Annotated in this window: 236 protein-coding genes, 4 tRNA genes and 1 pseudogene (1 of these 241 cut by a window edge); 162 read left to right on the top strand and 79 right to left on the bottom strand. The window is 26.8% G+C overall.

Annotated features, from left to right (window positions below; translation table 11 throughout):
• The 5 genes from CP965_RS09730 to CP965_RS09750 all read right to left on the bottom strand — a co-directional run.
• A partial coding sequence (locus CP965_RS09730) for a hypothetical protein (RefSeq protein ID WP_164971014.1) occupies nt 1-118 on the bottom strand: 118 nt, incomplete at its 3' end.
• A gap of 84 nt (nt 119-202) precedes the next feature.
• Nucleotides 203-964 (bottom strand): hypothetical protein, encoded by a 762-nt coding sequence (locus CP965_RS09735; protein WP_129061921.1) that lies wholly within the window; start codon nt 962-964, stop codon nt 203-205.
• Nucleotides 965-985: 21 nt separating this feature from the next.
• On the bottom strand, nt 986-3,604 hold the full coding sequence (locus tag CP965_RS09740) for a valine--tRNA ligase (RefSeq protein ID WP_129061922.1): 2,619 nt from the start codon (nt 3,602-3,604) through the stop codon (nt 986-988).
• Between the two features lie 90 nt (nt 3,605-3,694).
• Nucleotides 3,695-4,012 carry a hypothetical protein gene (locus CP965_RS09745; RefSeq protein WP_129061923.1) on the bottom strand — a complete coding sequence of 106 codons (318 nt, stop codon included), beginning with the start codon at nt 4,010-4,012 and terminating at the stop codon, nt 3,695-3,697.
• A gap of 82 nt (nt 4,013-4,094) precedes the next feature.
• A complete protein-coding gene (locus CP965_RS09750) occupies nt 4,095-6,137 on the bottom strand; it encodes an ATP-dependent helicase (protein WP_129061924.1) in 2,043 nt (680 codons plus the stop codon).
• A gap of 335 nt (nt 6,138-6,472) precedes the next feature.
• Here CP965_RS09750 and CP965_RS09755 point away from each other — a divergent pair, with 335 nt between their 5' ends.
• Nucleotides 6,473-7,207: a hypothetical protein gene (locus CP965_RS09755; RefSeq protein ID WP_129061925.1), complete on the top strand. Its 735-nt coding sequence runs from the start codon at nt 6,473-6,475 to the stop codon at nt 7,205-7,207.
• A 24-nt stretch (nt 7,208-7,231) separates the two neighbouring features.
• On the opposite strand, the gene CP965_RS09760 is transcribed toward CP965_RS09755, so the two are convergent.
• From CP965_RS09760 to CP965_RS09775, 4 genes are all read right to left on the bottom strand, one after another.
• Nucleotides 7,232-8,224, bottom strand: coding sequence for a type II toxin-antitoxin system HipA family toxin (locus CP965_RS09760; protein ID WP_129061926.1), 993 nt, complete (start codon nt 8,222-8,224; stop codon nt 7,232-7,234).
• A 1-nt stretch (nt 8,225) separates the two neighbouring features.
• On the bottom strand, nt 8,226-8,552 hold the full coding sequence (locus tag CP965_RS09765; protein ID WP_129061927.1) for a HipA N-terminal domain-containing protein: 327 nt from the start codon (nt 8,550-8,552) through the stop codon (nt 8,226-8,228).
• Nucleotides 8,552-8,764: a helix-turn-helix domain-containing protein gene (locus CP965_RS09770; RefSeq protein WP_129061928.1), complete on the bottom strand. Its 213-nt coding sequence runs from the start codon at nt 8,762-8,764 to the stop codon at nt 8,552-8,554. Before CP965_RS09770 ends, CP965_RS09765 begins: the two co-directional genes overlap by 1 nt.
• 276 nt (nt 8,765-9,040) lie before the next feature.
• Entirely contained in the window at nt 9,041-9,427 is a 387-nt protein-coding gene (locus CP965_RS09775; protein WP_129061929.1) for a class II SORL domain-containing protein, read from the bottom strand.
• An 85-nt stretch (nt 9,428-9,512) separates the two neighbouring features.
• Between CP965_RS09775 and CP965_RS09780 the strand changes: the two genes are divergently transcribed.
• The 3 genes from CP965_RS09780 (at nt 9,513) to CP965_RS09790 (ending at nt 11,873) form a co-directional block, all read left to right on the top strand.
• Nucleotides 9,513-10,343, top strand: coding sequence for a thiamine-phosphate kinase (locus tag CP965_RS09780; RefSeq protein ID WP_129061930.1), 831 nt, complete (start codon nt 9,513-9,515; stop codon nt 10,341-10,343).
• Nucleotides 10,344-10,360: 17 nt separating this feature from the next.
• A complete protein-coding gene (truD, locus tag CP965_RS09785; protein ID WP_129061931.1) occupies nt 10,361-11,425 on the top strand; it encodes a tRNA pseudouridine(13) synthase TruD in 1,065 nt (354 codons plus the stop codon).
• A gap of 82 nt (nt 11,426-11,507) precedes the next feature.
• Nucleotides 11,508-11,873, top strand: a complete 366-nt coding sequence (locus CP965_RS09790) for a hypothetical protein (RefSeq protein ID WP_129061932.1) — start codon at nt 11,508-11,510, stop codon at nt 11,871-11,873.
• Nucleotides 11,874-11,894: 21 nt separating this feature from the next.
• On the opposite strand, the gene CP965_RS09795 is transcribed toward CP965_RS09790, so the two are convergent.
• Nucleotides 11,895-14,081, bottom strand: coding sequence for a methyl-accepting chemotaxis protein (locus CP965_RS09795; RefSeq protein ID WP_129061933.1), 2,187 nt, complete (start codon nt 14,079-14,081; stop codon nt 11,895-11,897).
• Between the two features lie 96 nt (nt 14,082-14,177).
• Here CP965_RS09795 and ruvA point away from each other — a divergent pair, with 96 nt between their 5' ends.
• The 6 genes from ruvA to def are packed head-to-tail and all read left to right on the top strand — an operon-like array spanning nt 14,178 to nt 19,024.
• Nucleotides 14,178-14,738 (top strand): Holliday junction branch migration protein RuvA, encoded by a 561-nt coding sequence (ruvA, locus tag CP965_RS09800; protein ID WP_129061934.1) that lies wholly within the window; start codon nt 14,178-14,180, stop codon nt 14,736-14,738.
• 38 nt (nt 14,739-14,776) lie between these two features.
• Nucleotides 14,777-15,811: a D-alanine--D-alanine ligase gene (locus CP965_RS09805; RefSeq protein WP_129061935.1), complete on the top strand. Its 1,035-nt coding sequence runs from the start codon at nt 14,777-14,779 to the stop codon at nt 15,809-15,811.
• Nucleotides 15,812-15,813: 2 nt separating this feature from the next.
• Nucleotides 15,814-16,533 carry an alpha/beta fold hydrolase gene (locus tag CP965_RS09810; RefSeq protein ID WP_129061936.1) on the top strand — a complete coding sequence of 240 codons (720 nt, stop codon included), beginning with the start codon at nt 15,814-15,816 and terminating at the stop codon, nt 16,531-16,533.
• The gene (locus CP965_RS09815; RefSeq protein WP_129061937.1) at nt 16,533-17,981 is read left to right on the top strand and encodes a Mur ligase family protein; all 1,449 of its coding nucleotides are present in this window, start codon (nt 16,533-16,535) and stop codon (nt 17,979-17,981) included. Before CP965_RS09810 ends, CP965_RS09815 begins: the two co-directional genes overlap by 1 nt.
• Before the next feature lie 8 nt (nt 17,982-17,989).
• Nucleotides 17,990-18,478: an HIT family protein gene (locus tag CP965_RS09820; RefSeq protein WP_129061938.1), complete on the top strand. Its 489-nt coding sequence runs from the start codon at nt 17,990-17,992 to the stop codon at nt 18,476-18,478.
• 12 nt (nt 18,479-18,490) lie between these two features.
• Nucleotides 18,491-19,024, top strand: a complete 534-nt coding sequence (gene def, locus CP965_RS09825) for a peptide deformylase (protein WP_129061939.1) — start codon at nt 18,491-18,493, stop codon at nt 19,022-19,024.
• Nucleotides 19,025-19,032: 8 nt separating this feature from the next.
• On the opposite strand, the gene CP965_RS09830 is transcribed toward def, so the two are convergent.
• Nucleotides 19,033-19,311 (bottom strand): hypothetical protein, encoded by a 279-nt coding sequence (locus tag CP965_RS09830; RefSeq protein ID WP_129061940.1) that lies wholly within the window; start codon nt 19,309-19,311, stop codon nt 19,033-19,035.
• A 172-nt stretch (nt 19,312-19,483) separates the two neighbouring features.
• Here CP965_RS09830 and CP965_RS09835 point away from each other — a divergent pair, with 172 nt between their 5' ends.
• Both CP965_RS09835 and CP965_RS09840 read left to right on the top strand, forming a co-directional pair.
• Nucleotides 19,484-20,725 carry an NAD(P)/FAD-dependent oxidoreductase gene (locus CP965_RS09835; RefSeq protein WP_129061941.1) on the top strand — a complete coding sequence of 414 codons (1,242 nt, stop codon included), beginning with the start codon at nt 19,484-19,486 and terminating at the stop codon, nt 20,723-20,725.
• Between the two features lie 54 nt (nt 20,726-20,779).
• Nucleotides 20,780-21,871: an ATP-binding response regulator gene (locus CP965_RS09840; protein ID WP_129061942.1), complete on the top strand. Its 1,092-nt coding sequence runs from the start codon at nt 20,780-20,782 to the stop codon at nt 21,869-21,871.
• On the opposite strand, the gene CP965_RS09845 is transcribed toward CP965_RS09840, so the two are convergent.
• The gene (locus CP965_RS09845) at nt 21,872-22,120 is read right to left on the bottom strand and encodes a hypothetical protein (RefSeq protein WP_129061943.1); all 249 of its coding nucleotides are present in this window, start codon (nt 22,118-22,120) and stop codon (nt 21,872-21,874) included.
• A gap of 241 nt (nt 22,121-22,361) precedes the next feature.
• Here CP965_RS09845 and rpsJ point away from each other — a divergent pair, with 241 nt between their 5' ends.
• The 30 genes from rpsJ (at nt 22,362) to CP965_RS09995 (ending at nt 43,364) form a co-directional block, all read left to right on the top strand.
• Nucleotides 22,362-22,676: a 30S ribosomal protein S10 gene (gene rpsJ, locus CP965_RS09850; protein ID WP_114838549.1), complete on the top strand. Its 315-nt coding sequence runs from the start codon at nt 22,362-22,364 to the stop codon at nt 22,674-22,676.
• Between the two features lie 17 nt (nt 22,677-22,693).
• Nucleotides 22,694-23,269 carry a 50S ribosomal protein L3 gene (rplC, locus tag CP965_RS09855; protein WP_129061944.1) on the top strand — a complete coding sequence of 192 codons (576 nt, stop codon included), beginning with the start codon at nt 22,694-22,696 and terminating at the stop codon, nt 23,267-23,269.
• On the top strand, nt 23,266-23,856 hold the full coding sequence (gene rplD, locus CP965_RS09860) for a 50S ribosomal protein L4 (protein ID WP_129061945.1): 591 nt from the start codon (nt 23,266-23,268) through the stop codon (nt 23,854-23,856). Before rplC ends, rplD begins: the two co-directional genes overlap by 4 nt.
• 1 nt (nt 23,857) lies before the next feature.
• Complete coding sequence (locus CP965_RS09865; RefSeq protein WP_129061946.1) at nt 23,858-24,139, top strand: 50S ribosomal protein L23; 282 nt, start codon at nt 23,858-23,860, stop codon at nt 24,137-24,139.
• A 12-nt stretch (nt 24,140-24,151) separates the two neighbouring features.
• Nucleotides 24,152-24,979 (top strand): 50S ribosomal protein L2, encoded by an 828-nt coding sequence (rplB, locus tag CP965_RS09870; protein WP_129061947.1) that lies wholly within the window; start codon nt 24,152-24,154, stop codon nt 24,977-24,979.
• A 9-nt stretch (nt 24,980-24,988) separates the two neighbouring features.
• Nucleotides 24,989-25,264 carry a 30S ribosomal protein S19 gene (rpsS, locus tag CP965_RS09875; protein WP_129061948.1) on the top strand — a complete coding sequence of 92 codons (276 nt, stop codon included), beginning with the start codon at nt 24,989-24,991 and terminating at the stop codon, nt 25,262-25,264.
• Between the two features lie 2 nt (nt 25,265-25,266).
• Nucleotides 25,267-25,599, top strand: coding sequence for a 50S ribosomal protein L22 (gene rplV, locus CP965_RS09880; RefSeq protein WP_129061949.1), 333 nt, complete (start codon nt 25,267-25,269; stop codon nt 25,597-25,599).
• A complete protein-coding gene (rpsC, locus tag CP965_RS09885; protein ID WP_129061950.1) occupies nt 25,599-26,297 on the top strand; it encodes a 30S ribosomal protein S3 in 699 nt (232 codons plus the stop codon). The genes rplV and rpsC overlap by 1 nt, the downstream gene beginning before the upstream one ends.
• A gap of 2 nt (nt 26,298-26,299) precedes the next feature.
• On the top strand, nt 26,300-26,725 hold the full coding sequence (rplP, locus tag CP965_RS09890; RefSeq protein WP_129061951.1) for a 50S ribosomal protein L16: 426 nt from the start codon (nt 26,300-26,302) through the stop codon (nt 26,723-26,725).
• Complete coding sequence (gene rpmC, locus CP965_RS09895) at nt 26,712-26,903, top strand: 50S ribosomal protein L29 (protein WP_129061952.1); 192 nt, start codon at nt 26,712-26,714, stop codon at nt 26,901-26,903. Before rplP ends, rpmC begins: the two co-directional genes overlap by 14 nt.
• An 11-nt stretch (nt 26,904-26,914) precedes the next feature.
• On the top strand, nt 26,915-27,166 hold the full coding sequence (gene rpsQ / locus CP965_RS09900) for a 30S ribosomal protein S17 (RefSeq protein ID WP_129061953.1): 252 nt from the start codon (nt 26,915-26,917) through the stop codon (nt 27,164-27,166).
• Entirely contained in the window at nt 27,166-27,534 is a 369-nt protein-coding gene (gene rplN, locus CP965_RS09905) for a 50S ribosomal protein L14 (RefSeq protein ID WP_129061954.1), read from the top strand. The genes rpsQ and rplN overlap by 1 nt, the downstream gene beginning before the upstream one ends.
• Nucleotide 27,535: 1 nt before the next feature.
• A complete protein-coding gene (gene rplX / locus CP965_RS09910; protein WP_129061955.1) occupies nt 27,536-27,775 on the top strand; it encodes a 50S ribosomal protein L24 in 240 nt (79 codons plus the stop codon).
• Nucleotide 27,776: 1 nt separating this feature from the next.
• Nucleotides 27,777-28,325: a 50S ribosomal protein L5 gene (rplE, locus tag CP965_RS09915; protein WP_129061956.1), complete on the top strand. Its 549-nt coding sequence runs from the start codon at nt 27,777-27,779 to the stop codon at nt 28,323-28,325.
• Complete coding sequence (locus CP965_RS09920) at nt 28,325-28,510, top strand: type Z 30S ribosomal protein S14 (RefSeq protein WP_114838563.1); 186 nt, start codon at nt 28,325-28,327, stop codon at nt 28,508-28,510. Before rplE ends, CP965_RS09920 begins: the two co-directional genes overlap by 1 nt.
• 13 nt (nt 28,511-28,523) lie before the next feature.
• On the top strand, nt 28,524-28,922 hold the full coding sequence (gene rpsH / locus CP965_RS09925; protein ID WP_129061957.1) for a 30S ribosomal protein S8: 399 nt from the start codon (nt 28,524-28,526) through the stop codon (nt 28,920-28,922).
• Between the two features lie 9 nt (nt 28,923-28,931).
• Nucleotides 28,932-29,465: a 50S ribosomal protein L6 gene (gene rplF / locus CP965_RS09930; protein ID WP_129061958.1), complete on the top strand. Its 534-nt coding sequence runs from the start codon at nt 28,932-28,934 to the stop codon at nt 29,463-29,465.
• Nucleotides 29,466-29,475: 10 nt separating this feature from the next.
• On the top strand, nt 29,476-29,838 hold the full coding sequence (rplR, locus tag CP965_RS09935) for a 50S ribosomal protein L18 (protein ID WP_129061959.1): 363 nt from the start codon (nt 29,476-29,478) through the stop codon (nt 29,836-29,838).
• 9 nt (nt 29,839-29,847) lie between these two features.
• Nucleotides 29,848-30,291: a 30S ribosomal protein S5 gene (gene rpsE, locus CP965_RS09940; RefSeq protein ID WP_128981879.1), complete on the top strand. Its 444-nt coding sequence runs from the start codon at nt 29,848-29,850 to the stop codon at nt 30,289-30,291.
• A 3-nt stretch (nt 30,292-30,294) separates the two neighbouring features.
• Nucleotides 30,295-30,693, top strand: coding sequence for a 50S ribosomal protein L15 (gene rplO, locus CP965_RS09945; RefSeq protein ID WP_129061960.1), 399 nt, complete (start codon nt 30,295-30,297; stop codon nt 30,691-30,693).
• 2 nt (nt 30,694-30,695) lie between these two features.
• Nucleotides 30,696-31,958 carry a preprotein translocase subunit SecY gene (secY, locus tag CP965_RS09950; RefSeq protein ID WP_129061961.1) on the top strand — a complete coding sequence of 421 codons (1,263 nt, stop codon included), beginning with the start codon at nt 30,696-30,698 and terminating at the stop codon, nt 31,956-31,958.
• A gap of 1 nt (nt 31,959) precedes the next feature.
• Nucleotides 31,960-32,727: a type I methionyl aminopeptidase gene (map, locus tag CP965_RS09955; RefSeq protein WP_129061962.1), complete on the top strand. Its 768-nt coding sequence runs from the start codon at nt 31,960-31,962 to the stop codon at nt 32,725-32,727.
• Between the two features lie 15 nt (nt 32,728-32,742).
• Nucleotides 32,743-32,961, top strand: a complete 219-nt coding sequence (gene infA / locus CP965_RS09960; protein WP_072682044.1) for a translation initiation factor IF-1 — start codon at nt 32,743-32,745, stop codon at nt 32,959-32,961.
• 90 nt (nt 32,962-33,051) lie between these two features.
• Nucleotides 33,052-34,305, top strand: a complete 1,254-nt coding sequence (locus CP965_RS09965; protein ID WP_129061963.1) for a GGDEF domain-containing protein — start codon at nt 33,052-33,054, stop codon at nt 34,303-34,305.
• A 53-nt stretch (nt 34,306-34,358) separates the two neighbouring features.
• Entirely contained in the window at nt 34,359-35,024 is a 666-nt protein-coding gene (locus CP965_RS09970; protein ID WP_129061964.1) for a uracil-DNA glycosylase, read from the top strand.
• Nucleotides 35,021-36,190 (top strand): hypothetical protein, encoded by a 1,170-nt coding sequence (locus CP965_RS09975; RefSeq protein WP_129061965.1) that lies wholly within the window; start codon nt 35,021-35,023, stop codon nt 36,188-36,190. The genes CP965_RS09970 and CP965_RS09975 overlap by 4 nt, the downstream gene beginning before the upstream one ends.
• Nucleotides 36,191-36,269: 79 nt before the next feature.
• Nucleotides 36,270-38,033: an aspartate--tRNA ligase gene (gene aspS, locus CP965_RS09980; protein ID WP_129061966.1), complete on the top strand. Its 1,764-nt coding sequence runs from the start codon at nt 36,270-36,272 to the stop codon at nt 38,031-38,033.
• A gap of 17 nt (nt 38,034-38,050) precedes the next feature.
• Nucleotides 38,051-38,851, top strand: coding sequence for a metal ABC transporter solute-binding protein, Zn/Mn family (locus CP965_RS09985; protein WP_129061967.1), 801 nt, complete (start codon nt 38,051-38,053; stop codon nt 38,849-38,851).
• Between the two features lie 90 nt (nt 38,852-38,941).
• Nucleotides 38,942-41,515 (top strand): cache domain-containing protein, encoded by a 2,574-nt coding sequence (locus CP965_RS09990; protein WP_129061968.1) that lies wholly within the window; start codon nt 38,942-38,944, stop codon nt 41,513-41,515.
• 76 nt (nt 41,516-41,591) lie between these two features.
• Nucleotides 41,592-43,364 carry a YgiQ family radical SAM protein gene (locus CP965_RS09995; RefSeq protein WP_129061969.1) on the top strand — a complete coding sequence of 591 codons (1,773 nt, stop codon included), beginning with the start codon at nt 41,592-41,594 and terminating at the stop codon, nt 43,362-43,364.
• Between the two features lie 71 nt (nt 43,365-43,435).
• Here CP965_RS09995 and CP965_RS10000 read toward each other — a convergent pair whose 3' ends face one another.
• Complete coding sequence (locus CP965_RS10000) at nt 43,436-44,062, bottom strand: adenylate kinase (protein ID WP_129061970.1); 627 nt, start codon at nt 44,060-44,062, stop codon at nt 43,436-43,438.
• A 161-nt stretch (nt 44,063-44,223) separates the two neighbouring features.
• Between CP965_RS10000 and CP965_RS10005 the strand changes: the two genes are divergently transcribed.
• The 3 genes from CP965_RS10005 to CP965_RS10015 all read left to right on the top strand — a co-directional run bounded on the left by CP965_RS10005 (nt 44,224) and on the right by CP965_RS10015 (nt 46,390).
• Nucleotides 44,224-44,793 (top strand): adenylate kinase, encoded by a 570-nt coding sequence (locus tag CP965_RS10005; protein WP_129061971.1) that lies wholly within the window; start codon nt 44,224-44,226, stop codon nt 44,791-44,793.
• Nucleotides 44,793-45,557 carry a competence/damage-inducible protein A gene (locus CP965_RS10010; RefSeq protein WP_129061972.1) on the top strand — a complete coding sequence of 255 codons (765 nt, stop codon included), beginning with the start codon at nt 44,793-44,795 and terminating at the stop codon, nt 45,555-45,557. The genes CP965_RS10005 and CP965_RS10010 overlap by 1 nt, the downstream gene beginning before the upstream one ends.
• A 122-nt stretch (nt 45,558-45,679) precedes the next feature.
• A complete protein-coding gene (locus CP965_RS10015; protein WP_129061973.1) occupies nt 45,680-46,390 on the top strand; it encodes a 2OG-Fe(II) oxygenase in 711 nt (236 codons plus the stop codon).
• Here CP965_RS10015 and CP965_RS10020 read toward each other — a convergent pair.
• Nucleotides 46,380-48,161: a mechanosensitive ion channel family protein gene (locus CP965_RS10020; RefSeq protein ID WP_129061974.1), complete on the bottom strand. Its 1,782-nt coding sequence runs from the start codon at nt 48,159-48,161 to the stop codon at nt 46,380-46,382. The two genes, CP965_RS10015 and CP965_RS10020, sit on opposite strands and share 11 nt — an antisense overlap.
• A 74-nt stretch (nt 48,162-48,235) precedes the next feature.
• Between CP965_RS10020 and CP965_RS10025 the strand changes: the two genes are divergently transcribed.
• A complete protein-coding gene (locus CP965_RS10025; RefSeq protein WP_129061975.1) occupies nt 48,236-49,207 on the top strand; it encodes a zinc transporter ZntB in 972 nt (323 codons plus the stop codon).
• Nucleotides 49,208-49,210: 3 nt separating this feature from the next.
• Nucleotides 49,211-50,575: a magnesium transporter gene (locus CP965_RS10030; RefSeq protein WP_129061976.1), complete on the top strand. Its 1,365-nt coding sequence runs from the start codon at nt 49,211-49,213 to the stop codon at nt 50,573-50,575.
• Nucleotides 50,576-50,578: 3 nt separating this feature from the next.
• Here the strand turns inward: CP965_RS10030 and CP965_RS10035 are convergent, their stop codons facing one another.
• The 10 genes from CP965_RS10035 to CP965_RS10080 form a co-directional block, all read right to left on the bottom strand.
• Nucleotides 50,579-51,244: a tetratricopeptide repeat protein gene (locus CP965_RS10035; protein WP_129061977.1), complete on the bottom strand. Its 666-nt coding sequence runs from the start codon at nt 51,242-51,244 to the stop codon at nt 50,579-50,581.
• Between the two features lie 9 nt (nt 51,245-51,253).
• Nucleotides 51,254-52,276, bottom strand: coding sequence for an alanine racemase (locus tag CP965_RS10040; RefSeq protein ID WP_129061978.1), 1,023 nt, complete (start codon nt 52,274-52,276; stop codon nt 51,254-51,256).
• Between the two features lie 2 nt (nt 52,277-52,278).
• Nucleotides 52,279-54,129 carry an excinuclease ABC subunit UvrC gene (gene uvrC / locus CP965_RS10045; RefSeq protein ID WP_129061979.1) on the bottom strand — a complete coding sequence of 617 codons (1,851 nt, stop codon included), beginning with the start codon at nt 54,127-54,129 and terminating at the stop codon, nt 52,279-52,281.
• A gap of 28 nt (nt 54,130-54,157) precedes the next feature.
• A complete protein-coding gene (locus CP965_RS10050; protein WP_129061980.1) occupies nt 54,158-55,123 on the bottom strand; it encodes a hypothetical protein in 966 nt (321 codons plus the stop codon).
• Nucleotides 55,124-55,187: 64 nt separating this feature from the next.
• Nucleotides 55,188-55,883 carry a phosphotransferase gene (locus tag CP965_RS10055; RefSeq protein WP_129061981.1) on the bottom strand — a complete coding sequence of 232 codons (696 nt, stop codon included), beginning with the start codon at nt 55,881-55,883 and terminating at the stop codon, nt 55,188-55,190.
• Nucleotides 55,884-56,363 (bottom strand): glutathione peroxidase, encoded by a 480-nt coding sequence (locus CP965_RS10060; protein ID WP_129062198.1) that lies wholly within the window; start codon nt 56,361-56,363, stop codon nt 55,884-55,886. It abuts the gene before it with no gap.
• A gap of 116 nt (nt 56,364-56,479) precedes the next feature.
• Complete coding sequence (locus tag CP965_RS10065) at nt 56,480-56,980, bottom strand: SprT-like domain-containing protein (protein WP_129061982.1); 501 nt, start codon at nt 56,978-56,980, stop codon at nt 56,480-56,482.
• A gap of 9 nt (nt 56,981-56,989) precedes the next feature.
• Nucleotides 56,990-57,466 (bottom strand): J domain-containing protein, encoded by a 477-nt coding sequence (locus tag CP965_RS10070; protein WP_129061983.1) that lies wholly within the window; start codon nt 57,464-57,466, stop codon nt 56,990-56,992.
• A 110-nt stretch (nt 57,467-57,576) separates the two neighbouring features.
• The gene (locus CP965_RS10075; RefSeq protein ID WP_129061984.1) at nt 57,577-59,583 is read right to left on the bottom strand and encodes a methyl-accepting chemotaxis protein; all 2,007 of its coding nucleotides are present in this window, start codon (nt 59,581-59,583) and stop codon (nt 57,577-57,579) included.
• A gap of 99 nt (nt 59,584-59,682) precedes the next feature.
• Nucleotides 59,683-61,473, bottom strand: a complete 1,791-nt coding sequence (locus tag CP965_RS10080) for an ATP-binding protein (RefSeq protein WP_164971015.1) — start codon at nt 61,471-61,473, stop codon at nt 59,683-59,685.
• 174 nt (nt 61,474-61,647) lie between these two features.
• Between CP965_RS10080 and CP965_RS10085 the strand changes: the two genes are divergently transcribed.
• From CP965_RS10085 to CP965_RS10095, 3 genes are read left to right on the top strand one after another with little or no spacing between them, the layout of a single operon-like run.
• Nucleotides 61,648-61,911, top strand: a complete 264-nt coding sequence (locus CP965_RS10085; RefSeq protein WP_129061986.1) for a DnaJ domain-containing protein — start codon at nt 61,648-61,650, stop codon at nt 61,909-61,911.
• A 12-nt stretch (nt 61,912-61,923) separates the two neighbouring features.
• Entirely contained in the window at nt 61,924-62,790 is an 867-nt protein-coding gene (locus CP965_RS10090) for an ADP-ribosylglycohydrolase family protein (protein ID WP_129061987.1), read from the top strand.
• Nucleotides 62,791-62,798: 8 nt separating this feature from the next.
• A complete protein-coding gene (locus CP965_RS10095; protein WP_129061988.1) occupies nt 62,799-63,227 on the top strand; it encodes a phosphate-starvation-inducible PsiE family protein in 429 nt (142 codons plus the stop codon).
• A gap of 30 nt (nt 63,228-63,257) precedes the next feature.
• Here CP965_RS10095 and CP965_RS10100 read toward each other — a convergent pair whose 3' ends face one another.
• The 4 genes from CP965_RS10100 to CP965_RS10115 all read right to left on the bottom strand — a co-directional run bounded on the left by CP965_RS10100 (nt 63,258) and on the right by CP965_RS10115 (nt 65,723).
• Complete coding sequence (locus tag CP965_RS10100) at nt 63,258-64,289, bottom strand: cytochrome-c peroxidase (RefSeq protein ID WP_129061989.1); 1,032 nt, start codon at nt 64,287-64,289, stop codon at nt 63,258-63,260.
• Between the two features lie 164 nt (nt 64,290-64,453).
• A complete protein-coding gene (locus CP965_RS10105) occupies nt 64,454-65,245 on the bottom strand; it encodes an exodeoxyribonuclease III (protein ID WP_129061990.1) in 792 nt (263 codons plus the stop codon).
• Nucleotides 65,246-65,482: a hypothetical protein gene (locus CP965_RS10110; protein WP_129061991.1), complete on the bottom strand. Its 237-nt coding sequence runs from the start codon at nt 65,480-65,482 to the stop codon at nt 65,246-65,248.
• Nucleotides 65,472-65,723: a CBU_0592 family membrane protein gene (locus tag CP965_RS10115; RefSeq protein ID WP_129062199.1), complete on the bottom strand. Its 252-nt coding sequence runs from the start codon at nt 65,721-65,723 to the stop codon at nt 65,472-65,474. The genes CP965_RS10110 and CP965_RS10115 overlap by 11 nt, the downstream gene beginning before the upstream one ends.
• A 79-nt stretch (nt 65,724-65,802) precedes the next feature.
• Here CP965_RS10115 and CP965_RS10120 point away from each other — a divergent pair, with 79 nt between their 5' ends.
• The 4 genes from CP965_RS10120 to CP965_RS10135 all read left to right on the top strand — a co-directional run bounded on the left by CP965_RS10120 (nt 65,803) and on the right by CP965_RS10135 (nt 68,769).
• Nucleotides 65,803-66,519, top strand: coding sequence for a sulfite exporter TauE/SafE family protein (locus CP965_RS10120; protein WP_129061992.1), 717 nt, complete (start codon nt 65,803-65,805; stop codon nt 66,517-66,519).
• 13 nt (nt 66,520-66,532) lie between these two features.
• On the top strand, nt 66,533-66,883 hold the full coding sequence (locus CP965_RS10125; RefSeq protein WP_129061993.1) for a CidA/LrgA family protein: 351 nt from the start codon (nt 66,533-66,535) through the stop codon (nt 66,881-66,883).
• Nucleotides 66,880-67,593: an LrgB family protein gene (locus CP965_RS10130; protein ID WP_129061994.1), complete on the top strand. Its 714-nt coding sequence runs from the start codon at nt 66,880-66,882 to the stop codon at nt 67,591-67,593. The genes CP965_RS10125 and CP965_RS10130 overlap by 4 nt, the downstream gene beginning before the upstream one ends.
• A gap of 204 nt (nt 67,594-67,797) precedes the next feature.
• Complete coding sequence (locus CP965_RS10135) at nt 67,798-68,769, top strand: MFS transporter (RefSeq protein ID WP_323807973.1); 972 nt, start codon at nt 67,798-67,800, stop codon at nt 68,767-68,769.
• On the opposite strand, the gene CP965_RS10140 is transcribed toward CP965_RS10135, so the two are convergent.
• Nucleotides 68,766-69,593, bottom strand: coding sequence for a LysR family transcriptional regulator (locus CP965_RS10140; RefSeq protein ID WP_129061995.1), 828 nt, complete (start codon nt 69,591-69,593; stop codon nt 68,766-68,768). The genes CP965_RS10135 and CP965_RS10140 overlap by 4 nt on opposite strands.
• Before the next feature lie 97 nt (nt 69,594-69,690).
• Between CP965_RS10140 and CP965_RS10145 the strand changes: the two genes are divergently transcribed.
• Both CP965_RS10145 and CP965_RS10150 read left to right on the top strand, forming a co-directional pair.
• Complete coding sequence (locus tag CP965_RS10145) at nt 69,691-70,881, top strand: YbfB/YjiJ family MFS transporter (protein ID WP_129061996.1); 1,191 nt, start codon at nt 69,691-69,693, stop codon at nt 70,879-70,881.
• Between the two features lie 14 nt (nt 70,882-70,895).
• Entirely contained in the window at nt 70,896-71,102 is a 207-nt protein-coding gene (locus CP965_RS10150) for a tautomerase family protein (RefSeq protein WP_129061997.1), read from the top strand.
• A 13-nt stretch (nt 71,103-71,115) separates the two neighbouring features.
• Here CP965_RS10150 and CP965_RS10155 read toward each other — a convergent pair whose 3' ends face one another.
• The 9 genes from CP965_RS10155 to CP965_RS14130 all read right to left on the bottom strand — a co-directional run bounded on the left by CP965_RS10155 (nt 71,116) and on the right by CP965_RS14130 (nt 80,456).
• Nucleotides 71,116-71,586 carry a YgjV family protein gene (locus CP965_RS10155; protein ID WP_129061998.1) on the bottom strand — a complete coding sequence of 157 codons (471 nt, stop codon included), beginning with the start codon at nt 71,584-71,586 and terminating at the stop codon, nt 71,116-71,118.
• Between the two features lie 45 nt (nt 71,587-71,631).
• Nucleotides 71,632-72,786: a N(2)-acetyl-L-2,4-diaminobutanoate deacetylase DoeB2 gene (gene doeB2 / locus CP965_RS10160; protein ID WP_129061999.1), complete on the bottom strand. Its 1,155-nt coding sequence runs from the start codon at nt 72,784-72,786 to the stop codon at nt 71,632-71,634.
• A gap of 22 nt (nt 72,787-72,808) precedes the next feature.
• Nucleotides 72,809-74,566, bottom strand: coding sequence for a TRAP transporter large permease (locus tag CP965_RS10165; RefSeq protein ID WP_228712711.1), 1,758 nt, complete (start codon nt 74,564-74,566; stop codon nt 72,809-72,811).
• A gap of 4 nt (nt 74,567-74,570) precedes the next feature.
• Nucleotides 74,571-75,146 carry a TRAP transporter small permease gene (locus CP965_RS10170; protein WP_129062000.1) on the bottom strand — a complete coding sequence of 192 codons (576 nt, stop codon included), beginning with the start codon at nt 75,144-75,146 and terminating at the stop codon, nt 74,571-74,573.
• A gap of 92 nt (nt 75,147-75,238) precedes the next feature.
• Nucleotides 75,239-76,246 (bottom strand): TRAP transporter substrate-binding protein DctP, encoded by a 1,008-nt coding sequence (dctP, locus tag CP965_RS10175; protein WP_129062001.1) that lies wholly within the window; start codon nt 76,244-76,246, stop codon nt 75,239-75,241.
• Nucleotides 76,247-76,312: 66 nt separating this feature from the next.
• Nucleotides 76,313-77,497 (bottom strand): M24 family metallopeptidase, encoded by a 1,185-nt coding sequence (locus CP965_RS10180; protein ID WP_129062002.1) that lies wholly within the window; start codon nt 77,495-77,497, stop codon nt 76,313-76,315.
• Between the two features lie 13 nt (nt 77,498-77,510).
• Nucleotides 77,511-78,905, bottom strand: coding sequence for an NAD-dependent succinate-semialdehyde dehydrogenase (locus CP965_RS10185; protein WP_129062003.1), 1,395 nt, complete (start codon nt 78,903-78,905; stop codon nt 77,511-77,513).
• A gap of 10 nt (nt 78,906-78,915) precedes the next feature.
• Nucleotides 78,916-80,160 carry a diaminobutyrate--2-oxoglutarate transaminase gene (locus CP965_RS10190; RefSeq protein ID WP_129062004.1) on the bottom strand — a complete coding sequence of 415 codons (1,245 nt, stop codon included), beginning with the start codon at nt 80,158-80,160 and terminating at the stop codon, nt 78,916-78,918.
• Nucleotides 80,161-80,300: 140 nt separating this feature from the next.
• Nucleotides 80,301-80,456, bottom strand: coding sequence for a hypothetical protein (locus CP965_RS14130; RefSeq protein ID WP_164971016.1), 156 nt, complete (start codon nt 80,454-80,456; stop codon nt 80,301-80,303).
• A 242-nt stretch (nt 80,457-80,698) separates the two neighbouring features.
• On the opposite strand from CP965_RS14130, the gene aspA reads away from it, so the two are divergent.
• Nucleotides 80,699-82,105, top strand: coding sequence for an aspartate ammonia-lyase (gene aspA, locus CP965_RS10195; RefSeq protein ID WP_129062005.1), 1,407 nt, complete (start codon nt 80,699-80,701; stop codon nt 82,103-82,105).
• A 20-nt stretch (nt 82,106-82,125) separates the two neighbouring features.
• Nucleotides 82,126-82,620, top strand: coding sequence for an asparaginase domain-containing protein (locus CP965_RS10200; protein ID WP_129062006.1), 495 nt, complete (start codon nt 82,126-82,128; stop codon nt 82,618-82,620).
• Between the two features lie 4 nt (nt 82,621-82,624).
• Here the strand turns inward: CP965_RS10200 and CP965_RS10205 are convergent, their stop codons facing one another.
• From CP965_RS10205 to CP965_RS10225, 5 genes are all read right to left on the bottom strand, one after another.
• The gene (locus CP965_RS10205) at nt 82,625-83,707 is read right to left on the bottom strand and encodes an ABC transporter permease (protein WP_129062007.1); all 1,083 of its coding nucleotides are present in this window, start codon (nt 83,705-83,707) and stop codon (nt 82,625-82,627) included.
• Nucleotides 83,707-84,810, bottom strand: a complete 1,104-nt coding sequence (locus CP965_RS10210; protein ID WP_129062008.1) for an ABC transporter permease — start codon at nt 84,808-84,810, stop codon at nt 83,707-83,709. Before CP965_RS10210 ends, CP965_RS10205 begins: the two co-directional genes overlap by 1 nt.
• Nucleotides 84,803-86,500, bottom strand: a complete 1,698-nt coding sequence (locus tag CP965_RS10215; RefSeq protein ID WP_129062009.1) for an ATP-binding cassette domain-containing protein — start codon at nt 86,498-86,500, stop codon at nt 84,803-84,805. Before CP965_RS10215 ends, CP965_RS10210 begins: the two co-directional genes overlap by 8 nt.
• 2 nt (nt 86,501-86,502) lie before the next feature.
• The gene (locus CP965_RS10220; protein ID WP_129062010.1) at nt 86,503-87,474 is read right to left on the bottom strand and encodes an HlyD family efflux transporter periplasmic adaptor subunit; all 972 of its coding nucleotides are present in this window, start codon (nt 87,472-87,474) and stop codon (nt 86,503-86,505) included.
• A gap of 105 nt (nt 87,475-87,579) precedes the next feature.
• Nucleotides 87,580-88,086 (bottom strand): ferritin, encoded by a 507-nt coding sequence (locus tag CP965_RS10225; RefSeq protein ID WP_129062011.1) that lies wholly within the window; start codon nt 88,084-88,086, stop codon nt 87,580-87,582.
• A 133-nt stretch (nt 88,087-88,219) separates the two neighbouring features.
• Between CP965_RS10225 and pyrC the strand changes: the two genes are divergently transcribed.
• The 12 genes from pyrC to CP965_RS10285 all read left to right on the top strand — a co-directional run bounded on the left by pyrC (nt 88,220) and on the right by CP965_RS10285 (nt 102,159).
• Nucleotides 88,220-89,236, top strand: a complete 1,017-nt coding sequence (pyrC, locus tag CP965_RS10230; RefSeq protein WP_129062012.1) for a dihydroorotase — start codon at nt 88,220-88,222, stop codon at nt 89,234-89,236.
• 81 nt (nt 89,237-89,317) lie between these two features.
• Nucleotides 89,318-90,238 (top strand): manganese-dependent inorganic pyrophosphatase, encoded by a 921-nt coding sequence (locus CP965_RS10235; RefSeq protein ID WP_129062013.1) that lies wholly within the window; start codon nt 89,318-89,320, stop codon nt 90,236-90,238.
• Nucleotides 90,239-90,294: 56 nt separating this feature from the next.
• Entirely contained in the window at nt 90,295-91,062 is a 768-nt protein-coding gene (locus CP965_RS10240; protein WP_129062014.1) for a sulfite exporter TauE/SafE family protein, read from the top strand.
• A 9-nt stretch (nt 91,063-91,071) separates the two neighbouring features.
• Nucleotides 91,072-91,854 carry an AraC family transcriptional regulator gene (locus tag CP965_RS10245; protein ID WP_129062015.1) on the top strand — a complete coding sequence of 261 codons (783 nt, stop codon included), beginning with the start codon at nt 91,072-91,074 and terminating at the stop codon, nt 91,852-91,854.
• 207 nt (nt 91,855-92,061) lie between these two features.
• Nucleotides 92,062-93,363, top strand: coding sequence for a 2-isopropylmalate synthase (locus CP965_RS10250; protein WP_129062016.1), 1,302 nt, complete (start codon nt 92,062-92,064; stop codon nt 93,361-93,363).
• A gap of 83 nt (nt 93,364-93,446) precedes the next feature.
• Nucleotides 93,447-93,920, top strand: a complete 474-nt coding sequence (locus CP965_RS10255) for an RNA polymerase sigma factor (RefSeq protein WP_129062017.1) — start codon at nt 93,447-93,449, stop codon at nt 93,918-93,920.
• 6 nt (nt 93,921-93,926) lie between these two features.
• Nucleotides 93,927-94,907, top strand: coding sequence for a FecR family protein (locus tag CP965_RS10260; RefSeq protein WP_228712712.1), 981 nt, complete (start codon nt 93,927-93,929; stop codon nt 94,905-94,907).
• Nucleotides 94,908-94,986: 79 nt separating this feature from the next.
• Entirely contained in the window at nt 94,987-97,293 is a 2,307-nt protein-coding gene (locus CP965_RS10265) for a TonB-dependent siderophore receptor (protein WP_129062019.1), read from the top strand.
• Nucleotides 97,294-97,381: 88 nt separating this feature from the next.
• Entirely contained in the window at nt 97,382-98,005 is a 624-nt protein-coding gene (locus CP965_RS10270; RefSeq protein ID WP_129062020.1) for a DJ-1/PfpI family protein, read from the top strand.
• A gap of 10 nt (nt 98,006-98,015) precedes the next feature.
• Complete coding sequence (locus CP965_RS10275; protein WP_129062021.1) at nt 98,016-99,515, top strand: hypothetical protein; 1,500 nt, start codon at nt 98,016-98,018, stop codon at nt 99,513-99,515.
• Nucleotides 99,516-99,522: 7 nt separating this feature from the next.
• Nucleotides 99,523-100,596 carry a DNA alkylation repair protein gene (locus CP965_RS10280; RefSeq protein ID WP_129062022.1) on the top strand — a complete coding sequence of 358 codons (1,074 nt, stop codon included), beginning with the start codon at nt 99,523-99,525 and terminating at the stop codon, nt 100,594-100,596.
• A gap of 114 nt (nt 100,597-100,710) precedes the next feature.
• On the top strand, nt 100,711-102,159 hold the full coding sequence (locus CP965_RS10285; protein ID WP_129062023.1) for a diguanylate cyclase: 1,449 nt from the start codon (nt 100,711-100,713) through the stop codon (nt 102,157-102,159).
• 23 nt (nt 102,160-102,182) lie between these two features.
• Here CP965_RS10285 and CP965_RS10290 read toward each other — a convergent pair whose 3' ends face one another.
• Nucleotides 102,183-102,770 (bottom strand): hypothetical protein, encoded by a 588-nt coding sequence (locus CP965_RS10290; RefSeq protein ID WP_129062024.1) that lies wholly within the window; start codon nt 102,768-102,770, stop codon nt 102,183-102,185.
• A 110-nt stretch (nt 102,771-102,880) separates the two neighbouring features.
• Here CP965_RS10290 and ybaK point away from each other — a divergent pair, with 110 nt between their 5' ends.
• From ybaK to CP965_RS10395, 21 genes are all read left to right on the top strand, one after another.
• A complete protein-coding gene (ybaK, locus tag CP965_RS10295) occupies nt 102,881-103,348 on the top strand; it encodes a Cys-tRNA(Pro) deacylase (RefSeq protein WP_129062025.1) in 468 nt (155 codons plus the stop codon).
• A gap of 86 nt (nt 103,349-103,434) precedes the next feature.
• A complete protein-coding gene (locus tag CP965_RS10300) occupies nt 103,435-106,635 on the top strand; it encodes an NAD-glutamate dehydrogenase domain-containing protein (RefSeq protein ID WP_129062026.1) in 3,201 nt (1,066 codons plus the stop codon).
• Between the two features lie 97 nt (nt 106,636-106,732).
• Nucleotides 106,733-106,942 (top strand): hypothetical protein, encoded by a 210-nt coding sequence (locus CP965_RS10305; RefSeq protein ID WP_129062027.1) that lies wholly within the window; start codon nt 106,733-106,735, stop codon nt 106,940-106,942.
• 182 nt (nt 106,943-107,124) lie between these two features.
• Complete coding sequence (locus tag CP965_RS10310; protein ID WP_129062028.1) at nt 107,125-107,832, top strand: ATP-dependent zinc protease family protein; 708 nt, start codon at nt 107,125-107,127, stop codon at nt 107,830-107,832.
• 1 nt (nt 107,833) lies between these two features.
• Nucleotides 107,834-109,393, top strand: a complete 1,560-nt coding sequence (locus tag CP965_RS10315; RefSeq protein WP_129062029.1) for an inactive transglutaminase family protein — start codon at nt 107,834-107,836, stop codon at nt 109,391-109,393.
• A 1-nt stretch (nt 109,394) separates the two neighbouring features.
• Nucleotides 109,395-110,333: an alpha-L-glutamate ligase-like protein gene (locus tag CP965_RS10320; RefSeq protein ID WP_129062030.1), complete on the top strand. Its 939-nt coding sequence runs from the start codon at nt 109,395-109,397 to the stop codon at nt 110,331-110,333.
• Between the two features lie 12 nt (nt 110,334-110,345).
• Nucleotides 110,346-111,629, top strand: coding sequence for a SagB family peptide dehydrogenase (locus tag CP965_RS10325; protein ID WP_228712713.1), 1,284 nt, complete (start codon nt 110,346-110,348; stop codon nt 111,627-111,629).
• Between the two features lie 10 nt (nt 111,630-111,639).
• A complete protein-coding gene (locus CP965_RS10330) occupies nt 111,640-112,410 on the top strand; it encodes a diguanylate cyclase (protein ID WP_129062031.1) in 771 nt (256 codons plus the stop codon).
• 45 nt (nt 112,411-112,455) lie between these two features.
• Nucleotides 112,456-112,830: a type II secretion system major pseudopilin GspG gene (gspG, locus tag CP965_RS10335; protein ID WP_129062032.1), complete on the top strand. Its 375-nt coding sequence runs from the start codon at nt 112,456-112,458 to the stop codon at nt 112,828-112,830.
• On the top strand, nt 112,830-113,372 hold the full coding sequence (locus tag CP965_RS10340; protein ID WP_129062033.1) for a prepilin-type N-terminal cleavage/methylation domain-containing protein: 543 nt from the start codon (nt 112,830-112,832) through the stop codon (nt 113,370-113,372). Before gspG ends, CP965_RS10340 begins: the two co-directional genes overlap by 1 nt.
• Nucleotides 113,362-114,576 (top strand): type II secretion system F family protein, encoded by a 1,215-nt coding sequence (locus CP965_RS10345; RefSeq protein WP_129062034.1) that lies wholly within the window; start codon nt 113,362-113,364, stop codon nt 114,574-114,576. Before CP965_RS10340 ends, CP965_RS10345 begins: the two co-directional genes overlap by 11 nt.
• 3 nt (nt 114,577-114,579) lie before the next feature.
• On the top strand, nt 114,580-115,239 hold the full coding sequence (locus CP965_RS10350) for a hypothetical protein (protein WP_129062035.1): 660 nt from the start codon (nt 114,580-114,582) through the stop codon (nt 115,237-115,239).
• Entirely contained in the window at nt 115,220-116,146 is a 927-nt protein-coding gene (locus CP965_RS10355) for a hypothetical protein (RefSeq protein ID WP_129062036.1), read from the top strand. Before CP965_RS10350 ends, CP965_RS10355 begins: the two co-directional genes overlap by 20 nt.
• Complete coding sequence (locus tag CP965_RS10360; protein ID WP_129062037.1) at nt 116,143-116,541, top strand: hypothetical protein; 399 nt, start codon at nt 116,143-116,145, stop codon at nt 116,539-116,541. The genes CP965_RS10355 and CP965_RS10360 overlap by 4 nt, the downstream gene beginning before the upstream one ends.
• Complete coding sequence (locus tag CP965_RS10365) at nt 116,538-116,969, top strand: hypothetical protein (RefSeq protein WP_129062038.1); 432 nt, start codon at nt 116,538-116,540, stop codon at nt 116,967-116,969. Before CP965_RS10360 ends, CP965_RS10365 begins: the two co-directional genes overlap by 4 nt.
• Nucleotides 116,953-117,771: a PDZ domain-containing protein gene (locus CP965_RS10370; protein ID WP_164971017.1), complete on the top strand. Its 819-nt coding sequence runs from the start codon at nt 116,953-116,955 to the stop codon at nt 117,769-117,771. The genes CP965_RS10365 and CP965_RS10370 overlap by 17 nt, the downstream gene beginning before the upstream one ends.
• On the top strand, nt 117,758-119,713 hold the full coding sequence (gene gspD, locus CP965_RS10375) for a type II secretion system secretin GspD (RefSeq protein WP_129062040.1): 1,956 nt from the start codon (nt 117,758-117,760) through the stop codon (nt 119,711-119,713). Before CP965_RS10370 ends, gspD begins: the two co-directional genes overlap by 14 nt.
• 1 nt (nt 119,714) lies before the next feature.
• Nucleotides 119,715-121,220: a GspE/PulE family protein gene (locus tag CP965_RS10380; RefSeq protein ID WP_129062041.1), complete on the top strand. Its 1,506-nt coding sequence runs from the start codon at nt 119,715-119,717 to the stop codon at nt 121,218-121,220.
• Nucleotides 121,220-121,615: a hypothetical protein gene (locus CP965_RS10385; RefSeq protein ID WP_129062042.1), complete on the top strand. Its 396-nt coding sequence runs from the start codon at nt 121,220-121,222 to the stop codon at nt 121,613-121,615. The genes CP965_RS10380 and CP965_RS10385 overlap by 1 nt, the downstream gene beginning before the upstream one ends.
• Entirely contained in the window at nt 121,612-122,121 is a 510-nt protein-coding gene (locus CP965_RS10390; protein WP_164971018.1) for a PulJ/GspJ family protein, read from the top strand. Before CP965_RS10385 ends, CP965_RS10390 begins: the two co-directional genes overlap by 4 nt.
• 1 nt (nt 122,122) lies before the next feature.
• Entirely contained in the window at nt 122,123-122,686 is a 564-nt protein-coding gene (locus tag CP965_RS10395) for a hypothetical protein (RefSeq protein WP_129062044.1), read from the top strand.
• Between the two features lie 17 nt (nt 122,687-122,703).
• Here the strand turns inward: CP965_RS10395 and CP965_RS10400 are convergent, their stop codons facing one another.
• Entirely contained in the window at nt 122,704-123,141 is a 438-nt protein-coding gene (locus CP965_RS10400) for a globin domain-containing protein (protein ID WP_129062045.1), read from the bottom strand.
• Nucleotides 123,142-123,311: 170 nt separating this feature from the next.
• On the opposite strand from CP965_RS10400, the gene CP965_RS10405 reads away from it, so the two are divergent.
• Nucleotides 123,312-124,088, top strand: a complete 777-nt coding sequence (locus CP965_RS10405) for a fibrobacter succinogenes major paralogous domain-containing protein (RefSeq protein ID WP_164971019.1) — start codon at nt 123,312-123,314, stop codon at nt 124,086-124,088.
• A 19-nt stretch (nt 124,089-124,107) separates the two neighbouring features.
• Here the strand turns inward: CP965_RS10405 and ciaB are convergent, their stop codons facing one another.
• From ciaB to CP965_RS10420, 3 genes are all read right to left on the bottom strand, one after another.
• A complete protein-coding gene (gene ciaB, locus CP965_RS10410) occupies nt 124,108-125,982 on the bottom strand; it encodes an invasion protein CiaB (protein WP_129062047.1) in 1,875 nt (624 codons plus the stop codon).
• 79 nt (nt 125,983-126,061) lie between these two features.
• Entirely contained in the window at nt 126,062-126,928 is an 867-nt protein-coding gene (locus tag CP965_RS10415) for a hypothetical protein (protein ID WP_129062048.1), read from the bottom strand.
• Nucleotides 126,929-126,946: 18 nt separating this feature from the next.
• Nucleotides 126,947-128,062, bottom strand: coding sequence for an RES domain-containing protein (locus CP965_RS10420; protein WP_129062049.1), 1,116 nt, complete (start codon nt 128,060-128,062; stop codon nt 126,947-126,949).
• Between the two features lie 199 nt (nt 128,063-128,261).
• Between CP965_RS10420 and htpG the strand changes: the two genes are divergently transcribed.
• Nucleotides 128,262-130,175: a molecular chaperone HtpG gene (htpG, locus tag CP965_RS10425; RefSeq protein WP_129062050.1), complete on the top strand. Its 1,914-nt coding sequence runs from the start codon at nt 128,262-128,264 to the stop codon at nt 130,173-130,175.
• 183 nt (nt 130,176-130,358) lie between these two features.
• Complete coding sequence (locus CP965_RS10430) at nt 130,359-131,471, top strand: hypothetical protein (RefSeq protein WP_129062051.1); 1,113 nt, start codon at nt 130,359-130,361, stop codon at nt 131,469-131,471.
• 7 nt (nt 131,472-131,478) lie between these two features.
• Here the strand turns inward: CP965_RS10430 and CP965_RS10435 are convergent, their stop codons facing one another.
• The gene (locus tag CP965_RS10435) at nt 131,479-131,826 is read right to left on the bottom strand and encodes a DUF6172 family protein (protein ID WP_129062052.1); all 348 of its coding nucleotides are present in this window, start codon (nt 131,824-131,826) and stop codon (nt 131,479-131,481) included.
• A gap of 161 nt (nt 131,827-131,987) precedes the next feature.
• Here CP965_RS10435 and CP965_RS10440 point away from each other — a divergent pair, with 161 nt between their 5' ends.
• The 5 genes from CP965_RS10440 (at nt 131,988) to CP965_RS10460 (ending at nt 135,642) form a co-directional block, all read left to right on the top strand.
• Nucleotides 131,988-132,731, top strand: coding sequence for a sulfite exporter TauE/SafE family protein (locus CP965_RS10440; protein WP_129062053.1), 744 nt, complete (start codon nt 131,988-131,990; stop codon nt 132,729-132,731).
• A 9-nt stretch (nt 132,732-132,740) separates the two neighbouring features.
• Nucleotides 132,741-133,559 (top strand): LysR family transcriptional regulator, encoded by an 819-nt coding sequence (locus tag CP965_RS10445; protein WP_129062054.1) that lies wholly within the window; start codon nt 132,741-132,743, stop codon nt 133,557-133,559.
• A 67-nt stretch (nt 133,560-133,626) separates the two neighbouring features.
• Complete coding sequence (locus CP965_RS10450) at nt 133,627-134,109, top strand: GNAT family N-acetyltransferase (RefSeq protein WP_129062055.1); 483 nt, start codon at nt 133,627-133,629, stop codon at nt 134,107-134,109.
• Nucleotides 134,110-134,121: 12 nt separating this feature from the next.
• Nucleotides 134,122-134,967, top strand: a complete 846-nt coding sequence (locus CP965_RS10455) for a tetratricopeptide repeat protein (protein WP_129062056.1) — start codon at nt 134,122-134,124, stop codon at nt 134,965-134,967.
• A 54-nt stretch (nt 134,968-135,021) separates the two neighbouring features.
• A complete protein-coding gene (locus CP965_RS10460; RefSeq protein ID WP_129062057.1) occupies nt 135,022-135,642 on the top strand; it encodes a hypothetical protein in 621 nt (206 codons plus the stop codon).
• Between the two features lie 22 nt (nt 135,643-135,664).
• Here CP965_RS10460 and CP965_RS10465 read toward each other — a convergent pair whose 3' ends face one another.
• Nucleotides 135,665-136,492, bottom strand: a complete 828-nt coding sequence (locus CP965_RS10465; RefSeq protein WP_129062058.1) for a DUF4197 domain-containing protein — start codon at nt 136,490-136,492, stop codon at nt 135,665-135,667.
• A 45-nt stretch (nt 136,493-136,537) separates the two neighbouring features.
• On the bottom strand, nt 136,538-137,080 hold the full coding sequence (locus tag CP965_RS10470; RefSeq protein WP_129062059.1) for an HPP family protein: 543 nt from the start codon (nt 137,078-137,080) through the stop codon (nt 136,538-136,540).
• Nucleotides 137,081-137,212: 132 nt separating this feature from the next.
• On the opposite strand from CP965_RS10470, the gene CP965_RS10475 reads away from it, so the two are divergent.
• Complete coding sequence (locus tag CP965_RS10475; RefSeq protein WP_129062060.1) at nt 137,213-137,647, top strand: hypothetical protein; 435 nt, start codon at nt 137,213-137,215, stop codon at nt 137,645-137,647.
• A gap of 10 nt (nt 137,648-137,657) precedes the next feature.
• Here the strand turns inward: CP965_RS10475 and CP965_RS10480 are convergent, their stop codons facing one another.
• Nucleotides 137,658-138,275 (bottom strand): LOG family protein, encoded by a 618-nt coding sequence (locus tag CP965_RS10480; RefSeq protein WP_129062061.1) that lies wholly within the window; start codon nt 138,273-138,275, stop codon nt 137,658-137,660.
• A 158-nt stretch (nt 138,276-138,433) separates the two neighbouring features.
• Between CP965_RS10480 and CP965_RS10485 the strand changes: the two genes are divergently transcribed.
• From CP965_RS10485 to CP965_RS10525, 9 genes are all read left to right on the top strand, one after another.
• Complete coding sequence (locus CP965_RS10485) at nt 138,434-139,969, top strand: sensor histidine kinase (RefSeq protein WP_129062062.1); 1,536 nt, start codon at nt 138,434-138,436, stop codon at nt 139,967-139,969.
• Nucleotides 139,970-140,650, top strand: coding sequence for a response regulator transcription factor (locus CP965_RS10490; protein ID WP_129062063.1), 681 nt, complete (start codon nt 139,970-139,972; stop codon nt 140,648-140,650). It begins immediately after the preceding gene.
• 66 nt (nt 140,651-140,716) lie between these two features.
• The gene (locus CP965_RS10495) at nt 140,717-141,673 is read left to right on the top strand and encodes a TRAP transporter substrate-binding protein (RefSeq protein ID WP_129062064.1); all 957 of its coding nucleotides are present in this window, start codon (nt 140,717-140,719) and stop codon (nt 141,671-141,673) included.
• A 4-nt stretch (nt 141,674-141,677) separates the two neighbouring features.
• On the top strand, nt 141,678-142,163 hold the full coding sequence (locus CP965_RS10500; RefSeq protein ID WP_129062065.1) for a TRAP transporter small permease subunit: 486 nt from the start codon (nt 141,678-141,680) through the stop codon (nt 142,161-142,163).
• Nucleotides 142,153-143,487, top strand: coding sequence for a TRAP transporter large permease (locus CP965_RS10505; protein ID WP_129062066.1), 1,335 nt, complete (start codon nt 142,153-142,155; stop codon nt 143,485-143,487). Before CP965_RS10500 ends, CP965_RS10505 begins: the two co-directional genes overlap by 11 nt.
• 99 nt (nt 143,488-143,586) lie before the next feature.
• A complete protein-coding gene (locus tag CP965_RS10510) occupies nt 143,587-144,651 on the top strand; it encodes a TRAP transporter substrate-binding protein (RefSeq protein WP_129062067.1) in 1,065 nt (354 codons plus the stop codon).
• 11 nt (nt 144,652-144,662) lie between these two features.
• Entirely contained in the window at nt 144,663-145,181 is a 519-nt protein-coding gene (locus CP965_RS10515) for a TRAP transporter small permease subunit (protein ID WP_129062068.1), read from the top strand.
• Nucleotides 145,181-146,470: a TRAP transporter large permease gene (locus CP965_RS10520; protein ID WP_129062069.1), complete on the top strand. Its 1,290-nt coding sequence runs from the start codon at nt 145,181-145,183 to the stop codon at nt 146,468-146,470. Before CP965_RS10515 ends, CP965_RS10520 begins: the two co-directional genes overlap by 1 nt.
• A 9-nt stretch (nt 146,471-146,479) precedes the next feature.
• Entirely contained in the window at nt 146,480-147,247 is a 768-nt protein-coding gene (locus tag CP965_RS10525) for a putative hydro-lyase (protein ID WP_129062070.1), read from the top strand.
• Nucleotides 147,248-147,251: 4 nt separating this feature from the next.
• On the opposite strand, the gene CP965_RS10530 is transcribed toward CP965_RS10525, so the two are convergent.
• Together CP965_RS10530 and CP965_RS10535 are read right to left on the bottom strand one after the other, a co-directional pair.
• On the bottom strand, nt 147,252-147,932 hold the full coding sequence (locus CP965_RS10530; RefSeq protein WP_129062071.1) for a response regulator transcription factor: 681 nt from the start codon (nt 147,930-147,932) through the stop codon (nt 147,252-147,254).
• Nucleotides 147,933-147,942: 10 nt separating this feature from the next.
• Complete coding sequence (locus CP965_RS10535; RefSeq protein WP_129062072.1) at nt 147,943-149,772, bottom strand: sensor histidine kinase; 1,830 nt, start codon at nt 149,770-149,772, stop codon at nt 147,943-147,945.
• A gap of 165 nt (nt 149,773-149,937) precedes the next feature.
• On the opposite strand from CP965_RS10535, the gene CP965_RS10540 reads away from it, so the two are divergent.
• From CP965_RS10540 to CP965_RS10550, 3 genes are read left to right on the top strand one after another with little or no spacing between them, the layout of a single operon-like run.
• Nucleotides 149,938-150,684, top strand: coding sequence for a 5-oxoprolinase subunit PxpA (locus tag CP965_RS10540; protein WP_129062073.1), 747 nt, complete (start codon nt 149,938-149,940; stop codon nt 150,682-150,684).
• A complete protein-coding gene (pxpB, locus tag CP965_RS10545) occupies nt 150,684-151,361 on the top strand; it encodes a 5-oxoprolinase subunit PxpB (RefSeq protein WP_129062074.1) in 678 nt (225 codons plus the stop codon). Before CP965_RS10540 ends, pxpB begins: the two co-directional genes overlap by 1 nt.
• Nucleotides 151,358-152,269, top strand: a complete 912-nt coding sequence (locus tag CP965_RS10550; protein WP_129062075.1) for a 5-oxoprolinase subunit C family protein — start codon at nt 151,358-151,360, stop codon at nt 152,267-152,269. Before pxpB ends, CP965_RS10550 begins: the two co-directional genes overlap by 4 nt.
• Here CP965_RS10550 and CP965_RS10555 read toward each other — a convergent pair.
• Both CP965_RS10555 and CP965_RS10560 read right to left on the bottom strand, forming a co-directional pair.
• A complete protein-coding gene (locus tag CP965_RS10555; protein ID WP_129062076.1) occupies nt 152,266-153,063 on the bottom strand; it encodes a diguanylate cyclase domain-containing protein in 798 nt (265 codons plus the stop codon). The two genes, CP965_RS10550 and CP965_RS10555, sit on opposite strands and share 4 nt — an antisense overlap.
• Entirely contained in the window at nt 153,063-154,283 is a 1,221-nt protein-coding gene (locus CP965_RS10560) for an EAL domain-containing protein (RefSeq protein ID WP_129062077.1), read from the bottom strand. Before CP965_RS10560 ends, CP965_RS10555 begins: the two co-directional genes overlap by 1 nt.
• Nucleotides 154,284-154,496: 213 nt before the next feature.
• On the opposite strand from CP965_RS10560, the gene CP965_RS10565 reads away from it, so the two are divergent.
• Nucleotides 154,497-155,027 carry a DedA family protein gene (locus CP965_RS10565; RefSeq protein WP_129062078.1) on the top strand — a complete coding sequence of 177 codons (531 nt, stop codon included), beginning with the start codon at nt 154,497-154,499 and terminating at the stop codon, nt 155,025-155,027.
• 167 nt (nt 155,028-155,194) lie between these two features.
• Here the strand turns inward: CP965_RS10565 and CP965_RS10570 are convergent.
• Nucleotides 155,195-157,429: pseudogene (locus CP965_RS10570) on the bottom strand (methyl-accepting chemotaxis protein); the annotation flags it as partial.
• Nucleotides 157,430-157,593: 164 nt separating this feature from the next.
• On the opposite strand from CP965_RS10570, the gene dbpA reads away from it, so the two are divergent.
• Complete coding sequence (gene dbpA / locus CP965_RS10575; protein ID WP_129062080.1) at nt 157,594-158,964, top strand: ATP-dependent RNA helicase DbpA; 1,371 nt, start codon at nt 157,594-157,596, stop codon at nt 158,962-158,964.
• 2 nt (nt 158,965-158,966) lie between these two features.
• Here dbpA and CP965_RS10580 read toward each other — a convergent pair whose 3' ends face one another.
• From CP965_RS10580 to tlyA, 7 genes are read right to left on the bottom strand one after another with little or no spacing between them, the layout of a single operon-like run.
• A complete protein-coding gene (locus CP965_RS10580; protein ID WP_129062081.1) occupies nt 158,967-159,773 on the bottom strand; it encodes a YihY/virulence factor BrkB family protein in 807 nt (268 codons plus the stop codon).
• A 9-nt stretch (nt 159,774-159,782) separates the two neighbouring features.
• Nucleotides 159,783-161,174, bottom strand: coding sequence for an FAD-binding oxidoreductase (locus CP965_RS10585; protein ID WP_129062082.1), 1,392 nt, complete (start codon nt 161,172-161,174; stop codon nt 159,783-159,785).
• Nucleotides 161,164-162,252: a plasminogen-binding N-terminal domain-containing protein gene (locus CP965_RS10590; RefSeq protein WP_129062083.1), complete on the bottom strand. Its 1,089-nt coding sequence runs from the start codon at nt 162,250-162,252 to the stop codon at nt 161,164-161,166. The genes CP965_RS10585 and CP965_RS10590 overlap by 11 nt, the downstream gene beginning before the upstream one ends.
• Before the next feature lie 8 nt (nt 162,253-162,260).
• The gene (locus CP965_RS10595) at nt 162,261-162,770 is read right to left on the bottom strand and encodes a peroxiredoxin (protein ID WP_129062084.1); all 510 of its coding nucleotides are present in this window, start codon (nt 162,768-162,770) and stop codon (nt 162,261-162,263) included.
• Between the two features lie 16 nt (nt 162,771-162,786).
• Complete coding sequence (gene cmoA / locus CP965_RS10600; RefSeq protein WP_129062085.1) at nt 162,787-163,497, bottom strand: carboxy-S-adenosyl-L-methionine synthase CmoA; 711 nt, start codon at nt 163,495-163,497, stop codon at nt 162,787-162,789.
• Nucleotides 163,498-163,535: 38 nt separating this feature from the next.
• A complete protein-coding gene (locus CP965_RS10605; RefSeq protein WP_129062086.1) occupies nt 163,536-164,375 on the bottom strand; it encodes a bifunctional riboflavin kinase/FAD synthetase in 840 nt (279 codons plus the stop codon).
• The gene (tlyA, locus tag CP965_RS10610) at nt 164,344-165,051 is read right to left on the bottom strand and encodes a 23S rRNA (cytidine-2'-O)-methyltransferase TlyA (protein ID WP_129062087.1); all 708 of its coding nucleotides are present in this window, start codon (nt 165,049-165,051) and stop codon (nt 164,344-164,346) included. The genes CP965_RS10605 and tlyA overlap by 32 nt, the downstream gene beginning before the upstream one ends.
• A gap of 77 nt (nt 165,052-165,128) precedes the next feature.
• Between tlyA and CP965_RS10615 the strand changes: the two genes are divergently transcribed.
• From CP965_RS10615 to CP965_RS10625, 3 genes are all read left to right on the top strand, one after another.
• Nucleotides 165,129-165,701, top strand: a complete 573-nt coding sequence (locus tag CP965_RS10615; protein ID WP_129062088.1) for a YigZ family protein — start codon at nt 165,129-165,131, stop codon at nt 165,699-165,701.
• An 83-nt stretch (nt 165,702-165,784) separates the two neighbouring features.
• Nucleotides 165,785-167,197 (top strand): type II secretion system protein GspD, encoded by a 1,413-nt coding sequence (locus CP965_RS10620; RefSeq protein ID WP_129062089.1) that lies wholly within the window; start codon nt 165,785-165,787, stop codon nt 167,195-167,197.
• 73 nt (nt 167,198-167,270) lie between these two features.
• Nucleotides 167,271-168,917, top strand: coding sequence for a BCCT family transporter (locus CP965_RS10625; RefSeq protein ID WP_129062090.1), 1,647 nt, complete (start codon nt 167,271-167,273; stop codon nt 168,915-168,917).
• Nucleotides 168,918-168,919: 2 nt separating this feature from the next.
• Here the strand turns inward: CP965_RS10625 and CP965_RS10630 are convergent, their stop codons facing one another.
• The 3 genes from CP965_RS10630 to murA are packed head-to-tail and all read right to left on the bottom strand — an operon-like array spanning nt 168,920 to nt 171,928.
• A complete protein-coding gene (locus CP965_RS10630; protein WP_129062091.1) occupies nt 168,920-169,540 on the bottom strand; it encodes an HNH endonuclease in 621 nt (206 codons plus the stop codon).
• Between the two features lie 13 nt (nt 169,541-169,553).
• Nucleotides 169,554-170,648, bottom strand: coding sequence for an HdrB C-terminal domain-containing protein (locus CP965_RS10635; protein ID WP_129062092.1), 1,095 nt, complete (start codon nt 170,646-170,648; stop codon nt 169,554-169,556).
• A gap of 14 nt (nt 170,649-170,662) precedes the next feature.
• Nucleotides 170,663-171,928 carry a UDP-N-acetylglucosamine 1-carboxyvinyltransferase gene (murA, locus tag CP965_RS10640; RefSeq protein ID WP_129062093.1) on the bottom strand — a complete coding sequence of 422 codons (1,266 nt, stop codon included), beginning with the start codon at nt 171,926-171,928 and terminating at the stop codon, nt 170,663-170,665.
• A gap of 89 nt (nt 171,929-172,017) precedes the next feature.
• On the opposite strand from murA, the gene CP965_RS10645 reads away from it, so the two are divergent.
• From CP965_RS10645 to CP965_RS10725, 17 genes are all read left to right on the top strand, one after another.
• Entirely contained in the window at nt 172,018-172,902 is an 885-nt protein-coding gene (locus CP965_RS10645; protein ID WP_129062094.1) for a DMT family transporter, read from the top strand.
• A 2-nt stretch (nt 172,903-172,904) separates the two neighbouring features.
• Complete coding sequence (locus CP965_RS10650; RefSeq protein ID WP_129062095.1) at nt 172,905-174,653, top strand: FMN-binding glutamate synthase family protein; 1,749 nt, start codon at nt 172,905-172,907, stop codon at nt 174,651-174,653.
• Nucleotides 174,643-175,020, top strand: a complete 378-nt coding sequence (locus CP965_RS10655) for a DUF6394 family protein (protein WP_129062096.1) — start codon at nt 174,643-174,645, stop codon at nt 175,018-175,020. Before CP965_RS10650 ends, CP965_RS10655 begins: the two co-directional genes overlap by 11 nt.
• A gap of 38 nt (nt 175,021-175,058) precedes the next feature.
• Nucleotides 175,059-176,747: a potassium channel family protein gene (locus tag CP965_RS10660; RefSeq protein ID WP_129062097.1), complete on the top strand. Its 1,689-nt coding sequence runs from the start codon at nt 175,059-175,061 to the stop codon at nt 176,745-176,747.
• Entirely contained in the window at nt 176,744-177,544 is an 801-nt protein-coding gene (gene kdsA, locus CP965_RS10665; RefSeq protein WP_129062098.1) for a 3-deoxy-8-phosphooctulonate synthase, read from the top strand. The genes CP965_RS10660 and kdsA overlap by 4 nt, the downstream gene beginning before the upstream one ends.
• 50 nt (nt 177,545-177,594) lie before the next feature.
• On the top strand, nt 177,595-178,065 hold the full coding sequence (ribH, locus tag CP965_RS10670) for a 6,7-dimethyl-8-ribityllumazine synthase (protein WP_129062099.1): 471 nt from the start codon (nt 177,595-177,597) through the stop codon (nt 178,063-178,065).
• Between the two features lies 1 nt (nt 178,066).
• Nucleotides 178,067-178,462, top strand: a complete 396-nt coding sequence (gene nusB / locus CP965_RS10675; protein WP_129062100.1) for a transcription antitermination factor NusB — start codon at nt 178,067-178,069, stop codon at nt 178,460-178,462.
• A 12-nt stretch (nt 178,463-178,474) separates the two neighbouring features.
• On the top strand, nt 178,475-179,164 hold the full coding sequence (gene pyrF / locus CP965_RS10680) for an orotidine-5'-phosphate decarboxylase (protein ID WP_129062202.1): 690 nt from the start codon (nt 178,475-178,477) through the stop codon (nt 179,162-179,164).
• 53 nt (nt 179,165-179,217) lie between these two features.
• A tRNA-Ser gene (locus CP965_RS10685) sits at nt 179,218-179,308 on the top strand.
• Nucleotides 179,309-179,455: 147 nt separating this feature from the next.
• On the top strand, nt 179,456-180,370 hold the full coding sequence (locus tag CP965_RS10690) for a metal ABC transporter solute-binding protein, Zn/Mn family (protein ID WP_129062101.1): 915 nt from the start codon (nt 179,456-179,458) through the stop codon (nt 180,368-180,370).
• Nucleotides 180,371-180,497: 127 nt separating this feature from the next.
• A tRNA-Met gene (locus tag CP965_RS10695) sits at nt 180,498-180,574 on the top strand.
• A gap of 15 nt (nt 180,575-180,589) precedes the next feature.
• Nucleotides 180,590-180,666: transfer RNA gene (locus CP965_RS10700), tRNA-Gly, on the top strand.
• Between the two features lie 43 nt (nt 180,667-180,709).
• A tRNA-Gly gene (locus tag CP965_RS10705) sits at nt 180,710-180,786 on the top strand.
• A gap of 75 nt (nt 180,787-180,861) precedes the next feature.
• On the top strand, nt 180,862-182,442 hold the full coding sequence (locus CP965_RS10710) for a PAS domain-containing sensor histidine kinase (RefSeq protein ID WP_129062102.1): 1,581 nt from the start codon (nt 180,862-180,864) through the stop codon (nt 182,440-182,442).
• Nucleotides 182,443-182,451: 9 nt separating this feature from the next.
• Nucleotides 182,452-182,988 (top strand): hypothetical protein, encoded by a 537-nt coding sequence (locus CP965_RS10715; RefSeq protein ID WP_129062103.1) that lies wholly within the window; start codon nt 182,452-182,454, stop codon nt 182,986-182,988.
• 39 nt (nt 182,989-183,027) lie between these two features.
• Nucleotides 183,028-183,873: a radical SAM/SPASM domain-containing protein gene (locus CP965_RS10720; RefSeq protein WP_228712717.1), complete on the top strand. Its 846-nt coding sequence runs from the start codon at nt 183,028-183,030 to the stop codon at nt 183,871-183,873.
• 37 nt (nt 183,874-183,910) lie between these two features.
• Nucleotides 183,911-184,735, top strand: coding sequence for an EI24 domain-containing protein (locus CP965_RS10725; protein ID WP_129062105.1), 825 nt, complete (start codon nt 183,911-183,913; stop codon nt 184,733-184,735).
• Nucleotide 184,736: 1 nt separating this feature from the next.
• On the opposite strand, the gene CP965_RS10730 is transcribed toward CP965_RS10725, so the two are convergent.
• Nucleotides 184,737-185,417, bottom strand: coding sequence for a response regulator transcription factor (locus tag CP965_RS10730; protein ID WP_129062106.1), 681 nt, complete (start codon nt 185,415-185,417; stop codon nt 184,737-184,739).
• A gap of 61 nt (nt 185,418-185,478) precedes the next feature.
• Here CP965_RS10730 and CP965_RS10735 point away from each other — a divergent pair, with 61 nt between their 5' ends.
• On the top strand, nt 185,479-187,032 hold the full coding sequence (locus tag CP965_RS10735; RefSeq protein ID WP_129062107.1) for a sensor histidine kinase: 1,554 nt from the start codon (nt 185,479-185,481) through the stop codon (nt 187,030-187,032).
• 128 nt (nt 187,033-187,160) lie between these two features.
• Here CP965_RS10735 and CP965_RS10740 read toward each other — a convergent pair whose 3' ends face one another.
• The 3 genes from CP965_RS10740 to CP965_RS10750 are packed head-to-tail and all read right to left on the bottom strand — an operon-like array spanning nt 187,161 to nt 188,889.
• Entirely contained in the window at nt 187,161-187,949 is a 789-nt protein-coding gene (locus tag CP965_RS10740) for an HD-GYP domain-containing protein (RefSeq protein ID WP_206732292.1), read from the bottom strand.
• Entirely contained in the window at nt 187,949-188,329 is a 381-nt protein-coding gene (locus tag CP965_RS10745; protein WP_129062108.1) for a DUF1987 domain-containing protein, read from the bottom strand. The genes CP965_RS10740 and CP965_RS10745 overlap by 1 nt, the downstream gene beginning before the upstream one ends.
• Nucleotides 188,329-188,889 carry a SiaB family protein kinase gene (locus CP965_RS10750; protein ID WP_206732293.1) on the bottom strand — a complete coding sequence of 187 codons (561 nt, stop codon included), beginning with the start codon at nt 188,887-188,889 and terminating at the stop codon, nt 188,329-188,331. Before CP965_RS10750 ends, CP965_RS10745 begins: the two co-directional genes overlap by 1 nt.
• 124 nt (nt 188,890-189,013) lie before the next feature.
• On the opposite strand from CP965_RS10750, the gene CP965_RS10755 reads away from it, so the two are divergent.
• The 3 genes from CP965_RS10755 to CP965_RS10765 are packed head-to-tail and all read left to right on the top strand — an operon-like array spanning nt 189,014 to nt 193,793.
• Nucleotides 189,014-189,703, top strand: coding sequence for a type 2 periplasmic-binding domain-containing protein (locus tag CP965_RS10755; RefSeq protein ID WP_129062109.1), 690 nt, complete (start codon nt 189,014-189,016; stop codon nt 189,701-189,703).
• Entirely contained in the window at nt 189,700-192,861 is a 3,162-nt protein-coding gene (locus CP965_RS10760; protein WP_129062110.1) for a transporter substrate-binding domain-containing protein, read from the top strand. Before CP965_RS10755 ends, CP965_RS10760 begins: the two co-directional genes overlap by 4 nt.
• Entirely contained in the window at nt 192,858-193,793 is a 936-nt protein-coding gene (locus CP965_RS10765; RefSeq protein ID WP_129062111.1) for a sensor histidine kinase, read from the top strand. Before CP965_RS10760 ends, CP965_RS10765 begins: the two co-directional genes overlap by 4 nt.
• On the opposite strand, the gene CP965_RS10770 is transcribed toward CP965_RS10765, so the two are convergent.
• The 7 genes from CP965_RS10770 to CP965_RS10800 form a co-directional block, all read right to left on the bottom strand.
• Nucleotides 193,779-196,448, bottom strand: a complete 2,670-nt coding sequence (locus tag CP965_RS10770) for an EAL domain-containing protein (protein WP_129062112.1) — start codon at nt 196,446-196,448, stop codon at nt 193,779-193,781. The two genes, CP965_RS10765 and CP965_RS10770, sit on opposite strands and share 15 nt — an antisense overlap.
• A 59-nt stretch (nt 196,449-196,507) precedes the next feature.
• The gene (locus tag CP965_RS10775) at nt 196,508-197,455 is read right to left on the bottom strand and encodes an L-lactate dehydrogenase (protein WP_129062113.1); all 948 of its coding nucleotides are present in this window, start codon (nt 197,453-197,455) and stop codon (nt 196,508-196,510) included.
• Between the two features lie 53 nt (nt 197,456-197,508).
• Entirely contained in the window at nt 197,509-199,449 is a 1,941-nt protein-coding gene (locus CP965_RS10780) for an ATP-binding protein (RefSeq protein ID WP_129062114.1), read from the bottom strand.
• Between the two features lie 174 nt (nt 199,450-199,623).
• Entirely contained in the window at nt 199,624-200,907 is a 1,284-nt protein-coding gene (locus CP965_RS10785; RefSeq protein WP_129062115.1) for a TRAP transporter large permease, read from the bottom strand.
• Nucleotides 200,904-201,527 carry a TRAP transporter small permease gene (locus CP965_RS10790; protein WP_164971020.1) on the bottom strand — a complete coding sequence of 208 codons (624 nt, stop codon included), beginning with the start codon at nt 201,525-201,527 and terminating at the stop codon, nt 200,904-200,906. Before CP965_RS10790 ends, CP965_RS10785 begins: the two co-directional genes overlap by 4 nt.
• Before the next feature lie 3 nt (nt 201,528-201,530).
• Entirely contained in the window at nt 201,531-202,586 is a 1,056-nt protein-coding gene (locus CP965_RS10795; RefSeq protein WP_206732294.1) for a TRAP transporter substrate-binding protein, read from the bottom strand.
• A 145-nt stretch (nt 202,587-202,731) separates the two neighbouring features.
• The gene (locus CP965_RS10800) at nt 202,732-203,787 is read right to left on the bottom strand and encodes a TRAP transporter substrate-binding protein (protein WP_206732295.1); all 1,056 of its coding nucleotides are present in this window, start codon (nt 203,785-203,787) and stop codon (nt 202,732-202,734) included.
• Between the two features lie 286 nt (nt 203,788-204,073).
• Here CP965_RS10800 and gltB point away from each other — a divergent pair, with 286 nt between their 5' ends.
• Genes gltB through CP965_RS10880 form a run of 16 tightly spaced genes read left to right on the top strand, consistent with a single transcriptional unit; the run spans nt 204,074 to nt 222,464 of the window.
• Nucleotides 204,074-208,510, top strand: coding sequence for a glutamate synthase large subunit (gltB, locus tag CP965_RS10805; protein WP_129062116.1), 4,437 nt, complete (start codon nt 204,074-204,076; stop codon nt 208,508-208,510).
• A gap of 1 nt (nt 208,511) precedes the next feature.
• A complete protein-coding gene (locus tag CP965_RS10810) occupies nt 208,512-209,885 on the top strand; it encodes a glutamate synthase subunit beta (protein WP_129062117.1) in 1,374 nt (457 codons plus the stop codon).
• Between the two features lie 3 nt (nt 209,886-209,888).
• Complete coding sequence (locus CP965_RS10815) at nt 209,889-210,623, top strand: inositol monophosphatase family protein (RefSeq protein WP_129062118.1); 735 nt, start codon at nt 209,889-209,891, stop codon at nt 210,621-210,623.
• 40 nt (nt 210,624-210,663) lie between these two features.
• Nucleotides 210,664-210,918: a YfhL family 4Fe-4S dicluster ferredoxin gene (locus CP965_RS10820; RefSeq protein WP_129062119.1), complete on the top strand. Its 255-nt coding sequence runs from the start codon at nt 210,664-210,666 to the stop codon at nt 210,916-210,918.
• Nucleotides 210,919-210,920: 2 nt separating this feature from the next.
• Nucleotides 210,921-212,396 (top strand): Ppx/GppA phosphatase family protein, encoded by a 1,476-nt coding sequence (locus CP965_RS10825; protein ID WP_129062120.1) that lies wholly within the window; start codon nt 210,921-210,923, stop codon nt 212,394-212,396.
• Entirely contained in the window at nt 212,393-213,391 is a 999-nt protein-coding gene (waaC, locus tag CP965_RS10830; RefSeq protein WP_129062121.1) for a lipopolysaccharide heptosyltransferase I, read from the top strand. Before CP965_RS10825 ends, waaC begins: the two co-directional genes overlap by 4 nt.
• Nucleotides 213,381-214,286, top strand: a complete 906-nt coding sequence (locus tag CP965_RS10835; protein ID WP_129062122.1) for an LpxL/LpxP family acyltransferase — start codon at nt 213,381-213,383, stop codon at nt 214,284-214,286. Before waaC ends, CP965_RS10835 begins: the two co-directional genes overlap by 11 nt.
• The gene (locus tag CP965_RS10840; protein WP_129062123.1) at nt 214,264-215,052 is read left to right on the top strand and encodes a BUD32 family EKC/KEOPS complex subunit; all 789 of its coding nucleotides are present in this window, start codon (nt 214,264-214,266) and stop codon (nt 215,050-215,052) included. Before CP965_RS10835 ends, CP965_RS10840 begins: the two co-directional genes overlap by 23 nt.
• 6 nt (nt 215,053-215,058) lie before the next feature.
• Nucleotides 215,059-216,063, top strand: coding sequence for a glycosyltransferase family 9 protein (locus CP965_RS10845; RefSeq protein WP_129062124.1), 1,005 nt, complete (start codon nt 215,059-215,061; stop codon nt 216,061-216,063).
• On the top strand, nt 216,060-217,334 hold the full coding sequence (locus tag CP965_RS10850; protein WP_129062125.1) for an O-antigen ligase family protein: 1,275 nt from the start codon (nt 216,060-216,062) through the stop codon (nt 217,332-217,334). Before CP965_RS10845 ends, CP965_RS10850 begins: the two co-directional genes overlap by 4 nt.
• Entirely contained in the window at nt 217,335-218,228 is an 894-nt protein-coding gene (gene rfbA / locus CP965_RS10855; protein ID WP_129062126.1) for a glucose-1-phosphate thymidylyltransferase RfbA, read from the top strand. It abuts the gene before it with no gap.
• Nucleotides 218,228-218,803: a dTDP-4-dehydrorhamnose 3,5-epimerase gene (gene rfbC / locus CP965_RS10860; RefSeq protein WP_129062127.1), complete on the top strand. Its 576-nt coding sequence runs from the start codon at nt 218,228-218,230 to the stop codon at nt 218,801-218,803. The genes rfbA and rfbC overlap by 1 nt, the downstream gene beginning before the upstream one ends.
• On the top strand, nt 218,796-219,662 hold the full coding sequence (gene rfbD, locus CP965_RS10865) for a dTDP-4-dehydrorhamnose reductase (protein ID WP_129062128.1): 867 nt from the start codon (nt 218,796-218,798) through the stop codon (nt 219,660-219,662). Before rfbC ends, rfbD begins: the two co-directional genes overlap by 8 nt.
• Nucleotides 219,663-219,677: 15 nt before the next feature.
• Nucleotides 219,678-220,715 carry a dTDP-glucose 4,6-dehydratase gene (rfbB, locus tag CP965_RS10870; RefSeq protein WP_129062129.1) on the top strand — a complete coding sequence of 346 codons (1,038 nt, stop codon included), beginning with the start codon at nt 219,678-219,680 and terminating at the stop codon, nt 220,713-220,715.
• On the top strand, nt 220,712-221,554 hold the full coding sequence (locus tag CP965_RS10875) for a glycosyltransferase (RefSeq protein ID WP_129062130.1): 843 nt from the start codon (nt 220,712-220,714) through the stop codon (nt 221,552-221,554). The genes rfbB and CP965_RS10875 overlap by 4 nt, the downstream gene beginning before the upstream one ends.
• The gene (locus CP965_RS10880; RefSeq protein WP_129062131.1) at nt 221,547-222,464 is read left to right on the top strand and encodes a glycosyltransferase family 2 protein; all 918 of its coding nucleotides are present in this window, start codon (nt 221,547-221,549) and stop codon (nt 222,462-222,464) included. Before CP965_RS10875 ends, CP965_RS10880 begins: the two co-directional genes overlap by 8 nt.
• Before the next feature lie 13 nt (nt 222,465-222,477).
• On the opposite strand, the gene CP965_RS10885 is transcribed toward CP965_RS10880, so the two are convergent.
• Nucleotides 222,478-223,569 (bottom strand): glycosyltransferase family 4 protein, encoded by a 1,092-nt coding sequence (locus CP965_RS10885; RefSeq protein ID WP_129062132.1) that lies wholly within the window; start codon nt 223,567-223,569, stop codon nt 222,478-222,480.
• Nucleotides 223,570-223,675: 106 nt separating this feature from the next.
• On the opposite strand from CP965_RS10885, the gene CP965_RS10890 reads away from it, so the two are divergent.
• The 8 genes from CP965_RS10890 to CP965_RS10925 form a co-directional block, all read left to right on the top strand.
• Nucleotides 223,676-224,842 carry a nucleotide sugar dehydrogenase gene (locus CP965_RS10890; RefSeq protein WP_129062133.1) on the top strand — a complete coding sequence of 389 codons (1,167 nt, stop codon included), beginning with the start codon at nt 223,676-223,678 and terminating at the stop codon, nt 224,840-224,842.
• 9 nt (nt 224,843-224,851) lie between these two features.
• Nucleotides 224,852-225,721, top strand: a complete 870-nt coding sequence (locus tag CP965_RS10895; RefSeq protein WP_129062134.1) for an NAD-dependent epimerase/dehydratase family protein — start codon at nt 224,852-224,854, stop codon at nt 225,719-225,721.
• 98 nt (nt 225,722-225,819) lie between these two features.
• Nucleotides 225,820-226,566: a lipopolysaccharide kinase InaA family protein gene (locus tag CP965_RS10900; protein WP_129062135.1), complete on the top strand. Its 747-nt coding sequence runs from the start codon at nt 225,820-225,822 to the stop codon at nt 226,564-226,566.
• Nucleotides 226,559-227,887, top strand: a complete 1,329-nt coding sequence (locus CP965_RS10905) for an RNA-binding domain-containing protein (protein WP_129062136.1) — start codon at nt 226,559-226,561, stop codon at nt 227,885-227,887. The genes CP965_RS10900 and CP965_RS10905 overlap by 8 nt, the downstream gene beginning before the upstream one ends.
• A gap of 4 nt (nt 227,888-227,891) precedes the next feature.
• A complete protein-coding gene (locus tag CP965_RS10910; RefSeq protein WP_228712714.1) occupies nt 227,892-228,611 on the top strand; it encodes a polysaccharide deacetylase family protein in 720 nt (239 codons plus the stop codon).
• A 7-nt stretch (nt 228,612-228,618) separates the two neighbouring features.
• Complete coding sequence (locus tag CP965_RS10915) at nt 228,619-229,368, top strand: glycosyltransferase family 2 protein (RefSeq protein ID WP_129062137.1); 750 nt, start codon at nt 228,619-228,621, stop codon at nt 229,366-229,368.
• Nucleotides 229,365-230,285, top strand: coding sequence for a glycosyltransferase family 9 protein (locus CP965_RS10920; protein WP_129062138.1), 921 nt, complete (start codon nt 229,365-229,367; stop codon nt 230,283-230,285). The genes CP965_RS10915 and CP965_RS10920 overlap by 4 nt, the downstream gene beginning before the upstream one ends.
• Nucleotides 230,278-230,686, top strand: the 5' portion of a protein-coding gene (locus CP965_RS10925) for a hypothetical protein (RefSeq protein ID WP_129062139.1). It continues 665 nt past the right edge of the window; only the first 409 of its 1,074 coding nucleotides appear in the window; it begins with the start codon at nt 230,278-230,280; its stop codon lies off the right edge, out of view. The genes CP965_RS10920 and CP965_RS10925 overlap by 8 nt, the downstream gene beginning before the upstream one ends.

Raw genomic sequence — 230,686 nt, forward strand, 5'->3', positions numbered from 1 at the left:
TAAAGTTTTCACTTGCAATCATCTCTAAGTGTGTTGTTTGTCTCTCTAACTCTGCTTCTACTATATCAAATATCTCTTTATCTGCTTCTTTTAATCTTGCTTCTGTTATATAGCTCATTGTTTTACCTCTTTAAGAAATTTTTTAGAAAGTATATCAAAAAGAAAAACTTAGCACAATCCAAATATTGCTAAAGTAAATATTTTATAAAAATAAAAACATTACTGCACCAATAGTAAGGTTTGTAGGTTCTTCTCCTAAGGCAATTAAAGAGTTTTCTACATTATCAATCATTTGTGTTAGTATAATTTCAAAAGTAAAGTTTGATGGGTCAAGTAAACTTTCTTTTTCTTCTTTTATATATTTTAGGTTTTCAATATCTAAATAAGTAATTTGATGATTATTATTTATTTTTCTTTCTAATTCCACTTGCCAATTATTTTGCCAAGTCAAAAATAAATATTCATTATTTGTGTCTCTATCTACCTTTATTTTCCATCTTAAAACTTGTAAGTTTTTATGAAGTTTATGTAATTTTTCTTTACTATATTGAAGTGCTGTAAATCTATGTCCATCTTGGATATCATAAGCATTATATATTGAATAGTATAAACCAAGAATTAAATAATCATTTCTTGAAGAAATAGCTTCCTTTGAAAAAGCAAGATTTAAATAATCTTTATACTCTTTTAAAGTAGTATTTTCATGTTTTAGAAATAAAGACTTTTCAGAATTTTTAATTAATGTAGTTATTTTTTTTTCTAGGTTCTTGTCGTAGGCTTTTGGATTTCTTTTATTAAGCTTATTTTTAAAGCTCAATAAAAGTTTTTGTAATCTTTTATAATCATATTTTATAATATTTGCTGCATTTGATTGAAAAACTGACTTAACATCATTTTGTTTTGGAATACAAGCACTTAAAAAAAATATTATAAATATAAGTAAGAAAATATTTTTAAAATTCACCTATGACCTTTTTAAAGGCTATTAAGAAATAGCCTTTAATTCATTTTCAATTTTTTCTAGTTTTGTTTTTGCATCTTCTAATGCTTGTTTGTTTTCAGCAACTACAGCTTCAGGAGCATTTGCAACAAACTTTTCATTTGAAAGCATACCATTTAATTTATTTACTTCTTTTTCTACTTTTTCTTTTTGTTTTGTCAATTTATCAATAATAGGACTCATATCAATTTCATCTGTTGGTAAATAAACCTCTAAATTATCTGATACATCAGTAATAGAGTTCTCTACTTTTGAAGTAACAAACTCAATATCTTCAACTTTTGCTAATTTTTGTATAAATGGTTTTGCTAAGTTTGTATCAATTTGTGAATCTAGTTTTATATAAGCTTTAGCTATTTTTGAGTTACCCATATCTATAACAACTTTAGCCCGTCTAAGCGCAGTAATTGCTTCTTCAATAATTGCAAACATATTTTCAATTTCTTCATCTTTTTTTACTTCTTTTGGAAAGTTTGTAATCATTAAAGATGAGTCTCCGTTTTCTAAAGAAGTTCCTGATAATTTGTGATATAAGTAGTCTGAGATAAATGGCATAAAAGGTGATACCATTTTAAGAGTCTCTTTAAAAATTGCTCCTAACTCTACAATTGAGTTTTTATCTGCTTTTGAGTATTCAATCCCCCAATCACAAAACTCTGTCCAAACAAATCTGTATAAAACAGAAGCTGCTTCATTAAATTTATAAGAGTCTAAAGAGTTTCTTACTTCTTCAACTGCATGGGCTAATCTACTTTGCATATATTTACCTAAAGCAGTTTTTATTTCAATATCTTTTAAATCAGGGAAAGTATCTACATTTAAACTTAAGAAATTAGCAGCATTATAAAGTTTATTTGTAAAGTTTCTAAATTGCTCTAAATTTTTTGCACCTAATTTAATATCTCTTCCTTGAACTGCTAAATAGGCTAAAGTAAATCTAATAATATCTGCACTGTGTTCTTCAACCATATCAAGAGGGTCTATTACATTTCCTTTTGATTTAGACATTTTAGCCCCATGTTCATCTCTTACTAAAGCATGCATATAAATGTCTTTAAATGGTAACTCTCCTTGGAAATGTTCACCCATCATCATCATTCTAGCTACCCAGAAGAACATAATATCAAAACCAGTAATTAGTAATGAATTTGGATAAAAGTCTTTTAAGTCATTTTCATTAAAAGTATTTTCCATCTTTCCATTGTTTCCCCAACCAAGAGGTGAAAATGCCCATAAAGCAGAAGAGAACCATGTATCTAATACATCAGGGTCTTGAGTATAGTTTTTACTTGCACAGTGAGGACAAGCTTCTGGTTCATCTGCTTTATCTGCCCATTGATGGCCACAGTCATCACAAGTAAATACAGGAATTCTATGCCCCCACCATAATTGTCTTGAAATACACCAGTCTCTTAATTCATCCATCCAAGCTCTATATGAGTTTAGCCAATGACTTGGGTGGAATTTTGCTTCACCTGCGTAAGTTTTTTCAATACTTTTTTTAGCTACTTCACTTCTAACAAACCATTGTTTAGAAATGTATGGTTCAACAATGTTTTTACATCTATAACAGTGTCCAACTTGATGATTATGGTCTTCAATTTTAACAATAAAGCCTTCTTCTTGAAGTTTATTTACAATTGCTTCTCTAGCTGTAAGTCTTTCTAATCCTGCAAACTCTCCACAATAGTCATTTAAAATACCTTCTTCATCAAAACAAGTAATAAATTCTAAATCGTGCCTTTTCCCAACTTCATAGTCATTTTGGTCATGGGCAGGAGTAACTTTTACAACACCAGTTCCAAACTCCATATCAACATGCTCATCTGTAATAATTTTAATTTTTCTATCTGTAAGTGGTAAAACAACTTCTTTACCTACAATGTCTTTATATCTTTCATCATTAGGGTGAACCATAATAGCAGTATCACCAAAATATGTTTCAGGTCTAGTTGTAGCAACTGTTACATATCCAGAACCATCAGCAAAATGATAATTCATATGATAAAATTTACCATTAACTTCTTCATGTTCAACTTCAATATCTGATAGAGCACCATCATGAGTACACCAGTTAACCATATAATTGTTTTGTACAATCATACCTTCATTGTATAGATGAACAAAAGCTTCTTTTACAGCTTCTTTAAGACCTTCATCCATTGTAAAACGTTCTCTTGACCAAGCAGGAGTAACACCTAGTTTTCTCATTTGGTGTACAATTGTTCCACCTGAAAATTCTTTCCATTTCCATACTCTATCTAAGAAAGCTTCTCTTCCTATTTCTTCTTTTGTAGTACCTTCTGCTAAGATTTGTTTTTCTACAACATTTTGAGTAGCTATACCTGCATGGTCAGTTCCAGGTTGCCATAAAGTTTTATAGCCATCCATTCTTTTATATCTAGTAATAATATCTTGAAGTGTGAAAGTTAAAGCATGTCCAATATGTAAAGAACCAGTTACATTTGGAGGTGGCATCATAATTGCAAAGTTTTTGTCTTTTTCTTGTATTTGCTTATTGCCATCTATTTCAAAATAGCCTCTTTCTTCCCAGATTTTATAATATTTATCTTCTATAATTGATGGTTCATATTTTTCGCTCATTTAATTTCCTAATGTGTAGTCTTTTATTAAATATACGCGATTATATCGAAACTATTCTTGAAATTAGTAAAATTGTCAATATTTATTTAATTAAAAATACTTATGTTCTTCTTTTTGAATACTTAACAAGTTTAAAGGTTCTACTTTAGAAACTCTTTTTTCTTCTAATAAGAAATTTATTATTTGATTTAATTTTAAAATATTTTTTTCTATTTGTTTAAGATAATTTAGTAAAGTACTTTTATGTTCTTTATTCTTTTTTAAAGTTTTATTTAACTCATTTTTTGTTTGTATTTCTCTTATTTTCTCATTTTTTAGTACTTCTTTTACAACATTAATATTAAGTTGAGATGCTTTCATACTTTTTTCTAAGTTTTTTAGTGAATAGGGGTTATTTGAGTTAAACATGATATTTTGCCTTATTATTTTGATAAGTATTATCATAACTGAAAAATATCACATTTATGTCACGTGTTTAAGTTTAGATTAATTATTCTACTTCTTTTTTTACGAGTCCTGCCTCTTTTAAGAAAGGTGAATGAACAAAGTCCATTTTTTTTATTTTGTCATATTTTGCATAACTTAAATATAATACATCCTTTGCTCTTGTTACAGCTACATAAAATAATCTTCTTTCTTCTTCTAAGCTTCCACCTTTACTCATTAGTTTTCTGTTTGGAAATCTTCCATCCATCAAATCAATTACAAAAACCTCTTTAAACTCTAAACCTTTACTTGCATGAACAGATAAAAGATTTACTCCATCTCCTTCACTCATCTCTCCTCCTCCAAGTATCATTGAGTTTACAAATTTTGATAAATCTTGAAAGTTTCTAGCAAGGTTTTTTAAAAGCATTGCTTTTCTATTTATTTTTGCATTAGCTTTTGTTTTTTGTATCATATTCACAGTACCGTCTTTTTGTGTAGCTCTTTTGGTAGCTAAAAAATCTTTTAGTCTAGAGTACATCATTGAAGAAGTAACTGTTGTAATTAAAGACTCAGGAACTTTTGTTCTTCTTATTTGTTTTACAAGTAAGTAAAAATCATAAATATATTTTGCTCCATCAACTGTTAGTTTTGGATGCTTTAAAATTGGATTAGATAAAAATGCTTCCTCAAAACCACAATCTTTAAACTTAGAAACTGAACCTAGTTCAATAAAATCATCAAATAGCCCAAGCTGAATATTTTTTACTTTATTTGACTGGTAAGGATTTTTTATATCTTGATTTGGGGTATATAGGCCTTTAAATAAATCTCCATCACCAAGTTTAACTAAGGCATCAAAAATATCTTTAGCAATAGCTTTCCCTATGCCTTTACCATGTTCTAGTACATGAATAAAAGCCATCATATCATTGTGTGATAGTTGCATAACTAAAATATCAAGTACAAATTTAACTTCAACAGAATCAAAAAATGACATTCCACCTTTTCTTTTAGCTGGAATGCCATATTCTCTTAAATTTGCTTCAATTCCATCTGCACTAGAGTTATTTCTAAATATAATTGCAATATCACTATGTGCTGTTGAACTTTGAGATATTTTTTCTGAGATATGATGATATTGTGAAAATAATTCTGTAAACTCTAAAAGCTTTGGAGGAATAGAAACATCTGTTCTCATAACTTGTAATTGTTTTTCATAGATTCTTTCATTATGTTCAATTACTTTTGTAGCCAAATCTAAAATAGGTTTACTAGAACGATAGTTTTTTCTTAATGTATAAACATTTGAACCTTCATATCTTGAGTCAAAAGTTGAAATTATCCCTATATCTGAACCATTAAAGGCATATATACTTTGGTCATAATCTCCTACACAAAAAAGAGATTTAGGTTTAAAAGCATCAAGTAATCTTCCTTGTAAAGGGTTTGTATCTTGATATTCATCAACTAATATTTCTTTAAAATTAAATTCTTCTTCTTTTAACGTATCAAGCATAATAGTAAGTAAGTCATCAAAGTTTGCATAACCATATTTTGTTTTTAGTTCATTAAACTCTAAAACAACATCATCATAAATTGCTGTATATATTTCATGGTCAGGGTTTTTATTTTTTATCCATTCCTCAAACCCTTCCCCTTCATTTGAGTTAAGGTATAGTGAGTACATATCATAAAGATATCCACCATCATATGGGTTAACTCCATCTTCTCTTTCATAAAAAACTCTTTTTTCATAAAGTGACTTAAAAAGTGTTTTTAATTCATTTGGTTGTTTTAGTTTAATATTTTTATTTAATTGTTTTAAAAGTTTATATGAAACAGAATGGAAAGTTCCAGCCATAATGCTACTTGCAATATCTTTTCCAAAAAATTTAGCAACTCTTTGAACCATTTCAGCAGCAGCTTTATTTGTAAATGTTAATAATAAAATTTCATTTGGTTTTATACCAGTGTTAATTAAGTTTGCAATTCTTCCAACAATAGTTGAAGTTTTTCCTGTTCCTGCACTTGCAATAATAAGGTTAAATCCTTGTTTACAGGTTGCAGCTTCAAGTTGTTCTTTATTTAAATTAGATAGGGGCATTTATTTAATATTCTTTTGTAGTATTTTCATTTGGCGAATATTAGCATAATGATTCTTATTTTTTGAGCAAAAAAAAAGCCCCTTTGAAAAGGAGCTTTTTTTACACACAAGGAAACAAAATTTGGAAAACTTTAAAATAATTCGCAATTTTAAAATATGTTAAGAAGATTTCGCGCTTCTTCTTAATCCATATGAAAATTATAATAGACGAGAATTAACTGAAATAAAATAAAAAGTTAATGATTAGTTAATATATACGGTATTTATCTAATAATTTCATATAAATAATTAATTAATATATAATATGATAATATTCAAAAAAATAGGAGTTTTTTGTGAGTAAGTTTTTAAAAAAAAATAGAAAAAGTTTATTTAATATTGCTTTAATATTTATAGCTATTTTTTTTGGAGAAGATATTTTAAGAAGTCTTCCTTCAGATATATTTCAACTCCCAATTATTATTGGATTAACGGTCTATGTAATATATACTATTAGAAAGTGGAGAAGAAAAAGTAAAGAATCATTTGAAGCAAAGTCTATAGCACTTCATAAAAATAGAAATGATTTTATGAAAAAAAACAATAGAGAAATTTGGTTTTTTAATTCTTATAGAGGAATTGCTTTTAATAATGAAACAAAAAAATTTGAATTTCTTGATGTAGAAAAATGTGAAGAACAAGATACCAGTGATGAGGAATCTAGTGAAGGTTTTTCAACTCATTATAAAAAAGATTTTTTTACGAAGAATAAAGCAACCTTTTATCCTATTAAAGAAATTAGTTTTAATGACACTTATATAACAACACCTACTTCGACAAAAAAAGCTTTTGGTTCACAATACCACCAAAGCAAAACATCTACAATAAATAATATTATTATTGTCTTAGAAAACAATACAAAAGTTAATTTTGAAAATGATTATTTTATAAGTGAACAATGGGAGTATGTTGGAAGTAGAAATAAAGAAATACTTAAAACTTTTTTAAATATTAATACCGAAGGAAAAGAATTCCCAAATTTTAAATCTTTTTATGAATATTATGGTTTTAAAGGTTTAAGAAATTCTTAATTACCTTATTACCTTTTTTTACAGTTATATTTTAAGTCTTTCCATTCTTTCTTTATAACTGTTTTTATAAAACTCCTTTGCTTTACTACTTAAAAAGGATTTATTAATTAATTCTTCAACTTGTGGATATGAATCTTTTATTAGTTGTATTATTTTGTCAAATCTAATTTTTGGTAAATCAATATATTTTGCAAAAGTTTCAAAATCATCATATGTATAATAACCATAAGCTTTATAAGTAGAGGTATAATCCTCTAATAATTCTAATGCCATATCTCCATATTTTTCATTGATATGAAATCTTGTATTTAGCAAATCATAATTAGGTGTCAAAAAATATTCATTTGAATTAGCTTTACTATATAATGAAAAGTTTTTTAAATGAGCATCACTATTACAGATTAAATAGTTTAATATAATTCTTTTAAAAAAATCTTCAATTGCCACTATATTTGAGCTTACATGTTTTTTTATCATTTTTGCACAATCAAGATAGTTACAAGCATCATATTTATAATTTTCTCCGTGAGTTGATGGACTTACTTCTAAAATACCTGCAAAATCTTCTTGGTCATATTTCAATTTTTCATCATCATAATCAAATCTTTTTGTAAGATAAGCCAATTCTCCATCACTAAATTTTATTAAAGCACAAGAGGCAGTTGGTATTTTAAATATATTTTTTGAAATTAACATTGATAAATGTTCATTAGCGACAATATCTTTTTCATTTTCAATTTGACCAACACCCTTAGTAATTGGTTTAAGAATATATTTTCCATTTATTGCAGTAGGAGTTAAATCTTTTTTTTCAAAAGCTAAAGAAATTTTATCTTGTACTCCAGAAATTGACATTCTTGGTGATAGTTCTGCTCTTTTTTTAGTAAATTCTACTTTATCAAAGTTTAAAGGGTTTGGAGTTATACCGTTGAAAAGTTCTCTAATACATTTTGTGCAATAATTATTTTTTAGTTTTTTATCTGTTGCTAAGCAAGCTAAACATATTTTTTCTTCCATTTTATAGCTCTTCTTTTTCTATAGTAATCGAACCTATTGTATTTTCTTTTGTTGTTAATAAAAGTCGTGAAAAGTCATCACTTTTATCAATTCTAAGTTCTTTGCATTGAATATCTTTTAATTTACCTTCTGATAATAGATTATAAAAAAAAGGAAATAAGTGCTTTGACTTAAATTCTTCTTCTTGTAAAGGAAATGTAAGGCTAATTGGTTTTGCCTTTTGGCTTTGCAAATATTCTTTAATATAAATGAAACTATACTCTTTTTCACTAAACTTTGTGAGTAGTCCTGCAAGAATATTGTTTCTAAACACTTTAGCTCTTTGCATTATTTACTCTTCACTTCTATATTTATTTCCATTCCTAATACATCTAATAACTTTTCAAGTGTTTTAATAGTTGGGTTAGACTTCCCATTTTCTATATCTGAAATTGAAACATAATTTACACCTGAGTAATCTTGTAAATCTTTTAATTCTAGATTTAATTGTTTTCTTCTATTTCTTATTGTTTTACCTATTTTTTTAATAGTGAGTTCCATTGTTTACCTTAAATAGTAATTATTATTTAGTATATAAGTTAAAATTAGTTTATATTACTAATATAAAGCTTAATATAAACTTTTTAATTAGTATAAAAGCTAAACAAATTGTTTTTTCTTTTAGATTTGGTTTGGAGTAGATTAATATTTAGTATATATACTAAATTTATATGCTTATTTTGTAATAAATTCAAATTATTAGAGATTTAATTGGAAGTTTTTTAAGGTGGCAAGAATTAAAAGATTCTCGCCTTTTTTATAGCATGATATAAAAAATTACTCTGTAACAGATACAGTTACAGGAGTTGATTCCCATATACCATGCTTAGTACAGTAACCATGTGCAACTAAGTTTAATTTCTTAGAAGTAGGGATAATAGTAAAAGTTGTAGTATTATGAGCTTTAACATTTCCTAATGTTCCAGGAACATATGAAGCTTTTGCTAGTTGAGTTTCTCCATTAAATAATGTTACAGATTCAATATAGTGATCAAAATCATCTGGGTGAGTATATTCATTTCCCATTTTAACAGTTACTTCAAAAGGCTCACCTTTTTTAGCAGTTTCATCACAGTGAATAAACGGTGAGTGTCTATCTATTAAATCTTTTTTTGCTTCTCTTTCTACAGTGTCAATATCAACATATTTGTTAATCTTTGGCATTTGTTCTCCTTATAATATAATGGGCGTATTATACAAAAAAATAATTAAAATAGAAAGCAAGTACAATTATGCTATTATTTCGCCTATGAATAAAGAAGATTTTTTTATAAAACAGTTTGTTAATGATACAAAACTTATTGGTGATGATGGTGCAGTTATAGGTAAATGGGTTTATAGCAATGATGCTTTTTTTGAAAATGTTCATTTTAAAAAAGAGTGGATGAGTTTAAAGCAAATAGCCCAAAAAGCAATGCTAGTAAATATTTCAGATGCAATTGCAATGAATGCAAAACCTAAGTATGCACTTTTAACTGTAGCTATTCCAAAAAAGTACTCACAAAAAGATTTAAAAGAGTTAGCAAAAGGTTTTAAAAAAGTAGCCAAACAATTTGGTATTGAAATAATTGGTGGTGATACAATCTCAAATATAAAACTAGATATTTCAGTAACAATTATTTCTAAAACAAAAAAGCCAATTTTAAGAAGTGGAATAAAAAAAGAGGATTTACTTTGTTATACAGGAACTTTAGGAACTTCAAAAAGAGATTTAGAAAAACTCTTTTCAGGAAAAAAAGTCTCTAAAAAGTCTAAGTTTTTAAAGCCAAAACTTCATGGAGAGTTCTTTTATAAGATTGCAAAGTATGTAAGTGCCTCAATGGATATTTCAGATGGTCTATTTTTTGAGCTTGAAAGAATGTCAAAGCAAAGTAAGGTTGGATTTGAGTTTTTTGAAAAAATTGACAAAGAAGTAGGTTGTTCAGGGGAAGAGTATGAGTTACTTTTCTCATTTGATAAAAAATATAAAGAAAAAATAGAAAAGTTAGCAAAAAAATATGATGTTCCATTAACAATATTTGCAAAAGCCATAAAAGGTAAATATTCTTGTGAATGTGTTAATCATCATTTTAAAGATTAGATAATAAGGAAAATATATTGCAAGAGTTACAAAGGTATTTAAACCATTCAAAAATAGATGTTGTATTTAAACAAAATAAAGATGATTTTGTAGTAACAGAAGTACCTCTTTATGAGTTTAGTGGAGAAGGTGAACACTTAATTGTAAAGTTTAGAAAAAAAGATTTAACAACATGGGATGCAGTTAGAATATTTTCAGAACATTTAGGGTGTAAAGGAAGAGATATAGGCTATGCAGGATTAAAAGATAAAAATGCAATGACAGTACAACATATATCTATTCCAAAGCAGTTTGAAGAGAAGTTAAATAGCTTTAATCATGAACAAATAAAAGTTTTAGATGTAACAAGGCATAACAATAAAATAAGAGTAGGGCATTTAAAAGGAAATAAATTCTTTATTAGATTAAAAAGAGTAAATCTAGTTGATGCTAAAAAGATTGAACAAGCAGTACAAAGTATTGCAACTTTTGGTATGCCAAACTATTTTGGATTTCAAAGATTTGGAATAGAGGGTGATAACTACAAAAAAGGTGAAGCAATAGTAAAAGGTGAATTAAAAGAGAAAAATAGAAAACTAAAACAGATGTTTGTTAATTCTTATCAAAGTTATCTTTTCAACAACTGGCTTTCAAAAAGAATAGAAGTTTCAAAACTTGTTGACTCTTTTAAAGCTGAAGAGATTTATGAAAAACTTGAGTTACCAATAGATATTGTTAAGGATATGAAAAAACAAGAACATCCTTTCAAACTTATTCCTGGTGATTTAATGAGTCATTATCCTTATGGAAAGATTTTTCATATTGAAAACTTAAGTGAAGAGGCAGAAAAATTCTTTGCAAGAGATAGAGTGGCAACAGGACTTCTTTGTGGGAAAAGAGTTAAAAAAGCAGATGGCTTAGCACAAAATATTGAAAAAGATTTTGATGTTGAAATCAAAGAAGATGGGGCAAGAAGATTTGCATGGATTTTCCCTGAAGAGATTGAAACAAACTTTAAAGAAGAAAAAAATTGGATGGAATTACAATTTACCCTTCCTAAAGGTTCATATGCAACAGAGTTTGTTGCTGAGGTAATTCATTAAAAATATTATAAATGTAATAGTTTATAATAAAATTATTAGATAAAATAAGTTAAACTTAAGTACTTTTAAAAAAGGCTTAAGTATGACATATGAAGATTTAATTAAAGAATTATGTGATGTAATAAAAGAATCAGAGCATAATGCAATTTCTATTTATGAAAATCTGGAGAGTATGGATAGCATAATCTCTGATTTAAATATCCCTTTACACCAATCAAAAAAGATTCAAGGACTAATATCTAGTTCTTTTGGACTTTTGCAACATCAGGATTTACATAGACAAAAAATTGAAAGAGTTGTAAATTATGTTTGTGAAAGAAATAATATTGATTCAAGCCAGTATAATATTGCTTCTTCTGCTAAAAATATTTCTGCAAATGAATCATCAGATATAGTTTCTGATGATGAATTGGAAGAATTAATAAAAAGTATGCAAAATACAAATTAAAATAAAAGACTTTTAAGTCTTTTATTTTTTACACGCATCTTTTTTTAGTTTATTTAAAGTTCCAAATACTCTTAATGATTCTATTTCTACAGCTTTAGCTTTTTCATTTAATATCTCATTATCAGCTTTATTTGCATTTGCATTTATAAGTTCCTGAAGTTTTTGTTTTAAACTAGCAATTAAATTTTTAAGTTCATCTATTGTTTCATTACAACTATTTGGATTAATTTGTGTATATGTTTCAATCCATTCCAAAATTGAGTTACAACCTTTTGTCTCCCAAGTTTTATATGAACCTAGTTTTGAATAAACGTCATCTTTTAATCCAAGAACATTAACTTTTAATTTTGCAGTATCATAAACTAAATCTACATTACATACTTCTTCCCTTGATTCTTCAAGGAAGCTAGCTCTTGAAGCTGCTGTTACTAAAGAGTCTGACATATGGGCTATATTTGTAGACATTTTAGAAATTTGTTCTGCAATTTGTGCATTTTGTTGAGTTGCTTGATCAAGTAAATTAACTGCATCATTAATTTGAACAATACCAGCTTCTTGCTCTTTTGAAGCTGTTGCAACTTGCTCAATTTTTTCGAGTGTAAATTTAATATTTTCATTTAACTCTTCATATCCATTGATCATATTATCAGAAATTTCTTTACCACTATTTGTTTTTTCTGTAGCTTTTTCAACTAAAGCTTTTATTTCTTTAGCCGCTTCAGCAGATCTATTTGCTAAATTTCTTACTTCTCCTGCAACAACAGCAAAACCTTTTCCAGCTTCTCCTGCAGTTGCTGCTTCAACAGCTGCATTTAAAGAAAGTATATTTGTTTGGAAAGCTATTTGGTCAATTACTTCAATTGCTTCATTAATTGAGCTTACTTGAGAATTTATATCATTCATTGCAACAGCTGTTTCATTTGCTAAATTATGTCCATTTTTTGCAGATGTTGTAACATAACTTGCTAGGTCTGACATCTCTCTTGATGCTTCAGTATTACCTTTTATATTTGCAGTAATTTGTTCTAAAGCAGCAGCTGTTTCTTCTAATGATGCTGCTTGCTGATTTGAAGAGGTTGAAAGTTTATTAGATGCGTTTGACAAGGTATGAGTATTTTCTTTTAAAGAATCACCTGTATTCATTATCATAGCTAAAATCTCAGACGTATTATTTCCAACAAGTTTAATTCCTGCTGCTAAAGAGCCTAAGTCCCCGTATATTCCTTTGTCATTGATTTTATAATCAAATTTTGATTCAGAATAATTTTTTAAAGTGTCATTAATTCTATCAAGAGTTTCTTTTGTATGATTAATCATTGTATTAAGTTTATTTTTTAAATCTTCAACATATGGATTTGCTGCTGTAGATTGAACTTGATAAACAAAAAAACCATTTCCTGTTTTTTCTAAAATATCATTGGCTTCTTCAATTACAATTTCATCTTTTTTCAATCCTTCTCTTACTTTATCCATATATGAGTTAAATAGTCCTGCAACTTCTCCAATTTCATCTTTAGAATTTACATTTAGTTTTATACTAGGGTCATTTGATTTAAGTAAGTTTCGGAATCCTTCTTTTAGTGTAGAAATAGGTTTTGTAGCTCTTTTTACAATAATAAAAATTAGAGCAATTGTAACCCAGCCAAATAGTGTAGACATTGTTAATATTTCAATTAAAAGTGATCCAATTTTATCATCAGAAGCATCTAATGAAAAAGTTAAGTCCATTATCCCTATTACATCACCTTTTTGTTGGTTAGCATGACACATTAAACATTCTTGTGTAGCAATCATAGGTTTTATCATCCTTAATGCATGGCCGTTTTCATCATTAGTTTCAAGTAGTTGATTTTGTTTTGTTTCAAAAGATTTCAAAATATCAGGATCTTTTGTAAATTTAGCTCCAGGAGAATACATATCTATAAGAGGTTGACTTTTTGCAATTACTAGTTTTTTTACGCCATTAATTGTTCTTGCTTCATCTTCTGCTTTTTTTATTTGGGCAGGATCTCCTGTATTCATAGCATTTCTTAAACTTTGGAACATCGCAGTGTTCAACATATCTAAATTTTGTTTTGTCGTAGCAATGGAGTCTGACCTAACTTGTTCTGTAGTAAAATATGTTACAATAAGACTTGATAAAGACATTAAGACAAATAAAGAAATTATTATTTTGTTACTTATTTTTTTTGTAATTAAATCAAACATAGTCACACCCTTAATATTAAGCTTTTTTATTATATAATGAATATTATTTATTATATATAAAAAGTAAGATTAAATTTAGAAATTTGAAAGAAAAAGATGATTGTAGGCATAGAAGGTATTATTGAAAAAAAAGAACCAACTTTTTTAAATATTAATGTAAATGGTCTCATTTACGAAATTTTTGTCTCTGTTAATTGTAGCTCAAAAATCACTGAAAGTAAAGTAAAACTTCATACAACATATATTATTCGAGAGGATTCTCAAACCCTTTATGGATTTTTAGATCCAAATGAGAAAAAACTTTTTGATACAGTTATTAAAATAAATGGAGTAGGACCTAAAGTAGCCTTGGCTATTTGTTCTACTTTTACTCCAAACTCTTTTGCACAAATTGTAAATGAAAATGATGTATCTATGTTAAAAAGAGTACCAGGGATTGGACCAAAAGGAGCAAGTAGAATTCTAGTAGAACTTTCAGGTTTTATTGTAGATGATGGAAATGATTCAGACTCCTCTTCAAATAGTTCACTAGAAGCTGCACTTGCTTTAGAATCTTTAGGTTTTAAAAAAGATATAATTTCAAAAGTACTTAGGTCTTGTACTGCAACGAATACTAGTGATTTAGTAAAACAAGCATTAAAATTATTACAAAAATAAAAAAGCCTTTTTGATTGTAGGCATTCAAAGGAGTATTAGTGAAAATAGGAATAGTTTTTGGTGGGAAGTCATATGAGCATGAAATATCAATTGTTTCAGCTATCGCTATGAAAGATGTTTTAAAAGAAGAATTGGTTTATATTTTTTGTGATACGAATAGAGATTTTTATCATATTCCTAATGATAAAATTAAATCAAAATTGTTTAGTAGCGGTGAATATAAAAAATGTGATATTTTGAATTTTTCAAAAAATGGTTTTTCAAAAAAAGCAATATTTGCTTCAAAAGCTTTTGAAGTTGATGTTATTTTAAATATAACTCATGGTGCCGATGGAGAAGATGGTTTTTTTGCTTCTTTATTTGAATTTGCAAATATACCTTACATTGGTCCTAGAAAAGCAGCTTGTAGTGTAAGTTTTAACAAGTTTCTAACTAAAGGTTATGCTAAAAGTGTAGGTATAAAAGCAGTTGATTATAAGTATTATACTAAAAATGATAAAGTAGAACTTCAAGATTTCCCTGTGATTATTAAACCAATTACTTTAGGAAGTTCTATTGGTGTGTCAATTGTAAAATCACAAGATGAGTTAGAATATGCTTTAGATGTAGCTTTTGAATTTGATGAAGCAGTTATTATTGAACCCTTTATTGCTGGAATTAAAGAATATAATTTAGCAGGAGCAAAAATAAATGGTGAATTTGTTTTCTCAATTATTGAGGAACCACAAAAAGCAGAATTTTTAGATTTTGATAAAAAATATTTAGATTTTGCAAGAACTTCAGCTGCATTAGAAGCAGATATTACAGAGGAATTAAAGACAAAAATAAAAGACTCTTTTAAAGCAATTTATAATAATACTTTTGAAGGTTCTTTGATAAGATGTGATTTTTTTGTTCAAAATAATGAAGTATATTTAAATGAAATAAATCCAGTTCCTGGTTCTATGGCGAACTATTTATTTGAAGATTTTAATTCAATATTAATTTCACTAGCTAAATCTTTACCAAAACAAAAAGATATTAAGATATCATATGAATATGTAAATAAAATACAAGCATCAAAAGGTAAATAAAATTGGCTTTAAAAAGCATAGAGGTTTTAGATAAAAAATTTAATATTTCTTATGAAATTGTAAATCCAACTGAAAAAAAGGATATAGTTATTCTTCATGGCTGGGGTTCAAATAAAGAGATTATGAAACAAGCATTTGGTAATCTTTTGCAAGACTTTAGACATATATATGTAGATATGCCAGGTTTTGGAAAAAGCTCAAATGACTATGTTTTAACTACAAAAGATTATTCACTTATCGTAAAGAAGTTTTTGGAAGTTTTAAATACAAATGTTATAGCAATTGTAGGACACTCTTTTGGTGGTAAAGTTGCAACTTTAATAAACCCAGATAATCTTATACTTCTTAGTTCTGCTGGAATTTTAGAAAAGAAAAGTATGAAAACCAAAATCAAAATATTTTTTGCTAAACTTTTAAATACTTTTGGATTATCAAAATTAACAAAAGTATTTAGAAGTGATGATGTACAAAAAATGAGTGAAAATATGTATGAGACTTTTAAAAATGTAGTAAATGAAGATTTTTCATTTATATTTGAGTCTTATGAAAAAAAAGCAATTATTTTTTGGGGTAAATCTGATTTGGCTACAACTCTTACCTCTGGAGAAAAAATTCATAAACTTATAAAAAATAGTAGTTTTGAGGTTTATGAAGGTGATCATTATTTCTTTTTAAAACATAAAAAAGATATTTGTAAAAAAATTGAAAATGGAATCAAATAATGGAAATACTAGAATACTTTTATATATTTACACATGTAATATTAATTATGTCTCTTGGATGGTATTTAATTACAAATTTACAATGGTATAATTATAAATTAGAAAGAGTAGTTTTAAAACATCATAAATGGCAATGGCATATTACATATTTTGCTGCACCTATTGTATTGTTTCACCTTTTACCTGATTTATATTTCTCTATATATTTTTATATCATATATATGACTAGTTTTGTTTTATGGAATAAGAGATTAGATAAACCTTTAGTTTTAACATCAAGAGTTAAGAGGTTTTTAGCAATTTTACTTTTTATAACTTTTGCACTTCATTTACTTTGTATTTTAAGTGAGTCATGCCATGCAACAGCTATTTTCGTTCCTATTATTTTAACTTTAGCAATTACATATTTAATGGAAAAAATGTTTTTTATCTCTTTTAAACATAAAGGAAAAGAAAGGTTAGAAACTATTCCTCAGCTTAGAACAATAGCTATTACTGCTTCATATGGAAAAACTTCAATTAAGAATTATTTATATCATGTTTTAAAAAGAAAATATAAAGTCTATAAAACACCAAGATCTGTAAATACAATTGCAGGAATTGTACTTGATGTAAATAAAGATTTACCCCTTGATACTCAAATATATATTGCAGAAGCTGGAGCTAGACAAGAGGGAGATATTGAAGAAATTACTATGTATTTAGAACCTCAATATTGTATTTTAGGAAGTGTTGGTGAACAGCATATTGAATATTTTAAAACTATAGAAAATATTATTCATACGAAAATGGAAATATTAAAATCTCCAAAAATGGAAAGAGGATTTGTTCATGAATCAGTTCCTTTAAAAAAAGAGTATGAAAAAATCACTAGATTTCCAGATAATTTAAATGTGACAATGTCAAATCTAGATGGTATTTGGTTTGATATCTTAATTGATGGGGAACAACAACATTTCCATGCTCCAGTACTTGGAAGTTTTAATGCAATAAATTTAACAGCTGTTATTTTAGTAGCTTATGAATTAGGAATGAGTTTAGATGAAATAAAACTAGCTTTAAAAGATTTACCACAAGTAGAACATAGACTTCAAAAAATTGAAGCAGGTGGGAAAATTATAATAGATGATAGTTTTAATGGCAATTTAGAAGGTATGTTAGAAGCAGTCAATATTTGTTCTAAATATGAAGGAAGAAAAGTAATTGTAACTCCAGGACTTGTAGAATCAACTTCTCAAGCAAATATTTTATTAGCAAAAGAAATAAATGAAAAATTTGATTTAGTGATTATTACAGGAGATTTAAACTCTCATTTATTAAGTTCAAATATTGAAGAAGAAAAAGTATTTACTTTAAAAGATAAATCAAAGTTACAAGAAACTTTAGCAGCAGTTACAAAAGAGGGAGATTTAATCCTCTTTGCAAATGATGCACCAAATTTTATTTAGGGAATAAAATGGAACATTTATATGCACCTTGGCGATATGCTTATGTTAGTGAAGAAAAAATTGAAGGTTGTGTATTTTGTCATATATCAAATAATTTAAATGAAGAAAAATATCAAGTTCTTTTTTATGATGAATTATGTTATGTAGTAATGAATAAATTTCCTTATTCTCCTGGACATATAATGGTAATTCCCCATTTTCATACTGATAAGATAGAAGATTTAGATGAAGAAACTTGGATAAGAGTTTCAATAAGAATAAAACAAGCAGTAAAGATGTTAAAAGAAGTTATGCCTTGTGAAGGTGTAAATATTGGTATGAATTTAGGAAAAGCAGCAGGTGCAGGAATTGAACAACATGTACATTATCATGCTCTTCCTAGATGGATAGGAGATACAAATTTCATCTCAACTGTTGGTGAAACAAGAGTTTATCCAGCTCAGTTTGATGAAATATTTCAAAAATTGAAAAATAGTGCTTCTAAATATTTTATATAAATAGAGTTTTTGATGTTTTTAAAAAAGAAAGAGTGTCAAATAGCAAAACTTGGAGAAGAAGTTTTAAGACAAGAAGCAAAAGAAGTAAAAGATTTAAACTCAAAAGAAATTAAATCACTCATAAAAAAAATGCTTCATTGTGTAAAGTTAAGTAGGGGAGTTGGTCTTGCTGCTCCTCAAATTTTTGAAAGTTATCAAATTCTTATTATCTCTTCCCATCCAAATGATAGGTATCCAAATGCACCTTTATTAGAAAATGAAATCCTAATAAACCCCAAAATTTTAAATAAATCTGAAACTTTAGAGAAAGGTTGGGAAGGTTGTTTAAGTATTCCAGGAATTCGTGCCCTTGTTCCAAGATATAAAACGATTGAAGTAGAATATACAAAAATTGATGGAAGTAAAATACAAATTATTTATGAAGATTTTCTTGCAAGAATTTTTCAACATGAATATGATCATCTAATAGGGAAAGTTTTCTTAGATAGAGTCGAAACAAATAGTGATATTATTTCTGAAGATATATATTTTAAAAAGATAAAGTAGAAAGAGTTTTATTCTTCTACTTTATCTTCCTTATGTTCATTAATTAAATTTTGTATTTTTTCATAGATTTCTTCTGCTTGAGCATCTTCAAGTTTATTTTCATCTATAGCTAAAAGAATATTTTGTAGCTCTACTAAAAAAGACTCCATATCTCTAACTTCTTCTAGTGTTTCTTCAGTATGTTCTTTGTTTTCAATAGTTTTATGTAAATCCTCAATGTAGCTTTCTACTTCTGGTATCATTGTATTTTTAATTGTTGAATATAGTTCTTTTTTTATTTCAGACATAGGTTTCCTTTTATTTTTGTGGATTATATCTAAATAAATTTTAGTAAACCTAGAAAAGAAAGTAATACTAACTTTAATCTTTTAAACTATATATAAAAGTTTTTCTATTTTACATAATATTAGAGTATGATAATTTAAATTATTTTATTTTTTACTTTGTGAAGGATATATTGTGAAAAGAGATATAGTTATTATTGGTGGTGGAGTTGTAGGACTTATGTGTGCTTACAATCTTTTTAAACAAGGAAGACAAGTAACTTTAATAGATGAACATACTATAGAAGATTCAACTTCTTTTGGTAATGCAGGACTTTTATCAGCTTTTGATAAAACCCCATTAAGTTATCCAGGGATTGTTACAAATACATTAAAACTTATGATAAAAGGACAGTCTCCAGTAATTTTTCATCCAACTCTAGATTTAAAACTTTATAAATGGTTATATCAATTTGTACAAAGTGCAAATGAAACAAGAACTAAAAAAACAATGATGCTTTTTGAAAAATATGGACAAATCTCGATAGACATATATAAAGACTTGGTTTATAATGTTGGTATAGATTTTGATTTTCATCATAAAGGGATGCTTTCTGTTTTTACTCAAAAAAATACATATGAAGATAAATTAGAAAAATATAATTATATTGATGAAAATAGATTTGAAATTTTTAATAAAGAAAAAATAAAAGAGTATTTACCTTTTTCTAATAATAAAATCAAAGGTGCGATTTTATTTAAAAAAAATGCACATATTGACCCTGGAAAACTAATGTTAGGTTTAAAAAAATATTTGCAAGATTCTGGAGTTGAATTTATTTTAAATGAAAAGATTGTAGATATAAAATATGATAATAAAAAAATAAAAAGTGTTTCTTCAAAAAATACTGAATATAAAGCAGATACTTTTATTATGTCTACAGGTTATAAAACTTCATTAGCTAGGAAATTAAATAAAAACTTAATCTTAACTCCTGCAAAAGGCTATAGTATAACCTTTTCTATGCCAAAAGAATTAAAACCAAAAACATCAACTCTCTTTAATGATTTATTTATAGTTATGACACCAAGGTTTAATGATGTAAGATTGACTTCTAAATTAGAATTAGGAAGTAATAATAAAGAAGTAGTTAAAAAACAAATTGAAAGTATTAAAAAAAATTTCAAGGAATATAGTATTCCTTTTGAAATGAAAAATGAAAAGCTTTGGTCAGGATTTAGACCTTTAACTCCAAATGATATACCATTAATAGGAAGAGATGAAACTTACTCAAATTTAGTCTATGCAATGGGACTTGGCTGGTTAGGAATGACTTTTTCACCAGCAGTAGGGAAAACAATAAGTGATTTAATAGTAAAAAATCAATCTAACTCAAAGAATGATGATATTTTATTATTCTCAGGTTTTTATCAATAAATAATACCTTTTTAATACTATATTTGATTATACTTCTTTTATAGGAGTATAATCATGAATCCAAATAATATAAATATAATGTATGTAGAAGATGATGAATTTGTAAATAATACAATTAGTGATTTGCTTAAAAAATTAAACTATAATGTTTTTAATTTTTATAATGGAATAGATGCTTTTGAATATTTTAAAGATAATAGAATTGATATTGTTATCTCTGATATACACATGCCAAAAATGAATGGTATTGAGTTAATAAAAAAAATTAAATCCATTAATTTTAAGACACCAGTTATTTTTACAACAGCAATGAATGATGAAAAATATTTATTAGATTCAATTTCTCTAAAAATTGATAGATATATGAAAAAACCAATTGATTGTAAAGATTTAAAAGAAAATATTGATGAAGTACTTTTACCTTTTATTTTAGAAGAAGAAAATAGAAAAAAAGATGAACTGATTAAACAACAATCAAAAGATATATTAATAGCAAAAACAGTATCAATGATTTCACATCAATGGAAACAACCTTTATCTAAAATTGGAACTATCACAAGTAAGTTAAGAATATATTCCCAATTAAATAAATTAACACAAGAAAGGCTTTTTGAAAGTCTTGAAAAAATAGATAATGAAAATAAATATCTATCTTCAACAATCAATAAGTTTAATTCAATATTAGAAAAAAAGCTTAGTGAGGAGTTTTCTTTATTAAACTTATTAAATGACTTAAAAAATAGTGATTATATATTAGATTTAGAAAAAGATATAATAATTAAAAGTAACTATGAAGAGTTTAAAGAAATATTTAAAAATATAATTAATAATAGTTATGAACAATTTGAAAATCGAAAAATAGAAAAACCAAAAATTTCAATATTAAGTTATTCTGATAATGAGTTCTTAAATATAAAGATAATAGATAATGCAGGTGGAATAGATACTAATATTTTAGAAAAAGTTTTTGATTTATACTATTCAGACGAATCATTAAATACTAAAGGTCTAGGATTATTTCTTACAAAATTTAGTTTGACTCTTTTAGTAAATGCTCAAATAACATTAGAAAATATTAAATATAATAATGAAAAAGGAGTTTGTGTTAAAATAAGAATTCCAAATAATTATATAAAAGAATTTTAATTAGCTAGCTTTGAAATACATTATACAAGCAAGTGCCATGAAAAATATACCTAGTAATATAAGGTTAGTAGCTTTCTCTTTTTTTATAATAGAATCTTCAACTTCAAATATTGCAAAAGATTTAAGTGTACCATTGTCAACATAGTTTATAAACTTATAACCTCTTTTTAAATACTTTTTTTTGACTTTTCTTAACTCTTTTTCTCTTTGTTCTTTTGAAAATCCACCAATAACAATTTGTTTTTTCATATAACCTCTATTTTTTTTTCTAATTATATAATATTTTCTTTTTATTTTCTCTGTGCAAATAAGTACACAAATTTAAAAAAAGTTATTTGTTTCCTTTTTATAAGGAAATAAAATAGATAAAAAAAACTTGAAAAGCCCATAATACTTGACATTTAACAAAAAAAAAGTTATAATCCGCGTCCATAAAAATGGTTAGAGTGCCTTTTTTGGTATATCTAACGAGTTCTTTAAAGGAAAATACATGGAAAAAATTAGATTAAAGCTTAAGGCTTATGATCATAGAGTTTTAGACAGAAGTGTTGCTTCAATTGTTGAAGCTGTTAAAAGAACTGGTGCTGAGTTAAGAGGTCCTATTCCTCTTCCAACGAAGATCAGAAAATACACTGTTCTTAAAGGTCCTCACGTAAATAAGGATTCAAGAGAGCAATTCGAAATCAGAGTACACTCAAGAATGATTGATATCATTGCAGCAACTCCTGATACTGTAGATTCATTAATGAAACTTGACTTAGCTCCAGAAGTTGATGTTGAAGTTAGATCAATGGGTCAAGAATAATAAAGAAAGGGTAATAAATGGAATTTATCGTAGAAAAAATCGGTATGAGTAGAACTGTTTCAGTTCCTGCAACACCAGTTACACTTTTAAAAGTTCTTGATACTAAAGTATGTGACGTTAATGAAGGTGTAGCACTTGTTTCATATAGCAAAGGGAAGAAATTCAACAAAGCTATTGAAGGTCAACAAAAAAAATATGGTTTAAGCAAAGAGTTTAATAGATTTGCAACAATTAATGTAGCAAATACTGAAGCTGGTGACTTAGATGTTTCTGGATTATCTGAAGCTGCTGTTTTAAAAACAACTTTTAAAACAAAAGGTAGAGGTTTTCAAGGTGGAGTTAAAAGATGGAACTTCGCTGGTGGTAGAGCATCACACGGACACAGAATGGGTAGAAGAACAGGTTCTATCGGTAATGCAGAGTGGCCAGGTAGAGTTCAACCAGGTAAGAAAATGCCAGGACAATACGGAAATACAAATGTAACTGTTAAAAATGAAGTTGTTTCGTTTGACGCAGAAACTGGTATATTAGTTGTAAAAGGTTCAGTATCTGGACCAAATGGTGGATTAGGAAAAGTAAGGATTGCTAAATGAGTAACGCAGTTGCAGTAAAGACAAACGAGTTACCAGAGTCTTTCAAAGATATTAACTCACACAATTTATATTTATATGTTAAATCTTACTTAGCAGCACAAAGAGCAAACACTGCTAGAGTTAAGAATAGAACTGAGGTAAGCGGTGGTGGTAAAAAGCCAAAAGCTCAAAAAGGTTCTGGTGGAGCTAGATGGGGTTCAAAAAGATCACCATTATTCGTTGGTGGGGGTCAAGTATTTGGACCTACTAAGAGAAACTACAACCAAAAAATCAATAAGAAGCAAAAAGCTTTAGCATTAAATTATGCTATTAACGCTCATGCTGAAAATGGTTCTTTATTTGTAGCTGATTCTATTAAAATTGAGTCAGGTAAAACTAAAGATGCGGTTTCAATCCTTAATGAATTAAATCAAAGAGATACAGTAATAATCGTTGATTCAATTGATGAAAAAACATATTTAGCGTTTAGAAACGTTAAAAACTGTTATATGATTGAAAAACAAGAAATTAATGCATATTTAATTTCTGCATATCACTCAGTACTTATTGAAAAATCAGTACTTGAATCATTAACAAAAGAGGCGTAAGATGGCAGATATTACAGATATTAAAGCAATATTATATACAGAAAAAACAATCGAGCTTCAAGAAAATGGTGTAATCGTTGTTCAAACTAGTCCAAGAATGACTAAAAACGGTTTAAAAGAAGTTTTTAAAGAGTATTTTGGAGTAACTCCAGCAAAAGTTAACTCTTTAAGACAAGATGGTAAAGTTAAAAGATTTAGAGGAAGACCTGGAAAAAGAGCTGACTTTAAAAAATTCTATGTAACATTACCAGAGGGCGCTGAAATAGCGAACCTATCAGCTTAAGGAGTATAGATAATGGCATTAAAAAAATTTAGACCAATAACTCCTGCAAGAAGATTCATGTCTGTAATGGATACTTCTGATATTACTTCAAAACCAACAGTTAAATCTTTACTTAAAAGAGTAAAAGCTACAGCTGGTAGAAATAATAACGGTAGAATCACTTCAAGACATAAAGAAGCAGGTGCTAAAAAACTATATAGAATTATTGATTTCAAAAGAGACAAATTTGGTGTTGAGGGAACTGTATCAACTATTGAGTACGACCCATATAGAAACTGTAGAATTTGTTTAGTAACTTATGCTGATGGTGAAAAAAGATATATTATTCAACCATCTGGATTAAAAGTAGGTGCAAAAGTTCAGGCTGCTGAATCTGGATTAGATATTGTTATTGGAAATGCAATGAGACTTCAAAGTATTCCAGTAGGTACTATGGTTCATAATATTGAATTAAAACCTGGTAAAGGTGGGCAAATTGCAAGATCTGCTGGTGGTTATGCTCAAATTATGGGTAGAGAAGGTAAATATGTTATCTTAAGATTACCATCTGGTGAAATGAGAAAAATTCTTGGTGTTTGTATTGCAACAATTGGTGTTGTTGGAAATGAAGATTTCATTAATATGGTAGTAGGTAAAGCTGGTAGAACTAGACATCTTGGTATTAGACCTCAAACAAGAGGTTCTGCAATGAACCCTATTGATCACCCTCATGGTGGTGGTGAAGGTAAAACTAATTCAGGTAGACATCCAGTTACTCCATGGGGTATGCCAACTAAAGGTTATAAAACTAGAAAGAAAAAAGCTAGTGATAAATTAATCATTTCAAGAAGAAAGAAGTAAGGGTTTAAGATGGCAAGATCAATAAAAAAAGGACCATTTGTAGACGCACACTTAATGAAAAAAGTTATCAAAGCAAATGAAGCAAATGATAGAAAACCAATTAAAACTTGGTCTAGAAGATCAATGGTATTACCAGATATGATTGGTTTAACTTTTAATGTGCACAATGGTAGAAACTTTGTACCAGTAAATATTACAGAAAACCATGTTGGTTACAAATTAGGTGAATTTGCACCAACAAGAACATTTAAAGGGCACAAAGGTTCTGTGCAGAAGAAGGTGTAATGATGAGTAAAGCAGTATTAAAATTTATTAGACTTTCTCCTACAAAAGCAAGATTAATTGCTAGAGAAGTTCAAGGTATGAATGCAGAATATGCAATTGCTTCGTTAGAGTTCACTCCTAATAAAGCAGCAGGAATTATTTCAAAAGTTATTGCTTCAGCTGTAGCTAATGCTGGTTTAGAACCAGAAGATGCAGTAATAACAAGTGCTAGAGTTGATAAAGGTCCAGTTCTTAAGAGATTTACTCCAAGAGCTAGAGGAAGTGCATCACCTAAGCATAAACCAACTGCACACATTATGATTGAAGTAGCGGCTGCTGAAAAAGGAGATAAGTAATGGGTCAAAAAGTTAATCCAATAGGTTTAAGATTAGGTATTAATAGAAATTGGGAATCAAGATGGTTTCCTAAATTTACTAATATGCCAGCAAATGTTGCAGAAGATGATAAAATCAGAAAATACGTTAAGAAAGAGTTATACTATGCTGGTGTTGCTCAAACTATCGTTGAAAGAACTGCAAAAAAAGTTAGAGTTACAATCGTTGCAGCTAGACCAGGAATTATCATTGGTAAAAAAGGTGCAGATGTAGAAAAACTTAAAAATAATCTTTCTAAATTAGTTGGAAAAGATATTGCAGTAAATATCAAAGAAGAAAGAAAACCACAACTTTCTGGACAATTAGCAGCTGAAAATGTTGCTCAACAACTAGAAAGAAGAGTTGCATTTAGAAGAGCTATGAAAAGAGTTATGCAAAATGCACTTAAATCTGGAGCTAAAGGTATTAAAGTTTCTGTATCAGGAAGACTTGGTGGAGCTGAAATGGCTAGAACTGAGTGGTACTTAGAAGGTAGAGTTCCTTTACATACTTTAAGAGCAAAAATTGATTATGGTTTTGCTGAAGCTCATACAACTTATGGTTGTATAGGTATTAAAGTTTGGATCTTCAAAGGTGAGGTTCTTGCAAAAGGAATTCCTACTGAAAAAGATACAACTTCTAAACCAAAAAGAAGACCACAAAAGAGAAGAGGTAAATAATTATGTTAATGCCTAAAAGAACTAAATATAGAAAGCAAATGAAGGGTCGAAATAGAGGTAAATCTATGAGAGCAAATTCTTTAGCTTACGGTGAATTTGGAATCAAAGCTTTAGAGCATGGTAGAATTGACTCAAGACAAATTGAAGCTGCCAGAATTGCAATGACAAGAGCAATTAAGAGACAAGGTAAAGTTTGGATCATGGTATTCCCTCATAAACCTTTAACAAAAAGACCACTTGAAGTGAGAATGGGTAAAGGTAAAGGTCCAATCGATAAATGGGTAATGAATATTAAACCAGGTAGAGTATGCTTCGAAATGGCTGGTGTATCTGAAGAAATGGCTAGATCTGCTTTAACTCTAGCTCAACACAAATTACCATTTAAAACTAAAATTGTAAGTAGAGAAAGTGAAAATGAATTATATTGATTTAAAAGAGAAAAGCTTACAAGAGCTAAATGAGTTATTAAAAGAGAAAAAGGTGCTTCTTTTTGAATTAAAAGCTAAGCTAAAAACTATGCAGTTAACAAATACTTCTGAATTAAGAGCGTGCAAAAAAGAAATTGCACAAATTCAAACAGCTATTACTGCAGCAAAAGCTAACTAAGGATCTAAAGTATGACACATAAAAGAGAGATTCAAGGTGTAGTGGTAAAAAAATCTGGAGATAAAACTGCTTCTGTATTAGTTACTAGATATGTTTTACACCCAAAATATCACAAGACTGTAAAAAGATTTAAAAAGTACTTAATTCATGACGAAAGAAATGAACTAAATGAGGGTGACACTGTAACTGCTGTTGAGTGTAGACCTTTATCTAAAACTAAATCTTTTAGATTAAAGAAAATTGTAGCTACAGGAGTTAAATAATGATTCAAAGTTTTTCTAGATTAAATGTAGCTGACAACACTGGTGCTAAAGAGATTATGTGTATCAAAGTTTTAGGTGGTTCTAAAAGAAGATATGCTTCTGTTGGTGATGTAATTGTTGCTTCAGTTAAGAAAGCTTTACCAACTGGTAAAGTTAAAAAAGGTCAAGTTGTAAAAGCAGTAATCGTAAGAACTCATAAAGAAGTTCAAAGAGAAAATGGATCTTTAATTAGATTTGATGATAATGCTGCTGTAATCCTTGATGGTAAAAAAGAACCAATTGGAACAAGAATTTTTGGACCTGTTGCAAGAGAAGTTAGATACTCAGGTTTCATGAAAATTGTTTCACTTGCTCCGGAGGTATTATAAGATGGCTGTTAAATTAAAGATTAAAAAAGGTGATACTGTAAAAATCATTGCTGGTGATGACAAAGGTAAAACTGGAGAAGTTTTAGCTGTATTACCTGCAAAAAACAAAGTAATCGTTAAAGATTGTAAAGTTGCTAAAAAAACAGTTAAGCCAGATCAAGAAAAAAACCCTGAAGGTGGTTTTGTAAACAAAGAGATGCCTATTGATATCTCAAATGTAGCAAAAGTAGAAGGTGAGTAAGATGGCAAACAGATTACAAGAAAGATATAATGCAGAGATCAAACCAACTTTAGAAACTGAGTTCCCTAAAAACAAAATGTTAACTGCTAAATTAGATAAAGTAGTTATTTCTGTTGGTGCTGGAGAAGCTATGAAAGATAGCAAACTTATGCAAAATATACAAGATACTATTTCTTTAATTGCTGGTCAAAGAGCAGTTAAAGTTATTGCTAAAAAATCAGTTGCTGGTTTTAAAGTAAGAGAAGGTATGCCTGTAGGTGTTAAAGTAACACTTAGAGGTGAAAATATGTATGCATTCTTAGATAAATTATGTTCTATTGCATTACCAAGAGTAAAAGACTTTAGAGGTCTTAACAGAAATGGTTTTGATGGTCAAGGTAACTTTAACTTTGGTCTTGATGAACAATTAATGTTCCCAGAAGTTGTTTATGATGATATCATCAAAACTCACGGTATGAATATTTCAATTTCAACTAGTGCTAGTGACGATGCAGAAGCATTTAGATTATTAGAGCTTGTTGGAGTTCCATTTACAAAAGGAAGAGCGTAATGGCAAAGAAGTCTATGATTGCTAAGCAAAAGAGAACTCCTAAGTTCTCTTCAAGAGCATACACAAGATGTTCAGTTTGTGGAAGACCACATTCAGTTTACAGAGATTTTGGTCTTTGTAGAGTTTGTTTAAGAAAAATGGCTAACGAGGGATTACTTCCTGGCGTTAAAAAATCTAGTTGGTAGGAGAATAAAAGCTATGATGAATGATATTATCGCAGATGCTTTAACTAGAATTAGAAATGCTGCAATGAGAAAATTAGAAGTTGCAACATTATTACATTCTAACACAGTAGTAGGAATCTTAAATGTACTTGAGAAAAAAGAGTATATTGAAGGGTTCAAAGTAGTTGATGGTGAAAACAATAAAAAAACAGTACAAGTTACATTAAAATATGATGACAATGATAATTCAGTTATCAATGAAATCAAAAGAGTTTCTACTCCAGGAAGAAGAGTTTATAAAAACGCTTCTGAGATTAAATCTTTCAAAAATGGATATGGTACAATTATTGTTTCAACAAACAAAGGTGTTATCGCTAACGATGAAGCTTATGCTGCAAACGTTGGTGGTGAAGTACTATGTACTGTATGGTAGGAGAGTGTAATGTCTAGAATTGGAAAAAAACCTATCGCTATCCCTTCAGGGGTTGAAGTAACAGTTGATGGAACTGTTGTAAATGTAAAAAAAGGAAATAACGTAATTCCTGTTGAAACTCACGGAAGAGTTGATGTTGAAGTAGCTGATAATCAAGTTGTATTATCTAAAGTTGGTGAAACTAAAGAATCAGCAGCTTTCTGGGGAACTTATAGAGCTTTAATTAACAATGCAGTAACTGGTTTATCAACTGGTTTCCAAAAATCTTTAGAGATTAATGGTGTTGGTTATAGAGCTGCAGTTAAAGGTAAAGTATTAGAATTACAATTAGGATACTCTCACCCAATTAACTATGATATTCCTGAGGGACTAGATGTATCAGTAGAAAAAAACATTATTCATGTTAAAGGTGCTGATAAACAACAAGTTGGTCAAGCCGCTGCAATTATTAGAGGCTTTAGAAAACCTGAACCATATAAAGGTAAAGGTGTTAAGTATACTGACGAGCATATCGTTAGAAAAGCTGGTAAAACTGCTAAATAAGGTGTAAAATATGAGTAGAATTAAAGATATAGCAAAAAAGAATTCTTCTAGAATCGTAAGAAAAAGAAGAGTTAGAGGAGATATCGGTAGAGGTACTGCTGAAACACCTAGAGTAACTGTTTTTAAATCAAACAGGTATTTAAGTGCACAAGCAATCAATGATATTGCTGGTGTAACATTAGCAGCAGTAAATTCTAAAGCTTTAAACTTAAGTGTAAGTAGAGAAAATGCAGTAAAAGTGGCAGCAGAATTTGCTGAAAAATTAAAAGCTGCTGGAATTGAAAAAGTAGTATTTGATAGAAATGGATACCTTTATCACGGTGTAGTTGCAGCATTTGCTGATGGACTTAGAGAAAATGGTATCAAATTATAAGGGTTAATGATGGCAGCAGTAAATAGAGAAGATTTTCAAGAAGCAATCGTTAAAATCGGAAGAGTAACAAAAGTTGTAAAAGGTGGTAGAAGATTCAGATTTACAGCTTTAGTTGTTGTTGGAGATAAAAACGGTACAGTTGGATTTGGTACAGGAAAAGCAAAAGAAGTTCCTGATGCAATTAAAAAAGCATTAGATGATGCATTTAAATCTTTAGTAAAAGTTAATATTCATGGGACAACTATTGCGCATGATATTGAACATAAATATAATTCAAGTAAAATTTTATTAAAACCAGCATCAGAAGGTACAGGGCTTATCGCAGGTGGTGCGGCAAGACCAGTTCTTGAGCTTTCTGGGGTTAAAGATATTATTGCAAAATCTTTAGGTTCAAATAATCCAAACAACCTTGTACAAGCTACAGTTGAAGCATTAGCAAGAATAAAAGGATAAAAGATGGCATTAGACAACTTACAACCAGCAACTGGTAGTACAAAAAATGTTAAAAGAGTAGGAAGAGGTCAAGGTTCAGGAACAGGAAAAACTTCTGCAAGAGGACAAAAAGGTCAAAAATCTAGATCTGGATATAAAATTAAGAGACACTTTGAAGGTGGTCAAATGCCACTTCAAAAAAGAGCTCCAAAAATTGGATTTACTTCTAGAGTTGAAAAACCTTACTCAATTAATGTTGATAGAGTAAAAAAAGTTGCAGAACTTGAAGAAATCACAGTAGAATCAATAAAAACAGTTTATAAACTTTCTAAAAGTGTTACAAAAGTTAAACTTGTTGGTTCTTCTGCAAAAGAATTATCATCTAAGATTAAAGACGAAAACGTAACAACTACTGGAAATTAGTTATGAGTAAAGATCTAATAAATAAGATTCTTATTACATTAGGCTTTATTTTACTTTACAGGTTATTGGCATATGTGCCAGTACCTGGAGTAAATATTGATGTAGTTAAAGAATTTTTTGATTCAAATGCAAATAATGCATTAGGTCTTGTAAATATGTTTAGTGGTAATGCAGTTGAAAGACTGTCAATTATCTCTCTTGGTATTATGCCTTATATTACAGCTTCAATTATTATGGAGCTTCTAGCAGCAACTTTCCCAGCCCTTGGTAAAATGAAAAAAGAACGAGATGGAATGCAAAAATATATGCAAATCATCAGATATACTACAATTGTAATTACATTAATTCAATCTATTGGTGTATCAATGGGATTAAATTCATTAACTGGACAAAGTGGACAAAGTGCAATTTCTATTGATATGGATACTTTTGTTGCTGTTTCTGCAATTTCAATGTTAACTGGAACTATGCTTTTAATGTGGATTGGTGAACAAATCACACAAAAAGGTATTGGTAATGGTATTTCATTAATTATTTTTGCAGGTATTGTTTCAGCAATTCCAAGTGCAATAGGTGGAACGGTTGATTTAGTAAATAATGGACAAATGAACTTCTTAACTGTAATTGCTATATTAGTAATTATTCTAGCAACTGTTGGAGCAATTATATATGTTGAATTAGGTGAAAGAAGAGTTCCTGTTTCTTATTCTAGAAAAGTTATGATGCAAGCACAAAATAAAAGAGTTATGAATTATATTCCAATTAAAGTAAATTTATCTGGAGTTATTCCTGCAATTTTTGCATCTGCAATTTTAATGTTCCCTGCAACTGTTTTACAAGGTAGTCAAAATGAATATCTTGTTGTTATTGCAGATTTTTTAAGTCCTACATCTTATACATTCAATGTATTAATGTTTTTATTTGTAGTTTTCTTTGCATTCTTTTATGCATCAATTACTTTTAATGCAAAAGATATCTCAGAGAACTTAAAAAAACAAGGTGGATTTATTCCTGGTGTTAGACCTGGAGCTTCTACTGCAGGATTTTTAAATGAGACAGCAAGTAGACTTACTTTTTGGGGAGCAATTTATTTAGGACTTATTTCTACTGTTCCTTGGCTTTTAGTAAAAGCAATGGGAGTACCTTTCTACTTTGGAGGTGTTGCCGTTCTTATTGTTGTTCAAGTTGCAATTGATACAATGAGAAAAATAGAAGCGCAGCAATATATGAATAAATATGAAACATTAAGTGCAGTAGGTTTATAAAATGGCAATTCCTTTAAGAAAATCAAATGAGATAGAAAAACTTCGAACAGCTGGACAAGCTGTTGCGAAGACATTAAAGTATTTAGAAAAAAATGTTAAGCCAGGAATGACTTTAAAAGAAGTTGATTTAATGGGTGAAAAGTTTTTAAATGATTTAGGTGCACGACCTGCTTTTAAAGGGCTTTATGGTTTTCCTGGTGCAATTTGTACTTCTTTAAATGAAGTTATTATTCATGGAATTCCAGATGATAAAGTTTTAAAAGAAGGTGATATTCTTGGTCTTGATATTGGTTCAGAAATTGATGGTTGGTATGGTGATGCAGCTATTACGATGCCAATTGGTAAAATTTCAAAAGAAGATGAAGACTTAATTGCTTGTTCAAAAGATTCACTTTATTATGCTATTGATTTAATTGAAGAAGGTATGAGATTTAAAGAACTATCAAAAGCAATAGAAGATTTCATTGTAGATAGAGGTTATCAACCTTTAGTTAAATTTTGTGGACATGGTATTGGCAAAAAACCTCACGGGGAACCAGAAATACCAAATTATGTAAATGGTGGAAATGTAAAATCTGGACCAAAAATTAAAAATGGTATGGTATTTTGTATTGAACCTATGATTTGTCATGAAGGAAGAGAACCAGTAATTTTAGATAATGACTGGGATGTTGTTTCTGAAGACGGAAAAAGAGGTAGCCATTATGAACACACTGTTGCTGTAGTTGATGGGAAAGCAGTTATTTTAAGTCAAGTAGATGATGAGTAGAATTTAGGAGCGAAAGTGGCAAAAGATGATGTTATAGTAATTGATGGAAAAGTAATTGAAGCTTTACCTAATGCTATGTTTAGAGTTGAATTAGATAATGGACATGTAGTTTTATGTCATATCTCAGGAAAAATGAGAATGCACTACATTAAAATTTTACCAGGTGATAAAGTAAAAGTTGAAATTACACCTTACTCTTTAGATAAGGGTAGAATTACTCATAGATACAAGTAAATTAGAAAAAAAAGTGATAGTAAATTTATTTATTATCTCTTTTCTTTCTTTATGATATACTATTTAAAAATCCTTTTATAAAAAAACAATATGACTAGTATATTAAAAATAATAAATAAAACATTAAAAAACTTAGAAAAAACTAACAAAGATGCAAATCCTAAAAATTTTGAAGAAGAATTTTATAAACAATTAAATAAATCAGACTTTATTTTCCAAGAGGAAAAAGAAATAAAAAGTTTAATATCTACATTTACAGATTTTGAAAGATCTAAATTAAATAAAGAAAATCAAACCTTTAAAGATATTGCAAATATTCTTTCAGAAAGAATTTCTGATCAAATAATCAGAGAATTTTTAAAAGATTTCGCTTATTTTATGAGTTCTTCAATTGATAAAAAAATTGATGATGATATTAGAACCTTATGTACTAAAATTGCAGAGAAACCCAACTCTTTAGTTGACTTGGAAACCTTACGTAATTTAAGAAGATTAACTGATCAAAGAATTAATGCTGATAAAAAACTTTTTAATGATAAGACTAATGATGTAAAAAAACTAATTAATTTTTTAGGTGAATATGTAAATCGTTTTTTAATAGAACACTCTTCTACTATTGATGAAGTAACTAAACTAAAAAATGAAATTTCTTCACTAAATTTATCTGAATCTTCATTTAATGACTTTAAATCTTTTAGAGAAGATTTATTATGTTCTATAGAAAAATTTGAAAAATCTATTTATGAAAGTAGAAATAATATTACAGACAATCAATTAAAATGTGATTTATTATATGAACAGATAGAAGAATTACAAGAAAATTTAAATAAAGCAGAAGAAGAGAAATCAATAGATTATTTAACAAAAGTTTTAACAAGGCGAGCTTATAATTTAGAGGTAAAAAGACTTGAAAATGAATATAGAATTTTTAATTCAAAATATGCTTTAGTATTTTATGATATAGATCATTTTAAAGATGTAAATGATAGTTATGGTCATGATTGTGGTGATTCTATTTTATCAACATTTGCTCAAATTCTGAAAAATCTTACTAGAACAGGAGATATAATTGCACGTTATGGTGGAGAAGAGTTTATTTCTTTAGTTAGCTATAAAAATAAATTAGAAGTGGAAAACTATTTAAGAAGAGCAAAGAATATTATAGCTAATAATAAGTTTGTTTATAATGATATTAAACTTAATATTGAGTTTTGTGCTGGGGTAACTTTTAGGGATAATTATAACTCTTATGAAGAAACAATAAAAAAAGCAGATGAACTTTTATATGATGCTAAATCAAAAGGTAGAAATAAAATTATTCTTGATAATAATAAGATTTTGTAAACTTACTCAAAACTAAAAAATTTATTCAAAGATATTTTTTTGTACAATAAGATATGACAAATACTATTAAAAATAAAATTTTATTTCAGCTAAATTTTTTAAAGTCAATAGGATATGAGTATCATGAATCTATTAAAGCCTTTGATAAAGATTTAGAACAATACAATTTACCCGATGACTTCTTTAATTTGGAATCTATGGTTAAAAATTGTTATTTATGTGAATTATCAAAATCAAGAAAAAACCCTTTATTCTCATATGGTAATCAAAATGCACAGATTATGTTTATTTTTGATGAACCTAGTACAAGTGAAGATGAATTAAATTCATTTTATGTTGGGAAAGCAGGGGAGCAATTATCAAGAATGATTGAAAATGTATTACCTTTAAAAAAAGAAGATATATATATTACAAGTTTAGTTAAATGTAAAAGTTTAGATGGTTTTAATACAAGTCATTTTAATAGTTGTAGTTCTTATTTATATAAACAAATCGATTTATTAAATCCAAAATTAATTGTTACACTAGGGGAAAAAACTTATGAATATTTATGTAAAGATAAAACCCCTTTTAATCAAATTAGAGGTAAACTTATGAGTTTTAAAAATTATGATGTTTTACCTACATATAGTGCAAGTTTTCTTTTAAGAAACCCTTCTTTTAAAAAAGAAGCTTTTCATGATATGCTAAAAATAAAATCAATATTGGAGTCAAATTGAAAAACTTATTACTAATTTTCTTGTTTTCTTTTATTATAATTGGATGTGCTTCAAAACAACAAAGCTCTTCTTTTAAAAATAAGCCTGTAATTTTTTCTAAACCAATAATTCAAACAGAAAAAGAACTTGAAGAAATAAAAAATGAGCCAATTCAAGAAGCTATTGAAGAAGATGAACAAGGCTTAAATAAAGTTGCTATTTTATATCCATCTAAAGTTGTTGGTAAATATGCTAAATCAACTATAAGTGCTGTTACTGCCTATTTAGTTTATAATAATAAAGAGTTTGAAGTAATAGCTTTTGATACTAAAAATGAGCAAGAATTTAATATTCTAAATCAAGTTAAAGAAATTGAAAATAGAGGTTTTAAAAAAGTAATTGCTTTATTTACTAAACAAGGTTTTGATGTACTTAATAAAACAGATTCTTTAGATTTTGCAAAAATTTATTATCCTTTAATCAATAAAAGTGAAGTAAAAGAGACTAAAAGTAATTTTATTTTTGGTGGGATATCTTATAAAGAACAGTTTGAATTATTAAAAACTTTATCAAGTAAAAATAGTGCGATGTTTTATGTTAAGTCTTACTTAGGAAGTAAACTTAAAAATTATTATGATGAAATGTTCTTAGAAAATAGGCCTAAAGTTATTGAAATTGATTCAAAAATAAATAGATATAAATATATTATGAATGATAAAAATTTATTATATAATACCATAGTTTTAAATACTCCTATTATAAAAAGTTCTATCGTTTTATCACAATTAACAGCTTATGAAATTGATCCTGTTAGAATATTATCTACACAATTGAATTTTGATCCTTTACTTGTTAAATTAACTCAAGAAAAAGATAGAAAGAATTTATTTGTAGTTAATTCTATTTCTAATGTAGATGATTTTATTGAAGAGTATGCTGATTTGTTAGGAGCAGATGTTGTATATAATTGGGTTGATTATTCCTCTTTAGTTGGAATAGAATATCTAATAAGTATTGATAGTTATGAAAGTGAAAGAGTAACGCAAACACAAATTCTAAATAATCAAGTTGAATATTTACCTACTTTATACAGAGGAACTTCTTACGGCTTTAAAAAAGTTGAAGATATAAATTCTGTTTTAGAAGAAACTAATAATAAAATTCTAAAAATACAAGAAAATAGATAGTAAGAGCCTTAAAATAGAGAATAAAAAATTAAGATTCTTTTAGATATAATCGCGAATATTTATAGAAATGGAGTAAGAATTGAGAACTCATTATTGTACTGATGTAACGGAAAAAAATATAGATGAAATTGTTACTGTTGCTGGTTGGGTAAACAGTAGAAGAGATCATGGTGGAATTATTTTTATTGATTTAAGAGATAGAGGTGGTTTAGTTCAACTTGTGTGTGATCCTGCTGATAATAAAGATGCATGGGAAGTTGCAGATAGTGTTAGAGATGAATTTGTTTTAATTGCAACAGGTAAAGTTAGAGCTAGAGGTGAAGGTTTAGAAAACCCTAATTTAGTTACTGGAAAAATCGAAATTGTTGTTGATAACTTAGTAATTGAAAATAGATCGAAACCTATGCCATTTGAATTAGGTGATGAAAAAGTAAATGAAGAAATTAGATTAAGAAATAGATTCTTAGAGTTAAGAACAGAAAAATCTTATGAAATTTTCAAATTAAGAAGTACTGCAAATATTGCAGTTAGAAATTGCCTAAATGAATTAGGTTTCTTAGATGTTGAAACACCAATTTTAACAAAATCTACACCAGAAGGTGCAAGAGATTATCTTGTTCCAAGTAGAGTTCATCCTGGTGAATTTTATGCCCTTCCTCAATCACCTCAATTATTTAAACAACTTTTAATGGTATCTGGATTTGATAAATACTTCCAAATTGCTAAATGTTTTAGAGATGAAGATTTAAGAGCTGATAGACAACCTGAATTTACTCAAATTGATGTTGAAATGTCATTTTGTAATCAAGAAGATGTAATCAAAGTAGCTGAAAAATTAATTCACGATACATTTAAAGCTTGTGGAAAAGATGTACCAACTACATTCCCAAGAATTACTTATAAAGATGCTATGGAAAAATATGGTTCAGATAAACCAGATATGAGATTTGACATGGCTATGGTAGATGTTATTGATATTTTTGCTAACTCTACAAATGAAATCTTTGCTGATATTGCAAAAGATACTAAAAACAATAGAATCAAAGCTCTAAGATGTCCAAATGGAGATAATATCTTCTCAAAAAGACAAATGAAAGGTTTTGAGGATTACGTTAGAAAATTTGGAGCTAAAGGTCTTGGTTACTTCCAAATGAAAGAAGATGGATTAAAAGGTCCTTTAACTAAATTCTTCGAAGATGCGGATTTAGAAGCAATCGTAAAATCAACTGAACTTGAAGTTGGTGATGTTGTATTCTTTGGAGCAGGTGAAAAGAAAACTGTATGTGATTATATGGGAAGATTTAGACTTTATCTTGCAGAGCAAATGGAAATTATTCCCGCAGACACTTATGAGTTTGTATGGGTTGTTGATTTCCCAATGTTTGAAATTGAAGATGGAAAAACTAAAGCATTACACCATCCATTTACTATGCCTAACTTAGAAAAATGTGATTTAAATAATGTAGAAGATTTAGAAGATATTGAATCAATTGCTTATGATATTGTATTAAATGGTACTGAGCTTGGTGGTGGTTCAATCAGAATTCATAAAGAAGAAGTACAAGAAAAAGTATTTGAACTTATGGGGATTTCTAATGAAGAAGCAAATGAAAAGTTTGGATTCTTACTTGAAGCATTAAGATATGGTGCACCAAGCCATGGTGGATTTGCTCTTGGGTTTGATAGACTTATTATGTTATTAGCAGGTACTGATTCTATTAGAGATGTAATTGCTTTCCCTAAAACTCAAAGAGCTCAATGTTTATTAACACAAGCACCTTCAGCTGTTGATAATGAGCAATTAAAAGAATTAAGTCTTAGAATTAGAAAGACTGAAGTATAATTAAAAAAGGCAACAATATGATTAAATTTATATTCGTATTGTTAGCCTTATTCTCTTTTCTAAATGCAAAAATACATTTAGTAGTAACTTATCCTATTCATAAAAAACTTATTGAAAAAATAGCAAAAGATGATTTTGTTATTCATGTAGTTGAAGATGGAAATACTAGTTTTGCAAAAAAACGAAATCTTCATAAAAATGAAATTTATTACAGTAATGTTTATCTTACATATGGTTTAGAGAAAGAAGAAAGATATATTAAACTTTTTAAAAATAGAAACAGATATATTAATATTATTAATCTCACTAAAAATATAAAAAAAGATATAGTTAATGGTAAGGAAAATCCCTACGTCTGGATGGATCCTATCTTAGTGAGAAAACTATCCAAAAATATCTTTGAAGAATTAAGTAAATTAAAATCCTACAGAAAAGATTTCTTTAAAGAAAATTATGAAAACTTTTTGATGGAATTAGATAGATTATTTTTATCTTTAAAGAAAAGACTTGAAAAAAATGAATTTTATAATATATATGTTTATGAACCTTATTGGCACTATTTTGCAAAAAGATTTAGATTAAATCTTTATTATAAAGAGAATAGATATACAAACTTAGATGAAGTCCCACAACTAGTGGAATTTTCAAAAAAACATAATATAAAAAAACTTTTAATTAAAGAAGAAAGCTCTTACGAACAAGCTCAATCTTTAGCTTCAAATATTAATGCAGATATTATCGAGCATGATATCACAAAATATAACTGGCGTGTAAATCTTCAATCTCTTGTTAGAAAGATTTCGAAATATAAAAGATAATTTATCAACTGAGTAGTTTTTATACAATCTGTATAAAAAACTGATTTAAATATATTGTATCATTCTCTTATGAAAGATAGGAGAAATATCATGTCAAGAAATCTAGTAGAATATAAAGGAATAAAAGTAAAAAAAGAACTTTATCCTCTTATTAAGCATATAGAAGATGTTGATAAGTATAGGGAAGAGTTAGGAAGATTAAGTTCTTCTTGGGATATTTTTGCACTTTTAGGTCAATTAGGTGATATTAATATTGATATTGGTAAAACAAAAGAAAACTTCTTAAATTTAACAACAACTCTTCTTAATCACTTAAGTGAAGAAACTGTTAAAAAATCTACTACTGAAATGAAATTTAAAGCTCAAGTTGCAATTGATATTGTAAATAGAAATCTTTTTGAAAGAACAGCTGACATAGGCTTCTTAGCAACTGATGATGATATTAGAGACTTTTTACAAAACTTTGTTTCAAGATACAACAGTGATAGCGTAGAATTAAAAGAAGATATTCAAAAAAGATTTTTGGAGTATGTTCAAAAATACTCAGTTTATTATGATATTGTTTTAGCTGATACTAAAGGGAAAATTGTAGCAAGATTAGATGATAATATAAAAATTGATTGGTTAAATAAAGAATTTACTCAAAAAGTAATTAACTCAAGTGATGAATATGTAGAAACTTTTCAATACCATGATTTTATTCCACACAAAAAACAGTCTTTAGTATATTCATATAAAGTAACAGAAACTAACGATTCCGACTCAGAGGTTTTAGGTGTACTTTGTCTTTGTTTTAGATTTAGAGATGAGATGGAAGGAATTTTTAACAATCTAATTGAAACAAGAAATAAAGAGGCTTTAACTATTTTAGATGAAGATGGAATTGTAATTGCTTCAAGTGATAAAGACTATATCCCTTTAGAATCAAAATTGGAAATTGTTTTAGATGAAGAGTATAAAATTGTCTCTTTTTGTGGTAGAGATTATATTGCAAAAACTTGTATAACAAATGGGTATCAAGGGTTTAAAGGTCTTAAGTGGTATGGACATATTATGGTTCCTTTAGAATATGCTTTTTTAAGTAATCAAAATGATAGACCAGAAGTAGATGATGGGATTATTGAATCAATGATGAACAATGAACAACACTTTTCAAAAGATTTAAAAGATGTATTTAATAAAAGTAAAACTATTCAAGAAAATCTTGGACGTGTTATTTGGAATGGTAATGTTGCACAAAGTAAACTAAACTCTTCAAATAGAGAGTTTTCAAAATCTCTTTTAAGTGAGATTGGAGTTACAGGAGTTAAAGCAAACTCTTCCTTAAGTAATCTAAATCAAACAATTATTAACTCTATTTTAAAAGATAGTGAGTTTCTATCTTCCCTTGCCCTTGATATTATGGATAGAAATCTTTATGAAAGAGCAAATGATTGTAGATGGTGGGCACTAACTTCCTTCTTTAGAAAAGCATTTGATGAGTATGAATCTTTGGAATATAAAGAAAAAGAGATCTCTTCTATTTTGAAGTATATAAATGATTTATATACAGTTTATACAAATCTACTTGTATTTGATAAAAGTGGAAAAATAATTGCTGTATCAAATGAAAAAGAAAACTATTTAGTAGGAAAAGTTTTACCTCAAAAGTGGGTTGGACAAACTCTAAAGTTAACTGACACCTCAAAGTATTGTGTTTCAGATTTTGAAGAGACTAATCTTTATTCAAATGAGTCAACATACATTTATTGTGCTGCAATTAGGTCTTTTGAAAATCAAGATGAAATAAATGGTGGGATAGCTATTGTATTTGATTCTACAGCTGAATTTAAAGCTATGTTAGAAGATAGTTTACCCAAAGATAAAGATGGAGTATTTGCTTTATTTGCATCAAGGGATAAAAGAGTTATTTCTTCAACAAATAAAGATATAGAAGTAAACTCAATTATTGATATAGAAGATAAATTTTTTGAATTAAAAAATGGTGAACAACTAAGTGAAATTATTGAAATAGATAATAAATATTATGCCTTAGGTGTTAGATGTTCTCAAGGATATAGAGAGTACAAAAATGCTAAAGATGACTATGTTAATGATGTTTTTTGTTTAGTGTTTAACTATATAGGAGATAAAAACTTTGATGAAAAAAGGCATGAGCAAAAATCAAAGTTTTTAAATTCAAGTACAAAAAAGATATTTACAGATACTTGTATTGAGTTAGCAACTTTTCACTTAGGAAATAAGTTTCTTGCAGTAGAAGCTAAGAATGTTATTGAATCTATCTCTATAGATAAATTAGAAGAATCAATTGATATGGATAAGAACAATCCCTTTAAAGGAATGGTTCTACATAAAGATACTTTAATCTCTGTTCTTGATATCAGAAGTTTTATCAAAGAGGAAATTGGCGATGAAGAGTTAAATACAATTATTTTATTAGAATATGATAAGGATAATAAAGAACATTGTATAGGAATATTAGTATCATCATTAGAAAGTGTTTCAGTTGTAGAAAAAGACTCTATTCAACAAATTCAAAGTCACTTTTTGGGAACTGGAACTTTGGTTGAAAGTTTAGCTGATATTAGTGATTATGAAGAATCTCAAGTTGCAATGGTTCTTGATATTAAAAAGATTGATGACAATTTAACAAAGAAGGTTTAATTAGTTATAAATTTATATGATAGGTTAAAACATCTTTTGGCACAATACGAAAAAACTAAACTGAAAGTAAAAGCTTATGAGTGCCAACAATAAAAATGATAAACAAAATAAAGAACAAAGATTTTTACCTACTACTAGAAAAGAGATGGATGCTTTAGGCTGGGAGCAATGTGATGTGATATTAGTAAGTGGAGATGCTTATATTGACTCTCCATTTATTGGTGTTGCTGTTGTTGGAAGAATTCTTGAAGCTTTAGGTTTTAAAGTAGGAATCATAGGACAACCTGATATTAAAAATGAAGATGTGAAAAGATTAGGTGAACCAAAATTATACTGGGGAGTTAGTGGTGGAAGTATTGACTCAATGGTATCAAACTACACGGCAACTAAAAAGTTTAGAAATAACGATGATTATACTCCTGGTGGAAAAAATGATAAAAGACCAGATAGAGCTACTTTAGTTTATACAAATCTAATTAGAAGACATTTTAAAAATACAGTTCCAATTGTTTTAGGTGGAATAGAAGCTAGTTTAAGAAGAATTACTCATTATGACTTTTGGACGAACAAATTAAGAAAACCAATTCTTTTTGATGCAAAAGCAGATTATCTTATTTATGGTATGGGAGAAGTTGCTATAAGAGAGTTCTCAACAGCTTTAAGAGAGGGGAAAGACCCAAGAGAGGTTAGGGGAGTTTGTTATATCTCTAAAGAACCTGTAGAGGAGTTTTTACAGCTTCCTTCTCATCAAGAGTGTTTAGATGATAAAGAAAAATATATAGACCTTTTTGATGATTTTTATAAAAACAATGACCCAATTTCTGCAAAGGGACTTTGTCAAAAAGTAGATACAAGATATGCTATTCAAAACCCTCCCTGTGATTATCTTGATGAAAAAGAGATGGATGAGGTGGCTTCATATAATTATATTAGAGATTTGCATCCATACCACAAACCACAAGGTAAAGTTAAATGTTTAGAGACAATTAAATTCTCTATCCAAACTCACCATGGATGCTGGGGAGAGTGTAACTTCTGTGCCATTGGAGTTCACCAAGGTAGAACTATTAGAACTAGAAGTGAAGAAAATATTCTAAGTGAAGCAAAAGAATTTACACAAGATAAAGATTTCAAAGGTGTAATCTCAGATGTTGGTGGACCAACAGCTAATATGTACGGATATGAGTGTAATAAAAAACTTAAAAAAGGAACCTGTGCTGAAATAAGATGTGTTGATTATGATAGACTTTGTAAGGTTATGAAAGTTGACCATAGTAGGCACTTAAATCTTTTAAGAGATATTAGAAAAGTTCCTGGTGTAAAAAAAGCTTTCGTTGCCTCTGGTTTAAGATATGACTTTATTCCAGCAGATAAAAAACATGGATATGAGTATTTAAAAGAGCTTGTAAACCATCATATCTCTGGTCAAATGAAAGTAGCCCCTGAACATACTTCTGATAGAGTTTTAAAGCTTATGGGAAAACCTGGGAAACAACCACTTATTGAATTTAAAAAGATGTATGATAGATTAAATAAAGAAGCTGGAAAGAAACAGTTTTTAACTTACTATTTAATTGCGGCACATCCAGGATGTGAAGAGAAAGATATGCATGAATTAAAACAGTTTACTACCCATGAATTAAAAATGAATCCAGAACAAGCACAGGTTTTCACTCCAACTCCTGGAACATATTCATCTGTTATGTACTATACAGAAATGGACCCAGAAACAAGAAAAAAAATCTATGTTGAAAAAGATAATGCTAGAAAAGAAAAACAAAAAAATATAGTAATAGATAAAAGTTACTATCAAAGAAGAAAAAAATCTAATAATGGAATGCAAAGTTAATTATATTAAAAATTCTTCTAAAAAAAAGGGAAGCTAAAATAAAGCTTCCCTTTTTTATTTTCTTAATATGTTTATGCTAAAGCTTCAATCATATCTTTTGTAACTTCTGAAACTTCTTTTGTACCATCAAGTTCAACCATTACACCCATATTTTTATAAAAATCAATTAAAGGCGCAGTTTGTTCATGGTATGCTGCTAATCTTTTTGTAACAGTTTCTTCTGTATCATCAGCTCTTTGAACAAGATCTTCTTCTTTTTCATCTACTGGTGGGTTAAATTTGATATGGTAAATTTTACCAGTTACTTTTGATGTCCTTCTTCCTGTGATTCTTTCTACAATATCAGAATCAGGTACATTTAGTGAAATAACTTTATCTAAAGTAATTCCCATATTTTCCATTAATTCTTTTAAAGCTTCTGCTTGTGGTAATGTTCTTGGAAAACCATCAAGAATAAAACCTTTTTTACAGTCATCTTCAGCAAGTCTATCTTTAATAATACCAATAATAGTTGAATCAGGAACCAATTGACCTGCATCCATAAATTTTTTTGCTTCCATTCCCATTTCAGTTTTATCTGCAATTGCAGCTCTTAAAATATCTCCAGTTGAAATTTGTGGGATATTATATTTTTCAATTAAAAATTTTGCTTGTGTACCTTTTCCTGCTCCAGGTGCTCCAAATAGCATTAAGTTCATATTTCTTTTCCTTTTTAATAGTTCTTATTTAAAAGAGACTTGTGTTTATTGATTTTTGTTTTTTATTTGTGGTATTGTATTCAAAAAGCATTTAATATCAAATAAATAATTCATAACAGTTTTGATACAATGAGAAATGTAAATTTAAGTAAGGAAAATATTTGAAGAAACTATTTTTAATTATTGGCGCACCAGGAAGCGGGAAAACTACAGATGCAGAAATGATTGCACATAAACATACAAATATTACTCATTATTCAACTGGAGATATGTTTAGAGCTGAAGTTGCAAGTGGAAGCCAAAGAGGAAAGGTTATAGAAGAATATATTAATGCAGGAAATATTGTACCAATTGATATAGCTATTGAAACTATAATTAAAGCTATTAAAAAAGCACCAAGTGATGTGATTGTAATTGATGGTTATCCAAGGTCGCTTGAGCAAATGACTGAACTTGATAAATATCTAGATAAAGAGTCTGAAGTACAATTAATAAATGTTATAGAAGTAACAGTCTCTGAAGAGGTGGCAAGAGAAAGGGTTTTAGGTAGAGCAAGGGGTGATGATGACAATGAAAAAGTATTTATTAATAGAATGAAAGTTTATGCTGAACCTTTATTAAACATCCAAAAATATTATGAGTCTAAAAATATTTTACAAAAAATCAATGGAGAAAGAACGATTGAAGAAATTGTTAATGAAATGGATTCTTTCATTCAATCGAAAATCTAATGAAAAAACAAATAAACTTTTATTCAGTTATTATAGGAACTGAACTACTTAATGGACGCCGAAAAGATGCTCATTTTGCTTTTTTAAATGAAGAACTTTTAAAACGAGGTTGGACTCATAAGGCTTCTTTTGTAATTGAAGATGATACTAAATTAATGGAAGATATCTATAGACTTATAAAAGCAGATGACAACTCAGTTATGTTTTCATATGGTGGAATAGGGGCTACTCCTGATGATTATACAAGAGAGGTTGCAGCAAAAGTTTTCCGTGAGGGGAAAATGCAATATCACAAAAAAGCACAAGAACTTATAATAAATCAATTTGGAGATGAAGCCTATCCTTATAGAATAGAAATGGGGAATCTTCCTATAAATGCAAAATTGCTTAAAAATGTAGTAAATAATGTAGCTGGATTTTATTTAGATGATAGATTCTTTTTTACACCAGGTTTTCCTTCAATGAGCCAGGCAATGGTTCTTGAAGCTTTAGATAAACATTATGTAAAAAATGAGCAAATTAAATATAGAAAAACACTTACTGCTTTTTGTGGGGAAAATGATTTAATATCTTTAATGAAAGAGATTCCTGATGAGGTTGAACTTTCATCTCTTCCCAAAATAATTGATGATAAGAGACTAGTTGTATTATCATTAAGTTCTCTAAATCAAAAACTTTTAGAACAAAATTTTCAAAAATTTATAGATTATTGTGAAGAAAAAGAAATAGCATTTATTTTAGAAGATCCAAATCAAATAAAATAACTTGGAAGAAAGACCTATAAATGGTCATTCTTTGAATTTATTAGAATATTAAGATTTCTTTTAGAAAAAAAGACTTTTTTTAGATTATAATTTCATACTTTATTTCACTTTAGGAAAAAAACTTGAAATTAGATCAAATTAGTAACTATGTCTTTTGTGATAAAAGACTTAATGAGTTTGATTTAGAAGTTAAATTACTTCCAAACCCTTATTATGATTATCCTTTTTTAATCATCAAAGATTTTTTATCACCTACAATTTGTGATGAGCTTATAAGAAGTGTTAAAAAAGAAGATGATTATATTGATGCAAAAATCAAAAAAGAAAATTATCAAAACTATACAGATAAAAGTATTAGAAAAACAAAAATTTATAAATTAGATGATGAATATAAATATATTTATAAAAAAAGATTTCTAGAAGTACAAAAACAAATTGAAGATTATTTTTCACTAGCTTTAACAATAAGTACAAAGGTTCAAGTTTTAGAGTATTCAAAGGGTTCTTTTTATAAAGCCCATAGTGATGATTCTAATATGATTTATAAAGATGAAGAGTTAATTGGTTTTAAAAATGTTGCGATAAATAGAAAACTTACAACAGTACTTTTTGCTACTTCTTGTGAAGATAATGAAGCTTTTAATACTTTTAGTGGAGGGGAACTAGTATTTAATTTTCTTTTTAATGAAAAAGGTGAAGTTATAAAGTATAAGCCAAAGGCAGGGGAAATGATAGTTTTTTTAAGTAATCCTTATTTTACCCATGAAGTTTTAGAAGTCAAAAGTGGTTATAGGCTTAGTTTAGTTCAATGGCATGATGCAATTATCTCTTAATATGCAAATCTAATTGAGGAAATGGAATCTCAATATTATTTTTATATAAAGCATTATAAATAAGTAATAGGAAGTCAGACTTAAGAGCATTTGGTGTAAGTTTATCATTTGTTTTTATCCAAACTAAAAGTTCTAAATCTACACTGCTATTATTCATGTTTTCAAATCTTATATCAGGTTGTTTATCTTTATCATTTTTTATAAAAGTTAAATCACTATTTAAAAGTTCTCTTAATACTATTTCTTTCACTTCTTCTATTTTTGTTCCATAAGCAACTCCAAAGGGTACATGAAGTCTTCTTGATTTATCTTCTAAAGTCCAATTTATAACATTGTTTTGAATAAAAGATGAGTTTGGTACTACAATATCAATATTATCAAATGTTTTAACAGTTGTTGAACGAACTCTAATATCAGTAACTGTTCCTTTTAATAAATCATTTATTTCAATAACATCTCCAATTCTAATAGTTCTCTCAAACATTAAAATGATTCCTGAAATAAAGTTTGAAACTACAGTTTGAAGTCCAAAACCAATACCAATAGATAAAGCTCCTGCTATTAATGAAATTGATGTCATATCAATTCCCAAACTTCCAAGGGCAATTATAAAGGTTATAAAAATAATTAAATAAAAACCTACATTTGAAGAAATTTTTAAAGACATCTCACTTATATTAGGCCATTTTGAAGATACTTTTAAAATCCATCTTTTATAAATCTTACCTATTAAAATACCAATTAAAATTAAAAAAATTGCTTTAATCAAACTCATTGGTGTGATTGCTTGTTCATTAAAGACAACTAGTGTGGTATTAAAAAAAGTTTTAATTGAATCAAAAAATGAAGTAATTTTTATATTTGAAGTAGCCAACACAAGTTTTGTATTATTTAATCTTTTTTTTGATAATTTTAAAAAAGCTTCATTTAAATATTTAAACTTTTTAGAATAATTAATAAGAGAATTTAGATTCTCAAACTCTTCTAGAAAGGCTTTTTCATTTTTTTCTTTTAAAAATAGTAATAGTTTTTTAGAACTTAGATATATAGTTAAAGAAAGGATATCCTCTTTTTTTGTATTTAAATTAAATACTTTTTTTTCAAGCTCCTCTATTTTTTTTATATTATCATTTATTTTTTCTCTTTGTAAATTAGCTTTTAATAAATTAATATTATTATCTATTTCTTCTATTTGTTTATTATTTGTAGTTAAAGATGTATTTAATGTATCTAAATTTTCTATATTTAAATTATTTAATGCTGCTTCTATTTTATTTAAAACTTCTATTTTATGTTTTTCATATAATGTAATTTTCTTTTCTAAATTGTTCTTTTCAATTTTATTATAAGCAAATTGTAATTGGTAAATTAAAAGTCTATTTTTTTCTATCTCTAAAATATTTTCAATTCTTTTTTTCAAGTAAGATAAGTTCTCTTGTATTTCAATTGATAAATTAGCTATTTCATTTTCTTTTTCATCTACTTGAATTAAAAATTTTAAAGCATTTATTGCTTCATTAGAATTTGCTATTTCTTTGTTGTATTTTTCAATAGAAACAATCTTTGTATTTGCTTTTTTTAGTATTTTTAAATATTTCTTTTCATCTTCAATTATTTCACTTGGTTTCTCTGCTTTTTGTATAGAGATTCTTATATTATTTTCTATTTGCTCAAAATATTTACTATTGTTTTCTATGTCATATAGTTTTGTATCAATTGTTGCTGTAAAACTTATTGTAAAAACAGTAAAAAGAAGAAGAAAAAATTTCATTGATAACCTTATTGTATTTTTATTATAATATAATACCAAACTAAAATGGATATTTATACTTAAAAGGACACAAAGTGAGTCAAAATGGTTTATCTCATGCTATTATATTTGATGGAAAAGGTGCCTCAAAGAGTCTATCTTTTGAACAATTAAAAGATTATGATAAAAAAGAAGGATTACTTTGGGTACATTTTGATTATTCAAGTACAGAAGCAATAGATTGGATAAGTAATAAAAGTGGAATAGACCCCATTGCAATAGAAGCTTTACTCACAGCTGAGACGAGACCCAGAACTACAGTTTTAGATGACTCAATTTTATTAGCTTTAAGAGGAGTTAATTTAAATGCTAATGCAGATCCTGACGATATGATTTCAATTAGATTATTTATTTCTCAAGAGTTAATTATAAGCACAAAAAAAAGAGATCTTCTCTCTGTTAAAGATATTCTACAAAGTTTTGAAAAAAATAAAGGTCCTATAAATAGTTCAGAATTTTTGATTTGTCTTACTGATAGATTAACTTCAAGAATGGAAGGTACTATTGAAGAACTTGAAGATAAAGCAAGTGAAATGGAAGAACTAATACTAGATTCAAATAATATTCAACTTAGAACTCAAATCTCAAAAATAAGAAGAGAAGCTATTAGTTTAAGACGATATTTGGCTCCTCAACGAGAAGCAATGTATAAATTGTATCATGACAAACTTTCTTGGTTAAGTGAGTATGATAAAATTCAATTACGAGAGATTACTGATCAATTAATACGATATATAGAAGAGTTAGATTCTATCAATGATAAGGTTACTTTAATACAAGAAGAGTCTTTAAATAAAATTAGTGAACAAATGAATCAACGAATGTATGTTTTATCAATTATTTCAGCAATATTTTTGCCTTTAGGTTTTCTAACAGGACTTTTGGGAATAAATGTTGGTGGTTTACCTGGTACTGAAAATAAGGATGCTTTTACAATATTCTCAATAATCCTAATTATAGTTGGAATAGGGCAATATTATTTATTAAAAAAATTTAAATGGATATAAAAGATGGAAGAAGTAAAAGAATTTGAAAATATAAAAGAATTTTTATTACAAGTAATTGAAGATTATAAAAAAAATGAGAATTTTGATTTTCACCCTTATGATTTAGCAGAACACTTACTAAAATTAAGAGATTCTAATTATGATGAGTATGAGTATGTATGTAAAAAAATCCCTAGTGAACTTTTTGCAGAGATTCTTTGTGAAATGCCAACTTATGTTCAAGAAGAAATACCAACAGTTATTAGTAGTAAAAAGATTGCAAATATTACTTCAAAGATGGATAGTGATGATGCTTCGGAGTTAATTTATAATATTTCACAAAAAAATGAAGAAAAAGCACAAAATATTCTTTCAAAGCTTGATGATGAAGATCAATTAGTAATCCAAAAGCTTAATTCTTATGAAGAAAATCAAGCTGGTTCTTATATGCAAAGTGAACTTTTTAGTGTTTATTTATATGAGAAAATTGATGTAGCATTAAAAAGGTTAAAAAAACTAAAAGAAGAAGATGTATTAGATAATGTTTTTCATGCATATGTTGTTGGAAAAAAAGGACGTTATATAGGAAGTATAGGTTTAGAAGAGTTAATTGTCTTTGATAGAGGTTTAACCTTTAATGATATACCAAAAGATAAAATCAAAACCTATTCTTGTAGTCATTTTAGTGATATTTCAGAAGTAGCAGAATTAGTTACAAACTACAATCTTAGTGCAATAGCAATTATTGATAAGGATAAATTAGTAGGTAGAATTACCCATGATGATATTCATGATGTAATACAAGAACAAAATACAAAACAATTATACTCTTTAGCTGGAGTTAATGATGATGCTGAACAAGAAGAAAGTATGTATCGAATTGGTAAAAATAGAGCTTTTTGGTTAGGAATAAATCTAATTACTGCAATTTTAGCCTCTATTGTAATAGGACTTTTTGATGCAACAATTCAATCCTTAGTTGCTTTAGCTGTTTTAATGCCAATTGTGGCTTCAATGGGAGGAAATGCAGGAACACAAACTCTAACAGTAACTGTTAGACAAATGGCTTTAGGAGATATTTCTTATACTGATGCAAAAAGAACAATTAAAAAAGAGGTTGTAATATCTTTATTTAATGGTTTTCTTTTTGCTTTTGTTATAGGAGTAATTGCCTTTATTTGGTTTAAATTACCACTTTTAGGAGTAGTAATTGCTTTATCAATGGTTATAAACCTTTTTAGTGCAGGTTTTTTTGGAGCAGTTATTCCTATTCTTTTAGAGAAGTTTGAAATTGACCCTGCTATTGGTTCAACTGTTATTTTAACTACAGTTACTGATATTGTTGGTTTTTTCAGTTTTTTAGGCTTAGCTACAATAATTTTATTGTAGCTTCTACTCAGAAGGTTTTGTGTAAAAGTTAAATTTCCAGCCTTTGTCATCATCATATTTTTCTAGATTATATGTTTTCCAAACTTTTACACATTTTTTATTTCCATTTTTTACTCCATCTTTAGCAAATTGATGAGCCCTTCCAAAGTTTGGGAAAACTCCTTTCCCTGTAGCATACATAAAAGCTAAATTACAATGGGCATCTTCATAATTTTGTTTTGAAGCATATTCAAAATACTTAACAGCCATTTTATAATCTTTATCAACAGCAATTCCTGCTGCAAGAAATTGACCTATCATATTTTGAGCTGGTGCATATCCATCATTTGCAGCTTTTAAAAAAGTATTAAAGGCTAACTTTTCATTAAAATATGGAGATTTTTTTGTGATATAAAGTTTTCCTAAATAATATGTAGATTTATGGTGATTTAATAAAGAACCTTTTTCTAAAAAAGTTTTTGCAGTTGCTAAACTTTTTTTTACTCCTTTACCTTGTAAATATAAAGTTGCCAGCCTAAAAATAGCTTCAGTGTCATCTCTTTTAGCTAAAACTCTATAGGAACTTAAAGCTTTTAAGACACCTTTTTTTTCTTCAATTTCTTTTGCTTCTTTAAAATCTAAAGCAAAAACTAAAGTGCAAAGTAATATTAATAGAAGTAAAAGTCTCATGATTCTTAATTATATAACCTCTCTTGGGATATTAGCTTTTAAAGCAGTTGTTATTTCATAGGTAATTGTATCATGAATTTTAGCTAATTGTCTAACATCATCAAAAATACAAACTTCTTCATCAGTAGAGTTTATGGAACAATTATCCATAGAAACTCTTCCTAAGATTTCATATCCCTTTGCAGTTAGATATTTTTTCTTACCATTTAATCTAAAAAAACCATCTCCATACCCAACATCATAAGTTGAACTATTTATTTTTTCACTTGCTGTATAAATTCCACCATAACCAATTCTTTGTTTTGGATATATTTCTCTTGTAGATAATTTTTTTGCCCAAAGTGACATAACGGGTTTTAAATTTGGATTATTAAAGCAAGAATCGGTATCAAGATAACCATAACAAGCTATTCCTACTCTTGCCAAATCTTCATCAAAATTCTTAAACCTAAATAAAGCAGAAGAGTTAGCCGAATGGAACTTTGGAATGGGTAAAAAAAGTTTTTCACATATTTTCAACACTGCTTTTTTTACCTGTATAAAATTTGACCTTTGCCAAAAGAATTCACATGATAATTCATCGGCAGCTCTATAGTGTGTGAAAATTCCTGTTATATTTAAATTTTTCCTTAAAGCCCCATAAATAGCCGTTTCTATAGAATCAATAGAAATTCCATTTCTGTGCATTCCTGTATCAATTTTAAGATGAATATTCGTATTTTCGGGTACTCTTTCAAGTTGTTCAATACTGTTCACAGCTATGTGAAAAGTATGTGAATAGTTGTGAAAAGTTGTGTCAGCTAAGATTAAGATTTGCTCAAAAAATGACTCTACTTTTTTCGCTTCTTTCAAGTCTCTTACTACGGCATTTTTTATTCCAAACTCTTTTGCTAATGAAGCAATTTCTAAAATTCCATGTCCATATGCATTATCTTTAAGAACTACAGCAACTTTTTCTATTGCACCTGCTTGTTTTGTAATAAGTTTTAGATTATGAAAATAATTTTGTTTATTTAGAAGAATTTTTGCCAAAGTTAACCTTCTTGGTTTTTAAAGTAATCAATTATTAAAATAGCATCTTTTTCATTTAGAACTTCTTTTAAATCTTTAAAGGATGCTTCTTTAATTTTTTCAAATGTTCCAAAATAAAGTAGAAGTTTTTTTACCTTTGCTTCACCTATACCTTTTATTTGTAAAAGTGAAACTTGTTTATCTTCTTTTCTTTTTTGTTTTTTATGAAATGTTATAACAAATCTATGGGCTTCATCTCTTTGTCTTTGTACAAATTGAAGTCTTTGATCACTAGTTTTTAATCTTAAGTTTCTTATAACACCAGTTTTATCTTTATAATGAATGATATCTTTTGCTGCACCTTTAGCTCTATGTGCTTTTGCATCGACTTTCTCTTTTGCAATGGCAATAATATCTAAGTTTGCTCCAGTAGATTGGATAATATCATATGCTAATTTTAATAAAGTTTCTCCTCCATCAATAATCCAAAGATCAGGTGGAGAAACTTTTTCAAAACTTTGTACTCTTCTTAAAAGCATTTCTCTCATTTGAGAATATTCATCTTTTGATTCTAGATTATAATGTCTAAATTGTTTTCTATCAAATGAGTTTTCTTGTTCATTCCAAACAACCATTGCTCCTACAGTTGCTTGTCCCATCATATGGGAATTATCAAAACTTTCAATTATAGATGGAATGGTTTGCAAATTAAATAACTCTTTTAATTCTTCATAAATTGTAGTTTGATTTTTTGTAGATTCAATTCTCAATAGTTCACTACAATTATTTAAAGCAATATCTATAAGTGATTTTTTCTTATTTTTTTTAGGGTTTATTATTTTTATATTTCTATCAAATCTTTGTTTTAAAAATTCTTCAATATCTTCTGATTCTTCTAGTTCTTGTGCTACTAAAATTTCTTTTGGTAGTAATGGAATTTCATTATTGTAGTAATTAATAATTGCTCTTTGATAAGCTTCATTTAAATCAATCTCTTTATTATCTTCAAGGAAATCTAGTTTTATAAAATCATGGGAAGAAGAAGCAATTTTTCCATCTCTTATAAACATTCTTACAATAACGGCTTTTTTTGTAGCAGCTTTTATTGCAAAAAGGTCTAAGTCCTCGTTTGATGCTAAATCAATTCCTGATTTGATTTGTGATTTTTCAATTGATTTTATTCTATCTCTTATTTTCATAGCTTCTTCAAATCTGAACTCTTCAGAGTATTGCATCATTTTATTATTTAATTTTGAAATTAGTTTGCTTTTATTATAAATATAGTCACATGCTTCATCTACAAGTTTTGCATATTGTGCTGTTGAAACTTTACCTTCACAAGGAGCAAGACACTTTTTTATTTGATAAAATAAACAGGCGGTTTTCCCTTTTATACAAGATTTTTTTTGAACAAGAGGAACTATTTCATAAATAGAATCAAGCATATCTCTAGCCCCTGTTGAATAAGGACCAAAATATTTGATATTTTTATTTTTATGTATTTTTCTTGTTATTTCAAGTCTGGGAAATAATTCACTATTGTCAAGCATAATATATGGATAAGTTTTATCATCTCTTAACAAAATATTATATTTTGGTTTTAATTGTTTTATAAGTGAGTTTTCTAAAATAAGAGCTTCATGTTCATTGGGTACTACAATCCATTCTAAGGCTCTAACTTCAGTAATCATTTTATAAATACGAGGACCAAGTTTTTCTGCTGGTTGAAGTTTTGGAGTGAATTTAAAGTAAGATTTAACTCTATTTTTAAGTACTTTTGCTTTTCCTATATAAAGTAAATGTCCATCTTTATCAAAGTATTGATAAACACCAGCTTCATTTGGAAGCTGCTTTAGTTTTTCTTCTAAATTCATTTTATGATTTTATCTAAAAAATATTTGTTTAGTGATAGTTTATATAATAAGGTTGAATTTTAATATTTCTAGTTCCCACATTTTCTAGTCCTAAAATTTGTTTAGGAGTCATTAATGGTTTTTTATCATTCTTATAGAAAATTTTAAATCCACTTGTTGCAATATCTGATTCTACTTTTGAGTAAAGGTTATTATATATTTGAACTTTTATACCACTTTGTCCATGTCCATCAATATTATAAATTAACTCAATATTATCGTAATTTTTCACAAGTTCTTTTTTTCTTAGCATTCTTTTATGAAACATATGAACAATAAGTTTTTTCTTCTCTTTAATTCCATGTTCTTTTAAATAGTTACTTATTAATTCTTGAGCTTCATTTACATCATCTCCATAAATATGTCCAATATATTTTCCTGGAGGATATTTTCTATGTTTAGGAATTTTGAATTCAGGGTCTAAAGCAAGGTGAACATTTTCATATTTCAAATATTTTAATACTGGTTTTAAAGCTTCTTTAGGTGAATAAACTCCAAGTTGTAAATCAATGATTACAGCAAAACCTTCTTCTTGAGCTCTTTTTATATATTTCATTACAGTTCTATCTGGAAGATTAATGATATAATCATTGTCTCTACCTGCATCTCTTGTTGCAAGTCCATAAATTAAGTGAAAAGCAAGGTGAACATCAAAATTTGTTCCTAACTCTTCAGAATAGTATGTTCCTTTTTCTTTTAACTTTTTTACCATTTCATCAATAGGAGTTTCACCTAAAATTCCTAAAGATGGAGTATAAGGTCTTCCATAAAAACCAACCATAACTTCATTTTTAATTGAAGCACTTTCTTTTATCTCTTCTATTTCTTTTACTTCTTGTATTTTTTGTGTATTTATGTCTTTTTTTACTTTCTCTTCAAGAGGTGTAGTATTTGCATAAGAACTATTAATAAAAATAGCAAAAATGAAAATAAATAAGTTTAAAGTTTTGTTCATTTGGAGTATCACTTTTTTATAGTATTTTATAATGGAAGTATATACAAAATAATTAAAATAAAATTTAAAAACTCACTTTAAACCAAAGTTTCCAGTAATTTTTACACAATTTTTTATAATTTTTAAGTTTCTTATAATACAATTTTTTTACATTTGAGAAATAGTGTTTTAGAAGTAGTTTTTCTTCTTTTTTATTTAACTTAAATTTAAGACATAAAGTAGCTAAATCAAAAAATCTATTATTGATTTTTGAAAACTCCCAGTCTATAAAAAGTATTTTTTCTGAAAAAATGATATTTTCTTGGTTTAAGTCGTTATGACATAAAACAAAATCTTTTTTAGTAGTTTTTGTTTTTTTCAAAAGTTTCAATGACTTTTTAATGATTTTTTGTGATATTTTATCTTTTAATACTTTTTTATAGGTATTAAATTCATTTTCAAAAGAATAAGAGCGTTTTTTTATTTTTATTTTATGTAGTTTTTTTAGTCTTTTGGCAATATTTTTTATTTGAGTTTTATTTAACTTTTTTTTATGAATTCCATTTATATATTCATAAATCATAAATTTATTTTTTTTATCTAAAAATATAGGTCTTGCAGTTAAACCTTTTTTATAAGCTTTATATTGTATTTTAAACTCTTGCTTTCTATTTATTTTTAAATGATGTTTTTTCTTAAAAATACGAAGTATATAAGTATTTTCAAGGTTTGTGATTTTATATACATCATTACACAAACCTTGATGTTTAGTTTTTTGCATTTACAATAATTTTAATATATCATCTTCTATATCTTCTGGTTTTGTCGTAGAACCAAATCTATCAATAACTTCACCTTTTTTATTTATTAAAAATTTTGTGAAATTCCATTTTATACTTTGAGTTCCTAATATTCCAGACGCCTCTTTTTTTAAATAAGTATAAAGTGGATCTTCATTTTCTCCATTTACATCAATTTTTGCAAACATATCAAAATCAACTCCATATGTTAATCTGCAAAATTCAGCAATCTCTTTATTTGTTCCTGGTTCTTGGTTTGCAAACTGATTTGATGGAAAACCTAAAATCATAAAGTCTTTGTTTTTATATTTTTCATATAATTTTTCTAAGCCTTCATATTGAGATGTAAAACCACATTTACTAGCAACATTTACAATTAAAAGAACCTTACCTTTGTACTTTGATAGAGAAACTGCATTTCCTTCAATATCTTTAACTGATAAATCATATAAAGTAGTCATTTTATTATCCTTTGCATATAATGTATTTAAAATTAATAAAAATACTATTAATAAACTTCTTAGAGACATTTTATTCCTTTTTGTTTATTTTAACTTATTTTTTTGTTTTTTAGTAGTTAAAAAAGATTTGTTTTATCAAAAATAATATCATTATTATTCACAAATCTATTACACTTTTTACCTTCTAATGCAATACAAATATCTTGCCATTTTTTAGAGTGACCAGCATTTTCATCACTAAAGTCACCTAAAATAAACATTATAGCATGGGCATACTCATGGGGTAAAACATCATCAATCATATAATCTAAACTCTCTTTGAACCTATTTTTATTTAAATATATTTCAATTTTCCCAGTTTTTTTTGAGTATGTGGCAATGCCAAAAAATTTGGCAGGTAATTTATCAGATATAATTAAAGGTACTTTTCTTGTAATACCAAATTTTGTATAAGCTAAACTTTGTAAATATAAATATTTTTTTTGAATTCTTTCTTGAATATTTTTTTCTAAAGGAGAATTTTTAAATTTATAACTATTATATAATGAGTAAATTAAAAGAATACTTCCCATTATTATGGTTGTTATGAAAAATATTTTTAATCTATTTAAAAACATTAAAGACCTCTATGAAAAGGCTTTTAATAATATATCTTTATAGTGATTTAGTTTTTGCATTAATTCATCTCCATGATCATTTATATCTGGATGATATTTTCTTGCAAGTTCTTTATATCGTTTTTTTATTTCTTCTTTTGTTGGGTCTTGACTAAATCCAAAAAAATCTTTTGCTTCTTCTAGTTCAGAAAAGCTTGTAGGATTTTGAAAGTTTCCGTTTCTAAATTGTTCTTGAAAGTCATTAAAATTAAAATTATTAGCTCCAGCTTGAGAAAAGTCCTGCCCATTAAAAGTAAATTTAAAATGAGTTCCTTCTTGTGAAGCTTCTCTTAGCTTTTTTTTAAATTGATAAAATGCAAAATATGCAATTGAAATTAAAACAAAAAGTATAATTAAAAAAGTACCAAAATTAGTAAATATTAAATACAATATTCCAAAGAAAATTGCCCATTTAATAAGACTACTTATAAGTTGTGCCAAATTCACTTCCTATTATTTTAGATTGAGAATGTATTATAGTATTATAAAATATATTCTTAGCTTATAGTATAAGAGTAAAAGTATGATTAGAAAATCATACTTTTATTTTAAAGGTTTTAGAATGTTTCCCATTCATCATCATCTTTTTGTGCTTGAAAAGTTTTTGTTGTATTAGTTTTTTGTTCTTGTTTTTTAGGTGCATCATTTTTAATGCTTTTAGTCTCTTTTTTTGCAGGAATACTTTGTTTTGGTGCTTTTATTTCATTTGTTGATCTTGTATTATTAGAAGTAATCTTTACATCATTTTTACCTATAAAGTTTTTACTTTGAGCATCTGCAACAATCTCTTTTGCTATTTTATCTGTTTCAAGTGCAATATCTTGTGTTCTATTTGCAATGGCAGCATTTTCTTGTGTTTGTTTATCTAATGAGTTAATAGCATCATTAATTTGAGTAATTCCAGTTTCTTGTTCTTTACTTGCATTAGAAATTTCATTAATTTTTTCTGTTGAATTTTTGATATTATCTAATAATGAATTGTATCCTTCAATCATTTTTGTACTAATATCTTTACCTTCAGATGCTTTTTGAGTAGCATTTTCAACTAAATCTTTTATTTCCTTTGCAGCTTCAGCGGATCTATTTGCAAGGTTTCTAACTTCTTGTGCAACAACAGCAAAACCTTTTCCAGCTTCACCAGCAGTAGCTGCTTCAACAGCTGCATTTAGTGATAGAATATTTGTTTGAAATGCTATTTGGTCAATTACTGTTATTGCTTCATTAATTGATGTTACTTGTTCATTAATATCATCCATTGCTGAAGAAGTATTTTGAGCTAGGTTTTGACCTTGTTTTGCAGAAGCATTTAAATCAGTTGTATATTGATTCATTTGAGTGATATTTTCACCATTACTAACTATTGTACTTGTGATTTCTTCCAGTGCAGCAGCAGTTTCTTCTAAACTTGCAGCAGCAGAGTTTGCTGAGTTATTTAATGTGTCTACATTATCGATTAAAGTATCAGATGAGTTATCAAGAGTTAATCCTATTTCTAATGATTTTTTAAGAAGCTCTGAAATACTTGAACCTAAACCATTTACTCCGTTTGCAAGTTGTTTTAAGTGGGCTTTAATACCTTGTGTAGAGACAATATTTGTATAGTTTGAATTTGAATATTCTGATAATACATTTAAAATACTATCAATATTTTTTTCTAAGTTAGCACTCATATGATTAATCATTTTAGTTAGTTCGTTTAAAGCTTCATTTGAAGAATTTAAATTTATTTTAGATTCAAAATCCCCTTGCTCATATTCTTTTAGGATTTTAACTGATTCATTTATTACAAGTCTATCTTGGTCAATATTAGCTTTTGTCATTTGAATATTTTCATTTACAAGTTTTGCCATTTGTCCAAATTCATCATTACTTTTGTCTGATAAAGGTTCTACATGGTCTATTTCATTATTTAAATACCTAAAGAATGTCATAAGTCCAGCTTTAAAATCATTTAGACTTGAAATAATATTTTTTGATAAGAAAATAGAAATGATTAAGAAAAGAATAACTGATAATACAACAATAACTATTAATACCATTGTTTGTTCATCTAGTGCATCATTTTTTTGATCAATTGCATTTTTATTTATTTCTACTAAATCTTTTTCAAGTTTTATACCTACATCTACCATTTCTTTAATAAGTTCAGAGATATTACCTGATTCTTCAATTATTCCATTATTAAAATCTTGAACTCGTTGAGAAGCAAATTTATCAAAGTCTATAATATACTCATTAGCTAAATCTTCTATCTCTTTAGCTAAGTTTATATTTTCTTTAGAATCTAAAGTTTTTAATAGTTTATTTGCTTCAGTTTCTAATTTTTGAAAGTCATCTCTAACAGTATTTGCTAGTTCTTCAGAAGGGCTTCTTAAAAATTGATAAACAGAAATTCTTCCTTTTAAAACATATTGAACCATTAGGTCTGTTGTTTTTGTATTATGTTCTTTTATTTTTAAATGATTGTTATAATAAGTATAAATACTACCTGCAGCAATCGAAATTATTAAAAATAAAATGGGTAAAACCATTAATTTAACTTTTGTAGATACATTTGAAAACAAATTAACTCCTTAATATTATTGTTAATATAAATAATTATACATTTTTTTCACATATTAATTGCTTAACAGTATAAGCTTTACTTATAATAAATAATATTTTTATAATTTTTGCTCTTTTAAGGGTAATTCAATATAGAATTTTGCCCCTTCTTTTTTATTTTTAAAGTAGATTTTTCCATTACATTGAGTGGTTATTAACTCATAACAAAGATAAAGACTAATACCTGTTCCTATTGATTCATGTTTTGTAGTAAAATAAGGATCAAAGATTTTGTCTTTATATTCTTCTTTTACTCCTCCTGCATTATCTTCTATAGTTATTAAGACTTTATTTTCAATTATTTTTTTTATTCTTATTTTTACTTCTTTTTTGCTTGTTTTATTATTCTTTATTAAAGCTTCTTTAGAATTATTTAAAACATTTAATAGTACTTGTATTAAATCTCCAACATTTATATTTATATATAAATCTTCTTCATGGAATTTTTTTATAATATCAATTTTTTCATATTCAAAAGTTTTTTCAATTATTTTTAAAGCATTATTAACTCTATCTTGAACAATAACAGTCTTTTTTTCTTCTTCAGTATCATTAAGAAATTCTCTAAATTCATCTAAAGTTTTTGATAGAAATTGTGTTTGTTCATTTATTGAAGATGTTAACATTTCAAAAGTTTTATCATCTAGATTGTTCATCTCTTTATGAAGACTAAGTCCACTTGAACTTGTTGAGATTATATTTAAAGGTTGTCTCCATTGGTGTGCAAGATTATTTAATAACTCTGCAAGTGAAGCCATTTTTGATTGATTTAAAATAGAAGCATCTTTTTTTCTATTTCTTTTTAATTCTAATTGTATTCTTCTATCTAAGTTTTTATTGGTTTTTTTTAGTTTTTCATTTGCAATTTTTTGCATAAAAAATAAATAGAAAATTAATGTCAATGCAATAATACTAAAAGAAGAAAATATAAAAAAGTTTCTTTTTGCATCTTTTATAAAAAAGTCTTCTTCACAAATGCACAAAGCAGCAACTACTTGATTTGATATTGGGTTTTTTATTGGAATAACTGTTTTTATTAAATTCAATTCTTCAATAAAAGTAGAAAAAGAATTACCTTCAAGAATTTTATTTGTATAATCTACTGAGTCTTTATGTACACTCAAAGGTTTGTATTTATTATAAACAGATTTTTCAAAATAAAAGTCTTTGTTTGGACTTTGTAGATAATTACTTTTTTCTTCTTTAAAAACTTTTTTGTCAACAATATCTTTTCTTATAAGAAAATTAGAGTTTGTATCATAGTTTTCTTTTATAGAATCAATTAACGCAAGAACAGAGAAAGATATTTCAACACTTCCTATATGAATATTATTATAGTTTAAAGGATAAACAAATCTAAATCCATTGAAAATTCTTCCTTCTTCAAAGCCATGGGTATACTTTTTTGTTTTATTTGCAATAGAAACAGTTAGTCTAATATTGCTTAAGTTATCTCCAAAAATATTGGGTCTATGCATTCTTAAAAAGGATTCATTATTTGGTAAATGAAAGTGTAGTTGTTTAAGATTATATACTTTAAGTTGCTTGTATTTATCCTTTAAAAGATTATACAATTTCCCTCTAATTAACATTTTTTGAGTTTTATTTGAAGTGTATGCATTTTTGTAAAGACTTAATATCTCATTTGTATTTATTTCTGTTTCAAAGACAATATTTGCAATTTGTTTATATCTATTATAAATTGATTTATAGTTTAAATAATGCTTTGTAGTTTTTTTCTGTAAATACTCTTCAGTTGTTTTTTTATAGTTGGAATAAAATAAAAATAATAATAGGAAAGATAAGAGACTATAAATCATGGCAAATTTAAAAATAATTTTCTTATTCATGGTATATTCCTTTAAAATCGTCCCATATAATAATTGTAACATAAAAAAACACTATTTTTAAATTACTTGTGTTTATTAATTAATAATAAGTAATATTTTTGTTAAATCTACTATAAGCTTAATATTTATAAAGTATGATTATAATTACTTTAATATAAAGTGTTAGGGAGAAAAATGGATTATAAAGAGTTTGAAAAAGCAGTTGATCTTTTTGGTATTATTACAAGAATCTCAAAAAAAGATTTAAAACAGAAATATTTAAAATTATCAAAGAAATATCACCCTGATATGGAAACTGGAAGTGATGAAAAATTTCAAGAACTGCAAGAAGCTTATGAATTGTTAAATTCATATATGGATTCTTTTGTGTTTTCTTTTGATGAAGATGAATTTAAAACACAATTTCCCTCTTTCACAAATTATAAAAACTGGAAATAATAAGGAGTTTTTATGTTAAATAACAAAAAAATAAAAGAGTTAATATTAAGTACTTTAGTAGCAGATTCATATTCTTTAGGTTCACATTGGGTATATGATGAAAAACAATTAGAAAATTTGGATATAAACTGGGAAGAATTAAACGAGCCTAAAGCCCTTTGGCATAAAGGTAAAAAAGCTGGTGAATTTACTCACTATGGAGATCAAACTTTATGGTTATATCAATATATTCAAGAAACGCAACACTTTAGCATAGATGAATATACAAAATATTGGCTTGATAAAATGCAGTGTTATGATGGTTATATTGATGGTGCAACAAAAAACACTTTGAAAAACATAGAAGAAAATATTAGTCCAAGTGGTTCTGAATCTACAGATTTATCAATTATAGGAAGAATTGCTCCTTTACTTTTAGTATCTGAAAATAAACAAGAATTTTTTGAAAATGTAGAAAACTTTGTAAAAATAACTCATAACTCAAATGAAGCTGTAACTTCTTCAAGATTTTTTGCTGAGCTTTTATTTGAAGTTTCAAATACAAATGATATAAAAGTTTCAATAGAAAAATTAAAAGAAAAGTTTGATAGTAGAATACAAAATTTTATTGTAGAAGCAATTGCTTCTAAAGATGATGATACCTTTGATGCAATAAGAAAATTTGGTCCAGCTTGTGATATAAATGGTGGATTTCAAAGTGTTATTCATCTTTTATTTAAATATGATAATCTAAAAGATATGCTTATTTACAATGCAAAAGCAGGTGGAGAAACAAGTGCAAGAGCTATGCTTGCAACTTTGATTTTTATGGCACAAGAAAATAAACATTTAAGTCAAATACCAAACTCTTGGTTAAATATAAAAGCAACGATAATATAAGGATAAAGATGAGAAGATTTATGAAATTCTTCCAAGATAAGTTTTATATAGAAATTATAATAGCTTCTATTCTTTTTATAGTAGCCTTGTTTTTAAATTTGATGTTAGAGTTTATAATTTATATGTTGTATTTTATAATTTATTTAGAAATAGTTAGGGCTGTAATAAATTTTATTAGGGAGCAAAGAGTTATTATCTCTTTTTTAGTTGATGCTTTTATAATTTTGGCTTTAAGGGAATTAATTGTAAACCTAGTTAAGATTAATAATGAAAAAATAGACTCTTTTGATGCTTTACTTTCTAGCAATTTAAATTACAATATTTTAATTATTTCAGGTGTTATACTTTTTCTTTTTATTGTAAGGTATCTATCAATAAAAACCTCTCCAAAATATTTAATTGAGAAATTAAAGAAAGAGAAAGAAGAATCTCAGTAATAGAAAAAATCTATTACTGAAATTATATATTTAGTTCATATCAGGTTTTGGTGTATTTATTGTACTTGCTGGTAAAATAGGGTAAGAAACATCAGGTTTTTCACCTGTTAATGCTTTTAAGAAAGTAACAATTTTTTTAGAATCATCATTTGAAATTGAAATTCCTAATTGAGTAGACCCCATTTCTTTAACTGCATCTGCTAAAGACCAAATACCACCATTATGGAAATATGGTGCTGTTTCTTCAATATTTCTTAAAGTTGGAGTTTTTACCATACCATTTTCATCACCTTGAAAACCACCTAAAGATGCAAACTTATATTTTTTTGCTACTTGGAATGGTTGCATAGTTCCACCTAAACCAATATCATTATGACATGATGCACAACCTTTATCTACAAAAAGGTTTAAACCTTCTTTTTCAGCAGGAGTTAATGCATCTAAGTCTCCATGTAGAAACTTATCAAATCTTGATGGAGTAACTAAAGTTCTCTCAAAAATAGCAATAGTATCTGCAATAAGTTTGAAATCAATTTTTACATCATCTCCATAAGCTTTTTTAAATTCTTCAACATAAGCAGGAATAGAAGTTACTCTAGCTACAACTAATTCAGCAGGTGCAGCCATTTCTGGACCAGCTTGGATTGGACCTTGAGCTTGATCTTCTAAGTGAGGACTTCTTCCATCCCAAAATTGTACTTTATTTAAAACAGAGTTATAAACTGTAGGTGAGTTTAAATGAGCTGGATTTGCAGTCCATTTATGTCCAACTGCAGCTGCTACACCATCAGCTCCACCTAAACCTAAATTATGACAGGTATTACATGAAATAAGACCACTTTTTGAAAGTCTTGGTTCAAAATATAATTTTTTACCTAACTCTACTTTGTTTTCAGTAATTGGATTTTTTGGATCATCAACTAATTTTAATAGTTCTAATTGGCTTTGAGGAATTGGTTTAACACCTGAGTTTTTTACTTTTTCTAATAATTCAGAATCACTACTTGCCAAAGCACATGTTCCTACTAATACTAAACTTGCTACTACACTTGCCGTTTTCATATTCATCTCCTTTTTATATGATAATTTAAATCATAGGATAATTTTTATTAAATAAAAATTAAAATAAATAAAATATCTTTATTATTAAATAAAATTAATCTTAAATTAAGGAATGTGAAAAAATAAGGTATTTTTGAAAAGAAAAAATTATAAGAGATTTACTCTTATAATTCTATTTCTAAAGCTACAGGACAGTGATCACTTCCTAAAACTTCTCCCATAATATAGGCGTTTGTAATATTATCTTTTAAGTCTTCACTTACATAGAAATAATCAATTCTCCAGCCAACGTTATTTGCTCTGGCATTTGCTCTATAACTCCACCAGCTGTATGAATCTTTGATATCCCCATTTACATGTCTAAAAGTATCAACATATCCATGAGCTAGAAACTTATCAATCCATTCTCGCTCCATAGGTAAGAATCCAGAAGTCTTTTCATTTGCTTTTGGTCTTGCTAGGTCAATTTCTGTGTGAGCTGTATTTACATCTCCACATACGATTATAGATTTTCCTTCTTTTTTTAGATTTTCACAATGTTCTAAAAATCTATCATAAAACTCCATTTTATAAACAAGTCTTTCTTCTTTTGATTGTCCATTGGGGAAATAAACATTAAAGTATGCAATCTCTTTGTCTCCTAGTTTAAAGTGAGCTTCGTTTATTCTTCCTTCATCAAGTATATCAACTGTAGGGCAGTTACAAGTGAAGTGTGGCTCTAAATCAGTAAAAAGTGCAACACCACTTCTACCTTTTATTGCAGAACTTGATACATGAAGATTTTTATAGTTTTTATCAAAAATAGTTTCTGGGATTTGCTCTGCTTGTGCTTTTGTTTCTTGTAATCCTAGAATATCAATATTTGTTTCATCTACCCATTTTAAAGCTTCTTTTTTATCAACAGCTCTAATTCCATTTACATTCCATGAGATAAATTTGTAATTTTGTTTTGCCATTTAGTTCCTTTTTTCTTTCTTTTCTTCTATTTTTAAGTCTTTAATTTCTTTTATATCTTTTGGTTCTTTTATAGATAACTCTTTTAGAGATTTTAGTTCTTGCTTTTGATTCATAAAAGAACCAGAACTAAGACTATCTTTTTTCCCTCCATGCATATCAATCTTACCTTTTTCATTATAAGTATTATTTGCAAATATTGTATTTATTAATAATAAAATTAAGATACTAGCTTTCAACTTTTTTCCTTTTTAAATTATGATACATTCCATATATAGTAATTGCTATCCAAAAAACTTCAATAACAAAAGAACCTAAGTTGAAATGTACAAATAGTGAAATCAAAAGTAATATTGCACCAAATAAGTTTAAAACTTGATAAGGTAAAGAGTGTATAGTATATTTATTAGTTTGGAGTAAAAAATATGCTATTACTACAAAAAGCATACCTGCAAAGCCTATAAATTGATAAATGTCCATTTCCAATTTTGTGTTACCTCGTTAATTAATTTAAGTATTTGTGTGGTATTTTACTCAAAAATAATTATAAAGATATTAGATGTCACAAGAAATTTTATTAGGAATTATTACTTTTTTTACTTCAACAATTGCTGGAATTGTTGGTCTTGGTGGAGGAATGATTTTAATTGCTGTTCTTCCTTCTTTTTTACCTGTTAATGCTTTAGTTCCAGTTCATGGACTTACTCAATTAAGTAGTAATTTAAGTCGTGCAATATTTGGATATAAAGATGTAAAAGTAGAAGTAATACCTAAGTTTTTCATTGGTTCATTACTTGGTGTATCTTTTTTTGCTGGTATATTATATTTTATTTCATTGACTTATGTTCCTCTTTTTATTGGTTTTTATATTTTACTTTCACTTTGGAGTCAAAAGTTTAATAATAAAATCAAAAAATTTGAAAGCTATTATTTAATAGGTTTTGTACAAAGTGGTTTCTCTATTGTTGTTGGTGCTACAGGACCTATTGCAACTACACTTTTAGTCAAAGATTATAATGACAAACATACAGTTGTAGCAACAGCTGCTGCTTTGATGAGTATCACCCATTTACTTAAAGTTTTTGCTTTTATGATTTTTGGTTTTATATTTTTTGATTATATTGGTATTTTAGTGGCTATGATTATTGGAGCAGTTGCTGGAAGTTATGCTGGAACAAAATTAAGAGATAAAATTGATGGTAAAAAATTTATCTTGGCTTTAAAAATTATTTTATCTCTTATGGCTATTAAACTAATAGTCTCAATGTTTGTTTAAAGGGGAATAGAAGATGTTAAAAGGAATTATTACATTACTGTTTTTTCAGTTTATAGGTGAATGTATTGCTAAACTTTTTGATTTATTAGTACCTGGTCCAGTTATTGGTATGGTTTTATTACTTGTTTTTTTAATCATTAGAAAGTCAAGTTTTCCAAGTCTTGATAATGCAGTTACAATTCATTTAAAATATTTACCAATGCTATTTATTCCTGCTGCAATGGGAATTATTACCCAAGTAGATATTATTTCAAAAGAGTTTTGGGCTATTACTATTTCATTATTTCTAGGAACAATTATAGCCCTTGCCTTTAGTGCTAAGTTAATGGATTATTTAACAATAAAACAGGAGACGAAAAAATGAATTATGAAGCTTTAACACAGTATGTTTCAAATACTCCTCTTGTTTGGTTATTATTAACTTTAGGTTCATTTAAAATTGGAATAATTATTTATGAAAAATTTAATAAACATACACTATTACAACCTATTATTATTGCATATTTGATTATTATGACAGCGCTTATTATTACAGGAGTTTCTTATAAAGAGTATTTTAAAGCAGTTGAAATTATTCATTTCTTTTTAGGACCTGCAACAGTTGCTTTAGCTCTTCCTTTGTATAAAAATTTAAAACATATTAAATCCTTGTTTTTCCCAATATTTATAACCTTGGTTGTAGCTGGAATATTTACTATTAGTATAGCGATTGTTTTATTATGGGCTTTAGATGCACAACTTCCAACTATTCTTTCTATGACCACAAAATCAATTACTGCTCCAATTGCAATTATTACATCAGAACAAATTGGTGCGATACCTTCATTAGCAGTTGGCTTTGTTATTATTGCTGGAATTATTGGAGCTCTTTTAGGTACAGCAATTTTTAAGATTTTTAAAATTAAACATGATACTTCAAAAGGTTTTGCTTTGGGAATGGTTTCCCATGGTATTGGTACAGCAAGGGCAATTGAGATTTCAGAAAAAGCAGCAGCCTTTTCAGCCCTTGCTATGGGACTAACAGGAATATTAACAGCTGTTTTTCTTCCCTTAGTAATACAATTTTTTAAATAGATGAGAAGTATATTTAAATCACGTATAGCTTTGCTATACATTATGTCAATATCTATGGTATTTTCTTTTTCTGCATGGATGAGTCTGCTTAATAATTTTGTTATTGAAGCAGCTTCATTTGATGGAAGCTAAATAGGGATTTTACAAAGTTTAAGGGAAATACCTGGTTTTTTAGCTTTTACTGTTGTTTTAGTAATTATTTTTATTGCCCAACAAAGATTAGCTTATGTATCAATGATGCTTTTAGGGTTAGGAGTTTTATTAACTGGTTTTTTCCCAAGTGTAATAGGCTTATATCTTACAACAGTACTTATGTCTATAGGTTTTCATTATCTTGAAACTTTAAACCAGTCACTTGCTTTACAGTGGTTAAATAAGGATAAAGCACCAATTATCTTAGGAAAGATAACCGCTGCAAAATCTTTTACTTCACTTGTTGTTTTTGTACTTATTTTTATAATGATGAAATTTTATTCTGTAGAATATGAATATGTTTATGCCTTTTTTGGTGGTATAACTTTTATAATAGGAATTATTGCTTGGATATTTTTTGAGCATTTTAAAGATGATGTAATTCAAGAAAAAAAAGTAAGTTTGAAAAAAGAGTATTGGCTTTTTTATATATTAACTTTCTTAGCAGGGGCAAGAAGACAAATATTTGTTGTTTTTGCAGGGTTTTTACTTGTGGAGAAGTTTGGAGTAGATATTCATAATATGGTTAGTTTACTTTTTATTAATTCAATTTTAAATATGTATTTTGCCCCAGCAATTGGAAGATTTATCACAAAGTTTGGAGAACGTATAACCCTAAGATTTGAATATATTGGATTAATACTTGTTTTTATTTCTTATGGTTTTGTTGAAAATGTATATGTAGCATATTTTCTTTTTGTTATCGATCATCTTCTTTTTTCAATGGCAATTGCACTTAAAACATATTTTCAGAAAATTGCAAATCCAAAAGATATAGCAAGTGCAAGTGCTGTATCTTTTACTATAAATCATATTGCAGCAGTATTTTTACCTGCTCTTTTAGGTATAGTTTGGTTATATTCTAGTTCTTTAGTTTTTATAATAGGAGCTAGCATTGCTTTTCTATCTTTCCTATTGTCTTTTTATATTCCTAAAAAACCTGAAATGGGAGTAGAAACAACTTTAAAGGTGAAGACTATTTAAAATTCAATTTCTTTTAAATAGTCTGCAATTTTAGGAATATTATCCTTTCTACAAATTAAACAAGTTGGAATATAAGCAGTCTTTTTATTAAGTTTAGTGATTTTTAATTCCTTTGAAAAACCTAGTTTATCTACTAAATTTGTAGGCAGCAAGGTTTTTCCCATTCCTGCTTTTACACAAGCAAGAATTGTTTCTAAACTTCCAAAAGCAAGTGACTTTTCGATTTGTTCACCTTTTTTTAAGTAGTAAGATTTTAAAAACTCATCATAAGCACAACCCTCTTTAAAAGATAAAATTACATTTGGGGAAGACTCATCTTGAGGTTCTAAAATAGCAATTTCTTCTTCAAACTTTTTTAAAATAATAAGTTCATCATTTACAGGTTCTCCACTAATAAAAGCAATATCAACTTTATAGTTTAAAATCATTTGTATTACATCTCTTGTAGTACCTGTTAAAAGTTCCAGTTGTATTTCAGGATGGTCTTTATGTAATTTCATTAAAAAAGAAGAAATCCTAACTGCAGCATTACAATCAGTTGAACCAACAACAAGTTTTTTTTGATATTGAATATTTTGCATATCTAAAACAGCATTTTCAATTTTTTTTACAATTTCAATAGCATGCTTATATAGTTTTTCTCCTTCATGTGTAAGAATAACACCTTTAGGAACCCTATGAAAAAGAGTATATCCTAAAGATTTCTCAAGTTGTTTTATTCTTGAAGTTACATTAGATTGAGCAAAACCAAGTTTTTTTGCTGCTAAGGTTATAGTTTTTTCTTGAGCTACAACTACAAAAACTCTTAATAAAGTTGAATCCATCACTTTTCCTTATATCATTAATCACGATTTGATATTTGACACGTCATCATTTTTAGTGATATTATACTCAAAAGTTTTTAAAAAGGGAAAAAGACTTATGAAGATTAATTTACTTGATAGAAATAGTAATCCTGCAATTATTTTAGCTGGAATACTTGCCTTGATTGTAGGAGTTGGAGTTGCAAGATTTGTTTTTACTTCACTTCTTCCGTCTATGTTAGATGATTTTCTAACAATTACTTTTGCAGGAGTATTAGCCTCTTTAAATTTTGCTGGATATTTAGGAGGTTCAATCTTTGCAAGTTTTATTAAAGATATTAATACTAAAGTAAAATATTTTAGATTTGGAATGTTTTTATGTATTGTTACAACTTTAGTTTTAGGTATTAGTTCAAATGAAACTCTTTGGACTATTTCAAGAATAGTTGCTGGTTTTGGTGCAGCTATGGCTTTAGTTGTTGGTTCTGCTATTGTTATGACAAAGTTAAAAATGGATAACAAAACAAAAGCTATGGGAATTCACTTTAGTGGAATAGGGTTCTCTGTTTTTGTAACAGATATAATTGTAAGAATTGTATTTGCATATGAGGCAACTTGGAGAGATGCTTGGATAGTATTAACTATCTTTGGTTTTATAGCTTCAATATATTCAATGTATATTTTGTCTTTTGATAAAGAACTTAAACAAAACGTAGTAAAACATAAATTTGACAGGTCTTTATTTTCTCCTTTTGTAGTACTTCTTATTATTGCTTACTTTACAGAAGGTGTAGGATTTGTTGTGCAAGGTACATTTTTGCCAGATATTATAAACTCCCTTGAGGGCTTAGATGGTTATGGAAGTTTTACTTGGACTTTAGTTGGTCTTGCTGGTATTCCTTCTTGTATTATTTGGATGACTTTGGCAAATAAGTTTGGAAGTGTAAATATTATTATAATAGCCATGTTAGTACAAATAGTTGGTATTCTTATTTCAGCTTTGACAACAAATGTTTATCTTAATCTTTTTTCTGGAGTTTTATATGGTGGAACTTTTGTAGGATTAGTTGCATTATTTATGAATTTAGGTGGAAAGTTGGCTGGAAAAAATCCTGTTGTTTTGATGGGTGCCTTTACAACTGCATATGGAATAGGGCAAGTTGGTGCTCCTTTATATAGTGTAAAACTTATTGAACTTTATAATAGTTACTCTGAAGCTTTATATGTAACGGCTTTAATTGTATTTATAGGTGTTTTATTATTAATGTTTTCAAAAACAATTATGACAGAAGAACAAAGAAATTTATAAAAAGAGGAGTTTAAATGCCAATAATAAATGTAAAAATGACCCATGAAGATGGTGGAGCAACAAAAGAACAAAAAGAGCAATTAGCTCAAAAACTAACTCAAGCTTTTGTTGAAGTATTTAAAAGAGGTGAAAAAACTTGTGTTGTAACAGTAGATGAGATATCTACAGATAATTATGCAATAGGTGGAGAAACTATTACAAATATTAGAAAGAAGAGTTGATATTATTTTAATATTAACTCTTCTTTTTTTCCATTTTATATTTACCAAAAAAGTATATCAAAGCAATAAATCCCAATAAATCAAATAAAAAAGCAAACCAAGCGTTAATTAAAAAAGCATAAGCACCCCAAGAAACTGTAGATATTAGTAGTAATGATTTCATTTTAAAAGAGTCTTTAGAAATTGTTGCTAAAGGAGTTGTTATTGAAGCTAGAACTAATAGTAAACCTTCATATTCCTTTAATCCCAAAAGTAAAAATATCGAGAAAAAAGGTATTGAGTACAGAATTGCTCTTTCAAGTTTTTTAAACTCCAATGCTCCAATATAAAACATTAATGCAATAATTGCAGACTGATAAACACCATGTAAGCCACCATTTAAATATAAATCAGGGATAATAAAAACAACTGAAGTACCTATTAAAAGTTTAGTTTTTATTAAATTCTTTATTGCCATTCCTAAAGCATTTAAAAAAATTGCCAAAACTCCTAAAAAGGCTACAAAAGATGATAACACTTCTAGTCTCTTTTAAAAATCAAAATTTGCTAATTTCATTAATGTAATACTTACAGGTTTTATTAATTTATCATTAAAATCATAATATACATTGTGACAAGCTTTTTGATGTTTTTCTTCTCCATCATCACTTCCTATTAAAGCAAAAGCCCCTGGAATATCATTTAAATAGTAACTAAAATCTTCACTTGCCATAATTGGAGTAGCAATATCACTTTGCCACTGTTCTCCTAAAGTTTCTTTTAATACTTTTCTTACTTTTAAAGAAGCTTCTTTATGATTTATTGTTGCATTATATCTATCTCTTAATTCTACATCAATATCTACATTATAAGTTGTTGCAATATTCTGTGATATTATTTTTATTTGTTTAAATACTTTTTCTTTTAGCTTTAAATTTGGAACACGAATACTTCCTTCAACCTTTGCTATATCTGGAATAACAGTTACTCCACTAGGAGCATCAATAGAAGTAACAGAAACTACAACTGCATCTTGAGGAGCAACTTGTCTACTTACAATTTGTTGTAAAGCCATAGTTAAAGCAGAGGCAGCTAAAACAGGATCTCGACATAATTCTGGTTGGGAAGAGTGTCCTCCTTGTCCTTTTAAGGTAATATGAAAAGTTCCATTCCCTGCCATTACCGTACCTTCAGGGCAGATAGCTTGACCAAATTTTATTGCAGGCCAATTGTGCCATCCAAATATCATATCAACATTTTTTAAAGCACCTTCTTCAAGCATCTTTTTTGCTCCATGCCCACCTTCTTCAGCAGGTTGAAAAATTAAAGAAACAGGGTTTTGAAGTTTTTTTTCATTTTGTTTTAACCAAATAGCAACAGCCATTAAAGTTGCTGTATGTCCATCATGCCCACAAGCATGCATACATTTTGCTTTAGTTGATTTATATTCAACATTTGTTTTCTCTTCTAAAGGAAGAGCATCAATATCTCCTCTTAAGGCAATATGCAAACCTTTTTTATCTTGGGCAAATAAAGCTACTGTCCCTGTATTTGCATATGTTTTATATGTAATATTATGATTATCAAGTATTTCTCTAATAGCTTTTGCAGTATTAGTTTCTTCCCATGTTAGCTCAGGGTTTTTATGTAACTCATGCCTAAAGTTTATAGCAAAGTTTACTACATCATCAAAATTTTTATACATAGGAACTCCTTAAATTTTTTTGTCATTGGTTTTGTGTTAAACCAAATAGACTTTGAACACTTTCTAAGAAAGTAACATCTCTAAAAGCAATATCTCTTAGAAATAGTGCAATTTCTGGAATAAAAATAAGTGCAACAGATACACTTAGAAGAATTATAATAAAAGGTGGTGTTCCTTTTATTACTTCTAAATAGGGTCTTTTAAATACTGCTATTGCAGTAAAAATATCACATCCAAATGGAGGTGTAGCTGAACCAATGGCAACTTGTAAAGTAATAATGGTTCCAACTAAAACAGGGTCTAATCCTACAGCATCAACAACTGGTGCAAAAATTGGAACTAGAACCAAAATAACAACAATTGGATCAACAAACATACAGCCTATGAAAAAGGCGATTGAAATAATAAATAAAACTTCATATGAACCCATTGATCTTATGCCAATAGCATTTAGAACTTCTTGGGGAACTTGTGCAAAAGATAATACCCAAGCAAAACTTGCTCCAGCTGCAACTAATATAAATACAACACCTGTAACTAGTCCAGTTGATTTAGCAGTGGCATAAAGGTCTTTAAAGTTCATAGTTTTAAAAATAATACCTTCTAAAAATATTGCATAAGCAACACTTACAGCAGCTGCTTCTGTAGGACTAAAAATACCTCCAAAAATACCACCTACAATTATTGCAGGGAAACCTAAGGGCCATAAAGCTTTATAAAGTGCAACACTCCTTTGCTTCCAAGATGATTTTGGTTCAGTTGGTATATTATTTTTATAAGCATAAATTATACTATAAATTGAAAATAAAAATAAAATCAGCAGTCCTGGACCAATTCCTGCTACAAAAAGTTCAGGTATTGATGTTTTTGCAACAATTCCATAAATAATCATTCCTATACTTGGTGGAATTAAAAAAGCAATATCACTTGAGTTTACAATTAAAGCTAAAATAAAAGAGTCTTTATATCCACCTTTTTTAAGCCTTGGTCTAAGTGGAGAACCAATGGCAACTACTGTTGCTTGAGTGGAGCCTGAAACCGCTCCAAACATAGTACAGGCACCTGCTGTACTTACAGCTAATCCACCTTTAATATGACCTACAAAAGCCATTACTAAATCTATTAGTTTTTCAGCAGATTTACCTCTTGTCATAATATCAGCAGAAAGAATAAACATTGGAACAGCAATTAATGCAGCTGGTCTAATTCCACCCATCATTTGCTGAATAATAAATTCCATCTTTGAAAAGTCTGCATTAAATAATAAATATATTCCAAAGGTAGTTCCTGCAATTAAAGGTATCATCATAGGAAAACCTATTAATAGTAAAATCAACATTAAAATAAAAATAGAAATAGCAAGGTGTTCTTTTAAATATTCTGTTAGTTTAAAACTTGTGTCTTTTATTGTTTCATTATTAGATATTTTTCCTATTTCTTCATTTTTTTCATTCCACATAAGGGTATTGATTTTAATCTGTCCATCACTTAGTTTAGAAATATCAATATTTTCAATTTCCCAAAAACCTCTTTTATCAGATTCTGTTTCAAGTTTTATTTTCTTTGATTTTGAGTCTATAATTTCTATATTAACAAGTTGCCATTTATGTGAGTCAAAATTTTCAGACTCTGCTGAACCATAGATTGAAAGTTCAAGGTTTTTATTATCAATTGCAATTTCATCAAAATACATAGTTACTGAATCTTCAGCAAGACTTGATAATGAAACACTTAGTATAAAAGAAAGTATGATAAAAATCTTTTTAAAAATTTTTTCCATAAGTTTACCTTTCTTCTTCATCACTATTTTTTACAGAAGTATAGCCATCTTTAATATTTGTAGAAAGATATACATCTTTTTCACTTAAGTTTTTTATTACAGTAAAGAAGTATTGTAAGCCTGTAACTGTAAAACCAATAGGCACCCAAAGGTAAACATAAAAAACGGGAATTCCAATAGCAGGTAAAATTCTACCACTTTTATAGACTTCAATAATATATTCAAAAGAGTATTTTGCTAATAAAAACATGAACATTGAAGTAATAAATGAGATAAAAATAATAATGATTTTTCTAGTTTTTGTTGGCATTGCATCATATATTGCAGACATTCTAATATGTCGACCATTTCTTGCAGCATAACTTAAACCTGCAAAGGTAACAATTATAATAAAAATCATGTTTAGTTCATCTGTGATTGTTAAAGCATCATTAAAAATAAATCTTGAAATTACAGATGTAATAGTTGTAATAGCAATAGCTATAATACCTATAGCTAGCATTACTCCTTCAACTTTACTTAGTATATTATCTATGGTATCTAAGCTTTTTAATAAGGGATTTTTCTTTGAATTATTCATATACTCACTTTCTCTTACCATAGTAGATTATAAGTATATTTATAATCTACTATAGTAGATCCACATTAGTGGATTACTATAATTTTTTAATACTATTTTGTATTTTTTTGGGCTGCTTTTAAATCTTTAATCATTTGATTTAAGATTTTCTTATTCTCTTTGCTTTTTGAGGCAAAAGATTTTTGCACAGCTTTAGCTTTCTCTTTAAATACTTCTCTTTCTTCTTCACTTAAAGTAACAATTTTATAAGTAGGGTTAGTTCTAATGATTCTTCCTAATCCATAAGCATCAAGTTTTTGAGCTTCTTTTAAAATAACTTTATGTGCATATTGGGCTGCTTTTCTAATTAATTTTTTATCTCTATTTGATAAACTATCAAAAAACTTTTTATTTGCACTTGCTGAAGCATTAAAGTGTCCGTGTCCCATATATGTTAAAACTTTTGTTAAATTATCTAATCCATAAGCTTCAATCCATACTGTAGGATTTTCTTGTCCATCCACCATACCCGTTTTTAAGGCTCCAATTAAGTCACCCCATGACATTGGTTGAGGTGAGGCTCCAAAGGCTTCATATGTTTCAACTAAAATTGGAGAACCCGGCATAACTCTCATTTTTTTACCTTTTAAGTCTGCTGGAGAGTGAAACTCTTCAAAAGTAGTAATTGCCATTTCTCCTTCAGGAAAAACAGATAGTAATTCTAATCCATGTTTATTAAAGATTGATGGAAGCATTTCATTAATAACTTTTGAGTTTTTAAAGAAATAGTCCAATTGCTTAGTATCTGTAGGCATTACATATGGTAAAGTAAATATATCCATTTCAGGAATTGTTCCACCCATATATCCAGTTGATTGTCCTAAGAATTGAATTAATCCAGCTCTTGTTTGTTCCATCAAGTCTGTTTCTTCCCCAAGACTTCCAACTTTATATAGTTTTATTTTATTTCTAGAGTTTTCTTCAATAAATTTTTTAAAAGCAGTTGCATAAATACCTTGAGGATCACTTGTCCCTTCTCCAAACGCATATTTCCATGTTGCTGCACTTAAACTTGTAGCAGTAATAAGTCCTGCAAGTACTAAATTTCTAAATAATTTCATTTTCTTCCTTTTTTGTTGGTTTATTTTAAATAAGTTTTTTATTAATACTCTCCCTTCTTAGTAGTTTTATTTTATAAATAGTTCTCTAGGAAAGTTACAAAATGTTTCTGCACCATTTTCTGTAATATAGATACTTTCTGTTATCTCCATTCCCCAATTTTCTTGCCAAACTCCTGGCATAAAGTGAAAAGTCATACCTGGTTCTAAAACTGTATGGTCTGTACTTCTTAAACTACAAGTTCTTTCACCCCAATCAGGAGGATAACTAACTCCTACTGGATAACCATATCTTGCATCATTTCTGTCTATCCCAAATTTATTCATAATATTATTTGCTGCATTTGCAATATCACAAGTTCTATTACCTGGTTTTGCTTCTTCTAATCCTGCTTGAATTGCTTCAATTAATGCTTTTTCTGCATCTAAAAATTTTTGTTCAGGTTTCCCCATAAAAATAGTTCTTGACATAGGTGCATGATATCTTTTGTAACATCCTGATATTTCAAAGTAAGTTGCCTCTTTTCTTTTAAAAGGTCTTTCATCCCAAGTAATATGAGATGCAGAGGCATCTGCTCCTGAAGGAAGTAAAGGTACAATTGAAGGATAATCTCCTCCAAATCCATCAACTCCCTCAATTGCAGTTTCATAAATTTGGGATACTACATGACTCTTTGGAATACCAACTCTTACTACATCTAGAACTCTTTGATGTATTTTTTGAGTGATTCTACCTGCTATTTTCATGTATTCAAGTTCTTTTTCAGATTTGATACCTCTTGCCCAATTTACAAGATTATTTGCATTTATAAAAATTGCATTTGGTAAAGTTGCTGTTAATCTAAAATGTGCTTCAGCAGAATAATAGTAGTTATCTCTTTCTGTAGCAATAACACATTTATTCCAACTTTTTTTATTGAAAATATTATCTCCAATCCAAGTCATAGGATGTTCGTCAAGGTTTTGTACATATTTTTCTGGATAACCATAAAGATTTTCTTGTTTCATAAAACATTTAATTAATGCTGCATTTCTATCCATAAGTCTTCCAAACCAAATTGGTTCTTCTTCATCAAGAGAGATAATTACTCCTTGATGAACATAAAAAGACCAACCATCATATCCTGTCAACCAGTTCATATTTCCAGGGTCTGTTGCAATTAAAACATCAATTCTTCTTTGTTGCATCATTGCTTTTACTTTTCTAACCCTTTGGATATACTCTTTTTTAGTAAATGGTAATTTAGCTTTCATCTTTGTTCCTAAGCTATTTTGCAGGACCTACCCAAACTTGTTGGGTATTTACAAACATTTTTATTCCATGGGGACCCAATTCTTTTCCTAAGCCAGATTTCTTTACTCCTCCACTTGGAAGTCTAGGATCTGACTTTACAATTCCATTAACAGAAACTTGTCCTGTGATAATTTTGCTTGCTAAGTGTTTACCTTTTTCAGTATTTCCTGTCCAAATAGAACCTCCTAGTCCATAATCAGTATCATTTGCAATTTTAATTGCATCTTCACTATCTTTAGCTTTTATAATTGCTGCAATTGGACCAAAGGTTTCTTGACAAGATACAACCATTCCTGGTTCAACATCTGCTAAAACAGTTACTGGAAAAAAGAATCCTTTTCCTTCGTATTTTTCTCCTCCTAAAATTAATCTAGCTCCTGAAGCTAAAGATTTATCTACTTGGGCATGCATCTCTTCTACTAACTCTTTTCTTGCAATTGGTCCAATAATAGTAGATTCATCTTTGGGGTCTCCAAGTTTGAGTTTTGCAAATTTTTCTTTTAGAAGATTTATAAACTCTTCATATATAGGTTCTTCTACGATAATTCTTTTTGCTGCAATACAAGATTGTCCTGCATTTATATATCTTGATAAGACAATAGTATCAGCAGCTTGATTTAAATCTTTGGTATCTGCTAAAACTATTGCAGGATCACTTCCTCCAAGTTCTAATACTACAGGTTTAATTTCACTTCCTGCAATTGCTCCAATTGCAGAGCCTGCTTTTGAAGAGCCTGTTAGAGATACTCCTGTTATAAAAGGGTGTCTAATTATTTCTTCTATTTGTGAATGATTTATTACTACATTTTGAACTAAGTTTTTTGGCATTCCTGCTTTTTGAAAGGCTTCGACAATTTTTACTGCACAAAGAGGAGTATGAGAATCATGTTTCATAATACAAGTATTCCCTGACATAAGAGCCGGAGCTAAATATCTAAATGCTAACCAAAAAGGTGCATTCCAAGGTAAAATACCTAGTGTAGCTCCAAGGGGTAGATATTGAACATAACTTTCACTTGCATCAGATTCAAGATATTCTGTTTTTAAGTATTCTTCTGCATATTGGGCATAATGTTCTGCTGCCCAAGCAGCTTTATTTACTTCTCCTCTTGCTTCATTGATAGGTTTTCCCATTTCTTCTGTCATAGAAAGAGCATATTCATCAAGATTATCTTTCATCTCTTTTGCTACAGCTTTTAGAAGTTGTGCTCTTTGTTCAAAGCCTGTATCCCTCCAAATATTTGTATAGACTTCTTGAGCTTTTTCTATTATCTCTTTAATATCTTTAGAAGAGTGCATAGGAACTTCATATACTGTTTCTTCAGTATATGGATTTATTGATTTAAAATGAGTTGAACTATATCCCATGATAAACTCCTTAATCTAAAATAGCTTCAACAGAAGCTTTAAATCTATTAAGACCTTCTTTTAAAGTCTCTTCTTCAATTGTCAATGGTGGAATTAATTTAATTATTTCTCCTGTACTACAAGCTCCAGCAATTAGACCATTTTCAAAACATTTTGTAGTAATCTCTTTCACAATAGAAGCACTTTCAAATTCAATAGCAAGCATCATACCTTTTTGTCTTATTTCTACTACTTTGTTATATTTTGAGTTTAAGTTATCAAGAGTTTCTCTTATAATTGAAGCTTTTGCTTTTGTTTCTTCATTAAATTTCTCATCTTTAAAAAATTCAATTCCAATTTTTCCTGCAACAAAAGATAAACCTTGTCCTCTAAAAGTTCCAGTATGTTGTCCCGGTGCCCAAGCACTGTCTATTTCTGCTTTGTTAATTAACATTCCAATTGGAGTACCAAGACCACCTAAACCTTTAGCTAAAACTATAATATCTGGATTAAGGTCTAAGTCATCAAAACTAAAATAACTTCCAGATCTTCCTGATGCTCCTTGAATATCATCTAATATTAGTAAGGCACCAACATCTTTAGCTAATTGTTGTACCCCTTGTAACCACTCTTTTGTAGCTACTCTAACTCCTCCTTCTGCTTGTATAGGTTCCACAAGAAATGCTGCAGGTGGTAACATCCCTGAACCTAAATCAAACATTTTTTGTCTTAGGTTTTCTAAGGCATTCATATCATTAAAAGTATCTCTAATTACATTTGTTAATGGCACACCAGAACTACTTCTAAAAGCATTATTTGCAGTACAAGCTAAAGAACCTAAAGTCATTCCATGAAAGCCTCTATTAAAAGCAACTATCTCTGTTCTTCCTGTAACTTTTCTTGCTAATTTCAAAGCTGCTTCAACTGCATTTGTACCTGTAGGTCCAGTAAATTGAAGTTTTCTATCTTCCCAGCCTCTTGGTTTTAAAATAACTTCAACAAAGGTATTTATAAAATCTCTTTTTACATCTGTAAACATATCTAGTGATTGAATCACTCCATCTCTTTGAATAAATTCAACAATTGCTTCTTTCATCTTTGGGTTATTATGTCCAAAGTTTAAAACACCAGCCCCAGCGAAAAAATCAATATAATTTTTATCATTTTCATCTATCATTATGGCATTTGAAGATGATTTAAACACTGTTGGTACTGCTCTACAATAAGCTCTTATTTCTGATTCATGTTTTTCAAAAGTTTTTGTTTCATTTATCATTTTGGTCTCCTTAAAATATTGTTTGATTATTTGACATGTGGAGTGACCCTTGTAAATCAGATTTAATTAAATAATTTATTAATATATTTAATTAAATTCTGAAATCGCAATTAATATTTTAATGTATTAATTACGAGGGTCTAGCTGGCAGCTATAATAAAATTTTTGTCTTGAATTAATAAATTCTGAATTTGTTTAATAGGTTTTGTAAGTATTTCTACTTGTTTGAAAGAGTTAATAAGAAGTAAACTAATTTCATGTTTTAATATTGATGTTTTAAAACAAAAATAATTCATGTTTACTCCTTTTTTTATAATATATAGAAAATGGTAACTAAAAATTTTTTTCTAGTCAAATTTTTTTTGTCTAAAATGTGTACATTCTTACATAATTTTAATGGTTATAGTGTTTATTTAATCGTGTAAAAATAGACAAATTTGAAAAAAAAGAATAAACTTTTAGAAAAAAACTAAAAACACACTTTTTCCTTACTTTCTTTTTATACAATTATATTTTAAAATCAAAAAAGGTAAAAACAATGGAAAAGAGTTTTAGAATTGAAACAGATTTTTTAGGTGAAAAAAAGATTCCAAAAGATGCCTATTATGGTATTCAAACTTTAAGAGCTAGTGAAAACTTTGATATTACGCATACAAGTTTATCACTATTTCCAACTTTTATTAAGTCTCTTGCAAAAGTTAAAAAAGCTTGCGCTTTAACAAACTATGAGTTAGGTGATTTAAATGATATGCAAAGAGATGCTATTATTCAAGCTTGCAATGAGGTAATTGATGGGAAGTTTCATAATGAGTTTATCGTTGACCCAATTCAAGGAGGTGCTGGAACTTCAACAAATATGAATACAAATGAAGTTATTGCAAATAGAGCTTTAGAGATACTAAAAAAACCAAGAAGTACTTATGATATAGTTCATCCAAATAATCATGTAAATATGAGTCAATCTACAAATGATGTCTATCCAACAGCTATTAAAATTACTTTATATGAGTTAATTTATAAACTAAAAGACTCACTTAGATATTTAAGAGATTGCTTCAATGAAAAAGCAGTAGAGTTTAAAGATGTACTTAAAATGGGTAGAACACAACTTCAAGATGCTGTTCCTATGACTTTAGGACAAGAGTTTAAAACATATGCTGTTATGATTGATGATGATATTTTTAGATTAAGAGATTGTCAAACTTTATTAAAAGAGGTAAACCTTGGTGCAACGGCTATTGGTACAGGTATTAATACTAAAAAAGCATATAGAAAAAAAGTAATCAATAATCTTAGAGATGTAACAGGTATTGACTATGAAAGTGCAAGTAACCTAATAGAAGCTACACAAGATACTGGTGATTTTGTTCATATCTCAGGTATTTTAAAAAGAGTTGCGATTAAAATCTCTAAAATATGTAATGATTTAAGACTTTTAAGTTCAGGACCAAGAGCTGGATTAAATGAAATTAATCTTCCTAAAATGCAACCAGGAAGTTCTATTATGCCTGGAAAAGTAAATCCTGTTATTCCTGAAGTTGTAAATCAAGTTGCTTATGAAGTAATTGGAGCAGATACAACTATTGCAATGGCTTGCGAAGGTGGGCAGTTACAATTAAATGTATTTGAACCTTTAGTTGCATATAAATTATTTACCTCTATTAATATGATGAGAAGATCTTTTTATACTTTAGCAGAGAAGTGTATAAAAGGCATTACAGCTAATGAAGAGATTTGTATGAATAATATTTTAAATTCTGTTACTCTTGTGACTTGCTTAAATCCTATTTTAGGATATGAAAAAAGTTCAGCTTTAGCAAAAGAAGCTTTGGCTACAAATAAAAGAGTATATGATATTATTTTAGAACAAGAATTATTTACAAAAGAAGAATTAGATGAACTTTTACATCCTAAAAATATGGTAAATAATTATGATGATATTTAAAAGTTAAAAGGAAATAACAAATGAAAGTAACTGTAATAAATACAGGTGGTACTTTTAATAAAAGATATAATCCAATAACGGGGCAACTTGATGTTGCTTCGGATAATATATCAATAAATAAAATAATTGCTTCTTGTCCTAATGTAGAGTTTGAAATTAAAAATATAGTTTCAAAAGATAGTTTAGATATGACAGAGGAAGATAGAGAAGAAATTTGTGAAGCCATTAAAATAACTAAAAACGATAAAGTTATTATTATTCATGGAACAGATACTATTCATTTAACTTCACAATTAATAAAAGAAAAAAAACTTGAAAAACAAATAGTTTTTACAGCAGCTATGATTCCTATGAGTATCGATGAAATGGAAGCTACCATGAATTTTTCATTGGCTTTAGGTTTTTTAAGTGCAAATAATAAAAATGGGACTTATATTGCTATGCATGGTGTTGTAGCTGATTATTCTAAACTTATTAAAAATAAAGAGTTAGGACAGTTTTTAATTCAAGAATAAAGGTTTAAGTAACCTTTTTCTTGAAAAACCAAGTTGCAATTATTAAACTAATAAAACCTATAACTAACATAGGAATGATTTCCCAAATTGCTATGTCCCAAGAAATATCTTTTAGATAAACACCTTTTATGAGAATAAGAAAATATTTTAAAGCAATAAAATCAGTAAAAGGAATTAACCATTGGGGCATATTTTCAACTGGTGTTGCAAAACCTGACATTAAAATTGAAGGCACAAGTAAGATAAAAGCTCCTAAAATTCCTTGCTGTTGAGTTGAAGAAATAGAAGAAATAAAAAGCCCAAATCCAACAGTTGAAAAAACAAAAGCTACAATAGCTAATAGTAAAATAAAAAAAGAACCAATAAAAGGTACTTTAAAAAATATTATTGCACAAAAATAAATAAACATGGCTTCAATAATACTTATTATCATTGGAGGAATAGTTTTACCTATCATTAGAGTCATTGGACTTAAGGGAGCTACTGAAATTTGCTCAAAAGTTCCAAGTTCCCTTTCCCTTGCAACTGATAAAGAAGTTAGAATTAAAGCAATAATCATAGTTAAACTACCAATTAAATTAGGTAGAATCCACCAAAAATTATCTAAATTTGGGTTATACCAATTTCTTACGATTATATTCTGTGAAGTTTTTGAAAAAGTTGAAGCTATTATTAATTGAATATATCCAATAGTTATTTGAGAGCTATTTGATTTTCTACCATCTCCTATAAGTCCTATTTGTGCTATTTGTCCTTTTTCTAAATTTTTAGCAAAATTTTGTGATATTTCAATTGCTACCATGATTTTTTGAGAATCAATTTTTTCTTTTAAATCTTCATGGCTTTTAAGATATAAAACTTCACTAAAACGTTTACTATATTTTAATGACCTTATAAGTTCTTGGCTTTCATAAGAGTTATCTCTATCTAAAACACCAATAGAAATATTTTTTACTTCTAATGTAACTGCAAAAGAAAAAAGAATTAATTGAATTAATGGTGGTACAATAATAACTATTCTTGAGCGTTTATCACTCCAAATTGCTAAAAACTCTTTTCTAATTAAGGCTAATAATTGATAAAACATTAACTTAACTTCTTTTTTGTGATCTTAAAAATTATTGTAAAAAGTACAATACCTATTAATAGCATCCAAAGAGTATTTGGAAGAATAACTTCATAAAGGTCTCCTGATAAAAATAGGGTTTGTAAAATAGTAGTAAAATAAGTTGCTGGAATAAAGTTAGTTATAATTTGCAACCAACTAGGCATGCTACTTATTTGAAAAATAAAACCTGATAAAATCATAGCAGGTAGAAAGCCAATTATAAGTGCCATTTGTGCTGCAACAAATTGATTTTTTGCTAAAGTAGAAATTAATAAACCTAAACTAAGTGAAGGAATTAAATAAATTGCTGAACAAATAAAAAGTAAAAAATAAGAACCTCTAAAAGGTATTTCAAACCAAAAAAGTGTAATTACAATACAAATAACTAAAGAAAGCATTCCTAAAACAAAGTAGGGTAAAAGTTTCCCAAGTAGCAATTCTAAAATGCTTGTAGGTGTAGACATTATTGCTTCCATTGTACCTCTTTCCCACTCCCTTGCTACAACTAAAGCAGTAAGTAAAGTACCAATTAAAGTTAATATAATAGCTATTGAACCAGGAAGAAGAAAGTAACTACTGTATAAAGGTGCATTAAACCAATATCTTGTTTTTATTTCAAGATTAGAGGAAGTAGATATTTTTTCATACACAAGCCAGTTTTGCCAAAGTTCTTGGGAATACTTATTTACATATCCTGCAATATTTGGTTCACTTCCATCAGTGATAATCTGTATTTTCACATCTTTATTTAAAATATCTTTATCAAAACTTGCAGGAATTATAATCATTGCTCTTAAGCTTCCTTTTTGAAGTAGAGGAATAAATTCTCTTTTATCTTTTGCAACTTGTGGTTTGAAACTTTCACTACTTTCAAAAGCTTTTATTAAACTCTGAGTATGTTTTGAACTTTTTTCAACTACTATTCCAACTGGAATATTTTTTGCATCTAAAGAGATGGCATATCCCATAAGAAATAAAAGCATTAAAGGAAGAATTAAAGCAATAATCAAAGCACTAGGGTCTCTTAGAATTTGTAAACTCTCCTTAAAAAAAATAGCTTTTAATCTTTGAATACTAAGCATTATCTTCTCTTTTTATTAGTTCAATAAAAGTTTCTTCCATAGTAGCATTTTGTGAAACTTTTTGTATTAAATTATGAGGAGTATCTAAGGCTATGGCTTTTCCTTTATAAATTAAAGCTATTCTATCACAATATTCAGCTTCATCCATAAAGTGAGTTGTAACCATGATAGTCATTCCTTTTTGAACCATTGCATAAATATGATTCCAAAACTCTCTTCTTGTTTGTGGGTCAATTCCTGAAGTAGGTTCATCTAAAAAAAGTACCACAGGATCATGCATAACTGCACAAGCTAAAGACAATCTTTGTTTATATCCTAACGGAAGAGTTTTTGAAGCTATTTTTCTATATTTTTCTAGCTCAAATATTTTTATCATATTCTCGATTTTTTCTGTTTTACTTTTTCCTCTTAAACCATAAACTCCTGCAAAAAATTTTAGGTTTTCATAAACTGAAATATCTCCATATAAAGAGAATTTTTGTGACATATAACCAATCTTTTTTCTTGCCTTATATGAAGATTTCTCTAAATTCATTCCCAAAACTTCTGCTGTTCCACTTGTAGGTTTCATTAAACCACAAAGCATTTTAAAAGTTGTTGATTTTCCAGCTCCATTAGGTCCTAAGAAACCAAATATTTCACCTCTTTTTATTTTAAAGTTCACATTATTTGTTGCAATAAAAGAACCAAATTTTTTAGTTAAATTTGAAGCTTCAATTAGATATTTTTCTTTACTTTCTTCTAAAGTTCCTATTTGTTGTGCTAATTTTGATTCTCCATTGAAATTGCCATTTAAAATATTCATAAAGCCATCTTCGAAATTTGCTTTAATATTTTCATATCTACAATTTTCTGCTTCAATATCATTAAGATTTGGAAGTAAAGATTTATCCTTACAAGTTAGTTTTATACTATCTCCTAAAATAACTCCATCTTTTACATTGTCATTTTTTAAAGCAAGTCTTAGAGTTTTTCTTCTATCTTTTATATTTCCAACTAATTTAAAAACCTTCCCATCCATAGTTTTACTTAAATCAGCAGGAATTCCATTAAAAAGAATTTTTCCTTCATTTAATAAAACTACTTCATCACATAAAGCAGCTTCATCTAAGTAAGCTGTACTCCAAACTACACTAACATTATCTTGTATTAAACTATTTACAATAGCCCATAATTCTTTTCTAGATATTGGATCAACCCCAACTCCAGGCTCATCAAGAAGTAAAAGTTTTGGTTTTTTTATTAAAGCACAAGCAAGTCCTAACTTTTGTTTCATTCCTCCAGATAAGTCTTTTGCTAAAAAGGAAGTGAAGTCTTTAAGGTTTATAAATTCAAGTAATTGTTGGATTCTGTTTTGTTGTTTAGATTTTTCTATGGACTGTAAATTTGCATATAGTTTTAAGTTTTCTAAAACAGTTAAATCTTCATAAAGTCCAAACTTTTGAGGCATATAACCTATTTCTTCTTGTACTTTTTTTGCTTCTTTTGGTAAAGTATAATCTAAAACTTTTAGTTCTCCTTCATCTGAATCTAAAAGTCCTGTAATAAGTCTAATTAAAGTAGTTTTCCCAGCTCCATCAGGACCAACTAAACCAGTGATTTTCCCTTTGTTTATAACTAGATTTAAGTTACAAATCGCAGTATTATTTACAAAACTTTTTGAGATATTTCTAGCAGTGATAATTGGCATTTTTAATCTTCAACTAAGTCTTCAAACTCTACTGTTACAGGCATACCTTGTCTTATATATTTGTCAGGGTTTTGAATTATTAATCTCATTCTATAAACTAATTGTGTTCTTAATTCTTCTGTTTGAACACTTTTAGGTGTAAACTCAGCTTGTGCCGAAATAAAACTTACAATAGCATCATAAGGTTCTTCTTTACTATCAGTAAAAACTTTTGCTTCCATATTTGCTTGAATGAGACCTAAATATTTTTCATCAATATAACTTCTTACCCAATATTCATCTGTTAAAGCCATTTGAATTATTGGAGTTCCTTGTTCAACGATTGCACCTATCTCTTGGCTTCTTGTTAATATTGTACCATCATTTGGTGAAAGTAGTTTTGTATCATTTAAGTAGATATTTGCTTTTTCTTCTTGTGCCTTTAAAGCTTCTAATTGTGCATATGCATTTTGAATATCTTCTTTTCTATATCCATTTTGCATCTGTTCTAATTGACTTTTTGCTAAGTTTCTTTCTGCTTTTGCATTATCATATGCAAATTTATAATCATCAAATACTTGTTGTGAAATAGAGTTTGTTTTTATTAGTTTTTCTTGTCTTTTAAAGTCTTTTTTTGATTTTTCTAAGTTCACTAAACTTTTTTCATAACTTGCTTTTGCTTTTGCGATTTCTTCTTGTCTATAACCATTCTCAAGTTTTTCTATTTGAGTTTTTTGCATTTTAATTTGAGCTTGAATTGCTTTTAGTTCTTGTTTGTATAAATCTTCTTCTAAACTTGCAAGTATTTCGCCTTTTTTTACTTTTTGTCCTTCGTCAAAATAAAGTTTGTTTATTTTGCCAGAAACTCTAAAGCCTAAACTTACTGTTCTTAAATCAACATTTCCATAAAATTTTGTTTGTTCTTCTTTTTTAAAACAGCCATTTAAAAATAGTATTAAAATAAAAGAGAAAGTAAATAAAGTTAGTTTTTTCATAAAGTTTCCTAGAGATAATATAAAAAGAATTATATCCAATAAAATATTTAGAAAGTTTTATAAAATAATTAAAAAATAAATAAGAGCAAAGCTCTTATTTATAATTTAAGCAGTTGGGTCAGTAAAGGTTCTTCCACTTAACTCTTTATCTATAGTATACAAGCCATAACCATTATCTCCTACAAGTTTTATATGGTCAATTATTGCTTTTACAGTAGCTTCCTCTTCTACTTGTTCTGTTACATACCATTGTAATAAATTATAAGTTGCATGGTCTTTATCTTTCATTGCTAAATCACTTAAGATATTTAAGTTTTTTGTCATCTTTTGTTCATGGGATAAAGATTTTTTAAAAACATCTAAAAGTGAGGCATATTCAACTTTTACTGCTTCAATTGCAGGTAGTTTTATTTCTACATCTTGATCTTCTAAGTATTTAAATAACTTCATTCCATGGGCAACTTCTTCTTGATATTGAATTAAAAACCAACTTGAAGCTCCATTAAACCCTTCTTTTGAACAGTATGCACTCATTCCTAAATAAATATAAGCTGAATGATACTCTTTGTTTAATTGTTCTATTAATGCTTTTTGTAAATCTTTACTAATCATAATAAACTCCTTTTTGTTATATTTTAACAATTTTAGTTAATTTTATCAACAGTAAGTAGGATTTAAATGTTTAGTTCTGCAACTAAGTTGCATTTTGCTATTATTGCAAATTATTTTACAAAAAGGATAAAAATTGGAAAGTTTAATAATAGATTCTCCTTTAGATATGCATTTACATTTGCGTGATGGCGATATGTTAGAACTTGTAGGCCCTTTAACTTCAAAAAGTTTTTCAGGGGCACTTATTATGCCAAATCTTGCTCCTCCTATTACTACAAAAGAAGCATTATTATCATATAAACAAAGAATTCTAAATGCTTGCAGTGAAGATGATTTTAAGCCTTATATTACGATATTTTTTCAAGTTGATTATTCTTATGAGTTTTTAAAAGAGATTAAAGATGAGATTATTTCAGTTAAGCTTTACCCTTTTGGTGTAACAACTAACTCTGAAACTGGAGTTGCTTCTATGGATATTAACGTTTTAAGACCAACTTTACAATCTATGGAAAAACTTGGAATTCCAGTGTGTATTCATGGGGAAACAAAAGGATTTATTTTAGATAGGGAAAAAGAGTTCTTACCTATTTATGAATCTTTAGCTATAAACTTTCCAAAACTTAAAATTATGATGGAACATATTTCAAGTAAAGAATCAATTGACTTACTAAAAAAATATGATAACTTATATGCAACTTTAACAGTACATCATTTACTTTTAACTTTAGATGATGTTATAGGTGGGATGTTGAATCCTCATGCTTTTTGTAAGCCAATAGTTAAAAAACCTGAAGATAGAGATGCCTTGTTACAACTTGCTTTAGATGCTCATCCTAAAGTAATGTTTGGTTCTGATTCTGCTCCTCACCCTAAAGAAAAAAAAGAAACTTCAGATGGTGCAGCAGGAATCTTTAGTGCGCCAATAGCTTTACAAGCTTTAGCAGAAGTGTTTGAAAAAAATGGAAAATTGGATAATCTAAATGCTTTTGTAAGTTTAAATGCACAAAAAATTTATGGTATAAGTCCTATTAAAAAATCAATAAAATTAGTAAAAAAAGATTTTATTGTACCTAATACATATAATTTTAAAAATGAAAAGGTAGTTCCTTTATTTGCTGGTGAGATTTTATCTTGGAGTCTTGAAGATTGATTTTAAGTTATTTAAAACTAACATAACTAAACTTTAGATAAAATCACGAAAAATTAAAAGAAGAAAAAAGGAAACTTAAATATGGCAATTTATACATGTGGGCATACAACTCCTGATTCAGACTCAATTTGTTCAGCGATTTCATTAGCTTATCTTTTGAATAAAATAGGACGTGAAGCAATTCCTGCTAGACAAGGACCTGTTTCTCCTGAGACTCAATTTATTTTAGATAGATTTGGATTTGAAGCACCAGAATTAAAAACTGAATTTGCTGGATGCGAATTATTTATTACTGATTATTCTGATAGAGGTCAAGCTCCAAAAGATTTGGATGAAGCAACAGTAGTTGGTATTGTTGATCACCATAAATTAGGTGATATTGAAACTTCTACTCCTTTAGAGTGTTGGATTAGACCAGTTGGTTGTACAAATACAATTGTAAAAGAGATGTATGATTATCATAAAGTAGAAATCCCTGCAAATATTGCTGGTGTTATGTTATGTGCAATTTTATCAGATACTGTAATTTTTAAATCACCAACTTGTACAGCAAAAGATATTGAAGTAGTAAGAGAACTTGCAGAAATTGCAGGTGTTGAAGATTTTGGTGCTTTAGGTATGGAGATGTTCAAAGTTAAATCAGCTGTTGATGGTGTTCCTGTTAGAGATTTAATTTTAAGAGATTATAAACCATTTGATATGCATGGAAATGCAGTTGGAATTGGTCAATTAGAAGTTATTGATTTAGCTATCTTTGATAAAGTAAAAGCAGACCTACAAACTGATTTAGATGCTTTAAGAGAAGAAAACAACTTACATACTGCATGTCTAATTTTAACAGATATTATGAAAGAAGGTTCTGAAGTATTAGTATCTTCACGTGACACTTCAATTTTTGAAAAAGCATTTGATGTAAAGTTAGTTGATGGAAAAGTTTGGTTAGATGGTTGTTTATCAAGAAAAAAACAAATTATTCCTTTCTTACAACCTGCATTTGCTTAATAAAAGATAGTCTTTAGGCTATCTTTTATCCCTTATTTTAAAACAAAGGTTTCCATATGGAACTTTTCTCAGATATTTCTTTACTTTGGATTATTATTTTTATATTAACAGGTTTTTTTGCAGGCTATATTGATTCAATTGCTGGTGGGGGAGGGATGATCCAAGTACCAATGTTACTTGTTAGTGGAATTTCTCCTATTCATGTTTTAGCTTCAAATAAAGTAGCAAGTGTTTTAGGTGTTTGTATGGCAACTATAAAATATGCAATAAGCAAAAAAATTTCTTGGAAAGTAGTAATCATTGCTATTATTCCTTGTTTGATAGCTTCTTATTTTGGCACAATTTTAGTAATGTATTTATCAGATGAAACAATTCAGTGGTTAATTATAATTGCTGTTTTACTTGCTATGGTTTTTTTATTTAAAAAGAGTAAAACAATCAAAGAAGAAAATACTAAAATCTCAAAAAAAAGTATTATTTTATCCACTGCTCCTATTGGTTTCTATGATGGACTTCTAGGTCCAGGAACTGGAACTTATATGACAATCTCTATGAAAAAGTTTTTACATTTGGATTATTTGGTTTCAACAGCCTCTACAAAACCTTTAAATTTTGCTACAAATGTAGGTTCTGTGATTGCTTTTGTATTAGCAGGAAAAGTTCTTTGGCCAGTAGCAATCTCAATGGGTTTGGCAAATGTATTAGGCTCTTATATTGGGAGTCACTATGCAATAAAAGGTGGAGAAGCTTTTATTAAAAAAGTATTGGTTTTTGTACTTGTATTAATGTTGGTGGCAAATATTATTAAAATTATATTTTTTTAAAAGATATAAATGAAATCAGCAATATTTAAAGATAGTAAAATCCCTTTTTTTGAACTACGTTATGTTAAAAATATACCAGCATGCACAAAAATGCACCTGCATGAAGAACTTACTCTTACAATAATAAAAGAAGGCTCATTAAAAATTATTTTTAATAAAAAATCTTTTGATTTGTTTGCCCATGACATAGTGATTATTAATGAACAGATACCCCATTGTGCAACAATAAATAAGAAATCGTATGATGGTTATGTTTTATATCTAAATAAAAAATTTCTTTTAAAAAATAGCTTGCAATTTTCTTTAGATTATGAACTAATACAAGATAAAACTATTTATGATGAGTTTTTACTTTTATGCATATGTTTACTTGATAAAAATAGTTCTATTTTAGAAAAAGAAGAAAAGTTATTTAACTTTTGTTTTCTAACTTTTCCCAAAAAAAATAAAGATTTTCTAGAAAAAAAAGTTGAAGAAAACTTGGCAAATAAAATAAAAAATTATTTAGATATGAATTATTTAGAGGAGCTGTCTTTAGAAGAACTTTCTTTAGAGTTTAAAGTTTCTATAGTTCATTTAATTAGAGTATTTAAAAATGATTTTGGGCTTCCTATTCATTCATATGTTTTAAATAAAAGAGTTCATCATGCAAAAGCACTTTTAAATAAAAATATTCCTATTGTAGAAGTGGCTTTACAAAGTGGTTTTTTTGACCAAAGCCATTTAAATAGAAGTTTTAAAAGAATATTTCAACTAACTCCTAAACAGTTTCAAAAAAATCTTTTATCATAAATGTTAATTTTGTACAAGATTTAAATTCTTTTATTTTATATACTTAGGCAAATAAAAGGAGAAACTATGAATAGTATGAAAAAATATAACATTATTCAAATAAACAATCTACTCTCAAACCTCTTACTCACTAAATAATTTTCAAACCAAACCTTATCAATTTTAGTCGCAAATATTTGCAAAATATATAAAATCATGGAGAATAAAATGACTTATAAAAAATATAGACAATATCCTATTGTCAAAAATTTCGTACGAACTTGGCCAGATAATCAAATCACAAAAGCACCTATTTATGGAAGTGTTGATTTAAGAGATGGAAACCAAGCTTTAGTAAACCCTTTAACTATCGAACAAAAGTTGGAGTATTTTAATACTTTAGTAAAGATGGGATTTAAGCAAATTGAAGTAAGTTATCCAAGTGCTAGTGATACTGATTTTAATTTTACAAGAAAATTAATTGAAGAGAATCTTATACCTGATGATGTTGCTATTCAAGTATTAATCCCAGCAAAAAAAGAGTGGATAAAAAGAAGTGTTGAAGCTATGAGGGGAGTAAAAAATGGAATTTTCCATCTATACAATCCTACAAATGAGTTCCAAAGAAGAGTAGTTTTTAAAAAAACAGATGAAGAGATAATAAACATGGCAGTTGAGTCTATGAAATATTTAGTAGAACTTACTAAAGGTTTTGAGGGCAATGTTATATATGATTATTCCCCAGAGAGTTTTTCTCAAACCAATTTAGAGTTTGCAGTAAAAATATGTAATAAAGTAATCGATGTGGTAAAACCAACAAAACAAAACAAGATGATAATAAACTTGCCAAATACTCTTGAAGCCTGCACTGCAAATATTTATGCAGATAGAATAGAGTGGATGTGTAATAATTTAAATAATAGAGAAGCACTTATAATAAGCGTTCATCCACATAATGACAGAGGAACATCAGTAGCCTCAGCAGAACTTGCAGTCTTAGCAGGAGCAAATAGAGTTGAAGGTACTTTATTTGGAAATGGGGAGAGGGCAGGGAACTTGGATTTAGTGAATTTTGCTTTTAATTTACACTCACAAGGAATTGATTCTACTCTTGATTTATCAATTGTAGATGAAGTAAAAAAGATGTATGAGAATTTAACAAACTTAAATATAAATCCAAGACATCCTTATGTGGGAGATATGATTTTCACAGCCTTTAGTGGAGGACATCAAGATGCTATAAAAAAAGGAATTGACTTTTACAGAGAAAACTCTTGTCAAGAGTGGAATGTTCCATATTTACCAATTGACCCAAAAGATATAAAAAGGGGATATGAAGATGTTATTAGAGTAAATTCCCAATCAGGAAAAGGGGGAGTTGCTTTTATAATAAGTGAATTTTTTGGAGAAGATTTAACTAAAGAAGAATCTATAAAGTTTGGAATTTTAGTAAAAAAACAAAGTGATAAAGTCCAAAGAGAATTAACAAAAGAAGAAATTATAAATTTATATAAAATCTTTTCTGCTTGACATGAAAGCCTTTTACTTATGATAAAAATAAGATTCATTATGATAATGTATCTCAAAAATATCATAGGTATCAGGTACAAGGAATGTTAAAATATTATGATGAACTTTTATATTATGCTTATAAATTAGTTGGAGATAAGGAACGAGCTAAGGATATTGTTCAAGAAACTTATAGCAGGGTTTTAGAAATAAAAGATAATAGAAAAATTAAAAATCAAAGAGCTTATTTATATAAAGTTGTAAAACATATAGCAGTTGATGAATCAATTGAAGAACAAAAATTAAAAAGTACAATATTTCAAGAAGATATTACATTAAGTATAAAAACTGAGCAACCAGAAGAAATAGCAATAAAACAAAATCAAGAAGAAATATTTATGCAAATAGTAAATGAGTTACCTCAAAGAACAAAAGAGGCTTTTGTTTTGTTTACAGTTGATGGTTACACTAGAAAAGAAATTGCTAAAATGATGGATATAACATCAAATGCTGTGGAGAAACTTATCAAAAGAGCAACTATAAAGATTGAAGATGAATTATCAAAGAAGGGATTTTAAGTGATTATGGAAAACAAAATAAAAGAACAAGCAGTTTACTGGATAACTTGTGAAAAAGAAGGTCTAAATGAGTCTCAAAAAAAAGAGCTTAAATCTTGGCTTAAAGAAAATCCATTTCATCAAAAAGCATATGATAGAATGAAATTTATTCATCAAATGTCAAACTCTTTATCTAAAGAAAATAGTCAAAAACTAAGTAGTGAAGTTCACAGAAGCTTAAGTAAGTCAAAACTTTCTTTTAAAGTAAAATCTTATTATACAAGTGCAGCAGCAATAGTTCTAGTTTTATTCTTTTCTTTATTTAAAATATATGATGAGAATAGTTTAAAATATGAGAAAGTATATTCAACAAATACTCAAAGTATTTTAGAACAAAGTTTACCTGATGGTTCTATCATTTCCCTTGATGCAAAAACAAAACTTGATATAAAATTTTATAAAAACAAAAGAGAAGCATTTTTATCAAATGGAAAAGTAATGTTTAATGTTGAAAAAAATGAAAACAGACCTTTTTTGATTACTTCTAATAATATTCAAATAGAAGTAGTAGGAACAAAGTTTGAAGTAATAAGTTCAAATAATAAAACAACTATAAATGTAAAAGAAGGAAAAGTAAGAACATATTTTTTAAATGATTTAGATAGAAAAGTAAATACTAGATTACTTACAAAAGCAGAAACTATAACATATACAAATCAAGGGAAAATAAATAAATACTTAAAATTAAACCCAAATAAAATAGCTCTTTGGCAAAACAATTTAATAAGCTTCAACCAAATAAGTCTAAAAGAAGCTCTTGAAGAGTTTTCTAAATATTATGATTATAATTTTGATTTTTCACATAAGAAAATAGAAAATTATATAATAACTGGTGAATTTGCCACAAATCAAATAGATATATTTTTAAGTACAATTACAAAAATCTATCCTCTAAACATAGATAAAAAAGATAAATTAATAAAAATTTCAAAAAAAATAGAAAATTAATGTCCGTTTTTTTATAATTTCTCTGTCTTATATTAAAAATGATTCTTAAAATTGTTTTATAATATAAAAGGAGAGATAAATGAGTTCACTTAAAATGAAATTTTTAAGTCCAGTTGCTGCATTACTTTTATGCAGTAATATCTATGCTGATGAGATAAACTATTCTATAAAAAGCCAATCTTTAAAAGATGCTATTGAGGTTATTTCTAAAAAATCAAAAACACCATATATAGTAAATGGAACATTATTAGAAGGAAAAACATCAAAAGCTGTTCAAAATGTAATTGGAACTAAAAATGCATTAAATCAAATACTACAAGATAGTGGTTTGGAAGCTATAATAGAAGATGGTGCAATTATTATAAGAGAGAAAAGAGTAAAAAACACATCAAAAAATGAGAATGATTTGGGTGAAGTAAATATTTTAGCCAATACTAAAGATGGTAGTGCTGAAAATGGGTATTTAGTAGGTGATATTTCAGGTATTGGTATATGGGGAAGTAGAAGTTTACAAGATACTCCTTATCAGATGACGGTGATATCTAGTGATTTGTTAGAAAATAATATGGTAAATGACTTTAAAGATATCTTTAAAAAAATGCCAACTATTCAAGATACAGAAACTGATTTTCCAACTCTTAGAGGGTATCAATCAAGATATCCTATTTTGGAAGGAATAAAAACATTTTATAGTTTATCAATAGATCCCATAGAAACTGAAAGAGTTGAAATACTAAATGGAGCTTCAGGTTTTATGTATGGGAGTGGAAATGTAGGTGGAGCTATTAACTATACTCTAAAAAAATCAACAGATGAACCTATAAAAAATATCACTGTAGGTAACTATGGCGGTTCAGACTACTATACACATTTAGATATAGGCGGTAAGTTTGATGAAGAGGGAAAATTTGGTTATCGTTTAAATGCCCTTTATGAAGATGGAGAAAGTTATATAGAAAATCAATCTAAAAGTGATAAACTCATAAGTGCTACATTTGATTATGATATCTCTGATGATGCAACAATTATTTTAAATCTAATGCATAGAGAACAAGAAGAGACATTAAAGGCATCTTTTTCTTTTTCAGATAATAGACCTAGTGCATATGACTCAACTAAATTATATGCACCTGATAAGCCAACGGTAGATGAAGCTGATAGACTTATGTTGAAATTAAATTGGGATATAAATGATATTTTTAGCACGAGATTAGCATATACTTACACGACTGTAGAAAGATATATATATGAAGTATATCCTTCTTTACAAACTGATGGGTTTTTCAAAACTTCAGCTTTTTATAGACCACCTTTTGATTGGGTGGGCAAAGGAGTACAGGCATATTTAGATGCAGATTTTGATACAGCAAATATTTCACATAAACTTAGTATAGGAGTATCCCAAAGTTTTCAAGAAAGAAATATATATGAAAATAGTTTATGGGATTCAGAGTATGGATATTCACTCGTTGATTTAAAAAATATAAAATATGACGATATTAATCCAGGGGAAAAATATAAAATACATGAGAATAAAGATACCAATATTTTGATTGGAGATGATATTCTATTTAATGACAAATGGTCTGCATTAATTGGAGTAAACTATTCAATAATAGATGAAAAACTTTATAGTTCTGATGGTAGTACAACTTCTGATTATGATAAATCTGCTACTACACCAAATTTATCTTTGATATATAAGCCATTTAAGGAGCTCACTACTTATGTAAGTTATATAGAAGCTTTAGAACAAGGAACAATAGTAGGAGATAGTTATACAAATGCCGGAGAGATTTTACCACCGCTTGTAAGTAAGCAGTATGAGGTAGGAGCAAAATATAGTTTAAATGAAAACTTCCTTATAAGCTCTGCACTTTTTAAAATAGAAAATGCAAATCAATATTCTGATGATGGGACATCAACTGGTACTTATGTACAAGATGGACTTGAAGTACATCAAGGTATAGAACTATCTGCAACAGGTAGAGTTACAGAGAACTTAACTCTTATGGGAGGATTTACTTTTATGGAATTAAGTATAGAAGACTCAAATAATCCTGACTTAGAAGGGAAAGAGCCTACAGGTGCAGCTTCAAGGTTAGCCAAAGTATTTGCTGAGTATGATATTCCTTCAATAGAGGGATTAACTCTAACAGGTGGAGTTAACTATACAGGAAAAAAATATGGTAATAGCACAAATACAGATATAGTTCCTTCCTTTACAACTTACGATGTAGGGACTAGATATAAAACTAAAATAGATAAATATCCTACAACTTTTAATGTAACTATTTCAAATCTTACAGATGAAGATTATTGGGCAGCAAGTAGCACATTAGGCGACCCTAGAAATATAGCCTTTTCAATGAAAATGGAATTTTAATTATAAAGAGACACCTGTCTCTTTATAAATTCTTTTATTTAATTTTTTTAATTAGAATATGATAAAGTTCCTTTAAAGAGGAGTTTATATGCAAAAAAGTGTTGGTATCTTTATCTTCAATGATATAGAAGTTTTAGATTTTTGTGGACCATTTGAAGTTTTAAGTGTAACTAGAATTGATGAATCAAAAAGATTAGAAACTTTTTCTCCTTTTGATGTAAAACTTGTTTCTATGACAAAAGATATAGTTTTGACAAAAGGAAATATGAAAATAATACCTGATTATGATTTTGAAACTTGCCCAAAGTTTGATATCTTGATTGTTCCAGGAGGAATGGGTACTAGAACACTTATGTATGATAATAATGTTCTAGATTTTATAAAAGAAAAAGTAAAAGAAGTAGAACTTTTAGCTTCTGTTTGTACAGGTTCACTTATCTTGGCAAATGCAAACTTACTTGAAGGTATAAATGCTACAACACATTGGAAAAGTTTACAAAGGATGGAAGAAGAATTTAAAAACGTAATAGTGTGCAAAGATAAACACTATGTTGAAGATGGGAATATCATCTCAAGTGCTGGAATCTCAGCAGGAATTGATATGGCACTTTATATTGTAAAAAAATATTTTGGTGAAGAAGTTTCAAGAGCAACAGCAAAACATATGGAATATCCATATTTAGAAGAAAATAAAAGAAGAATAGAAGTTTAAAGAGTAATATATGCCAAAAAATATATGTAGTATTTGTAATGTAGAAGTTGAAGATAAATATTTTGATAAAGAACAGAGTAAGTGTATTTTACATTCTGAAAAAAATGATTTTTGGAGTAATGAACAAAAGTATGATGATTTATTTGCAGAGCTTTTCATTAAGTTTATAAAAGAAGATAGATTTAATAAGTTAAAAATTTCGGAGGCAATATCTGGTTTTAATTATTTTATTCAAGAAGGATATATATTATTTAAAGATGTGATTTTTTCTGTAAATAATAGTTTTTTGAAAATTTTAGAGGTAACTAAACATAAAAAAATATTATTTGAAAACTGTATTTTTTTTGATAATAGATTTTCTAAATATACAAAATTTAAGGATTTGATTTTTAGAGATTGTGTATTTCATAAAAAAGATTATGGAAAAGAGAGTTATGTAAAAAGTAGTAATTTATATTATGATAAAATGGAAATAGACAACATAAGTTATGGTGGACTTAATTGCAGAAGTATAAATATCGATGTTTCTGATTCTAATATTGGAACTTTAGGTATATTGAATAGTTCATTGTTTTTGAAAAATACAACAATTAGTAAAAATTTATATTTTCTTCCTTCAGATGAAAATATAAATTCTGTAAAATTAATTATTAAAGATAATAGTTTTATTAAAAATTCAACTTTAAGTGTGCCTGAATTTATAAGTATTGAAAATTCAACTATTGAAAAAGAAGTTAGCTTAAAAAACTCAGAAATATTATCTCTAAATATCCAAAACAGCACATTAAATAATGGTTTGGAGCTTAATAATTCAATAGTAAAAGATAGGTTTAGCTTGATTAATAGTAAGATTAAAAATAAAAAACTTGATTTATCTAATACAAGCTTACCTAGCAATATGAATTTTTTGAATGCTAAATTAGAAGTTGAGAATAGAGAAACTGCAAGAATAATAAAAGACTCTTTTGATAGACAAAATAACTTTATAGAAGCAAACAATTATTATGCTATTGAAATGAAGCATTATGATAATGAATTAAATTGGAAAGATAATTTAAAAGAAAAATTGATTTTCAAATTTCATGATTGGTCAAGTGAACATTCACAAAATTGGGTTTTAGCTTTATTTTTGATATTGTTATTTAGTATGGGACATGGAGTTATTGAATATTTATTTTTAGATGGGAATAAATTAGTTGATAAATCGTTAAGTGCAAATATTTTAGGCATTTTATTTATATTTTTATCTACTCCTTTTATAATTGATAATATATTAGAAAATAGAGGTTTTAAAAAATATTTTTCTTCATTTATTTTTTTGACTATAGGGTTTTATTTGTATATTACCAATGATTTACTATTGGAGTTAGCAGCAAAAGCTATCAACCCTTTTTCAATCATGTGTGATGGTGATAGCATAAATGGAATAGAACTTATTTTTAAAATCATTATTTCATATTTGATTTACCAATTAATAATTTCAATACGACAAAATACAAGAAGAAAATAAACAAAACATGGCAGAGCAATTAAAAAATGTATATACAAAAGAGTATATAAGAAATCTAGCAAATAAAATAAAAGAAAACTATCAAAAGTTTGATATTGATAGTTTTATAAACTCAATATTTAATCCTACTTGGGAAACTTTAGAACTAAAAATGCGTATGCGTCATATTGCTATTATTCTTAATGAATATTTACCCTTGCCTTATAAAGAACAACTTGAAATACTAAAACCCACATCAAAAGATTTTTCTGGCTTTGAAGCTATGTTTTTTCAAGACTTTGTTGAGGTTTTTGGACTTGAAGATTTTGAAAATTCTATAAAAGCCTTAGAAGTGTTTACTATTGATTCTTCTTCTGAGTTTGCGATACGACAGTTTATTTTAAAGTATGAAGATGAAACAATGACTCAAATGAAACTTTGGGCAAAGAGTGAAAATGAACATATAAGAAGGCTTTCTTCTGAAGGTTGTAGACCTAGACTTCCTTGGGCTATAGCTTTACCAAAGTATAAAAAGAATCCTTTAAAAGTTTTAGAAATAATTGAGCTTTTAAAAAATGATTCTTCTAAATATGTGCAAAAATCTGTTGCAAATAATTTAAATGATATTTCAAAAGATAATCCTTTACTTGTAATAGAGTTTGTAAAAAATAATTTAGGAAAATCTAAAAGTTTAGATTGGATTTGTAAACATGCTTCAAGAACACTATTAAAAAAAGGAGATACCCAAACTTTAAAACTTTTTGGTTTTTTAGAAACAAATCATATTCAAATTGAGAATTTTAAAGTTGAAGATACTGTCTCTTTAGGAGAAGATTTAAATTTTTATTTTACTCTTAAAAGTAATCAAAACTTAGGAAATATTAGAGTTGAGTATGAAATTGAGTACTTAAAAGCTAAAAGTAAATTCTCTAAAAAAATATTTATGATTTATCAAGGAGAAATAAAACAAAATCAAAAAAGTTTTTTAAAAAAGCAAAGTTTTAAAAATATGACTACAAGAAAACATTATTTAGGTGAACATTTTATTTCTATTTTAATCAATGGTAAAAGAAAAGTAAAAAAGAGTTTTTTACTTGGATAAAAGAATAATTTTTAAATAATAAAACAATCTATTTTTTATTTTAATAGTTGTTTTTTATAATAATCTTATTATAAAATGGCTAAGATAGACTTATTATAGGAGTTTTATAAAGTTATGAAGTCTATAAAAACATTATTTATTATACTAATTTTATCTTTTTTAGATTTATCTGCTCATACAGAACTTAATAAACTATTTACTAAAAAACAAATTGACTATCTAAACTCAAAAAAAGAATTTGCTTTATGTATTGATCCCACTTGGATGCCTTTTGAAAAATTAGATGAAAATACGAATCATACGGGAATCAGCAAGGAGTATTTTGATATTTTTAGAAGAAATTTACCCATTCCTATAAAATTAATAAAAACTTCAAACTGGACTGAAACTTTAGAATATATGAAAGATAAAAGATGTGATATCTTATCCCTTGCAATGGTTTCTAAAGAAAGAAAAGAATATATGAACTTTTCATCTTCTTATATTACTGCACCTCTAGTTCTTACAACAAAAATAGATGTTTCTTTTATTGATGATATCAAGAATTTAAGTAATAAGAAACTTGGTATTGTAAAAGGATATATCTATGAAAATCTTTTAAAACAGAGATACCCTTATTTAGATTTTGTTAGTGTTAAAAATACTGATGATGGTTTTGAAAAAGTTATAAAAGGAGAACTTTTTGGCTTTATTTCATCTTTATCAACTGCTGCATATAAATTTGAAGAAAGATATGTAGGTCAGCTAAAAATTGCAGCAAAATTTCACGAAAAATTAAACCTTAGTATGGCTTTTAGAAAAGATGAACCTATTTTAGTAGAAGTTTTTGAAGCTCTTTTATCACAAATTCCTGAAAATAAAAGACAAGAAATTTATAATAAGTATGTAGCAATATCTTATGAAAATAGAGTTGATTATACTTTAGTTGTATATAGTGTTATTTTCTTTATTTTGATTATAGTCTTTTTTATTTATTGGAATAGAAAATTAAAAATGCAAAAAGAAGAAACAGAAAAAATTTTAACAGAACTAAAAGCTACTAAAAAACTTTTAGAAGAAAAAAATGAAAAGCTAGAAAAACTATACATTACAGATGAATTAACAAAGATATACAATAGAAGAAAACTTGATGTTGAATTAGAAAAAGAAACTTTAAGAAGTGATAGAACAGGGTTTAAATTTTCTTTAATTATGTTAGATATAGATTTTTTTAAAGAAGTAAATGATAATTATGGACATCAAATAGGTGACTTAGTTTTAATTGAATTTTCAAAAATTTTAAAAAAAGATGTACGAAAAATAGATGTTTTAGGAAGATGGGGAGGAGAAGAATTTTTAATTATCTGTCCTCATACAGATGAAACAGGAATAAAAATAAAAGCTGAACATTTAAGAGAATTAATTGAGAACCATAAATTTCCAGAAGTTGGTAAAAAAACAGCAAGTATAGGGGCTGCAACTTATAAAAATGGGGATGATACTGAATCTCTTTTATATAGAGTTGATATGGCTATGTATGAAGCAAAAAATAGTGGAAGAAATAAAATGATTTTTTTTGAATAAAATAGCCCTAGAGGACTATTTTATTATTTACAACTTGCTGGAACTTCAAAGAATACATCAATCTCATTCCAAGATTTTCCTTTATGAAAAGCACTACAAACAGCAGCAAATCTTGTCCAAGCTTTATTTGTATTAAATGCAAGAACATCTAACTTTCCACTTGCTTTGATTGTGTCACCTTCTGTTTTATATGAAAATGGAATAACTTTAGTTTCTCCATTCATTTTAAACTCTACATCCATAGAATCAGCTGCAACTTTTATAATTTTTACATTGATTTTTCCAATATCTTTTTCAAAGCCTTTGAAAAAGTTATTAACAGTATTCATATTTCTTACTTTTGCCATACTAGCAGGCCACATTGCTTTACCATTATTCATATCAGCACTTGTATCAAGAGATAAAGCATCAATTTCTAAAGTTGCATTTAATAGTTTTCCATTAGGAAAATTACTTTTTGAATTTGTAAATGTATTTTTTGTTACAACATAAGACTTATCTGGTGCTCCAAAAAATGTAAAATCATATTTTAAGTTGTCTTCACAACTACCAGCAAATAGGTTACTTGATAAAATACCAAGTGTAACTAGAGAAAAAACAGTTTTTTTCATACTTTTCCTTAAAAAAAAATTTCACTATTCTATATTAATATTAATAATAATTATCTTAATTGTAAAAATTATTTTAAATTTTTTTTAGTAAAATACGAAAAAGGATTGATATGACTCCCGCAATAAATTTATTAAAAAAAAATAAATGTGATTTTAAAATTCACAAGTATGACCACGACCCTTTATGTACTAACTATGGAAAAGAAGTAGTTGATAAGTTAAATTTAAATGAAAAACAAGTTTTTAAAACTTTACTTGTTGAAATTGATTCAAAAGAGTTAGTTGTTGCTATTATCCCTGTTTCAAATCAATTAAATTTAAAGGCAGTTGCAAATACTTTTTCTTGTAAAAAAGCACAAATGGCAGATAAGCAAGAAGCACAAAAAGTAACAGGGTATTTACTAGGAGGAATTTCTCCTTTTGGACAAAAAAAACGATTAAAAATGGTTTTAGACTCTAGTGCAAAAGCTTTTGACACAATCTTTGTAAGTGGAGGGAAAAGAGGTTTAGATATAGAAGTAAAAGTAGAAGATTTTTTTGAAATCTTAACTCCAAAGTGCACTAGTATTCTTATATAAATATTTTTACATTTGTATAATTTTTAATATTTTTCTTAATTTTTTAACTGTAGTATTAAAATAAATATTATAAAAAAGGATATTTTATGGCTACAACATCTCCTGATATGAACGCTATTTGTTCTCAATTGCTTACTCCAAATGATTTAGAAATTTCAAATGACTTATTTAAAAAAGTTCTTGAAGAAAAAATAGTTACAAGAATAGAAGAAATAAAGAATTCAAACAGTATTAAAATATATTCAAAAGAGCAAATACTTTTATCTGAAATAACACCTATCTTACATGATATAGGCTTTGTTATTATAGATGAAGTAACTTATAGTGTAGAATACAAAAATGAAGCTATTTATGTATTGAAATTTAATTTAAAACTTCAAAATAAAAGTGAAGAAAAGAAAATTATAAATGCAAAAGATAATTTAGAAAGCATAATTACAAGCTGTTTGTTAGATTCTTCAATGGTTCACTCAAAGGTATTTTCTTTAGTTTTAAATGAGAACTTCAATTTAAGGAAAATCAGTCTTGTACGAGCTTTTGTTGAATATTTAGACCAAGCAGTATTAACTATAAATTCTGCTTCAATTTTACATACTTTAGTAACATATCACAAAATAACATCATTATTTGTAGACTATTTTGAAAGTAAGTTTTCTCCTACTTCTACAAAAAGAGAAGAAAAATTAAAAAAAATAGAGACTACAATCGAAGATGAAATAAAACAGATTCCTCAAATTAATGATGATAGAATTTTAAAACTTACTTTTTCTTTTTTAAGAGCTTTATTTAGAACTAACTATTATCTTAATAGGGAAACTATTTCTTTTAAAATTGATGGAAAATGTTTTGGTACAAACTTAAGAGGTATTCAACCAAATTTTGAAAACTTTATTTATCATCCTGATTTTTATGGAGTTCATTTAAGAATGAGTAAAGTTTCAAGAGGTGGGTTAAGATGGTCTGATAGACATGAAGATTATAGACAAGAAGTAAAATCTTTGATGATTACTCAAGAAGGGAAAAACTCAATTATCATTCCTGATGGTTCAAAAGGTGGTTTTGTAATTAATAAAGATACAAATCTTGTTACAAAAGAGTATTTCCAAGAAATATATTCAATGTATATAAATGCAAACCTTGACCTTGTAGATAATATGGAAAATTCAGAAGTTGTAAAAAATAAGGATATTATTGCTTATGATGGAGATGACCCATACTTTGTAGTAGCAGCTGATAAAGGAACAGCTTCAATGAGTGATGTGGCAAATAGTATTGCTATTGAAAGAGGGTATTGGTTAGGCGATGCCTTTGCAAGTGGTGGTTCTAATGGTTATGGTCACAAGGATTTAGGAATTACTGCAAGAGGTGCAATAATGTCTACAAAAAGATTCTTTATAGAAGAAGGAATTGATATTTATAAAGATGAAGTTTCAATTGTAGGTATTGGTTCTATGAGTGGAGATGTTTTTGGAAATGGACTTATTGAATCAGAAAAATTTAAACTTTATGCAGCAATCTCACATAAAGATATTTTTATTGATCCTACCCCTAATTTAAAAACTGCATATTTAGAAAGAAAAAGGTTATTTGAATCTAAAAATGGTGGTTGGAAAAACTATAATCCTGAACTAATTTCTAAAGGTGGAGGAGTTTTTAATAGGTATGATAAAGAGATAGAGTTAAGTGCTGAAATTAAAAAACTATTAGGAACTAAAAAGAAAATAGTAAGTGGTGAAGAACTATGTAGAATGCTTCTTACTATGGAAGCAGATTTATTATTTAATGGAGGAGTTGGAACTTATGTAAAAGCAAGTGATGAAAACTCTATTGATATTGGAGATAAACAAAATGAAGCTGTCAGGGTTGATGCAACTGATATAAAAGCTAGAATTGTTTGTGAAGGTGGAAACTTGGGGTTTACTCAAAAAGCTAGAGTAGAATATGCCCTAAGTGGTGGAAAAATAAATATTGATGGAATAGATAACGCAGGGGGAGTTGATACTTCTGACCATGAAGTAAATTTAAAAATACTTCTAAATATAATTGCAGAGCATGAAAATATATCAAATGAAGAGAGACAAAATATTTTAAACTCTATGACAGAGCAAGTTGTAAATCTTGTTTTACAAAGTAATTATAACCAAGCTCTTGTAATATCAATGGAAGAGAGATTTTCAAGAAAGTATTTAAGTGACTATTTAAAAGTAATTGAAACCTTAGAAGAAGAAGTAGAAGCTTTTGATAGAAAATCTTTTTTTATTCCTAAGAATGAAAATATTCATGAAGTTGTAAATATTGAAGAGTCTTTAGTAAGACCTGTATTATGTTGTTTATTATCTTACTCAAAAATATTTGTAAAAAAACTTTTATTAGAATCTAATTTAGTAGATGAACAATTTGCTTTACAATATTTATATAGATATTTTCCTAAATCTTTTGTAGGTGCTTATGAGCATGATTTATTAAAACATCCTCTAAGAAGAGAAATAATTGCTACAAAAATGGCAGATATAATAATCAATTCTCAAGGTTCTACTTTTATAAGTGATTATAGAAAATTAGGAACTGATAGATTTTTACTTAAGATAAAATCATATCTTGTAGCAAGACAACTATTTGGAGCAAAAGAAGTTAGAAAAAAATTAGCATCTCAAGATTACATTATAGATGCAGAAACTCAGTATAAACTACTTGGAAAACTTGAATATACTCTTTATTCAAGTACAAAATGGATGGTTAAATATTTAAAGAAAAATCAACTTGATGCTACTCATATTTTAGACCATAAAGATGAGCTTTTTTCTTTATTAGAGCAAGTTCATCAGCAAAAAGTAGAGAATATTATTGATGGAGATGAAATGTTTAATCAATTTTATTCAGTAATTGATTATCTAAGATTTGCAATTCCTGCAATTGTATTACAGTCTTCAACTCATCATTCTTTTAAAGATGTGGTAGTATTATTTTATTCTTTAATACATGAATTTAATATTTTAGATATTATAGTTGAGTTAAATAAAGTTAAATTGTCTACTCGCAATGATATGGTTTTAAGAAATCAGATTTTACAATTTATAGAGTTTATTGTTGTTGATTATACAAAAAAGATTTTAGATTTTCAAAGGGTTAATGAAAAACCAGAAGTTGCCTTTGCAAATTTTATAAATAATGAAAAAGATATCTTTTTTAAAGTTAGAGATAATCTTGACAGATTTATGACAAAAGATAATAAAGATATAAAAGAAATTGCAGTAACTGTTAATCAACTTATGGTATCATTATTATAAGATAAAATTAAATTTAATTTAATTAATACCATAAGTTAAACTTATGACTATTTTTTTAAGTACTTATAGGGTATAGTAAAATAAAAAAGGGGTTGTCATGAAAAGTAATATGGATGATGAGTTATCTTTAGATAAAATTGATGATTATAATAATAAAGAATCTAAAGAAAAAAGAAGAACTGTATTATTAGTAATTATTTTCTGTTTAGTTGTAGGAGCTGTTTTTTCTTATATCAAATATAATAATGAAGTTGATGATTATGTTGGTTCAGAACAGGCTCCTGGGATTGATATCTCAAAAAAATAACTAAATATTTAGAAAGAGATTCTTTCTCTTTCTTTAATAACATTAATATTCATTCTTCTTATTAAATTTATTTTAATTAAGTTTTAGGTTAAAATATTATAATTCCAAATGTTTTAAGTGTAATAATCACTTATTAATATCAATGTATAAAAGTCTATTTTAACAAAAAAAGGTCTTAATTAATGAAATACAATCTTATTTTACTCTACTTTATAATAACTTTCTTCTCTGCCTGTACTGCAACAACTCAAATAAAACAAGATTCTTTAGAACAAATAAAAGAAGATGAAGAAAAGAAATTACATCTTCAAAAAATAGAAGCGACCAATGAAAAGGTTGAAGAAGTTAAAAAAAATATTACTCTTCTAGAAAAAAGAATTGAACTTGTTGAAAAAGAGTTAAATCCAAAAGTTGTTGTAAAAGAAAAAATAAAAACTGTTTTTGTGGAAAAACCTGTGACTAAAGATAAAAAAACAATAGTTGGCATTTATGAAAAAGTTTATATTCCTTCAATAGAACAAGTATATGAAGCGAAAATTGATACAGGAGCAACAACAACATCTATTCATGCTTTAGATATAAAAGAGTTTGAAAGAGATGGTAAAAAATGGGTTAAATTTAAGTTTCAAAATGAGAAAAAAGAACTTATTGAAAAAAGTTTACCAGTAGAAAGAGTTGTTAGTATCAAAAGACATGGGGTTGAAAAAAATCAAAGAAGGTATGTTGTAAAAATGAGAATTAATTTAGGTGATTATAGTGAAGTTATTGATGTTTCATTAACAGATAGAAGTAAATTTAATTATCCAATATTAATAGGAAGAAACTTTTTAAATGGATATATTGTAGTAGATGTTTCAAAAAAATATATAACTAAACCTACAAAGAAATAAGATGCGTTCAAAGTTTAAACTTTCTAATACTCACAAAGTAATCTTTTTTTCATTCTTCTTAATTATTTTAGCTTTTTCTTTAATTACATATAAAATTGTTTACTTAGGATTTCCTCTTTTTCAAGACGAAACAGATAATATTTGGAATATTGAAGCTAAAATAACTTTTGATAGTAAAATTAAAGATAATAGTGGAATAGTTTCTTTAACAATCCCTTCTAAACAAAATGGTTTTCTAATAATAAATGAAGATTCAAGTTCTCCCAATTATGGATATAGTGTTCAAACTTTAAATGATGTTAGAAAAGGTATTTGGTCAAAAAGACAAATACAAGGGGAACAAACTTTATATTATTCTATTGATGTTATAAAAGATAAATACAATAAAATTAAGCCTAAGGAAGATTTTGAACAAGAAATTTATTCAGAAGATGTTAAAAATCCAATAATGATGGCTTCAAAATCTATTTTAGATAGTATCTATTCAAAAAGTGCTAATTCTCTTACCTTTACCTCTTTATTAATAGAAGAGTTTAATCTAAAACAACCTTCTCAATCTACAAAGTTAATTAGAAATAATTTTATGAGTACAGATAAACAAAAAAGAGATTCTTTAGTTAAAATGATTAATTTTATGGGATATAGTGTACGAACAGTTGGTGCTTTATACTTAGAAGATAAAAAAAGAAATATAGATTTAGTTCCTATGTTAGAAGTGTTTTATAAAGATAAATGGTATCTTTTTGATATAAATAAAGGAATGACTCCTAATAATTTGGATATTTTTATTTGGCAAAGGGGAACACAGTTTTTATTAGAAGCTGAGGGAGTAAAAAACTCTAGTGTAAGATTTTCTATAACAAAAAATATAGTTCCAGCAAGAAGTGCAGCTTTAGTAAAAGATATAAAAAATGAAAGTACACTATTGGATTTCTCTTTATTTGTTTTACCTAATGAAACTCAAAATACTTTTAAATTTTTGCTATTAGTTCCTCTTGGAGCATTAGTTGTGGTTTTTATGAGAGTTGTAATAGGACTTAAAACTTCTGGAACTTTTATGCCTATTCTTCTTTCTATGGCTTTTATTGAAACTCAACTTGTTCCTGGAATAGTTATGTTTATAGTTGTTGTTACTATTGGATTAATTGTAAGGTCGTATCTATCCTATTTAAATTTATTATTAGTTGCAAGAATCTCCTCTGTTTTAATAGTTGTATTAGCAATTATGGCTTTTGTAGCAATTATGTCACAAAAACTTAATTTAGGATATGCAACAAGTATTACATTTTTCCCTATTATTATTTTATCTTGGACTATTGAAAGAATGTCAATTCTTTGGGAAGAAGAAGGGGCAAAAGAAGTATTTCAACAAGGAAGTGGTTCTTTGATTGTTGCAATAGTTGCTTTTTTTGCAATGACTAATAAGACACTTAGTTTCCTTACTTTTAACTTTCCTGAGGTTTTATTAATAGTTCTGGGATTAACAATTCTCCTTGGTCGATATAGTGGTTATAGATTAAGTGAATTATATAGATTTAAAACAATGGTAGATAATAAATAAAATGTTTTTAGCAAATCCATTCAAACTAAAAAAACTTGGTATTTTAGGAATGAATAATAGGAATATTAATTTTATAGGGAAGTATAATAATAGAAAAAACTATCCTTTAGTTGATGATAAATTAAAAACAAAACATTTAGCTTATGAATATAATTTAGCAGTACCTGAACTTCTAGGGTATATTCAGTTTCAAGTAGAAGTAAAATCATTTTTAAGATTTATAAAAAATGAAAAAGGCTTTGTAATTAAACCAGCACAAGGTAGTGGTGGAAAGGGAATTCTCGTAATTGTTGATAAAAAAAATGGTAAATATATAAAACCAAGTGGAGAAGAACTTAACTCTTCTGATATTAGAAGACATATTTCGAATATTTTAAGTGGTTTGTATTCTTTAGGTGGGAAAAATGATATTGCTTTATTTGAAAAACTAGTAAACTTTGACAATATCTTTGATGGTTTTTCTTATGAAGGAGTACCTGATATAAGAGTTATTGTTTATAGAGGTTATCCAGCTTTAGCCATGATGAGATTGTCTACTTCTCAAAGTGATGGAAAAGCAAATTTACATCAAGGTGCCGTTGGTGTTGGAATTGATATTAAAACAGGAAAAGCCTTAAGTGCTGTTCAATTTAATAGACCTATTAAATTTCATCCTGATACAAATAAAGAGTTGAAAACTTTGGTAATTCCTTATTGGGATGATATCCTTCATCTTTGCTCAAGGTGCTATGAAATGACACAAATGGGATATTTAGGAGCTGATATTGTAATTGATAAAGAAAAAGGACCTCTAATATTAGAACTAAATGCAAGACCAGGACTTGCAATTCAAATAGCAAACGATACAGGAGCTTTAAATAAATTTAATAAAATAGATAAGGTTTATGGAGCTCACAATACAATTGAAGAAAAAATAAATTTTTCAAAAGAAAATTTATAGGAAGGTAGGATTTTGTCTAGTTTTGAGAATTTTTTTGAATATCATATGAAAACAAAGCACTCTTACTTTTCTGTAAGAAGTTTTCCTAATAGATTAGACTGGAATAATCAACCAAGTGCTTTTAAATCATATCCAGACAATTTTGAAAAAATAGAATTAGATTTAGAGAAAGAAGAACATAAATTTATTTTTTATATTGCTGGAGTAAGTGCAAAAAAAACTTATCCAGGAGTTGAATATTTTTTAAGAGTAAATCCTAGTGCAGGGGCACTTTATCCAAATGAAATTTATTTTCAAAGTAGAAATAACAAAGAGTTTGAAGATGGAATTTATCATTTTGATATAGCAAGTTCTAGTATAACTTTATTAAAAAAGATAGAAAATGAAGGTATTGAAAAGCATTTAGGTTTTGAAAAAATGCAAGATGGTTTTTTATTTTTGATTTCTTCAATTTATTATAGAAGTTCTTGGAAATACAAAAATAGAGCTTTACGATATTGTTTACTTGATGCAGGACATATTTTAGGAACTATTGAAGCCTCTTCTTATTTATTTGATAAAGAGTATGAAATATTATATAATTTTGATAAAAAGGCTTTAAACTCTTTATTTAATTTTGATGAAAAAGAGTTTTTTACTGTTGCTATTTCTTTATCAAAAGAAACTGAAAAAAATATTGAAGATATCTCTTTATCTCTTCCAACTGTTGATGGAAGTTATTTTTTTGAAAAAAATGAAATGATTGAAAAAGCTTATGAAGATTCTATTGTTGTTGATAATTGTGTAAAACAGAATATAAAACCAATATTTAATTATCAAAAAAAGTTTTTAGAAGAAATTATTATAAAAAGACGTTCAATTAGAGATTTTACAAAACAAGCTATAAGTGAGAATGAATTAAATATAATTTTAGATGTTCTATATCAAAAAATTTGTTCTAATTGTGATGAAGATGTAGATATATATTATGTTGTCAATAGAGTTAAAGGCTTAGAGTTAGGACTTTATAAAGATAAAAAGCTTTTGAAAACTGGTGATTTAAGTTCAAAGGCTGGATATTTATGTTTAGAACAAGATTTAGGAAAATCTTCTGCTGTAACATTTTTTTTAACTTCAAAAGAAAAAAACTATCAAGCTTTATATCAAAAAGCTGGTTTATTAGGACATAGATTATATCTTGCATCAAATTATTTGGGATATGGTTGTAGTGGAATAGGAGCATATTATGATGATGAGGTTTGTGAATTTATTGGTGAATATACACAAGTTTTATATGCTCTTGCTATAGGGAATTAGGTATTAAACTATGAAAAATAAGTATTGTTATTTTTTTATGTTTTTATCTTTTTTTTTGTTAGCTTATATTTCTATTGATACTTATTTTGATATTTCTCAAAAACAAAAAACTTCAATTGATACTCAAAGCTTTTTTATAAAAATATTTTTTTTAGCTTTTATCTTTATATTTGTGGCTGTAGTTCTTACTTATTATAAAATTAGAAAGAAAAATAAATTGAAAAAAGAACTGGAAACAAAATCTGATATGATGATTATTGATAATAGTTCTTTAAAAAACAATTCAAACCTTGATTCTTTAACTCAATGTCTAAATAAAGAGTACTTCTTATCAAAGTTTGATGAGTTGATTAAAAAAGCAATTAAAGATAAACAGGTTCTTTCTTTTTTTATTGTAAATATAGATGAATTTAAATCTTTTAATGATATCTATGGTGAAAATGAAGGTGATGAATGTTTAAAATTGATTGCTAATATAATAGTAAAATATTGTAATGGAAAAAATGATTTAGTTTCCAGGTTTGGAAAAGATGAGTTTTATATTCTTCTTCCAAATAATTCAAATGCAAATGATATAGCAATAAAATGTTTAGAATCTGTACGAAGATTAAAAATTCCCCATGCAAACTCTATTGCTTCAAATATTTTAACTATAAGTATAGGAATAAGTAGTTTAGTCCCTCTCCATCAAGACCAAAAAGATGAACTTATTTTAAAAGCAAAAAACTCTTTATTAGAAGCTAAAAAAAATGGTAGAAATAGAATTGTAACCCTTTTATAAACCTTATTTAAATATAATCTAATTTATTTTTTATAAGGAAGTAATTTGAAGAAAGCATTCTCATTAATGGAGCTTATGGTTGTCATTATTATTTTAGGTTTATTAGCTGCCTTTGTTTTACCTAATTTAACTGGTAAAAGTGAAGAAGCAAAGGAAAAGATTGTGTGTGTACAAATGAAAAGTGTTGCACAGGCATTAAAACTGTATAAACTTGACAATTCAAGTTATCCTACCACTGAAGAAGGTATCAATATTTTAGTAGAGAAAAAATATTTTGAAGATGGAAAACTACCTAAAGATGCTTGGAGTAGTGATTTTATATATGTTCAAACTGAAGATTCTTTTGATTTAATTTCTTTTGGTTCTGATAAAAAAGAAGGAACTGAAGATGATATTTATTATTCAAAGTGTAATCAATAATGAAAAACTCTATTAAGGTAAATAAAGCTTTTACCTTAATAGAACTTATTATTGTAATTTTATTAATCTCTTTAGTATATTTTTTAGCTTTTTCTAGTTTTGATTTAAAACAAAATCAAAAAAAAGATTTAGAGATTACAGATTTGAAGAATTATCTTTTAAATAATTTTTCATATGAAAAAAGTTTAAAACTTGTTTGTTTGGATTATGAGTTTTTCCCTTGTTATATTTTTATAGATGGAAAAAGGAATGAAGAAATTAAAATTGAAAATTTATTTGTTCAAGAACCAAAAGTTTATATGTATACAAAGGATTTAAAAGATTTTTATTTAAACGAAATAAAAATAGAAAACATAACTTATCAAACAATATTTGAAATAGAATTTAATGAAGATTATAAACATAAAGATATAGTTTTGGAATATGATGATAAAGTCTATTTTTTCAATTCTATTTCAAATATTATTAAAGTGTATAAAAACACAAATGAAATTTTAGATGAATTTTATGATAAAAGTATAGAGGTAAAAGATGCTTTATAGTTATCAAGGTTTTGATTCAAATGGTTTCAAAACGAAGGGAAAAATTGAAGCTATTTCTTTAGAAGAAGTAAAATTAAAACTAAAAGCAAAATCAATTTTATATACAGATATTAAAGAAGAAACTTTAAATTTTGGAAAAATTTCTTTAAAAAGAAAAAAAACTTTGCCTTTATTATCCTTATCAAATCTAAGTAGAGATTTAAGTATCTATCTTAATTCAGGACTTACATTAATTTCTTCTATAAATCTTTTAAAACAAAGATATAAAGATAATAAAACAATGCATTCTTTTTTTGAAACTATTTCTACTTATCTTGATGAAGGGAAAAGTTTTTATGACTCTTTGGAAGCACAAAAAATAATAAAATTACCAGATTTTTATAAACAATCAATAAAAGTAAGTGAAAATGGAGGTTTATTAGAATCTGTACTTTTAGAGTTATCAGTCTTTTTAAAGGAACAAGATAGAATTAGAAAGCAAGTAGGTTCGGCATTAGCTTATCCATTGTTTATACTTTTTGTTTCTTTTTTTATGGTTGGTTTTATGCTTTCTTTTATTGTTCCAAAAATTACTTCAATTTTTACACAGTTTGATCAGGAATTACCTAAAAGTACCCAAATAGTAATTGCTTTAGGAGATTTCTTTTCCAATAATTATCAATTTATTTTAGTACTTTTATTCCTCTTTATTTCATTATTTATTTTTCTAATGAAAAAAAGTACAAAATTTAAATATGCTTTTGATAAATTTATTTTAAAAGTACCTTTCTTTTCTACTATGATAGAACAAGGTGAGTTAGCAAGGTTTTCATATATGAACTCTATTTTAATAAAATCAGGAGTTCCAATAGTTCAAGCTATTAATTTAAGTGCTAATATTTTGAAAAATAGTGTTATAAAAAAAGTTTTTATCGAAGCTTCAAATAGCGTAGTAGAAGGTAAAAGATTATCTTCTTTACTCGCACAAAATCGTATTTATAAGATAGATGAAGCTTTTATTCATTCAATTTCAATTGGAGAAGATACAAGTAGATTAAGTGAAATTCTAAATAACTTAGCCTCTTTGTATAATGAGTCAAATAAAGATAAAACTGATTTATTTTTATCTTTATTAGAACCTGTTTTTATGCTTTTTGTTGGTGTTACAATTGGTTTTATAGTAATTGCAATGTTATTGCCAATTTTTTCTATGAATTTAGGATAAGTTTTGAAAAAAGGTATTGTTCTTTTAGTTTCTTTATTTTTTATAGCTACAATATCAATCTTAGTTTTAAAAAATTTAGATGATACCGATAAGATACTAGAACAAAAAAATTATAAGCTAGATTTTTCACAAGCTTTACTTTTAACAAAAAATATTCAAAAAGAAATACAAAATGCAATAAAAAACAATAAAAATAACTTTGAAGAACTTTTAGAGGATGGAGTTTTTGAATCCCTACCTCCTTTTGATTTTCAAGGTATAAGAGTTTCATTTTCTTTAGATGAGAATACAAAAGAAGATATAAATGAACTTTCTAAAAATTATGTACTAGATGATTTAGAAAAAGATATTTATAATTTAAGAAGCTATTTAGAAGTAAATAATATATATGATTATCCAATTTTGCAGGAACTTTATGAAACGAAAGTACATGAAGATGAGAAAATAAAAAGTAGTAAGCAAGTTGAGGATATAATAAATAATTTTATTATAAGAACATATTCAAATAAAATAAATGATTTAAAAGATAACATTGGTTTTACAGAGTCTTATAAGGATTATATTCTGAGAATAAAGGTCTCTATGGAAAAAGATTTTTTAAAATCTTATTATCTTTTAGATAAAGAAGGACAGGTAAAGTATTTTGAAATTAGTTTCAAATAAAAAAAGTAAAACACTATTTTTAAGTTCAAGTAGCAAGTTTTTAAATATTGAAGAAAAAGTAAATATTATTATTTCACCAGAGTTTTATTGGATAAGAAAATTTGAAATTCCTGTAAAAACAGAAAAACAAGCAAAGTTGATTTTACCAACTCTTTTTGAGGATATTATAGAAGAAGATAGTTCAGAACTTGTTTATCAAGTAAAAAAAATAGAAGAAAATTTATATTTAGGTTTTGCTTTTGATAATGGAAAAATATTTGAAGCAATAAAAAAAAGTGGAATAAATGTTTCCAATATAGACTCTTTATATTTTGCTCAAATTGAGTGCAAAGATATTAGTTCTTTCAGTTCTGCAAATCAAAATTTTATTTATACACAAGATAATATCTTAGTAAAATTACCAAGTAATCTTCCCGTTGATAATTCCCCAATTGATAATAAATTAGACAAAATAGATTTGAGTTCTTTTAAAGTGAATATAAAACTTTATAATAGTGCAATTTTAAATAGTAAGAATTTAAGTTTTATTTATACTTTTTTTATACTTTTAGCTTTAGTCAATTTCATTAAATACTTTTCTTATAAGCTAGAAACTAATAATATAGAAGAAAATTTAGAAAAAATATCAAAAGCTTCATCCCTTCCTTCTAGTAAAATACAAACAAATGCAATAATAAATAAATATAAATCAACAATAGAATTTGAAAATAAAAAAAGAGAAATAATTTCTTATTTCGTATCGAATTCTTCTTTAGGATTAAACTTTTTTGAGATGGATAATAATAGTTTGTCTTTTTATTTTAATGCTAAAAATAAGACAAAAATAGAGAGCTACATAAAAAAGAAGTATAAAATCTCTTCAAGTAAAGTTGTATCTAATAATTTAATAGTGAGTATCTCAATATGAATAAAATAAATCCAATATATATAATATCACTTGTTTTTGTTCTTTTCCTTTTTTCTTTATCTTTATTAAGTAGCTCAAAGAATGCACTTAATACTATAGAAAGTGAATTAAAAGAGCTTAATAAACTCTCATTGGAATATAAAGAGTACAAAAACAATTGGTTTAATAAAGAAGAGATAGAAAAAAGAGTAGATAGGTTAGTTAAAAGTATAAGTTTTAAAAATGAAAAAGTTTTAGTATCTCAAAGTGAAAATATAATTAAAATAAAAATTCAGTCAAAGGATGAAAAAGTTTTAGAAAAGTTTTTAAAAAGAGTTTTAAATGAAAAATTTATTCTTAAAAAATTAGATGTAAAAAAAGACTCTATATATTTAGAAATAGGAGTTAAAGTATGAAAAAAATTTTAAGATTTCTTCTTTTAAGTCTATTTTTTATACTTACTTTAATTTATTTCTTTCCCAAAGAAAATTTATACTTTTTAATGGAAGAAAAACTTCAAAAAGAAAAAATAGTAATTTCAAATGAAACTATCAATTTTGATTTTATAGGTTTTTCTTTAGAAGATTTTGATTTATATTATGATGGTATCAAAATAGCAAAAATTGATGACTTTGATATAACTTATTCTTTTTTTAATTTTAATAAAATATTAATAAGTTCAAAAAGTAAAGAACTGGGGAATTTACAAGGTGAGTTTGATTTATTACAATTGAAATTTGAATCAAGTTTTAAACCAACAAGTAAAATTAAAACTAAGTATGGTTCTTTACTTGGTAAACTAAAAATGAAAAATGGAGCATATATTTATGAATATAAATTATAATAAAGTTTTCACTTTTTCAAAACCTTTATTTATTTTATTGTTAATAAGCTATTTCATTTCAATGCTTTTTTTTATTTTTCTACCTAAAAGTAGTATTGAGTTTGAAGCAAGTAATGTAAATACTTTAACTTATAATGAATATAAAGGCTTTTATTCACAAAGTTCAAATATAAATTTGGAAAATAGAACAAAAAAACAAGTAGGAAATATAAAAAAATTATCTGATTATAGATTAAAAGCAATTTATGCAAAAGAGGATTTAAGTGGTTGGATAATTGTTGAAAATATAAAAAGTAATGATAGTCTTATTTTAGAACAGGATTCAAAATTAGATAATTATATTTTAAAAAAACTTTATAAAAATTATGTAGTCTTTTTAAGAGATGAAGTAGAGTATAAACTTGTTATTCCTGAAGATTCTAGTATTAAATATGAAATGCAAAGAATGAATAATAATATAAAAGAAAAAGTAATAGTAAATGGAAATAAAGTAAAACTTGAGAGAAGTTACTTAAATCAATATGTAACAAATATTGAAAAAGTTTGGAATAATATAGCTATCTCAGACTATAAAATAAATGGAAAACTTGATGGATTTATAGTAAATAAAATAAATAAAAGCTCTGTCTTTGCTAAATTAGGTTTAAAAAAAGGGGATATTATTAAAAGTGTAAATGGAAATAAACTTAAGTCATATGCAGATGCTTTTAAAGTTTATAATAATATTAATAAAATTGATTATTTAAGTTTAGAAATACAAAGAAATAAAGAATTGATGGAGATATCATATGAAATTGATTAAAGTTTTTGCAAGTTTAATTTTACTTGTTAGTATAAGTTATGCAAGTGAAGAAAAAATAAGTGTAAATTTTAAAGATTTGCAAATAATGCAGTTAGTTAAATTAACTTCTAAAATTATAGATAAAAATATTTTGCTTACAGATAAAATACAAGGAAAAGTTGATTTTATTTCAAATAAACCAGTTACAAAAAAAGAATTAATAGATATTTTGATTTTTGTTTTAGAGTCAAAAGGTTTTACCTTAATTCAAAATGATAATATATTAAGAATAGTAAAACTAAATGAAAGTGCAAAACAAAATGTTCCTGTAGTTACTAATAATACAAAAGATAAATATAATCAAATGGTAACTCAAATAGTTTCAGTTAGAAATGTAAATGTAGATTATACAGCTTCAAAAGTTAGGCATCTAATTTCTAAGAATGCAAAACTGGTTACAAATAAAGATTCGAATACTCTTGTAATAACAGACTTTTTAAATAATATTCAAACTATAAAAAAAGTAGTAAATTCTATGAGTTATGGTGCCAAAAAAAATATGGATACAATAGTTTTACAAAATATTTCAGCAGTAGAAGCTAAAAAAAATTTAGATGCAATTGCAAAATCTTTATATGATGTGAAAGTTGAAACACAAAAAATTGATATTGTTGCAAACAAAGATAATAATTCTTTAGTTTTTGTAGGAAATAAAAAAAATATAAATTATTTAAAAAACTATATAAAAAAGATTGATACAAATGATTCTTTAATAAAAAGAGTTATTGAAGTTTATCCTTTGAAAAATGTTGAAGCAGTAAATGTTATAAAAATTATTGATGGAATAATTGGAAAGAAAAAATATATAGATGAAAATGATAAGCCTTTATCATCTGTTGATGAGGAGTCAAACTCTATAGTAATAATGGGACCAAGTTCAGAAGTAGAATATATAAAGATTTTATTGGCTCAACTTGATAAAGAAAAAGCACAAGTTTATGTAAAAGCAAGAATTATTGAACTTAATGATAATAAATTAGATGAAATAGGTGTTAAATATGGTATTTTTGGAGGAAATGCTGGAAGTGATGGTTTGGCAACATTTTCTTCAACTTTAAATGGTGGTTCATCAATTGCAAGTATTCCACAGGGGTTTGAACTGGATATTCCAGAACTTAGTTCAGGATTAGCTTTAGGTGCATCAATTTCTTTATTAAATAGTGATGGAGCTTTAGATATTGTTTCTGAACCTTCAGTTTTAGCAATTGACAATAAAGAAAGTTCTATTTATGTAGGGGAGACTATTTCTATTAAAACTTCATCTACTACAACAGATGGTGGAAATACAAATGATAATTATCAAAGAGAAGATGTAGGACTTACTTTAAAAGTAAAACCAAGAATTTCAAATGATAATAAAGTAACTTTAGAAATAAATACTATTTTAGAAGATGTAAAAACAACTGCAACAAATAGTGGAAATGCAGACACTTCAAAAAAAGAAGTAATAACATCAGCTATTGTAAATAATGGTGAATCTGTAATCATAGGTGGATTAATTCAAGATAAAGAAGAAGAAACAGAAGATAAAATCCCTCTTTTAGGGGATATTCCTCTTTTAGGATATGCTTTTAAGAATACAAATACAAATATAGCTAAAAAAAGTCTTGTAGTAATAGTGACTCCTTATATAGTTCCTAAATCAAAAGATTTAACTTTTGTAAGAAATCAATTAGCAAAACTAAAAGCTTTAGAAGATAGATTTTTAGAAAAATCACTAATTAGATTAAAAGAAGAACAAATAAAAAAAATACAAGAAAAGAGAAAGTTTAAAGAAAGAATGAAAGAACTTGACGAGGAATTAGGAAATAAAGAAAAAAGATATGTTAAAGAAGATAATGATGAATTAACACCAAGTCAAGTACAACATCAAAAGATTCTTAAAGAACAGTTTGGAATGTAAAATGCAAATAAATGAAATCCACAACACTAAATTACTCCCTTATGAAGAGATAAAAAACTATGAAGTTGCTTTAAAAAATTTTGTTCTTTTTACTCAGATAAATGATGAAATAGTAATAGCAATAAATAAAGAACATATGAGTTTGTCTTTAGATTATTTATCAAAATGTAATTTAGAGTATGAAATTATATTTTTAGATGAAATCTCTTATGAAAAGCTTTATAATAAGTTTTTAGAAATAAAAACTGATAAAGAAATGAGTGCAATTCAACAAGAACAAGAAGATGCAATTTTAGAAGAAGAGGATTTTTCAGTAAGTGAATTTTTAAAAGTAGGAAGTGATATCCTAACTTCAGAAGAATCAGCACCTATTATCAAGTTTGTAAATTCACTTTTTTATCAAGCAATTAAGAAAAAATCTTCAGATATACATATAGAAATGCATGAGCAAAAAGCAGAAGTTAGATATAGAGTTGATGGAGTTTTAGTAAAACATATAGAACTTGATAAAAATATTATGTCTTTGGTGATTTCAAGAATTAAAGTTATTTCAAACCTTGATATTAGTGAAAAAAGAGTACCTCAAGATGGAAGAACTCAAATTAAAATTGCAGGAAAAACTTTAGATATTAGGGTTTCTATTTTACCTACTTTTTATGGAGAAAGAGTAGTTATGAGAATTTTAATGCAAAGTGATGAGCTTTTAAGTTTATCTGAGCTTGGTTTTGCAAAACATATTACAGAGGAACTTAGTACATTAGTAGAAAACTCATATGGAATGATATTAGTAACTGGACCAACAGGAAGTGGTAAATCAACAACTTTACACTCATTATTACATCAAGTAGTTAGTGAAGAAAAAAATATTATTACAGTAGAAGACCCTGTTGAATATAAATCAAATGAATTTTCTCAAATACAAGTAAATGAAAAAGTAGGTTTAACTTTTGCATCAGGACTTAGGTCAATTTTAAGACAAGATCCAGATATTATAATGTTAGGTGAAATTAGGGATAAGCAAACAGCTTCTACTTCAGTTCAAGCAGCATTAACAGGACACTTGCTTTTTTCAACACTTCATACAAATAGGGCCCCTGCAGCAATTACTAGACTTATTGATATGGGAGTAGAGAAATTTTTAATTTCTTCTTCTTTATTAGCTGTGCTTGCTCAAAGATTAGTTAGAAAGCTTTGTGATGATTGTAAATGTGAAGATGAATCTACAGCTTCCCATGAAGTATTTGGCTTATCTAAAGATGACAAAATATACAAAAGTGTAGGATGTAAATCTTGTAATTACACTGGATACGCAGGAAGAGTTGCTATTGGAGAACTTTTTGTAATTGATGAAGAAATAAAAGAGTATTTAAAAGGTGATGTTGATGATAATACTTTAATGAAACTTGCCACAAAAAATGGAATGAAACCAATATTTGAACAAATAAAACAAATGGTAAAAGAAGGTAAAACTTCTGTTGATGAGGCAATAAGAATAGGTATAAAATAGTGAAAAAGTCTTTTTCTTTAATGGAAGTTATCATTGCAACTGCACTTTTGTCAACCGCTTTACTTGCCTTAATTCAGTCAGGAAATAATTCTCTTAACTTTATAGAGAAATCTGAAAAGACAAAAAAAGAAAAAGAATATTTGCAAATAGCATTAGACACTAAGCCCTTTTCAAATAGAAACGAAAATATATATTTAGATAAAGAATTCAGTAACTTAGATGATGATTTACGTTTAGAATTAAAAAAAATAAAAATAAAAGTAAAAGAAGAGCTTCTTTCTAAAGAGGATATAAAACTTGATAATTTTTCTTTTACTTTGAATAAAACAAAAACTGAGTATTTAGTTGATGAAAAAGTGAAAAAAAATATTTATAGAATAAAGATATCATTTTGAAAAAAGCATTTACTCTTTTAGAAGTTGTTATTTCAGTTACTATATTTTTGATTATTTTAACTGTATTGTATAAAGTATTAGATGATACAAAATCAATGAATAAAAATATTGGTAAATACTTACAGCAGGATATAAATACTAATGAACTTTATAAAATTTTAGTAGAAGATATTGCAGAAGCTAAAGAAGATACTATAAAACTACAACAAGTTAAAGATGAAAACTATCTTATAACTTTTGAGTCTTTTAATACTTATCACAATGCCTTTTATACAAATATAACTTACCTTTTATCAAAAGAGAATAATCTTATAAGAGTAGAAAGTAAAAATAAATTTGAAAGAAATAAAATAAATGAAAACTTCTTTGAGACTTCTTATATAGATATTGTGCAAAAAAATGTTAAAAAGTTTCAAGTTTTTAAAAAAGCTGATAAAATATTATTTTCAATAACATTAAAGAATAATAAAAGAGAACTTTTTACAACATTTATAATGGGGAACTAAAATGAAGAAATATCTAATAATCTTTATACTTTTTATTAGTATATTAAGTGCAAATACACAAACACAAACTCAAAAACCATCAGAATTAGAACTCTTTTTATTTAAAATTGGTTTTGAAGCTTTATTAAATGATGTTGATGAAACTAAGCAAAAAACCGATTTAAACGAAGAAGATATAAAAGAGTTAAAACAAAAAGTTACTTTACTTATGGATGAGGTTTATAAAGAAAAAACTTCTTTAGAAAATAAGAATAATAATGAAGATATTGATAAATTAAAAGAGGAAATAAAACTCTTAAAAAAAGAGTTGATCCAGTTTAAAAATAGAAACAATATAGAAATTAAAGAAAAGAAAGTTTTTGTACCTAAAAAAAATAGTATAAAATATAAGAATTATATAGTTGCAACAAATATTGCAAATATATATACCTTACCTAATGCAAATTCTCAAAAAATAGATAAAGTAAAAAGAAATACTGTTTTAAAGATAGAAAGATGTGATAGATTTGGTTGGTGTAAGTTTTATCAAGAAGAAAAATATATACAACAGTTTTTATTAAAATAAAAAATAAAGCCTAAGCTTTATTTTTCATCATTAGTATTCATCATCCAAATTGAAAATATATCAATATAGTTCCAAAAAGATTGTTTAAGCTCTTCGTCTAATTCAAGAGTATTTAAAACCATAATATATGATTCTAACCAAATTCTTCTAGCTTCTTGTGTAATTGCAAAAGGCATATGTCTAGCAACCATTCTTGGAGCACCTCTACTCATATCAAAATATCTAGGTCCTCCACAAATTTGAATAAAGAAATCAGCAGAATGTTTTTTTGCCATTTCAAAACCCTCCTCAGTTGGAGGGAAAAGTCCTCTAATATTACTTTGTTTTAATAAATCATAATGGTCTGAAACCATTTTTCTCATACCTTCTTCACCTAAAGCTTCTAGTATTTTTGGATTTGGTAAAGAAACTTGAGGTCTAGTTCCTATTTGAGCAGGAGTTATATTATATTGCATTTTGTATCCTATTTGAAGTTTTGAAAAATATACAATAATATATTTATAAGTTTTAGAAAATTTCAGAACTAAATTTTATTTTTTATTAAAATACTATTTTAAAAATAACAATAATTTAAACTAAACAAGCTAAAATTTTACTTTTAAATATAATAAATAAGGATATAAAATTGAAAAAAATAAAATACTATAGTTTAGTTTCATTTTTTACTTTAGGTTTAGTATTAAGTGGTTGTCAAGAATCAAGTGATTCAGATAAAACAGCAATAGTTCACAATGGAACTGAGTATAAAGTGATAACTTCTCCAATTACTGGAAAACAATGGTTAGATAGAAATTTAGGTGCTACTTCTGTATGTACTAAATCAAGAGATGAGTTCAAATCTGATAAAGAATATATTGCAGACCAAGGAGCTTGTTTTGGTGATTTATATCAATGGGGAAGATTAAAAGATGGACATGAAAAAATCAATAGTGATTCATCAAAAAACTTAAGGGCAGATGATATAACAAATGCTGGGAATAGTTTTATTACAGTGACTTCTAGTCCTTATGATTGGACTAGTCTTGATAGTAATGGTAATTTAAGAAAAACTCAATGGAGTAAAACTGATGGAAGTTCAGTTTGTCCGATAGGTTTTAGAGTACCAACAATTCAAGAATTAAGATCTGAAACAGTAGATTATTATAAAAAAATAGATGAAGAAGTAGGTGCAGTAAAGGTCATAAATAGAGATACAGCTTTTAGAAACTTTTTAAAAATGCCAACAACAGGTTATAGAAATGGAAGACATGCAGGATTAAGTTATCAAGGTGCTTATGGTCATATTTGGTCAACTTCCGTAAATGCAAATAGGTCTGTTTATTTAAATTTTACAAAAAAAGATGCAGGTGAATATAAAATGTTTAGAGAAACAGGTTTTTCAGTTAGATGTATTAAAGGTTAAAATAAGAAGATTATTCTTCTTATTTTATATAGTTAGACTTTTTATCTTCTTTGTCTAATTCTTGTCCTATTTCTTTATATCTATTGAAGTAAAACTCTACAAAAGCTTTGATTTTTGAATCACTAGGCATAAAGTATTTTGACTCTTTTTTAGCAAATCTTTCTAAAAACTGTGTGGCATCTTTTTTATCTAAATAGTGTTTTGCTAAATCTGTATATGTTTTTTCATACCATTGCTTTAACTCTTCTATTTTACAAACAGATAGGTCAATATTTAATTTTTCATTTTCAAAATCTAAGATACCAACTGTAAATAAACCTGATAAGTGAATTAAACCTTCACAATAATATGGTTGTACTTCATCAACTTCCATCCAGCCTATAAGTCCTACAGCTCTTTTAACTAGGTCTATTAAAACTTGTTCTTCTAACTCTTTTTCATCGTTTTGAGTATCTAAGAAAAATGAAATAAGTCCACCAGTTGTAGCTTTAAACTCTTCTATGTTTTTAAAGTTTCCTGTTTCATTCATGAGAGTTTCTGTTTCATCATCACACCATAAAATATGTCCATATTCATGTCCAATTGTACTTATATCATAAACTTGATGCCATTTATCAGTTTCATTAAATAAAAATTCTCTATCTTTTGTAAGAAGTTTTTGCCCAAAAATCTCTTGACTTAGTTTTAAAAATGGTTTAGCTCTTGATATTTGCAATATCTCATCTGAAAATGCAAATATCTTTTTACCTTCTTCTTTTGATACTATTTCATCATTTGGTACAACTTGTGCTGAAAAAAGTCCATTAAATTCAGCCCCAAAAAACAGTGCAGGTCTTCCAATATATAATTGAACCTTATCAAGTGATTTTAGTGAAAAGTCATAAGTTGCTTTATATTCATCACTTTGTTCAATATTATCAAAAATTTTTGCAAAGGCAGATTTGATTTTATTTACTCTGTGGTCATTTTGTGCAAAATGTGGATTTGTAAGTCTAATATCCCATTCTAATGCAACTGCTTTTCTAAAATGATCTTCATAGTATTCTAAAGGATGTCCTATTTGAACTGGAGATTTGATTTTCATCCAAGCTCTATCTACATCAGCCCATTTCTCAACAAGAAGATGGGTTTTATTTTCAGAAAAGGCTTTTATAAGTGATTGAATATAAAGAATATAATCCCATTTTTGACCAAATTCTTCATCTTCTAGTTCTATTAATCTTTGTTCAAAGTTTTCTAAAGCATCAACAACTTCTGTTGTTTGTTTTTTGAAGCTATCAATATATGCTTTACTTTTATAGGTATCCTTTTCTTTTACAAGTGCAGAATAAGATCTATCTGCTTCAATGTTATTATGCCCTAAATCAAATAGTTTATGTTTTTTTAGATATTCAAAAACTTTTGTTTCATTTCCATCAAACATATTTAAAAGCTCTTTATTTACACCATTTATAATATGTGCAGTCCATGAACTTTGCCAAGATGACATTTTAAGACCAACATTATAAACACCTGTAAAAATTTCTTGGTAAAAAGGTGTTAAAAGATTATTATGTTTTATATAATCAATTGTATTTTTATGCTTTTCATGCCAAAAATCTCTTACAAAACAATAAGCTTTTTCTTGTAAATCTATAATCTCTTTTTCATTTTTACCTATTTTTTTAAGTACCTGAACTAAAGAATCATCTCTTAAGTTTACAAGTCTTGTTACAAGTGCAAGTCTTAAGTTTGAATCAAGTTCTAAATTTAAAGTTTTAGCAAACTCATCAATAATTGTTAGTTTGTCATATTCTTCATCTTCTAAATATGTTATTAATTTATTAGTATTGTTTTTTTGTAAATCTAAATATTCATATAGTTTTATTAAATCATTTAAAAATTTATCAGTCATATTTATCCTTTTTGTCAGAGTTTATTTTATCAAAAGTATATTTTAATTCAATGAATTTTATATATATAGTAATATATACTTAAATATTCCATAAATTTGATTCAGGGAAATTGAAAAGTTTATCATTAGTAAGTGCAAATTTCATAAATTTTCTTACAAAAGAGCTAAATTGTATCACAGCCATGAATGTTTTTTTATCTGATAATTTGTGTCCAATTATTTCCCCATCCCATCTTGCTTCGTGAACTAATTCATTTCTGAGTTTATAGATTTTATCCAAAATATTATTAGGCAACTTAGATTCAGATATTTCTAAAAACTTGTAAACAGTTTTTAATCTTCTTTCATGTTTACTTTTTATTTCTTTTTTCAAAAGCATATGTTGTTTTATAAGTTCATTGTTTTTTAAACAACAAGTTGAATATTGCCATAAAGCATCAAAAGATTTATAAAGTTCAAACAACCATTCAAATTCCCACTTAAACTTTTTGTATGAGTTATATGAATATAAAGCTGAAATTATAGTGTTTCTGTATTTACAGTCTTGAGGGATTGATTGATAACTTTTTATGGATGATTTAATCAAATCTTCTAAATAATTTTCTTGTATTTCTTTAATTTCAATAGAATTTAATTTTACGGTTCCATCAAACCAATAATTATCTGGCATAACCCATTGATTAAAATTAAAACCAATCACATGAATTAAATAGTATAAAAAATACTTATCATTGATTTTTTTATTTTTTAATTTCAAAATATGACTAGATGGTAATCTTAATTGTTCTTTATAATTTGGATAATATACATAATCAGAATTATCTTTTATAAGTCTTGATTTAAAACAATTAAATGATTCTTCTATTGAACTCAAAGTATTGATTTCAAAGATCTCATTATTAATATTAAATTTATAAGGTAAAAATCCAAATTTTAATTCATTCATTATTATTGTCCATAAGTTTTATTTCTTAATTATTTCATAATCTAGATATTTATAATTATTTTCAAAGATAAGCAAATTAGTTCCATCAGAATTTTGGCTACTATCATATAAAAAACCATCATATCCTAAATGCCAAATATATTCAGCCATTATTTGGGTTGGAACATAGTCTAATAATTTATCTTTTTTATCTATTGGTTTTGATATGTCTTCTAAAAATTCTAATACAAATTTTTTTTGACAATGCATTGAAATATCAAAACTTTCATGAAATATGTTTATTTTTGAACCCATATTTGATTTACACAAATTTAATAATTTTAGGTTTTTGTCTATTTTAAATTTACCAATAGCAATTTCATTTTTATCATTTGTTCTAATCTCTTTTATTGCAGTTTCTTTTTCTAATGCAAAATAACCATAAGAAATACCAATAGGACTAAAACGATTATTTTGAGCAAATTTAATCGGGCTTTTCCCTAACTCACAAGCAGGATTATTCTCTATCTCAATCTTTTTTGCTAAATTCTTTATTTTTCTTGCCCTAAAAATATCATAATCTTTAAAACATTTTAATTTTTGAAAGAACTCTTTAAATTCATTAAGAGTATTTGAGACACTAAAATCTTTATGGTCAAAATATCTTGCTTTATGCTTTACATTTTCACAAAATTTTTCCCATTTTGATAAAGAGTAAAAATTATAATTATCATCATAACAATTACTTAACCAATGTTCAGTATCTTTATTATTAAATATGAATTCATTTTCTCCATTCGCAACTTCAGAATAATGTAAAGATTTTTTAATTATTTCAAGTAAAGTATTTGTATCTTCATCAAATAATTCTCCACAGATTTCTTCTAAAGAATATAAAGGAGCATAATTTCTTATAAAATCATTTTCTTTTTCAGCCTCTCTATTTGCTATATGATAAGCGAATTCGTCCAAATGATACAATTTACTTATAGTAGATTCAATAAAATCTTTAATAGAATCTTTTTCTATTTTATATAAAGGTTCATCTGCACCACATCTGCAAATATAGTTTTCTTCAATTATTTTTTCACCGTATTCTTTTATATATGCAATTATATTTGAATCATTAAAACATTCTGAACAAAAATATTCCATAAAAACCTTAAATTATTTTATTTAAATATATTATATCACTTAGAAATTAAAATAATTATTTTATTAGCTTAAATAGTAAACTTTTTTACTTTAGCACTCAAAAATAAAAAGTGCTAATTTTTATCAAAACTTTAGCTTCCTTTTATAAAGTTTTGTTAAAATTAAGTTCTAAAAAAAATAAAAATTATAGGAGAAATTTATGGCAAAGCATCAATTTCAAACTGAAGTAGGACAACTATTACATTTAATGACACACTCTTTATACTCAAATAAAGAGATTTTTATAAGAGAACTTGTATCAAATGCAAGTGATGCAATTGATAAACTAAACTATTTAAAATTGACAGATGATAATATAAAATCAAAGTTACCAGAGGATTGGTCTGGAGAAATCAATATTACTTTTGATGAAGAAGATAAGTCTTTAACTATTATTGATAATGGTATTGGTATGAATGAAGAAGATTTAATCGCTTCTATTGGTACTATTGCAAAATCAGGTACAAAATCTTTCGTTGAAGCTTTAACAGGTGATGCAAAAAAAGATTCAAACTTAATTGGACAATTTGGTGTTGGTTTCTATTCTGTATTTATGGTAGCTTCAAAAGTAGATGTAATCTCTAAAAAAGCAGGAGAAGAACAAGCTTATAAGTGGTCATCAACTGGTACAGGAGAATTTGATTTATCTCCTTGTACAAAAGAGTCAAGTGGTACAGTTATTTATATCAAGTTAAAAGATGAAGAAGCCCAAGAGTTTGCTTCTAAACCAAGAATTGAAAATATTGTAGGAAAATATTCTGACCATATTGCTTATCCTATTTACTTAAACTATACAGAAGAAATAGAAGAAGAATTAAGTGAAGAAGATAAAAAAGCTGGAAAAGAAGCAAAGAAAACAGAAGAAAAAAGACATGAGCAAATCAATAAGGCAACAGCTTTATGGACTCAACCAAAATCAAAAATCAAAGAAGAAGAGTATAATGATTTTTATAAATCAATTTCTCATGATTCACAAGATCCATTGGCAACTATTCATACAAAAGCTGAAGGTGTAAGTGAATATACTACATTATTCTATATCCCTAAAACTGCCCCAATGGATATGTACAGAGCTGATTATCAACCAGGTGTAAAACTATATGTAAAAAGAGTATTTATTACAGATGATGAAAAAGATTTATTACCAACGTACCTTAGATTTGTTAGAGGTATTATTGACTCTGAAGATTTACCATTAAATGTTTCAAGAGAAATTTTACAAGAAAATAGAATATTAGCAAATATTAAACAATCTTCTGTAAAGAAAATCTTATCAGAAATCAAAAAACTTTCAAAAGATGAAGAAAAATATAAAGAATTTATTGAACAATATAATAGACCACTAAAAGAGGGTGCATATCAAGATTTTACAAATAAAGATAAGTTGTTAGAGCTTATTAGATTTAAATCAACAAAAACTGAAGCTGATTCAATGACTTCTTTAGATAAATATAAAGAAAATGCAGACTCAGAACAAAAAGCTATTTTCTATATCATAGGTGAAAATGAGAAAGTTCTTAGAAACTCTCCACTTCTTGAAGCATACAAAAAAAATGATATTGAAGTACTTATTTTAGATGACAAAGAAATTGATGAAATCGTAACTCCAATGTATGGTGCATACCAAGAGTGGGAATTCAAAGATATTACTTCTTGCGAAGCTCCAAAAGTAGAACAAACAGAAGAAGAGAAAAAAGAAGTAGAAGAGAAGTTTGAAGATATTACGAAGAAAATCAAAGAAATTTTAGGTGAATCTGTAGCAGATGTAAAAGTTACAAATAGACTTTCAGAGTCTCCATCTTGTGTAGTAAAAGATGCAGGAGATGCTCAAATGGCACAAATGGCTCAAATGATGAGAGCAATGGGACAAGAAATGCCAGAAACTGCTCCAATCCTAGAAATTAATCCTGACCATGAAATTGTTAAGAAGTTAAATGGTTATTCTGATGATAAAATGGTAGAAGATGTATCTTGGGTATTATTAGACCAAGCAAAACTAAGTGAAGGTATGGAAATCACTGATACTGTTGCCTTTGCACAGAGACTTTCTAGAATCACTGCAAAAGCTTTATAAAATAATGATTTAGGTTCATCTTCGTCGTCGAAGAGAACCTATCTCTCAGTCACTTACTTAATGTAAGCTCCTTCGAACTAAAACCTCTTCTTCTAGAATCTAAACCAAACTCATTATTCTATATAAATCTGCTTATTTACTTTTTTAAATAAATATCTTTATTTTTGTGATAGAATAACTTTTATGAATATAAAAAATAAATCTAATCAAACTTTTAAATCTGGACCAAATACACAGTTTAATTCATGTGTAGGGAAAAATAATCCTCTAAGTAGTTCTTATCTTGAAGGTTATAAAGAATCTGTTAAAGTAATATATGAAAAGATAATTGAAGATACCCATAACCTAGATACATTAATTTATCCTATGCTTTTTTGTGCAAGACATTCAATAGAGCTATTTTTTAAAAACTCTATTATTGATATTTCAGAAATAAATACAAGTATAGATTTTCCTAAATTAGTTAATACACATGATTTAAAGAATTTATGGGATACATATAAAGAATATTCCTTAGAAAATTTTGACTATAGGTTTCATTCATTAGTAAATAAACAGGAAAAGCTAATAAGTGACTATTTTGAAATTGATGCCACAGGACAAATGTTTAGGTATCAGTACACAAAAGAAAATAAAATTCATTTGGAAAAATTTCCTCATATTAATATTAAAAATTTTTATAGTAGATATCAAAAACTATCAGAACTTATAGATAGTGTAACAGAGTTATTGGAAAATCTTAAAATTGAATATAAATATGGTGTTCATACAGATAAATTATCACGAGAAGAAATTAGACAGATTGCAAAAGAATTACCTAATTATAAATATTGGAAAGAAGAAAAATTTAATGAGGAAAAAGAAAAGATAAGGCAAGAATATAATCTAACTAATAGAAAACTTTCTGAAGCTATTGATATAATAAAAAATCATTATGAGTTTTCTTCATATATTGGTATTGAAAATAAAATAAGAAAAGTTGATGTAGTGAAATTTGCAAACGTTTATAATTATATAAAAGAATACAAATCACGTACTATAAATAAAACTGAATTAGAAAGTTTTTTAAAAAAAGAAGATAAATATATATTAGCAATATTTGCAGCCTTGATTGATTTTAGAAAAGAAATATATTATGTTGAGGAATTTGATAAGTTAGTAGAAAAATTTTATCAAGATAGTTATACAAAATTGATTTATATTCTAACAACGGGAACTAAAATATTTAGAAATTTAAAAGATAGTTTACAGATAATGAATCAAATAACTTTACTTAAAAGTGTAGAGGAAAACTAATCTTAGATTAGTCCTCTACTTTATCCTCTTCTTCTGATACAACTTCTTTAGTCTCTAAAGTTTCCTCTTCTTCTTTCTCAGGTTTTTTTTCTGCTCTTGCAAGTATTTCTAAGTAGAAAGTATCAGCTTCAGATTTAGCTGCTTCATCAATAGATTTTGTGATATCTGCAAACTCTATTACTTTAGGTTCTTCATCACCTATTGCAAATTTACAGTCAAAAAACCAAAAGTCTTTATCTTCAGGAAGTGCTTTTCTTTTTTCTCTTTTGATATATTTTCTTACTTCATATTTAATAGAATCTACAACTCTATCAGGGTGTTTGTTTTCTTGCTTTAATTTAAAAGTCTTTTTCAAGTCTTACCTTTGATTTTATATATTTTTGCAATTGTATCTAAGTTTTGACTAAATAAGAAGATTTTTGAACATTTAATAAACTATTTATAATAAACAGATATAATTCTTAGTAATATCATTTGATATTACTTATAGTTATATGTAATATTAAAGGTAGTCATATGGAAACTGAGTTTTTAGTAGTTTTTACACTAGTTATTCTTATCTCTTCATTTATACATGGAAGTATTGGCTTTGGTTTTGGTCTTATCTCAACTCCAGTAGTTGCACTTTTTACAGATATTCAAACAACAATCACATACATAATAATCCCAACAATGATAGTAAACCTTGTAAGCATTCTAAGTGAAGGAAAGTTTTTTGAAGCCTTACGAAGATTTTGGCTTATCATTTTACTTATGGTTATAGGTAGTGTGTTTGGAACATTTATTTTAGTTTATTACAACTCGGAGTATTTTAAACTTATACTTGCATTTATAATATTCTTTTATCTTTTCCAATCTTTAGTAAAATTTAGAGCTAGTTTTATATCTGATTATCCAAAATCTTCAACCTATGGATTAGGACTTATTGGTGGAGTTGTCTCAGGTCTTACAAATGTAGTTGCTCCACTTACTATTATGTACACCTTAGAATTAAAGTACTCAAAAAAAGATACGATTCAGCTTTCAAACTTATGTTTTCTTTTTACAAAAGTAGGGCAAGTTGCGACTTTTGTTTACTTTGGAGAGTTTACATCTCAAGCAGTACAAATTTCTTTTGCTAGTATTTTTATTATTGCTATTGGTCTTTATTTTGGTATAAAAATAAAGAAAAAAATAGATGCCAAATTCTATGCAAAGATATTAAAAGCCTTATTGTTTATTATTGCATGGATGTTAGTTTTTCAAACAGTTTTAGGTTAAGGGATAAAAATGGATTCAAATTTATTAAAAGTTTTTATAAAAGTTGCAAATACAAAATCTATTTCACAAGCAGCAAAAGAGTTAGAGTTTACTCAATCAAACGTAACATTACGAATAAAACAGTTAGAAAAAAATATAGGATATTCACTTTTTCATAGAACAAATAGAGGGGTTATTCTTACAAATGAGGGAGAAAAACTTTTTCCCTATGCCATGGACATTATAAAAAAAGTAGAAGAAGCTCAAGTTCATATGCGAAATATAGATTATCAAGAAGTTTTAAAAATAGGTTCTACCCAAACTTTTACTACAAGCAATCTAATGCCATTTTTAGAAAAACTAAATAGTGATTTTAAACAAATGAATTTAGAGTTTGCAGTGGATAGTAGTTTAAATTTGATAGATAAACTATTAGATTATAAACTTGATATAGCTTTTGTAAATGGAAATCCAAATCATAAAGATATAGAGATTTTAAATGTAGTTGAAGAAAAGATGGTTTTAGTAGAACCTTTAAATAAAGAACCACAAAAGACTTGTTTTGTATTTAAAAAGTCTTGTTCAAACTGTGCAACTTTGGAAAGTTATATTAAAAATACAAGAGATGAAAACTACAAAACAGTAGAGTTAGAAAATTTTGAGTTAATCCTTGGTTGTATAAAAGCAGGTTTTGGAATAGGTCTTTTATCTCCAAAGATTATAGAAAAATTTGGCTACACAAACAAGGTTAAAACTACAGATATAGAAAATCATCTTGATACACATTTAATTTGTAGAAAAGATTATCTTCCAATAATTCATGAGTACCTGAGAAAAGTAAATCTTTAGCTAATAAGTTTATGAAAAATTAAGCGAAGAATGTTATATTTATCGCAAAAAAATATGAAGGAATTTTATGTCAAAAGTTATTATAAGAGATGCCGTTATTGATGATGCACAAACAATTTTAAATTTTATTACAGAACTTGCAATTTATGAAAAAGCTGAACATGAAGTGAAAACTGATGTTGAGCAAATAAAAGAATCTATCTTTGGTGAAAACTCAACGGTAAGTGCTTTTATATGTGAAGAAGACGGTGTTGCAATTGGCTTTGCAGTGTATTTTTATAATTATTCAACTTGGCTTGGTAAAAATGGTATTTATTTAGAAGACTTATATGTAAGCAAAGATAAAAGAGGAAGTGGTGCTGGAAAAGCTATCTTAAAACACCTTGTTAAAAAAGCCTATGATGAAGGTTGTGGTAGAGTAGAATGGTCTTGTTTAGATTGGAATACTCCTTCAAGAGAGTTTTATGAAAGTATTGGTGCAAAGAGTCAAGATGAGTGGATTGGATATAGATTGGAAGGTCAATCCTTATCAAACTTTGCAAATAGCTAAAAAGGTGTTTTAATGAATCAAGAAAAAATAGATGATTTTTACTCTTTAATGGCACAAGCCTCAAGTTTAACAAAAGAGAAAAAGGATGATGATTCTTTGAAAATTTATGAAACTATTTTAAAAGAATTTGAGCAAACTGATGATGAAAGTATAAAAGAGTATTTGCCTTATACTTATTATAATAAAGCTTTAGTTCATGCTAGAAGAAAAGAGTTTAAAAAAGAGTTAGAAACTTATAACACTCTTTTAGAGAAGTTTATATCAAATTTTTCAAAAAAAGCAGAACTTATAATAGCAAAAGCTTATATGAATAAAGCTGTTTGTATTCAAGAGCTTTATGATGAAAAAAGTTCTTTAGATACATATAAAGAGTTTATAAATAATTTTGAAAATACTATTGATACTGAGATTTTAAAAGATTTGGTTCAAGCTAAATATAATACAGCTTTAATTCAAGCTTCACTTGATGAAAATGATGAAGCTATAAAAAAATATGATGAAATAATTAATACTTATAGAAATAGTGAAGATGAAACTATTTTAGAGTTTGTAATAAAATCTTTAGTAAATAAAGCAAATAAGCAAAAAGAGCTATTTGAATATGAAGATTCTTTAAAAACTTTTGATGAGGTTTTAAACTCTTTTTCTAATCTAAAAGGAGTTTTTTTAGGTCAAATCGCAATTGCATATCATAATAAAGCAGCAGTTTTAAGTGAACTTCAAAGGGAAAATGATTTACAAAATGTATGTGATGAGATAATTGAAAAGTTTTCAAATATAAATGATGAGTTTATTATAAATATTGTTTCCTCAGCAGAAGTTTTAAAAGATAAGGATAGGTTTAACAACTCTTTTTAAAACTTATGCTAAAGTAGTAATAAAAAAAGATAGGTTTATTTATGGGATTTTTTAATGCAAGTAATTAAAAATATTTTATTAGTTATTACAGTGGCTTTTTTATTTACTGCTTGTTTCAGTAATAAAAATTTAACGCATTTTTCAAAAAAAACAAAAGAGTTAAATTTTGTAAATAATAAACAAACTCTTTTAAAGCTTCCCTTTTCTTCTTCTGTGAGAAATATATACACTACAACTTTTTGTGTTAGGGATTCTTTTATAATAAATGAATACAATGAAAAGTATGGAAAACTTTTTTTAGAGTATATTGATTTAGATAGCATGTGCAGATGGACAGGTTTGGCTAATAGCTTTTTTGAAACTAGCTTAAGACAAGAAATGAATTTAGATACTTTGGAAACTGTTGAAAAATATGATATTGATAACTATACATTTAAAACCTACAAAATAAACGAAGATAGTTATTTAAGTGCAGTTTATATCTATTCTACTTTTTCTAATACTTTTTTACTAGACTATGAAGGAAAACTTTATACAGAACTTTTAAAAAAGTTAAAACCTACATATAAAAATTTGTTTATAGATAAAAAAAGATTTGAAAAAAATTATGATAAGAGTTTAGTTAAGAAAAATATATTTGAACGATATTTTACTCAAGATAAAGAAAGATTCTAAGTCTTTAAGACTTAGAAATCTTTTAATTTCCTCCAAATACTTCTTTAAGTATCGAAGTTGTTTGTTCAATAGGATTTTTTCTAATAGCTGCTTCTTTTTCAGAAATAATAGTAAATAAACCATCAATAGCTTTAGTAGTTACATAATCATTAATACTTTCATCACTACTACTAGGTAAGTAAGAATCTACTCCAAAGTTTTTTGCAAGGTTCATTACTGAACTATTTTCCACATATTCTTTTCCATATTCTTTATAATATGAGTTAAATGTATCATAATATTTTGCAACACTATTGTCTTCCATTGCTTTAGTTACAATAGGTTTTATCATATTTGATAAGGCTTCATTTGTATTTGTTTTAAAATAGTTTGTAGCGGCATGTTCATCACCAGCTAAAATATTTTTTGCATCTTCTAAAGACATCTTATTTATAGCATCAACAAAAATTTCAGCTGTTTTTGGAGCTGCTTGTGTTGCTGCACTATTCATAGAGTTTATTAAATCATCTGCAATTTTATCTCCACCAGCTTTTCTAACAATTGTTTCTACTTTTTGAAGATTTTTAGGAAGTGGAATTTTAACTTGAGAATTATTTAAATACCCATTTTCTGAACCAAGTGTTTCAACAGCATAATTAACACCTACTTTTAAAGCTTCTTTTAAACCACTTGAAACTGTGTCTTGGGATAAATTTGTTGTACTTTTTGTATTTGTTACTTCTTTTTTTTCACTTGCTTTTTCATTATTTGATAAATTATTTACAACATCTTTTGCAAAATTATTTAAGTCAAATGAAAAACTTAGTGTAGTGCAAAGAGCTAAAGATAAAATAATAGTTTTTTTCTTCATAAAAACCTTTCATATAAAATTTTTTATTATTATATTCAAGTTTTATTAATCTAGCTTTTCTTTTGAGTTAGGATAGTACCTTTTTTTAGGAATATTATTTATAATAAGTGCAATAAAATACATAATAAAAGCACCACTTGCCACAGGTATTAAAACATATAAAAAACCTAAATTATGAATTTGTTCACTTCCAATTACAGCAATTAAAGCAGTTGCTCCTCCTGGAGGATGAAGAGTTAATGTTAATTGCATTACAAGAATTGCACTAGCCACAGCAAAAGCAGAGCATAGCCAAATGTACTCACCACAAATTTTAAAACAAGCTACTCCAATAATAGCACTTAAAATATGACCGCCGATAAGATTTCTTGGTTGTGCCATAGGAGAGTGCAATGCTCCATATATTAAAACAGCACTTGCTCCAAAAGAACCAATTATCAAACTTAAATCAGTATCTTTTAAAAAATTAAAATGTATAAAAGAGATTGAAAGTATTCCAATAAAAGAACCTATCCAAGACCAAATAAGATTCTCAATAGCTATTTTTTCAGTATTAATTTTTTTGAATTTTTTAAAAAATCTTTTCATTATAGTTTTCTCCATAAAGTTTGAAGTTTAACTATTTCTTTAAAAATTATGTATGACTTTAGTCAATAAATCTAAAAAATTTTGATTAAATTATGATAGAATATTAAACTTTCACTTATAAAGTAGGGAAAAATGATAATAGAAATTTCAGAATTTTTTTATGGTTTTAAAACAAAAGTTATTGATACAAAAAGTTTAGAAAAAGAGTATGCACATACAATATTTGATTTTGCACAAAAAATAAAAGATAAAAACTTACATAAAGAGTATGAAGATAATTTTTTAACTATATTAGGTTATAGTTTTCGATTAGAAGATATAGCACAAAGATTGTTTTTTACTTTTCAAGAGGCTGTATATGCCATTGATTTAGATATTCAAATGAAAAATGAAGATTCAAAAAAACTTAATAGTATAGTGTATGTTTTAGTTATAGAAGTTCTTTTAAAAGAGTTTCAAGGAAAGTTTTTAGATGAGGAACTTAAGCAAAAAGCCTTAGAAACATATAAAAAAATAGAAGAAAGAAAAGCAAAAGAGAATAAAAAGTATCATATGTATCAATATTGATACAATATGATTAAAGTTTTATAATCTCATTTTTTATAGCTTCAATATCATCACTTAATTTTATAATATCTAAATCTCCCGCATCAATCATCTTTTCACTTACTAAAGTTGTTTTTATAAACTCTATTAAACCTTTCCAAAAGTCACAACCAACTAAATATAGTTTAAATCCATCTCTCATTTTATGAGTTTGAATTAAAGTAAGAACTTCAAAAAGTTCATCTAAAGTTCCAAAACCTCCAGGAAAAATAATACACGCCTTAGAATATTTTACAAGCATATATTTTCTTGAAAAAAAGTAATTAAAGGTAAGACTTTTTGTTGTATAAGGATTTACAGAGTTTTCAAAGGGAAGTTCTATACTAAGACCTACAGATTGAGCTTTTTTAGATTCAAAGGCACCTTTATTTGCAGCTTGCATTATACCGTCTCCACCACCAGTAATAATATTTATACCTTCATTAGCTAAAACATATCCAAGTTCTTGAGCTTTTTTTGCATATGCATTGTTTTCTTGTGTTCTTGCACTTCCAAAAACTGTAACATTGTTTTTTAAATCATATAATAACTTCTTACCATTATTAAAGTCATCACTTATTCTTGTATTGTAAATTGTATCGCAATTCATTTTTATCCTTAAAAGAAAACATTGATTATATTTATATTTTCATTATAAACCACAATTTATTAGCTAAAAGAACTCTTTTTTACTTAATTTATATTTTTAAAACTCACTTTTTACCCACTAATTTTTGTTAAAATATAAAATCAATATAGGAGCCTTTTTTGTTTAGTGAAAAAAATATCCCAAAACTTATTATTCTTACTCCCATTATAACTGTTATTTTAATTGCATTTCTTACAATTTATTTTTTTGTGCAAAATCAATATAACTATTTTGAAATGGAAAGTATTTTAGTTGAAAAAGAGTATTTACAAAAACAAAAAGATATATTAAAAAAAGAAGTTGATTATGCAGTAAATTATATAAACCATAGGGTAAACAATAATGAAAAACTAACAGAAGAAGAACTTAAAAAAGATATTTTAGAATACTTAGAAACAATAAGATATGGTAAACATGGTTACTTATGGGTGCATGATACAGATTATTATTTAAGAGCTCACCCTTTTAGACAAAATAGTCTTAATACTTATGATGTGGATTTAAAAGATGCAAAGGGAAGTTTGATTACTAAAAAGTTTATTGATGAAACCATAAAGAATCCTAAAGGAGTTTTTGTTGAATATCATTGGCAAAAACCTAAAGAAGAAAATTTTTCAAAAAAATTGGGTTATTTTGAGCTTTATTCAAAATATAAATGGGTTATTGGAGCAGGACTTTATATTGATGATATTCAAAAATCAATTAAAGAAAATAAAGAAAAACTTCAAAAAAAAATAAATAAACATATAAGACTTGTGGTAATCGTTTCTTTTTTAGTTATTCTAATAATTGGTATTTTATCTTTTTTTATTTCAAGAAAAATAACAAAAGTTTTTAAAAGATATCAAAATAATGTAAAGAAAAAAGAGCTTTTATTAGAAGATTTAAATAGAAATCTTGAGTTAAAAGTACAAAAAGCTATAAAAGAAGTAAAAAGAAAAGATAGAGCTATGCTTCATCAATCAAGACTTGCAAGAATGGGAGCAATGCTTTCTATGATTGCACATCAGTGGAGACAACCTTTAAGCGAAGTATCTGGAATACTTATGGAATTAGAAACAGCTAATAAGTTTGGAAAAGTTACTAGTTCTATGATTGAAAATTCTGTGAAAGATTCAAATAAACAAATAGAATTTATGTCAAATACAATTGAGGATTTTAGAAATTTTTTTAAACCAGACAAAAAGAAAGTTGATTTTTACCTTGAAGTAGCTTGTGATGAAGCCCTTACTTTAGTTGAAGCTTCTTTAAAAAGTTTTAATATTAAAATAGAAAAAAAGATTAAATTTAATTCTTTAATTTATGGTTATGAAAGAGAATTTGCACAAGTCATTTTAAATCTTTTATCCAATGCAAAAGATGTTTTAGTACAAAGGAATATTCAAAATCCTACAATAAAATTAGTAGTAAGTAAAAAAGACAATAATGCAATAATAAAAGTAAAAGATAATGCAGGTGGGGTTGAAGATGATTATTTAGATTTGATTTTTGAACCTTATTTTACAACCAAAAGTTCCTCAAAAGGTACAGGGCTGGGTCTTTATATGGCTAAAATGATTATTGAAAAAAATATGGGTGGAGAATTAAGTGTTGAAAATAAAAGAAAAGGTGCTTGTTTTTTAATAGTATTACCTATTGAAGAGCTTAAAAAATAGATGGAAAACTTAATAAAACAACTTCAAGAATATACAGTTTTATGTGTTGAAGATGAAGATGGTATTAGAAAAAGATTAGTAAATACTTTAAAATACTATTTTAAAGGTGTCTATGAAGCAAGTAATGCAGAGGATGCTTTTTATTTGTATAAAGAGTATAAACCAAGTTTAATAATTACAGATATTGAAATGCCTAATAAAAGTGGAATATCCTTGGTAGAAGATATTAGGAAAAATGATATTGAAACAATCATTATTATGGTAACAGCTTATTCAAATGAAGAGTATTTATTAGATTTGATAAATTTGCATATTAATCAATATCTTTTAAAACCTGTTAATTCTGATTCTTTATTAAATGGAATAATCAAAGCTTTTGGTAATAAACTACATGAAATACTCTCTTTTCACAAGGACTTATATTTTGATATGAGTCAAAGGGAACTTTTTTATAAAAATGCTTTAGTTCCTTTAAGAAAAAGAGATAAAGAATTTTTAATCTTATTATATAAAAATAAAAATTCTGTATTAAGTTATGAATTAATAGAAGAGTATTTATGGAGAGATAAATCAATGAGTATTGCTGCTTTAAAAACATTTATTAAAGAGTTTAGAAAAAGAATACCAATAGAGATAATAATTAATAAACCTCAAGAGGGTTATAAATTAATTAATTTCTAAAAAAACTCACTATAAACTCACTTTTTTATTTTAAGATGAATTTGTAAATTAACAAAGGAGTCTTAAATGTTTAAGAAAAGTTTACTTTTTATCTCTCTTGCAAGTATAGTTTTTGCAGGAAATATCAAAATGGATTTAAATGCTAAATATGGAGCAAATAATTTCCATACTAAAGGTGCTCAAAAATATGCACAACTAGTAAAAGATTATTCAAAAGGAAGTGTGAATATTACTGTTCATCCAGGAAGTGCTTTGATTAAAGGGAATCCCCTAAAAGCAGTAAAAGATGCTACCGTAGCAATGACAGATATGTTTATTCCTTTCACTTCTGGTGGAGGAAAAGTTTTTGGAATTTCTGCTTTACCATTTATTGCTGATTCTTATGATGAAGCATATAAGTTATATCAATTAGCAAAACCAGCTTATGAAAAAACAGCTAAAAAATGGAATCAAAAAATACTTTATTCTGTAACTTGGCCTGCAAGTGGGTTTTATTCAAAAAAGCAGATAAATACAATAGCTGATTTTGATGATGTAAAAACAAGAACTTATGATAAAAACTCAGCTGCATTTGTTAATAAAGCAGGGGGAAGTGCTGTTGCTTTACCTTGGGGAGAAGTATATTCTTCTCTTAGAACAGGAATGGTAGACTCTGTTGTTACTTCATCAGCTTCAGGAAAAGATGGCAAATTTTGGGAGGTTTTATCTCACTATACAAAAATCAATTATGCTTATCCTTTACAAGCTGTTACTATTAATTTAGACTATTGGAATTCTTTAAGTAAAGCTCAACAAGGTGCAATGTTAAAAGCAGCAAAAGAGATTGAAGCTTCTCAATGGGAAGCAGCAAAACAAGAAGATAAAGTTGCTTTAGAGACTCTTGCAAAAAATGGGGTGATTGTAAATGAAGCTTCACAAGAGTTAAAAACTCAATTAGACAAGATAGCAGATGAATTACTAAAAGAGTATTTATCAGATGCAAATTCTCAAATCAAAAAAATATTTGAAGAATATAGAAAGTAAAAGTATGAATTTTATTTTCAATTTTTTAGATAAGCTTACCAAGATGGGAGCTTATCTTTCAGCTTTTTTAATTGTTGCTTTAGTTCTTTTAATTTTAACTGAGATTTTTATTAGATCTTTTTTTGATTTATCAACTATGATTGCTGATGAATATAGTGGATATTTATATCTTGCTTCTATTTTTTTAGCTTTAGGTTATACTTTTTCTAATGATGCTCATATTAGAATTAATATAATTACTTCAAGACTATCAAAAAAAGCTAATAATATTTTTGATATTGTTGCAGCAATTATTACTTTAGTAGTTTTAAGCTTTGCTCTTTATAGAACAATTTTATTTACATATGACTCTTATAGTTTAGAAATGTTATCTGAAAATGTTTCAGAAACACCTCTTTATTTAACTCAATTAGCTATGCCTTTTGGAATTATTATTTTTATGTTAGCTGTAGTTTTATTTATATTTAAAGGATTTTCAAATGATAGCTGATCCACTTATTCTTTCAATGATTTTAATTGCAATACTTTTTGTTTTTTTATTGTCTTCTTTATGGATAGGTGTTTCTTTAATTCTTACTGGAATTATAGGAATGTTAATTTATGACCATAATCTTCCCCCTGTAATTAGTATTTATGATAAAGTAGGAGACTTATTAGCTTCTTCTTTATATGATGCTTTAAATTCTTGGTCACTTGCTGCTTTACCAATGTTTATTTTAATGGGAGAGATTTTATATAAATCTTCTATTTCAACAAGATTATTAAATGGTTTAAAACCTTGGTTAGCTTTTGTTCCTGGTGGACTACTTCATGTAAATGTTGCAGCATGTTCTTTATTTGCTGCTGTTTCAGGTTCTAGTGCAGCTACAACAGCAACCGTTGGTAAAATCACTTTAGAAGAACTAAAAAATAGAGGTTATTCAAAAACTTTAGCAATGGGTTCTTTAGCAGGCTCTGGTACTCTTGGATTTTTAATTCCTCCTTCTTTGATTATGATTATATATGGAGTTTTATCTGATGTATCAATTGGAAAACTTTTTGTTGCAGGAATACTTCCTGGACTTTTACTTGCGAGTTTATATTCATTTTATATAATGTATAAAGCAAAAACTGATCCAAGTGTTTTACCTGAAAAAGAAGAAAAATTTACTTTTAAAGATAGAGTAAATTCTTTAAAGGATTTAGCACCTATCTTTTCACTAATTATTTTGGTTCTAGGTTCTATTTATGGTGGTTTTGCAACTCCAACCGAAGCGGCAGCTTTGGGAGTATTAGGAAGTTTTCTTTTAGCAGCTTATTTTAAAGCTATTTCACTTGATATTCTAAAAACAGCACTTTTAAATTCTGTAAGAACTTCAGTTATGATAGGTTTTATTATTGCCGGAGCAGTTTTTCTTTCTCAAGTAATTGGATTTTTAGGAATTGCAAGGGCAATGAGTGAATTTATTATTTCACTTGGACTTTCTCCTTTAATGTTAATCTTATTAATAGGTATAATGTTTATTATTTTAGGAATGATTTTAGAGGCAATTTCTATTGTTGTAATGACCTTGCCAATTGTTCTTCCTATTGTAATTTTAGCTGGATTTGATCCTTTATGGTTTGGTATATTTTTAGTATTTATGGTAGAAATGGCACAAATTACTCCTCCAGTTGGCTTTTCTTTATTTGTAATACAAGGAATAAGTAATGAAAAAATACAAACTATTTTAAAAGCTACTTTCCCATTTTTTATTCTAATGATAATTACTGTTGTACTTATCACACTTTTCCCCGAAATTGTTTTTTATCTTCCTGAACAAATGATAAAATAGTAAAAGGTAAGTTTTTCTTACCTTTTAAATTTTTTCTTACACACTACTAACACATTTCCAACTGTTACAATTTTCATATATTTTTATTAAGGAGTGAAAATGATTAAAAAAAATGAAATTTTATCTTTAGGGAAAAAGAGTTTGCTTTTATCTTTTGGAGTATGTTTATTTGCAGCTTCAACTTTAAATGCAGCACCTGAAAAGTTAAGAGTTGTTGGTTCATGGAGTAGTCTTTCTTTATATAAAGAGTATGAAAAACCATATTGGAAAAAAGGTTTTAAAAAAGAGTTCCCAAAAACAAAAGTTAGATTAAGTTCTTTAGGTCAAGTAAAATTAAAAGGTGCAGCTGTTTATAGACAGTTATCAAAAGGTGTTTTTGATGTTGTTTCTACAGTTGGTGGATACGTTATTTCTGATTCTCAGACTTTAGCTGGTCTAGACTTTCCTGCAATAGCAAATGATATTCAAACAGCAAAAAAAGTAGTAGATGCTTATTCTCCTATTTTAGATGAGGCTTTAGAAAAGGATTTTAATTCAAAACTAATTTCTGTTGTTCCATATCCTTCTCAAGTTTTATTTTGTAAAGAAAAAATCAGTTCTTTAGCTGATTTAAAAGGTAAAAAAGTAAGAGCTTCAGGTTGGACTGTTGCTGAATTTTTAGATGGTGTAGGTGCAACTGGTATTACAATGTCATATAGTGAAGTTCCTCAATCTTTGCAAAGAGGAGTTATTGACTGTGCTGTAACTGGTAGTTTATCAGGATACTCTTCTGGTTGGGGAGAAGTTTCTGAATATTTATACCCTTTACCAATAGGTGGTTGGGCTTTTGTAATTACAGCTATGAATTTAGATACTTGGAATAGTTTTTCAAAAGATGAACAAAAAAAGTTAGTCTCTTCAGTAAATACTCAGATTGTATCTCCTGCATGGGAAAAGTCAAATTATGAAACAAATGAAGGTGAAAAGTGTCTTACAAATAGAGATTGTTCTTATGGGAAAGCAAATACTATGAAATTGGTTGAGGTAAAAGAAGCTGATAAAGAATTATCAAGAAAAGTTCTAATTGAAAATGTAATCCCAAAATGGGTAGAAAAAGTACCAGCTGATGTTGTTGAAAAATGGAACAATACAGTAGGTAAAGTTGTAGATATAACAGCTAAATAAAAAGGTCTTATATGATAGAAAATTTTAAAAAAGGCTCTGAGTTTATAGTATACCTTTGTGGAATTCTGCTTTTTTCTTCTGTACTTTTAATTAGTACAGAAGTTTTTTTGAGAAAATTCTTTCTAGTTTCTTTTGGTGGTGTAGATGAAATTTCAGGATATATTCTAGGGATATCTATTTCTTGGTCTTTAGCATATGTTTTATTTGAAAAGATGCATATAAGAGTTGATATTTTATATACAAAAGCATCAAAAATAGTTAAATCTTCTTTGGATTCAATTGCGATGTTTTTTACACTTTTATTTAGTATTTTTTTAACCTATTTTACAGGGAATGTTTTTTTAACTTCTTTAGAAAAAAATTCTTTGGCAAATACACCTTTAGCAACACCTTTATGGATTCCTCAAAGTGTTTGGTTTTTAGGTTTTTTGTTCTTTTCTTTTTTAACTTTAATTATGTTTATAAAAGCAATTAAAGCATTAATTGAAAATAGAATAGATAAAGATGTAAGTGTGAAGAAGGAGTTTTAATGGACTTAGTTATTATTTCAATAGTAATATTGCTTTTATTACTTTTTCTTTCCGTTCCTGTTGCTTCAACTATTGCAGGAGTAGGAATAATTATTGGATATTTTTTCTCTGATTTCCCAGTTTTTGAAGCAGTAGGGGAAATAACATGGAGTGCAAGTACTGATTTTTTGTTATTATCAATCCCTTTATTTGTTTTATTAGGTGAAATATTGCTTCATTCAGGAATAGCAAAAAATATATATTTTGCTTTACATAAATGGTTATCTTGGCTTCCTGGAGGACTTTTACATGCAAATATTGCCTCATCGAGTATTTTTTCATCTATTTCTGGTTCTTCTGTTGCAACGGCTGCCACAATAACAACTGTAGCAATGCCTCAAAGTGAAAAGTATGGATATAAATCTGGGTTTTTCGCTGGAACAATTGCTGCTGGGGGAACTTTGGGTATTTTAATTCCACCTTCAATTAACTTAATTGTTTACGGATTTTTAACTAATACTTCTATTCCTAAACTATTTATTGCAGGCTTAGTTCCTGGAATCTTATTAGCTTTATTATTTATGCTATTTATTTTATTTGTTAGTGTAACTTCAAAAAATGAAACAATAATAAAAGAAGAAAAAATCACTTGGAAAGATAGATTTATTGCTTTAAAAGAGTTAATTCCTATTTTTATCTTATTTGTCCTAATTATGGGATCGATTTATAGTGGTTTTGCAACTCCAACTGAAAGTGCTGCTCTTGGTGTTCTTGCAACTATCATAATTATTACTGTAAAAGGTTTATTAAACTTAGAAGTTTTAAAAAAATCTATAAAAGGAACACTTAGAACAACTGGAATGATTATGTTTATAATTATTGCTGCTAACTTCTTAAATTTTGTATTAGTATCTATTGGTCTTACTGATGATTTATCTTATTTTATTGAGGATTTAGAAGTTTCTAAATACACAATGTTGCTAGTTATTACTATTTTATTTATTATCTTAGGACTTTTTATTGAAACTTTATCTTTGATGGTAATTACAATTCCTATTGTTGCACCTGTAATGATTGCTTTAGGTTTTGATGGTGTGTGGTTTGGAATTTATTTAATTATTTTAATTGAAATGGCATTAATTACTCCTCCTGTAGGTTTAAATTTATATGTTGTTCAAGGAATAAGAAATAAAGGAAATATTGTTGAAGTTATGAAAGGTGCATTTCCTTTTGTACTTATTATGTTAGCTATGGCTGGATTATTAGTTATTTTTCCAGAAATAAGTTTGTATTTAGCTAATAATTTATAAAGGATTAAAATGAACCCAAATGAGTTTAGACAAAAAGTAGCAAAAAAAGAGTTTACAGGACCAACAGCAGGTTATTGTAAAGGTTATGTTCAAGCAAATATGTTAGTTATTCCAAAACAATATGCTAAAAGTTTTGAAGAGTTTGCTAAACAAAATAGTAAAGCAATACCTGTTTTAGAAGTAGTAGAAGACTCATATTATACAAAGGTTTTAGCAGATAAGGCAAATTTGTTAAATGAATTACCATCTTATAATATTTTTGAAGATGGCAAATTTGTAAAAAGTGTAAATAGTATAGAGGATTATTATACTGATGATTTAGTTTTCTTTTTAGTAGGTTGCAGTTTTACTTTTGAAACATCTCTTTTAGAAGCAGATATTGAATTAAGACATGTAAGCCAAAAGAAAAATGTTGCAATGTATGATACAAATATAAAACTAAATAAAGTTGATATTTTTGATGGAGAAATGGTAGTTTCTATGAGACCAATTAAAAAAGAAAGAGTGGCTGATTCTTGCATTGTAACAAGTCATTTTCCTAGAATGCATGGGTCTCCTATTCATGTGGGATATCCGGAAATGATAGGAATTAAAGATATTACTACTCCTGATTATGGGGATAGTATAGAAATACAAGATGATGAAATTCCAGTATTTTGGCCTTGTGGAGTTACCCCTGAAAATGTTTTAAAGAAAATAAAAATACCATTTGCAATAACCCATTCTCCAGGACATATGTTTATTTCAGATAGAAAAGATAATGAATTTTATGAATAATAGACTAGTTTTTAACTAGTCTATAACCTTCTTGTATAACATTTTCAATAATTTGTACAGGAAGCTTTTTTCTTAGTTCTTTAATAAATGTTTTTAAAGCATTTTGAGTCATATATTTATCTGTCCAGATATATTCTTGAATAAGTTCATAATTTGTTATTTTGTCTTTATTTTTGTAAAGCAACTCTAAAAAATATTTTTCTTTTTTTCTTAAACTTATTTCCTCATTTTTATACTTAATTAAATTTCTTTCTGTATCTAAATACATATTTTCACAAAGTTTGAGTAAAACTTTTTGTTCTTTTAATAGAGCAATTGAAATAGCTTCAAAGAGTTTTTTATTTGTTGCTGGTTTTAAAATATAGTGGGCAATTTTTAAGTTTATTAGTTTAAGTAAGTATTCTTCTTTTGAGTAAGCACTTAAAACTATAATAGGAATATCTAAATTTATCTTTCTTACTTTTTTTATTAATTCTATACCATTGTCATTTTCCATTTCAATATCTGAAATTATTAAATCAGGCTTTTCTTCTAAAAAAATTTCATAAGCATCGATACCATTATCACTTTGATAAACTTCTTTAAAAAAAAATTCTAGGATAGTGACAACTTTTTCTTTAATTATTAGGTCATCTTCTACTACTAAAACAGTATATGTATTAAATTTGTCTTTAAACTCTTCCATTCTTTTCCTTTTATACAATTACTCTAAATACAGCACCATGTTTTGCATTTCTAACTGTTAGTTCTCCACCCATATTTTTTTCAATAATCACTTTTGACATATATAAACCTAATCCTGTTCCTTGTTTTTTCTTTGTTGAAAAATAGGGTTCAAAGATTTTTTCAATATTATTTAATTGAATTCCTTTTGCATTATCATTTACAGTAACAATAGTTTTATTTTTATATGTATTAATTATTAGATAAATTCTAGGATTTTTTATTTCATTTTCAATTAAAGCATCTCTTGAATTAAGTAGAAGATTTAATATTACTTGAGAGTATTCTCTTGGGTAAGCTTTTATTTTACTATCATTTATTACTTTATAATATAGTTTTATTTTTTGATTAGTTAATGAGTCTTTTACTAAAGTAATAGCATTTTCACAGGCTTTTGAGATATAAAACTCTTTTTTATCTTTTTCTTTTTTAAAAAAATTTTTAAAATCTTCAACGGTATCTGACATATATTCTATAACATTTGTTGCTTCTTCTGTAGATTTTAGTAAAAACTTTTTGTCTGCTTTATTAAATAAAATTTTTGTTTCTATCTCCATCAAGATACCAGATAATTGGCTAAGTGGTTGTCTCCATTGATGAGAGATCATTGAAAGCATCGTTCCCATTCTCGCATGTCTTGATTGATGAAACATTGCTCTATCTTTTTCTTTTGCTTCTTTTATTGCTTTTTCAATTTTTACATTTAAGTTTTTATTTAAATTTTTTAGTTTTAATTCTTTTCTTTTTACTTTTGCTTGATATCTTTGAAATGTTTTATTTATTTGTTGAGAGATAAGAATAGATAAAATTGAAATACAAATTATCAATAAAAAAGCAATAACCATAGCTGTTTGAATATATTTTTTTATTTTTTTCTCTAAGGCATTTTTTTGTTTAGAGATTACATTATTTATTTCATCTAAATAAATACCTCCTGAAATCACCCAGTTCCATTCATTGTAAAGTTTTACAAAAGAGAGTTTAGTTGAAGGTCTTTCTTTCCCTTCTTTTTTTGAATAAAACTTAAAAAAAGTACCATCGTAATTTTTTATTGCAAGTCTTACAAGTTTTTGTACATAAAGATTACCCTTTAAATCTATTCTTCTTGTATCATCTGTTCCTATTTCATCTTTTCTTTTTCCATGGGCAATTAAGATGTTAGTATTAGTATGTATCCAAAAATAGTTATTATTTGTAAACCTTATTGACTCAATCCATCTAGCAATATTATATTTTAAATCATCAGTCAGATAATAAATATCTTTTTTTAAAGCTAAAACTATATTTTTATTCTTTATATATTTAAAAAAGTATAAAGTTGTTTCATCTTCTATTATTAAGGCTTCTTTTTTATCTTTTAAAACTTTTTTGTAATCTTCTTTCTCATTGAACCTAAAGAATATATCTTTCTCTTTTATCAATTTATTATTTTTTAAATCAAAAATCATAAAGTCTGTATTTGAGTTTGCATTTTGGATTATGTATTTAAAATAGTTTTTTTGTTTTATTGTATTGTTTTCAATATTTTTTGCAAAAGCATTCATTTGTATTTTTATATTCTTTTTACTGTTTTCTAAAAGTAAATTTTTTTGGTATTTAATATAGGTTATTAATCCATTAACTTCTTTTTTTAAAGTCTCTTTTTGTTTTGAAATATATTCTTTTTCAAGTTGCATACTCTCTTGTAAAAAATAGTCCTCTTGAGATTGTACAAAGTTATATAAAAGAATAGAAACTAAAATTAATATAGAAATAATAGGAGTTAAAATTATAAGTGTTGGTATATTTTTTTCGTTGAACAATTAATCCTCCTATTTATAATTATATAATAAATGTATAAAATGTGCTATAAGTGTGCTTTAAAAAAAATGATATATTTTTTTTACTAAAACTCACTTATTACACACTTTATGATACTAAAATTTCATATTTTAAAACTATTAATATGATAAAATTAAAGGATATCAATGGAAGGCAATGAAATGATTAGATTAAATTGTGATATGGGCGAAAGCTTTGGTATCTGGAAGATGGGAACTGATGAAGAAATTATGCCATATATTAATATGGCTAATCTTGCGTGTGGATTTCATGCAAGTGACTCTTTAACAATGAATCGTTCAGTTCAGCTTGCAAAGAAACATAATGTGACTATTGGTGCACATCCTGCTTACCAAGATTTAGTAGGGTTTGGACGAAGAACTATTCAATGTACATTAGAAGAGATAAAATCAAAAGTTCTTTATCAATTAGGAGCATTAAGTGCTTTTTGTAAGGCTCATGGTACTACAGTTTCTTATGTAAAACCCCATGGAGCTTTATACAATGATATGATGAGAGATGAAAATATTTTTAAAGCTATTTTAAGTGCAATCGCATCTTTTGATAAAAATATTAGATTAATGATTTTATCAAATCCAAATAATGAAGCTTTTTCTTATACTGCAAAAATATATGGTATAGGTTTAATATACGAAGTATTTGCAGATAGAAATTATAATGATGATGGAAGTTTAGTATCAAGAATGAATCCAGATGCAGTTATTCATGATGAAATGTTAGTTATTGAGCGAATTCAAAATTTAAAAGATAGAGGTTTTTTAGAAAGTATAAATGGACATAGACTATTTTTAAAAGCTGATACTGTGTGTGTTCATGGAGATGGGGCTAATGCTCTTGAATTTATAAAAGCTTTACAAAAAGTAGTAATATAATGGATATAAAAATAGCTTCTGTAGATTCTGTTATTATTTATTTTGATAACAAAATTTCTAAAGAAATATCAAATAAAGTAAAGGCAACTTATTCTTATTTGAAACAACTTAATAATCAAGATTTTATAGATATTATTCCTTCATATAGTTCTATTTTAATTAGTTATAATATTTTAAGATATGATTTTAAAAAAATAAAAGAGTATTTAAAAAAAGAGTTAGAGAATATAAATTATGAAGAAGAAACTTCTTCTAAACTAATAGAAATAGATGTATATTATGCTGAAGAAGTAGGACTTGATTTAAAAAGAGTTGCAACTTTAAATAATATAAGTATTGATGAAGTAATTAAATTACACTCTTCAAAAATATATGATGTTTATACAATAGGATTTTTACCAGGTTTTGCATATTTAGGTATAGTTGATGAAAAAATTGCAACTAAAAGATTAGAAAGCCCTAGAAAAAAAACTCCTAAAGGAAGTGTTTCTATTGCAGATACTCAAACGGCAGTTTATCCAAAAGATAGTCCAGGAGGTTGGAATATAATAGGTAAAACAGCTTTTGAGTTTTTTGATAAGAATTTAAAAGAATTATCTCCTATAGATATAAATACAAAAGTAAAATTCAATCCTATTTCAAAAGAAGAGTTTCTTAATCAAGGTGGTGTTATATGAGTGGCTTAGAAATAATCAAAGCAGGAATTTATTCAACTATTCAAGATAAAGGAAGATTTTCTTATATGCATTTAGGAGTTACAAATTCTGGATTTATGGATGAGTATGCAGCTTTTGCATGTAATAAACTTTTAAAAAATGAAATCCATACAAATCTACTTGAAATTCTTTTTCCTAATGTAATTTTTAAAGTAAAAGCAGAGACTACAATTGCTATAACTGGTGCAAAATGTGAGTTCTTTATAAATAATATTCCTTTAGATACTTGGCAAGCTTATAAAGTGAAAGCATCTGATGAAATAAAAATTGGAAAGATACAAGAAGGGCAGAGGGTTTATTTAGCTGTTAAAGATGGTTTTGATATTGAAAAAGAGTTTGGCAGTAACTCTACTTCTATGAAAGAAAAATTTGGTGGATTAAATGGAGATAAGCTAAAAAATGGAGATATTTTACCCTATAAGGAATCAACTACTTTTATAAAAAGAAAATGGAAAAAGAGTTTTCTTCCTAAATATGAAAAAGAAATAGTTTTAAGAGTCATCTTATCTTATCAGTATGAGGATTTTGATAAAGAAGCACTTGATAAGTTTTTTTCTTCAATTTATACAATTACTCCTGATTTTAATTCAATGGCTTGTAAACTTGATGGAGAAAAAATTTCCTGTAATATTTCGACTTTAGTTTCTGAAGCTATCGCTTTTGGTAGTATTCAAATTCCAAAAGATGGAAAACCAATTATTCTTTTAAAAGAGAGACAAACTATTGGTGGATATCCTAAAATAGGGACAGTACTAAATATTGATTGTTTTAAATTAGCTCAGATGAAACCTGGTTATAAAGTTAGATTTAAAAAAATTGGTATTGAAGAGGCTCAACAAAAAGCTAAAGAGTTTTTATTAACTTTTTAGTTTTTTGTATCTCTTAATAAAGAAGCTAGTACCTCGTGAAAAGAATCTTCTTTTTTTACAGCTACTATTGAATATTTGTATGTTGGTTTTATCATAATCCCTGAATTACTTTTTAAAGTAGTTGCAAAAAGAACAGAAGAAATATTTTTAATTAGATTAGAACTTACTTCATAATTCAAGCTTTTTATTGAGATTATAAATTTATTATTAAGGTATCTACAAATATTAAATTCTATATTCTCTTTTTTTAATTCTTTGTTTAAAAAATCATAAATATAGACTAAAAGATTATTAGAAATAAGCTTACTATAGTTGTTTTTTATGTATTCTAAGTCTTTAATATCTATTAAAATAAGTGTAGTATCTTCTTGAAATTGTGCTTCTTCATCTAAATATTTATGATAAAGCCATTTTTTATTAAAAGCTTTTGTTAAGTAGTCTTTATAAATGCTATCTGTCATATTTTGTAGTTCATTTTGTAATTGATTTATTTGAGAATATAACTTTTTTAAAGCATTTGAATCATTTTCTTTAATTGCTTCTTTTGCTTCAAGAGTAATAGAAGCAGCATCACCAATATTCTTATTAGCTATTTTTATGTAGTCATTTATATTACTTAGTTCATTTACTAGTAGATTATCAATTTCTTTTTCAAAACTTTTGTCATTTATTTGTATTTCATAAAGTTTTGCATGTTTATCAAAACATTCAAAATATTCTGATGGTAAAATAATTTCTTGAGGTAATAACTCATTTACTGTTAAATCAGTTATTTCTTTTAATTGCTCTTTCATTATCTATTTCCTATAATATCTTCTATTTTCATTGGTTTTGAAATATAATAACCTTGAGAATAATCTATATTAAGTGATTTTACATATCTTAATATTTTTAGATCACTTACAAACTCAGCTATTACTTTAATATTTTGTTCTTTAGAAAATTGAACAATACTTTTGACTAAATTATAATAAACTTCTTCGTCTATTTTTTTTATTAAACTGCCATCAAGTTTTATATAATCTGTATTAATGTTTAAAATATGCTCATAATTTGAAAATCCACTACCAAAATCATCAATGGCAATTTGTACATTATAGTTTTTTAAGTCTCTAATAAAATCATTAACTAAATAATAATTACTTATTTTTTTGCTTTCTAATATTTCAATAGTTAAATATTCTCCTAGATTACTATTTTTAATATTTTCAATAATTAAATCTTTCATAGAAGGGTTTATAATATCACTATAATCTAGATTAATACTTACAAAGATTTTATATTTTTTTATATAATCAAGAACTTTTAGTATCATAACTTCCATAAGCTTATTAAAGAGTCTATATTTCCTTGATTTATTAATAAAGACAGCTGGCATTAATATTTCCCCATCTTTATCATATATTCTCATTAAGGCTTCATATTTTACAATTTCTTTTGTTTTATTATCTTGTATTGCTTGAAAGAAAGGTTCTACTGTTTTTTTTTCAATATTCTCTCTTAAAATAGATAGAAGTTCTTCATTTTCAAAATGAGTTTTATAAAGTTTAGGATCATAATACATAAAATTTATATAATTCATTTTTGCATTGTGTAAAGCTTTCTCTGCATAAATTTGAAGCTTTTCATCTTTGCCTTTTGAACTACCTAATGTAACATCAATATCAATAGTAAGATCAGAATCTAATAAAGAAAACTGATGAGAAATTATGGTATTAAAAATGATATTTTTAATTTCAATTACTTCTATTTTTGATAATTCTTCATAAATTATTAAATTAAAAACATCAACATGGGAATTTCTTACTTCAATGTATAAATTTTTTTCTAATTCAAATAGGATTTGACTTCTAATATTTGAATCTAAAAGTTTATAAAGCTGTTTTATTATGAAATTTCCATTTTCAAAACCATAAACAGCATTTATATCTTTCATATATAAGATATCTATAAGAAAAATTGTTTTAGTTTTATTTTTAAAAAAATACTTATAAAGCTTATTAAATAAGGGCATTCCTTACCTTTTTTATTAAACTGGAATCTAGTATATATTATTAAATCTTAAGCAATGTAGAAATTTCTATAAAATCATATAAAATTTGTAATATTTATAAAAGTGTTTATACAATTTGTATAATAACCCTTAATTTATAATACTTTAGTTAAAATCTCAGCCATAAAAGATTCAATTTTTTGAATAATTTAAAATAATTTTTAAGGCAATTATGTGGAAGATTTTATAAGAGAATGGGGATATATTGCATTATTTTTATACTCATTTGGTGGAGGCTTTGTAGGATTAGTTGTTGCAGGGGTATTATCCTATGCAGGGGATTTAAATATTTATATTTCAATATTAGTAGCAGGAATATCAAATTTTATAGGAGACCAGTTTTTATTTACTCTTGCTAGACAAAACAAAGCTTATGCAAAAGATATGATGAAAAAATATGGACGAAAAGTTGCTTTAGCACATGTTCTTATGAGGAAATATGGATCTTTTGTTGTAATCATTCAAAAGTATATTTATGGAATAAAAACGTTAATTCCTTTGGCTATGGGACTTACAAAGTATTCTTCAATGAAATTTATTTTATTTAATGCAATTGCAACTATTTTTTGGGCTTGTATTGTAGGCTTTGCAAGTTATACAGCAGGGGAATATATCTTAAATAGTACAGAAGAATTTAAATATGTAGGTTTAGCAATTGTTGCTACTATTTTAATAGGAATAACTTATTTTTTTAGAAAAGTTTAGTTGAAAAGTGGAAAGCCTTAAAAGCTTTCCCATTCATCATTGTCATTATTTGAACTAATTATTTTAGTTGGCTTTTTATTAGTTTTTTTATTAATATCTTTTTTAATTACTTGTTCAACACTTCTTTTTTCATTTCCTTTATAAGCAAGGTCTGTTGCATTTTTTCTAATTTTAATATCATTTTTTCCATCAAACTCTTTAGCCTCTGCATGTTTAATGATCATATTAGAAATTTCTAATGTTTTTTGTGCAATTGTATCTGCTTGTGAAGCATTTTGAGCATTTTCTTGTGTGATTTTATCTAAGTTGTTAACGGCATCATTAATTTGTATCATACCCGCAGATTGTTCTTTACTTGCAGTTGTAACATTTTCAATTAATTCAATAGTACTAGAAATATTTCCATTTAGCTCTTGATATCCATTAATCATATCAGAAGCAATTTTTTTACCTTCATTTGTTTTTGCTTGGGCATTTTCAACTAAATCTTTTATCTCTTTTGCTGCTTCTGCACTTCTATTTGCTAAGTTTCTAACTTCTTGTGCAACAACAGCAAAGCCTTTTCCAGCTTCACCTGCAGTTGCAGCTTCAACAGCTGCGTTTAGTGAAAGAATATTTGTTTGGAAGGCAATTTGATCAATTACAGTAATTGCTTCGTTAATAGCAGTTGTTTGTGCATTGATATCTTCCATTGATTTAGCAGTATTATTAGCTAATTTTTGACCTGTCAATACTGAATGTTTTACTTTATCACCATATTCAGCCATTTTAATTGTTGTTTCTGAATTACTTTTTATATTTGAAGTAATCTCTTCTAGTGCAGCAGCAGTTTCTTCTAATGAAGCTGCTTGACTATTTGCCGCATTTGAAATTTCATCCATGTTTTTAGTTAAAATATTAGCATTTTGACTAAGAATTAAACCACTTCTTTTATTTTCAATTAAAGTTTCAGTAATCACATTTCTTAGAATATTTACATCATCTTCAAGCTCTTTAATAATCCCTTCTAGATTATTCTCTTCAAGTTGTGGACTAAAGTCAAGTTTTGAGTAAGAGTTAAGAACCTTCATAATACTTTCAAAGTTTTCATTTAAAGTATGAAGCATTTCATTAATAATATTTTTAAGCTCACTTAATGCAGGATTATTAGAGTCATTAGTAATTCTAGTATCTAAGTGACCTTTATTAATCTTATTTGCAACTTCAATTGTGTTTGAAATAAGACTTCTATCTGCTTGAATATTTGCTTTTGTTTTATTAATATTTTCATTAATAAGTTTAGACATTTTCCCAAGTTCATCATTTGATTCCACAATTTCTAAATTAATATCATCTTTTTCATAATTAATAAAGGCAAAGAAGTCATCTAATCCTTTCCTAACTTGGTCAACATCTAGTAAAATTGTAAAAGCAATTGTTCTAGCAAGTATAAGAGTTAAGGCAACTCCAATAGCACTTAAAATACCAAAAAGAATAACTTCAAAGGTTGCATTATTTATCTCTTCATCAATTGTTTTAATAAGGTGCTCGGCAAGATAGTTTTCCACCTTTTTTAAAAGATTAATTTTTTCTGTAATAGTATCAAACCAATAAGAAGAATCAACTCCAAAGTTTGAGTCTATTCCTTTAAATAAAGCAATATTTCTCATTTTGTTTACTTCATCAACTGCCTCACCTTTTACTGTATCTTTATAGAATACTTTAGATGAGTCATCAGATACTTTTAAAAAGGCATCCATATAAGCATTTTGTGCAGCAATTAAAGTATAGAATTTAGCTTTCATTCCTTCACCAAAGTTGTCCCTAGCAAAAGTATTTGTACCTACTGCTCTTTCAATACCTGCTCTTTCTTTTGATAATAGGAAATTTAAATAAGCAGTTATATCTTGAGATACTTTTGCATTATTAGATAGTTTTGAGATACTACTAATTGTATTTAGTAAAGAGCTATTAACATTTGTATAATATGCAATTGCTTTTGATGTTTGAATGTTTAATCCAGTTACATTATTTCTTGTATTAGAAAGATTTGTTAATAAATTTAAACTTTCCTGCAAGTTGTTGTTAAAATCACTTCCATATTTAGATGTATCAAATGTAGATAAAAAACTTTTCATTTCTTTGAGTCTATTGTTTGTTAAATCTCTTTGACTTGGTAGTTTATTTTGAAACTTAGTTCCTTTACTTCCTAAGTAACCTGCTGTCATACCTCTTTCTTTTTGTGTTTCATGTACCAGTGCACCAATTTTTGTAGATAAAACAATAACTTTATCTAAACTCTTTAGATTGGTATAATATATAAAAGAGTTAAACCCAAGTTTTGCAGCTAATAATATTACAATACATAAAGGTATTGACATTATTAGAATAAGTTTTTGTTTAATAGACATTTTTGAAAGCATCTTCTCTCCTTTTGAGCTTTGATGAAATAAAAATAATTAAATAGAAATAATAAATAGCTTATACTATTTATACTTTAAAATAATTTAATTTATAATGTAAAGATAATACAATTTTATTGTATTTATGGTAATTTTGTTATAATCTAGTAAAAAAAGAGGCTGTTATTAAAAAATTTACTCAATTAAACCTATCAAAAGAATTTTTAGAGAATTTAAATTCTTTAAATTATAAAGAAATGACAAAAATCCAAGAAGAGTCTCTACCTTTTTCATTAGATGGAAAAGATTTAATTGCAAAAGCAAAAACAGGTTCAGGAAAAACCCTTGCCTTTTCTTTACCTATTGTAAATAAATTAGATGTTAAAAAATTTAAAATTCAGGCTTTAGTTTTAACTCCAACTAGAGAATTAGCTAATCAAGTTGCAAGTGAGATAAGAAAAACAAGTCGGCATATTCATAATGTAAAAGTTTTAACTCTTTGTGGAGGAACACCTTTTAAACCTCAAGTAGCATCTTTAAGTCATGGAGCTCATATTATTGTTGCAACTGCAGGAAGACTTTTACAACATATTCATGAATCTAATTTAGATTTATCCAATATTGAAATAGTAGTTTTAGATGAAGCAGATAAAATGCTTGATATGGGCTTTTATGATGATATAATGAAAGTATTGGAAAACTTACCACAGAAAAAGCAGACTTTATTATTTTCTGCAACCTATGAAGATAATATAAAAAAATTAACTTCTTCTATAATGAAAGAAGCTATTTTTATAGAAGATCAAACAATAGAAAAAGAAAATCCTATAAAACAAATTTTTTATAAAGTAAAAGAAGATGCACAAAAAGATAAGGTTCTTAAATCTTTAATAAAACAAAGTAAAGCTTCAAGTACTTTAATTTTTTGCAATACAAAGCAAAAATGTGAAGAATTAGCAGATATTTTATATGAGCAAGGTGTTGATTTACTAACTTTACATTCAGATTTCGAACAAAGACAAAGAGATGAAACATTAATTCTTTTTTCAAATAAATCATATCCCGTTTTAATAGCAACTGATGTTGCTTCAAGAGGTTTGCATGTTGATGATATTGAGTTGGTTATAAATTATGACTTAGCAAAAGATATAAAAGTACATACTCATAGAATAGGTAGAACAGCAAGAGCTGGAAATAATGGTTTATCAATATCTTTTTATGATGATAATACTCTTTATAAGTTTGATGAAATAAAAGAAAACTTTAAAGATATATCAATTGAAGAGCTTGATGATATAAAAGATGATGATTTCTCTATAGATTGTAAATATAGGGCAATTTTAATTGATAGTGGGAAAAAACATAAATTAAGAGCAGGGGATATTTTAGGAAGTTTAACTGCTGGAATAGGTTTACCAAAAGAAGCTATAGGAAAAATAGATATTTTAAATTTTGTTTCTTATGTTGCTATTGAAAAAGCATATTTTGAAAAAGCTTTAGATGGTTTAAATAAGAATAAAATAAAAGGGAAATATATAAAATGTTTTAAAAGATAAATTTATTTATCTTTTAAAGCTTTTAGCTTTGCTTTTTGTTGAATATTTAGTTTATGACACATTTTCATACCATATAAATAAATTACCCAAGAAATATAAATCCAAAAAAAAGAAAATAGTAATATTGCTAAAGATCCATAAATTGTTGCATAAGTTTTATTGTAAACAACATAATAGATAAATAAATTTTTAGTAATAGAAAGAATTATTAAAGTAAATAAAGAAGAAATAGCTGCAGCTTTTGTATTAATATGTCTATTTACACTTAATTTAAAAAGTCCAAAAAATATTAACCAAGCAAAAGAAAAACTTATTAGCCAGTTAAAAAAAGTATTATTGTAAAAAGATAAAACAATATTTAATGTAGCAAGCATAAGTGGTAAGGTAACTAAAAAAAACAAATAGAAAAAAAATGACTGTAAAAGAGGTTTTCTTTTTGCATTATGTATTTTATTTACAATATATTCATAATCTTTAAAAAACATAATAAAAACAAATAGCATATATAAAATACCAAGCCAACCTAGTTTATTTGAATTTGAAATATAGTTTTGGAAGGTCTTAATAAAGTCTTCTGAGTGGGTAGGGTTTAAAATATCAAAAGTGTATTTTATAAATATATCTGAATAGTTTTGAATAATATCCAAACTAGAAATAATTGCAATTAATAAAGCGATTATTGGTAAAATAGAAAAAATTGTAAAGAAACTAAGACTTGCAGCATAATAAGTTGTATCATCATTAAAAAATGAATCTAAAGCTTTTAATAAAGTCTTAATAGGATTCTTTACAATTTCTGGCTCTTGCATTTTTTTACTTTATACAAGTCCCATTTTAAATGGATTTAAAATATTATTTGGGTCAAATGCTTTTTTTATACTTTTGAAAAGTTCTATTTCTGCATCAGTAAAAGCAATATTCATAAATGGTGCTTTTGATAATCCAATTCCATGTTCTCCTGATAAGGTACCACCCATATCACAAACCATTTGAAAAATTTCTTCAATTGCTTTATGTCCGTCGTGCATTTCTTTTTCATTGTTTTTATCTTTAACCATTACATTAACATGGATATTCCCATCTCCTGCATGACCAAAACAAGGAACATTAAAACCATATTTTTCACCAATTGCATAAATCGCATCTAGTGCTTCTGGAAGCTTAGCCCTTGGTACAGAAATATCTTCATTTAATTTTTTTGTACCATAAATAGCTGTTGCAGGACTCGCATTTCTTCTTGCAAACCAAAGTTTTTTACCTTCTTCTTCATCTTTTGCCTCAATAAATCCAATAGAACCATACTTAGCAAAGGCTTCTTTTAAGGTTTCAATTTGAGAATCAATTTCTGCTTGGCTACTTCCATCAACATCTCCAACTAAAATACCACCAGCATTTTCAGGTAATTCTATATTTGGGAATTTTTGTTTTAAAGCTTTAATAACAAGAGCATCTAAAAATTCCATAGCAACAGGATTTGCGCCTGCTGCAAGTGATTTAAATACTGCATTCATAGCTGTATTTACATCAGGAAAAACACCCATATAAGTTTGTTTAAATTTAGGTTTTGGAATAAGTTTTAAAGTAATTTCAGTAATAACTGCAAGAGTACCTTCACTTGCAATTAAAATACCAGCTGTATTATATCCAGCAACATCTTTTATTGTTTTTTTACCAGCACTTATAATTTCACCATTTGGTAAAACAGCTCTTAATGCCACTACATAATCTTTTGTAATACCATATTTAGCTGCTCTCATTCCACCAGCATTTTCTGATACATTTCCCCCTAGTGTAGAATATTCTTCACTTGCTGGGTCTGGTGGATAAAACAATCCTACTTCTTCAACAGCCTTTTGAAATTCCATATTAATAAGTCCAGGCTGTACAACTCCAACCATATTTTCCATATCAATTTCAAGTAGTTTATTCATATGTCTTTCTAAAGAAAGTATTATACCTCCGTTTGAAGGTAAAGCACCTCCTGTAAAACCACTTCCTGCACCTCTTGGTACGATTACTATTTTATGTTCATTACAATATTTTAAAACTTTAGATATATCTTGCTCATCCCTTGGAAAAACAACTGCATCTGGCTCAAATCTCTCTTTTGTTGCATCATAGCAATAAGCTATTAGGTGAGCTTTATCTGCTTTTACATTTTCCTCACCTACAATATTTTTAAAATAGTCAATATGTTCTTTATTTAGCATCTTTTAAACCTAATAATGTTTCATAGTAGTTATTATAAATTTTGCCATCTACTACTAATTCTTCTGAAGAAACTTCATCTTCTAATAATATTTCTTCCTCTGTTCTTTTATCGTCTCCAAAAAATGATGATATAGAATCTAACCAATTTTCATAGTCTAAAATTGATTCAAAAGGATTTTTTTCTATTTTTTCAACTCTTGTATAAAAAGGCATCTTTTCATCTTGTGTAAAATTATATGCAATATTTTCTTGTTCTAAAATAGCAAAAGTTTTACTATCAACAATATAAACTTTATTTTTAATTACAAAAAATAAAGTACCAATATTTTGAGATATAGCAAAATCTTGAATAGTCTCTTTTGAAGGTAAAGGTTCTGCATTTGTTTTCAATTTAGAAGCAAAAAGATCAGAGTGCAAAAAGTTATTATCTCTGTATTTTTCTCTTGTAGCTAAAAAAGCATCTTGAGATGGGGCAATAATTAAAGAAGAATCATAAAGATAATTAATTATTACTTCATCCCCTTCTTGTGCTTTTCTATTTGAAGTTGGAATAGCATTTTGTTTTATATCTAAAAAAGGAACAAGTTTTAAAGTTGAAGAAGTTGAGTCAGAAGAAGTAACTAAAGCATTAGCCACTACTAAAGATTTTCTATTTTCATAAACATGTTTTACAATACCACTTTGTCCAACTCTTAAATTTGGTATATCTATTTTAGCTGTATCATTTGTAATTTTATTAAGTTTAGTTGTAAAAGGGCTATAGTCTAATTTTACATGTTTATTTGACATAAACTTTGAATTATCAATAGAAATAATCTCTTCATCTGTTAAGGTATAAATATAGTTTAAACCTGTTTTAGCTTTTTCTATTTTTAAATCTTTAAGATTCCAACCTTTTTCTTTCATTTGATTAAAAGAAAATTCTCCTTTACAAAGACCTCCATCTAATTGAGTACTTTCTATTGTTGATGGAGAATTCCAAGCTTGCTTATAGCAAATTGTTGTTTTTGCATTTAGACTTTGTGTTAAAGCAAAGGTTGATAATGCCACTATTAAAGTTTTTGATACTAATTTCATTTTTTTCCTTATTTAGCTTCTTGAAGTTCTTTTAATCTATCTCTTACAACATCTGAGTGAAGAACTTCAATTTTTTCACCTTTTACAGTTTTCTTTTTTCGTACACTTACTTTTTCCCATTTCTCAGCTATTTTACCTTCTGGGTCAATAATAAAAGTACTTCTAACTACTCCCATATTTTCTCTTCCCATGAATTTTTTAAGTTGCCATACTCCATAGTCTTCACACATTTTTTTATCTGTATCTGCAAGAAGTGTTATTGATAAATCATATTTTTCAATAAACTTTCTATGTTTTGCACTATCATCAGGACTAACTCCTAATATCACAGCATCTAAGTCATCAAATTGTGCTTCAGCAGCAGTAAAATCACAAGCTTCATTTGTACAACCTGGTGTTAAATCTTTTGGATAAAAGTATAATACAATCCATTTCCCTATTAAATCTCTTGAGCAAATTTCAATATCATCTTGATTTGGTGTACAAAACTCTGGTGCTTTTTGTCCTATTTCAATCATTTATATTCCTTTTAGTTTACTTTTTTATTGCAATAAATGTAGCAAAGTTTACCCACTTAAAAAGTGTTTCACAATGACTAAATCCTGCATCTAATATCATTTTTTTATTTTCTTCATCAGTATAAGGTATAAGTACATTTTCTAAGGCTTCTCTTTTTTGTGCAATTTCAAATTCACTATAACCTTGAGTTTTTTTAAATTCATAATACTCATCAATATATTGTTTTCCTAAAACTTTATCTGAAGAAATTACTTTTTCACTGAAAATAAAGATTCCATTTTCTTCTAAGTTTTCATATATTTTTTTTACTAATTTTTCCCTTTGCAAAGGTCTTATAAATTGAAGAGTATAATTAGAAATAACAAGTTTTGCATTTTCATAATCAATGTTATGTAAATCTTCATTAAGAAGTTTAATATCAACTCCAAATGCTTTGCATTTATTTTCAGCTCTCGCAAGCATTGCAGAAGAATTATCTATTCCAATTAAATCAAATTTTTTTGAAGAGTGTTTCGCAAGTTCTATTAATGTAGAAGCTGTTGAGCAACCTAAATCATAAACAGTATCATTTTCTTCTAAATAGTTTAATGCAAAGTTTATAGTTAATCGTTGCATCTCTTTATAAAAGGGAACTGAACGATTTAACATATCATCAAATACTGATGCTACTTCTTCATCAAATTCAAATTGTTTTTTTATTGATTTTTCAAATACCTTATCTGTCATAGAGATATTTTATCTAAATGAAGTTTAATTATTATTTATCAAATGCTTAAAATGTTTTTTGCATTTAAAATATCTTTTTGTATTTGTTCTTTTAAAGCTTCAAAAGAATCAAACTTTTCATTTTCTCTTAGTTTTTTAATAAATTCAACTTGAACTGTTCTGTATGAGTTTTTTATATTTTTATCTAATATATGAGTTTCCACAGCATAGCTTCCATCAGTGGTTTTTCTGTGACCCAAAAATGTTACTGAGTTATGCTTTTTTTCACTTATAATTGTTTTTGTGGCATAAACTCCTTCTTTAGGTAATAAAAAATCTTCAACTCTTAAGTTTATAGTTGGAACAAATTGTTTACTTCCCAATCCTTGACCTTTTATTTGATCTCCGAAGATTTTATAGTTTTTACCTAGAAGTTTATTTGCAAATTCTATGTTACCATCTTTTAAAAATTCTCTAATTATTCTTGAATGAACAGAAATTCCATCAACTTTTATTTCTTCTATAACTACAACTTCTCCTTGAAAAAGCTCTTTTAATTGAGGGATGCAGTTTTTTCTATTTTTCCCAAAACAAAAATCAAAGCCTACAACAATTTTTTTAAGATTTGGAAACTCTTCTTTTATTAAGTCAATAAATTCTTTTCCACTTAAGTGTTTTATATTTTCTAAAACATAATAGTAAATAGGATATTTAGAATATTCTTGCCTGTAACTTTTAGGAGTTAAATTAGAAAAACCAGATTCAATAGAAACTATTCCTCCTTTTTCTCCAAGATTTTTAAAAAGTTTTTGATGGGCAAAATGCATTCCATCGAAACCACCAATAGCAATGGTTGTAATATCTTTTTTATTTACTAAAATAGAAGAGCTCTTCTTCATTTCCATCTTTTCCTTCAAGTTTACTTTTTGCATAAGCTAAGAGTTCCCAATTTAAAAGTTTGCAAGTATCAAGAAACTTTTGTCTTGCTTTTAAAATAGCATTCTTATCTTTTACTACCCCTTTTTTATCTCTTTTGATATTATTACCAACTTCAAATTGGGGTTTAAATAAAATAATTATTTCTTTATTTGCCAAGTTATTTATTTCTTCAATTATATTTAAAATTGAAATAAAAGAAACATCACAAGTAATCAAGTCAAAAATTTTAGAACTTTTAAATGTTCTTATATCTTGATTTTCAAAAAAAATAATTCTTTTATCTTCTTTTATTCTTTTATGCAGTTGATTTGAACCCACATCTACACAAGTTACTTCTTTGATATTGTTTTCAAGAAGGATTTGAGTAAAACCACCAGTACTACTTCCTATATCTAAAGCTATTTTATTTTCTATATTAATATTAAATTCTTCTAAAAAATATTTAAGTTTATAAGCAGCTCGGCTTACATAAAAATCATCTTCAAGTAGTTCAATATTCATTTTTTCTTCAACTATATAAGAGGCTTTAGAAATGATTATTCCATCAACTTTTACTTTTTTTGATTTTATAAGTTCACTAGCTTTATTTCTACTTTGAATATTAAAATGTTTTGTAAGGTATAAATCCAATCTCATGGAGGAAATTATAGTAAAAAAATGCTTCTTATTAGATTATTTATAGCTCTTTTAGTTCCTTTGTGTAAAATTATGTAATGTATTTTGTAAAAGAAGAAACTAATCAAACCTTAGAAGAAAAGAAGTCTAAATTTATTGCTTATTTATGTCCTTATAATCAATTTGATTCACTAATGAAAAGACTAAGAAGTGAACATCCAAAAGCTAGACATTTTGTTTATGCCTATAGATATTTAAATGATTTTGAACAAGTTGTAGAAAACTCAAGTGATGATGGGGAACCTAAAGGAACAAGCGGGAAACCCTCCTTAAATGTTCTTGCTGGAAATGAGCTTATAAATAGTGCTGTCATAATTATAAGATATTTTGGAGGTGTAAAGTTAGGAACAGGTGGTTTAGTAAGAGCTTATAGTGATGCTGTTAATTTAGTAATAAAAAATAGTAATTTAAAAAAGTATGAAAAACTTATTACTCAAGTTTTAGAGTGTGAATATAATGAATTGTCTCAACTTGAATATTTGTTAAATCAAAAAAATATAAATATTAAATCAAAAGAGTTTACTTCAAATATAAGTTTAGAACTTGAACTTACAAAAGAACAACTTGATGAATTAAAAAATGATTTACCTAGGAATATAAAAATAAAATAATTTTATGTAGTATAAATAAAATTAAATATTATTAAAGTAAAACTTTAATATGATAATTTAAAATATTATATAAAGGCATTTTTATGAAACTTATTATCTTTTTTATTTTTTTTGTAAATCTTTACTCTAAAGAAATTAATGTAAACTTTAAAAATTTGGATTTAGTAGAACTTGTAAATATTACTTCAAAGACTATAAATAAAGATATTTTAGTTCCCTTTAAATTAGAAGGTAAAGTAAACTTTAGTTCAAATTCAACTATTGCAAAAGATGACTTATTAAATATTTTAAATGATTCTCTTGAGCAAAATGGCTATTTTCTCCAAAAAGAAAAAGATATTTTTAAAGTTGTAAAAAACAAAAAGAATAAAAGTAAAATCATCAAAGAAAAGGTTAAAGTTTATAATACAAAAACTTCAATAATTAACTTAACGCATCTAAATGCTGAAAATATACAAAAATTATTAATTAATATAATCAAACAAAGATCTTACCCAAAGGGAGCAAAACCTGTAATAGCATTTGAAAAAGAAACAAATAGTTTAATTATAAATGCTCAAAAAAAAGATTTAGAAGATTTAGAAAATATAGTAAAAGACTTGGATAAAAGTAGAATACAAGTTTACATAAAAGCAAAAATTATTGAATTAGATGAGTATTTATTAAATGATGTAGGATTTAGATTTGGGATTTTAGGAGCAAAGGCTTATAGTGGAGGTTTATATACTTTTTCTTCAAATTTAAATAATGGAAATGCTATTTCTTTTGATACTTCTTCTATAGGTTTAGAAATTCCTAATATAAGTTCTTCTTTGGCTTTAGGTGCTTCATTAAGTTTGTTAAAACAAACCTATGCTTTGAATATTGTTTCTGAACCTTCTTTACTTTGTTTAAATAATAAAGAAAGTTCAATATATGTAGGTGAAACAATTTCTATTCAAACAGGAAGTACTATAAGTGATGGAGGAAATACAGTAAATGTTCTTGAAAGAGAAGATATAGGTTTAACTTTAAAACTCAAACCAAGAGTATTTGGAAAAAAAGTTTTAATTGATATTGATACTAAAATAGAAGGTGTTAAGACTGCTAATACTACAAATAGTAATCCTGATACTTCAAAAAAACATATAAATACAACAGCTTTTGTAAATAATGGGGAAAGTGTTATTTTAGGAGGTCTAATAGAAAGTAAAAGTGAAAAAAATATTGAAGAAGTTCCTTATATAAGTGAAATCCCTATGATAGGAGAATTATTTAAAAATAGATATAAAGATAATAGAACAAAAAATTTATTGATAATAGTTACTCCATATATAATTCCAAAGAATAAAGATTTAACATATTTAACTAAACAATTATCAAAATTAAAAGCTTTGGAAGATAAGTTTTTAGAAGAAAGTTTAATAAACCTAAAGAAGAAAAAAGACTATAAAAATAATTCAACAAAAATTAATAAAACTAAAAAAAGTAGATTTGAAAACTATTTTAATATGTAATAATGGCTCTCACTTCATATTAAGCTTTATTTGTTACTCTAAAAAGTAATAATAGTTTGGCTAAGGGTATGAAATGAAAGTTGCAAATATAGGTTTTTTTAAAGGTATGAATAGAAAAATGTCAATAATTTCAATGTTATTGATTTTTATTGTAGTATTTTTAACAGGATATTTCCCTGAAAAAAGTTATATGTATCTAAAAAATTCAAAAGAGTTTTTAAACCCTTTTTTAGAATGGTATTATGTTATTCTTGTAGCTTTCTTGTTGTTTCTTATGATTTGGCTAGGTATGGGAAGATATAAGAATGTTAGGCTTGGTTCAGATGTTGAGCAGCCAGAATTTACTTTTTTTTCTTGGGTATCAATGCTTTTTGCTGCAGGAACAGGTGTTGGTATCTTATTTTGGTCTGTTGCCCAACCCATAATTCAATTTCAGGACAATCCTTTTACTGGAAGTGATATGAATGCACAATCGGCTATTTTAGGTATGTCTTTAAGTTATTTTCATTGGGGTTTAAATGGCTGGGCAATTTTTTCTTTTATTGCAATTACAATGGCATACTTTTCTTATAGACACGATTATCCTCTAACTATAAGGTCTGCTTTATATCCTATTTTAGGGAAAAGAACAGATTCTATTTTAGGCGACCTTGTAGATATTTTGGCTGTTTTTGGTACTATTTTTGGTATTGCCACAACTCTTGGTTTAGGCGTAGAGCAAATGGATGCAGGTTTAAACCATGTTTTAAATATTGATACTACATTAACTTTACAACTAAGTGTAATGGCTGTTATTATGTTTATAGCTACTGCTTCCGTAGCTTCAGGGGTTAGTAAAGGGGTTAAATTAATTTCTGAAGGAAACTTCTGGCTTAGTATTTTTGTTTTAGTTTTTCTTCTTGTTTATGGACCAACACAATATTTAATTGGAGTCACTGTTGAAGCAACAGGTTTTTATATTCAAAATATTATTAGGTTTACTTTTCATACGAATGTAACCCATGATAGTGATTGGCAAACTACTTGGACAGTTTTCTTTTGGGGATGGTGGATTGCATGGTCTCCTTTTGTTGGAATGTTTATTGCCAGAATATCAAGAGGGAGAACTTTTGGTGAGTTTGTTGCAGGAGTATTATTAACACCTACTTTAATTACAATAGTTTGGATAGGTTTATTTGGTGGTACAGCTTTATATGAAGAATTATTTATGGGAAAAGATATTACAACAGCTGTAAATACTGATGTTTCTGCATCTCTATTTATAATGTTAGATAATATGGAAATAGGTTTTATTTCTGAAATAATTTCATTTTTAATGATAGCCCTTATTGCAACTTATTTAATAACTTCAGCAAATGCTGGGACATTAGTAATTACTACAATTTTAGCTTCAGGGTCTATATCCCCTCCTACTATGCATAGAGTATTTTGGGGAATAATTCTGACTTTATTAACGGGTGTTTTAATTATAGCTGGTGGACTAGAAACACTTCAATCAGCAGTTATTACAGCAGCATTACCTTTTTCTTTTATTATGATAATTATGATTATAGGACTTTTAAAAAGTTTAAGTTTAGAAGATACTCCAGTAAGATCTGGTAATGAGCAAATTTCAGTTCGAGAACCTTGGATTTTAGATAAAAATGTAGGTGAGGAAGGAACTTTAATTGATGAATTAAATCCTGATATTAAAAAAATAGAAGAGCCTGAATATAAATAATTTTAAGGCTCTACTTTTTTTATGAGATTATTAGAAATATTTAAATCTTTTCCTACTTTTTGTTTATTAGATGTTCTTATTACTTTACTACAATCACTACATAAGACAACTAAGTTTTCTAAATTAAATCCTCCACCATCTTTTGTTTGTCTTGCTAAAAGTATTTGTGCATCTACAAGTTTTGTTTTTATTCCACATCTATTACATTTACCTTGATCTCTATTCCAAGCAGTTTCTTTTCTTCTTGCCCAATCATTAGGTCTTTTTTCTTCTGAAATTACTTTTGAATTTATATCATAAGAACTCCATAGTTTTTCTTTTGCTACGGGACTTTGAGTTGTTAATTCATATTCATAGTTTACAAATTGATTTATAAAATCTTCTAGTATCAAGGTTTCTTGAATATGTATATCTTTTTCATTTTTATATTTTGAAATTATTGAAAAATCAAAATTAATTTTTGGATGATTACTTTTTAAATAAATTTCAACATCTTTCAAAAAAGCTTTAATATTTCCTTTTCTATTTATTTTTTTATATATTTCTTTTCTGTAAATATATAAAGGAATTAAAGAAGCTATTAGTAAAAAACCAATTAATATAAATTTTAAGTCTAAAACCATATAGAATCTCCTTTTAAATGATTTCAGGGTTTACTTCATGTTTTTTTAATAACTCTTTTGCCTTATCAAATTTAGAGTAAGCTAAAAGAGCTAATTCATTTTTATGTAAAATAGGAATAATAACTTCTCTACCACAAAGTTTTGCTATTGTTTTTCTATTTGTTTCCAATAGTTTAAATACTTGTTTGTTATCTACTATTAATAAATCAGCAGCACTATCATAAGCTTCTAATAAAATTGATGAAGCTAATTTTAAAGAAAGTTCTGGATTCTTAATAAAAGTACTAAGGTTTAAATCAATATCTTTAGTTTTTATATCTATTTTTTTTGCTTTAAGGTTTTCTAATAGTTTTTGAGTTTGAGAATCTTTTTCTTCTCCATAATAATAAGCTAAATTAAAATCTTTAAAATTGTGTTTTATTTCTTCTTCTTCAACTTTATCAAAATCTATAGTTATCTTTTTATCAATACAAAACTCTTGAGCTTCTACTTCATATAATAGTCCTAATTCATTTTTTATTTGAATTATTTTTTCTTCTTTTGTATTATCAAAGTTATAAATTCTATTTTTTAAACTTGTGTGATACTCTATTGAATATTCTTCATTTTTTATAATATTTAAAATCTCTTCTTTATTGTCAGGATTTCTTTCTATTAGTTCATGGGCAAGATAAAAAATAGGGTCACCTAAATAGTTATGATAAAAGTTCATTGTATTTGAAGCATAAAAATATATCTTATTATTTAAATAATTTTTTTCATCTTCTTTATTTGTAAATTTCTTTAAAAGTTTAAATTTTTCTTTAAAGTCATTATCATCTATTAGTAAATCTTTATAGGCTCTTCTTATAGAAATTGGTTCTATGGTTAAATCCTTGCCAAATTTTTCAACTAATTGTAAAATAGTAATTGAAAGCTTTGTGAATAAACCATTTATGACTATACAAAAGTCTTTGTTATTTTCATAAGAAAAGTTCTGCTCATTATTTATTTGATTTAAAATATCTAAAAGAGTTTCCTGTTTTTCAATTTTTACAAAATGTTTCGTATAATAAGGTAAATAATCACTTTTACAATCAAATTTAAAAATATTAAGTTCTAATTTCATTTTTTAACCTTAGTTTATTCTTTATGTCGTGATACACTTGCACCTATTTTGCTTAGTTTCCCCTCCAAGTCTTCATATCCTCTATCAAGATGATAAATTCTATGAATAGAAGTTTCCCCTTTTGCAACTAAAGCACAAAGAACAAGTGCTGATGAAGCTCTTAAATCTGTAGCCATAACATCTGTTCCATTCAGTCCAGAAGCTTTTCCATTGATGGTTGCAATATTTCCATTTAAATGAATATCTGCACCAAGTCTTAGAAGCTCACTTACATGCATAAATCTATTTTCAAATAGTCTTTCATCTATTGTACTTGTACCATTTGCTTGGGTTGCAAGAGCCATAAATTGAGCTTGCATATCAGTTGGAAAACCTGGATATTCTGTTGTAACAATATTTACAGGTTTTATTTCATCAGTTGGCATTATAGTAACAGAAGTTTCATCTTGTAAAATTTCAAAATTCATTTCTTCTAATTTTGAAATAATAGCTTCAAGATGTAGAGGAATTACCTTATTAATCTTTAATTTACAATTTGTAATAGCAGCAGCACACATATAAGTTCCTGCTTCAATTCTATCTGCAATTACATCAATATCTTTAAATTCTAGAAGTTCTCTATTTGTTCCTTCTATAATTAATTTAGATGTTCCTATTCCTTCAATTTTTACTCCAGCATCCCTTATAACTTCACAAAGCTGTTGAACCTCAGGCTCTTTAGCTGCATTAATAATAGTAGTAGTACCTTTTGCTAAGGCTGCAGCCATAACTGTATTTTCTGTTCCTCCAACTGTTACTTTGTCAAATACAATCTTTGTTCCTACTAAGCCATCAGGTGCAGTTGCTTTAATATAACCATGATTTATTTCAATTTTTGCTCCCATTGCTTCAAGGGCTTTTAAGTGTAAATCAACAGGTCTTTGTCCTATTGCACAACCTCCTGGAAGAGAAACTTCACAATGTCCAAATCTCGCTAAAATGGGACCTAAAACTAAAATTGAGGCTCTCATAGTTTTTACTATATCATAAGTAGCTGTTGTATTATGTAGTTTTGAGGTATCTATTTTTATACAATCACTTGTTTTTTTAAAGGTACCACCTAATTTGTCAATTAATTTTAAAAGAGTATTTATATCAACTACATCAGGCATATTACATATATTTATTTCATTTTTTGCAAGTATTGTAGCTGCAATTATTGGTAAAGCAGAGTTTTTAGCTCCTGAAATTGTAACTTCACCTTCAAGTTTATTTTGACCAGTTATTTTTAAATATTCCATTATCTTCCTATAAAATTCATTAAATCTATAAATAGTTGATATTTTATCTAAAAGTTACTAAAATTCGCTTTTTTTATAGAGGATAAAATATGACAAATGATGTCTCATTAGGAATCAAATATATGCTGTTTGCTTCTTTCTTATTTGCTTGTATGGGAGCTTTTGCAAAAGAGCTTAGTGATTCAATGAGTTCCATAGAAGTAGTTTTCTTTCGAAATGTTTTTGGAGTGATTTTAATACTATTTTCAATATATAAATCTCCTTTGGTACAAAAGGGTGGAAAACCTTGGCTTTTAATTTTTAGAGGAATGGCAGGATTTATAGCTTTATTATTTTTCTTTTATAATATTGCAAATATTTCCCTTGGTGAAGCAATGACTTTTTCTAAAACTTCTACAATCTTTAGTGCAATTTTTGCTTTTCTTTTTGTCAAAGAAAAGTTATCTTTTAAAGGGTGGTTAGGAGTATTTATTGGGTTTATTGGAATTTTATTTATTACAGGTTTTGATGGAAGTTCATTAAGTAAAACAGATTGGCTAGGAATCCTTTGTGGAGTAGGTGCAGGTTTAGCTTATACATCTATTCGAGAATTAAGAAAATTTTATGATGGTAGAACTATAGTTTTATCTTTTATGTCTATAGGAACAATTGGACCTATGATCTTAATGCTTATTTCTGAGTTTTATACTAATGAAAAATATGATTTTATTTTTGCAACCTTTGTTATGCCAAAATCAAGTGATTGGTTTTATATAATTCTTTTAGGAATTGTAGCAACATTTGCACAAATTTATATGACAAAAGCTTATTCTGTTGCAAAAGCTGGAATAATTGGTACAATATCATATGCGAATATTGCTTTTAGTATTGCAATAGGAATAATTTTAGGAGATGCTTTCCCTGATATTTGGATTATCTTTGGTATACTATTGATTGTATTAAGTGGGGTTTTAGTTTCCTCTAAAAAGGATTAGATATGGATGTAATTGATCAAATATTTTTATATATAGAAGTTATTATTTTAGTAATTTTAATAATAATTTTAGCGTGGTATGTACATGATAAATATGTACAAAGAGATCATCAACTTTTAGTAAATTATCCAATAATTGGACGACTTAGATATTTATTAGAAGAAGCAAGAGAACCTTTTAGACAATATTTTGGTGACGAAAAATTTTATGAGTCAAAAGATAAATTAGATTGGGTTTATAAAGCTTCAAGTGATTTACCAAATTATGCTTCTTTTTCCCCTTCTCAACCTTTACCTAAACCAAAATTTATGTTAAGACATGCAACTATAGTTTTAAATGAAGATGAAGTTGACACAGATTTCAAAGTTACTTTTGGGGAAAGAAGAAAAAAGCCTTTTATTGCTAAATCAATTATTTCTAGGTCTGCCATGAGTGATGGTTCAATTTCTCCTGAAGGTACAAGAGCCTTTGTAAGAGGTTCTTTTATGGGAGACTTTCCTATTAACTCAGGTGAGGGTGGCTTAACTTCAAACTTTTTTGTAACTCATCAAAATTATGATAGAAAATATATGAAAGTTGTAGATGGTACAAGATTTCAGAAAAAAATGAAAGACCTTGTATTAAAGCTTTTCAATGGTGCAATGGCAGCAGATGCCTATAGAAAAATGGTTTTTAAAGATGACCCTGAATCAGAAACATATGTTTTTGATACAAGAACTCAGATTTTTCATAGACCAAACTGGGAAGCACCTTTAGAAAATTTTCCAGAAGATGTACCAGAAGATATGCCTGATATTATTTTACAAATTAGTTCAGGTCTTTATTCGGTTAGAACAAAAGATGGTAAATTTGACCCCGAACGATATCAAAAGGTAATGCGATTCTGTCGTATGACAGAAATAAAAATTGCACAAGGGGCAAAACAAACAGGTGGTAAATTAGTTGCCGAAAAAGTAAGTCCTGCCATTGCTTATTATAGAAATGTTGAAGCTCATAAGGATCTTTTTTCACCTAATAGATTTCCTTATGCAAATACCGTTGAAGAACTTTTTGATTTTATTGGACAAATGCAAGAATTATCAGATAAACCAGTAGGAATTAAAATTGTAATTTCAGATTATGAAAATATTGTACCTTTTGCAAAAGAAATTAAAAAAAGAGTAGAAGAAGGAAATGAAGCTTTCCCAGATTTTATTTCAATTGATGGTGGTAGTGGAGGAAGTGCTACAGCTCCTATAGAAATGATGGAAAGAATAGGATTAAATATAAGAGATTCTATATATTTAGTTAATAAAGTTTTAGAAGATTATTCTGTTCGTAATAAAGTTAAACTTGTAGCTAGTGGAAAACTTTTAACTCCTGATGATATTATTGTTATTATGTCTTTAGGGGCTGACTTTGTACAAATAGCTAGAGGTTTTATGATGAGTGCAGGTTGTATTAGAGCAAGGTATTGTTCTGGAACTACTGGACATGAATGTCCTGTAGGACTTGCAACACAAAATAAAGAAAAAAGAAAAAAATATTTTGTACATAAACAAGCTAAAAAAGTAAGAGACTATCATAAAAATCTTTTAAAAGGTGTAAGAAGTTTACTAGCTGTAATGGGACTAAAAAATATAAAAGAGTTAGATAAACATAAAATAATGTTTTTAGATAGAAACTCAAAAGTTCATGATAATATTGATAGTGTATTTGGACGAATACTAGATATAGGAAAAGATAAAGAGGATAAGTACCATGAATCTTGATAAAGTAATTTCAGGTTTTTTTATAATTTTAGCTATGACATTAAACTTTGGTTTTTTTTATGGAGATATGGACTCTTTAGTAAGTCATAGTAAATATGAATTAATGGCTGCAATTATAGTAAATCTAATTGCAACAACTTTAAAATTAGGAGATAAGACTCAAATGGGTTCTGTTCTTCTGGCAACTTCTTTAGTGGCTGATATTCAATTAATTGCTGCTGCTACTATTTGGACAGTAGCTCATTATGCATATACTGTAAACTTAGAAATTACAGGTATAGTGATTTCTCTTTCAGGTGGAGCATTATTAGCAAATCTTATTTCAGTAGCTCTTTATGTGGGTGATACCTTAAAATCAAAGAGATAGCTTTTATGAAGATAATAATTTAAGACAAAGAGAGTATTTTGAGAAGTAGTTCTTTATTTATTGTTTTACAAAGAATGAGAAAACCATTTTTGGTTTTAATTACTACATATACTATAGCTATAACAGGATTATTACTTATTGATGGCTTTGATGATGCAGGAAAACCTTATCAAATGACAATCTTTGATGCTTTTTATTTTGTTACTTATACTGCTACAACAATAGGTTTTGGAGAAACACCTTATGAGTTTACTTATGCTCAAAGAATTTGGGTAAGTATTTTAATTTATATTACTGTATTAGGTTGGTTTTATGCTATAGGAACTTTAGTATCCTTATTACAAGACAAAGTTTTTAATAGAGAACTTCAAAAAGCAAAATTTAAAAGACAAGTAAAAAGTATAAAACAAAAATTTATAATAATTCTTGGATATAACCAAATCACAAGTGAAATAATAAATCGTGCAATATCTCAAGGAATTAGAGCTGTAGTTATTGAAAAAGATGAGGCAAAAGCAAATGAAGCCATCTTAGAAAACTTCACGCCTACTGTTCCTGTATTAGTTGCAGATGCACACTCTGCTTGGGCAATTGAATTTGCAGGAATAAAAAGTAAATACTGCAAAGGCTTAGTTTCTATTTTTGATAATGATTCTTTAAATCTAAGAATTGCTTTAACTTCGAAACTTCTAAATCCTTATGTTAAGCTAGTTGTAAAATCAACTACACAAAACCATACAGATAATTTAAAAGATTTAGATGTGGAAATAATTGCAAATCCTTTTTCAATAATATCAAGTGAAATTTTGATGGCTTTAAGTGCCCCAAATATCTTAAAACTTGAAAAATGGGTTTATCAAATTGAACATTTAAATTCAAGTTTACCACTTTTCCCAAAAGGGAAATATATAATTTGTGGCTTTGGAAGAATGGGGCAACATATATATAAGAGATTTAAGTATCTTGAAATAGAAACACAATTTGTAGAAATAGATAAAGACAAAACAATTAATTTTATAGAGGATGAAGAGATTCAAATTGCATATGGAAATGCAGATGACAAAAAACTTTTACAAAATGTAGGAATAGATGAAGCAGTGGCAATAATAGCTGCAACAAATGATGATACAACAAACCTTTCTGTTTTGGCAACTGCTAAAAAGTTAAATCCAAAAATAATGACAATAGCAAGAGAAAATGAAATGGATGATTTTTCTATTTTTAAAAGTGCAAAAATAGACCATATTTTTATGCCTGCAAGAATTTTGATTAACAAAACAACAAATGCTTTGATAAATCCTTTGTCTGACAAGTTTATAAGACTTGCAACAAGTCAAGATGATATGTGGGCTTCAAAATTAGTAAAAGAATTGACTTTAAAAATAAATGAAAATCCTTTGTTAATAGAGTTGAAAATTGATAAAAAAGAAACACCAACAATTTATGACAATCTTTTTAAAGAAAATATTACTATTAAGCTTTTATCTAAATCTCTTTATAATAGAGAACTTCACAATAATATGATACCATTATTACTTCATAGAAATAATGAGTATATTTTATTGCCTTCATTAGATGAAAAATTACAAAAAAATGATTCTCTTTTATTAGCTTGTGATGAAAATGCAAAAAATGATATAGAATATATAATACAAAATATTTATGAATTTCATTATGCCTTAACAGGTGAAGAGAAAAAAACATTTATTTTAAGGAAAAACAAATGACAATATTAGCTGGACCATGTGTTTTAGAAGATAGAGATACAGTTTTTAAAATAGCAGAAAAATTAAAACCATTAAGTGAAGATAAAAGAGTAGATTTTTATTTTAAAGCTTCTTTTGATAAAGCAAATAGAACAAGTCTTAGCTCGTATAGAGGCCCAGGTTTAGAAGAGGGATTAAAACTATTTCAAGAAATAAAAGAACAGTTTGGATATAAACTTGTAAGTGATATTCATGAGTCATACCAAGCAAAACCTGCAAGTGAAGTTTTAGATATTTTACAAATTCCTGCATTTTTATGTAGACAAACAGATTTACTTGTAGAAGCTGCAAAAACTAACTGTAAAATTAATATTAAAAAAGGTCAGTTTTTAGCAGCAGATGCTATGAAACATCCAGTTGAAAAAGTACTTCAAACAAGAGGTATTGATGAGGTTTCTTATATTAATTCTTCTGAAAATGGTATTTGGCTTTGTGAAAGAGGAAATACTTTTGGATATGGTGCTTTAGTTGTAGATATGAGAAACTTAATTCTTATGAGAGAGTATGCTCCTGTTATCTTTGATGCAACTCACTCTGTTCAAATACCAAGTACTGGTGGAACAACAGGTGGTAACTCTGAGTATGTTCCTTATATGGCAAGAGCAGCAGCAAGTGTTGGGGTTGATGGTTTCTTCTTTGAAACACATACTGATCCAAAGTCAGCAAAAAGTGATGGTCCAAATATGCTACAAGTAGATAAGTTATATAAAACAATTGATGAGATATTTGCCATTAAAGAAGCGCTTCAAAGCCTTTAATATTTTTTTAGATATAATGGCTAAATATTAGAAAAATTTGGAGAAATTTTATGAAGATTATTGAAGGAAAAATGAGATTAAATGGTGACGAAAAAGTTGCTATTATCAATGGAAGATTTAATCATATTATTACAGATAGATTAGTTGAAGGTGCAAAGGATGCATTTATAAGACACGGTGGAAATGAAGAAAATTTAGATTTAATTTTAGTACCTGGCGCTTTTGAAATTCCATTTGCTCTAGAAAAAGCTTTAGAAACTGGAAAATACGATGCAGTTTGTTGTGTTGGTGCTGTAATTAGAGGAGCAACTCCACACTTTGATTATATCTCAGCAGAAGCAACTAAAGGTATTGCAACTGTTACTTTAAAATATGGTAAACCTGTATCAAATGGTGTTTTAACAACTGATACAATTGAACAAGCTATTGAAAGAGCTGGTTCAAAAGTTGGAAACAAAGGTGCAGAGGCAATGATTACAATTATTGAAATGTTAGATCTTTATTCAGAGATGGGGAAATAATTTGGCAACAAGAACACAAGCAAGAGAGTCAGTAATAGGTTTACTTTATGCTTATGACCTTGGAAATGAAGGTATTGTAACTTTTATTGATGAAATTTTAGAAGATAAAAAAATCAGAAACAAACAAAAAGATTTTGCACTAGATTTATTTAATGGTGTTGTTAAAAATATAGAGACTATTGATGAAGAAATAATTTCTCATTTAAAACAAGGTGGGCTAAAAGATATTGGAAGTGTTGAAAAATCTATTTTAAGACTTGCAATATATGAAATATTATATAAAGATCTAAGTAAAGCAATTGTAATTAATGAAGCAATTGAATTATCTAAAAAGTTAGCGTCAGATGGTGCTCCGAAGTTTATAAATGGACTTTTAGATAAAGTAAATAAGGCTTAATAAATGAGTGATATGAAGTTATGTATTTCTCTTGATTTACCAAGTGCTAAAGAAAATTTAAAATTAGTAGAACAAATAAAAGATTATGATGTTTGGTTAAAAGTAGGTTTTAGAAGTTTTATTCGAGATGGTAAATCTTTTTTAGAACAATTAAAAGCTATAAACCCTAATTTTAAGATTTTTTTAGACTTAAAGCTTTATGATATTCCAAATACTATGGCTGATGCAGCCCAAGAGATTGCATCTTTTGATGGTTTAGTTGATATGTTTAATCTTCATGCTAGTGCAGGGCAAAGAGCTATGACTGAAGTTATGAATAGAATTAAAGATATACCCAACAAACCCATAGTTATAGCTGTAACTGCACTTACTTCATTTGATAATAATGAATTTAAAGCAGTTTATAATGAAGATATTGAAACAAAAGCAACAAAACTAGCTATTGATACTTATAAATCAGGAGTAGATGGAGTGGTTTGTTCTGCTTTTGAAAGTTTAGATATTAAAAATAATACTTCAAAAGAGTTTATTACTTTATGTCCAGGAATTAGACCTTTTGGTGAAGATGCTGGAGATCAAAAAAGAATTGCTGATATATCTTTCTCAAAAGAAAATTTAGTAGATTTCATTGTGGTTGGAAGACCAATTTATAAGGCAGAAAACCCTAAAAAAGTGGTTGATAATATTTTAAAAAAAATTTAATAAAAATTAAGAGTATTTTAAGTACATAATTAGTAAAATTACACCCCAATTAAGGACAAGTGGGTGAGTTGGCTGAAACCACATCCCTGCTAAGGATGCGTACTGGCAACGGTACCGAGGGTTCGAATCCCTCCTTGTCCGCCACTTTTTTTTATCAATCAGTTTATTTTATAATCTATATCTTAATTCTAATAAAAAATTATTTTTATTCCTTATATATGCAACTAAGTTGCAATTAATTCACTTTTATATAAAATCTTTTTAAATTAATAAATATAAATAGGAGTTTATATGAAAAAAATCTTAATAGCAACACTTGTTTTTACTTCATTTGTTTTTGCAAATGTAAAAGCAGTTGTTAGTATTGTGCCTCAAAAACCTTTTCTTGAAGCAATTGGTGGAGATAAAGTAGATGTAACAGTTATGGTAAAACCAGGAAATTCTCCTCATACATATGAGCCAAAACCTTCTCAAATGAGAGAGTTAAGCGAAGCTGATATTTATTTTTCAATGGGTGTTGAATTTGAGCACTCTTGGCTACCTAAATTTGCTAATCAAAATAAAAAGATGAAAATTGCAAATATGTCAAAAGGTATAAAAAGAATAGAAATGGTTGAACATCATCATGGAAAACATGAAGAGCATGAACATGAAGAACATCATGATCATGCACATGAAGGACATGAACACGAACATGAAGGACATGACCATGTTCATGATAGTTTAGATTCTCATGTTTGGACAAGTCCTGAAAATGTAAAAGTTTTTGCAGATAATATTTTAAAATATCTTACAAGAGTGGATAGAGAAAATAAAGAATATTATGAAAAAAACTATAACACTTTTTTATCTTTTTTAGATGAAACTGATAAAGAAATAAAAACTATTTTTAAAGATTTACCAAAAGATGCAAAGTTTATGGTGTTTCACCCTTCTTGGGGATATTTTGCAAAACAATATTCTTTAATTCAAGTTCCTATTGAGGTTGAAGGAAAATCTCCAAAACCAAAAGAAATTCAAGAGTTAATAGAACATGCAAAAAAAGAAAATATTAAAGCAATATTTGTTAGTCCAGAATTTTCAGATAAAGTTGCAAAACAAATTGCAAAAGAATTAGGTATTCAAGTAATTAGTGTAAGCCCTTTAAGTGAAAAGTGGGCTGATACTTTAATTAGATTTGCAAAAGCTATAGCAAATCAGCAATAAAATTTAAAGAGGCTATTATAATAAGTATATTAGTCTCTTTAAAAAAATAATTTCATTAAATTATAAAAAATTAAACAAATTTTAAACTTTCTTAGATATAATTTCATTCGCTTTTAAATATAAAAGAGGGTTCTTAGCTCAGTTGGTCAGAGCACTCGGCTCATAACCGAGTGGTCCGGAGTTCGAATCTCCGAGAACCCACCATTTTAATTAAAGTAAGCGGGAGTAGCTCAGTTGGCTAGAGCCTCTGCCTTCCAAGCAGATTGTCGCGAGTTCGAGTCTCGTCTCCCGCTCCACTTTTATTTTATTCTAAAGAATTATTTGATATAATTCTCAAATGCGGGAATAGCTCAGTTGGCTAGAGCCTCTGCCTTCCAAGCAGATTGTCGCGAGTTCGAGTCTCGTTTCCCGCTCCACTTTACTTAATTTTAACTATCAATTAATATAAACTTTACTACAATATCCATAAAATTTTATAAGTGACTTAGTTAATGAGGGAATCTATCAAAGAAAATTATGAAGAGATTTTAAAAGCTTCTTTTTCACTATCTAGCCAAGCAATTTATCTTTTAAATATGAATGGAAATATTTTATATGCTAATGAAAATGCCTTAGATACACTAGGCTATACTTTAGCTGAAATAAAAGAATTATATGTTTGGGATATTGATGTTGCTGTTGACAACAAAAAAAAATATTTAAATGAATTGAATATTTTTGCTAAAAAAGCTTTTGATGGAAAAGAAAATGTATTAGAAAGTAGACATAGAAAGAAAAATGGAGAAGTTTTTCCTGTAGAGATTGTTTCTAAGTTTTTTAAAGTAAATGAAGATGAATACTTAATCTCATATGCAAGAGATATTACTAGAAGAATTAGAAGAACAGAAGAAATAAATTTTTATTTTGATTTAATAGATTCATCAAAAGATATGATTTTTGTAATGGATCATGAATCTACTAAAATAGAATTTGCAAATGAAACAGCTTGTAATATATTAGGGTATTCTTTAGTTGAATTAAAAGATAAAAAGATATCTGAAATAAGAAAAACTATGGAAAACTTAGATGATACACAATTACCTGAAATATTTAAAAAAATAGAAGAAGAAAGTAATTTAACTACATTTGGCATCTATATTACAAAAAAAAATAAAGAAATACCTGTTGAAAGTTCTTTACAACTTAAAGAATACAAAGGCAAAAAATTTATTACTGCTATTTCAAGAGATATTTCTGATAGATTAGAAATAGAAATAAAAAAAGAAGAATTAAATAAAAAATTAAAAAATTATAATAAGACTCTAGAAAAAGAAATAAGTAAAGTAAAAAAAGATTTATTAGAGTATGAAACTATAATGAAAAGGCAGTCTAAAATGGCTGCAATGGGTGAAATGCTTGAAAATATTGCTCATCAATGGAGACAACCTTTATCGGCAGTTTCTGTTTTATCAACAGGTATGATTTTACAAAATGAGCAAAATATTTTAAATAAAGATCTTTTAGATGCAGGATTAAATGATATAAATGAGCAGGTTCAATATTTATCTAAAACAATTGACGATTTTAGAAATTTCTTTAAACCTAATAAACAAAAAAATAGATTTAAATTATCTGATATAATAAAAACGTCAATAAAACTTTCAAAAGCTAGATATTCAAAAAAACATATTGAATTTATTGTTAATATAGAAGATGAAGAACTTTTTACATATGAAAATGAACTATTACAAGTATTATTAAATTTAATTACAAATGCAAAAGATGAATTAATAAAAAAAGAGTATAAAAAGTATATTTTTATAGAAACTAAAATAGATGAAAATTATCTATATATAAGAATTAAAGATAATGCAGGTGGTATTGATAATATGATAATTGATAGAATATTTGAACCTTATTTTACTACAAAACATAATTCTCAAGGTACTGGAATAGGTTTATATATGTCTTCAAATATTGTAAGACATATGAATGGTAAAATAAATGTTAGAAATACAAATGTAGAGCATAATAGTGGCGTTTATTTAGGTGCTTGCTTTGAAATTAGACTTCCTTTAGCTCAAAATAAGTAGGAAAAAATAATGAGTGATAGATTACATGAAATTTTAGGTGAAATAGGAATAATTCATAAAGAGTTATTATTAAATGACAAAATCAGTGATATTGATTATGTTTTAGAGTATTTAGAAAAATATGATGAAGATTTAAAAGAACACTATTTGATGCTTTTATTACAGTATTATTTCCAACAAAATGAAATAGAAAATTTTAAAAGTTTACTTCTTTTAGGATATAAATTTGATTTACGAATGGATGATATAAAACAAGCTTTTTTAAATATTAAAAATAATGAAGAGAATGTAATTGATTTTTTAGAGGAAAACGTTGTATTTTTTAAAGATTCAAATATGGAAGAACCTTTACAGGCAATGTATGAATATTATATAAAAAATCCTTCTTTACAAGCTAGTTTAGAAGAAACTATAGAATTAATAAAAAGAAATAGGTATGTTTGTGTTTATGCATATAAAAATAGAAGTTATGATTTTGCAAAGTTCTTTTTAAATGAGGACCTTCTTGAATCAATAAAGCGTGATTTACCTTATCTTTTAAAATAGGAATAAAAAATAAAAAAGTTTAAAAAAATTCACGTAGAAATCACAAATGTTTGTAACTTAAAATGCAGTTTTTGTCCTCCTAAATTATTACCAAATGAGACAATGAATCTTGAAAAATTTGACTTTTTAAATGCTCAATTAAAAGATGTTACTAAAGAATTAGCTTATCATGTTGTTGGAGATCCTTTAGTCTTAAAAAATTTAAATGAGTACTTAAATATTAGTTATAAACATGGCTTAAAAGTAAATATTGTAACTACAGCAAATAATTTAACTCAAAAACATTTTTCAACTTTAATGAATAATGCTATTAGACAGATAAATTTTTCAATTAATTCTTATAATGCTAATTCCCATAAAAAAACTTTAGAAGAGTACTTAAATCCAATAATAGAGTTTACAAAATATGCAATAGAAAAGAAACAACATTTTTTTATAAATTTTAGGATTTGGAATTTAGATGATGATAAAAGTGCAAAGGAGTTCAATAAAAAAGTTTTTGAAATTTTAGAAAAAAACTTTTTTACTTCTTTAGATATTGAACAAATATATAAAGAAAAACCTAAAAATATTAAATTAGCAAGAATGGTTTTTATAAATTTTGATGAATATTTTAACTGGCCAAGTTTATCAAATGATTTTGTTTCTGATAAAGGTTTCTGTTATGGTCTAGATTCTCATTTTGCAATTTTAAGTTCTGGTAAAGTTGCTCCTTGTTGTTTGGATAAAGATGCTGTTGTAAATTTAGGTGATATAAATAAAAATAGTATAAGTGAAATTTTATCTTCAAAAAGAGTTTTAGATATTCAAAAAGGATTTAGAAAGAAAGAGCTTGTGGAAGAACTTTGCCAAAAGTGTGAATATCGAACAAGGTTTGACAAGTAAAGATAAGATATAATTTCAAAAAATATGAAGGCTTTGAATGTTAGAAGGACAGATGATAGCTTTAAGTGTTAGGGATTTTTTTACAAAGTCAATGCTTAAAATTGCTTTCTTACCACTTATTATTACAATGATTATAATGCTTATACTTTTTTATGGTGCAGCTGATTATGGTTTTGACTCTTTACAAGTTTATATTGAAAACTCTCAAAATGCTCAAAATCAAGAGGTTTTTGTTGATCCAAATGCACCTTTTTATTATATCTGGGCTACTACAGTAATTGCTTTTTTATTCCAATATTCTGTAACAGCTTGGTTAGTAGGCTTTTTATTTTATACAATTGGAACTTTATTTGTAATGATGTTTTCAGTTTTTCTTACAATTATTATTATAGGTTTTTTGACACCTTTTATTTTAGATATTATTCAAAAAAGGCATTATCCTGAAATAAAAACAAATGGTTTTGGAAATATTTTAAGTCCTCTATGGGTTTTATTTAGAAGTGGTCTTATTATGGTTTTAATGTTTTTAGTTTTTATTCCTCTTTATTTTATTCCTTTAGTTAATATTATTGCTTTTAATATCCCTTTTTACTATTTTTTTCATAAACTTTTAAATTATGATATTGCTTCAACGATTTTAACAAAAAATGAATATTCTGCAATACATACAAAGAAAGCTAGTAGTTTTAGAGTAAGAAGTCTATTTTTATATCTTTTATCTATGATTCCTTTTATAACTTTATTTACTGCTGTTTTTTATATTATATATCTAGGACATGGATATTTTCAAGAATTAAGAAAAATAAGAGAAAATGAAAATAGTATTATAAATTCAATGCAGAGAAAGCAGATTGAAGATTAGTTTATAAAACTAATCTATATCCTGTGCCTTGTACATTTTTAAGAGCATCTATTGGAAGTTTTTTTCTAAAGTTTTTTATAAATAATCTCATAGCATTTGGAGTCATAATATCTTCATTCCAAATTATATTTTCCATCTCTTCATAGCTTATTATTCTATTTTTTTGTATTAAAAGTTTTAAAAATAGGTTTTCTTTTTTTGTTAATCTAAACTCTTCATCGGGAGATTGAATTAGAGATTTACTTTCATCAAAAAGCCAATTTTCTTGTAAAATATATATTCTTGTATTATCAAAACTTTTAACAAAAGCTTCTAATGCTTCAGTTAATTTTGCTTCAGTTAAAGGTTTTACAATATATTTTATTAAATGAAGTTCTGTAGCTTCAAGCATATATTCTAAGTCTGTATGTGCAGAAGTTATAATAACTCTTACTTTACTATCATTTTTTCTAATTTTCTTTATAAGGTCTATTCCTGACTCATTTGGCATTTTTATATCAGTTATAATTAAATCTGGACGATTCTTTTCATAAAGACTAAATCCTTCTTTTGCATTTTTTGCAATATATGTTTCTTTGAATAAGTCTTTTAAAATCTCTGTTATATTAGTTCTTATGCCTTCTTCATCTTCAATATATAAAATAGTAAAATTTTTTAAATTTGAAATTAATGATTTATCCATATGAAAAATCCTATTATAAAAAGTATGTTATCATATCAAAAATATCATTAGGGTTTAGAACTTGAAACTAATTACAGAGCAAAATATCTCAAAAATCACTATTTATGTCTTTATCATAATTATGTCAACTATGATTCTTATGATTTCATATTTTTATGTAAAAAAAACTTATGAAGACTTTGATAAACAAATGGATAGATATGTTCAAGAGTATTATAAAACACAAAAAATGTCTTTAAAAAAAGAGATTGATACAATAATTGATATTATCAAATATAATGCTACAAAAAATGATGAAAGTGAAGAAGAATTAAAAAAAGATACAGTTCGACTTTTAAATAATATATCCTTTGATTCTAATAAAAGTAATTATATCTTTGTATATGATATTTTAGATATAAATGGTGGTGATAATTTTGCAGTAATGTTAGTAAATCCTAATAGACCAGACTTAAGAGGAAATCTTTTATCAACAAATTATAAAGATGCTAATGGAAAAAAATTCCGTGAAGAGTTTATGAAAAATATTAGAAAAAAAGGAGATTCTTACAGTCAATATGCTTATAAAAAAGTTGGAACAAATGAAGTTAATCAGAAATTATCATATTTTAAATATTATCCAAGATGGAAATGGGTCATTGCTGTAGGTGTTTATACCGATGATATAGAAAATGAAATTGCTAAAAATAAAGAAGAACTTCAAAAAACTATTAAAAATCAAGTAGTTCAAAATATTTTACTTTTTTTAATGTTTTTATCAATAGCAATTGTAATATCAATTTTAGTTTCTCAAAAAATTGACGATGTTTTAAAGTCTTATCAAAAAAGAGTAAAGGCAAAAACTGATGAATTGAATGAATTAAATGAAACTTTAGAAAGAAGAGTTCAAAATGAGATTGAGAAAAATAGAGAACAAGAACAACTTTTAGTTCAAAAATCAAAATTTATTGCTCTTGGGGAAATGATTTCGAATATTGCTCACCAATGGAGACAACCCCTTTCAGAACTTTCATCTATTCTTATGAATATAAAATTTAAATATTATACTCAAAAATTAGATGATGAATTAATGGATAAAAAAACAAAAGAAGCAGAAGTTGTATTAGAATATATGTCTCATACAATTGATGATTTTAGAAATTTCTTTTTACCTAAAAAAGAAAAAGAAAAGTTTTCTTTAAGAGAAGCAGTTGATTCAACTATTACAATAGTTTCAAGTGCCTTGGCAAATAATAATATTAAAATAGAAATAGATATAGCAAAAAATATAACTTTGAATACATATGCAAATGAGTTCCAACAGGTTTTACTAAATATTATTACAAATGCAAAAGATGTTTTAATTCAAAAAAAAGTTGAAAATCCTTGGATAAAAATTTATACGAGAAAAATAAATGATATTACAATTTTATATATTGAAGATAATGGTGGAGGAATTAAAGTTGAGCCAAAAAGTAAAATATTTGAACCATATTTCACCACAAAAAAAGATAGTGATGGTACAGGAATAGGGCTTTATATGTCAAAAACTATTGTTGAAAAAAATATAAATGGTAAACTATTAGTAAAAGATGGTTCTTTGGGTGCAAGATTTGAAATTATTTTACCAAATTAAAAAGAAGAAATCATGAGTTATTTTAAAAAGTTTAATAAATGGTTTGATGAAAATTCAAATAAAATATTATGGATTGTTTTAGCTTTACAAGCTTTAATTGTAGCAATAGTAAGTTATCCAAAGTAAAGCTATTCGAATGTATCTTTTAACTCTTCTCTAATTTTTAAGAATTCATCTAAATGTTCAAAGAAAATATCTACTAATTTAGGGTCAAAATGCTTTCCTTTTTCTTCTTTAAAAAGTTTAAATATTCTTTCATCTTCCCAAGCTTTTTTATAACATCTATCGCTTCCTAAGGCATCAAAAACATCAGCAAGAGCTGTGATTCTTCCATAAATATGAATTTCCTCTGCTTTTAGTTTTCTTGGATAACCTGTTCCATCCCACTTTTCATGATGTTCATATGCCACAATGGAAGCACACTTTAAAAGTGATCTATTTGAATGTTTAAGCATATCATAACCCAATTGAGCATGGGTATCCATTATTTTTCTTTCTTCCTCATTAAATTTTCCTGGTTTATTTAAAACTGAGTCAGGAATAGCTACTTTTCCAATATCATGCATAGGACTTGCTTGTTTTAACATTTCAGCTTCTTTTTCAGGTAAACCATAATATAAAGCTAAAATTTTTGAATACTCTGCAACTCTTTTTACATGGTTACCTGTTTCTTTACTTCTACTTTCTCCTATTGCTCCCATAGTAAAAACAACTTCTTTTTGTGTTTCTTCTATCTCTTTACTTAATTCTTCAACCTCTTTAAGCTTTTTTTGTAGTTCGTCGTATTCATGTCTTTGTCTTTTATCACTTCTAAGCATAATTTTATCATGACGCTTAATATCTTTTATTAGTTTATTTGTTGTAGTAGTAAAGTTTTTTTGTAGTTCTTCTAATTCTGAAATTAGTTTATTTTCCATTATTTTTCAACTAGATTAAACTCCAGTCCCTCAAAGTCTTCTTTAAAATCTTCTCCTGCTTCTAAAGCACTCTCATTTTCTTTATCATAAATCCAATTAATTTCTATACTTTTACCCTTATTATGTGCTTCTTCAATTAAATCAAAGAAATCAAAAAAAAGTTTAGAAGAACTAGAATTAAAATATATGATTTCCAAATTTATAATTGTTCTTTCATCTTGGATTTCTTGAAAATATTTTTCAATCCATTCTATCATTGGTTTATAAAATTCAAATGTATTCTCAGGGTAGGATTTACCCATTAATTCAAAAACTTTACTTTCTGCATCAAATTTAATATACGGGGTATATTTGGTTTCTTCAATTATTAAACTTTCCATTAAATTGAATTCTCCTTGTTTGTATTAATTTCTGCTATAAAATGGAAATAGAATTTATCATTATTTATATTTTTAAATTCAAAATCTATTTTATCACTTTTTTTGGCAATTTCATAAAAACCAATTCCTCCACCTTTTTCATGGGTGAGTTTTCCACTTCTTCTAAGTTCTTTATATTCTTCTTTAATTTTTTCATTGGATAAGGTATTTATGTGATTTAATTTATTTTCTAATTTATTTTTATCGTCAATACTTACTATATTTTGGCTATGAATATAGTATTTTCCTTTTTCATCTTTTGTAACAATTATTAAACCTTCTGAATTAGGTTCTTTATTATTAAGGGTTTTGTTTTTTGAATAATTCATCATATTTTGAGCAAGTTCTATAAATATAGTGAAAATATTATTAGCTAAGCCCATATTTAAGTCACACTTTTGAGCTTCCTTTTCTAAAGCTTCAGTCATTGAGCTTATTAGTGATTGAGATAGGAATCCACCATAAGTTAAGAATATTATTCCATCTTCTTTTACAAGGTTTTGTATTAAGCCTATATTCATCTTTTGCCTTAGTATTTTATTACATAATAATTACTAAATAAAGCTTTAAATCATCTTTTGTATTATAATTGTGATATAATATTTCTTATATTTTATTACTTTTTAGTTAGGATGAACTTAATTTATGAGAATATTAATCTTTATATTATTAACTTTTTGTATAGGAAATACCTTAGAGATAGTTTTTGAACAGAGAAAACCCTATGTTGAAAAAACAGAGGACTCAATAAAAGGTTTAGTTGGAAAACCTATTATAAATGCTTTAAATAAGGCTCAAATAGAATATATATTAAAAGAAAAACCTTTTAAAAGACAATTATATGAAATTAAATCAAATACAAAAGAAATTTGTGCTTTAGGTTGGTTTAAAACAAAAGAAAGAGAAAAGTTTTCAAAGTATTCTACTGTTGTATATCAAGATAAACCTTTAGGAATTATTGCTTTATCTAATAAGAATTTTCTTAATCATATTCATATTGATAAACTTTTTTCTTTAAGTAACCTAAAAGTATTAGTTAAGGCTTCCTACTCTTATGGCACAATTTTAGATGAAAAATTAAAAAATCCAAAACTAAAGAAAAATGAAGTATTTTCAAGTCATGAAAAAATGCTTAATTTGATAAAAAATAAAAGAGCTGATTATATGTTTATCTCTAAAGAAGAAGCAGATGTTTTATTAAAAAATGAAAAAAAACTATCTTATTATTCTTTGGAAGGTCTTCCAACTGGAAATAAACGATATTTAATGTGTTCTAAACTTGTAGAAGACACTACTATAAAAAAAATAAATAAATTTCTAAAAGATAAAAAATGATATATAAATTTATACTAATTATTACTTTATTTGTAAACTTTCTTCAAGGAAATATAAATAAAGATATTAAAAATATTTCTGCTTTAGTTGCCCCTCATTTATATGAATTAAATAATGATTCTTTAGAAAACATTTTAGAAAACTATTTAAAAAATAATCAAAATATAAAATATTTGATTTTATATGATACATTAGTTAATAAAAAGTACCTTTCCTATTATAAAAACAAAGATAAAGTTATAAAAAATAGTTTTAACCCAAAACAATTAAACTTTAATTGTGAAAAGGTAAGTATTGATATTAGATACAAAAATGAAAAAATTGGTTCCCTTGAAATATGCAAAGAAAGTGATAATGCTCTAAATCTTACAAAAGAAGAAAAACTTTGGCTAGAAAAAAATAAAGTTATAAAAGTTCATAATGAATATGATTGGGCTCCTTTTAATTTTAATGAACATAAAACAGCAAAAGGTTATTCAATAGATTATATAAAACTTTTAGCAAAATCTTTAGGTTTAGAAATTAAATTTGTTACTGGAACTTGGAACGAATCTTTACAAAAAGCATATAATAAAGAAATTGATGTAATGCTAAATATTGCAAAAACCAAGCAAAGACAAAAGCATTTATCTTATGTAGGTATTTATGCAAGAAACATAACTTCAATTTTAACAAAAAAAACTAGAGATGATATTTCAAATATTGATTCTTTACTTGGCAAAAAAGTTTCTGTTGTTGAAGGCTTTATTTATGAGAAGTTTTTAGAAGAAAACTATCCAAAAATAGAAATTATAAAATATAAAAATACCTTAGATAGTATTAAAGCTGTAATATATGATGAAGTTGATGCAACATTAGGTAAAACAGCAAGTTTAAATTATATAATGAATGAAAATGTTATAAAGGGATTAAAATATACAGCAGATGTTAAAGTAAATGATCCAGAAATGGAGAATTTATATATTGCAGTAAGAAATGATAAACCAATATTAGGCTCTTTACTGAAAAAAGCTATGCAAAAAGTATCTATTGAAGAAATGGATAAATTAAAATTAAAATGGTTTAACCAAAAAAGAAGAGTTCAGTTTACAAAAGAAGAGTATAAATGGTTAGATAAAAAAAGAGTTATACGATATAGTGAAGTTAATTGGAAACCTTTAGCTATTATAGAAAAAAACTCTATGACAGGTATTATTGGAGATTATTTAAATATTGTTGCTGAAGCTACAGGTATTGAATTTGAATTTGTTCCTTCAAATTCCTGGCCAGAGGTTTTAGAAAAGTTCAAAAATAAAGAAATTGATTTAGTACCAGGTATAGGAGATACAAAAGAGGAAACTTCCTTAGGAGCAGTTTCAAAAAAATATGCTACTTTTCCTATGGTTATAATAAGTAACGAGAGTGTAAATTATATTGACTCTTTAGATGATATAAAAAATAAAGTTTTATCTATCCCAAAATTTTATACAAGTTATAATTATATAAAAGAGATATATCCAAATATAAAAATAATTGAAACAGAAAATATTTTTGATGCTTTGTTAAATGTATCCAATAAAGACGCAGATATTTTTTTAGGACATTTAGCTCCAACTATTTATTATATGACAAAAATAGGAAAAGATAATCTTAAAATTGTAGGAAATTCAGGAGTTAATTTTAAACATCATTTTTTAATCAACCCTGAATTACCTGAACTTCTATCTATTACAAATAAAGTCTTTGATTCTTTAACTCAAAAAGAAAGAGATAAAATCTATAATGGTTGGATTGATGTTAAAGTGAAGCAAAATTTAGGTTTTTCTCTTAAAAAAATACTATCATATCTTCTACCATTATTATTTATTATTCTTTTAATTATACTAATAATAATTTACTGGAATAGAAAGCTAAAAATTTTAGTTGATAAAAAAACAGCTGATATTTTTAGTAAAAAGCAAGAACTACAATCTTTAGTGGATTCTTTTGATAGAAATGTGATTTTTGTACAAACTGATTTAAATGGAATTATAACTCATCCAAGTAAAGCTTTTTGTGAAATTTCAAAATATTCAGAATCTGAACTAAAAGGAAAAGGAAGTAACATTGTTCGACATCCTGATTCAGATGAAAACTTATTTAAAGAATTATGGCAAACAATAAAAGCCCAAAAACGTTGGTCTGGGGAAATAAAAAATATGGCAAAAGATGGTACAACTTATTGGTTGTATTCAAAAATTGAACCTGCATATAATAAAAGCTTAGAGTTTATTGGTTTTAAAGCAATTAGTCAAGATATAACAAATAGAAAGATTGTTGAAAGCCTAAGTAAAAACTTAGAAAAGAAAGTTGAAGAGCGAACTTTTGATTTACAAAAGGCAAAAAATGAAATAGAATTAATGCATCAAAATACTAAAGATAGTATAGAGTATGCTTCTTTAATTCAAAGTTCTCTTATTCCTTCAAATGAATTATTTGAAAAACATTTTTCTGATAGTTTTCAACTTTGGGAACCTAAAGATATAGTGGGTGGAGATATTTACTTATTTGAAGAACTTAATGATAATGAATGTATTTTAATGCTAATAGATTGTACTGGTCATGGAGTTTCTGGTGCTTTTGTTACAATGTTAGTAAAAGCAATAGAAAGACAAATTATAGCTTTTATTAAAAATAATAATGAAAAAGTAAGTCCTGCAAAAATATTGTCTATTTTTAATAAGAGTATGAAACACTTATTAAAACAAGAAACTGCTGATTCTATTTCTAATGTAGGTTTTGATGGCAGTATAATTTATTATAATAAAAAAGAAAAAATTATTAAATTTTCAGGGGCTGAGCTACCTTTAATTTTTACTTATAATAAAAAAGTAAATATAATAAAAGGAAATAGACATTCAGTAGGTTATAAAAAGAGTCAAGCCTCTTATACCTTTGATGAACATGAAGTTGAAGTTCAAAAGGGAATGACTTTTTATCTAGCAAGTGATGGTTATTGGGATCAAAATGGTGGTAAAAAAGGCTTTCCTTTTGGAAAAAGAAGTTTTCTTAAATTATTAGAAAAGTATTCTTTATATCCTTTATCTAAACAGAAAGAACTTTTAACGAATGATTTATTTTTATATCAAAATAAAAATGAAAGAAACGATGATATTACTATTATAGGATTTAAAATATGAATGAAGATGAAATAAAAACACAATATGTAGGAAAGTTTTTGGAAAATGACTATAATAAGTTTAAAGATGGTTTATTAGAATTATTAGAAGATTATAAAAGAAAAAGCCAAAGATTAGATAAGATTATAAAACAAAGTGACAAAATGCAGTTAAGGCTCATAAATGCAAATGAAGAACTTGCAGAATATAAAAACAATTTAGAAAAAAAAGTAGAAGAAGAAATATTAAAAAGAAAAGAAAAAGAAAAAATTATTTTAGAACAATCTAAATTTGCTGCTATGGGTGAAATGATTGATGCAATAGCACACCAATGGACTCAACCTTTAAGTATTCTAAGTCTTTATTCTAATTCTTTAGAATTTGATTACAAAGAAGGAATTGTTAATGAAGCTTATATTGATGATTTTCAAAAAAAAGTAAATGCTACTATTGAGCATATGAACTGTACACTTACAGAGTTTAGAACATTTTTCAGAGAAGATAAAAAAAGAGAAGAGTTTGATATCAAAACAATGATTGAAAAAGTTTTTTTATTTGTAAAAGATGAATTTATAAAAGAAAAAATAACTTTAACTTTAAAAATAGATAATGATTTTAAAATTATTGGGATTGAAAATGAGTTTAAACATATCTTACTTAATCTTATTAATAATTCAAAAGATGCATTTATTGTAAACAAGATAAAAGAAAGAGAAATTATTGTTAAAGCATATGTTACTGATGATAGTAAAGTTTTAGAAATAAGTGATAATGCAGGAGGAATACCTTTTGAAATACTTGATGATATTTTTAAAGCAAACTTTACAACAAAAGGAAATAGTGGTACAGGAATTGGTCTTTATATGAGTTCTTTAATTGCACAAAAATATCACTGCAAATTATCTGTAGAAAATATTGAAGAAGGTGCACAGTTTAAATTAATCATTAATTAAATCATCATTTGGAATACCTAGGTAAAAACCTTGAGAATAGTCAACATTTAATTTTTTGACTTCTTCAAAAGTTTCTTTATCAGAAACAAATTCAGCAATGGTTTGAAATCCCATTTTGTTTGCAAAATCTATCATTGTTTTTACTAACTCTTTTGAACTTTCATTTATAGTAATATCTTTTATTAAAGAACCATCAAGTTTTATATAATCTGCATCAATTCTAAGTAGATATTCAAAGTTACTATATCCTGTACCAAAATCATCAATTGCAATTTTACAACCATAAGATTTAAACTGTTTTACAAAATCACTAATTTTGTCAAAATCTTCTATATTCTCAGACTCTACTAATTCTAAAACTAGTTTATCATTTATTTTATATTCTTTTATTTTTTTCGTTAAGTATTCAATTAGTTCTTTATTTAAAATATCTTCTATTGTTAAGTTTATAGAAAATTCACAGTCTAAATTTTCAAATTTCTTAAAAGATATATCTATTACTTTTTTGGTAATTTCAATATATTGTTTAGATTTTTTAGCAATTCCTAAGAAGTAAAAAGGGGAAATCAATTTCCCATCTTTTTCTTTCATTCGTACTAAAACCTCATATTTTTCAATTTTCATTGTTTTATTATTTAAAATTGGTTGGTATTGAACAACAATTCTATCATCATGTAAGGCACTTTTTATTTTTTCAACCCAAATAAGACTATCTTCAAATTCCCTTTCTATTTGAAGTTTTTTAGAATATATTAATAAATGTTTGTTTAATTTCTTTGCATGTTTATTCGCAACTTCTGCTGTTAATAAAACTTCATACTGATGTTCAAATGATATTCCAACAGTAGTAAGTATATCAAAAGATTTCACTCCTAAATCAATTTTTGATTCAATCATTTTTGTATTTAAAAGTTCAATAAAATTTGTAAATTTAGTTTGATCTAAACTATTATTTAAAATAGCAAACTTATCTGCATGTAGTCTATAAAGTACAAAATCTTTATTCAAATAACTTTGAATTAAAATAGAAAATTGTCTAATTACAACATCTCCTATAACATGTCCATAAAAGTCATTTATTGAAGAAAAGTTATCTATATCAATAACTGCAATATTATTTAAATCATGTTTTTCTAATTCTTCAACTAACTTTGTTCTATTTCCACAGTTTGTTAAACTATCTTTTGTTGCCAAATCCAAAAGACTTTGTTTTTGCTCCATTAGTTCTGTAATATCATGTCTAATACCAACATATTCAAGTATTTTATTTTTTTTATCAAGTATTGGAACAACTGCTAATTTAACATAATAAGAACTACCATCTTTTTTTCTATTTTTTAAAATTCCTGTCCAAGTTTTTTTATCTTGTATATTGTTCCATAATTCTTTGAAAGTTTCTTTAGGCGTATCTTTTGAACGAAGAAGTGAATGAGGTTTTCCAATGGCTTCCTCTTTTGTATATCCTGTAACTTTACAGAAGTTATCATTTACATAGGTGATATTACCTTTTAAGTCAGCTTTTGTAATTATATTATCTATATTCATAGCTTCAATATATTCATTAAAAAGAAGCTCTATTTCTTCAAGTTTTTCTTTTTCTTGAAAAAGTTTTTTTGCAAGTTTTGAAGGAATTAAAGAGAGTAAAATACCTAGAAAAATACTAATAATAAAAACAATAGATAAAATATTTAATAGTGAATTGATGATTGATTTTTTCAATTGAGCAATATTATCTTTTTTTGTTTCTAAAATTAAAAATAATTTTTGTTTTAAATTTAATTCATCACTTATATATTTAGAAAAAATATTTTTATTTAAATATTCTTTACTTTTTAAAATAGCATTTACTTCTTCTGGTAAATAATTTTTTAGTTTTATATTTTTTTGTAAATCTTTTGACCATGATAAATCTTTTATGGAGTTGTTAAATGCAGTTTCTCCAAATAAGAATTCTCCTTTTTCATCAACTAGTGAAACCTTAAATAAGTTGGATTTTTGAAGTTCATTTAGGATTTCTTCCATAAAAATATTAAAAATAATAATACCTTTAAACTCTTGCAGGTCATAAAGTACGGTTGCTATTCTAAAAGTAGGAACATAAGGTATTTGTATTTTATTATTCTCAATATTTAAATCAATATTAGAAGTCCAATATGTATTATCTAAAATTTTTGATGTTTCTTTGAAGTAGTATCTTTGAGACTTATCTTGAAGTTGTGATTCTTTTGTTTGTATAGCTTCTTCTAAAAAAGTTCGTTCAAAACGAATTTTTTCTAAACCTTTATTATCAATAAACCTTAATTGCATTATTTTTTGGTCAGAATTTATAATATGGGAAAATAACTTACTTAAAGTATCTTTACTCTTTTTATCTTGCTTTTGTAAATATTCTAACATAAGTTCGTTTTTTCTAAGTGAAAAAAGGTAGTTTTTATATCTTTTTAAATAGTTATTTAATTTTGAAACTTTATTTTCTATTTCAAGATTTGCATCTATAATAATTTTATTTTCTAATTGTTTTTCTTGATATTTGTAATTTATATAAAAAGTTAGAGAAGTGGTTAAAAAACCAAATAATACAAAAGATAGTACAAAGAATATCTTTATATTAAAGGCATTTTTTATAAATATATTAAATCTGCTTTTTTTTATCATTTTACCTCAGTTTTTAATAATTGAGGCAATATTATATCATAAGAAAACCAACTAATAATTTAAGGCTTGATTTTCTTATATGCTTCATCTAAACTTTTTGATGCAGTGAGAAGTTGAACTTTTTCTTTTTTATTTAAAGATAATCTTAGTCTATGTTCAATTCCTAAAGAACCAATTACACAAGGAAGACTTAATACTGTACCTTTTTCCAGATTATATTCTTCATTTGCTCCTACGGAAACTGAAAATATTTTTTTCTCATCCCTTATAACACATTGAATAAGTTTTGCAACAGCAATTGCTACTCCAAAATTTGTATAACCTTTTCTTTGTATTATTTCATAGGCTCTTTTTTTTACTATTTGCATAGTTTTTTCTTTCATTTCTTTAAGCTCTAAATTTTTTGGTAAAGGAAAGTTTTTTAGTTTAATTGAACCTATAATAGCATTTGACCACACTGCAAATTCACTATCTCCATGTTCTCCTACGACGTGAATATGTACATTTTTTCTATTAACATTTAATTCTTTTCCTACTTGATAACGTAGTCTTGAAGTATCTAAAACAGTTCCTGATCCAAATATTTTTTTCTTATCTCTTGAACTTGTTTCTTGTGCTACCCTTGTAAGAATATCTACAGGATTCGATACCATTATAAGTACAGCATTGGGTGCGAATTTATCAAGTTTTGTTATTATTTCTTTTGTAATTTTTGTATTTCTTCCAAGGAGTTCTAACCTCGTTTCTCCTTCTTTTTGTCTTGCTCCAACTGTGATTGCAATTACATTGCAATCAGAAATGTCTTCATATTTATTAGTGGCTTTGATTTTCATTTCAGATAATAAAGGAATTGTATCATCGATATCCATTGCTTCGGCAACAGCTTTATTTTTATCTCTATTAAATAAGACTATTTCTTTACCAATATTTCTAAGAACAAGTGCATTAACAATAGCTGCACCTACATTTCCTGCACCAATAACACCTATTTTAGAATAGTTTAACATTTGAAGCCTTTTTTTCTTTAAATTTTAGCTAGATAAATTTAAAGAAAAATTATTTAAAGTTCAAATCTTATTTCAAAACATGCACCTTTATAGTTTTTATTAAAATAGTTAAAGTTTTTATTAAAAACAAAAATTTGACCATCTAAATGTTTTGTCACAAGTTCTTCGGTCATATATAAACCAATTCCTGTTCCTTGTGCTTGATGTTTTGTAGTAAAATAGGGTTCAAAAACTCTATTTATAATCTTTTCTTCTATTCCTCCGGCATTGTCATAGATTTTTATTACTAAATAATTTTCTTCTTTTAATACATCAATAAAGATTAGTTTTTTCTCTTGAGTTTCATTGAAGATCTCAAGTGCATCACGTGAATTATTTAATATATTTAGTAAGACTTGTATTAACTTATTATTTATTGTAAAAAGTTCTTCATTACAAGTAATATTTTTTATAATATGAATACTTTGTGCATTAAATTGAGCTTCAATTAGTTTCAAAGTATTATTAATTAAATCTTCAATAAAAACTTTTTCTTTTTCTTTTATATTTGGTCTAAAAAAGTTTCTAAAGTCTTCAATTATTTTTGATAAAAGTTGACTAGAATCATTTATTGTATTTAAAGCTGAGTATAAGTCTTTATCTTTTAATGTACCCATTTCCTTTTGTATTATTACTCCTGTTGCCGCTACAGAAATTGTAGATAATGGCTGTCTCCATTGATGAGCAATATTCCCTATCATCTCTCCCATTGCAGCCATTTTTGATTGTTGATATAAAACAGCTTCTTTTTGTTTTGTTTGAGTTAAATCTACAAAAGATGAAATAACTACATTTTTATTATTTATTTTTGCCTTGCTTATTTTTATTAATAAAGGAAGAACTTTTCCTTTTGCTGTAAGAATTTTTATTTCAAAAGTTTTATTATATTCTTTTCTCAAATTATTTATTATTGTTTTCTTATCTTCTTTAATAACTAAATCTAAAATATTTTTCCCTAAAAACTCTTTTTTATCATATTCTAAAATTTTTAAAGCATAGTTATTTATACTAATACATTTATTGTTTTGACTTACTATAACACCATCTATAGAACTATTTAATATTTTTAACATATCTTGATTTATTTTTTTCAATAATTGATGTCTATATATAAGAAAAATAATAATCAATGATGCCATAAATACAATAATAAAAATAGTAGTATAGTCTATTCTTTCTTTTATTATTGTTGGTTGTGTCCATCTTGAGTATATGTCTTTTTTCTCTTCATATGAGATAGAATGAATAGTTTTATTAATAATAGATAATAAGACTTTTTGGTCTTTTTGAAGTAAAAATCTATGGTCATACATAAACGATGTTGTACCTGATATTTTTAAATTTTTTAAATAATTTTCAGTCATATAATATATAGAAGTGGCAATATGTCCAATAAAGGCATCAACTCTTTCTTTTTCAACAAGAAGTAATGCTTCTGTTATAGAATCTGTTTGAACTATATTTATCTTTGGATAGTTCTCTTTTATAAAGTTATAACTAGTGTAGTATTTTGGAACAGCAATAGTTTTATTTTTTAAGCTATTTAAATCTTTTAAATGTTTATATTTAGATGTTGATGTTACAATTACCATTGGATAGGAAATATATAAATCACTTATTATTCCATTGTGTATTTCATTCATACTAGAATCTACACCTGGAAGTAAATCAATCTCTTTTTTCTTAAATTTATTTATAGCATCTTTCCAGTTTTCTGAAGGTATATATTTAAACTTTATTCCAGTTTTTTTTGAGATAATATTTAAATAGTCTGCCATTATCCCTTCCATCTTATTATCTTTAATAATTGATAGTGGAATCCAGTTTACTTCACTAAAAGTTACGATAGGATTATTTTTAATCCATTGTTTTTCTTCTTGGTTTAGGTTTATGTTTTCATTTGCTTCTAAAAAGTTTAGGCAGATGAATATTAGTAATAATATTAATTTTTTCATGTTCTTTTCCTATATTCTACTTTATTAGTAACTATAAGAATATTATATGCTTAAAAGGTAACACAATAGTATTATAATGTAAAATAATTTAAAGTTTGATTTTTTTATTTTATAAAATATTTTTGATAGAAGATTTTATAAATAGGACAAAAGTCCTATTTATTATAGTTGTTATTAACCACCATACATCAAGTTAGGTAAAAACATAGTAATCTGAGGAATATAAGTTACTAAAATTAATCCTACTAAGATAGTCATTGTCCAAGGGAAGGCTGCTACAATAACATCTTTTATACTCATTCCAGTAAGTCCAGATGTAACAAATAAATTTAATCCTACAGGTGGGGATACCATTCCAAGTTCCATATTAACTGTAATAATAATACCAAAATGAATAGGATCAATTCCAAGTGCAACGGCAACAGGAAGTAATAAAGGTACCATAATCATAATAATAGCACTTGGTTCCATAAATGAACCAGCTAAAATTAGAAGTAAGTTAACAGCTATTAAGAACATATATTTATTTACATTTGCTTCAACTAAAGCTTCAGTAATTGCTTGAGGAATATTTTCAATTGTTAAAAAGTGTGCAAATAACATTGCATTTGCAATAATAAACATAATCATTGCAGTAGTTTTTGCAGACTCTAAAGCAGTTGGCCATATTTCAGTGATTTTTATATCTTTATAAATAAAAACAGAAACGATAAATGCCCAAACGCAAGCTACAGCAGCAGCTTCAGTTGGTGTAAAAATACCTCCATAGATACCACCAATAACTAAAACAATAGTCATAAGTCCCCATGAGGCATCTTTCATTTTTGCTAATCTCTCTTTAAAAGGTTTTGGTTCAGTTCTTTCAAAGCCTAATCTTCTTGCACCAATATATGTTACAACCATCATCATAATACCAAGCATTATTCCAGGAACAACCCCAGCCATAAATAGTTTACCAATAGAAACTTCAGCTGTAACTCCATAAACGATTAATACAATTGAGGGTGGTATCAAAATTCCAAGAGAACCAGCTGTTGCAATAGTCCCGACTGCATATTTCTTTGGATATCCAGCTTGCATAATTGCCCCAAACATAATTGAACCAATAGCAACAACAGTAGCAGGAGAAGAACCAGATACAGCTGCAAATATTATTGAAGCAAAAATTGCAGAAATAGGAAGCCCACCAGGAAGATGACCTACTACAGATTTAGCAAACTCAATAATTCTTTGTGCAGCACTACCTTTTGATAATAGATTCCCTGCAAAAATAAACATTGGAATTGCCATTAAAGAGTAATGTTCTACTTTGTTAAATATCATTGCTGATACTTCAATAGGTGAAATAGGAGTAAATAATAATAGTGTTACAAAAGTAGCAGCTCCAAGACAAATTGCAATAGGAGTTCCTAAAATAACTAAAAAGAAAAATATTCCAAATAATACAGCTACACTCATAGCATTCCTCCTGTTTTCTTTTCAACTTCTTTTACCATATTATTTAGTTCTTTTACATGTTCATTTTTATTGTCACTTTGTTTTTCTCCAAGTTCTGCTAAAATCATTTCAGCTTCACTCTCTTTTAAGATTTTATCATGGCTTGTAGATAAAATACCATGAATTCTTTCTGCTACTCTATATGCTGCAAAAGCAAAAGAAATAGGGATAACAAGATAAATTACCCACATTGGTATATTCCAAAGATCAATTGATCTTTCATCTAAATCAATAACTAATAAAATATATTCATATCCATAATATGAAACAGCACATAAGAAAATAAAAGTTACTAGATGGGAAAGTAGAAGCATAATTTTTGCAATTCTAGATGGCATTAAATCCAAAATAATTGTAACTGCAATATGAGCATCTTTTTTAAAACAGTATGCTGCTCCAAAAAATACACTCCATAAAAACAAGAATACCGTTAATTCTGTTGCCCATACCAGTGAAGCATCAAATACATATCTTGCTACAACATTTATAAATGCAACTGCAACCCCGGCAGAAATACCGATGGCTGCAATTGATTGGTTAATAAATCCAATAATTTTACTAATAGTTTTTAATACAATCATTTTTTACTCCGTCGCTAATGCGCCTTTAATAAGGTCTTCACCGATTTTATTGTTGTCGTAGAATTCAGGATAAATTTTACTAACAGCAGTTCTCCAAGCCTCTTTTTGCTCATCAGTTAAATGAAGGATTTCTAACTTACCAGTAGAATCAGCATATTCTTTGATTAAGTTAAATTGTTCATTGTTTAAATCAGCAGCAAGTTGTCTTTCTTTTTCAGTAGCTTCATTCATAGCTTGTTTAACATCTTCTTGTAAATCAGCAGGTAAAGAATTACAGAATTTTTTAGATAAAACAACTAAATAACCTAAGTAACCATGATAAGAAATAGTTAAATACTTTTGAACCTCATGGAACTTTTTCGTATAAATATTAGAAATAGGGTTCTCAGCCGCATCAATAACACCTTGCTGTAATCCAGAATAAACTTCAGAGAAAGGCATCATTTGAGGGTTAGCACCAACAGCATGGAATTGAGCTTCTAAAACTTTAGAAGACATAATTCTAAATTTTTGACCTTGAGCATCTTCAGGAAGAACTAAAGGTTTTTGAGAAGAAGATAATTGTTTAAAACCATTATCCCAAAAAGATAAAGCAACATATCCCTTATCAGTAACCATATCTTTAAGTTTTTGACCAACTTCACCATCTTGAACTCTATGTAAATGATCAATATCTTTAAATAAGAAAGGTAAATCAAATAAAGCTAATTGAGGAACAATCTTACCAAATTTAGAAAAAGCAGGTGCAGCCATTTGAACAGAATCTAACTTTAAAGCTTTTAAAACAGCATTATCAGTATAAAGTTGAGAAGAAGGGTAAACTTGAACATCAATTCTACCTTCTGATAACTCCTCAAGTCTTTTTTCAAAGAAATCAGCAGCTTGCCCTTTAGGTGTATTAGCACTTACAACATGAGAAAATTTTAATACAAATTGCTCAGCAGTTTGTTTAGTTGTTTGAGATTCATTGTTTTCTTTTTTAGTATCTCCACAACCTGTGAATAATAACATCGAAGCTACCGCTACACTCGATACTATCCCTTTCATTGTTTTTGTCATCTCTTTTCTCCTTTTTAGTATTATTCTTTGATTATAATGAAAAGATATGTAAGCTTTATGTATGTAGATAAATTTTTGTTAAATTTAAGATAGATAGTTATTATAAGAAACAGACTATCGGATTACCGATAGTCTTGAGGGAGAGTTATTTTGTGTTAAGTGCGCCTTTAATAAGGTCTTCACCGATTTTATTGTTGTCGTAGAATTCAGGATAAATTTTACTAACAGCAGTTCTCCAAGCCTCTTTTTGCTCATCAGTTAAATGAAGGATTTCTAACTTACCAGTAGAATCAGCATATTCTTTGATTAAGTTAAATTGTTCATTGTTTAAATCAGCAGCAAGTTGTCTTTCTTTTTCAGTAGCTTCATTCATAGCTTGTTTAACATCTTCTTGTAAATCAGCAGGTAAAGAATTCCAGAATTTTTTAGATAAAACAACTAAATAACCTAAGTAACCATGATCAGAAATAGTTAAATACTTTTGAACCTCATGGAACTTTTTCGTATAAATATTAGAAATAGGGTTCTCAGCCGCATCAATAACACCTTGCTGTAATCCAGAATAAACTTCAGAGAAAGGCATCATTTGAGGGTTAGCACCAACAGCATGGAATTGAGCTTCTAAAACTTTAGAAGACATAATTCTAAATTTTTGACCTTGAGCATCTTCAGGAAGAACTAAAGGTTTTTGAGAAGAAGATAATTGTTTAAAACCATTATCCCAAAAAGATAAAGCAACATATCCCTTATCAGTAACCATATCTTTAAGTTTTTGACCAACTTCACCATCTTGAACTCTATGTAAATGATCAATATCTTTAAATAAGAAAGGTAAATCAAATAAAGCTAATTGAGGAACAATCTTACCAAATTTAGAAAAAGCAGGTGCAGCCATTTGAACAGAATCTAACTTTAAAGCTTTTAAAACAGCATTATCAGTATAAAGTTGAGAAGAAGGGTAAACTTGAACATCAATTCTACCTTCTGATAACTCCTCAAGTCTTTTTTCAAAGAAATCAGCAGCTTGCCCTTTAGGTGTATTAGCACTTACAACATGAGAAAATTTTAATACAAATTGCTCAGCAGTTTGTTTAGTTGTTTGAGATTCATTGTTTTCTTTTTTAGTATCTCCACAACCTGTGAATAATAACATCGAAGCTACCGCTACACTCGATACTATCCCTTTCATTGTTTTTGTCATCTCTTTTCTCCTTAAGTTTTGAGTTAAAAAAAGTATAATAAAAAGATATGTAAAACTTATGTATAAAATAACAAATTTTGAAAAAAATACATTGTTTAATTTTTATTCTGTTGTATAAAAAATATATATGTTACAAAATTTTAAAGAAAGCAATAAATTGTAAAAATGACTTGAAAAAAGGCATCTGCTTAAGGTTATTTTTACCTTAATCGTGATTTAAACAAAAATTCGATACAATCTCTAACTTTATTTAGGAATATAAAGATACAAAATTTAAAGGATAAAGATGGGATGTAATTTAGATTTACTTACTTCTTTTAAAGACAACTGTGGTTTTGGTTTAGTTGCTGATTTAAAAAATAGACCAAGTCATGAGAATTTAGAAGATGCTATAACTTCGCTTGAGCGAATGATGCACAGAGGTGCAGTGGCAGCTGATGGTAAAACTGGTGATGGTTCAGGTTTACTTTTATCTATGCCTAATAAATTTATGAGAAAAATAGCTAATGAAAAAGGTATTGATTTACCAGAAACATATGCAGTAGCTATGATATTTACAAAAGATCTTGAAGACATTGATATTTTTATAGAACAATGTGAAGAAAATGATTTAAAAGTTTTATTTACAAGAGAAGTTCCTCTTGATACTGATGCTCTGGGGGAGCAAGCTTTAGAAACTTTACCTCACATAATTCAAGTTTTTGTTAGTGCTAGTGCACTTATGACATCAAAAAGATTTGATGCTATGTTATATTTAACTAGAAAAGAATGTGAACACAAATTAAAAGATAAACAAGATTTTTATATTCCAACATTTTCATCTAAAGTAATAGCGTATAAAGGGCTAGTAATGCCTACGCATATTAAAAAGTTTTATATTGATTTAAGAGATGAAGATTTTCAAATCTCTTTTTCATTATTTCATCAAAGATTTTCTACAAATACTTTACCTCAATGGAAACTTGCTCAACCTTTTAGATCAATTGCACATAATGGTGAAATTAATTCAGTTGAAGCAAATAGAGTAAATGTTCAAATAAAATCAGAACAAATAAAATCAGAAGTTTTTACAGATGAAGAATTAAAAAGAATATTACCTATTTTACAAGATGGTGGTTCAGATTCTGCCTCATTAGATAATATGTTTGAGTTTTTAATTGTAAATGGAGTTGATTTTTTCAAAGCAGCAAGATCATTAGTTCCTGCACCATGGCAAAATGCTCCACATATGGATTCTGATTTAAGAGCTTTTTATGAGTATACTTCAACTGCAATGGAAGCTTGGGATGGACCAGCAGCAGTATCTTTAACTGATGGAAGACATATAGGTTGCTTAATTGATAGAAATGGTTTAAGACCTTCAAAATATATAATTACTAAAAACCACAAGATTTATGTTACTTCTGAGTATGGAACAATAGATTTAGATGAAGATAATGTTTTAGAAAGAGGTAGATTACAATCTGGTCAAATGATGGGACTAGATTTAAAACATGGAAAAGTTTTAAAAGAAGATGATATTAATGATTATTTAAAATCTTCTCAAAACTATGTACAATGGTTAAATGGCGATATGGAATATTTACAAGAGTACATAGATGAATCATTTTTAGAAAATGAAGATTACATTATTGATGAGTTAGAAAAGAAACAAAAATATTTTAATATAACTTATGAAGTATTAGATCAAATGATTGATCCAATGGCAAAAGATGGTAAAGAACCAGTAGGGTCTATGGGTGATGATACACCATTAGCCTGTTTTTCTCAAGTAAATAGAAATTTTACCGATTTCTTTAGACAAAAATTTGCCCAAGTAACAAACCCACCAATTGATCCATACAGAGAAAAAATAGTGATGTCTTTAGAAACTGGATTTGGGCATATTCATAATATTTTAGATGAAAAACCAGAATATGCAAAAAGATTAAAGGTTGCATCTCCTATTTTAATGAAAGAAAAATTTGATGTATTAAAATCTTTTGGAGATTCAACATCTCCAAGATATGATGAATATTTTAAAAATAAAACTTTCTCAACAACATTTAAAAGTGATTTAAAAACAGCTTTACAAAATTTAGCTGAAAAAGTAATTGATTCTGTTAAAAATGATAATGTATCAATTGTATTTTTATCTGACCAAAAAGTATCAGAAGAAACAAAACTAATTCCAATGGCTATGGCAATAGGATTTATAAATGAATCTTTGATAAAAGAAGGAGTTAGAAGTAAGGTTTCTTTGATAGCTATTACAGGAGAAGTGTATGATCCTCATATGGCTGCAGTAATGACAGCATATGGAGTTACAGCAATTTATCCATATATGATGTATGCTTCAGTTTATGAGCTTCATAAAACTAAAGTATCTTCAAAATATCAAATGCAAACTTTATTAAAAAATACTCAAAAAGCATTAAATGCTGGACTTCTTAAAATTATGTCTAAAATGGGTATTTGTACAATTGCTTCTTATAGAAACTCAAGACTATTTGATATAATTGGTTTAAGTGATGAAATTATTAATGACTGCTTTGAAGGTTCACACTCAGATTTAGCAGGTCTTTCATATGAAGATATTGAAAAAAGAATTGAGAAATCACATTTTAATGCTTTCTTTGATGATAAACATATTTTTCCACTAGATTTAGGTGGTTTTTATAAATATATGAATGATGGTGAATACCATGATTATGGTCCAGCTACAACAAATGCAATGCATAATAAACAAGCAAAAGATAAAGAAGATATTTCAGACTTTAAGAAATTAAAAGAATTAGTTGAAACAAGAGGTCAAAAATTTATTAGAGATTTCTTTGAATTTAATTCTGATAAAGAAGCTATCGATATATCAGAAGTTGAATCAATAGAAGATGTTTTCAAAAGATTTGCAACAGCTGCAATGTCTTGTGGTTCTATTTCTCCAGAAGCTCATGAAGCAATGGCAATGGCAATGAATACAATTGGTGGTATGTCAAACTCTGGTGAAGGTGGAGAAGACCCAAAAAGATTTAACTCTCTTAAAAATTCAAAAATAAAACAAGTTGCTTCAGGTAGATTTGGTGTTACACCAGGTTACTTAAGAAGTGCCGAAGAGATTCAGATTAAAGTAGCACAAGGTGCAAAACCAGGTGAAGGTGGTCAATTACCAGGACATAAAGTAACTGCATTAATTGCAAGTTTAAGACATACAGTTGAAGGTGTTACACTTATTTCACCTCCTCCACACCATGATATTTATTCTATTGAAGATTTAGCTCAATTAATTTTTGATTTAAAACAAATTAATCCTGAAGCAAAAATTACAGTTAAATTAGTATCAACAATTGGTGTTGGAACAATTGCCGCTGGTGTAGCAAAAGCTTATGCAGATAGAATTGTTATTTCAGGTGCAGATGGTGGTACAGGAGCTGCTCCTCTTACATCTATTAAGCATACTGGTAATCCTTGGGAGATGGGACTTTCTGAAGCACACAATGCTTTAAAAGCTAACCAATTAAGAGAATCTGTTCATATTCAAACAGATGGTGGTTTAAAAACTGGTCTTGATGTAGTAAAAGCTGCAATGCTTGGTGCAGAATCTTATGCTTTTGGTACAGCTGCATTAACACTTCTTGGGTGTAAAATTTTAAGAATTTGTCATACAAATAAGTGTTCTGTAGGTGTTGCTACTCAAGATGAAGACTTAAGAGATCATTTTACAGGTACAGTTGAAAGACTTATCTCTTACTTTACTTTTGTTGCACAAGATGTTAGAGAAATTCTAGCTTCTTTAGGTTATAAATCACTAGGAGAAGTTGTTGGAAGATCAGATTTATTAAAAGTTATTGATGATGAATTTGCTCAAAAGTTTGATTTCCAAAATGTTCTTAGAAGAATTGATGGTGTTGATACTTGTCAAAAAGAGTTTAATACTCCTTATGATAAGAATAAATTTGAAAAAGAGCTACTAAAAAAAGTTCATAGAACAATAGAAAAACCAAATACACCAATTAAAGTGAAAGAAACTATTTGTAACTTAAATAGATCATTTGGTACATTAATTTCTGGTGAAATTGCTAAATATTATGGAGATGAAGGGCTTCCTGATGGTTCAATTAATATCTTCTTAAAAGGTATTGCAGGTCAGTCTTTTGGAACACTTTTATCAAAAGGAATGAATCTTTATTTAGATGGTGCAGCAAATGATTATGTTGGTAAAGGAATGAATGGAGGGAAAATTATTGTTAATACTCCACTTCAAGGTCCAGAGTTTGCTGGTGCTGGTAACACTTGTCTTTATGGAGCAACTGGTGGTAAACTTTATGTTAGAGCAACAGTTGGAGAAAGATTTGGTGTTAGAAACTCAGGTTGTATAGCTGTAGTAGAAGGTACTGGTGATAATGCTTGTGAATATATGACAGGTGGAATTGTTGCAATCTTAGGAAATACAGGAATTAACTTTGGTGCTGGTATGACAGGTGGTTTATCATTTGTTTATGATCCTGAAAAATTATTTGTTGATAAAATGAATCAAGAATTGATAGAAGCAGTTAGAATTGATACCGATGATACAGAGAGAGAAAGACTATTCTTAAAAAGATTATTAATGGATTATTTAAATGAAACTGAGTCTTTAAGAGCTGAATTTATTTTAGAAAACTTTAGAGCTGCAATTAGAGATTTTTGGTTAGTAAAACCAAAAAATATGACAGTGTTACCTCTAAATCCAGAGGAGGGAGATTAAGATGTTAAACTTTACTAAATTTGAAAGAATTAGTCCTGAAAAAAGAGATGTATTACAAAGATTAAAAGATTATAATGAAGTTTATCAAGTATTTGGTAAACACAGAGCTAGAGAACAAGCAGATAGATGTATGCAGTGTGGTGACCCATACTGTCATACAGGTTGTCCTTTAGGAAACTATATTCCAGCTTGGTTAAAACAAACATCTGAAAAAAATATGCAATTAGCTTTTGCTTTATCAAATGAAACATCTCCTTTCCCTGAAATCTTAGGAAGAATTTGTCCTCAAGATGTTCTTTGTGAAGGTGCGTGTTCATTAAATACTGGGCATGGTGCTATTTCTATTGGTGCTATTGAAACACATTTAAATGAAAGAGCTTTTGAAAATGGTATGAAACCAACTTTTACTGATAAAAAAGTAGATAAAAAAGTTGCAATTATCGGTTCAGGACCATCTGGAATTTCAGCAGCTACATTTTTACTAAGACGTGGTTTTCAAGTAGAAATGTTTGAAAGAGAAGATAGAGCAGGTGGACTTTTAATGTATGGAATTCCAGGATTCAAACTTGATAAGTCGACTGTTGAAAGAAGAATGAACTGGTTAACAGATGCGGGAATGAAGCTTCACTTAAACTGTGAAATTGGAAAAGATAAAAGTGTGAAAGAACTTGAAGAAGAGTTTGATGCTATTTATCTTGCAATAGGAGCAAAAAAAGGTAGATTTGCTGGTGTTAAAGGTGAAAATGCTTCTAATGTACATTTAGCTATGGACTTTTTAACAGGAATTCAAAAAAGAAATCTTGGAAATACAGATGTAGAGTTTATTGATGTACAAGATAAAAATGTAGTTGTTATTGGTGGTGGAGATACTGCTATGGACTGTGTTAGATCTTCAGTTAGAGAAAAAGCAAAATCTGTAAAATGTCTTTATAGAAGAGATGAAGCAAATATGCCAGGAAGTAAAAAAGAAGTTGTAAATGCAAAAGAAGAAGGAGTTGAATATTTATTTAATGTAAGTCCCAAATCTATTGTTGTAAACAATGAAACAGCAACTGGTGTTGAATTACTGACAACTTCAATGAGTGAACCAGATGAATCAGGAAGACAAAGAGTTGTTATAAATGAAGGAAGTGAATTTATAGAAGAAGCAGATGTTATTATTATGGCATTAGGTTTTTCTCCTGAAGTTCCAGAATTCTTAAAAGAATTAAATGTTCAAACTAATTCTTGGGGTGGAGTTGAAACTAAAAACTATGTAACTTCAAATAAAAAAGTTTATGCAGGTGGAGATTGCCAAAGAGGTGCTCACTTGGCTGTAACTGCTGCTCTTGATGGTAGAGAAGCTGCAAAAGAGATAGTAAAGGCACTATCTTAAAATATGTTTGATTATAACTCATTTACAAATGCAGTTATTCAAGCAAATAAAAAGTTATATGAATATATAAATATTCATATGACTCAATCTGACTTGGAAGAAGCTTCTTCTATTGGCTATGGTGGAGATAAGTCTTTAAATATTGATTTAATAGCTGAAAATATCTTTATTAAATACCTTTCTTCTTTTGGTGATATTATTTCAGAAGAAATAGGAATTATTTCAAATAAATCTAATATTAAAATCATAATTGACCCTTTAGATGGTAGCCATAACTTTTTATCAGGCTTACCTTATTATGGAACTTCTGTAGCCATAAGAAAAGAAAATGAATATTTAGCTGGATATGTATGTAATCTTTGTACTGCAAAAATGATATATAGAGATAATAAAAGTATAAAAACAATAGATATTCTAAATAAAAAAGAAGAAAAAAACTTAGAAATTAAAAATCCTAAAATTTCTATTTTTGAAAGAGCTTATGCTTATACAGATATAACAAAAATACTAAAAGATAACTTTATAAAGTACCGTAGTCCTGGTGCTTCTGCACTATCTTTAGCCTATGCAAGAAACTATAAATTTGTCTTATTTATGGGAAATTTAAGAGAATTTGATATTGCTGCAGCATTACATATAAATAAAGATTTATATGTCTATAAAGATAAGAAAATCTTAATTATGGCTAAAAACTATAATGATTTTGTTCAGATTAAAGAAATACTTAAACTTTTTTAGGTTATAACTCCAACACTATATTTAACTTGGGGAAACGTAAATGTCTTTAATAATTACTGATGACTGTATTGCATGTGATGCCTGTAGAGAAGAGTGTCCAAATTATGCTATTGAGGAAGGGGATCCAATATATATTATTGATCCAGATAGATGTACAGAATGTGTAGGTCATTTTGAAGAACCAGCATGTGTTGAAGTATGTCCAGTTGATTGTATAATAGTAGATCCTGATAATCAGGAAACTATGGAAGAATTACAGTTTAAATATGAGCAAATTCAAGAAGAAGAAGCTTAATAATGGCTAAAGTAACAACTATTATAGACATTGGGTCCAACTCAATGCGTATGGTTGTTTTAGAAAAAAGTAGTAGATTTGCTTTTAATCTATTAAATGAAACAAAAAGTCGTGTGAAAATTTCTGAGGGTTGTTATGAAAATAATGGTAACCTTCAAGAAGCAGCTATGCGAAGGGCTTTTAATTCTTTACAATCTTTTTTAAATATTTCAAGAGCTTTAAAATCAAGAAAAACTATCTGTGTAGCAACTTCTGCATTAAGAGATGCACCAAATGCAAATACTTTTATAAATAAAGTACGAAATGAACTAGGTCTAAATATTAGAGTTATTGATGGACCTAAAGAGGCTTACTATGGTGGTATAGCAGCTTTAAATCTAATCCATGAAAATGAATTTCTTACTGTAGATATTGGTGGAGGTTCTACTGAATTTGCTTTTGTGAAAAATGGTGAAATTACAAAATGTGTATCTTTAGATATAGGAACTGTAAGATTAAATGAATTATTTTTTAGAAAAGAGAATTTAGAAGGTGCAAAAGATTTTGTTCTTGAAAAATTAAAAGAACTAACTGATTTAAAAGAGGATAGTATTCCTCAAACAATTGTAGGTATTGGAGGAACAATTAGAGCTTTAAGTAAAGTTATAATGGCAAAAAACAATTATCCTTTAGATATTTTACATGGCTTCACTTATGAAGTAAATCTGAACTCTTATATCTTTGATATGATTTTAGAAGCTAAAGATAATCATTCTTTAAAAGAAATAGGAATAAAAAAAGATAGATATGACACTATAAAAGAAGGTACTTTTATTTTTAAAACTATTTTAGAGCAGTTAAATACTAAAACTGTAATAACTTCAGGAGTAGGGGTTAGAGAAGGGGTTTATTTAAGTGATATTCTTAGAAATAGCAATTGTAAGTTTCCTCATAATTTTAATGTAAGTGTGAGAAGTTTACTTGATAGATTTGAAATTTGTCCTAAGCAAAGTGCTTATTTAGGAAATAATGCAAAACAAATATTTGATGCTTTACAAGATGTTCATAATCTTGATAAGAAATATAGAGCTCTTTTAGTTATTGCTTCAAAACTACACTCTTTAGGAAGTAGTTTAAACTTCTATAAATCAAATGACAGTACTTTTGATTTTATAATAAGTGGCTTAAGTTATGATTTTTTGCATTCATCAAGAGTTACTGTCGCACATATGATTAAATTTTCTAAAAAAAGACTACCTAAGAAAAAAGATTTAGAACAATACTCTTCTTTATTGCCTAATATTGAGACTATGCAGTGGTTATCATTTATGATTAGTTTAAACTTAACTATTAATCAAGATATGTCAAAACCTAAAGTAGATTTTATTTTAAAAGATAATAAGCTAAAAATAAATTTAGAAAAACCAATATATTTAGTTCAAAGTGAAATACCTAAACTTCAAACACCAAAGGGTATTAAAGTAAAAGTAGAGATATGAAGCTTGCTATAGTTAAGTTATCAGCTATGGGGGATATCATCCATGCAATGCTTGCTTTACAGTTTATAAAAAAACAAAATCCTAATATTCAAATTGATTGGTTCGTTCAAAAAGAGTTTGCACAAGTTTTACAATTAAATCCTCATATTAATAATATATATTCCTTAGATTTAAAAGCTATAAAAAAAGATAAAAGTAAACTTATATCTCAAATAAAACTTATAAAGTCTTATTCTAGTGTTAATTATGATTTAATAATTGATGCTCAAGGTTTAATAAAATCAGCATTAGTTTCAAAGTTTTTAGGTAAAACAAGAGCAGGTTTTGATAGAAACTCTACAAGAGAAGGATTAGCTTCTTTTTTATACAAAATAAAAGTTAAATCAGCTTATTCAAAAAATGTTATTGAAAGAAATTTAGATGTACTTTTAAAGCCTTTACAAATTGAATATAAAAAAGAAGATATTCTAAATAAAGAAGCTTTTTTATATTTTGAAAACACCTATGATTTTAAAGAACTACTTTCACTAAATAAAAAAAATATTTTATTTATTGTTGGAGCAAGTTGGCCTTCAAAAATGTATCCTAAAGAGAAATTTGCTAAAATATCTAATATTTTAGAAGAAAACATTTTAATTGCTTGGGGTAGTGAAAAAGAGCAAAAAATAGCACAGTATATTTGTGAAAACTCAAAAGCTATTGCCTTACCTAAGCTTTCGTTGAATGATTTAAAATCATTAGTTTCAAAAGTAGATTTAGTAATAGGAAATGATACTGGACCAACTCATATGGCTTGGGCTTTAAATATTCCTTCAATTACTATTTTTGGATGTACTCCAGGTTATAGAAATACTTATGAAACAAAAATAAATAAAATAGTTGAGTCTAATTCGAAAGTTAATCCTGAGAAATTAAAAAAAGAGGATTTTTCAATAAGTGAAATAGATGAAAATCTTATAGTTAACAAAGCAAAGGAATTATTATTTGAAAATTAGTATAAAAGAGTATTTTATATATTATTTGTATGTCTTTTTTAAATATCTATTTTTATATACACCAAACTTTATTTTAAAACCTTTTTTGAAGTTATTGGCAAAAATAGCAAGTAAAAGTAGTAAAAAATATCAAAAAATTGTTCATACAAATTTAGAACTTGCTTTTAAAGATGAAATGACAAAAGAACAAAAAGATAAAATTCTTTATCAATCATATAAATCTTTGTTGTTTAATATGTATGAGTTTGTTGAAAACCAAGTTGCTTCAAAAGAGAAGATTTTTTCAAAAGCAAATATAATAAATGAAAACTATGTACATGATGCAATAAAAAAAGGTAAAAAAATCATATTTTTTACTGCACATTATGGAGGTTGGGAATTAGCTCTTCCTTATTGTGCTTTAAAGTTTGGAACAATTGCTGTTGTAAATAGAAAAATGAATAACCCTTTAATAAATGATATGTATACAAAAGCAAGAAATAGAAACAATATTATAATGGTCGATAAAAAAAATGCTGCAAAAGGAATGTTAAAAGCCTTAAAACAAAATCAACATGTAGCAGTTGTAATTGATCAACATATAGCAGTTGGTGAAGAAATAGATTTTTTTGACCAAAAAGTTATGGCTACAGATTCTACAGCAAGATTAGCTTTAAAGTTTGATGCTGTTTTAGTTCCTTTATTTTGTGTTATGAATGATTTTAGGGATTACACAATAAAAATAGAAAAACTAATAGATGTAAGTGAGTATGAATTTAAAACAGATAACAAAATAAAAGAATTAACTCAATTACAAAATAGTATGATAGAAAATCAAATAAGACTTAAACCTGAAATATGGTTTTGGCAACATAAAAGGTTTAAACATAAGCATGGGCAACTTTATTCCCTTTGAAGATAAGGATTTTGAGACCTTAGTTAAACAAGAGTTTAAAAATTCACAAAAAGAAATTTTTAGTTTAGAATATCAAAATAAAAAATATTGGATAAAAAAAGGAAGAAAAACCTCTTCAAATATTTTTCATAAAATTTTTTATAGACTTCTTCCTTTTGAAGTTTTAATTCCTGTAGAAACTAAAACAGCCGTTGAATCAATCTTATTTGAAACTACAAAACTAAAAAAATTTGATACCTTAGGTGTAGATGTACCTAAAGTAATAGCTTCAAATGAAGAGTTTTTTGTATTAAGTGATTGTGGTAGAGATATTTATGGATATTTAAAATATTCAGATGCTTCACAAAAACAGTTTGATTTATATTTAAAAAAATATATCTTAGCTTTAGGGAATATTCATAACCTTAATGAATATCATGGTGGAGCACAAAGTAGGAACTTTACATATTCTCAAAACAAAGTTTTTGCAATTGATTTAGAAGATAGTTTTGATAAAAGTGTTGATATAATAACGCTACAGTTTAGAGATTTGTTATTACTTCTTTTATCTATGTCAAAAATTAAAAACTATGATTTCTCATATAAAGAGATTGTTTATTTATATGTAGAAGAAACTAATAATAGTCACTTTATAAATAAATTAAAAGATTTAAGTAAGAGTTTAAGATTTTTGATTTTTTTATACAATAAAGATTTTATAAAAAATATTATGCCTAGAGATTTAAAAGATTTTTGTAGATTATTAAAAGAGTTAGAGGAATTATAAATATTTATGAGTAAAAAAGTATTAATTATAAGATGTGGTGCTTTAGGTGATTTAGTTTATGCAACTTCTGTAATAGATGCCCTAAAATTAGAGTTTGGAGAAGATACAATTATTGATTTTGTAACTACTCCTATTAATGCAACACTTTTTAAATATGATAATAGAGTAAATAAAATATTTCCTTTAAAACATAAAAAAATACCAGTAATTTTAAGTTCACAAAAAAAAGAAATAATTTCTTCTTCAAAAAAACAAGCTTATGATATTTTAATAAATTTTGAAATGGGTAAACAATTTAAGTCTTTAATTGAAAAAACCAAAGCAAAAAAGAAAATCGGTTGGTTTAATGAAGATATAAAAGTTACAAAAACTCATATGGTTGAAATTTGTAAAGAGTTTTATCAAAGTATTATCTCCCCTTCAAATTTAGAAAAATCTTTTCCTAAATTAATTGCAGGAAATTTCTTTGAACTAGCAAAAAAGTTTTCACTTCAAACAAAAAACTATCTTGTAATTAGTCCTAGTAATTCCCATAATAAGAAAAAAGGAATAAACTATAGAGCTTGGCCACATAAAAGATGGAAAGCTTTACTTGAAAAGCTTCCAAAAAATGAAAAACTTGTTTTAATAGGTGCAAAAGGTGAAGAACACTTTTTTGAACCTTTAAAACCATATAATGAAAATATAATTGATTTAGTTGGAAAGATATCTATTCCTGAAATGATAAGTGTAATAGAAAACTCAAAAGCTTTAGTTTCAACTGATACAGGAACTTCCCATGTGGCTTCAGCTGTAAATACTCCAGTCTTTTGTTTAGTAGGACCAACTCCAGCTGAGCAAACAGGACCATATAAAACACCAAATAATAAAGTAATTATTATAAATAAAAATTTACCATGTAGTCCTTGTTATAAAACACAAACAATGTATGACTGTAAAGAGAATATTTGTATGACAGAACTTAGTGAAGAGCTTGTTCTTGAAAAATTAAAAGAGGAAAATATTTTTTGAATTTAGTTTTAGAAAAAAAATATACTATATTTAATATAAAAATAGAAAACCTTTATTTTTATCTAATGCTTTTTTTTGCTTTTTCTATGCCTTTATCAAGAGCCTCAATAAGCTTATGTGTTTTACTTTTTGTAAGTTTATGGATTTATGAAGGAGACTTTAAAAACAAGTTTCAAAAAATAAAAACTTCAAAACTTTTAGTTTCCTTTTCTCTTTTATATTTTTTAATTCTTTTTAGCCTTCTATATTCCAGTGACTTTTCATTAGCTTTAAAGTTTGTTCGACTCTATTTGTATTGGATATTAATTTTTATAATAGCTTTAAATTTAAAAAAAGAATATATAAATAAAATTATCACAGCCTTTTTATTTGGAATGTTTATAAGTGAGTTTATTGCTTATGGAGTAATATTAGACTTGTGGGAGTTTGGTATTGCTACAAAACAAACTCCAAGTCCATTTATGATGCATATTGATTACAGTATCTTTTTAGCAGTTACTTCAATTATTTTATTTAATAGACTTCTTCAAAAAGACTATACTTTCAAAGAAAAACTTGCAATATTTTTATTCTTTTTAAGTACAACAGGAAACTTATTTTTATCCACAGGACGAACTGGTCAAATAGCTTTGATTTTTGCAATAATAGTAATGTTCTTTTATAATTTTAGATTTAAAATAAGAACTTTTATTTTTATTTTACTTTCATTACTTAGTATCTATTTACTTGCATTTAACCTTAGTAATTCTTTTAATCATAGAATGAAAATGATACAAAAAGATTTCAGTCATTTAAATTCAGGTAACTTTAACACCTCAATAGGAATTAGAATAGCATATTGGATAGTAAGTTATGATATTTTTAAAAATAACCCTTTAATAGGAGTAGGAGCGGGGGATTACTCTTTAGCAATTAATGAAACTCTAGATAAAAAAGAGTTTGGAAATTTTGTAAATGCAAAAGAATTTATGTCAACAAGTCACGCTCATAATCAATTTTTAATGATAATAATTCAATTAGGTTTACTTGGATTGCTTTTGGTTTTATATATTTTTTATTTATTATTAAGAACAATTTTAAAAATTAAAAATAAAGAACATAAAGCTATTTTACTTTTATTTGTTGTGATTTATTTAGCAAGTTGCTTTACTGACCCATTATGGTACAAACAATTTACTATAGCTATTTGGATTTTATTTATAAGCTTTATTACTTATTATGAGTTAGATATAAATTATAATGATATTAAAAAAGAAAAAGGAATAAATTAGATGAAAGGGATAATATTAGCAGGAGGAAGTGGTACAAGACTTTATCCTATTACAAAAGGGGTTTCAAAACAATTAACACCTATATATGATAAACCAATGATATATTATCCCTTATCAGTTTTGATGTTAGCAGGGATAAAAGAGATTTTAATAATATCAACACCACATGATTTACCAAGGTTTGAAGAACTCCTAGGAGATGGAACAGATTTAGGAATAAAACTAGAATACAAAGAACAAAAAAGTCCAGATGGATTAGCCCAAGCATTTATAATAGGTGAGGACTTTATAAGAAATGATGATGTATGTTTAGTTTTAGGAGATAATATTTTTTATGGACATGGCTTAACCCAACTTTTAAAGCAATCTGTAAAGAATGTAGAAGAAGATAACAAAGCAACAGTATTCGGATACTATGTAAAAGATCCAGAGAGATATGGAGTTGTAGAATTCGATGAAAATAATAATGCAATTTCAATAGAAGAGAAACCAAATAATCCAAAATCAAATTATGCAGTTGTAGGATTATATTTTTACCCAAATAGTGTGATAAATATAGCAAAAGAAGTAAAACCTTCAGCAAGAGGAGAACTTGAAATAACAACAGTTAATGAAGAGTACCTAAAAAAAGATCAATTAAAAGTAGAATTAATGGGAAGAGGATACGCTTGGTTAGATACAGGAACTCATGAAAGTTTACTTGAAGCTTCTAGTTTTATTCAAACTATTGAAAATAGACAATCTTTAAAAGTTGCTTGTTTAGAAGAGATAGCTTATGAAATGGGATATATTTCAAAAGAAAAATTGTTAGAATTAGCCCAACCTCTAAAAAAGAATCAATATGGACAATATTTAATTAATATAGCAAATCAACCAAGAAAGGTTATAAACTAATGACTTTCATAAAAACAAAAATATCTGATGTAGTAATTTGTGAACCAACTATTCATGGAGATAATAGAGGATACTTTGTAGAAACTTTTCGACAAGATAAATTAGAAGAATTTATAGGATATAAGATAAATTTTTGTCAAGATAATGAATCAAAAAGTTCTAAAGGAGTTTTAAGGGGCTTACATTATCAATTACACCCTGCTGCTCAAACAAAATTAGTAAGAGTTATTTCTGGACGAGTATTAGATGTTGCAGTAGATATTAGAAAAAACTCACCTACTTTTGGTGAATATGTAGCAGTTGAATTAAGTTCTGAAAATAAAAAACAATTGTTAGTTCCAAGAGGATTTGCCCATGGATTTGTTGTATTAGAAGATAATACTATTTTTGCTTATAAAGTAGATAATTATTATAGTCCCCAAAATGATAGAGGAATAGCCTTTGATGATGAAAGTTTAAATATAGATTGGATATTGAAAAAAGAAGAACTAAAACTTTCCCTCAAAGATACAAAACAACCAAAACTAAATGAAACAAAAGATTTATTTGAATATGGAATAAATTATTATGCTTAATATTTTAATAACAGGTTCAAATGGACAACTAGGAAGTGAAATAAAAGAACTTTCATCAGATTATTCATATAATTTTTTCTTTACAGATAGAATAAGTTTAGATATTACAGATAAAGAAGATATCAAAAGCTTTTGTAAAACAAATAATATTAATACAATAATAAACTGCGCAGCATATACAGCAGTTGATAAAGCTCAATCAGATATAGAAAATGCAGACTTAGTAAATAGAAAAGCTGTAAAAAAACTTTCAATTGTTGCAAAAGAATTAAATATAAAACTTATACATATTTCAACTGATTACGTGTTTGATGGAAAAGCTTTTAAACCCTATTGTGAAGAGTTTCAAACAAATCCTCAAGGAATATATGGTAAAACAAAACTTGATGGTGAAAAAGAATTAATAAATATAAACCCTAAAAACTCAATAATAATTAGAACCTCTTGGGTTTACTCTTTTTATGGAAATAATTTTGTAAAAACTATGTTAAGACTTGGAAAAGAAAAAGAATCTTTAGGTGTAATATTCGATCAAGTAGGAACACCAACTTATGCAAAAGATTTAGCTAAAACTATATTAGATATAATTCCTCAAATTAATAATGAAAAAGTTGAAATATATAATTATTCAAATGAAGGTGTACTATCTTGGTATGATTTTGCAAAAGAAATAATGAAAATGGCAAAATTAAATTGTAAAGTTAATCCAATAGAAACAAAAGATTACCCAACACCAGCAAAAAGACCACATTATTCAATTCTAAATAAAAATAAAATAAAAACAAAATTTAATATAGAAATACCATACTGGAAAGATGGTTTACATGATTGCTTAAAAAGATTAGGTGAAAGAAAATAATATATAGGAAAATAGATGTTTAATAATGAGAATAAAACAATATTAGTTACAGGATGTGCAGGATTTATCGGTTCTAATTTTGTTCCTTATTTTTTAGAAAAATATGAAAATATAAATATAGTAAATTTAGATTTACTTACCTATGCAGGAAATTTAGAAAATTTAAAAGAGTGTGAAAAAAATCCTAGATATAAATTTATAAAAGGAGATATCTGCAATAGAGAATTAATAGAATTGATATTTAATGAATATGATATAAAAGGTGTAATTCACTTTGCAGCAGAATCTCACGTGGATAATTCCATCAAAAATCCAGGTATATTTGTTCAAACAAATGTAAATGGAACATATACTTTAATTGATGTAGCATATAAATATTGGATGAATAAACCATTTAGTTATAAATCAAATTATCAAGATTGTAGATTCCATCATATTTCAACAGATGAAGTATATGGAACTCTTTCAGAAGACCCAAAAGAACTTTTTACTGAAACTACACCATATGCACCAAACTCACCTTATTCTGCATCAAAAGCATCAAGTGATATGATAATAAGAGCATATAATGAAACATATGGAATTAATACAATAATTACAAATTGTTCAAATAATTATGGACCAAAACAGCATGATGAAAAATTAATTCCAACAATTATTAGAAAAGCATTGTCTAATCAAAGTATACCAATATATGGTGATGGAAAGAATATAAGAGATTGGTTATATGTGTTAGACCATTGTAAAGGTATAGACCTAGTTTATCATACTGGAAAAAAAGGTGAAACATATAATATAGGTGGAAGAAATGAAAGAACAAATTTACAAATAGTAAATACTATTTGTGAAATACTTGATAAAGAAGTTCCTAAAAATGATAAGACATCATATAAAGAATTAATAACCTTCGTAGAAGATAGAGCAGGACATGATAGAAGATATGCAATAGATGCGAGTAAATTAGAAAATGAACTTGGATGGAAAGCAGATGAAAACTTTGATACAGGAATAGTTAAAACTATTGAATGGTATTTAGGAAAATATAATAAATGAAATGTACAATAATAATCTCAGTATATAAAGATGTTGATAGTTTAGAATTAATTTTAGAATCTTTATCTAATCAAACTTTCTTACCAAATGAAGTTTTAATTTCAGAAGATGGAAATAGTGAAGAAATGCTTACCTATATTCAAGAAGCAAAAAAAAAGTTTAAAATTTTTGAAATAACACACTCTTTTCAAGAAGATATAGGTTGGAGAAAAAATATTGCTTTAAATAAAGCAATTATGTCTTCAAAGTATGAATATTTAATTTTTATAGATGGTGATTGCGTACCTTTTGATGATTTTGTAGAAAATCATATTAAACAAGCTTCAAAAAAGATTGTATTAGCAGGAAAAAGAGTTGAATTAGGTGAGAAAGTAACTAAGAGTATTAAAGAAAGGAAACTTTCTGTCTCAAAACTTACAAATAAGTACTGGTTTTATTTACCAAAGTTGATAAAAGATAAAACAAGACATTTAGAAGATATATTTCATATTTCATATAACTCTTCTTTATCTTTTTTTATAGATAAAAAGGTTAATTATATTATTGGATGTAACTGGTCTTGTTTTAAAGAAGATATTCTTACAATTAATGGTTTTGATGAAACTTATACTTTACCATCTGTTGGAGAAGATGTAGATTTAGGCTGGCGATTTAGAGGTTTAGGAATAGAACTTAAATCATGCAGATTTAATGCAAATTTAGTTCATTTATATCATAAAAAAAGATTTGATAGTTCACAAGGTATTATAAATAATGCAATATTGAAAAAAAATTTTGATGCAAATAAATTTTTTTGTGATAATGGAATTATAAAAAGAGGTATTTATAATAATGATTAGTAAAAAAGTTTCTTTTATTACTATAAATTATAACTCTTCTACTTATACAATAAAACTCTTAGAGAGTATTTATAAAAATACAATAGATATAGTTTATGAAATAGTTGTTGTAGATAATAATTCAGAAAAAAAAGATTTAGAAAAATTAGAAAACTATATTTTCAATAAAAAAAATATCAAATTAATAAAAAATTCTATAAATAGTGGTTTTGCAAGTGGAAATATGCTAGGTGTAAATTATGCAGAAGGGGAATATTATTTCTTCATAAATAATGATTGTGTATTATTAAATAATTCTGCAAAAATTTTAAAAGATTTTTTAGAAAAAAATGAAGAAGTTTCTTTAGTAACAGGAAAAGTTTTAGATGCTAATGGAAAATATTCTTCTTCATACAAACAATTTCCTCATATTTTAAAACAAATTTTTGGTAATAGTGTAGAAAGATTTTTTTCAAAAAATAAATATCCAAGTAATAAAATTAACTTAGAAAATAATTCTCAAGTAGAAGTAGTAAGTGGTTCTTGTATGTTTTTTGATGCAAAAACTTTTTGTGAAATAGGTGGCTTTGATACGATATTCTTCCTTTATTGTGAAGAAGAAGATATATCTAAAAGAGTTTGGGATTTTGGTAAAAAAGTTTATTTTATACCTAAAGCAGAAATTTTTCATAAAGCAGGAGGAAGTTCAATTCAAAGTTTTGAGATGGAACAAGAGTTTTATATTTCTTATTACCATCTTTTAGATAAACACTATAACTTAATTGGTAAATTTATATTAAAAGCTACACTTTTCTTCAAACTCTTTTTTCGTATTTTTAAAAAGAAAAATGGCTTAAAAATACTTTTTTCTTTTTTTAAAGGCTTTTCAAAAAAAGATAGTATAAGGTATATTCAGAAAATTAAAGTTTAAAGGATAAAACTAATCACTTTATCTCCTCTAATACTTTATATAATTCATTTAATTGAGTCTTTTGATCAAATAATCTTTTTGCTTTTTCTAAACCTTTTTTTGCAAGAGTTTTCTTTTGTTCTTCATTTTCATACAAAAAGTTTATTTTTTTTGCCAAGTCCTCGCTTGTTCTATTAAATAATAAGCCATCAACTCCATCTTCGATTATCTCTAAAGGACCACCATTATTTGTTGCTATCATACAAACTTCATTTGCCATAGCCTCAATAACAACTAATCCAAAAGTTTCCCTTGGCGTAGCTAAAATATTTACATCAAAAAGCTGCATATGTTCATTTACTTTTTTTGTAAAGCCTGTAAATATAATCTTATCTTCAATATCTAGTTTTTTAATCTTTTCTTTTAAAGAGTTTAAATACTCCTCATCCATTGTATGTCCTACAATCATTGCTTTTATATCTAACTCTTTTAATTTACTAATAGCTTCAATAACTAAAAATTGACCCTTTTCTTCTTCTATTCTTCCTACAATACCAACTACAAATGTTTTTTTATTTAAATCATATTTTTCTTGTAGCTTTTCAATCTCTTTTTTATCATTTATATTTGTTTGAGTTCCCATATAAACCATATGTATTTTAGGGCATATCTCTTTAGGAATAAATTTCTCTATTTGTTCTTTTACTTGATATGTAACAGCATGCATTGCATTTATATTTTTATAAAGCCACTTATGATAGAAATCATCTTTAAATCTAGTCATAGTCATATTTCTTGTTTGAATGACCTTTGGTTTTCTTTTACTAAGTAGTTTTCCTAAAACAACTGTATTTATATCTTTTGTCCAATGAAAATGAATAATATCAATTTTATACTCATCTATAAATTTTGCAAGTTTAAGTGCAGGTAAGAGGGGAAATAGCTTATTTCTTTTTAAGTAGTGAATATCATCTTTTTCTTCAAAATAATTATCAAGCTTCTTATTCTTTTCAATAATTACCTTACAAGTTGTTTTCTTACTAAACTCCTTATAACAATTTGTCATAAATAGTTCTAAACCTCCAAGATCAGGGGAAAGGCAAAACTCTAGTATATTTTTTTTCATTTAAGTATCTTTGTTATTTTAAATTTCCAAATTTTAACATAAATTATTTAAAAGTGTGTTTTTGATACACTTAGCCTCTTTATAGAAAAAAACAAAAGAGAGTAATATGAAAATTGCAATTGCAGGAACAGGCTATGTAGGACTTTCTAATGGTCTGCTTTTAGCACAAAACAATGAAGTAGTAGCCTTAGATATAATCCCTGAAAAAGTTGAAATGCTTAATAATAAAATCTCGCCAATAGAAGATAAAGATATTAGTGAATTTTTATTAAAAGATAATATAAATTTTAGAGCAACCTTAGATAAAAATGAAGCCTATGAAAATGCAGATTTTGTAATTATCTCAACACCAACTGATTATGACGAAGAAACAAACTATTTTGATACAAAATCAATAGAATATGTAATTGAAGATGTCTTAAAAATCAATCCAAATACAACAATGGTAATAAAATCAACAATTCCTGTAGGATATGTAAATAGTGTTAGAAAAAAATTCAATACACAAAATATAATATTTAGTCCAGAATTTTTAAGAGAAGGACAAGCCTTACATGATAATTTATATCCAAGTAGAATTATTGTAGGTGAAAAATCAGATAGAGCTATGGTTTTTGCAGCTCTTTTAGAAAGGGGTGCCATTAAGAAAAATGTTTCAGTTTTATTTACAGATTCAACTGAAGCAGAAGCTATAAAGCTTTTTTCAAATACATACTTGGCAATGAGAGTTGCATACTTCAATGAACTAGATTCTTATTGTGAAAAATATGATTTAAGTACAAAAGATATTATTGATGGTGTAGGTCTTGACCCAAGAATAGGAACACATTATAACAATCCTTCTTTTGGATATGGAGGATACTGTTTCCCAAAAGATACAAAACAGCTAAAAGCAAATTTCTTAGAAGTTCCAAATAATTTAATAGATGCAATAGTTGATTCAAATGAAACAAGAAAAGAGTTTATTACAAGTAGAATTTTAGAAAAGAAACCTAAAATAGTTGGTATTTATAGACTTATTATGAAAGCAGGAAGTGATAACTTTAGAAGTTCAGCAGTTCAAGGTGTAATAGAAAAACTTAGAAAAGAAGTAGAAGTTATAATTTATGAACCAGTATTAACTGAAAATACCTTTGAGGGATTAAAAGTTATAAAAGATATTAATGAATTTAAATCTTTAAGTGATGTTCTTGTTGCAAATAGATTAGAAGAAGAAATCTTAGATATTAAAGAAAAAGTCTATACCAGAGACATTTTTCAAAGTGACATTTAAAGGTTATTTATGAAAAAAAAGAAAATACTAGTTACAGGTGGTGCAGGGTTTGTAGGAAGTCATCTTTGTGAAAGATTAGCAAAAGATCCTAATAATATAGTATATTCCTTAGATAATTATTTTACAGGAACAAAAGATAATCATGTTGAAAATGTTACTTATATAGAAGGTTTAACTAGTGATATTGATACTTTGATTGATTTTGTACCTAATATGGTTTATCACTTAGGAGAATACTCAAGAGTAGAACAAAGCTTTGATGATATAAAAAAGGTTTTAGAATACAATAAATCAGGGACAATAGCAGTTTTAGAGTTTGTAAGAAAGCATAAGTGCAAACTTTTATATGCTGGAAGCAGTACAAAATATGGTGATGAAGGTGCAAACGCAAATGCTAGTCCCTATGCTTGGAGTAAATCTTCAAATACTCAACTTGTAAAAAATTATGGGGCTTGGTTTGGAATAGATTATGTTATCACATATTTTTATAATGTTTATGGTCCAAGGGAAATACAAACAGGTAAATATGCCACTTTAATTGCTTTATTTAAAGAGAAAATGAAAAATAATGAAGTTCTTACAATAGTAAGTCCAGGAACTCAAAAAAGAAACTTTACTCACATTGATGATACTGTAAATGCTTTAATCTTAATTGGAGAAAAAGGTTATGGGGATGAGTATGGTATTGGAAACCCTCATGCTTTTACTATTTTAGAAGTTGCAAAAATGTTTGGTGGAGAAATAGAAATGTTACCTGAGAGAAAAGGAAACAGAATGGTAGCAAGTGTCATTAGTGATAAAACAAGAGCCTTAGGTTGGGAACCTAAAGTTAATCTAGCTGCTTATATTGAAGAACAAAAAAAGAATGACTGGAAATAAGGTTAAATCTAAAGATATCCGACTAATAAGTCATTTTTTGATATAATATATATACTAACAAAACAAATATTATTTTTAAAAGTATAAGAAGAAAATTAATGAATTATAAATATGAAATAAATAATGGATACGAAGATTTTAAGAATCTAGTATTAAATATCCAATATAAATTTAAGCAAAAAAATCAAAATATTCACAAAGCTAGAAATGAATTAAAAATTATCAATCATAACAATATAGATGTAGTAATTAAATCCTTTAAAAAACCAAGTTTTTTAAACAGAATAGTTTATACTTTTTTTAAAGATTCAAAGGCAAAAAAATCTTATGATTATTCCATAAAAATAGGAAACTTTACGCCTAATGCAATCTCTTATGTAGAGTTTTATTCTTCAGGATTATTATCGCAAAGTTATTTTATAAGTGAAAGATTTGCCTATGATTTCACAATTCGTGAACCACTTTTAGAAGAAAAGTTTGAAGATAAAGAGAATATTTTTAAAGCCTTTGCTAAATTTACTTATGATTTACATGAAGCTCAAATCTTTCATAAAGATTACTCTCCTGGAAATATTTTAATAAAAAAGCATGATGATAATTATGAGTTTAAAATAGTAGATATAAATAGAATGAAATTTTCTACTTTAAGATTAGAAGAAAGATTAAAAAACTTTTCAAAACTTTGGGCAAAAGATGAAGACTTGAGAATAATTGCAAAAGAGTATGCAAAGCTAATAAATCAAGATGAAGAAAAATGTATAAATTTAGCTTTAAAGTTTTCAAACTCAAATAAAGCTGCAAAAAACTTCAAAAAAAGACTAAGAGGTCAAAAAGTTGTTGATTGAGTCTCAAACTACAGAATTTAAACAAATCTGGAAGGATGAATATCTTAAAACAGTTTGTGCCTTTGCAAATACTGATGGTGGAGTTTTATATGTAGGTTTTGATGACTTTGGAAATATAGTTGGAATAGAAAATAGTAAAAAGTTAATTGAAACTTTGCCAAATAAAATAAATAATCGATTAGGAATAATCGTTGATATTATATTAAAAGAGCAAGCTAAAAAAAACTACTTAGAAATAGTTATAAAAAAAACCTATGCACCAATTTCATATAATGGAAAATTTTATTTAAGAAGTGGAAGTAATACAATAGAATTAAATGGAAGTAATTTAACAAATTTTTTATTAAAAAAGTATGGTAAAACATGGGATGATATCCCTGAAGAAAAATTTACTCTTGATGAAATAGATTTAGAAACAATTGAAAAATTTAAAAAGTTATCAAAAGATAGAGTTCCTGATATTGAAAAAGAAGATAATATTGAACAACTATTAAGGAAATTAAATCTTTATGATGGTAATTATTTAAAAAGAGCAGCTATTTTACTTTTTGCTAAGAATCCACAAAAATATTATATACAATCTCATTCTAAAATAGGAAAGTTTTTAAACGACACAGAAATACAAAGTAGTGATATAGTTGAAGGAAATCTTCTAAATCAAGTTGATAAGATTATGGATATTTTAAGATTAAAGTATCTTAAAGCTTATATCTCATATGAAGGAATGCATAGAAGAGAAAGATTAGAATATCCTTTTGAAGCATTAAGAGAAGCAGTGATAAATGCTCTTATTCATAGGGACTATACAAATACTTCAAATTTACAAATAAAAGTTTTTGAAAATAAACTTATTATGTATAATGGAGCAACTTTAAGTACAGAAGTTCCTATAGACAAATTTGATAAACCACACCAATCTAAACCTTTTAATCCTACAATGGCAAATATATTTTATAAATGTGGATATATAGAAAACTGGGGTAGAGGAACAAATAATATTATAAAACAATGTTTAGATTATGATTTACCAAAACCAAAGTTTGAATATGAGTGGACAGCATTAGTTACAACTTTTTTTAAAGCTGACCAAAAGACTGACCAAAAGACTGACCAAAAGACTGACCAAAAGAGTACAAAAGAACAAATATTAGAAATTCTTGAAATAAATGATAAAATGACAAGAGAAAGTTTAGCTGAAAAAATAGGTGTTTCTTCAAGTGCTATAAAACAACATATAGCAAAGCTTCAAAGTGAAGGTAGGCTTAAAAGAGTTGGTGGGAGAAAAGAAGGTTCTTGGAAAGTTTTAAATACAAAGGAATAGAAAGTTGTTGATTAATTTAATGTATCATCATGTAAACAGTGATAGATGTAGCAATGATTTGGAAATATTTGAAAAGCATATAAAATATATATCTGAAAATTTTAAAACAACCTTTCCTACTGATGAAAAATTAAAAGGAAATTACGCTTGTTTAATTTTTGATGATGCTTATGTGGATTTTTATTATCTTATCTTTCCTATTTTAAAAAAGTATAAAGTAAAAGCCTTATTAGCTGTTCCTACAAAATATATTTTGAATTCTTGCGAAAATGATACAAGTTTAAGAATGAGTTTTGAACACAATGATGAATTTAAAAACTATGAAAAAGGAACTTTTTGTACCTTTGAAGAAATGAAAGAGATGATTGCTAGTAACTTAGTTCAAATAGTTTCTCATTCTCATACTCATACAAATCTTTTAGAAGAAAATATTGATTTAGACCAAGAATTGAACCTATCAAAAAAAATATTAGAAGATAAACTAAATATCAAAGTAGAAACTTTTGTTTATCCTTTTGGAAAATTTAATAAAGAAATAGCCCAACAAACTCATAAGGTATATAAATACTCTTTTAGAATAGGAAATGCTATTCATAAAGATTTTTCTGGAATAAAAGGAATAAACTATAGAGTAAATGCAGATGGCTTAAAAACAGCAGATGAAATTTTTAAATTTCCAAAAATATTAAAATATAAATTTAAAGCCTTAATAAAATCATTTTAGGAAAAATATGAATATTAGTGTAGTAGTTTTAGCAAAAAACAATGAAAATACAATAAAGAAAACCTTAGAAAGTCTTAAAGGTTTTTCTGATGTTGTTGTTTATGACAATGGTTCAACTGACAAAACAATAGAAATTGCAAAAAGTTTCTCAAATGTAAATTTGGTGCAAGGACAGTTCAAAGGTTTTGGTTGGACAAAAAATCAAGCAGCAAGTTTTGCCAAAAATGATTGGATTTTGATAATTGATAGTGATGAGGTAGTTGATTTAGAACTTTTTACAACTTTAAAAACAAAAACTTTAGATAAAAATATAGTCTATAAACTAAACTTTAAAGCCTTTTATAAAGACATTCAAGTCAAATATTGTGGTTGGAATAATCAAAAAATAAAAAGACTTTATAATAAAACTATTACAAAATACAATAGCAATGATGTCCATGAAGATATCATAACTCAAAATCTTCAAATGGAAGTTTTAAAAGGAAATGTAGAACACTACAGTTATCATACTATTTCCCAGTTCATAATAAAAGCAGACCACTATTCCTCACTTTTTGCAAAAAATAATGCTGGTAAAAAAAACTCTTCTCCAACAAAGGCTTTTTTTAATGGAATGTATTCTTTTTTTAGAACATATATTTTAAAAAGAGGTTTTCTTGATGGTTATGTGGGTTTAATAATTGCCTATTCTCATATGGTAACAAACTTTTATAAATATATGAAGCTATATGAAGCAAACAAAGAGTTGAAAAAATGAATTTATTAATTACAAGACATGATAAAATAGGGGACTTTGTAGTTACTCTTCCTCTTTTTAAAGCTATAAAAGAACAATATCCAGATACAAAAGTTACAGCACTTGTATCAAAAATAAATTTTGATTTTGCTTCACATATCGAGTTTATAGATGATGTAATTCTTTTTGATAAAGACAACTTAGATAATACTTTAAAACAAATCAAAGAAAAAAAATTTGACGCTAGTATTAGTGCTTATATAGATACTACTTTAGGAAAACTTCTTTTTAAAAGTGGTATTAAAAAAAGAGTTGCCCCTGCAACAAAAATAGCACAACTTTTTTTTAATAAAAGAGTAAAACAAAGAAGAAGTAAAGTAGAGAAAACTGAATGGCAGTATAATCTTGATTTAGCAAAAAAACTCTTTCCAGATATTAGACTAAAATTTAGAAAACCACTTTTAAATATTCAGACAAGAAAAGAAAAGAAAATAGTATTTCATCCTGGCTTTGGTGGAAGTAGTGATGGTAATCTAAGCCTTGATGACTATATAAACCTTGCAAGAAGTATAAGTCAAAGTGAATATGAAATTATTTTTAGTTTTGGACCTGATGATAATATTTCAAAAGAATATATTTCAAAAAATATAAACTTTAAAGCAACAATTTATGACTCAAAAGGTTCCTTATACGAATTTACTACCTTCTTAGCTTCATGTTATTTATTTGTAAGTACTTCTACTGGACCAATGCACCTTGCAGGAGCAAGCAATACAAAAACACTTTCTTTTTTTGGAGACTCTTTATTTGCAAGTTCAAAAAGATGGGCAACTATAAGTGATGAAGAAAATCAAAATAATTTTATGCTTTCTTATGATTATGATAGACAAACATATAAAGAAATAGAAAAAAGACTATATGAGTTAATACATGAATAAAGAACCTTTTTTTTGGGATAAATACTCTGACCAGCCACAAATAATAAAAGATAAAACCTATAAAAGAGAAATGAGAAAAAAGTATTTATTTGATTTATTTAAAATGCTTTTCTCTTCTATTTTAGTTTTACCCTTTGCCCTTATTTTTATGAAATTTTTCAAAGGAAAGCAAGAACTTTCAAATAAAGACTTCTTAGGTTTAGGTGTAAACCTTGATAAAGATGATAAAGAAAATACTCAACAAAAACTAGTAGAAGAATTAGGAGTTAAAAATTTAATAATAAGAATACCCCTTTGGGATATGAAAAACATAGACTCTTATGTGACTTTTGCAGAAAGTTTTAATGAAAATTCTCCTAAAAATATTTTACTAAATATTATGCAAGATAGAACTCATATTG

The sequence above is a fragment of the Halarcobacter mediterraneus genome, from assembly GCF_004116625.1.
In the GTDB taxonomy this organism is placed as follows: Bacteria; Campylobacterota; Campylobacteria; order Campylobacterales; family Arcobacteraceae; genus Halarcobacter; species Halarcobacter mediterraneus.

What these genes read in the sequence shown, in the direction of transcription:
- CP965_RS09740 (WP_129061922.1), bottom strand. Translation starts at nt 3,604, where the DNA reads ATGAGCGAAAAATATGAACCATCAATTATAGAAGATAAATATTATAAA.
- CP965_RS09745 (WP_129061923.1), bottom strand. Translation starts at nt 4,012, where the DNA reads ATGTTTAACTCAAATAACCCCTATTCACTAAAAAACTTAGAAAAAAGT.
- CP965_RS09750 (WP_129061924.1), bottom strand. Translation starts at nt 6,137, where the DNA reads ATGCCCCTATCTAATTTAAATAAAGAACAACTTGAAGCTGCAACCTGT.
- CP965_RS09760 (WP_129061926.1), bottom strand. Translation starts at nt 8,224, where the DNA reads ATGGAAGAAAAAATATGTTTAGCTTGCTTAGCAACAGATAAAAAACTA.
- CP965_RS09765 (WP_129061927.1), bottom strand. Translation starts at nt 8,552, where the DNA reads ATGCAAAGAGCTAAAGTGTTTAGAAACAATATTCTTGCAGGACTACTC.
- CP965_RS09770 (WP_129061928.1), bottom strand. Translation starts at nt 8,764, where the DNA reads ATGGAACTCACTATTAAAAAAATAGGTAAAACAATAAGAAATAGAAGA.
- CP965_RS09775 (WP_129061929.1), bottom strand. Translation starts at nt 9,427, where the DNA reads ATGCCAAAGATTAACAAATATGTTGATATTGACACTGTAGAAAGAGAA.
- CP965_RS09780 (WP_129061930.1), top strand. Translation starts at nt 9,513, where the DNA reads ATGAATAAAGAAGATTTTTTTATAAAACAGTTTGTTAATGATACAAAA.
- CP965_RS09790 (WP_129061932.1), top strand. Translation starts at nt 11,508, where the DNA reads ATGACATATGAAGATTTAATTAAAGAATTATGTGATGTAATAAAAGAA.
- CP965_RS09795 (WP_129061933.1), bottom strand. Translation starts at nt 14,081, where the DNA reads ATGTTTGATTTAATTACAAAAAAAATAAGTAACAAAATAATAATTTCT.
- ruvA (WP_129061934.1), top strand. Translation starts at nt 14,178, where the DNA reads ATGATTGTAGGCATAGAAGGTATTATTGAAAAAAAAGAACCAACTTTT.
- CP965_RS09815 (WP_129061937.1), top strand. Translation starts at nt 16,533, where the DNA reads ATGGAAATACTAGAATACTTTTATATATTTACACATGTAATATTAATT.
- CP965_RS09820 (WP_129061938.1), top strand. Translation starts at nt 17,990, where the DNA reads ATGGAACATTTATATGCACCTTGGCGATATGCTTATGTTAGTGAAGAA.
- def (WP_129061939.1), top strand. Translation starts at nt 18,491, where the DNA reads ATGTTTTTAAAAAAGAAAGAGTGTCAAATAGCAAAACTTGGAGAAGAA.
- CP965_RS09830 (WP_129061940.1), bottom strand. Translation starts at nt 19,311, where the DNA reads ATGTCTGAAATAAAAAAAGAACTATATTCAACAATTAAAAATACAATG.
- CP965_RS09840 (WP_129061942.1), top strand. Translation starts at nt 20,780, where the DNA reads ATGAATCCAAATAATATAAATATAATGTATGTAGAAGATGATGAATTT.
- CP965_RS09845 (WP_129061943.1), bottom strand. Translation starts at nt 22,120, where the DNA reads ATGAAAAAACAAATTGTTATTGGTGGATTTTCAAAAGAACAAAGAGAA.
- rpsJ (WP_114838549.1), top strand. Translation starts at nt 22,362, where the DNA reads ATGGAAAAAATTAGATTAAAGCTTAAGGCTTATGATCATAGAGTTTTA.
- rplC (WP_129061944.1), top strand. Translation starts at nt 22,694, where the DNA reads ATGGAATTTATCGTAGAAAAAATCGGTATGAGTAGAACTGTTTCAGTT.
- rplD (WP_129061945.1), top strand. Translation starts at nt 23,266, where the DNA reads ATGAGTAACGCAGTTGCAGTAAAGACAAACGAGTTACCAGAGTCTTTC.
- CP965_RS09865 (WP_129061946.1), top strand. Translation starts at nt 23,858, where the DNA reads ATGGCAGATATTACAGATATTAAAGCAATATTATATACAGAAAAAACA.
- rplB (WP_129061947.1), top strand. Translation starts at nt 24,152, where the DNA reads ATGGCATTAAAAAAATTTAGACCAATAACTCCTGCAAGAAGATTCATG.
- rpsS (WP_129061948.1), top strand. Translation starts at nt 24,989, where the DNA reads ATGGCAAGATCAATAAAAAAAGGACCATTTGTAGACGCACACTTAATG.
- rplV (WP_129061949.1), top strand. Translation starts at nt 25,267, where the DNA reads ATGAGTAAAGCAGTATTAAAATTTATTAGACTTTCTCCTACAAAAGCA.
- rpsC (WP_129061950.1), top strand. Translation starts at nt 25,599, where the DNA reads ATGGGTCAAAAAGTTAATCCAATAGGTTTAAGATTAGGTATTAATAGA.
- rplP (WP_129061951.1), top strand. Translation starts at nt 26,300, where the DNA reads ATGTTAATGCCTAAAAGAACTAAATATAGAAAGCAAATGAAGGGTCGA.
- rpmC (WP_129061952.1), top strand. Translation starts at nt 26,712, where the DNA reads ATGAATTATATTGATTTAAAAGAGAAAAGCTTACAAGAGCTAAATGAG.
- rpsQ (WP_129061953.1), top strand. Translation starts at nt 26,915, where the DNA reads ATGACACATAAAAGAGAGATTCAAGGTGTAGTGGTAAAAAAATCTGGA.
- rplN (WP_129061954.1), top strand. Translation starts at nt 27,166, where the DNA reads ATGATTCAAAGTTTTTCTAGATTAAATGTAGCTGACAACACTGGTGCT.
- rplX (WP_129061955.1), top strand. Translation starts at nt 27,536, where the DNA reads ATGGCTGTTAAATTAAAGATTAAAAAAGGTGATACTGTAAAAATCATT.
- rplE (WP_129061956.1), top strand. Translation starts at nt 27,777, where the DNA reads ATGGCAAACAGATTACAAGAAAGATATAATGCAGAGATCAAACCAACT.
- CP965_RS09920 (WP_114838563.1), top strand. Translation starts at nt 28,325, where the DNA reads ATGGCAAAGAAGTCTATGATTGCTAAGCAAAAGAGAACTCCTAAGTTC.
- rpsH (WP_129061957.1), top strand. Translation starts at nt 28,524, where the DNA reads ATGATGAATGATATTATCGCAGATGCTTTAACTAGAATTAGAAATGCT.
- rplF (WP_129061958.1), top strand. Translation starts at nt 28,932, where the DNA reads ATGTCTAGAATTGGAAAAAAACCTATCGCTATCCCTTCAGGGGTTGAA.
- rplR (WP_129061959.1), top strand. Translation starts at nt 29,476, where the DNA reads ATGAGTAGAATTAAAGATATAGCAAAAAAGAATTCTTCTAGAATCGTA.
- rpsE (WP_128981879.1), top strand. Translation starts at nt 29,848, where the DNA reads ATGGCAGCAGTAAATAGAGAAGATTTTCAAGAAGCAATCGTTAAAATC.
- rplO (WP_129061960.1), top strand. Translation starts at nt 30,295, where the DNA reads ATGGCATTAGACAACTTACAACCAGCAACTGGTAGTACAAAAAATGTT.
- secY (WP_129061961.1), top strand. Translation starts at nt 30,696, where the DNA reads ATGAGTAAAGATCTAATAAATAAGATTCTTATTACATTAGGCTTTATT.
- map (WP_129061962.1), top strand. Translation starts at nt 31,960, where the DNA reads ATGGCAATTCCTTTAAGAAAATCAAATGAGATAGAAAAACTTCGAACA.
- CP965_RS09965 (WP_129061963.1), top strand. Translation starts at nt 33,052, where the DNA reads ATGACTAGTATATTAAAAATAATAAATAAAACATTAAAAAACTTAGAA.
- CP965_RS09970 (WP_129061964.1), top strand. Translation starts at nt 34,359, where the DNA reads ATGACAAATACTATTAAAAATAAAATTTTATTTCAGCTAAATTTTTTA.
- CP965_RS09985 (WP_129061967.1), top strand. Translation starts at nt 38,051, where the DNA reads ATGATTAAATTTATATTCGTATTGTTAGCCTTATTCTCTTTTCTAAAT.
- CP965_RS09990 (WP_129061968.1), top strand. Translation starts at nt 38,942, where the DNA reads ATGTCAAGAAATCTAGTAGAATATAAAGGAATAAAAGTAAAAAAAGAA.
- CP965_RS09995 (WP_129061969.1), top strand. Translation starts at nt 41,592, where the DNA reads ATGAGTGCCAACAATAAAAATGATAAACAAAATAAAGAACAAAGATTT.
- CP965_RS10000 (WP_129061970.1), bottom strand. Translation starts at nt 44,062, where the DNA reads ATGAACTTAATGCTATTTGGAGCACCTGGAGCAGGAAAAGGTACACAA.
- CP965_RS10010 (WP_129061972.1), top strand. Translation starts at nt 44,793, where the DNA reads ATGAAAAAACAAATAAACTTTTATTCAGTTATTATAGGAACTGAACTA.
- CP965_RS10020 (WP_129061974.1), bottom strand. Translation starts at nt 48,161, where the DNA reads ATGAAATTTTTTCTTCTTCTTTTTACTGTTTTTACAATAAGTTTTACA.
- CP965_RS10030 (WP_129061976.1), top strand. Translation starts at nt 49,211, where the DNA reads ATGGAAGAAGTAAAAGAATTTGAAAATATAAAAGAATTTTTATTACAA.
- CP965_RS10035 (WP_129061977.1), bottom strand. Translation starts at nt 51,244, where the DNA reads ATGAGACTTTTACTTCTATTAATATTACTTTGCACTTTAGTTTTTGCT.
- uvrC (WP_129061979.1), bottom strand. Translation starts at nt 54,129, where the DNA reads ATGAATTTAGAAGAAAAACTAAAGCAGCTTCCAAATGAAGCTGGTGTT.
- CP965_RS10050 (WP_129061980.1), bottom strand. Translation starts at nt 55,123, where the DNA reads ATGAACAAAACTTTAAACTTATTTATTTTCATTTTTGCTATTTTTATT.
- CP965_RS10055 (WP_129061981.1), bottom strand. Translation starts at nt 55,883, where the DNA reads ATGCAAAAAACTAAACATCAAGGTTTGTGTAATGATGTATATAAAATC.
- CP965_RS10060 (WP_129062198.1), bottom strand. Translation starts at nt 56,363, where the DNA reads ATGACTACTTTATATGATTTATCAGTTAAAGATATTGAAGGAAATGCA.
- CP965_RS10065 (WP_129061982.1), bottom strand. Translation starts at nt 56,980, where the DNA reads ATGTTTTTAAATAGATTAAAAATATTTTTCATAACAACCATAATAATG.
- CP965_RS10080 (WP_164971015.1), bottom strand. Translation starts at nt 61,473, where the DNA reads ATGAATAAGAAAATTATTTTTAAATTTGCCATGATTTATAGTCTCTTA.
- CP965_RS10085 (WP_129061986.1), top strand. Translation starts at nt 61,648, where the DNA reads ATGGATTATAAAGAGTTTGAAAAAGCAGTTGATCTTTTTGGTATTATT.
- CP965_RS10090 (WP_129061987.1), top strand. Translation starts at nt 61,924, where the DNA reads ATGTTAAATAACAAAAAAATAAAAGAGTTAATATTAAGTACTTTAGTA.
- CP965_RS10095 (WP_129061988.1), top strand. Translation starts at nt 62,799, where the DNA reads ATGAGAAGATTTATGAAATTCTTCCAAGATAAGTTTTATATAGAAATT.
- CP965_RS10100 (WP_129061989.1), bottom strand. Translation starts at nt 64,289, where the DNA reads ATGAAAACGGCAAGTGTAGTAGCAAGTTTAGTATTAGTAGGAACATGT.
- CP965_RS10105 (WP_129061990.1), bottom strand. Translation starts at nt 65,245, where the DNA reads ATGGCAAAACAAAATTACAAATTTATCTCATGGAATGTAAATGGAATT.
- CP965_RS10115 (WP_129062199.1), bottom strand. Translation starts at nt 65,723, where the DNA reads ATGGACATTTATCAATTTATAGGCTTTGCAGGTATGCTTTTTGTAGTA.
- CP965_RS10120 (WP_129061992.1), top strand. Translation starts at nt 65,803, where the DNA reads ATGTCACAAGAAATTTTATTAGGAATTATTACTTTTTTTACTTCAACA.
- CP965_RS10125 (WP_129061993.1), top strand. Translation starts at nt 66,533, where the DNA reads ATGTTAAAAGGAATTATTACATTACTGTTTTTTCAGTTTATAGGTGAA.
- CP965_RS10130 (WP_129061994.1), top strand. Translation starts at nt 66,880, where the DNA reads ATGAATTATGAAGCTTTAACACAGTATGTTTCAAATACTCCTCTTGTT.
- CP965_RS10140 (WP_129061995.1), bottom strand. Translation starts at nt 69,593, where the DNA reads ATGGATTCAACTTTATTAAGAGTTTTTGTAGTTGTAGCTCAAGAAAAA.
- CP965_RS10145 (WP_129061996.1), top strand. Translation starts at nt 69,691, where the DNA reads ATGAAGATTAATTTACTTGATAGAAATAGTAATCCTGCAATTATTTTA.
- CP965_RS10150 (WP_129061997.1), top strand. Translation starts at nt 70,896, where the DNA reads ATGCCAATAATAAATGTAAAAATGACCCATGAAGATGGTGGAGCAACA.
- doeB2 (WP_129061999.1), bottom strand. Translation starts at nt 72,786, where the DNA reads ATGTATAAAAATTTTGATGATGTAGTAAACTTTGCTATAAACTTTAGG.
- CP965_RS10165 (WP_228712711.1), bottom strand. Translation starts at nt 74,566, where the DNA reads ATGGAAAAAATTTTTAAAAAGATTTTTATCATACTTTCTTTTATACTA.
- CP965_RS10170 (WP_129062000.1), bottom strand. Translation starts at nt 75,146, where the DNA reads ATGAATAATTCAAAGAAAAATCCCTTATTAAAAAGCTTAGATACCATA.
- dctP (WP_129062001.1), bottom strand. Translation starts at nt 76,246, where the DNA reads ATGAAATTATTTAGAAATTTAGTACTTGCAGGACTTATTACTGCTACA.
- CP965_RS10180 (WP_129062002.1), bottom strand. Translation starts at nt 77,497, where the DNA reads ATGAAAGCTAAATTACCATTTACTAAAAAAGAGTATATCCAAAGGGTT.
- CP965_RS10185 (WP_129062003.1), bottom strand. Translation starts at nt 78,905, where the DNA reads ATGGGATATAGTTCAACTCATTTTAAATCAATAAATCCATATACTGAA.
- CP965_RS10190 (WP_129062004.1), bottom strand. Translation starts at nt 80,160, where the DNA reads ATGATAAATGAAACAAAAACTTTTGAAAAACATGAATCAGAAATAAGA.
- CP965_RS14130 (WP_164971016.1), bottom strand. Translation starts at nt 80,456, where the DNA reads ATGAATTATTTTTGTTTTAAAACATCAATATTAAAACATGAAATTAGT.
- aspA (WP_129062005.1), top strand. Translation starts at nt 80,699, where the DNA reads ATGGAAAAGAGTTTTAGAATTGAAACAGATTTTTTAGGTGAAAAAAAG.
- CP965_RS10200 (WP_129062006.1), top strand. Translation starts at nt 82,126, where the DNA reads ATGAAAGTAACTGTAATAAATACAGGTGGTACTTTTAATAAAAGATAT.
- CP965_RS10205 (WP_129062007.1), bottom strand. Translation starts at nt 83,707, where the DNA reads ATGTTTTATCAATTATTAGCCTTAATTAGAAAAGAGTTTTTAGCAATT.
- CP965_RS10210 (WP_129062008.1), bottom strand. Translation starts at nt 84,810, where the DNA reads ATGCTTAGTATTCAAAGATTAAAAGCTATTTTTTTTAAGGAGAGTTTA.
- CP965_RS10215 (WP_129062009.1), bottom strand. Translation starts at nt 86,500, where the DNA reads ATGCCAATTATCACTGCTAGAAATATCTCAAAAAGTTTTGTAAATAAT.
- CP965_RS10220 (WP_129062010.1), bottom strand. Translation starts at nt 87,474, where the DNA reads ATGAAAAAACTAACTTTATTTACTTTCTCTTTTATTTTAATACTATTT.
- CP965_RS10225 (WP_129062011.1), bottom strand. Translation starts at nt 88,086, where the DNA reads ATGATTAGTAAAGATTTACAAAAAGCATTAATAGAACAATTAAACAAA.
- CP965_RS10235 (WP_129062013.1), top strand. Translation starts at nt 89,318, where the DNA reads ATGGCAATTTATACATGTGGGCATACAACTCCTGATTCAGACTCAATT.
- CP965_RS10240 (WP_129062014.1), top strand. Translation starts at nt 90,295, where the DNA reads ATGGAACTTTTCTCAGATATTTCTTTACTTTGGATTATTATTTTTATA.
- CP965_RS10245 (WP_129062015.1), top strand. Translation starts at nt 91,072, where the DNA reads ATGAAATCAGCAATATTTAAAGATAGTAAAATCCCTTTTTTTGAACTA.
- CP965_RS10250 (WP_129062016.1), top strand. Translation starts at nt 92,062, where the DNA reads ATGACTTATAAAAAATATAGACAATATCCTATTGTCAAAAATTTCGTA.
- CP965_RS10255 (WP_129062017.1), top strand. Translation starts at nt 93,447, where the DNA reads ATGTTAAAATATTATGATGAACTTTTATATTATGCTTATAAATTAGTT.
- CP965_RS10260 (WP_228712712.1), top strand. Translation starts at nt 93,927, where the DNA reads ATGGAAAACAAAATAAAAGAACAAGCAGTTTACTGGATAACTTGTGAA.
- CP965_RS10265 (WP_129062019.1), top strand. Translation starts at nt 94,987, where the DNA reads ATGAGTTCACTTAAAATGAAATTTTTAAGTCCAGTTGCTGCATTACTT.
- CP965_RS10270 (WP_129062020.1), top strand. Translation starts at nt 97,382, where the DNA reads ATGCAAAAAAGTGTTGGTATCTTTATCTTCAATGATATAGAAGTTTTA.
- CP965_RS10275 (WP_129062021.1), top strand. Translation starts at nt 98,016, where the DNA reads ATGCCAAAAAATATATGTAGTATTTGTAATGTAGAAGTTGAAGATAAA.
- CP965_RS10280 (WP_129062022.1), top strand. Translation starts at nt 99,523, where the DNA reads ATGGCAGAGCAATTAAAAAATGTATATACAAAAGAGTATATAAGAAAT.
- CP965_RS10285 (WP_129062023.1), top strand. Translation starts at nt 100,711, where the DNA reads ATGAAGTCTATAAAAACATTATTTATTATACTAATTTTATCTTTTTTA.
- CP965_RS10290 (WP_129062024.1), bottom strand. Translation starts at nt 102,770, where the DNA reads ATGAAAAAAACTGTTTTTTCTCTAGTTACACTTGGTATTTTATCAAGT.
- ybaK (WP_129062025.1), top strand. Translation starts at nt 102,881, where the DNA reads ATGACTCCCGCAATAAATTTATTAAAAAAAAATAAATGTGATTTTAAA.
- CP965_RS10300 (WP_129062026.1), top strand. Translation starts at nt 103,435, where the DNA reads ATGGCTACAACATCTCCTGATATGAACGCTATTTGTTCTCAATTGCTT.
- CP965_RS10305 (WP_129062027.1), top strand. Translation starts at nt 106,733, where the DNA reads ATGAAAAGTAATATGGATGATGAGTTATCTTTAGATAAAATTGATGAT.
- CP965_RS10310 (WP_129062028.1), top strand. Translation starts at nt 107,125, where the DNA reads ATGAAATACAATCTTATTTTACTCTACTTTATAATAACTTTCTTCTCT.
- CP965_RS10315 (WP_129062029.1), top strand. Translation starts at nt 107,834, where the DNA reads ATGCGTTCAAAGTTTAAACTTTCTAATACTCACAAAGTAATCTTTTTT.
- CP965_RS10320 (WP_129062030.1), top strand. Translation starts at nt 109,395, where the DNA reads ATGTTTTTAGCAAATCCATTCAAACTAAAAAAACTTGGTATTTTAGGA.
- CP965_RS10330 (WP_129062031.1), top strand. Translation starts at nt 111,640, where the DNA reads ATGAAAAATAAGTATTGTTATTTTTTTATGTTTTTATCTTTTTTTTTG.
- CP965_RS10340 (WP_129062033.1), top strand. Translation starts at nt 112,830, where the DNA reads ATGAAAAACTCTATTAAGGTAAATAAAGCTTTTACCTTAATAGAACTT.
- CP965_RS10345 (WP_129062034.1), top strand. Translation starts at nt 113,362, where the DNA reads ATGCTTTATAGTTATCAAGGTTTTGATTCAAATGGTTTCAAAACGAAG.
- CP965_RS10360 (WP_129062037.1), top strand. Translation starts at nt 116,143, where the DNA reads ATGAATAAAATAAATCCAATATATATAATATCACTTGTTTTTGTTCTT.
- CP965_RS10365 (WP_129062038.1), top strand. Translation starts at nt 116,538, where the DNA reads ATGAAAAAAATTTTAAGATTTCTTCTTTTAAGTCTATTTTTTATACTT.
- CP965_RS10370 (WP_164971017.1), top strand. Translation starts at nt 116,953, where the DNA reads ATGAATATAAATTATAATAAAGTTTTCACTTTTTCAAAACCTTTATTT.
- gspD (WP_129062040.1), top strand. Translation starts at nt 117,758, where the DNA reads ATGAAATTGATTAAAGTTTTTGCAAGTTTAATTTTACTTGTTAGTATA.
- CP965_RS10380 (WP_129062041.1), top strand. Translation starts at nt 119,715, where the DNA reads ATGCAAATAAATGAAATCCACAACACTAAATTACTCCCTTATGAAGAG.
- CP965_RS10395 (WP_129062044.1), top strand. Translation starts at nt 122,123, where the DNA reads ATGAAGAAATATCTAATAATCTTTATACTTTTTATTAGTATATTAAGT.
- CP965_RS10400 (WP_129062045.1), bottom strand. Translation starts at nt 123,141, where the DNA reads ATGCAATATAATATAACTCCTGCTCAAATAGGAACTAGACCTCAAGTT.
- ciaB (WP_129062047.1), bottom strand. Translation starts at nt 125,982, where the DNA reads ATGACTGATAAATTTTTAAATGATTTAATAAAACTATATGAATATTTA.
- CP965_RS10415 (WP_129062048.1), bottom strand. Translation starts at nt 126,928, where the DNA reads ATGAATGAATTAAAATTTGGATTTTTACCTTATAAATTTAATATTAAT.
- CP965_RS10420 (WP_129062049.1), bottom strand. Translation starts at nt 128,062, where the DNA reads ATGGAATATTTTTGTTCAGAATGTTTTAATGATTCAAATATAATTGCA.
- htpG (WP_129062050.1), top strand. Translation starts at nt 128,262, where the DNA reads ATGGCAAAGCATCAATTTCAAACTGAAGTAGGACAACTATTACATTTA.
- CP965_RS10430 (WP_129062051.1), top strand. Translation starts at nt 130,359, where the DNA reads ATGAATATAAAAAATAAATCTAATCAAACTTTTAAATCTGGACCAAAT.
- CP965_RS10440 (WP_129062053.1), top strand. Translation starts at nt 131,988, where the DNA reads ATGGAAACTGAGTTTTTAGTAGTTTTTACACTAGTTATTCTTATCTCT.
- CP965_RS10445 (WP_129062054.1), top strand. Translation starts at nt 132,741, where the DNA reads ATGGATTCAAATTTATTAAAAGTTTTTATAAAAGTTGCAAATACAAAA.
- CP965_RS10450 (WP_129062055.1), top strand. Translation starts at nt 133,627, where the DNA reads ATGTCAAAAGTTATTATAAGAGATGCCGTTATTGATGATGCACAAACA.
- CP965_RS10455 (WP_129062056.1), top strand. Translation starts at nt 134,122, where the DNA reads ATGAATCAAGAAAAAATAGATGATTTTTACTCTTTAATGGCACAAGCC.
- CP965_RS10460 (WP_129062057.1), top strand. Translation starts at nt 135,022, where the DNA reads ATGCAAGTAATTAAAAATATTTTATTAGTTATTACAGTGGCTTTTTTA.
- CP965_RS10465 (WP_129062058.1), bottom strand. Translation starts at nt 136,492, where the DNA reads ATGAAGAAAAAAACTATTATTTTATCTTTAGCTCTTTGCACTACACTA.
- CP965_RS10470 (WP_129062059.1), bottom strand. Translation starts at nt 137,080, where the DNA reads ATGAAAAGATTTTTTAAAAAATTCAAAAAAATTAATACTGAAAAAATA.
- CP965_RS10475 (WP_129062060.1), top strand. Translation starts at nt 137,213, where the DNA reads ATGATAATAGAAATTTCAGAATTTTTTTATGGTTTTAAAACAAAAGTT.
- CP965_RS10480 (WP_129062061.1), bottom strand. Translation starts at nt 138,275, where the DNA reads ATGAATTGCGATACAATTTACAATACAAGAATAAGTGATGACTTTAAT.
- CP965_RS10490 (WP_129062063.1), top strand. Translation starts at nt 139,970, where the DNA reads ATGGAAAACTTAATAAAACAACTTCAAGAATATACAGTTTTATGTGTT.
- CP965_RS10495 (WP_129062064.1), top strand. Translation starts at nt 140,717, where the DNA reads ATGTTTAAGAAAAGTTTACTTTTTATCTCTCTTGCAAGTATAGTTTTT.
- CP965_RS10500 (WP_129062065.1), top strand. Translation starts at nt 141,678, where the DNA reads ATGAATTTTATTTTCAATTTTTTAGATAAGCTTACCAAGATGGGAGCT.
- CP965_RS10505 (WP_129062066.1), top strand. Translation starts at nt 142,153, where the DNA reads ATGATAGCTGATCCACTTATTCTTTCAATGATTTTAATTGCAATACTT.
- CP965_RS10510 (WP_129062067.1), top strand. Translation starts at nt 143,587, where the DNA reads ATGATTAAAAAAAATGAAATTTTATCTTTAGGGAAAAAGAGTTTGCTT.
- CP965_RS10515 (WP_129062068.1), top strand. Translation starts at nt 144,663, where the DNA reads ATGATAGAAAATTTTAAAAAAGGCTCTGAGTTTATAGTATACCTTTGT.
- CP965_RS10520 (WP_129062069.1), top strand. Translation starts at nt 145,181, where the DNA reads ATGGACTTAGTTATTATTTCAATAGTAATATTGCTTTTATTACTTTTT.
- CP965_RS10525 (WP_129062070.1), top strand. Translation starts at nt 146,480, where the DNA reads ATGAACCCAAATGAGTTTAGACAAAAAGTAGCAAAAAAAGAGTTTACA.
- CP965_RS10530 (WP_129062071.1), bottom strand. Translation starts at nt 147,932, where the DNA reads ATGGAAGAGTTTAAAGACAAATTTAATACATATACTGTTTTAGTAGTA.
- CP965_RS10540 (WP_129062073.1), top strand. Translation starts at nt 149,938, where the DNA reads ATGGAAGGCAATGAAATGATTAGATTAAATTGTGATATGGGCGAAAGC.
- pxpB (WP_129062074.1), top strand. Translation starts at nt 150,684, where the DNA reads ATGGATATAAAAATAGCTTCTGTAGATTCTGTTATTATTTATTTTGAT.
- CP965_RS10550 (WP_129062075.1), top strand. Translation starts at nt 151,358, where the DNA reads ATGAGTGGCTTAGAAATAATCAAAGCAGGAATTTATTCAACTATTCAA.
- CP965_RS10555 (WP_129062076.1), bottom strand. Translation starts at nt 153,063, where the DNA reads ATGAAAGAGCAATTAAAAGAAATAACTGATTTAACAGTAAATGAGTTA.
- CP965_RS10560 (WP_129062077.1), bottom strand. Translation starts at nt 154,283, where the DNA reads ATGCCCTTATTTAATAAGCTTTATAAGTATTTTTTTAAAAATAAAACT.
- CP965_RS10580 (WP_129062081.1), bottom strand. Translation starts at nt 159,773, where the DNA reads ATGCAAGAGCCAGAAATTGTAAAGAATCCTATTAAGACTTTATTAAAA.
- CP965_RS10585 (WP_129062082.1), bottom strand. Translation starts at nt 161,174, where the DNA reads ATGCTAAATAAAGAACATATTGACTATTTTAAAAATATTGTAGGTGAG.
- CP965_RS10590 (WP_129062083.1), bottom strand. Translation starts at nt 162,252, where the DNA reads ATGAAATTAGTATCAAAAACTTTAATAGTGGCATTATCAACCTTTGCT.
- CP965_RS10595 (WP_129062084.1), bottom strand. Translation starts at nt 162,770, where the DNA reads ATGATTGAAATAGGACAAAAAGCACCAGAGTTTTGTACACCAAATCAA.
- cmoA (WP_129062085.1), bottom strand. Translation starts at nt 163,497, where the DNA reads ATGACAGATAAGGTATTTGAAAAATCAATAAAAAAACAATTTGAATTT.
- CP965_RS10605 (WP_129062086.1), bottom strand. Translation starts at nt 164,375, where the DNA reads ATGAAGAAGAGCTCTTCTATTTTAGTAAATAAAAAAGATATTACAACC.
- tlyA (WP_129062087.1), bottom strand. Translation starts at nt 165,051, where the DNA reads ATGAGATTGGATTTATACCTTACAAAACATTTTAATATTCAAAGTAGA.
- CP965_RS10615 (WP_129062088.1), top strand. Translation starts at nt 165,129, where the DNA reads ATGTATTTTGTAAAAGAAGAAACTAATCAAACCTTAGAAGAAAAGAAG.
- CP965_RS10620 (WP_129062089.1), top strand. Translation starts at nt 165,785, where the DNA reads ATGAAACTTATTATCTTTTTTATTTTTTTTGTAAATCTTTACTCTAAA.
- CP965_RS10625 (WP_129062090.1), top strand. Translation starts at nt 167,271, where the DNA reads ATGAAAGTTGCAAATATAGGTTTTTTTAAAGGTATGAATAGAAAAATG.
- CP965_RS10630 (WP_129062091.1), bottom strand. Translation starts at nt 169,540, where the DNA reads ATGGTTTTAGACTTAAAATTTATATTAATTGGTTTTTTACTAATAGCT.
- CP965_RS10635 (WP_129062092.1), bottom strand. Translation starts at nt 170,648, where the DNA reads ATGAAATTAGAACTTAATATTTTTAAATTTGATTGTAAAAGTGATTAT.
- murA (WP_129062093.1), bottom strand. Translation starts at nt 171,928, where the DNA reads ATGGAATATTTAAAAATAACTGGTCAAAATAAACTTGAAGGTGAAGTT.
- CP965_RS10645 (WP_129062094.1), top strand. Translation starts at nt 172,018, where the DNA reads ATGACAAATGATGTCTCATTAGGAATCAAATATATGCTGTTTGCTTCT.
- CP965_RS10650 (WP_129062095.1), top strand. Translation starts at nt 172,905, where the DNA reads ATGGATGTAATTGATCAAATATTTTTATATATAGAAGTTATTATTTTA.
- CP965_RS10655 (WP_129062096.1), top strand. Translation starts at nt 174,643, where the DNA reads ATGAATCTTGATAAAGTAATTTCAGGTTTTTTTATAATTTTAGCTATG.
- kdsA (WP_129062098.1), top strand. Translation starts at nt 176,744, where the DNA reads ATGACAATATTAGCTGGACCATGTGTTTTAGAAGATAGAGATACAGTT.
- ribH (WP_129062099.1), top strand. Translation starts at nt 177,595, where the DNA reads ATGAAGATTATTGAAGGAAAAATGAGATTAAATGGTGACGAAAAAGTT.
- pyrF (WP_129062202.1), top strand. Translation starts at nt 178,475, where the DNA reads ATGAAGTTATGTATTTCTCTTGATTTACCAAGTGCTAAAGAAAATTTA.
- CP965_RS10690 (WP_129062101.1), top strand. Translation starts at nt 179,456, where the DNA reads ATGAAAAAAATCTTAATAGCAACACTTGTTTTTACTTCATTTGTTTTT.
- CP965_RS10710 (WP_129062102.1), top strand. Translation starts at nt 180,862, where the DNA reads ATGAGGGAATCTATCAAAGAAAATTATGAAGAGATTTTAAAAGCTTCT.
- CP965_RS10715 (WP_129062103.1), top strand. Translation starts at nt 182,452, where the DNA reads ATGAGTGATAGATTACATGAAATTTTAGGTGAAATAGGAATAATTCAT.
- CP965_RS10725 (WP_129062105.1), top strand. Translation starts at nt 183,911, where the DNA reads ATGTTAGAAGGACAGATGATAGCTTTAAGTGTTAGGGATTTTTTTACA.
- CP965_RS10730 (WP_129062106.1), bottom strand. Translation starts at nt 185,417, where the DNA reads ATGGATAAATCATTAATTTCAAATTTAAAAAATTTTACTATTTTATAT.
- CP965_RS10740 (WP_206732292.1), bottom strand. Translation starts at nt 187,949, where the DNA reads ATGGAAAATAAACTAATTTCAGAATTAGAAGAACTACAAAAAAACTTT.
- CP965_RS10745 (WP_129062108.1), bottom strand. Translation starts at nt 188,329, where the DNA reads ATGGAAAGTTTAATAATTGAAGAAACCAAATATACCCCGTATATTAAA.
- CP965_RS10750 (WP_206732293.1), bottom strand. Translation starts at nt 188,889, where the DNA reads ATGAATATAGGCTTAATACAAAACCTTGTAAAAGAAGATGGAATAATA.
- CP965_RS10755 (WP_129062109.1), top strand. Translation starts at nt 189,014, where the DNA reads ATGAGAATATTAATCTTTATATTATTAACTTTTTGTATAGGAAATACC.
- CP965_RS10760 (WP_129062110.1), top strand. Translation starts at nt 189,700, where the DNA reads ATGATATATAAATTTATACTAATTATTACTTTATTTGTAAACTTTCTT.
- CP965_RS10765 (WP_129062111.1), top strand. Translation starts at nt 192,858, where the DNA reads ATGAATGAAGATGAAATAAAAACACAATATGTAGGAAAGTTTTTGGAA.
- CP965_RS10770 (WP_129062112.1), bottom strand. Translation starts at nt 196,448, where the DNA reads ATGATAAAAAAAAGCAGATTTAATATATTTATAAAAAATGCCTTTAAT.
- CP965_RS10775 (WP_129062113.1), bottom strand. Translation starts at nt 197,455, where the DNA reads ATGTTAAACTATTCTAAAATAGGTGTTATTGGTGCAGGAAATGTAGGT.
- CP965_RS10780 (WP_129062114.1), bottom strand. Translation starts at nt 199,449, where the DNA reads ATGAAAAAATTAATATTATTACTAATATTCATCTGCCTAAACTTTTTA.
- CP965_RS10785 (WP_129062115.1), bottom strand. Translation starts at nt 200,907, where the DNA reads ATGAGTGTAGCTGTATTATTTGGAATATTTTTCTTTTTAGTTATTTTA.
- CP965_RS10790 (WP_164971020.1), bottom strand. Translation starts at nt 201,527, where the DNA reads ATGATTGTATTAAAAACTATTAGTAAAATTATTGGATTTATTAACCAA.
- CP965_RS10795 (WP_206732294.1), bottom strand. Translation starts at nt 202,586, where the DNA reads ATGACAAAAACAATGAAAGGGATAGTATCGAGTGTAGCGGTAGCTTCG.
- CP965_RS10800 (WP_206732295.1), bottom strand. Translation starts at nt 203,787, where the DNA reads ATGACAAAAACAATGAAAGGGATAGTATCGAGTGTAGCGGTAGCTTCG.
- gltB (WP_129062116.1), top strand. Translation starts at nt 204,074, where the DNA reads ATGGGATGTAATTTAGATTTACTTACTTCTTTTAAAGACAACTGTGGT.
- CP965_RS10810 (WP_129062117.1), top strand. Translation starts at nt 208,512, where the DNA reads ATGTTAAACTTTACTAAATTTGAAAGAATTAGTCCTGAAAAAAGAGAT.
- CP965_RS10815 (WP_129062118.1), top strand. Translation starts at nt 209,889, where the DNA reads ATGTTTGATTATAACTCATTTACAAATGCAGTTATTCAAGCAAATAAA.
- CP965_RS10820 (WP_129062119.1), top strand. Translation starts at nt 210,664, where the DNA reads ATGTCTTTAATAATTACTGATGACTGTATTGCATGTGATGCCTGTAGA.
- CP965_RS10825 (WP_129062120.1), top strand. Translation starts at nt 210,921, where the DNA reads ATGGCTAAAGTAACAACTATTATAGACATTGGGTCCAACTCAATGCGT.
- waaC (WP_129062121.1), top strand. Translation starts at nt 212,393, where the DNA reads ATGAAGCTTGCTATAGTTAAGTTATCAGCTATGGGGGATATCATCCAT.
- CP965_RS10840 (WP_129062123.1), top strand. Translation starts at nt 214,264, where the DNA reads ATGGGCAACTTTATTCCCTTTGAAGATAAGGATTTTGAGACCTTAGTT.
- CP965_RS10845 (WP_129062124.1), top strand. Translation starts at nt 215,059, where the DNA reads ATGAGTAAAAAAGTATTAATTATAAGATGTGGTGCTTTAGGTGATTTA.
- rfbA (WP_129062126.1), top strand. Translation starts at nt 217,335, where the DNA reads ATGAAAGGGATAATATTAGCAGGAGGAAGTGGTACAAGACTTTATCCT.
- rfbC (WP_129062127.1), top strand. Translation starts at nt 218,228, where the DNA reads ATGACTTTCATAAAAACAAAAATATCTGATGTAGTAATTTGTGAACCA.
- rfbD (WP_129062128.1), top strand. Translation starts at nt 218,796, where the DNA reads ATGCTTAATATTTTAATAACAGGTTCAAATGGACAACTAGGAAGTGAA.
- rfbB (WP_129062129.1), top strand. Translation starts at nt 219,678, where the DNA reads ATGTTTAATAATGAGAATAAAACAATATTAGTTACAGGATGTGCAGGA.
- CP965_RS10875 (WP_129062130.1), top strand. Translation starts at nt 220,712, where the DNA reads ATGAAATGTACAATAATAATCTCAGTATATAAAGATGTTGATAGTTTA.
- CP965_RS10880 (WP_129062131.1), top strand. Translation starts at nt 221,547, where the DNA reads ATGATTAGTAAAAAAGTTTCTTTTATTACTATAAATTATAACTCTTCT.
- CP965_RS10885 (WP_129062132.1), bottom strand. Translation starts at nt 223,569, where the DNA reads ATGAAAAAAAATATACTAGAGTTTTGCCTTTCCCCTGATCTTGGAGGT.
- CP965_RS10890 (WP_129062133.1), top strand. Translation starts at nt 223,676, where the DNA reads ATGAAAATTGCAATTGCAGGAACAGGCTATGTAGGACTTTCTAATGGT.
- CP965_RS10895 (WP_129062134.1), top strand. Translation starts at nt 224,852, where the DNA reads ATGAAAAAAAAGAAAATACTAGTTACAGGTGGTGCAGGGTTTGTAGGA.
- CP965_RS10900 (WP_129062135.1), top strand. Translation starts at nt 225,820, where the DNA reads ATGAATTATAAATATGAAATAAATAATGGATACGAAGATTTTAAGAAT.
- CP965_RS10915 (WP_129062137.1), top strand. Translation starts at nt 228,619, where the DNA reads ATGAATATTAGTGTAGTAGTTTTAGCAAAAAACAATGAAAATACAATA.
- CP965_RS10920 (WP_129062138.1), top strand. Translation starts at nt 229,365, where the DNA reads ATGAATTTATTAATTACAAGACATGATAAAATAGGGGACTTTGTAGTT.